Origin of the sequence: Streptomyces sp. NPDC001194 (assembly GCF_042896985.1) — a bacterium.
Lineage (GTDB): Bacteria > Actinomycetota > Actinomycetes > Streptomycetales > Streptomycetaceae > Streptomyces.
In genome coordinates, this window is sequence record NZ_JBIAXU010000009.1 from 57,672 (window position 1) to 238,721 (window position 181,050).

Genomic DNA, 181,050 nt, shown 5'->3' on the forward strand with positions numbered 1-181,050 from the left:
CGAACACCTCGCTGATGTTCCACGAGTGCGTGGCGGAGCACGCGGTGCTCACGCCCGGCGCGGTCGCCGTCCGGCAGGGCGGACAGGAGGTCACGTACGCCGAACTGGACGTCTCCGTGAACCGGTTGGCGGAGCGGCTGCGCGGGCTCGGAGTCGGCCCGGAGGTCCCGGTCGGCATCTGCCTCGACCGGGGTCCGGAGATGGTCCGCGCCGTGCTCGGTGTGCTCCGCGCGGGCGGCGCGTTCCTGCCGCTGGAGTCGACACACCCGGCCGACCGGCTGAAGTTCATCGTCGAGGACAGCGGGATGCCGGTGCTGATCACCCAGTCCTCGCTGGTGGGAACGGTGCCGTTCGACGGCCCGACCCTGGTCGTGGACTCCCCCGCGACCTGGGCGGATCCGGTCGAGGTCCCGGCCGAGGCGCCCGCCGTCACCGCGGACAACGCCGCCTACATCCTCTACACCTCCGGCTCGACGGGCACGCCCAAGGGCGTCACCATCGCGCACCGCAGCCTGACCAACATGCTGGAGGGACAGCGCGACCTGTTCCCGGTGACCCCCGCCGACCGGGTGCTCCAGTTCGCCTCCCTCAGCTTCGACGTCTCGATCATGGACCTGACCTGGGCCCTGGCGAACGGCGCGCAGCTGTGCACACCCCCCAGGGAGGCGCTGCGGGCGGGCTCCGACCTGGCGGACACCCTGCTGGAGTACGGGATCACCGTCGCGATGCTCGCCCCGAGCGCCCTGGCGGCCCTCGGCGAGGACCGCTTCCCCGCGATCCGGATGCTGCAGGTCGCCGGTGAGGCCTGCCCGGCCGAACTGGCCCAGAAGTGGGCGCGCGGACGGCGGTTCTACAACGTCTACGGGCTCACCGAGACGGCCGTGTGGTCCGTCTCCACCCTCCTGAGGCCCGACTGCAAGCGGCCTCCGATCGGCTGGCCGATGCGCAACACCCAGGTCTACGTCCTGGACGAGGACCTCCAGCCCGTCCCCGTCGGGGTGCAGGGCGAGGTGTACCTGGGCGGGCGCGCCGTCGGCCGGGGCTATGTGAACCGCCCCGACCTCACCGCCGCCGCGTTCGTCCCCGACCCGTACGGCGCCCCCGGCGGCCGGCTGTGCCGCACCGGCGACATCGGCGTCCAGCTGCCCGACGGCGCGGTGGAGGTGCTCGGCCGCCGCGACAGCCAGGTGAAGCTGCGCGGATTCCGCATCGAGCTCGGCGAGATCGAGCACGGGCTGCGGGAACTGCCCGGCGTACAGCAGGCGGTGGTCCTCCTGCGGCGGGACCTTCCGGAGCCGGCGCTGGTGGCGTACGTGGTGGCGGAGGCGGGGGTGGAACCCGTCGTCGAGCCCTTCCGCGAGGCGCTGCGGGCCAAGGTGCCCGCGTACATGGTGCCCGCCCGCTTCGTCTTCCTCGACGCGATGCCGGTCAACAGCAGTGGCAAGGTGGACAAGAAGGCCCTGCCGCTGCCCTCGGCCGACCGGGTGGGCGGTGCCGGCGACTACGTCGCTCCCGGTACGCCGGCCGAGGTGGTCCTCGCCGAGGTGTGGCGCACGGTGCTCGGCATCGAGCAGGTCGGTGTCCACGACGACTTCTTCGCCCTCGGCGGCAGTTCGCTCTCGACCGTCCGGGTCGCCGCTCAGGCGGCCGCCCGCGGGCTGAGCGTCTCCGTACGGGACCTGCTCGAACTGCCCACCATCGCCCGGCTCGCCGTACGCGCCGCGCAGGCGGCGGGGGAAGCGGGGACCGCTCCCGCCGCCAGGGCCGTCACCTCCGAGGTCCGGCTGCGCGAGGGCGACGGCGACCCGCTGTGGTGCGTGCACCCCAGCGGCGGCAGCGGGGCCTGGTACGTGCCGCTCGCCCGGGCCCTCCCGCCCGGCCGGCCGGTCCGGGCCTTCCAGGCCCGGGGCCTGCTCGGCGGGGTGGACCCGACCACCATCGCCGGGATCGCGGCCAACTACGCCGCCGAGCTCGCCGCCCACGGCGGGCACGGGCCGCACGACCTGCTGGGCTGGTCCATGGGCGCCAACATCGCCCTGGAGATGGCCACCCAGCTGCACGAGGCCGGTCACACCGTCGCACCGCTGACGCTGATCGAGCCGCACCTGCCCCACCCGGCGGCCGGCGAACGCCTCGCGGCGATCGGCCGGGACATGGAGCGCGGCCTGCGGATGCGCGACCGCGTCCGCACGCTGGCGCCCTCCCCGGAACGGGAGGCCGCCGTCGCCGAGCTCACCGCCCTGCTGCTGGGGGCCGGGATGAGCCCCGGCGAGGCGGCCCTGGTGGAGCAGGCCCCCATCGAGGTCTGGCACTCGCTGCTGACCGCCCTGTCCGGCTACGCACTGCGCCCCTACCCCGGCCACGTCCACCTGCTGGTGGGCAGCGCGGCCGCGGAACTGCCCGACGGCGAACCGATGCCCGGGCTGGACGTGGACTTCCGCACCTACGTCGAACGCTGGCGCGAGATCGCGCTCGGCGGCCTGACCGTCCACGTCACCGAAGGCGACCACATGTCCATGATGTCCGAACGGCTGATGCACAAGACCGCTGCTGCGCTCGGCCGGATCCAGTCGGAGGCACGCCGATGACCGTCCTGACCACGAACACGAAAACCACCGCGCACACCGCCGCGGACACGTCCCCGATGGTCTGCCCGGTCACCGGGCGGACCGCTCCTCCCGCCGCCCGGCCCGCCGCCCCGCTGATCGCGCCGCCGGCGCCGGCGGCCCCCTTCGCCGAGCGGTACCTCCTCGACCCCGCCGTCAACGCGGACCCGTACGGGTACCTGGGCTCCCTGCGCGACCACGACCCCGTGTACTGGTCCGCCATGCACCGGGCCTGGCTCGTCACCGGACACGCCCAGCTGATGCACTGCCTGCGCGCCCCCGCCGTCTCCGCCGAGCGGGTGCGCCCGCTGATGGACGCCGTGCCGGAGGGTGCCCGCGAGGACGCCGAGCGGGCCTTCGGGATCCTCTCCCGCTGGATGGTGTTCAACGACGCCCCGCAGCACCGGCGGCTGCGCCAGGTGTTCCAGGAGCAGTTCGCGGCCCGCTCGATCGGCCGCTACCGGGCCTTCGTCGAGCGCGCCACCCGCGCCATGCTCACCCGCCGCGCCGTCCCCGGCCGGATCGGGGACCTCGTCGCCGACATCGCCCGGCCGCTGCCCGCCCTCGTCTTCGCCCGCTGGCTGGGCGTCCCCCAGGCGCACGGCCCGTCCTTCTGGTACTGGAACGCCCGGGTCGGCGACCTGGTCCTCGGGGCCGCCCAGGAGGAGCGCGAGTACCGCACCTCGCTGCAGTCCCTGGTCAACCTGGACGACTACCTCGCCGACCTGGTGAAGCAGCGGCGCGCCGACCCCAAGGACGACCTGGTCAGCGCCGTGCTGGCGGGCGGCCAGATCGGGAAGTCGGTCAGCGAGGAGGAGTTCGTCGGGATGCTGACCCAGATGGCCTTCGCCGGCGGCGAGACCACCAGCAACCTCATCGTCAACGCCGTGCTCGCCCTGCTGGAGCACCCCGAGCAGCTGGCCGCCGTACGGGAGGACCCGGCGCTGGTGCCGATGGCGGTGGAGGAGGCCATGCGCTTCGACGGCCCGTCGAAGATGTCGATCCGCACCGCCGCCCGGGACTTCGACCTCGACGGGCGCTCCGTCCGCGCCGAGGACAGGCTGTTCCTGGTCACGGCCGCGGCCAACCGCGACCCGGCGCGCTTCCCCGACCCGGACGTGTTCGACGTCCGGCGCGGCAGCGCCTCGCACCTCGGCTTCGGCTTCGGAGCGCACTTCTGCATCGGGGCGGCCTTCGCCCGGCTGGTCGCGGGCGCGGTGCTCGACGTACTCGTCCGCGAGTACCCGGGCCTGGAGCTGCTCGAGGGGCAGCACACCTGGCAGCCGTCCCTCCTCAACCGCGCGCTGACGGCCCTGCCCGTCCGCTACTGACCACGGACGTCCCTACGGAGGGGATTCATCTCATGGCTTCCACCCTGGTGGACGCGCGGGAGCGGCTGAGCGCCCCCGCCCGGCTGCCCTCGTTCCGCCTGCTGTGGCTCGGGCAGTCCCTGTCACTGCTCGGCGACGGGTTCAGCTACATCGCCTTCTCCTGGATCACGCTCGGCCTGACGCAGTCCACGCTGGCCCTCGGCTACGTCCTCGCCTTCCAGGCGGTGCCGCGGGCCCTGCTGACCCTGGTCGGCGGCTCCCTCGGCGACAAGTGGTCCGCCCGGACCCTGATGAAGCTCTCCAGCTGGGCCCGGGCCGCCCTGATGGCCGGGGTGGGCCTGGCCGGCCTCGCCGGATCCCTGACGCTGTGGATGCTGTGCTGCGCCGCCGCGGCCTTCGGCGCGGTCGACGCGTTCTTCCAGCCCGCCCGGGCCTCGATCCTGCCGTCGGTGGTGGACAAGGAGCAGCTCGCCCCGGCCAACGCCCTGCTCGCGGTGGGCACCAAGGTGTCGGCCGTGCTCGGGCCGGCCGTCGGCGGCATGGTGGTGGCCTTCTCCAACGCCCCCGTCGCCTTCCTCGTCGACGGGGTCTGCTTCGCCCTCTGCGGCGTGTGCGTGGCGGGGATCCGTCCGGTGCCGCGCCCCGCCGCCGAGGGGGAGGGCGCGGCCGGGAGCGCCGGTCCGCCCCCGGCCGAGGTCTCGCTGGGCGCCCGGATCCGCGCCGGGCTGCGGTACGCCTTCGAGGACCCGCGGATCCGGACGATCCTGGCCGTCGACGCCGCGGTGACCTTCTGCCAGGCGGGGCCGTTCACCGTCGGCTTCGCCACCCTGGCCAAGGTCGACCTGCACGGCGGCTCGGCCACCCTCGGCCTGCTCAACGGCGCGCTGGCCGGCGGGGCGATGCTGGGCACCCTGGTCGGCGGCGCCGTGGGCAGCCGCCCCCGGATCGGCCTGCTGATCGCCGCGCTGGCGGGCTGGCTGGCGATCGGCACGGGCCTGCTCGGCCTGGTCGGCAATACGGCGGGTGCCCTGGTCACGGTGGCGGCGATGGGCTTCGGGATGGGCTTCCAGGGGGTCTTCGGCCTCAGCTGGATCCAGCGCACGATCGACGGCTCGGTGCTGAGCCGGGTGATCTCGGTGGACATGGTGATCGGCTACGCGGTGGCCCCGCTCTCCCTGATCGTCTGCGGGGCCCTGGCGCAGTCGGGCACCGCCCCGATGTTCGCCGTCTCGGCGGCGGTCCTGGCGGTGACGGCGATCGGCATCCTGAGCTCGCGCACGGTCCGCGAGATGCGGTGACCGGGCGGACCGGTGCCGGTGCCGGTCGCTCAGGGCGCCGATGCCTCCAGGGAGGCCGACAGTTCGCAGAGCGCGGCCCGGTTGGCACGGCCGGTCTTGGTCCCGAGGGCCGCGATGTGCTTCTCGACCGTGCGCGGGGAGATGTAGAGGCGGTCGGCGATGTCCTTGTTGCCGAGCCGCTCCGCGAGGAGGCGGAAGACCTCGTACTCCCGGACCGTGACCCCCTGGGCCCGCAGGACGTCGGGGATCGTGCTCGAGCCCGTGCGGCGCTGGCGGCCCGGGGCTCCCATCCGGCGCAGCGCCGCGCGGCAGGCGCCCGCGACCGCGGCCACGCCGCTCTGGTGGAAGTGCTCCTCGGCCTGGCGCAGCCAGGCCACCGGCTCGCCCCAGCCGTCCTCGTACGCCGCGTCGGCGATCAGCCGCAGGCCCAGGTGGAGGGCGGTGGCGTACGGGGCGGCGACGCGCAGGGCGTCGGCCACGGCGGCCGCGGCCTCCTCGGGGCGTCGTTCGCGGCCCAGCAGGACGGCCCCGGCGAACAGGACGAACTGCCGGTTCCAGCGCATGCGGCCGGGCGCGGTCGCGGCGATCTCCTCGAACGCGGCGCGGTCGGCCTCACCCGACAGCACGTCCAGGAGCAGGCCGATGCCGTACCGCCCGCTGAGGTAGTACGTACTGGGGTTGGTGTCCTCCAGGTCGGCGACGGCTCGCAGTTCGCCGACGGCCCCGGGCAGGTCCTCCTCCATCAGCGCGCAGAAGGCCCGGGCGAGGCCGCGGGTCAGCGGTTCCTCCTGGGAGCCGGCCCCGTCCCACTCGGCGAAGGCGGCGAGGGCGCCCTCCATGGCCGGCCGGTCGCCCCGGTGGGCGGCCAGTGCGGCCCGCGCCATCAGGACGTACCGGGTGGCCGGGGCCAGCCGCAGGCGCTGTACGACGGCCAGGCACTCCTCGGCGGACTGCTGTGCGGCGGTGAACTCGCCCCGCAGGACGGTGTCCAGGATGAGGATGCCGTCGATGGTGTGGACGATGGTGGCCGAGCCGAGCCGCTGGGCCTCGCTCCGGGCGGCCAGCAGGGGGGCGGTGGCGCCCTCGGTGAGCCAGTAGTTGCCGCCGATCCGGGTCAGCGCGTACATGCGCTGGAGCGGGAGCTGGTGCTTCTCGGCGGTCTGCAGGGCCGATTCCAGCAGGGCGGTGGCCTCGTCGAAGTCCCGTTCGCGGGCGAGGGTGGCGAGGAGTTCCAGGGCCTGGCAGGCGACGGTGGCCAGGCCGTGGCGCTGGGCCGCCTGGAGGGCCGAGTTGCCGAGCTTCTCGGCCAGTTGGGTCCGGTCGGGGCCGGGGGTGTCGAGCGCGAGGTAGGCGGCGGTCACGTCGATCGAGGCGGTGGTGCGCTCGTCGGGGTGGGCGCCCAGGAGGGATCTGGCCTGGGCTATCTGTCTGTTGCCGTCCTCCCAGCGGCCCGCGGTGTGGGCCACCTTGGCGAGCCGGGTGTGGAGTGCGGCGAGCCGGGTCGCGCTCAGCCCGCTGCCGCCGAGGGTGTGCAGGTTCTCCGCGAAACCGAAGGCCCGGGTGAAGTCCCCGGCTTCGGCGAGCGCGGGGAGCAGCGCCTCCAGGGCGTCGGTGCGCCCGGCGGGGTCCTGGCTGGCGGCGAGCAGCCGTTCGGCGCGGCTGAGCAGGGTGATCGCGGAGCTGATCCCGCCGGCCGCGAGGGCGCGCAGCCCGGCGTCGGTGAACAGGCGCCCGGCCTCGGCGTCGTCGCCGGCCTGCGAGCGCAGCTCCGCGACCAGGGGGCACCAGTCGCCCTCGAGGTCGGGGTAGAGCGCCTGCACGGCGTCGGCGGCGCGGCCCGACATCTGCGCCCGGTTGCCCGGCGTGAGCTGGGTGTGCAGGGCCTCGGCGGTGAGCGAGTGGCGGAAGGCGTACCAGTCGGGGGCGGGTTCGTCGGGGACGACGAGCTGGGCCGCGACCCCGGCGTGCAGGTGGCTGAGCAGCCCGCGGTCGTCGATGCCGGTCATCCGCTGGAGCACGGTCAGCGGGAAGCGGCGGCCGATCACCGCGGCCGCGGAGAGCAGGGTCAGCCCCTGCGGGCCGAGCCGGTCGATGCGGCGCAGGATGCCCCGGGCGAGGGCGGTGGACACGTCGCTGCGCAGGTCGCCGACGACCCGCCAGCCGTCCTCGAAGCGGACGAGGGCGCCGCTGCCGATCATGCTCTGGAGCAGTTCCTCGACGAGGAAGGGGCTGCCGGCGCTGTCGTCCCAGAGCCGGTCCAGGGCTGCCTGCGGGACGAGTTCGGGCTCGGTGTCCAGCTGGGCGGCGATGACCGCGCCGACCTCGGGGCGGGTGAGCGGGGCCAGCTCCAGTACGGTCCCCACGCCGCGCCGGCGGGCCGAGTCGGCCATGTCGAGCGCGTCGCAGGGCTCCGTACGGATGGTGGCCAGGAGCACCACGTTCGTGTACTCCAGGTTGTCCACGAGGTACTCGACGACCGCGAGCGTCTCGGGGTCGGCGTCGTGCAGGTCCTCCAGGAGGAGCAGCTGGCCGTGCTCCTTGCCGGTGGCGATGAGCAGCCGCAGGACGGCCTCGCCCAGGATGACCATGGAGCTGTTGTTCTGTGCGTCGCTGCTCCAGTCCGGGATGATCCTGCCGAGCGCGGGCCGGTAGGGGCCCAGCGGCAGGTCGTCCAAGGGCTCGCCGCTGCGGAAGAGCGACATCAGCGCTTCGGTGAGTGGCCGAAAAGGGACGGTGGGGCCGGTGGTGCTGCTGCGGCCGCGCAGGGCGCGCATGCCCATGCCGAAAGCCATGCCCACGGCTTCCGCGGCGAGCCTGGATTTCCCGATCCCGGCCTCGCCGACCAGGAAGACGACCCCGCCCCGGCCTTCGCCCGCGTCGGTCAGTGCCTGCTTGATCTCACGCAGTTGCGGGTCACGACCGACGATGTACCGCGAACGGGAACGCATGTCCGCAATCTAGTTCATGGGATCGGCCGATTGTGCGACGAAAGTTGGCCGTTTCGAACAGAGGCGGGGTGAAGATCCGGGAGAGATCCGGAGAAGATCGGACACGCCCCTACCAGGTGACGTTCGGGGCCGAGACGCTCGTGTCGATCGAGCTCAGGGTGATGACGATGCCGCTGGTGAGCACCACCCCGGCCAGGGCACGGGCCCGGGCGCACGCCTTGTTCCGTCCCGACAGGGTGATCCCGCCGGCCGGGTCCTCGGTCCGCGCCCGGTCGGCTGCCGTGGCGGCGGCCTCGTCGGCGGCGACGGACTGGGCGGTGACCTGGGGCTTCTGCATGGTGGTGAGTACCTTTCTCGATGCCTGATGGGGAGTGGTGCTCAGTGCTGAAGTGCTGAAGTGCTCACGTGCCGAAGTGCCGAAGTACGGGGTGCGCTATGCGGTCTCGAGGAGCAGGACGGACGGGACGCTCGCCGGAAAGCCCAGCCTGAGCAGGGCGTATCCGATGCCGGAGAGCCCGGTGAGGAAACCGGGGGACGGTACGTGGTCGGGGGTGCCGCAGCGGTGGCCGTGGTCCTCGAGCCGGCCGAGGATCTCCCCGGCGCGGTGGCCGAGGGCGGCCTTGGCCCCGTCGTGGCCCTGCCCGGCGAGCACGCCCAGCAGTTCCAGGGATCCGAGGGCGCCGCGGTGCAGGCTGAGGTCGGGCGAGGCGCCGGCCGCGCCCAGCAGGGCGGCGCACCGGTCGAGTTGCGCCCCGAGGATCCGCTGCCCTTCGCCGCCGGGCAGGCCGGCTCCGAGGGCGCCGGCGCCGAGTGCGTCGGCGGCGGCCACCGCGGTGCCCGCGAGGCCCGTGTGCCAGTCGAGGTCGGCGGGGCGGAGCAGGGCCTCGTCCAGCGCCGGGCGCAGCAGGGCCTCGCCGGTCCGGGCGTACGCGCCCCCCGGCTCCCCCGCCTCCTCCAGGGCGGCGGCGTAGCGCAGCAGGGCCCAGCCGATGCCGGCGTCGCCGTGGGCGAAGCCGGGGGCCGCGGTGCGCTGTTCGGCGAGGCTCTTCTCGGCGCGGACCAGCAGCCGGTCGGCGAGGCGCCGGGCCACGCCCCGCGCCACCGTCCCGTACGTGCGCTGCGCGGCAACGGCGGCGGCCAGGGCGCCGGCGAGGCCGTCGGCCAGATCGGCCGGCCCCTCGGCGCCTTCCCCCTCATCGGCCAGGGCGGCCTGTTCCAGGGCGGCGAGCGCGTCGGGCAGGCAGTCGCCCAGGTCCTCGCCGAGCAGCGGGGCCAGCCGGGCGACCGTGTAGACGATGCCGCCGATCCCGTGCAGGGCGCCGGGTCCCACCGCCGCCCCCAGCTCGGGGTCGGCGGCGAGGATGGCGAGCAGCGCGGGCAGCGGCCGTAAGGCCTGCCGGGCCAGCGCGGTGTACCGCTCGGCCCCGGTCAGGGCGCCGAGCTGGGCCAGGAAGAGCGCGACCCCGCAGTAGCCCTGGGCGAGCCCGCCGCCCATCGGCAGGACGGCCCAGTGGTCTCCGGACACCTGCTCCAGGCCGAGCCAGTTGACGCGGTCGCCGCCGTGCACGGCCCGCGCCGCGATCTCGTCGGCGATCCCGCAGGCCGCGGTCAGCAGCCGGGAGGGCTCGGGTACGACGACCGGCGCGGCGGGGCCGGCCAGGGTCGAACGGGGTCCGCCGACGCTGAGGTTGGCCCCGGTGACGGCCAGCGTCGCCGAGATGATCCACTCCTGGTCGTGGCGGTCCACCTCGCCCATGGCGGCGATCTTGGCGCGGGCCGCGTGCAGGCTCGGGGCCGGCAGCACCCCGTCGAGGCGCGTGCCCCGGGAGGTGCGCAGTGCGGTGTCCGAGGGGTGGTGGTGGAAGAGGGGAACGTCCCCGGACCACAGGTCGGCGATCTCGTCCTCGATCAGCCGCTGGCGGGCCGGGTCGTGCTCGGATTCCGTCCAGAGCACGGCGAGTACGGTGTCCCGGGTGAGGGCGTCGCGCAGCAGGTCGGGGTGGGTGGACTCGTCCAGCAGGGTCGTGTAGAGGCGGGTCGAGCGGGCGATCAGGCGCCCGGGGCTGGTCGCCCAGCGGGCCAGCAGCCCGCCGTCGCCCTTCCCCGCGGCCTCGGCGCCGGGCCCCGCCTCGGCCCCGCCGTCGCCGTCGCCGAGCAGTTCGGCCCGGTGCTCGGTGATCGCGTCGTACCCGGCCCGGAATCCCTCCAGCAGCGCCGCGCGGTGGTCGGCGTGGCCGGACGTCCCGCCCTGCGGCGCCGGCCGGTTCTGCCCGGCCTCCGTGGCCACCGGGGCCCGCAGCAGCCGCATCTCGTCCGTACCGGCCGCCTCCCAGCGCAGCCCGTCGCTGGGGTACGAGCCGCCGTCCCCGCCGCCGAGGGCCGAGATGTCCATGGCGCCGTTCTCGCCGATCAGCAGGCTCGGCAGCAGGCAGGTGCGGTACACCGAGGCGGCCAGGGCGTCCGCCGCCGGGTCGGAGCCGCAGGTCACGGCCGCCGGCAGCCCGGCGTGCAGCAGGGTCTCGGCGTCCACCAGGACCGGCTGGTCGCCGCAGGCGATGACGTTCTCGTAGTGCATGTCCACGCCGTCGACCGCGTAGAGCAGGGCGAGCAGCGCGCCCTGGCGCCGGTAGAACCGGTCCAGTTCGGTGGGCGAGGTGCACCAGCCGTGCTCGATGAACTCCAGCCAGCCGTAGCCCTCGCCGCGCACCGAGCGCGGGGTCCGCAGGCCCAGGCCCGCCACCTTGGCGTTGGCCCAGCCGACGGCCTGGTCCAGCAGCACGTGCTGGTCGATCGGCCGGGGCTTGTAGACGACGGTCGCGCCACCGGCGAAGCGCAGCAGGGCCACGGACCGGTTGCCCTGGTGGACGTCGCCCCGGCCGAGGTCCACCCGTACGAGGGCGCCCGGGTCGGTGCCGTGCAGCAGGCCCGCGACGATCTCCGGCCGGTCGGCGGCGAAGCGCTCGAACAGCTCCGCCGTGGCCGCGGCCGCGTGGCCGCAGGCCTGGCCGAGCATCCGCGCCAGCACCGGGTAGCGGGTGAACAGTTCGGCCAGGCCCTGCCGGGTGCCGAGCCGGGCGAGGAAGTCGGCGAACCGCTCCCGCGGGGTGTCCCCCGCCAACAGGCCTTCCGTACGGGCCCGGTGGAGCTCGCGGACCAGGGTGCGCGCCGACTGCCGGATCAGCCGGTCGCCGAGCCGCTCCTCGAAGGCGGCCCGCACCGCGGCGAGTTCGCCGTCGGCGAGGTCGAGGTGTACGGCCGCCCCGGCCCAGGCGGAGTCGATCAGGGGGCGCAGCGCGGGCAGGAACACCGCGGCGCCGTCCGCTTCCGCCGCGGGGAACACGGCGGCGGCTTCGGCGGGGGCCGCGGCCACCGTCCGTTCGATGGTGCGGGCCCACTCGGGCCGGGCCGTACGGGCGGCCAGCCGGCCCGGGGCCTCCGCCGCGAGGGCGTACGCCACGTCCTCGGTGGTTCCCAGGCTCGCCAGCCGGGCCGCGAAGCCGTCCGCGTCCCCCGACGACCAGGAAGCCGGTCGGCGGTGGGGGGCGTCGGCCGGTGCGGGTACCGGGGCCCCCGGGGCGGCGAGCCGCTCCCGCAGGTTCAGGGCCCGGGCCCACCAGGAGGGGGCCAGGCCGCCGACCTGGGTTTCTTCGGCGGTGGTGGCGGTGTCAGTCACAGGAGAAAACTCGCAGAGTGCGGGGGCGCGCACATGGGGGCCGATCCCCCATATTCCGTGGACGCGCCCCCATGGGGGTCGCGGGACCGGCGTACGGGGTGGTGCGCGGGCCCCCGGCCGGGGCCGCGGCGTACGGATTGCGGCAGGTGGCGGGCGGCTTCGGGGCCTGCCCGCGCAGGATCCGGGCCGGTGCGGGCGCCCCCGCGCAAATGTGGGGGCCGGGGCCCGATGCCGCACCCGGTCCCCCACCGGCAGCCTGTGTGCAGTGCCCCTTCCGCCCTGTCCGGCACCCCGGCCGGCGGATGATCATCGGAGGACCTGGTGGGAGTACCCGTCCCTGTCGACGTCGTCGCATTCGACCCCGTGCTGGAAGCCGGAACCAAGAGCACCCTGTTCGCCTGCCCGGAGGTGTCGCTGACCGCCCCGGGCGAGGCCCCGCGGGTCGTGGTCATGACCGTGGACCAGGTCGGCCGGCCCGAGCTCGACGTCCTGCGCACCGTCCGCGACACCCCGGCCCGCCCCGATGTGGTGCTGGTGGCGGGCGAGTTGGCGCCCGAAGGCGCCCTGCACGCCATCGCCGCCGGCGCCCGAGGCCTGCTGCGCCGCCGCGAGGCGGACGTCACCCGCCTCTCGCGCGCCGTCCTGGCCGCCTCCCGCGGCGACTGCACGCTGCCGCCGGACCTGCTGGACCGGCTGCTGGAGCGCTCCGGAGCGGGCGGCCGGGCGGGCGGCGGCGCCGAGCGGGGCACGGACCCGTGGGCGGCAGCGGGCCTGAGCGACCGGGAGCGCAGCGTGCTGCGGCTGGTCGCCGACGGCCACGAGACGAACGAGATAGCCAAGCAGCTGTGCTACTCGCCGCGGACCGTGACCAGCGTCGTCCACGACATCACCCAGCGCTTCCGGCTGCGCAACCGCGCGCACGCGGTCGCCTACGCGATGCGGGTGGGCCTGCTGTGAGCGCCGTGGCCGAACTGACGCGCGAGACGCACGAAACGTACGAGACCTACGAGACCTACGAGACGTACGGGGCACGCGGAATCGCGCCCGTAAGGGTCCCCGCGGCCCCGGACCGGCTCAGCCTGCTGCGCCAGGCCGGTGACGGCCGGATGCCCTACCCGGCCCTGATCCGCCTGCTCGGCGCGGCCACTTCGGCCGGAGCCGGCCCGGCCGCAGCCCCCTGCGCGAGCGCCCCGGCCGCCCGGCCGGCGGCGGCCCCGCCGGACGCCCCGCGGCTCACGGCCCGCCAGACCGCGGTGCTCACGCTGATGGCGGAGGGCCACGGCAACGCGGTGATCGCCCGCACCCTGTCCTGCTCGGAGCACACGGTCAAGAACGTGATCTACGAGCTCATGTCCCGTCTCCAGGCCCGCAACCGCGCCCACGCGGTGGCCTGCGCCGTCCGCCACAGCCTCATCTGACGCGATGGCCGGAAAGTCGTCCTTGCCCGTCGATCAACGGGTGTACGGTCATCGCTCAGGCGGGGGGCTCGGGCCGGGGGTCGGGGGAAGATGAGCGACGCAATGCGCCGTCGGAGCGCGGACGTCCGGCGGAGGGTGGAGCAGATAGCGCTCGGCCTGATGGCCGCGTCGGGTGTGGTGGTCCTGCTGGCCGACCTGTTCGGATGGCTCGACGCGCTCGCCCCCGGAGGTGCGCTCCCCAAGGTCACGCTGCTCATCCTGAGCACGGTGACGGTCTTCCTGCTGCTCGAACTCGACCGCCTGAAACGGCTCGACGAGGTCCACGACGACGTCAAGGCCCTGGACACCAGCGTCCAGACGAAGATCGAGAACTTGAACTCCAACGTCGAGGCGCACCTGTCCAAGCTGGACATCGACGCCATCGCCCGGCGCCTCAAGCGGCAGCACTACGGCGGCGTGGTCGCGGTGCACGGCCGCTTCCCCGAAGACGTGTTCAACGGGTTCCTCGGGGACGCCGCGGACGAGCTGGTGATCCTGCAGACGTGGATCCCCAACCTGCACCACCTCAAGGCCGCGATGCACAAGGCACTCGTCGACCAGCAGGTCCACGTGCGCATCCTGCTCCTGCACCCCTCGTCGCCGGTGGCGGGACTGCGGGACGAGGCGCTCAGGGCGGTGCGGGATCCGGCCCTCGCGGTCAACGTGCGCGCCGGCGTGGAGTCCTGCCTCGCCGGACTCTCGCAGCTGAACGCGGAGCTCCCGGCCGGGAGCCGGGCGCGCCTGCGGGTGAGGCTCTACAACTCCCTGCCCTCGATCGCCGTGTTCAAGGCCGATCAGCATTTTCTGGTCAGTTCGTTCCTGCACGGCCAGCTCGCCATCGACTCCACCCAGATCGAGATCGACGGCGCGGACACCGTCATGGGCGAAGAGGTCCAGCAGGAGCTGAGCACGCTGTGGAGCATCGGCAGGGACGTGGACCTCCTCGACTGGCGCACGTCGGTGGCAAGCATCAGCCTGTGATCCACGGAGAGGTACGGCCATGCACGATCTGCACGCCCTGGACGGGTTCGAAGACGCACTGATCGAGCGGTTCCGGGCACATCCGGTCCTGGCGAACGTCGCCGGGCTCCGGGAGGAGGACTTCACCGCGCTCCTGCTCCAGCGGCGCTTCGTCTCGCTCGCCTTCACCCCCTCCTACGATCTCGCGATCGACCTGCTGCGCGACGAGGCGGGGCTGCGGATCGCCCGGGTCATCCTGCGGGAGGAGTATCCGGACGGCCACGGCCACACGCCCTCGCACCGGGAGGACATGACGCACGACATGCGGCGGCTGGGGATCTCCCGCTCCGCCCTGGTCGCCTCCCGGCCCACGGCCGACACGCAGGAGGTCATCCGGGACACGCTGGAGCTGATCGCGGACGCGGGCGGCCACGCCGACGCCGACCTGCGGCTCCTGACGATCCTGCGGTTCTGGGGCGAGGTGCTGGTCTCCGTCGAGTACGGACGGCTGTGGGAGCGGATGGCCCCCCTGCTGACCGAGGAGGGCAGGAACCGCTCCCGCTTCTACTTCCCGCACCACGTCCACGACGCGAAGACGCACTCGCTGGCGACGGTGTCCCTGCTGTCGGGCTCCCACTCCGACCGGCTGGCCGCGCGGGTGACGGAGCTCCTCGCCCAGGAGGGCTCCACCGATCGCTTCCGGGAGCTGGAGGAGCGGGCCCTGCACCTGAAGACCCGCTTCTACGACCAGTTCCTGCCCGCCGTGGACCGCCTCGCGGTGTGATCCCCGCCGGCCCGCGTCAGCCCGCGTCGGGCGTGAGGCGCAGCGAGATGGAGTTGATGCAGTAGCGCTGGTCGGTGGGGGTGGGGTACCCCTCCCCCTCGAACACGTGCCCGAGGTGGGAGCCGCACTTCGCGCAGAGGACCTCGGTGCGGACCATCCCGTGCGAGACGTCCGCCTTCAGCTCGACGGCGTCGGAGTCCTTCGGGTCGAAGAAGGACGGCCAGCCGCAGTGCGACTCGAACTTCTCGGTGGAGCGGAAGAGCTCGGAGCCGCAGGCGCGGCAGGAGTAGACGCCGGCCGTCTTGGTGTCGGTGTACTCACCGCGGAACGCCGGCTCGGTGCCGGCCAGGCGCAGCACCTGGTACTCGGCCGGCGTCAGCTCCGCCTGCCACTGCTCGTCCGTCTTCTCGACCTCGTACGACATGACTCTCCCGCTCCCTCGTTCTCAGTCCGACAGGCGGGCGAGGATCGCCGGACCGAGGTCCGTGACGTCGCCCGCGCCCATCGTGAGAACGAGATCACCGGGCTTCGCCATTCCCGCGATGACGTCGGCGACCTCGGCCTTGTCGTGCTCGGCCGTGACGTCGGCGCCGGCGCTGCGGGCGGCGGCGATGATGATCTCGCTGGTGACGCCGGGGATCGGGTCTTCGCGGGCCGGGTAGATGTCGAGGACCACGGCGGAGTCCGCGAGGGCGAGGGCCTGGCCCATCTCCTTGCCCAGCTCCTGGGTGCGGGAGAACAGGTGGGGCTGGAAGACGACCAGGATGCGGGCGTCCCCGGCGGCGCCGCGGATGGCCTCCAGGTCGGCGGTCATCTCGGTCGGGTGGTGCGCGTAGGAGTCGATGACCTGGACGCCCGAGGCCTCGCCCTTGAGCTGGAGGCGGCGCTTGACGCCGGTGTACTTGCCGAGGGCGGAGGCCAGGTTGTGCACCGGGATGCCGAGGGCCACACCGGCGGCGAGGGCGGCGACGGCGTTGTGCGCGTAGTGGCGGCCGGGCACGGAGACGGTGAAGGTGAGCATCCGGCCGTCGATGAGCACGGTGACCTCGCTGGTCAGACCGCGCGGGGTGATCTTGGTGATCCGGACGTCGGCGCCCTCGTCCTCGCCGTACGTGACGACGGACAGACCCTCCGTGCCGCGGACCCGGGCTGCGATCTCCGCGGCGCCCTGCTGGCCGTGGGCGATGACCAGGGTGCCGCCGGGCACGATCTTGCCGACGAACGTCTCGAAGGACTCGTAGATCTCGTCCATCGACGCGTAGTTCGCGTGGTGGTCGAGCTCCGCGTTCAGGATGATCGCGACCTGCGGGGTGTACTTGTGGAAGCTGCGGTCGCTCTCGTCCGCCTCCGCCACGAAGATGTCGCCCTCGCCGTGGTGGGCGTTGGAGCCGGGGGCGTCCAGGTCCCCGCCGATGGCGTACGAGGGGTCCAGGCCCAGGGCCGAGAGGGAGACCGCCAGCATCGAGGTGGTGGTGGTCTTGCCGTGCGTACCGGCGACCGCGATCGGCCGCAGGCCGTCCATCAGGCCGGCCAAGGCGTCGGAGCGGTGCACGACGGGGACGCCGAGCTCGGCGGCGCGCGCCAGCTCAGGGTTGTCGGCGCGGATGGCGCTGGAGACGACGACGCAGGTGGCGTCGGAGGCGAGGTGCTCGGCCGCGTGCCCGATGTGGACCGTGGCGCCGTGGGCGCGCAGCGCCCCGGCGGTCTCGGAGTCCTTGGCGTCGCTGCCCGCGACCTTCGCGCCGCGCTGGGCGAGGATCTTCGCGATGCCGGACATGCCGGCGCCGCCGATGCCGATGAAGTGCGGGCGTTCCATGGCGTTCGGCAGGCCGGGCGGCGTCATACGGGATCTCCCCAGAGTGCGGGTCGGTACGGAGCGGTACGGGTCGGTCGTGCCGGGGGTGCGGGCGGTGCGGACGGCCGTCCCGCCGTCGCCCCGGCGTGTGTGTCGGACGCCAGCCTATTCGTTGTGGGCGAAGAGCTTGAGCACCGGAACCCCGACCTTGTGGCGCGCGCGGGAGGCCCAGTCCCGGTGGAAGAACTCCTCGACGAAGTGCGGGGCGGTCAGGACGATCACCTCGTCGGCGTTCGACTCCTCGACGACGGCCTTGAGTTTGTCGAGCGGGTGGTCCTCGATGATCTGCCCGCTGGCCTTCGCGCCCTTCTTGCGCAGGGCTTCCAGGGAGAGGAGGAGAGCCTGCTCGGCCGGGCCGCGGGCCGCGTGGCCCTCGGGTACGTCGGCCTCGCGGAGCGCCTCGGGGAGCTCGCCGAGTGCCACGTCGTCGATGGCGCGCAGCAGCCGGTCCTGGTCGCCCCGGGGCTGCATGAGGACGAGGAAGGAGACCGGGTCGTCCCCGTGCAGGCTGGTGACGAAGTCCACGTCGACGCTGGTCAGCGGCTGCTCGATCATCAAAACGCTCGTGAACACGGACGCCCTCTCCTTCATGGGCCAGGGCCGGTCGGCCGGCCCCTGCGGAAACCATCCTGCCCCGCTCTCACACGGGGCCCTGCGTGGATACATCTGCCCAGGTATGTGCCCACCGGAAGCTAAGCGGAACAACAAATTCCGCCCCTTCTCAGATCCGACGGTAACTCGTGTAGAGGAACCCGGCCTCCTCCAGTACGGAGGCGGGCGCCAGCCGGTGCGGCACCGCCACCGAAGGCCCTCCGGAGATGCGCTGGGCCCCGCCCGCGGCCAGCATCGGCGCGATCGTCAGGCACAGCTCGTCCAGCGCGTCGGCGGCCACGAACTGCCCCAGCAGCCGGGGCCCGCCCTCGGTGAGCTGGCGGCGCAGCCCCCGGTCCGCGAGCTCCCCCGCGATCCGGGCCGCATCCACGGCGGCCCCGTCGCCCGCCAGCACCACCTCGGCCCCGGCCGCGGCGGCCGCCGCCACCCGTTCGGCGGATGCGGCCGCGCCGGTCACCACGAGGGTCGGCACGAGGGGGGAGGTGAACAGGGGCAGTGAGAAGTCCAGGTCCAGGCTGGCCGTGACCACCGCGATGGCGGGGGCGGGACCCTGCCCGGCGGCCGCCCTGCGGGCCGCGAAGGCCTCGCGGGCCCGGGCCGGGCGGTACCCCTCCTGGCGAACCGTTTCGGCGCCGACGACCACCACATCGGCCAGCGCCCGCAGGGTGCCGAAGATCCGCATGTCGGTCTCGCTGGAGATCGGCTGCGAGCGGCCGTCGTGCTGGGCCGCGCCGTCCAGCGTGGAGACCATGTTGGCCCGCAGCCAGTGGCCCTCCGGGCCGAGCTCGGGGTAGGCGTACGCCTCCGCCAGCTCGTCCAGCGACCACTCGCGGTCACTGCGGTCACCGCGCTCCGCGGGGGCCGGGGCCGGGCCGGCCGATGTCTGATCGGTCACAGGGAACAGGCGTCGCATCGGTGCAGTGTGCCACGCCCCGTAGAGTTAAGAGCTGTGTCAACATCACTCTCCACCTCCGGATCCACCTACGGGCGACCCCCGATAGCCGGCCCGGCCGAGACCGGCCCGCAGGCCCTGTGCGCCCGCGAGCCCCGGGTGCCCGCCGAGCGGCTGGTGGCCGAGATGGTGCCGCCGCCGCGTTTCGACTCGGTGCGCTTCGACACCTACGACCCGGACCCCGGTCAGCCCAGTCAGTCCGAGGCCGTCACCGTGCTCAGCGGCTTCGCCGCCGGGCTGGGCGGATCGCACGCGAGCGGCGGCGGCAAGCGCCGCTGGTTCGCGAAGAAGGCACCCGCCCCGGCCGCCCCGCGCGGGGTCTACCTCGACGGCGGCTACGGCGTCGGCAAGACGCACCTGCTGGCCTCCCTCTGGCACGCCACCCCGGCCGAGCCCGCGCTCAAGGCCTTCGGCACCTTCGTGGAGCTGACCAACCTGGTGGGCGCGCTCGGCTTCCAGCAGACGGTCCAGACCCTGGGCGGCCACCGCCTCCTGTGCATCGACGAGTTCGAACTCGACGACCCGGGCGACACCGTCCTCGTCTCCTCGCTGCTGAGCCGGCTGGTCGAGCAGGGCGTCGCGCTGGCCGCCACGTCCAACACCCTGCCCGGCAAGCTCGGCGAGGGCCGGTTCGCCGCCGCGGACTTCCTGCGCGAGATCCAGGGGCTCTCGGCGCACTTCCGCCCGCTGCGCATCGACGGCCAGGACTACCGCCACCGCGGCCTGCCGGAGGCGCCGGCGCCGTTCTCGGACGAGCAGGTGACGAAGGCCGCGTACGCGACCGAGGGCGCGAGCCTGGACGACTTCCCCGGGCTGCTGGAGCACCTGGCCCGGGTCCACCCCAGCCGGTACGGCGCCCTCACGGACGGCATAGCGGCGGTCTGCCTGACCGACGTCGGCCCGGTCCCGGACCAGTCGACCGCGCTGCGGCTGGTGGTCCTCGCCGACCGGCTGTACGACCGGGAGATACCGGTCCTCGCGTCGGGCGTCCCCTTCGACAAGCTCTTCAGTGAAGAAATGCTGAACGGCGGCTACCGCAAGAAGTACTTCCGGGCCATCTCGAGGCTCACCGCACTGGCACGCGACGCGAAACCCCTGGTGTCCCAGTAGGTTTGGGGGCGCCGGACCGACCCCTCACCGGGACGGTCCGGCCATTCCCAACACCTTCCGAAGGGATCCACCATGGCCACCACGCGTACCGCGCACACCAACTGGGAAGGCAACCTGCTCAAGGGCGCCGGTGTCGTCACCCTCGACTCCTCGGGTCAGGGTTCGTTCGACGTCTCCTGGCCCTCGCGCGCCGAGGCCGCGAACGGCAAGACCAGCCCGGAAGAGCTGATCGCCGCCGCGCACTCCAGCTGCTACTCGATGGCCCTCTCGCACGGCCTGGACGGCGCCGGCACCCCGCCCACCCGGGTGGAGACCAAGGCCGATGTCACCTTCCAGCCGGGCGAGGGCATCACGGGCATCCACCTGACCGTCCGCGCCGAGGTCCCCGGCCTGGACGCGGAGGGCTTCGCCGCCGCGGCCGAGGACGCCAAGAAGAACTGCCCGGTCAGCCAGGCCCTGACGGGCACGACGATCACCCTGAGCGCGGAGCTGATCTAAGGATCCGCGGCCTCGGCGCGTCCGGGGCAGGGGGGCGCAGGCCCGTGGTAACACGGGGCCGTCACCCCCCTCGCCCCGGGAGCCGCCGATGTCCGTCACCCGCCGCACCCTGCTCGCCGGCATCGCGTTCAGCGGAGCGCTCGGCTCCCTCTCCGCCGGCAGCTCCCGCGCCGTCGCACCGCCCTCCCGGGGGTACGGACCGCTGGTCCCCGACCCCCACGGGCTGCTCGACCTCCCCGCCGGCTTCCGCTACCGCGTGCTCTCCCGGGCCGGGGACCCCCTGCGCTCCGGCGAAGGCCCCGTACCGGCCAACTGCGACGGCATGGCCGCCTTCGACGCGGGCTCCGGCCGTGTCCGCCTCGTCCGCAACCACGAGAACCGCACCACCGCCGCCCTCCGCGTCCCCGCCGTCGACGGCCTCACGTACGACCCCCGGGCACTCGGCGGCTGCACCCTCCTCGAACTCGACCCCGGTGGCGCCGTCACCGCCGAGCGCGTCGCCCTCGCCGGCACCGCCGTCAACTGCGCGGGCGGCCGGACCCCCTGGAACACCTGGCTCAGCTGCGAGGAGACCGAGGACCGCGCCGGGACCTCCGGCTACACCAAGGACCACGGCTACGTCTTCGAGGTCGATCCCGCCGACCCGCACCGCAGCGGAGCCGTCCCGCTCACCGCCATGGGCCGCTTCGCGCACGAGGCCGTCGCCGTCGACCCGTACCGCGGGACCGTCTACGAGACCGAGGACGCCTTCATCGAGCCCTTCGGGCTCTTCTACCGCTTCCTGCCCGCACGGCCCCTCGCCGGCCCCGGCTCCCTGCGCGCCGGCGGCGCCCTCCACGCCATGCGCGTCCCGGGCCTGGCCGACCTCTCCGTCGTGGACGAGACCGGCGCCGAGTTCCCCGTCGAATGGGTCCCCGTACCGGACCCCTCGGCGGCGCGGACCCCCATCCGGTTCCAGGACTTCGGGCCCGGCGGGATCACCCACGCGCAGAAGCTGGAGGGCTGCTACTGGGGCGACGGCGGCGTCCACTTCGTCTCCAGCTACGCCCGCCGCCTCGAGGGCGCGCCCGCCGACCACCACGGCCAGGTCTGGTTCCACGACCCGCTGCGCTCCACGATCCGTCTGGACGTGCTCTTCGGCCCGGCCACCGACGTCCGGCTGCCCGGGGACTCCCCCGACAACATCTGCCTGGCCCCCGACGGGGGCCTGATGGTCTGCGAGGACGGCGGCGGGGACCAGTACGTCTTCGGCGTCACGCCCGGCGGCGAGGTCTACCCGATGGCCCGCAACGCCGACGACATCGGCCGGCCCGGGGCCCCGGAGTGGGGCGAGTTCGCCGGGGTCGCCTTCGCCCCCGACGGGCGGACCATGTACGTCAACGCCTACACCCCGGGGACCACCTTCGCCGTGACGGGCCCCTGGCACTGACCTGCGGCCCGCCCGCCCGCCTCGCTCTCGCGACCCCGCCCGTTCTGATGGATCATCGGAGGAATCGACCGGATCGGGGTAGGTGGCCGTGGCCAAGGAGAGCAAGAAGGACGGCAAGGGCAAGAAGAACGACAAGGGCGCCGGGCACGGCAAGGACGGCGAGAAGGACAAGAAGAACAAGAAGGACCGGAAGGACAGGAAGGACGGGCGGGCCGAGGACCGCGGGGCCCGGCCGCCCCGGCCCGCGCCGGAGCGGCCGGACACCCCCTTGCGCCCGCTGCTGCGGGCCCCCGCCGGTGAGCGGCTCGACCTCGGCGCCTTCGATCCCGCCTCGACCCCCGGCGGCCCGGACGGCAAGGCCGCCGGCCTCGCCGCCGCCGCGCGGCTGGCCGCGCCGCTCGCCGCCCTCCAGGAACGGCTGTACGCGGCGAGCACCGCCGGCGACCGCCGGCGCGTCCTGCTCGTCCTCCAGGGCATGGACACCAGCGGCAAGGGCGGCACGGTGAAGCACGTGATCGGCCTGTTCAACCCCTCCGGCTGCCGGATCAGGTCCTTCAAGGCCCCCACGCCGGAGGAGCACGCGCACCCCTTCCTCTGGCGCATCCGAAAGGCCCTCCCCGTGCCGGGCGAGATCGGCATCTTCGACCGCTCGCACTACGAGGACGTCCTGATCGCCCGCGTCCGCGAGCTGGTGTCGCGCAGTCAGCTGAACCGCCGCTACGCCCAGATCAACCGGTTCGAGCAGTCCCTCGCCGACGACGGCGTCACCCTGGTGAAGGTCTTCCTCCACATCGGCTACGAGGAGCAGCGCGAGCGGCTGCTGGAGCGTCTCGACAACCCCGACAAGCACTGGAAGTTCAGTACGGGCGACATCGACGATCGCGCCCTGTGGCCCGAGTACCGGCACGCGTACGAGCTGGCCCTTCAGCGCTGCTCCACCGACGCCGCGCCCTGGTACGTGGTCCCGGCGGACCGGAAGTGGTACCGCAACTGGGCGATCACCAAGCTGCTGCTGGAGCATCTGGAGGAGTTGGATCCGCGCTATCCCGCGGCCGGATTCGACGTGGAGGAGAGCCGCAGGCGGCTGCTGGAGACCTGATGGCCGTCACGCGGTCGGGCGATTCGTATGCCCGCACCCGCGCCGCTGCGATCAGCTTGGCAGATGGTCATATATTTTGCGTCCGTGACCCTTTCTGTGCGCAATGTGGCGGTCGCGGCCGCCCTCGGTGCCGCTCTGTGCACCGCCCTCGCCGGATGCGGAGGCGGCGGCAACTCCGCGTCCGGCTCCGGTTCCGGCCACGAGGCCGCCCGTATGGGCACCCCCGGGACCTCCACGGCGCCGTCCTCCGCCGCCCCGCCCGCCGCCCCGCAGGCGGCCGGTTCCTCCCCGGCCGCCGCCCCGCCGCCCGCCAAGGCACCGACCCTGGCGCCGGGTCCGAACGGCCTGACCCCGGTCTTCGAGCGGGCGAAGCAGCAGACCGACAAGACGGTCGCGCTGACCTTCGACGCCGACATGACCTCCGACCAGGGACCCCGCGCCGCGGACGGGGAGCACTTCGACAACCCGCAGCTCATCGCGAGCCTGCGCACGCTGAAGGTGCCGTCGACGATCTTCATGACCGGCCGCTGGGCCGAGGAGTACCCGGACCAGGCCAAGGCCATCGGCACCGACCCGAACTTCGAGATCGCGAACCACTCGTACAGCCACCACGCCTTCACCTCGCCCTGCTACGGGCTCCCCTCGCTCGACGCGGCCGCCGCCCGGGCCGATGTGGACCGGGCCTTCGCCGCATTCCGCACGGCCGGCGCGGTCAACACCGTCCCGTACTTCCGCTTCCCCGGCGGCTGCTACGACGACCAGGCGCTGCGGGCCGTCTCCACGGCCAAGGTCACGGCCGTCCAGTGGGACGTGGTCAGCGGGGACGCCTTCGCCAAGGACCCGGACGCGGTGGCCGAGCAGGTCCTCAGCGGCGTGAAGCCCGGCTCGGTGGTGGTCATGCACTGCACGCGCAGCGCCGCCCCCGTCACCGAGGAGGCCGTCCGGAAGATCGTCCCGGAGCTGCGCAAGCGCGGCTACCGCTTCGTGAAGGTCTCCGAACTCATCGGCAAGTAGGCGGGCCGGGGCCGCGCCCCTCAGCCGGAGCAGGCGGTGCGCTGCGCGTCCTGCCATTCGCACACCGGGCACAGCACCCGGCCCGGTGTCGCGACCCCGTACTCGGTGGGCCTGCCGCACTCCACGCAGTCCGCGTACGGCGGCCCGGGCACCTTCCCGGCGGGCGCCGCCGGGGCGGCGCAGTACGACTCGGCTCCGGCCGGCGCGTCCACTTCGTCCATGCCCTCGAGCGTACTCAGCCCGGCCGCGCGCTGACGGGGCAGGCCACGGCGCCCCCGGCCGCGGTCCGCTCGGCGCGGGCGGCGGTGTCGAGCCCGGTCCGGGCTTCGTCCAGGACGAGCAGCCCGGCACTCCCCCGGCTACCGCTGGGCGCCCAGGGCCGCCGCACTCCGTAGCGGCGGCCCACACCGTCGAGCCTCAGTGCGCGGCCGCCGTCTCGGTGGCCTCGCTGGGGCGGACGATGACGAAGCCCTCGCCGCGCAGCATCAGCTGGACGGCCTCGCCGGAGCCGCCGCGGATCATGGAGCCGACCGACTGGGAGCGGTGCAGCCCCGTCTCCAGGTGGGCGCTCCAGCCGACGACCGCGTCGGTGTCCACGTACACGGGGTTCTGCGCCGTGACCGGGATGATGATCGGGTGGCCGTCGCAGACCACGGCGAGCTTGCCGGTGCCGGTGAAGAGGCTGTTGAAGAGGCCGCCGCCGGTCATGCCGGCGCCCTTCACCATCTTTATCTCGTAGGAGAGCGTGGGGTCGAAGCAGAGCACGTTGCGGCCGTTGACGGTCAGCGAGTCACCGGGCTCGAAGTCGATGATGAAGCACTGTCCGGCCTGGTGCGCGAACCAGGCCTCGCCCTGGCCTCGTACGGACATCAGCGCGAGGCCCTCGCCGGTGACGGCGCGCTTGAGCATGCCGCCTATGCCCTGGCCCTTGCGCTCGAACTGGAGGTTCCCCCGGAACGCGACCATCGAGCCCTGGCGGGCCAGCATTTCACCGTTGACGGTGTACTTCACGGACTTGGCGTTCTGCAGGGTCATGCCCGGAGCAGCGGCCGCCTGGGCCAGGTTCTCGGATGCAAAAAGGTCGCTCTTCATGAGCTCGATCCTCACCCGCCCGAGCACCCCGCGGCGTCATCCTGAAGGGGGAGCCTGGCATCCTTGGCGGGATGAGCAGCCAGCACCAGAACCACACTTCAGACGTACCGGCGGTCGGGGCGGACAGCCCCTTCCGGCAGGAGCACGCCGCCCGCGACGAGGCGCCCCAGTTCGTCCTGCCCCTGGTGGTGCGGATCGAGAAGGCCGAACCGCCCGCCCGGACGGACGCGCTGGAGACGGCGGCCCGCGCCGTGCTGGTCCTGCTGACGGACGAGCGGGCGCGCGGCGGGGGCGAGTGGGCCGAGGCGGTCCGGGACTGGCAGGACGCGCGGATCCGGAAGGTGGTGCGCCGGGCGCGCGGGGCGGAGTGGCGCAAGGCCGGGACTCTGCCCGGCGTCACGGTGCACGGTGACATGGCGGAGGTACGGGTCTTCCCGCCGGTGCCCCTGGACGGCTGGCCGAAGGAGCTCGCGAAGCTCCAGGTCTCGGGGACCGACCTGGACGACCCGGAGCCGGTCGCTCCGGCCGCGCCCGGGGCGGTGGTGCTGTGGCTCAACCCGGAGCTGGAGATGTCCGCCGGCAAGGCCATGGCCCAGGCCGGGCACGCGGCGCAGCTGGCGTGGTGGGAGCTGACCGGCGCCGAGCGCACCGCCTGGCAGGACTCCGGTTTCCGGCTGGCCGTACGGACGGCACCGCGCGAGCGGTGGGCGGAACTGAGCGCGAGCGGCCTGCCGGTGGTCCGGGACGCCGGATTCACGGAGATCGCACCCGGCTCGGCAACGGTCGTCGCGGACCACCCGGCCCTCCGCACCCGGCTCGCCGGCAGGCTCTCGGGCTGAGCGGGAACCTCAAATGTTGCTCTGAACGTCCCTCTCCGCGGTTGGCCCGACTCCGTGGGGGCCATCACATCGGCAGACGACCGATGAGAGGGGGCGAGGGGACATGAAGACCATGGCGCACCTGGGGGTGGGCATCGGATGGCGGCCGGAGATCGCTGAAGCGGTGGAGCGGCTGCCGGGCCTGGACTGGGTCGAGGTGGTGGCCGAGAACATCTGCTCCGGCCACCTGCCCGCCTCGCTGCTGCGGCTGCGCGAGCGCGGGGTGCGCGTCGTCCCGCACGGGGTCTCGCTGGGCCTCGGCGGCGCCGACCGGCCCGACGCCGGGAAGCTGGCCGCGCTCGGGGAGCGGGCGGTGGCGCTGGGGGCGCCGCTCGTCACCGAGCACATCGCCTTCGTACGGACCTCCTCGCCCGCGCTGGAGGCGGGGCACCTGCTGCCGGTGCGGCGCACGCGGGACGCGCTGGACGTGCTGTGCGAGAACGTCCGGATCGCGCAGGACGCGCTGCCGGTGCCGCTGGCCCTGGAGAACATCGCCGCGCTGATCTCGTGGCCCGGGGAAGAGCTGACGGAGGCGCAGTTCCTGACGGAGCTGGTGGAACGGACGGGGGTCCGGCTGCTGATCGACGTCGCCAACCTGCACACGAACCGGGTCAACCGGGGCGAGGACCCGTTCGCCGTGCTCGACGCGATCCCGCTGGAGGCACTGGCGTACGTGCACGTCGCCGGGGGCGTGGAGCGGGACGGGGTGTGGCACGACACGCACGCGCATCCCGTCCCGGAGGTGGTGCTGGACATCCTGGCGGAGCTGCGCAAGCGGGTGGAGCCGGCAGGGGTGCTGCTGGAGCGGGACGACGACTTTCCGGCCGAGGCGGAGCTGGCCGGGGAACTGGCCGCCATCCGGGAGGTGGCGGGCCCCGCGGAACCGTCCCGTGCCCGCCCCGCCGCCGCTCCCCGGAGCTCCGCCCCGGCCCCGCGGGCGCCGGAGGGCGAGGAGCCGGCCGCACTGGAGCGGGCCAGGGTGCGGGTCGGGGTGGAGCAGGCCGCGCTGCTGTCGGCGCTCGTCGCCGGTACGCCCGTGCCCGAGGGGTTCGACCGGCGGCGCGTACGGGTGCAGGCGCGGGCGCTGGCCGCCAAGCGGGCCGGGGTCGTCGCCCGGCTGGCGCCCGAGCTGCCCGGGATCCTGGGCGGTGAGGAACCGTACCGCGAGGCCTTCCTCGGGTACGCCCGCAACCGGCCGATGACCGCCGGATACCGCCGCGACGCCCTCGACTTCGCCGAGCACCTGCTGATCCGGGACCTGCCCGCCGACCCCGTCGCGCGGCGCCGGCTCACCACCTGGTGGCAGGACCGGGTCGGGGCGCGGCCGCCGCGCCGGATCGTGCGCTGGGCCCGGACGCTCGTGGGGCGTGCGGCATGAACGCCCTCGCCCTCGCGATCTGGATCGCCGTCGTCGTCTCCACCCTCCTGCTGTTCCTCGGCGTACGGCGCTCCCGGCCGCGTCCGGTCCGCCCGGCGCCGCGCCTGCACGACCTGTCCGAGGCCGCGTTCATGGCCGGCGGGCCCGGCGCGGTCGTGGACTGCGCCCTCGTCTCGCTGCTCGGGGACGGCCGACTCGTGGTCGGCGGTCCGGGCATCGTGGCGCTGCGGTCCGGGGCGCGCGCCGGCGGCATCGCCGAGCGGGCCGTCTTCGAGGCCCTGCGGCAGGCGCCGTCCGGCTGGCTCTACCAGGTGCGGTACGCCGCCATGCTCGACCCCGCGGTCCAGGAGACCGGCGACGCGCTCGCCGCCCGCGGGCTGCTCGCCGCGCCCGGTTCCGGGCGGCGGTGGCGGCGCTGGGGGCTGGCCCAGGTCGTGGTGTGCGCGGTGTGGGTGGTGGCCTCGCTGCCCCTCACGTTCGTCGCGATGGCGCTCGAGTCCGGCTCCGGCTCGCAGGTGCCGTTCGTCCTGAAGGTGCTCCCCGCGCTGCTGGGCGGGATCGTCATGGGGTGCGTCCTCGCCGCCCGGGCCCGGCAGCGGCTCACCCCGGCGGGGCGGGCCGCGCTGCGCGAGATCCGTACGCACTACGTGAACGACCAGACCCCGCACGTGCAGACGGCCCTGTACGGGCTGCGGGGGCTGCGGGATCCGTACCTGCGCGCCCAGTTGGTACCGGCCGTCCGAGGCACCCGGCTGGCGGCGGCCCAGGCGCGGGGCGCCCGACGCGGGGCGCCGTCGTCCGCCTCCTCGTCCACGTCCTCGGGTGTCTCCTGCGGGTCTTCCGCCGAGGTCCTGCCCGTCGTATGGTGCGCGGGCAGTGACGGCGGCTCCTCCTCCGGCAGCTGTGGGAGCAGTGGTTCCGGTTGTTCCGGGGGCGGCTCCGGCTGCTCCGGTGGTTCGAGCTGCTCCAGCGGTTCCAGTTGCTCCAGCGGTTCCAGTTGCTCCAGCAGTTCCGGTTCCAGCTGCTCCAGCAGCAGTTCGAGCTGCGGCAGCAGCAGTTCCTGACCGGGCACTTCTCCACCTCGTGGGAGTCAGCCATGTTCTGGGTCCTGCTCCTCCTGACGGCCTGGGCCGGGGTGCTGGCGTCGTGCGCCCTCCTGCTGAGGGCCGCCGCCGTGGCCTCGGTGCCTGCGCCCGCGCCGCCCGACGGCGGTGCGGACGCCGGCCGCCGCCCTGACGAACTGAACCTGTACGAGACCGCCTACCTCGCCGGCGGTCCCCGGCGGGTCGCCGAGCTGACGCTGCTCTCCATGCAGCGCGGGCGCCGGCTGCTGCTGGCCCACACCGGCTGGGCGACCGTCGTCGACCCGGTGGGGCGGGATCCGCACGAGCGGTCCGTGCTCGGCGCGTTCGGCCCGCAGGGGCAGGCGCCGGTGGCCGTCGTACGGAGCGCGGCGGCCCGGGACGAAGCGGTGCGGGCCCTCGCGGACCGGCTCGACGCGGCGGGCCTGGCGCTGCCGGCCGCCGCCCGCAGCGGGGTGGCGGGCGGGGTCCGGGCCGTGCGGCGGGCCGCGGCCCTGGTGGCGGCGCTGGCGGCGGCCGCGCTGTGCGTGCCGGCGGACGGGACCCCGGGGACGGTGATCCTGTGCTGGTTCGCGCTGCCGCTGCTGCTCGCGCTGGGGTGCCTGGCGATCGCCCGCTTCGAGACGTACCCGTACTCCGCGTGGGCCTCCCCGGCCGGGCAGCGGCTGCTCGCCGCCCTGGACCGGGAGCGCGGTGAGGGGGACTGCCTCACGGCGGTGGCGCTGCGCGGGGTCCGGGTGCTGGCGGATCCGGCCCTACGGGCGGCGCTGGCCTAGGCAACGGGGGGATTGCGCCCGACACCGGGCGGCGGTCCTGTACAAGGACCCCGCCCAGAGCGTCTGATCGCTTCATCCGAAGAGATGAAGGCGGCCCATGATGCGGACTCCGCTCGCCCGCTGCGCAGTCGCCGTGGCGGTCCTCTCCCTGACCCTGTGCATCCCGAGCCCCCACGCCCACGCCACGCCCGCGGGCCCGGACGCCGCGGGAGCTTCCGGCGGCCCCGCCGCGCACGCGGCCTTCCCACGCACCGCTCCCGCGGCTCGGGTGGCCGCCGCGAACGCGGGCGCCGAACTCGTGGCGGGCCGCGCCGCGAAGGCGGCCCGGACCGGCGCGGGAACCGGGGCGCTGGACTTCCGTGCCTGCCCCGCGGTGGAGGAGCTGCCCTCCCCCGTGCGCTGCGCGACCCTGCGGGTGCCGCTCGACTACGCGCGGCCCGACGGGCCGCAGATCCCGCTCACCGTCAGCCGGGTCCCCGCGACCCGGCGCGGCGGGGCGGCGCGCCAGGGCTCGCTCGTCTACAACCCGGGCGGCCCCGGCGCCTCCGGGATGTTCTTCCCGCTCGTCGCCGATCTCCCCGAGTGGGAGCGCATCGGCGCCGCCTACGACCTCGTCGGCTACGCCCCGCGCGGAGTGGGCCGCTCCGCCCCGCTGTCCTGCGAGGACCCCGCCGGCCGGGCGAAGGGCCCGACCCAGGTCCCGGCGGAGCCCTCCGCCGCGTACAAGCGGCAGCGCGTCGCCGCCGCCCGGGCCTACGCCCGCGGCTGCGCGCAGCGGGCCGGCGCGGCCCTGCCGTACTACACGACCCTCGACAACGTCCGGGACCTGCACGTGCTGCGCGCCGCGCTCGGCGAGGAGAAGCTGACCTTCTTCGGCGCCTCGTACGGCACCTACCTGGGCGCCGTCTACGCCACCCTCCACCCCGGCCACGTCCGCCGGATGGTCCTCGACTCCGCGGTCGACCCCGATCCGCGCCGCATCTGGTACGTCAACAACCTGGCCCAGGCCCCGGGGTTCGAGCGGCGCTGGTACGACTTCCGCGCCTGGGTCGCCCGCCACCACGCCTCGTACCGGCTCGGCGCCACCCCGGAGGCGGTGCAGGCGAGCTACGAGCGCGTACGGGCGGCGGTGGCGCGCACCCCGGCCGGCGGGACGGTGGGGACCGGCGAGCTCCAGGCCGCCTTCCTCCAGGCGGCGTACTACGACGACGTGTGGCCGCAGCGGGCCGCCGCGCTCGGCGCGTTCCTGGCCGGCGATCCCGGCCCGCTGGCCGAACAGGCCCGCCAGGAGCCGGAGTCGGCGGCCGCGCGCGAGAACGCGCGGGCCGTGTACACGGCGGTGCTGTGCAACGACGCCGCCTGGCCCGCCCGATGGGAGACCTGGGACCGCGACAACACGGAACTGGCCCGGCGGGCGCCCTTCGAGACCTGGGCCAACGCCTTCCTGAACCTGCCGTGCGCGTACTGGCCGGCGGGTGAGCGGCAGCAGCCGGTGGCGGTGGGCGGGCGGCCGGGGTCGCTCCCCCGCACGCTGATCGTCGCGGCGCTGCGGGACGGGGCCACCCCGTACCCGGGTGCGCTGGAGCTGCAGAGGCGGCTCGGCGCCGAGGCCGCGCTGGTCACGGAGGAGGGGGCGGGGGCCCACGGAGTGGTCGGCGGACGCAATGACTGCGTGGACCGTCACGTGGAGCGGTACTTGCTCACGGGTGACACCTCAGGGTGGCGTGTCACGTGTGCGCCGCATCCGGAGCCCGCACCGGTGTCGCTGGACGACCGGGCAGCAAGACGCCCCGGGAAGGTACCCAGGGCTCTGCTGCCGCCAGTCGTCTGAACTTCCGGGCGGGGTCTCCGGCTGCGTCGTTTCGGGGGTCAGGCCGTCATCCGGACCAGCCTCCCGATCCACCGGAGGCAGCTCCCCAGTCAAGAGAGCGGTCTTCCGGTTCCTTCCCCCCAGGGGAGGTATCAGGCGAGTCCGGCCACCAGATCGGCGACGGACTTGCGGCGTCCGGTGTAGAAGGGCACTTCTTCACGGACGTGCATGCGGGCTTCGGAGGCGCGCAGGTGACGCATGAGGTCGACGATGCGGTACAGCTCGTCGGCCTCGAAGGCCAGCATCCACTCGTAGTCGCCCAGCGAGAAGGACGCGACCGTGTTGGCCCGGACGTCCGGGTAGCCGCGGGCCATCTTGCCGTGGTCCGCGAGCATGCGGCGGCGGTCCTCGTCGGGCAGCAGGTACCAGTCGTACGAGCGCACGAACGGGTAGACGCTGACGTAGTCGCGCGCGACCTCGTCGGCCAGGAAGGCCGGGATGTGCGACTTGTTGAACTCGGCCGGGCGGTGCAGGGCCATGTTCGACCACACCGGCTCCAGCGCGCGGCCGAGCCTGGTGCGGCGGAACAGGTTGTACGCGGTCTGCAGCTCGTCCGAGGTCTCGGCGTGCCACCAGATCATGACGTCCGCGTCGGCGCGCAGGCCGGAGACGTCATAGGTGCCTCGGACCGTGATGTCCTTGGCGGCCAGCTGGTCGAACAGCTCCTGGACCTCGTCGGCGTAGCCGCTGCGGTCTTCGGGCAGGACGTCCTTCAGCTTGAAGACGGACCACAGGGTGTAGCGGATGACCTCGTTGAGGTCCTTCGCCTTCTTCCCCGCGTTGGGAATCTTCTCTGGTGCAGTCATGTGTCCATTGTCCCGTGTGCTGATCAGTGGTCGGTGCCAGGGGTGCCCTACGCGCGAACCCCGGCAAACGTGGCCTTCACCACGTCGGCGGCCCTCGCGGCGCTCGCGATGCACGCCGGGATGCCCACGCCCTCGTAGAGCGCGCCGCACACGGCCAGGCCGGGCAGAGCCGCGACGGCGCCGCGGATCCGGTCCACGCGGGCGAGGTGCCCGACCGGGTACTGCGGCAGCCCGCCGTCCCATCGGGTCACGGTGGAGGCGAGCGGCCGGGCCGCGAGGCCCACGGCCTCGCGGAGGTCGCGCAGCGAGACGCCGACCAGTTCGGAGTCCTCGCGCCCCAGGTCTGCCTCGTCGCCGTACCGGCCGACCGAGGTGCGCAGCAGGAACAGCTCCGGGTCGGCGCCCGCCCAGGCCCACTTGTTGCTGGAGAAGGTGGAGGCCTTGATGGTCCGCCCGTCGACGGGCGGTACGAGGAAGCCGCTGGCTCCGCCGTCGGTGATCGCGGCGGGCAGCTCGGAACGCCGGAAGGCCATCGTCACCAGGGCCATGGAGGCGTACTCGACGGTCCGCAGCTCGGCGGCCGCGGCCGGCGCGGGCCCCTCCAGCAGGCGGGCGGCGGGACCGGCCGGGACGGCCAGGACCACGGCGTCGGCGTCGACGGCCTCGGTGGCGGTGACGACCTTCCACCCCCCGGCCGTACGCAGGAGCTCGCGCACCGGGGCGCCGGTGGCGATCCGCGCCCCGGCGGCCCGGCAGGCCTCGGCCACGGCCTGCGGGAGCCGGCCGATGCCGCCGTCGATCCCGGCGAAGACGGGACGCCCGGCCTGCTGGGCCTGCTGTGCGGCCGCACGGCGCTGGATTTCGCGTACGCCCTCGCCCAGCGAGGCGTGCGTACGGGCGGCCTCGAAGAGCTGCGGGACGGCGGCGCGCATGGAGATGCGGTAGGCGTCGCCGGCGTAGACCCCTCCCAGGAGCGGCTCCACCAGGCGGTCGACGACCTCGTGTCCGAGCCGGGCGGCCACGTACTCGCCGACGGCGACGTCCTCGCCGATCTCGGCGGGCGGCAGTTCCCGTTCGGCCTCGATGCGGGCCAGGCCCTCGGCGGAGAGCACTCCGGAGGCGGCGAGCGGCGCCAGGTCGCCGGGGACCCCCATGACGTGTCCGCGCGGCATGGGCCGCAGGGCGCCGCGGGTCCACAGGTGGGCGGTGGCGGTGGCGGGCGGCTGGAGGGCCTCGCCGAGGCCCACGGCCCGGGCCAGCTCCAGGGCCTCGGGGCGGCGGGCGAGCACGGATTCGGCGCCGAGGTCGACGGGGGCGCCGGCGAGTTCGCCGGCGAGCAGCTTGCCGCCGAGGCGCGGGCCGGCCTCCAGGAGCGTGACGCGCAGGCCGTCGGCGAGCAGCCGGTGGGCCGCGGCGAGGCCGGCGATGCCGCCGCCGATGACGACGGCGTGGCGGGCCGGGGCGCCTTCGCCGCCGGCGCCGGCAGGGCCGTCCGTACGCATGTCCGCTTCGTGCATGGACACATCGTCTCAGACCGTTCCCCGGACGATCACCGAGGCCGGACCGTGACCGCATCGGGATCGGCCCGGAACCGACGGAGCGAAACCCGCGGCGGGACCCTGTACGTCACACCGGCGACAACAGCCGATCCCCGGGGGGTTCCACCGATGCGCACCATCCGCAGCAGCACGGGCACCGCTGTACGGCACCGCGGCGCGGCCGCTCTGGCCGGCCTGTCCCTGGCCGGGGCGCTCGCGCTCACCGGGTGCGGGGCCGGCCAGGACACGGCGGGCCCGGCCTCGGCCGACAAGGCAGCGGTCCGCGCCCCGGAGGGCGCGGCCCAGGGCAAGCCGGGGGCGGCGGACGCTCCCCCGGCGGCGGCCGGGTCCGACGCGGCCAAGAACGGGCAGCAGCCCGCCGTGCGCCCGAACGTCATCCGCACCGCCACGCTCGCCCTGGAGACGGCGGACGCGCAGAAGGCGCTGGCCTCGGCCCGTACCGCGGCGGAGGGCGCCGGCGGGTACGTGGGCAACGAGTCCACCCGGCGCGGCGCGGACGGGCGGATGACCTCGACGCTGACCCTGCGCGTGCCCGGCGAGCGCTTCGACGCGGTGCTCGGCGCCATGGAGGGCAGCGGCAGGCTGCTCAGCCGCAAGGTCGAGGCGCAGGACGTGACGCAGAAGGTCGCGGACGTCGACAGCCGGGTCAGATCGCAGCAGGCGAGCGTGGCCCGGGTGCGGGACATGATGGACAAGGCCACGGCCCTCGGTGACGTGGTGATGCTCGAGAGCGAGCTGAGCAAGCGCCAGTCCGACCTGGAGTCGCTGGTCGCGCAGCAGACGGCGCTGAAGGACCAGACCTCGATGGGCACGATCACGATGGAGGTCTCGGAACCGGCCCCGAAGGCGGCGGAGAAGAAGGACGGGAAGCCCTCCTTCACGGCCGCCCTGAAGGGCGGCTGGAACGTCTTCACGACGATCGTGCGCTACCTGGCCCTGGCGGTCGCCGCGGTGCTGCCGTTCGCGGTGATGGCCGCGGTGGTGCTGATGGCCTTGCGCGCGTACCGGCGGCTGCGCCCGGCGAGGCCGGGGGCGGGCCTGGCGCCGAAGCCGGTGCCGGACGTGCCGTCCGTGCCGTCGGCCCGGCCCGCCGACCCGACGGAAACGGCGGGCGTCTCCGACTGAACACCCGCCGCGGCCGTAGCGTGTTCCCCACGAGACGGTGGTACGTGCGGTGCGCGGAACGGGGCGGAAGATGGCGACGGAACGACTGGTGGTGGTCGGCGGTGACGCGGCGGGGATGTCCGCCGCGTCACAGGCACGGCGGCTCAAGGGCCCGGCGGAGCTGGAGATCACGGCCTTCGAGCGCGGGCACTTCACCTCGTACTCCGCGTGCGGGATCCCGTACTGGATCGGCGGCCAGGTCCCCGGCCGGGACGACCTGATCGCCCGTACGCCCGAGGAGCACCGCGCCCGGGACATCGACCTGCGCATGCGCACGGAGGTGATCGGGCTCGACCTCCCCGGGGGCCGGGTCCGCACCCGCGACCTGGACTCCGGCTCCGAGGCCTGGACGGGCTACGACAAGCTCGTCCTGGCCACGGGCGCCCGGCCCGTCCGGCCCCGGCTGCCCGGGATCGGCGCGCACGGGGTGCACGGCGTCCAGACCCTGGACGACGGCCAGCGCCTGATGGCTTCTCTGGAACTCCTCGAGGGCCCGGAGCGGACGGAGGGCGCGGCGGGCCGCCGGGCGGTCGTCGTGGGCGCCGGCTACATCGGCGTGGAGATGGCGGAGGCGCTGGTCGCGCGCGGGTACGAGGTCACGGTCCTGCACCGCGGACCGCAGCCGATGGCCACGCTGGACCCGGACATGGGCGCTCTCGTCCACGCCGCGATGAACCGGATGGGGATCCTCACGGTGTCCGGCGCGGAGGTCACGAAGATCCTCACGGACGACCGGGGCGCGGTGCGCGCGGTGGCCACGGCGGCGGGGGACGAGTACCCGGCGGACGTGGTCGTGCTCGGCATCGGCGTGGAACCCCGTACGGCGCTGGCCCGCGAGGCGGGGCTGCCGCTCGGCGAGTCCGGCGGCATCCTGACGGACCTGTCGATGCGGGTCCGGGGCCACGAGAACATCTGGTCGGGCGGCGACTGCGTGGAGGTCCTGGACCTGGTGGCGGGGTGCATGCGGCACATCCCGCTGGGCACGCACGCCAACAAGCACGGCCAGGTGATCGGTTCGGGCGTGGGCGGCGGCTACGCCACCTTCCCGGGGGTGGTCGGCACGGCGGTGAGCAAGGTCTGCGACCTGGAGATCGCCCGTACCGGCCTGCGCGAGCGCGACGCCCTGGCGGCGGGCCTGCGCTTCGTGACGGCGACGATCAGCTCGACGACGACGGCGGGCTACTACCCGACGGCCGCGGACATGACGGTGAAGATGCTGGCGGAGCTGCGCACCGGCCGCCTGCTCGGAGTCCAGATCGTCGGCGGCGCGGGCTCGGCGAAGCGGGTGGACATCGCGGCGGTGGCCCTGACGGCCGGCATGACGGTGGACCAGGTCGTCTCCCTCGACCTGGGCTACGCCCCGCCCTTCTCCCCGGTCTGGGACCCCGTCCTGGTCGCCGCCCGCAAGGCCGTGTCGGCGGTGCGGGCGGCGGGGTAGGCCCCGGGCGGGGCAGGGCCCGGGCCGCCCTGGGTCACGCGCCCGCGCCCCCGGCCCGCAGTTCGGCCCGCACCAGTTCCAGCAGGCGGCCCATCCAGTCACGGCCGCCGCGCGGGCCGTCCGCGCGCCAGAAGGGGGCCTCCGACACACCGGTGTAGCGGATGCCCGCCTCCCCCGTGGCGAGCAGGACCTCGGCGAGCCGGGGGTGCTGCTCGAACTTGGCCCGCAGGAGCCCGGCCATGACCGCGAGCCGCACGGCGGACCAGTCCGCACGCCGCGCCGCCCGTCCGCCCGCGTCCTGCGCCTCACGGGCCGTCGCACAGGCGCGGATCCGGTCGTGGTCGGCGGGGTCGGCCGCGGAGAGGGCCCAGTACCCGTGGAGCACGGTGCGGTAGGTCTCGCCCCGGTGGACGACGGGGGCTTCGTAGTCGTTGCGCAGGACGAAGTCGCCGAGTTCGGCGGGCCGCCCGTTGGGATGCACGACCTCGTGCAGGACGACCGGGGGTTGTGGGGCCCCGGTCGGTTCGTCGGCGTACCGGACGGCCCGCTGTTCCCCGGCCCGCCGGACGGCCTCGTCCCGTTCGGCGAAGTAGTCCCGGGCCTCCTGGTGCATCTCCCGCGTCACCAGCGGCCCGTCCCCGTCCACGGCCTGCCCGATGTCGGTCGTGAGGATGCGCAGCGGGCGGTCCTGGCGGTCCATGTCGCCCAGGGCGTGGACGCGCAGGTGCGCGGGGACGGCGAGGTAGGCCTCCCGGAGCAGGACCCGGTGCGGCTCGGTCGCCTCCCGCAGGTAGTCGCGTTCCGCCGCGCGGAGCCGGTCGGCGGCCGTGGGCCGGCCGGCCAGCCGGGCGATCTCGTCGGCCACCTCCGCGAGGAAGCTCGCGGGGGTCAGCGGCTCGGGGTGGCGCAGCGTCCACTTCGGGGCGGGGGCGGGGGCGGGGTGCTCGCTCGGGCCGGGCCCGGTGAGGGCGATCCGTCCCGAGGCCAGCCACCGCTCCAGCCCGGCGAGGTCGGTCTCCTCGTACCTGCCGAGGGTGATCCGGCCGTCCGCGTAGACGAAGAGGTTCTCCGGGTGGCGCTGCGCGATCAGGTCGTGCCCGCGCCAGACGAGGCACCAGGCCCCGTCGATCTGCTCTCCGTCGGACATGCGAAACGTCGGTCCGTGCCATGTCATGCAGGGCACGGTACCGACGTCAGCGATCTCGTCGAGCCCGTCCGGCTCAGCGGGCCGTCTTCGTGTGGACGTAGTCGACCAGGCGGGTCAGGGCGTCCGGGGGGGTGGTGGGGAGGACCCCGTGGCCCAGGTTGAAGACGTGGCCCTCCAGGCCGGAGGCCGCCGCGAGCACCTCGTCCGTCTTCGTCCGCACGGCCTCCTCGGTGGAGAAGAGCACCGCGGGGTCCAGGTTGCCCTGGAGGGCCTTGCCCGGGCCGACGCGGCGGGCGGCCTCGTCGAGCGCGACGCGGTAGTCCACGCCCACCACGTCCGCGCCGGCCTCGCCCATCAGGCCGAGCAGCTCGCCCGTGCCCACGCCGAAGTGGATGCGCGGGACCCCGTACGAGGCGACGGACTGCAAGACCTTCGCCGACGCCGGCATCACGGAGCGGCGGTAGTCCGCCGGGGACAGCGCGCCGACCCAGGAGTCGAAGAGCTGCACCGCGGAGGCGCCGGCCTCGATCTGGACCTTGAGGAAGGCGGAGGTGATCTCCGCGAGGCGGTCCAGCAGGTCGGCCCAGAGCTCCGGGTCGCCGTACATCAGGGCCTTGGTGTGCTCGTGGTTCTTCGACGGGCCGCCCTCGACCAGGTAGCTCGCGAGGGTGAAAGGCGCACCCGCGAAACCGATCAACGGCGTGGACCCGAGTTCACCCGTGAGCATGCCGATCGCCTCGGTGACGTACGAGACGTCCTCCGGGGTGAGGTCGCGCAGCTGTGCGAGGTCCTCGCGGCGGCGGATCGGCTGGGCGACGACCGGGCCGACGCCCGGCTTGATGTCGAGGTCGACGCCGATGGCCTTGAGCGGGACCACGATGTCGGAGAAGAAGATCGCCGCGTCGACCTTGTGGCGGCGGACCGGCTGGAGCGTGATCTCCGTGACCAGGTCGGGCCGCATGCACGACTCCAGCATCTGGGTCCCCTCGCGCACCTTGCGGTACTCGGGGAGCGAGCGCCCGGCCTGCCGCATGAACCACACCGGGGTGTGCGGCACCGGCTCCCGCCGGCACGCCTTCAGGAAGGCGGAATCGTACGTCTGACTCGGCTGGCCCGTGAAGGGGGTCTCCCCGGCGCCGGCGGAGCCGTGCGCGAGGGGAAGGTCGTTGGCGCTCACGCGCCAAATCTTCGCACGTATGAAGAAGTGCGCGGCCCGGCGCGGGTGTCCCTGCGCCGCACGGACGCTCGTTCCGCCTAGTCTTCCCCGCATGGCTGCGGCTCAGGGACGATTTTCAGATGGCGCTGACGGTGTGGACAGCGCGGAGGAGAGCTCCGTCCCGCTCCCGTTCCGACGCGCGGTCGACGGCTTGAAGAAGGCGCGGCTGCGCCCGGGCATCGAGATCGACCCCACCAGACCGCCCCAGCGCCTGGCCCCGCACGCCTACGCCCTCGAGGCCTCGGTCGTCGACGGCGAGGACGATCTGGCCGACGGCCGGCTCATCCTGCTCCACGATCCGTCCGGGCACGACGCCTGGCACGGGACCTTCCGCCTGGTGACGCTCGTACGGGCCGAGCTGGAGCCCGAGATGGCCGCCGACCCCCTCCTGCCCGAGGTGTGCTGGTCCTGGCTGACGGGGGCGCTGGAGGCGCGCGGCCTGGCGTACGGGGAGGCGAGCGGGACCGTGACGATGGCGGGCTCGCACTACTTCGGGGGCCTCTCCGAGCGGCGGCCGGCCACGCAGATCGAGATCAGGGCCTCGTGGACGCCGCGCGAGGGCGTCGGCGGGGTCCCGGACACCTCGGCGCACCTGTCGGCCTGGTGCGAGCTGCTGTGCCAGATCGCCGGGCTGCCGCCGGTCGGGCCGACGGACTCGGGGACGGGCGTGGTGTCCCTGCCACAGCGGCGGGGTCCGCACCACCCGTAGCCGTGCCCCCGTACGGCGGCGCGCGTGCGGCCACCGCCCGCCGGAGCCGCCGCCGGGGCGGCGGGGCGCCGAATGCGCTGCGCCCCGTAGAACGGCCGATCGAGCACCTGCGGCGCGCTGTCGGAACCGGGCGCCCGTTGTGGGCTTCTGATCACCCGATGATCGATCGTGCGTCCGAATTGCCCGAATTGTTACTCACCAAATCGTGATCATTCCCTAAAGCCGGGCGGGTGACGTGCCGAAGGAGTCAGTGACCATCCGCACGGTTCGCACCGGCTTCCTTCCCCGAGCCGGCCGTCCCGCCACTCCCCCAGGAGGCCTAGGTGTCCGTTCTTCTCGAGCAGCCCGCAAGCCTGGTCGCCTACCGCCCGAACAAGCCGACGGCCATGGTCGTCGTGGCCGACCCGCGCGTGCGTTCCACCGTGACCCGCCATCTGTGGGCCCTCGGAGTACGTGACGTGATCGAGGCGTCGTCCATCGCGGAGGCCCGCCCCCGCGTCGGCAGCCCGCGCGACATCTGCGTGGCCGACGTACACCTGCCCGACGGCTCCGGTCTCACCCTGCTCTCCGAGACGCGGGCCGCCGGCTGGCCGAACGGCCTGGCCCTGTCCGCCGCCGACGACATCGGCGCCGTGCGCAACGCCCTCGCGGGCGGCGTCAAGGGCTACGTCGTCACCGGCACCCGGACCAACATCGGGCTCCCCACCCGGCCCGGCGCCGCCCCCATCGGCGCCGCCGCCGCCCGTATGCACCGCCGCCCCCCGGGTGCCCCGAGCCACCCGGGCGGCTACCGAGAGCTCTCCGGCCGCGAGGTCGAGGTCCTGCGCCTCGTCGCGGAGGGCCAGTCCAACAAGGCCATCGGCGTCTCGATGGGCCTGTCCGCCCTGACCGTCAAGTCCCACCTCGCCCGCATCGCCCGCAAGCTGGGCACCGGTGACCGAGCCGGAATGGTCGCCGTCGCCCTGCGGACCGGGATCATCCACTGACACCCTCCCGGCGACCCCCGGGCAAACCCCGGGAAAAGCCGGGGAAACAACCGATCCCGTGCCCCGCGCCCGTCGACGGAACGTTCCGGCGACGGGCGCGCCGTATCCACGGATACCCTTGAGCGGTGACCGACGCCCAAGAGACCGCAGCAGACCTGCGCACCACCACCGGGGGCGGCCCCCCGGACGACGTCGAAAAGGCGCCGATTCCGTTGCTCGAGCCCCGTGAGGGGATCCCTCCGGTGGTCGCCGACGAGGACGCCCTCGCCCGGGTGGTCGCGGCGTTCGCCGCGGGCACCGGACCCGTGGCCGTCGACGCCGAGCGCGCCTCGGGATACCGCTACGGCCAGCGCGCCTATCTGGTGCAGCTGCGCCGCGAGGGCGCAGGATCCGCGCTGATCGACCCGGTCGGCTGCCCCGACCTGTCCGCACTGGGCGAGGCCCTGTCCGGCACCGAGTGGATCCTGCACGCCGCCACCCAGGACCTGCCGTGCCTGCGCGAAATAGGCATGGTGCCCACCTCCCTGTTCGACACCGAGCTGGCCGGCCGCCTCGCCGGCTTCCCCCGGGTCGGACTCGGCGCGATGGTCGAGGGCGTCCTCGGCTACGCGCTGGAGAAGGGCCACTCCGCCGTCGACTGGTCCACCCGACCCCTCCCCGAGCCGTGGCTGCGCTACGCCGCGCTCGACGTGGAGCTGCTGGTGGACCTGCGGGACGCGCTGGAGAAGGAACTGGACCGGCAGGGCAAGCTGGAATGGGCCCGGCAGGAGTTCGACGCCATCGCCGCCGCCCCGCCCGCGCCGCCGCGCAAGGACCCGTGGCGCCGTACGTCCGGCATGCACAAGGTGCGCCGGCGCCGGCAGATGGCCGTCGTACGGGAGCTGTGGGAGTCCCGGGACCGGATCGCCCAGCGGCGCGACGTGTCGCCCGGCAAGGTGCTGGGGGACGCCGCGATCGTCGAGGCCGCCCTCGCGCTGCCGGCCAACGTCCACGCGCTGTCCGCCCTGCCCGGGTACGGGCAGCGGATGGGCCGGCGCCAGCTGGAGCAGTGGATGGCCGCCGTGGAGCGGGCGAAGGCCCTGCCCGAGAACGAGCTGCCGCAGCCGGGCGCGACCCCGGCGGGTCCGCCGCCGCCGCGCTCCTGGGCGGACAAGGACCCGGCCGCCGCGGCGCGGCTGGCGGCGGCCCGGACCGCCGTCTCGGCGCTCGCAGAGGGGCTGCACCTGCCCCAGGAGAACCTGATCACCCCGGACACGGTCCGCCGGCTGTGCTGGGAGCCGCCGCAGCGGCTGGAGCCGGAGACGGTGGCGCAGGCCCTCGCGGGCCACGGCGCCCGCCCGTGGCAGATCGAGCAGGTGACGCCGGCCCTGGTGCGGGCACTGGCGGCGACCGCCTGACGCGGCGACACATCACGCAGAGCCCCCGGCCGTTCGGCCGGGGGCTCTTCGCGTCCCCGCCGTGTGTCCCGGTTCCGCAACAGCCCTTCCCGCTGGCTTTTGAACACGCTCAAACCCCGCTAGCTTTTGAACATGCTCAACAAAAGGTTCGAGGGATACGAGTCATGGGTGCGCGAGTTCGAGGCCGAGCGCGAGCGGCGCGCGGAGATCGGGGATCCGCAGTGGGAGCGGGGGGCCGCCCTCGATCCGGCCCTCGTACGGAGCCTGCAGCGGTTCCAGGTGGGCGAGGACGGGGACGGCTCGGCCCTGATCGGCAAGGCGGACCGGGCCGGGGACCCGCAGTACGCGCGGGCCGTACGGCTCTTCGTGGCGGAGGAGCAGAACCACGCGCGGATGCTGGCGCTGCTCCTGGCGGCCGGCGGGGCCGGAACCCTGGAGGGGCACTGGAGCGACGCGGTCTTCGTACGACTGCGGCGGCTGCTGGGGCTGCGGGTGGAGCTGCTGGTGCTGATGGTGGCGGAGGCGGTGGCCCTGCGGTACTACCGGGCGGTGCGGGACGGGGCGCCGGATCCGCTGACCGCGGAGGTGGCGGGCCGGATCCTGGCGGACGAGGAGCGCCACGTCCCCTTCCACTGCCGGCGGCTGCGGGAGGCCCTGGCCCCGTTCCCGGCCCCGGCCCGGCGGGCCGCCACGCTGGCCTGGCAGGGGCTGCTCGCGGGGGCGGGCGCGGTCGTGGCGGTGGACCACGGTCCGGCACTGCGCCACCTGGGCGTCACCCGCCTCGCGTTCGCCCGGGACGTCCTGCGCTCCTCCGGCCCCCTGGCCGGGGCCATGCACACCGCCGGGCCCGCGGCCGGCCTCCGGGAGGCGGCGCGAGTGTGACGTTCGCCGCTCCTCCCGGAGGGGGTGTGCACGCCGGTTACCGGCAAGTAGCATGGCCGGGTGAGCGGGCGCTCAGCCACCGGCCGACCGCCCCCGCGCAGCAGTGCACACCCGCACCTGGAGGAGAGCCAACGTGCCTCGTACCGTCAGGGACGTCGTCTTCGTCGACGGCGTCCGCACCCCGTTCGGCAAGGCGGGCCCGAAGGGCATCTACAACGAGACCCGCGCCGACGATCTCGTCGTGAAGGCGATCCGGGAGCTGCTGCGCCGCAACCCGGACCTGGACCCCAAGAAGATCGACGAGGTCGCCATCGCCGCGACCACGCAGATCGGCGACCAGGGCCTGACGCTGGGCCGTACCGCCGGCATCCTCGCGGGCCTCCCGCAGTCCGTCCCGGGCTACTCCATCGACCGCATGTGCGCCGGCGCGCTCACCGCCGTGACCGCCGTCGCGGGCGGCGTGGCCTTCGGTGCGTACGACGTCGCCCTCGCCGGCGGTGTCGAGCACATGGGCCGCCACCCCATGGGCGAGGGCGTCGACCCGAACCCGCGCTTCGTCTCCGAGAAGCTGGTCGACGAGTCCGCCCTGTTCATGGGCATGACCGCCGAGAACCTGCACGACCGGTACCCGACGATCACCAAGCTCCGCGCCGACGAGTACGCCGTGCGCTCGCAGGAGAAGGCCGCCAAGGCGTACGCCGACGGCAAGATCCAGCAGGACCTGGTCCCGATCACGGTGCGCAACACCAACGAGGCGGCCGGTGAGACGGGCTGGGGCCTGGTCACCTCCGACGAGCCGATGCGCCCGGGCACCACGCTGGAGAACCTGGCCGGCCTGAAGACCCCGTTCCGTACGCACGGCCGGGTCACCGCGGGCAACGCCGCCGGTCTCAACGACGGTGCCACCGCCGCGATCATCGCGTCCGAGGACTTCGCCCGCGAGAACAACCTCCCGGTCAAGATGCGCCTGGTCTCGTACTCCTTCGCGGGTGTCGAGCCGGAGGTCATGGGCTACGGCCCGATCCCGGCCACCGAGAAGGCCCTCGCCCAGGCCGGCCTGTCCATCGAGGACATAGGCCTGTTCGAGATCAACGAGGCGTTCGCGGTCCAGGTCCTCGCGTTCCTGGAGCACTACGGCATCGCCGACGACGACGCCCGCGTCAACCAGTACGGCGGCGCGATCGCGTTCGGCCACCCGCTGGCCTCCTCCGGCGTGCGTCTGATGACGCAGCTGGCCCGCCAGTTCGAGGAGCAGCCGCACGTCCGCTACGGCCTGACCACCATGTGCGTCGGCTTCGGCATGGGCGCCACGGTCATCTGGGAGAACCCGAACTTCAACGCCGAGGGAGACTCCAAGTGAGCACCACCGCTGAGCTCCTGAAGGGCGCGGCCGAGCTGTTCCCGGACGAGGTCGTCACGTCCGCGCACGTCCGCCACCTGGACCTGCCGTTCGGCGCCGGGCGCTTCGCGCTCGTCACGCTGGACAACGGTTTCGACCACACCAAGCCGACCACCTTCGGCCCGCAGTCCCTCGCCAACCTGAACGCGGCGATCGACCAGGTCGAGCAGGAGGCCCTCGCGGGCTCCATCGTCGGCGCGGGCATCACCGGCAAGCCGTTCATCTTCGCGGTCGGCGCCGACCTCAAGGGTGTCGAGCTGCTCAAGCAGCACGACGAGGCGCTCGCCATCGGCAAGGGCGGCCACGACGTCTTCAAACGCCTCTCCGCGCTGGCCGTCCCCACCTTCGCGTACTACAACGGCGCGGCGATGGGCGGCGGTGTCGAGGTCGGTCTGCACTGCACCTACCGCACCGTCTCGAAGGCCATCCCGGCCTTCTCGCTCCCCGAGGTCTTCCTCGGCCTGGTTCCGGGCTGGGGCGGCTGCGCCCTGCTGCCGAACCTGATCGGCGCGGAGCGCGCGGTCTCGGTGATCATCGAGAACTCGCTCAACCAGAACAAGCAGCTGCGCGGCAAGCAGGTCTTCGACCTGGGCATCGCCGACGCGCTGTTCGAGGGCGCGGACTTCCTGGAGCAGTCGCTCCTGTGGACCGCGAACGTCCTGAACGGCACCACCGAGGTCGTCCGCGCCGAGATCGACCGCGGCGAGGCCTGGGACGCGGCCGTCGCCAAGGGCCGCGTCATCGCGGACTCCAAGGTGCACGGCGCCGCTCCGGCCGCCTACCGCGCCCTGGACATCATCGCCGCGGCCAAGGACGGCGACCTCCAGGCCGGCTTCGACGCCGAGGACACCGCGCTGGCGGACCTCATCATGGGCGGCGAGCTGCGCTCGGGCATCTACGCCTTCAACCTGGTCCAGAAGCGCGCCAAGCGCCCGGCCGGTGCCCCGGACAAGTCCCTGGCCCGTCCGGTCACCAAGGTCGGCGTCGTCGGCGCGGGCCTGATGGCCTCGCAGCTGGCCCTGCTCTTCCTGCGCCGCCTCGAAGTGCCGGTGGTCCTCACCGACATCGACCAGGAGCGCGTGGACAAGGGCGTGGGCTACGTCCACGCCGAGATCCAGAAGCTGCTCGGCAAGGGCCGCATCAACCAGGACAAGGCCAACCGCCTGACCGCCCTGGTGACCGGTGTGCTCGACAAGGCCGAGGGCTTCGCGGACGCGGACTTCATCATCGAGGCCGTGTTCGAGGAGATGTCCGTCAAGCAGAAGGTGTTCGCGGAGGTCGAGGCGGTCGCCCCGGCGCACGCGATCCTCGCCACCAACACCTCCTCGCTGTCGGTGTCGGAGATGGCCTCCAAGCTGCAGCACCCGGAGCGCGTGGTCGGCTTCCACTTCTTCAACCCGGTCGCGATCCTCCCGCTGCTGGAGATCGTCCGCGGTGAGCAGACCGACGACGCCTCGCTGGCCACGGCCTTCGGTGTCGCCAAGAAGCTGAAGAAGACCGCGGTCCTCACCAAGGACGCCCCGGCGTTCGTCGTGAACCGCATCCTGACCCGCTTCATGGGCGAGATCCAGAACGTCATCGACGAGGGCACCCCGGTGGTCACGGCGGAGAAGGCCATCGAGCCGCTCGGCCTGCCGATGTCCCCGCTGGTGCTGCTGGAGCTCGTGGGCCCGGCGATCGGTCTGCACGTGTCCGAGACCCTGAACCGCGCCTTCCCGGAGCGCTTCACCGTCTCCCCGAACCTGGCGGCCGTCGTCAAGGCCGGCAAGCGCGGCTTCTACGTCTACTCCGCCGAGAACGGCTTCAAGCCGGAGCTGGACCCCGAGGTCGCCGCGCTCCTGGTCCAGGGCGATGTCGTCCTGACCGAGGAGCAGGTCCGCGACCGCGTCCTGGACGCGGTCGCGCAGGAGATCGGCCTGATGCTGGAGGAGGGTGTCGTGGCCGAGGCCCAGGACATCGACCTCTGCCTCATCACGGGCGCCGGCTGGCCCTTCCACCTGGGCGGCGTCACGCCGTACCTGGACCGCGAGGGTGTCTCGGAGCGCGTGAACGGCAAGAAGTTCCTCGCCCCGGGCCTGGCGAGCGTCCCGGTCTGAGGACCGTACGCCTGAACGCCCCGGACGCCCGTCCCCCTCGCGGGGGCGGGCGTCCGCCGTTTCGCGGGACAAGACGGGGCCCGGCGCGGAACCGTCCCGTCCGGGCTGGCAGAATACGGCCATGGCGGATGGCACAACACATTTCAGCCGCCGGAACCTGCTGTTCGCGGGCGGTGCGGTGGCCGCCGGCCTCACGGCGGGCGGTCTGTCCTGGGCGCTGGGCGCCGGGGCCGACGAGCCGGGCGAGCCGGGCGACGCGGGCCCGGTCGCCACGGGCCCGACGGCCGGCGCGTTCGACATGCGGACCGGCGCGCAACTGCTCGCCCCGACTCCGCTGTTCAATGCGACGGGACCGCAATCGTTCGCGTTCGACGATACGAACGGCCAGGTCTACGTACTGCAGACCGTCGAGGGCGGTATCCGGCTCGACGGCGAGGAGGACCCGCTCGACTCGGGCGATCGGAAGACTTCCGGCGATATGTGCCTTACCCGGCTGAGCAGTTCCGGGAAAACGCTCGGGCATATGTATCTGCGCGGCTTCGGCCACGGAATTTCCTGCGGAGTCGAGCCGACGGGCCCGCGCACGTACATATGGGTGGAGGGCCGCGCCGACGCCGAGAGCGGCTACGGCCGCACCGTGGTCCGGGTGCCGTTCAAGGACGGCACCGTCCTCGACAGTTCGGACGAGTCCGTCCGCCATTTCGACCCGGTTCCCGGATCCACCGACGTCTCCCCCGCGCTCGACCTGCCCGGCGGGCGGGTGCTGGTGAGCCACGAGGAGGACGGCGTGCACCGGTTCTCGGTGTACGGGACGGCCGATTTCCTGGAGGGGCGCTTCGACGCCGCGCAGACCCTCAAGGCCGGGGTACAGGTCAAGCAGGAGGAGTGGTTCCAGGGCTGCGCCCTGTACGGGGACCACGTCTACGTACTGACCGGCGGCCCGTACACCGGCAAGAACGGGGACAATCCGCGGAAGTCGGGCGGAAATACCTATGTCTCCGCAATTGACGTGCGCACGGGCAAGGCGCAGGGCCGTCACCACGTGACCGTGGCCCCGGATCTGGTGTACCGGGAGCCGGAGGGAATCGCGGTCTCCATGGCCGGCGGACGCGCGGCATTGTGCATCGGCTTTTCCGTGAAGACGCAGGACCGGCGCGAGCTGGCGTTGTATCGCTTCACGGCCTGACGGCATTGGCCCTTGGTTAACCCTGCGTTCCTCGGGCATCAATGTTGCTGCTTATACTACTGCGACACTTCACAGAATCCTTATACCTCCACGGGGGAGGAACCGCACGATGGGCTCCAAGCGGCTGCGCGCCGTGCTCGGCGTTCTGATCACTTCCGGGCTCATCCTCAGCTTCGTCGGGATGCTGGTCGCCGTCGCGTTCGTCTCCCTCCCCCTGTTCGCCGGCTGCGCGGCGCTCAGCTACGTCGCCGACCTGATGCTCCACAACACGGAGTCGCCGACGCTGGAGAAGCTGCGCGACTCGCGCTTCGGCCTGACGATGCGCTTCCTCATCCGGCAGTTCCTGCTGCTGGGGCTGTGCGGGGCCATCGCCGACATCGAGTCGTTCGTGGCGCAGATGACCACCATCGGCCTGCTCCTGCTGTTCATCCTGCAGCTCGCGTACGGCGCGCTCCTCAAGCACGTCCGCAAGATGCGCAACGAACTGCCGTTCACCACGCGCGGGCTGGACCTGGAGGCGCTCGGCATCCGCCGCATGCCGCACCCGTTCCTGATGAACAAGCACGTCCGCAAGACGCTGCACCTGGACATCCCGCTGGTCGCCGGGGCGCTGGCCACCATCGCGACGGACGACTGGCGCTTCGTCACGTACGGCATGATCACCACCGTCTTCCTCGCCTACTTCTCGCTGCTGGTGCTGGTGCCCGACGCGCGCAACGCGCTCAAGCTGCCCACCACCGACGAGGCCATCGAGGAGCTCAACCACCAGCTGGCCGAATACCGACCCCAGGTCGCGCTCTACTTCACCTTCGCGGCGGTCTCCAAAGACTTCATGTACCAGGTGAACATGTGGCTGGAGTCGCTGGAGGCACTGGAGCTGCGGCCCATCATCGTGCTGCGCGAGCGGGCCACCCTGCGCTACCTGGACGCGACCTCGGTCCCCGTGATCTGCATCCCGAAAGCGGACAATCTAGCCCGTATCGAGATGAACGAGCTCCGTGTCGCCCTTTACCCCGGCAACGCGGGCAAGAACGTCCACATGCTCCAGCGCGCCGAGGTCAAGCACGTCTTCATCGGACACGGCGACAGCGACAAGCTCGCGAGCAGCAACCGGGTCAGCAAGGTCTTCGACGAGATATGGGTGGCCGGCCGGGCCGGCCGCGACCGCTACGAGCGCATCAAGCACGCCGTGTCGCACCACCAGATCGTCGAGGTCGGCCGCCCCCAGCTGATGCCCCTGCACCGCTGGACCGGCAAGGTCGCCGCCCCCGTCCCCACCGTCATCTACGCCCCCACCTGGGAGGGCTGGACCGACGACGCCTGCTACACCTCGGTCATCCCGGCCGGCGAGAAGCTGATCAAGGCGTTGCTCGACTACGAGCGCGACATCCGCATCATCTACAAGCCGCACCCGCTCACCGGCTCGCGCTCCGCCGAGGCCGCCGCCGCGCACCGCCGCGTCATCGCCCTCCTCGAAGAGGACAACGCCCGGCGCTTCGGCCGCAACCTCACCGACTCCAAGGCGGCCGCCAAGAAGCTCGCCCGGATCGACCAGCGCATCGCCGACCTCTCCGAGCGCGGCGTCCGCTCCAAGTACCCGGACCTCACCGAAGAGGAGCGGACCGCGCGCATCCGGCGCAGCCGCAACCAGGCGGGCGCCCTGTACTGGAACGCGCTCCCCGACGCCGCACACCACGTGGTGACCGAGCGGATCCCGGCCCTGTACGACTGCTTCAACCAGTCCGACCTGCTCATCGGCGACATGTCCAGCGTCGTCTCCGACTTCGTCGCGACCCTGAAGCCGTACGCCATCTTCAACCTCGACGGCCTGCCCGACGAGCAGTTCCGCAACGAGCAGCGGACGGCGTACGCCTCCTACCTGCTCGACGGCGAGTGCAACGGCCTGGCCGAGGCCATCGAGGCGACGCTGAACCCGCGCGAGGACTTCATGGCGCCCTACCGCGAGCAGCTGAAGGAATACCTCCTGGGCGAGGAGTACCCGCCCTCGATCGTCCGCTTCAACGCGGCCGCCAACAACCTCTACCGGCGGGGGCTGCGCGACTTCCCCATCGAATACCCGGACCAGGTCCCCCACCCCGTGTAGGCGGACCTCCTCCGGGCAGTCGAGTCGCACCGCCCCGTCCCCGACCGCCGCCCCGCCCCACCGCCGTGCCGCACCCCTCACTCAGGAAGAAGGAGCCTTGTCCTCCAGACCTGTCCCCCACCGCACCGTCGCCGTCGTTCTCGCGGGCGGTACCGGCCAGCGCATCGGGCTCGAAATACCGAAGCAGCTGCTCAAGATCGCCGGCAAGCCGATCCTGGAGCACACGCTCCACGTCTTCGAGAACGCGCCTGACGTCGACGAGGTGATCCTCCTCATGACGCCCGCGTACGTGGAGGACGCCCGCCGCATCGTCGAGCGGGCCAAGCTGGGCAAGGTCACCCGGGTCCTGGCGGGCGGCTCGACCCGCAGCGAGACCACCCGGATCGCCATCGAGGCCGCGGCCGCCGGGCTCGGCGAGGGCGAGGACTGCAACCTCCTGTTCCACGACGCGGTCCGTCCGCTGCTCTCGCAGCGCGTGGTACGCGAATGCGTCGAGTCCCTGGAGCGCTACCAGGCCGTCGACGTCGCCATCCCGTCCTCCGACACCGTCATCGTGACCCGTACCCACGGCAACGACGGCGAGTTCATCACCGAGGTCCCCGACCGCTCCCGGCTGCGCCGCGGCCAGACCCCGCAGGGCTTCCGGCTCTCCACGATCCGCGCCGCGTACGAGCGGGCGGCCGCGGACCCCTTCTTCCAGGCCACCGACGACTGCTCCGTCGTCGTCAAGTACCTGCCCCACGTCCCGGTCCACATCGTCACCGGCGACGACTACAACATGAAGGTCACCCAGCCGGTCGACGTCTTCATCGCCGACAAGCTGTTCCAGCTCGCCTCCCACGCCGCGCCCGCCCAGGCCGGCGAGGCCGCGTACCGCGAGCAGCTCGCCGGCAAGACGATGGTGGTCTTCGGGGGCTCGTACGGCATCGGCGCCGACATCTCCCGCATCGCCGAGGGCTTCGGCGCCCGCGTCTTCGCGCTGGGCCGCTCCACCACCGGCACGCACGTGGAGAACCTCGACCACGTCGAGGAGGCGCTGGCGAGCGCCTACGCCGAGACCGGCCGCATCGACTACGTGGTGAACACCGCGGGCGTGCTCCGCGTCGGGCGCCTCGACGAGACCGACAACGAGACGATCCGCGAGGCGCTCGACGTCAACTACCTCGCGCCGGTCAACATCGCCCGGACCTCGTACAAGTACCTCAGCGAGACCCAGGGCCAGCTGCTGCTCTTCACCTCCAGCAGCTACACCCGCGGCCGCGCCGAGTACAGCCTGTACTCCTCCACCAAGGCCGCCATGGTCAACCTGACCCAGGCACTGGCCGACGAGTGGGCCGAGGACGGCATCCGCGTCAACTGCGTGAACCCGGAGCGGACCGCCACGCCGATGCGCACCAAGGCCTTCGGCCAGGAGCCCTCGGCCTCGCTGCTCACGTCCGAGTCGGTCGCCCTGACCTCCCTGGACGTCCTGCTGTCCGAGATGACGGGCCACGTCATCGACGTGCGCAAGCAGGACCCGACCGCGACGCCGGCCCAGGCGGCAGTGGAGTCCGTACCGCAGCAGCCCTCCGGTTTCGAGGCGGCGCTGGCCTCCGTACTCGCGCAGGCCACGGAGGACCGGGAGGTCTAGGCGTGACGAACAGGATCTTCGTCGCCGGCGACTCGGCGGCGGTCACCCGGCCCCACGGCCACCTGCCGATGGCGGGCTGGGCCCAGGCGCTCGCGCTCTTCCTCACCGACGCGGTCGAGGTGGTCGACTGTGCCCGCGCCCGCACGAGCTCGAAGAGCTTCCGTGAGGAAGGCCGGCTCCAATGGGTCCTGGACCACTTGGAGCCGGGTGACCACCTGCTCGTCGCGTTCGGCCATGAAGACGGGAAGGCGGACCCGGGGCTTCGCACCGAGCCGTTCTCCTCCTATCAGGAGCACATGGCCGCGTACGTGCACGGCGCGCGGGAGCGGCAGGCCCATCCCGTGATCGTGCTGCCGTACGAGCGGCGCCGCATGGACGTGCACGGCAACGCGGCCCGGACACTGGGCGACTACCCGGTCGCCGCACGGCAACTGGCCGACGACGAGCACGTGCCCGTCGTCGACCTGTACGGCCAGAGCGTGCAGTGGTGGGAAGAGCTGGGACCGGAGGCGTCCAAGGGCGCCTTCGCCCACCGGCGTCAGGGTGAGCCCCTGCTGGAGAAGGTCCAGGACGGGGACAACGTGCACCTGCGCGCGGAAGGCGCGATCGAGTGCGCCCGGTTCGTCGCCCGCAGCCTCGCCGAGCAGGGCGCCATCCCCTTCCCGTGGGTCCGCGATCTCGACCGCCGCCGGTTCTCGTACGAGGAGATGGGCTGGCCGGACGAGGAGACGTTCTCGCACCGTACGAATTCCCGGGTGTCCGAGCCCGCGCCACGCAAGGAGCCCAGCGCGTGAACCTCCTCCTTCGCGGACAGGCCGTCGGCGACACCCCGTCGCTGGGCACCGTCTACGCGGCCCTGTACACCTCGGCCGACCCGCGACGGGGCGCGGCCCCGGGCGAGACCGTCCAGTTCGGCCTGTCCGTGGCACCCGACGGCGGCGCTTCGCGCGGCTGCGCGTACCTGCCGGAGGAACCGCTGGCCGCCGTCGGCGAGATCGTCGGCGTGCAGGGGCTGGAGTACTTCCCCCGCCAGCGCTGGTTCCGGGCCCGCGCGGACGCCGGGGAGCAGACGACGGGGGTGCTGCACCTGCGCGTCGGCGACTCGGTCACGGCACGCAGCATCCGGCCCCGGCTGGTCGTGGGCATCCCGGACGCCTCGGACCGCAAGCTCGTCCGTACGGGCAAACTCGCCGCCGAGCCCCTGCCGCTGCGCCCGGCCACCCCCCGCGGCCTGCGGCTCGTGACCGAACCGGGCCGGCCGGGCACGGTCAACGTGCTCTCGGCGGCCGCGGCCGGCAGCACGGGCGTCTCGGTGACGCAGCCGCGGGGAGGCAGGGCGGAGCTGTCACCGGACGGCTGGGCCACCTACACGCCCTCCCCCGGTTTCACGGGCTACGACCGGTTCGAGTACACGGTCGCCTCCGCCGCGGCCGGGCAGCTGACCTCGCACGTGAACGTGTTCGTGGGCTCCCTGGAGCACATTCCGGGTGCTTTCCCGCAGCATCCGGCGGACAGTGCCCCACGGGCTTGGCAATGGCCCGAACTCACCGGGGAGATGCCGTGGCCCCGTCCCTTCGCTCCGCAGAACTGACGAGGATCCTCCCATCATGTACACCGCCGTCGCCGACGTGACCGTCGCCGTCCGGGTCTGCAACCAGGCCGCCGCGCTCGAAGCCTGCCTGGCCTCCGTCCTCGTGCAGACCATCGGCCTGGAGCGGCTGGAGGTCATCGGGGTCGACGACGGGTCGACGGACGAGAGCGGGTCCGTGCTGGCCCGCGCGGCCCACCAGTACGCCTCGTTCATGCGCGCGGGGCAGGTCTCGCCGGGGCTCAGCCCGGCCGGGGCCCGCAACTGGGCGCTCAGCCAGGTGCGCGGACGGTACGTCATCTTCCTGGAGGCCACCGACCGGCTGGCGCCCGACGCCCTGGAGCGGATGGTCGCGGCGGCCGACGCCCACGAGGCCGACGTCGTCCTGGGCAAGCTGGAGAGCTCGGGCCGCCATGCGGTCGAGACCTCGATGTTCCGCAAGAACCAGGCCTACACCGACCTGTACGCCTCGCGCGCGTACTGGTCGCTGACGCCCGACAAGCTGTTCCGCACCAGCCTGCTGCAGCGCCGCGGGCTGGCCTTCCCCACCGACATGGTGATCGGTGACGGCCAGGCCTTCACGGCCCGCGCCCTCATGGGGGCGGACAACGTCTCGGTCGTCGGCGACGCGACCTGCGTGGTCAAGGGCCCCTCGCCGGCGCAGCGGTCCTCGCTCCCCGACCGGATCGCCCTCGCCTCCCGGATGCTGGCGCTGGTCGCCTCCCAGCTGCCGGAGGGGCCGCGCCGGGACAAGCTCCAGTCGCGCCACCTGGAGGTCGAGCTCGGCAAGGCGACCGCGGCCGCACTGCTCACCGCCACGGACGCGGCGGAGCGGGACCAGGCGCTGTGGGCCGCGGCCGAGGTGCTGCGCGCCCAGGCCTCGCCGGGCGCGCTGGCGCTGCTGCCGCGCATGATCGCCGTACGGTTCGCCCTGCTCGCGCAGGGCCGTTTCGCCGAGGCGCAGCGGATCGCCGCCTTCGAGGCGGACAAGGACAGGCCGGCGGTGCGCAAGACGGTGGAGAACGGGCGGGTGTTCACGACGCTGCCCTTCTTCCGCGATCCGCAGGTCGCCCTGCCGGACGAACTGTTCGACATCACGGGTGACATGACGGTCACCCACCAGTTGCAGAAGGCCCGGTGGGACGGGCCGGTGCTGACGCTGGACGGCTTCGCCTTCTACGAACAGCTGTCGACGAAGGACCGCACCACCCGGGTCGTGCTGCGGGAACGGACGAGCGGTGCGCGGGAGGGCTACGCGGTGACCGCCCGCCGGGACGACACGCTGGCCAACGCCAAGGGCAAGCCCCGGGCGATGGGCCGGTTCTCGGCCCGGGTCGACCTTGCGCAGACCTCCAGCGGCTGGCCGCTGGAGCCCGGTACCTGGGACGTGTACCTCGCGGTCGGGTTCGAGGGCGTCACGCAGGAGGTGCGGCTCGGACCGAAGCGGGCGGCCGATCTGGACACCACCGCCCGCATGCCGGTGCCGATCGGGCCGGCGCCGGACGCGCGGGGCATGGAGCTGGCGGCCACCCCGTACTACACGGAGTCCGGCGGCCTCACCCTCGAGGTGTCCCGGCGGACGCCGCTGCCGCGGCAGGCCTGAGGCCGGGGGCGCCCGCGGCGCGCACCTGTCCGGCCCCGGGCCTCAGGCGGCTTCCCAGGGCCCGAACACCAGCCCCTGCTGGGTGGTGTCCTGGCGGGTGCAGATCAGTGCGCCGTCCGCGTCGAAGGCGGCCACGACGATGCGGCCCGCCGCGTCGACCGCCACCTGGGGGGCGTACGCGCCGTGGCCGCCGAGGGAGGCCCACCACGTGCCGTAGCCCTCGTTCTCGGTGACGTAGGCGGTGAGTTCGATGTCGCCCTCGGCGCCGCTCTGCGCGAGCACCGTGCAGTCGTAGCCGCCGACGACCGCCCGTGCGACGCCCGGGGCTCCGCGGCCGCCCGCGCCGCCGAGGCCCATCAGGCCGCCCTGGACGCCCTGCCGGGCGGCCCGCCAGGCGACGAGCGAGCCGTCGCCCGGATAGCGCCAGAAGTACGTCACCCGGCGCGGGCCCGTCTCGCAGACGGCGGGGCTGCCGGGGACGACCGGGGTGGGGATGCGGTCCGCGAGCGCGAAGCGGCCCTGGCCGATGCCCGACCACCGGTCCGCGCCGGCCGGCCCGAGGACGAGCATCTCCAGCTGCCCGCCGGCGGGCATCAGGGGGGTCACCCCGCTCCCGTACGGCTCCGGGGCCACCTGCTTCCAACCGCCCCAGGCGCCCTCGGCGTTGCGGCTGCGGCGCAGGATGCCGCCGCGGCGCATCGAGACCAGGACGTGCGTGGAGCCGGAGCGCTGGTTGACGGCGATGCGCGGCGGGCCGGCGAGCCGGTCGTCGTCGGGGCCGCCGCGCAGCCCGGGGAATCCGAGGCTGTGCCATTCGGTCATGGGACGTCCCGGCTGAAACTGGGTGGAGACGATGATTTCCGGCCGCCCCGAGCCGTCCCGGGCCGCCCGCAGGGCGACGAAGTGCACGTACCCCTCGGAGCTCTGCGCCATCGCGGCGGGGCCCGTCCAGCCCTCGGTCCCGAAGGTGTCCGGGCCGGTCCAGCCGGTGCGGGGGGCCGCGGCCTCGGTCCAGCGCACCAGGCCGTGCGGGGTGCAGGCGTAGGCCGTCAGACGACCGTCGCCCCCCTTGAACAGCCAGTTTCCGGCCGGTGGTGAGCTACGGCGGGAGCCCGGTCCGCCCGGGGGTGCGTCCTGTGCCGCGCGGACGGAACTGGCGCCCCGTATTCCGCTTTTGCCTCGGACCACGCCGCTCTTCACCCTTCTGCCGAGAATGCCCTGCTCAAGCGGCCGCGCTCTTCACCGGAAAGAACCAGCCACTCGAAAGTGTGTCTTATGATGCACCCCATCGATAATAGAAGGGCCCTGCCTCCATGACCGACCTGCCCTCTGCCACCTCTCCTTCCTCCCGGCGCAGGCGGCGGCGCGGCGGCAGGCGTGCCCTGCGGATCGTGCTGCTGACGGTGGCCCTGCTCATCCTCGCCGCGGCCGGCGGAGGCTGGTGGGCGTACAGCCACCTCAACGGCAACATCGACAGTGTCGACCTCGACCAGGCCATCGGCGACAACCGCCCGAAGAAGGTCGTCGCGGGTGCGCAGAACCTCCTCGTGCTCGGCTCCGACTCCCGCGCCGGAGCCAACGGGGACCTCGACCACGGCGACGTGAGCGGGGCCCGCTCGGACACCGCCATGCTGGTGCACATACCCGAGGGCCGGTCCAAGGCCACCGCGGTGAGCATCCCGCGCGACACCCTGATCAGCCGGCCCGAATGCAAGGACGGCGACGGCAAGACCGTCAAGGCGGCCAACCGGGTCATGTTCAACTCGGTCTACTCGCTGGCCGGTCCGGCCTGCGTGGTCAAGACCGTGGAGCAGATGTCCGGCATCCGCGTGGACCACTTCGTCGAGGTCGACTTCGCCGGCTTCAAGGGCCTGGTGGACGCGCTCGGCGGGGTCACCGTCACCCTGGACAAGCCGATGAGCGGCGCGAAGGGCGGGCTCAAGCTCGACGCGGGCACGCACCGGCTGAACGGCACCGACTCGCTCAAGTTCGTCCGTACCCGCTACGGCTACGGGGACGGCAGCGACCTCGGGCGCATAGGCCTCCAGCAGCAGTTCATGATGGCGATGCTGTCGGAGATCAAGAAGCAGGACGCCCTCGGCAACCCGGCCCGGCTCTACAAGCTGGCCGACGCCGGTACGAAGTCGCTCACGACCGACTCCGACCTGGCCTCCCTCACCTCCCTGGCCGACTTCGCCCAGAGCATGAAGGGCGTGGACCCGGACACCATGGAGACGATCATGCTGCCGGTCGCCTACGACAAGGTGGACCCGAACCGCGTGATCGTCGCGGAACCGCAGGCGGGCAAGCTCTGGGAAGCCCTGCGCACCGACCAGAAGATCCCGGCGGAGGCCAAGAACTCCCCCGCCAAGGGCTGACGGCGCGCCGCACGACGAGCGGGCCGTACGGGAGAGTCTCCCGTACGGCCCGCTTTCGTACCTCGGCCCGTCGGCCCGTGCTGCTTCCCGTACCTCTAGTACTTCGCGTCCACGCCTTCCCGGCCGAGGCGGCTGTGGCTGCGGCCGTACAGGAAGTAGACGATGAAGCCGATGACCATCCAGATGCCGAAGCGGATCCAGGTCTCGGCCGGCAGGTTGAGCATCAGCCAGAGCGAGGCGGCGATCGACAGGATCGGGATCACCGGCACCCACGGGGTGCGGAACGCCCGGTGCAGGTCAGGGCGGGTCTTGCGCAGGATGATCACGCCGAGGGCGACGAGCACGAAGGCGAACAGCGTGCCGATGTTCACCAGTTCCGCGAGCTTCTCAAGGCTGGTGAAGCCCGCGACGATCGCGATGATCCCGCCGAGCAGCATGGTCGCGCGGTACGGGGTGCGGTACTTGGGGTGGGTCACGGAGAAGACGCGCGGCAGCAGTCCGTCACGGCTCATCGCGAAGAACACGCGGGTCTGGCCGAGCAGCAGGATCATGCTCACGGTGATCAGGCCGACGGCCGCGCCGAGACTGATGGCACCGGAGAAGAAGGGCTGGTTCACCGATTTGAAGGCTTCGGCCAGTGGCGCGGTCGGAGACATCTCCGAGTACTTCTGCATGCCGGTGACCACCAGCGTCACGGCGACGTAGAGGAAGGTGCAGATCAGCAGGGAGCCGAGGATGCCGCGCGGCATGTCCCGCTGGGGGTTCTTGGTCTCCTCCGCCGCGGTGGCCACGACGTCGAAGCCGATGAAGGCGAAGAAGATGAGGGAGGCCGCCGTGAAGATGCCCATGACGCCGAAGTTGGTGGGCGCGTAACCGAACATCAACTGGACCAGCGGCGCGTGCAGCCCGCTTCCCGCCTCCTGTGGCTGGGCCGGAGGGATGAACGGCGAGTAGTTGTCGGCCTTGATGAAGAACAGGCCCGCGACGATGACCAGCAGGACCACGAACACCTTGATGGCGACCACGATCGCCGTGATGCGCGCCGAGAGCTTCGTCCCGACGACCAGGATCACGGTCAGCACCAGGATCAGCAGGAAGGCCAGCAGGTCGAAGCTTCCTCCCGCGTCCGGCCCCTCCAGCGCCTTGGGCAGGTCCCAGCCCAGGTTGGTGTGCATCAGGTGGCGCACGTAGCCGGACCAGCCGACGGCGACGACGGCGGTGCCGAGCGCGAACTCCAGCACCAGGTCCCAGCCGATGATCCAGGCCGGCAGCTCACCGATCGAGGCGTACGAGAAGGTGTACGCCGATCCGGCCACCGGAACGGTGGACGCGAACTCGGCGTAGCAGAGCGCCGCGAGGGCGCAGACGATGCCCGCCGCCACGAAGGCGAGGGACGTGGCGGGTCCGGCGTTGTTCCGGGCCGCGATGCCCGTGAGGACGAAGATGCCGGTGCCGATGATGACACCCACACCGAAAACCGTCAGGTCCCAGGCGGAGAGCGACTTCCGGAGCGCGTGTTCCGGCTCCTCCGTGTCACGGATGGACTGCTCCACCGTCTTGGTGCGGAAGACGCTGTTCAGGTCCTTGCTCACCGACGCACCTCCGACAGGTGACGACGCACACGAACGGGCCGGGAGGCCCACCCCTCAAGGGTGATCTCCCGGCCCGTGACGTGCAACCGCGCGACCGGCCGTGAGCCGGTCACCGCCGGAGCTAGTCGACCGCGGCGGCCGGCTCGCTGTCGTAGCGCCCGTCCAGCTTGGCGACCAGGCCGGTGACCTGCCGGGCGATGTCCGGGGCGGTCAGACCGATCTCGGCCATGATCTCCTTGCGCAGCGCGTGGTCGAGGAAGCGCTGCGGGATGCCGAAGTCGCGCAGCGGTACGTCGACGCCCGCGTCGCGCAGGGCCTGTGCGACGGCGGAGCCCACACCGCCGGTGCGGCCGTTGTCCTCGACGGTGACGACCACGCGGTGCCGCTCCGCGAGCGGGGCCAGGGCCTCGTCCACGGGCTTGACCCAGCGGGGGTCGACGACGGTCGTGGAGATGCCCTGCTTGTCGAGCAGGTCGGCGATCTCCAGGCACATCGGGGCGAGCGCGCCGACCGAGACGAGCAGTACGTCCGGACGGGTGACCTCGACGCCCGGGGCGCGCAGTACGTCCATGCCGCCGATCCGGCCGACGGCCGGGACGGCCGGGCCGACGACGCCCTTGGAGTAGCGCACGACGGTCGGGGCGTCCTTGACCTCGACGGCCTCGCGCAGCTGGGCGCGCAGCTGCTCGGCGTCGCGCGGGGCGGCCAGGCGCAGGCCCGGGACGATCTGGAGGATGGACATGTCCCACATGCCGTTGTGGGAGGCGCCGTCGTCACCGGTCACGCCGGCGCGGTCCAGGACGAAGGTGACCCCGCACTTGTGCAGGGCGACGTCCATCAGGACCTGGTCGAAGGCGCGGTTGAGGAAGGTCGCGTAGACCGCGAAGACCGGGTGGACGCCGCCGGTGGCCAGGCCCGCCGCCGAGGTGGCGGCGTGCTGCTCGGCGATGCCGACGTCGTAGATCCGGTCCGGGAAGGCCTCGGCGAACTTGTTGAGGCCGACCGGGTGGAGCATCGCGGCGGTGATGCCGACGATGTCCGCCCGCTCGTGGCCGAGCTTGACCATCTCGTCGGCGAAGACGGAGGTCCAGCTGGCCGCGGCGGTCTTGACCGGCAGGCCGGTGTCCGGGTGGATGACGCCGACCGCGTGGAAGCGGTCGGCCTCGTGCTCCAGGGCCGGGGTGTAGCCGCGGCCCTTCTGGGTGAGGCAGTGCACGATGACCGGGCCGCTGAAGCGCTTGGCGCGCTGCAGGGCGGACTCCAGGGCCTCGATGTCGTGGCCGTCGATCGGGCCGATGTACTTCAGGCCCAGGTCCTCGAACATGCCCTGCGGGGCGATGAAGTCCTTGAGGCCCTTCTTGGCGCCGTGCAGGGTCTCGAAGAGCGGCTTCCCGACGACCGGGGTGCGCTCCAGGAGCTCCTTGCCGCGGGCCAGGAAGCGCTCGTAGCCGTCCGTGGTGCGCAGGGTGGCCAGGTGGTTCGCGAGGCCGCCGATGGTGGGGCCGTACGAGCGCTCGTTGTCGTTGACCACGATGACCAGCGGGCGGTCCTTGGCGGCGGCGATGTTGTTCAGCGCCTCCCAGGCCATGCCGCCGGTCAGCGCGCCGTCGCCGATGACGGCGGCGACGTGGTGGTCCTCGCGGCCGAGCACCTCGTTGGCCTTGGCCAGGCCGTCGGCCCAGCCCAGAACGGTGGAAGCGTGCGAGTTCTCGATGACGTCGTGGTCGGACTCGGCGCGCGAGGGGTAGCCGGAGAGGCCGCCCTTGCTGCGCAGGCCGCCGAAGTCCTGGCGGCCCGTGAGCAGCTTGTGGACGTAGGCCTGGTGGCCGGTGTCGAAGAGGACCTTGTCCTTGGGCGAGTCGAAGACCCGGTGCAGGGCGATCGTCAGTTCGACCACCCCGAGGTTGGGGCCGAGGTGCCCGCCGGTCTTGGAGACGGCGTCGACGAGGAAGGACCTGATCTCGGCGGCGAGCTGGTCGAGCTCCTCCTGGCTGAGCCGGTCCAGATCGCGCGGTCCCTTGATGCGGGTCAGCAGCACCCGTGCCTCCTTGCAGTTGCTTGCTGGTCTGTCGAGTCTAATGTTCCGCTCGCGGCGGTGGTCATCGGGCGGTCCCTGGTGGGTCACGCCTTTGTCATACATCTACACGGCACCGCTCGGTCACACATCCCAAACGGGCGTATACCCGCACAGTCGTACGCACATATGTACGCACGGATGCCCGGCGCCACACGAAGTGGCGCCGGGCACTGTGACCGGTCTTACCGCAGCGGGCGCGGTGTCAGGCGCGTCCGGCCGTCTTCTGGGTCTTGCGGGTGACCGAGTCGATCACCACGGTGGCCAGCAGCACCGCACCGGTGATCATGTACTGGATCGGGGTGGCGATGCCCTGGAGAGCCAGACCGTACTGGATCGAGGTGATGACCATGACACCGAGGAGGGCGTTCCAGGTCCGGCCCCGGCCGCCGAAGAGGCTGGTGCCGCCGATCACGGCCGCCGCGATCACGTTCATCAGCAGGTCGCCGGCGCCGGCGCTCTGGTTGGCCGCCGCGATCTTGGAGGCCCAGAACAGTCCGCCGATGGCGGCGAAGGTGCCCGCGATGGCGAAGACCGTGATGCGGATGCCGGTGACGTTGATGCCCGCGCGCCGGGAGGCCTCGACGCTGCCGCCGAGCGCGAAGATGCTGCGTCCGAACGAGGTGCGGCGCAGGACGAAGTCCGTGCCGACCAGCACGAGCACGAAGAGCACCACCGCGAGCGGGAGGCCCTTGTACTGGTTGAACACCGCGGCGGGGCCGAAGGTGAACAGGGCCAGCAGGCCCGTGCGCAGCGCGATCTCGCTCACGGGGCGGGACGGGACCCCGGCGGCCTCGCGGCGCCGGTTGTCGAAGTAGCTGGCCAGGAAGTACCCGATCACCGCGACCGCGGCGAGGCCGTAGCCGGCCGCCACGTCCGTGAAGAAGTACGTGGTGAGCTGGCCCACCGGACCGTCGGGGTCGATGTTGATCGTGCCGTTGCTGCCGAGGATCTGCAGCATGGCGCCGGACCAGAAGAGCAGGCCGGACAGGGTGACCGCGAAGGCCGGTGCGCCGATCCTGGCGAAGAAGAAGCCGTGGATTGCGCCGATCAGGGCGCCGGCGGCGACCGCCGCCAGGATCGACACCCACTGGTTGACCCCGTGGGTGACGGCCAGGACGGCGAAGAGGGCACCCGAGACACCGCTGACGGAGCCGACCGAGAGGTCGATCTCGCCGAGCAGGAGCACGAAGATGATGCCCACGGCCATCATGCCGGTGGCGACCATCGTGATCGCGATGTTGGTCAGGTTCTCCGGGGACAGGAAGTTCGCGTTCAGTCCCTGGAAGATGCCGCAGATGACGATCAGGCCGATGACGACCGGGACGGAGCCCAGGTCGCCGGCCTTCATCTTGCGGCCGAACTCGCTCAGGTAGCCGGACAGGCCCTGCTCGCGCACGAGCAGGCGCGGGTCCACCGCGGGGATGGCGTCCGCCGGGGCGGCGGGGTTGGCCAGCTTGGCCACCTCTTCCGCCGAGGTGTGGTGTTCGGTGCTCACTTGCCGGCCTCCCCGGTGCGGGCCGCGCGGCGGGTCACGGCGTTGTCCGTGGCACCCGTGATGGCGGAGATGATCTCTTCCTGCGACGTGTCCTTGACGTTGAAGACGCCGTTGTTGCGGCCCAGCCGCAGAACCGCCACCTTGTCGGCGACGGCCTTCACATCGGCCATGTTGTGGCTGATGAGGATGACGGCGTGGCCGCGCTCGCGCAGCCGCTCCACCAGGTCGAGGACCTGTGCGGTCTGCTCGACGCCGAGGGCCGCCGTGGGCTCGTCGAGGATGACGAGCTTGGGCTCGCCGAGCATCGAACGGGCGATCGCCACGGTCTGGCGCTGACCGCCGGAGAGCGAGGCGATGGGGATGCGGACACTGGGGATCCGGATGGACAGGGTGGTCAGGAGCTCGCGGGCGCGGCGCTCCATCTCGACCTCGTCCAGGACACCGCGGCGCTTGAGCTCGCGACCCAGGAAGAGGTTGCCGACGACATCGATGTTGTCGCACAGCGCGAGGTCCTGGTAGACCGTCGCGATGCCCAGGTTCTGGGCGTCGTGGGGCTTGCTGATCGAGACCGGCTTGCCTTCCCACTCGATGACTCCGTCATCGATGGGGTGGACGCCGGCGATCGTCTTGACGAGCGTGGACTTGCCGGCGCCGTTGTCGCCGACCAGGGCGACCACCTCGCCGGAATGGATCTCGAGCTCTACGTCGGTGAGCGCCTGGACGGCACCGAATCGCTTCGAGACCCCTCGCAACGCCAGCACGGGCGCAGCGGACACATGAACCATCTCCTTCGCCGCCTGACCGGCGGGGATGTCGTGCAGTAAGTGCAGGAGCGGGGTGGGGTGGGGGAAATCGTTTCTGCCCGGCGCCCCGCGGGTGGCGGGGAAGGAGGGGGCGGGGCGCCGGGCAGGCGCGGGGGTCCCGGTGTCCGGAGGCCGCGGGGGCGGGCCTCCGGCCGGCGGGACGACGGGGCCTGGGTGAGGCCCGGGGCCCGGGTGGGCCCGGAGGGCCTACTTCAGGCCGAGGGTGGTGCAGGCGGCCGCGTACTTGTCGGTGCAGATCTCGTCGGCCGTGTAGACACCGTCCTTGATGACAGTGTCCTTGATGTTGTTCTTCGTCAGCGAGACGACGGGGACCAGGACCGAGGGGATGCCCTTGGTGGTGGGGCTGTCGACCTTGGAGGTGGTGACACCGTCGAGCTTCTCGCCCTTGGCGAGCGCGACGGCCATCTTCGCGGCGGCCTCGGCCTCGGGGGCGTACGGCTTGTAGACGCTCATGAACTGCTCGCCCGCGACGATGCGCTGCACTCCGGCGAGTTCCGCGTCCTGGCCGGTGACCGGGGGCAGCGGGTCCATGCCGGCCGCCTTGAGGGCGGTGATGATGCCGCCGGCCATGCCGTCGTTGGCGGAGTAGACGCCGACGATCTTGTCCTTGCCCAGCGCGGAGATGGCGCCCGCCATGTTGGTGTTGGCGTTCTCCGGCTTCCACTCCTTGGTGTCGTACTCCTTGCCGATGGTCACCTTGCCATCGAGGACGGAGTGCGCGCCCTTCTTGAAGAGGGCGGCGTTCGGGTCGGTGACCGAACCGTTCATCATGACGATCTGGCCGGATCCGGCCTTGTCGCCCAGGGCCTCCAGAAGGGCCTTGCCCTGGACCTTGCCGACCTCTTCGTTGTCGAAGGAGGTGTAGGCGTCGATCGGACCCTCGGCGAGGCGGTCGTAGGCCACGACGGGGATGCCCGCCTCCTTGGCCTTCTTGACCGAGCCGGCGATGGCCTTGGAGTCCACCGCGTCGACGACGAGGACGTTCACCTTGTTGGTGATCATCGTGTCGACCTGGGAGTTCTGCGTGGTCGCGTCCTGCTTGGCGTTGGCGTAGACCACCTCGGCCTTGCCGCCGGTGAGTTCGGCGACCTTCTTCTCGAAGAGCGGCTTGTCGAACTTCTCGTAACGCGCGGTCTGGTTCTCCGGCAGCAGCAGACCGATCTTGATCGCGCCACCCGCGGCGGCGGAGCCGGACTCCTTCGGCTTCTCGCCGGCCTCCTTGGCGCTGCCACAGGCGGCAAGGGAAGCGGCCATGGCGGTGGCGGCAACGGCAACGGCGGCTCTGCGCATACGCGTGTTCATTTCCTGAACCTCCCTGACGAGGCCGCAACATTGCGGCCGAGGTGGACGTGAGTCAACCTCGGCCGCAGTTTGCCGTCAAGGAGTGAATCCTTAACGAGATGACAACGGTGCCATCCGTTATCTAACTGAAGGCAAGAGCTTGAGGGTCGGCGAACCGGCCAGAAGGGTCGAATCGCCCATCTCGCTCAGCACCAGGGCCAGCGCCCCCAGCACCTCGGCCCGGCCGCCCAACGACCCCGTGAGCACGGAGAGTTGACGTGCCGCGCTGGGGATCGCGTATCTCCCCACGGACTCGCGTATGGGGGCCAGGATCAGCTCACCGGCCTCCGCCAGCGAACCGCCGAGCACCACACGGCTGGGATTGAGGACGTTGCACAGGTTCGCGACACCACTACCCACATGGCGGCCCACGTCGGCGATCACGCGCCGGCAGCCCGGGTCGCCCTCCCGGGCCAGCTCGACCACGCGCTCCATGGTGAGCTCGGGCCCGTGCGTGCTCTGCAGCAGCGGCAGTACGTACCGGGCCGCCGCGAAGGTCTCCAGGCAGCCGCGGTTGCCGCAGCGGCAGACCGGGCCCGACTCGTCCAGGGTGATGTGCCCGATCTCGCCGGCGGTGCCGCCGGGCCCCCGGTAGATCTGCCCGTTGATCACGAGGCCGGCGCCGACGCCGCTCGCCACCTTGATGTACGCGAGGTCCTTGACCCCCCGGCCGCTCCCCCACACCAGCTCCCCGAGCGCTCCGAGGTTGGCGTCGTTGTCCACGTACACGGGCACGCCGAGGCGCTGCGAGAGCTCCTGGCGCGGGTTGATGCCGGCCCACCCCGGCAGGATCGCGGTGGAGCCCAGGGTCCCGGACTCCACGTCGATGGGGCCGGGCACGCCGAGCCCGACGCCGATGACCTTCTCCAGGCCCACCCCGATGCCCGCGATCAGCTCTCCGACCAGTGCTTCCGCCCGGTCGAAGCCGTCCGCCCAGGAGGCGTCCACGTCCAGCGGGGCCGACTCCTCGGCCAGGACCTGGTGGGCGAGGTTGCCGACGGCCACCCGCAGGTGGGTGTGGCCGAAGTCCACGCCGATCACGATGCCCGCGTCACCGCTGAGGGAGACGCTGCGCGCCCGCCGGCCGCCGGCCGAGGTGTCCGTGACCTCGACGGTCCCACCGTCCTTGAGCTCGCGGACGATGTTGGAGACCGTGGCCGCCGACAGTCCGGTGGACCGGGCGATCTCCGCCTGGGTCAGCGAACCCGCGAGCCGCACCGCCCGCACGACCCGTTCGAGATTCGCGCGGTGCAGTGAAGACTGCGATCCGGGAGTCTGCACGACTCATCCACTCCTGCCCATTAGCGACGGCTGACCGTCGCCCCCCGAGCCGGCGGTCGCGGCTTGGTGCTCCGAGACCCCGGCGTCTCTCCAACTTGTGAACCTTAAGTCGAGCCTTTGGCCCTCCAGACGTCAAGAGGCTGACACAGAACGAATCGGTCACTACCGGTCATAAGTATGAGAGACATCCCTCTGGATCGTGTTACGGTCGCTGAGGCAACCGGTTCTCTGCGGCTTTTCGGCCGGATCGGGTGCCCCGTGATGACGGCGCTACGCAAGGAGGTGTTCGGGATGAGTCCCGATCGAAGTCTTTGCAGCGCTCTCGTCGGCTGACCTGATCAGCTGATCTCGTCTCCCTTCTCCCCCTTCCTTTCCTTCCGCATGCCCCGGCGCCCCCGCCCGGCATGCGTCATCCATGCCCATCGGCGTGCCCGACGGCCTGTCGCGCCGTCCCGCGCCGACCCATGATCACTCCACGTGACCGCGCGGCTTCGCGCTGCCCGGACGCGCTGGAGGGAGGTATTCGTCATGACCATGCTCACCCCCCGTACCCCGACCAAGCTCGCACCGCCGGGCAAGGGCCGCCGCGAGCGCAAGGCCGCCGAGCTGGAGACCCGTACCCGGCTCGCCGGAGAGCAGCTCGCGGGCTTCAGCTCCCGCCCCGGCGTCTCGGTCCTCCAGGAGCTCGGCGCCACCCGCAGCGGTCTCACACACGCCGAGGCGGCCCTGCGCCTGGAGCGGCACGGCGCCAACGTCGTCGCCCACGAGCGCGCCCCGCGCTGGTGGTTGCAGCTGGCGAAGGCGTTCTGGAACCCCTTCATCGGCGTCCTCGTCTTCCTCGCCGCCGTCATGTGGTGGCAGGACCCGGCCGATCCGGGCGTCGTCATCCTCTCCGTGATGGTGGCCGTCAGCGGACTGCTGCGCTTCTGGCAGGAGTTCCGCTCCGGCCGGGCCGCCGACGCGCTGAAGAAGCTCGTCACCACCACCTGCGCGGTGCAGCGCCGGGCCGGCAGCGGCTCGGCGCCGACCACCTTCGAGGTGCCCATGGACCAGGTGGTCCCGGGCGACGTGGTGAAGCTGGCCGCCGGCGACCTGATCCCGGCCGACCTGCGGCTCATCACCTCCAAGGACCTGATGGTCGGCCAGGCCGCGCTGTCCGGCGAGTCCCTGCCGGTCGCGAAGGCCGACACGCGTGCGGACGACCGGGGCCAGTCCGAGACCGCCGACCCGGTCGAGGCCGACAACCTCTGCCTGATGGGCACCTCGGTCACCTCCGGCACCGCCACCGGCGTGGTCGTCGCCACCGGCGCCGACACCTACTTCGGCTCGATGGCCGGATCGCTGGTCGGCGAGCGCCCGCAGACCAACTTCGACAACGGTGTGCGCAAGGTCAGCTTCCTGCTGATCCGCTTCATGCTGGTCATGGTCCCGGTCGTGTTCGCGATCAACGGCCTCACCAAGGGCGACTGGGACGAGGCCTTCCTCTTCGGCATCGCCGTCGCCGTCGGCCTGACCCCCGAGATGCTGCCGATGGTGGTCTCCGCCAACCTGGCGCGCGGCGCGGTCGCCATGTCCCGGCACAAGGTCGTCGTCAAGCGCCTCAACGCGATCCAGAACCTGGGCGCCATGGACGTCCTCTGCACGGACAAGACCGGCACCCTCACCGAGGACCGGATCGTCCTGGACCGCTACCTGGACGTGCACGGCAACGAGGACGACGAGGTCCTGGAGTACGGGTACCTCAACTCGCACTTCCAGACCGGTCTGAAGAACCTGATGGACCAGGCGGTCGTCAACCGCGTGGACGAGGCCGAGGAGGTTGTCGTCGACGCACGGTTCTCGATGGTCGACGAGATCCCCTTCGACTTCGCCCGCCGCCGGATGTCCGTGGTCCTGGACCGCAACGGCAGCGTGGGCGCGGTCGGCCGCCCCGAGCACGTCATGATCACCAAGGGCGCGGTGGAAGAGGTCCTGGACCTGTGCACCCACATGCGGGACCGCGGCGGGAAGGTCGAGCTCACCGCGCAGCTGCGCGCCCACGTCACCCGCATCGCCGAGGAGAACAACCGCCGGGGCCTGCGCGTCCTCGCCGTCGCCACCCGCACGGTGAGCACCCCGCGCGAGACCTACTCCGTCGCGGACGAGGACCGGCTGACCCTGGTCGGCTTCCTCGCCTTCCTCGACCCGCCGAAGGCCGACGCCGCCCGCGCCCTGCAGGCCCTGGCCGACAAGGGCGTCGCGGTCAAGGTCGTCACCGGCGACAACGACCTGGTGGCCGCCCGGGTCTGCGCGGACGTCGGCATCGACGTCGGGCACGTGGTGCTCGGCACCGAGATCGACCCCCTCGACGACACGGCGCTGCGCGCGCTGGCCGCCCGTACGACCGTCTTCGCCAAGGTGAACCCCGTCCAGAAGGCCCGCATCGTACGGGCCCTGCAGGCCGAGGGGCACACCGTCGGCTTCCTCGGGGACGGCATCAACGACGCCGCCGCGCTGCGCGACGCCGATGTCGGCATCTCCGTCGACACCGCGGTCGACATCGCCAAGGAATCGGCGGACATCATCCTGCTGGAGAAGGACCTGACCGTCCTGGAGCAGGGCGTGATCCAGGGCCGGACCACCTTCGGCAACACGATCAAGTACATCAAGATGACGGCCTCGTCGAACTTCGGCAACGTCTTCTCGGTCCTGGTGGCGAGCGCGTTCATCCCGTTCCAGCCGATGCTCGCGATCATGCTGCTGGTGCAGAACCTGGTCTACGACATCGCCCAGCTGGCCACGCCGTGGGACCGGATGGACGAGGAGTACCTGCGCAAGCCCCGCAACTGGGACGCCAAGGGCATCGGCCGGTTCATGGTCTGCATCGGCCCGATCAGCTCGATCTTCGACATCGCGATGTTCGTGATCATGTGGAACGTGTTCGCGGCCGACAGCGAGGCGCACCAGGCGCTGTTCCAGTCCGGCTGGTTCATCGAGGGGCTGCTCTCGCAGACCCTGATCGTCCACATGATCCGTACCCGGAAGATCCCCTTCATCCAGTCCCGCGCCTCCTGGCCGGTGATGGTGATGACCGTGCTCGCGGTGCTGACCGGGCTGTACCTGCCCTTCTCGCCGCTGGCCGGCTCGCTGGGCTTCGTGCCCCTGCCGGCGGGCTACTTCCCGTGGCTGATCGGCGTGCTGCTGGCGTACTGCACGCTCACGCAGCTCCTGAAGACCCTGTACATCCGCAAGTTCGGCACCTGGCTGTAGAGCGCCGCACGGAAGGAGGGGGAGCCGATGCTGCTCGACGAATGGGAGATGGCCGGGCACCTGGCCGCCGCGCTCGGCTTCGGAGCGGCGATCGGCCTGGAGCGGCAGTGGCGCGCCCGGATGGCCGGACTGCGGACGAACGCCCTGGTGGCGGGCGGTGCGGCGCTGTTCGTGCTGCTCTCGCAGTACGGGTTCATCGGCGCCGTCTCGGAGGTCCAGTACGACGGCTCCCGGGTCGCCGCCCAGATCGTGTCGGGCATCGGCTTCCTCGGCGCCGGCGTGATCATGCGCGACGGGCTGAGCGTACGGGGCCTGAACACGGCCGCCACCCTGTGGTGCTCGGCGGCCGTGGGCTGCCTGGCCGGCACCGGGATGTTCGTCCTGGCCGCCTTCGGCACGGCGGGCGTGGTGGGGGCCAACCTCCTGCTGCGCCCGCTGGGCCGGCGCCTCGACCGCGAACCGCGCGGCGGGGCGGAGGTGGCCACCGACTTCCACTTCGAGGCCGTGTGCCTGGAGGCGGAGGAGGCGCACATCCGCCGCCGGCTGGTCGACGCGCTGGGCCGGCCGGGCTACGCGCTGCGCTCGATCCGCAGCCAGGACGGCCCGGAGGCCGGCCTGGTGACGGTGTCCGCGCTGCTGACCGCCGAAGGGGCGGCGGGGGGCCGGATGCTGGAGGAAGCGGTCAGCAACCTCTCGCTCGACCCCTCCGTCTCGGCGGTCAGCTGGTCGGTCGTGCCCGACCCGACGGCCTCCTCAGGATGAGCGGGGCGGCTACTTGAGGGTGGCCGAGGTCAGACCGGCCTGGATCTGCCGCTGGAAGGACAGGTAGACCACGAGCATCGGGATCATCGCGATGGTGACGCCGGCGAACAGCACCGGCAGGTCCGTCTCGTACCCCATCTGGTACTGCAGCTGGATCAGGCCCTGGGTGAGCATGTAGCGCTCGGGGTCCGATCCGGTCTGCGGCTGCATCAGGACGGAGGGCAGGATGTACTGGTTCCACTGGCCCAGGACATTGAATATCCCGACGCTGATCAGGCCGGGCTTGGCCATCGGCAGCATCACCTGGAAGAAGATCCGGGTGTCGGAGGCCCCGTCGATCACCGCCGCCTCGTGCACGGCCGTCGGCAGCGTGCGGAAGAACGAGTGCATGAAGAAGACGGTGAAGGGCATCGAGTAGGCGACGTACACCAGGATCAGCCCCTGGTACGTGTTGAGCATGTCCAGGCGCTTGACCATGAAGAACAGCGGGACGAGCGCGAGGAACACGGGGAACATGGCCCCGCTGACGAAGAAGTAGTAGAAGAGCCGGTTCCCCGGGAACGGGTAGCGGGCCAGCACGTACGCCGCCATCGAGCCGAGCAGCATGGTCAGCGGGACCGAGAACACCATCACGATCAGCGTGTGGGCGAAGTAGTCGCCGATGCCCTTGTCCCAGGCCCGGGAGAAGGCGTCGAAATGCCAGTTGGACGGCCAGCTGAGGGCCGAGCCGCCGATCTGGGCGTCGGTCTTGAACGAGCCGAGCGCCAGCCAGATCAGGGGCAGGACGATCAGTATCGCCCAGACGGCGAGGAACCCGTGGGAGAAGACGTTCAGCACCATGCCGTCGGAGGCGCTCCTCGCGCCCTCCTTGGGCCGGCCGCTGCCGCCGGACCGCTCGGCCGAAGGCTCGCCCGGCGCCTTGATCACTGTGGTCATCTTGGTCTCCCGCTCAGAACTCGATGCGCTCGCGGCGGGTGGCGCGCAGCGTGACGACGGAGAGGATCATGGTCAGGACGAGCATGACCACGCCCATGGCGCAGGCGTAGCCGCTCTTGCCGAAGTAGAGGAAGTTGCGCATCAGCACCGTGGCCATGACCTCGCTGTGGTGGTCGGGACCGCCGCCGAACTGGCCGGAAGTCATGGTCGACACCAGCACGAACATGTCCATGGCGGCGATGCCCAGGTAGACCGCGGAGGTCTGCACGGAGTCCCACAGCAGGGGCAGCGTGACCTTGAGGAAGGTCTGGGCGCGCCCGGCTCCGTCGAGCAGGGCGGCCTCGTAGATGTCCTTGGGCACGGACTGCATGGCGGCCGAGAAGAGGACCAGGTAGAAGCCGACCCCGTGCCAGACCACCACCAGGAGCAGGCACCACAGCACGAGGTTCGGCTGATTGAGCCATTCGACGGGGTGGGCCGGGTCCACCAGGCCCAGCTTGGTGAGGAATCCGTTCAGCAGGCCGCCCTCGTCGCTGCGGTACACCGCGCCGAACAGCACGGCGAGGATGGCGAGGGACAGCACCTGCGGGAAGAAGTAGACGATCTTGTAGACGGAGGAGCCGCGGACGCCGCGGACCCCGCCCGCTCCGCTGCGCCCTCCCGCGTTCACCATGAAGGCGAAGAAGAGGGCCAGCAGGATGGTGACGGTCGGGACGAACACCAGGAGCAGCAGGTTGTGCCACAGGGCTCCGCGGAAGACCTCGTCCTTCATCAGCGCGGAGTAGTTGTCCAGGCCGACGAAGTCGAACGTGGGCGACTGTCCGGACCAGTTGGTGAAGGAGTATCCGAACGTCTGGATGTACGGCCAGATGACGAAAGTCAGGTACAGCGCGAGCGGCAGGATGAGGAAGCCGGCGATGAAGCCGATCCTTCCCTTGCCCTGGGCTACTTGGCTCATGGTGTCCGCCCCTTGGACGATGTCAGCTGCGGTGGTTGTTCTTGGCGTTCGGGTCCTTGGCAGCCTTGTCTACCGCAGCCTGGGCCCGCTTGATCCATTCCTTTGGCTGGATCCGCTTGGCCATCAGCTCATTGGACGCGTTCTGGATCTCGGTGTCCATTTCGCTGTACCAGTCGGGGTACAGGTAGTTGAAGGTGTTCGTCCCGGCCGCCTTGACGGCCGCGACGGCCGAGGCCGTGCCCGGGCGCAGCTTGACGTTCGGGTCGACGCCGTCCTTGACCACGGTCAGGGAGTTCGCCTGCTGGGCGAAGAGGGTCGACCATTCGCGGGACAGCATCGAGCGGAGGAACTCCAGGCCGCCGGCCTTGTTGGCGGCCTTCTCCGGGACGATGAAGGGCTCGCCGGCGCCGGCCCGGATGGCCTCGAAGGGAAGCTTGCTGTCGGCGAGCGTCGGCACCGGCAGGAACTTCATGTCGAAGTCCTCCGGGGTCTGCTTGAGCTGTTCGTTCTCCAGCCAGGAGCCGGAGGGGATGAAGGCCGCCTTGTACTGGTTCCAGGCGGTCTGGGACTCCGTGTGGGTGAGGCCGTTGGTGCCGGCCATCAGCAGGTCCTTCTCGACGACCTCGTAGACCGCCTCGACGGCGGCGAGGGCGGCGGGGTTGCCCTCGAAGGCGTTCGGCTCCAGGTTGTCGATCGCCTTCATGGCCTCCAGACCGCCCTTCTTGGCGATCAGGTCCATGATGACGACGTTGATGTAGTACGGGTACTTGCCCTGGTGGGCGAGTCCGCCGATGCCCGCGGCCTTGGCCTTGGTGCAGATGTCCAGGAACTCGTCCCAGGTCTTCGGCTCCGCCCAGCCCTTCTCCTTGAAGAGCTTGCCCGAGTACCAGAAGCCGAACACGGTGTAGACGTAGTAGAGGGCGACGAACTTGCCGCCCTGGGTGCCCTGTTCGACGGTGCCGGGGATGAGCATGTCCCGGACCTTCTTGGCCGGGTCGTCCAGCGAGGGCGCGTCGAGCACCGGGGTGAGCTCGGCGAGCTGGCCGCCCTTGGCGAGGACGTCGACCTTGATCTGCTGGGCGCCGGAGTCGTCGATGACGTCCGGCGGGTTGCCTCCGTTGAAGCGGGGCTGGAGCTTGGCGGCGATCTCCTGGGTGCCCAGGTGGGAGCTGGTGGTGCCCCACTTCTTGTCGAAGGCGGCCTCCCAGGCCTTCGCGTAGTCGTCGCCGAACCCGCCCTTGAAGACGACGACGTCGAGCTTGCCGCCCTTGGCGACGCCGAACGGGTTCTCCTTGGTCACCGCACCCTTGTCGGGTCCCTTCGTGGAGGTGTCCTCGCCGCCGGAGGCGCAGGCGGACAGGAAGCTCATCGTGGGCACCGAGATCAGTCCCAGTGCCGCGGAGCGCTTGATCAGGTCACGGCGGCCGATGCCCTCACCAGTGGATCCCATGCTCATGTCCTCGCCTTCGTCAGAAGTGTGAAGGAGGTCGGGACTCGACGAATGCCCGTGGTCACCGCACTTACGGACGTCACCGCAGGTCCCCACCATCCCCCGGTCCGGTGCCGCTCGAACGCGATGATCCGGACGAGGCACAGGTATAGTCCACTTCCGTTCATGTGAGCAAGATCATGCACACGGTTGTCCGTCAGCTTTTCCGAGTTGAGACCTCCTCGAAACCTCGTCCCGTCCGGAAAGCCGAAAAGGGCCGCATCCCCGTGACGGGGATACGGCCCTTTCGGTGGTGCTGAGACCGTCAGCCTCGGATGAGGTTGCGGAGCACGTACTGCATGATGCCGCCGTTGCGGTAGTAGTCCGCCTCACCGGGGGTGTCGATGCGGACGACCGCGTCGAACTCGACACCGGTGTCGGTGGTGACCTTGACGGTGCGCGGGGTGGTGCCGTTGTTCAGCTCCTCCACACCGGTGAAGGAGAAGGTCTCCTCGCCGGTGAGGCCCAGCGCGGCCGCCGAGGCGCCCTCCGGGAACTGCAGCGGGAGCACGCCCATGCCGATGAGGTTCGAGCGGTGGATGCGCTCGTAGGACTCGGCGATGACGGCCTTGACGCCGAGCAGCGCGGTGCCCTTGGCGGCCCAGTCGCGGGACGAGCCCGAGCCGTACTCCTTGCCCGCCAGGATGACCAGCGGGATGCCGGCGGCCTGGTAGTTCTGGGAGGCGTCGTAGATGAACGCGACCGGCGCGCCCTCGACGGTGAAGTCGCGGGTGAAGCCGCCCTCGGTGCCCGGCGCGATCTGGTTGCGCAGGCGGATGTTGGCGAAGGTACCGCGGATCATGACCTCGTGGTTGCCGCGGCGGGAACCGTACGAGTTGAAGTCGCGGCGCTCGACGCCGTGCTCGGTGAGGTACTTGCCGGCCGGGGTGTCGGCCTTGATCGCACCGGCCGGGGAGATGTGGTCGGTGGTGACCGAGTCGCCCAGCTTCGCCAGCACGCGCGCGCCGGCGATGTCGGAGACCGGGGTGGTCTCCATCGTCATGCCCTCGAAGTAGGGGGGCTTGCGGACGTAGGTGGACTGCGGGTCCCACTCGAAGGTGTTGCCGGTCGGGATCGACAGCGCCTGCCACTGGGCGTCGCCCGCGAAGACGTCCTGGTAGGACTTGCTGAACATGTCCTCGCCGATGGCGTTCGCCACGACGTCGTTGACCTCGGCCTCGGACGGCCAGATGTCCTGGAGGAAGACCGGCTTGCCGTCGGTGTCGATGCCGATGGCGTCCTTGGTGATGTCCACCTTCATGGAGCCCGCGATGGCGTACGCGACGACCAGCGGCGGGGAGGCCAGGTAGTTCATCTTGACGTCGGGGTTGATGCGGCCCTCGAAGTTGCGGTTGCCCGAGAGGACCGAGGTGACCGCGAGGTCGTGCTCGTTGATCGCCTTCGAGATCTCCTCGTCCAGCGGACCGGAGTTGCCGATGCAGGTGGTGCAGCCGTACCCGACGAGGTTGAAGCCCATCTTGTCGAGGTACGGGGTCAGGCCGGCCTTGTCGAAGTAGTCGGTGACGACCTTCGAGCCCGGGGCCAGGGTGGTCTTGACCCACGGCTTGCGGGACAGGCCCTTCTCGACCGCCTTCTTGGCCACGAGCGCCGCGGCGACCATGACGTAGGGGTTCGAGGTGTTGGTGCAGGAGGTGATCGCGGCGACGGTGACGGCGCCGTGGTCGATCTCGAAGGAGGTGCCGTCGGCCAGGGTGACCTGGGTCGGGCGGGTCGGCACGCCGTTGGCGGCGGCCGGGGCGTCGGACGCCGGGAAGGACTCCTTGCCGGCCTCCTCGTCCTCGCTGACGTAGTTGCGCACGTCCTGCGCGAACTGCTCGGCGGCGTTGGCCAGGACGATGCGGTCCTGCGGGCGCTTCGGGCCGGCGATGGAGGGGACGACCGTGGAGAGGTCGAGCTCGAGCTTCTCGGAGAAGTCCGGCTCGGCGGCCGGGTCGAGCCACAGGCCCTGCTCCTTGGCGTACGCCTCGACGAGCGCGACCTGCTGGGCGTCGCGGCCGGTCAGGCGCAGGTACTTCAGGGTCTCGCCGTCGATCGGGAAGATCGCGGCGGTGGAGCCGAACTCCGGCGACATGTTGCCGATGGTGGCGCGGTTCGCCAGCGAGGTGGCGGCGACGCCCTCGCCGTAGAACTCGACGAACTTGCCGACGACGCCGTGCTTGCGGAGCATCTCGGTGATCGTCAGCACGAGGTCGGTGGCGGTGGTGCCGGTGGGCAGCTCGCCCGTCAGCTTGAAGCCCACGACGCGCGGGATCAGCATGGAGACCGGCTGGCCGAGCATCGCGGCCTCGGCCTCGATGCCGCCGACGCCCCAGCCCAGCACGCCCAGGCCGTTGACCATGGTGGTGTGCGAGTCGGTGCCGACGAGGGTGTCGGGGTACGCCTGGCCGTTGCGAACCATGACCGTGCGGGCCAGGTGCTCGATGTTGACCTGGTGGACGATGCCGGTGCCCGGCGGGACGACCTTGAAGTCGTCGAAGGCGGTCTGACCCCAGCGCAGGAACTGGTAGCGCTCCTTGTTGCGGCCGTACTCCAGCTCGACGTTCTGCGCGAAGGCGTCCTTCGTGCCGAACTTGTCGGCGATGACCGAGTGGTCGATGACCATCTCGGCGGGCGAGAGCGGGTTGATCTTCGCCGGGTCGCCGCCGAGGGCCTTCACGGCCTCACGCATGGTGGCGAGGTCCACGACGCAGGGAACGCCGGTGAAGTCCTGCATGATCACGCGGGCCGGCGTGAACTGGATCTCCTCGCTGGGCTGGGCCTGCGAGTCCCAGTTCCCGAGCGACCGGATGTGGTCGGCGGTGATGTTCGCGCCGTCCTCGGTGCGGAGCAGGTTCTCCAGCAGCACCTTCAGGCTGTAGGGAAGGCGGGCAGCGCCCTCAACCTTGTCCAGCCGGAAGATCTCGTACGACTCGTCGCCCACCTGCAGCGTGCTGCGGGCGTCGAAGCTGTTCGCCGACACGACAGTCTCCTTCATGCATGAAATTCGCGCGTTTTACCGCAATCCTGCCGCCACGCCCTGTGGCCAATCCGCTAAGGTAAGGCTAAGTTAGGTGAGCCTTACCAGCAGGGGCGGCTGCGGTACGCCTTCGGCAGATATCTCGATGTCGAGATAACTCTAGTGCATTGCCGCGCCCTGGTCATGCACGGCATGGGCCAGATCACAGCGAAGGCGTGCCCGGAGCCGCGCCGGGAGCCGTCCGCGGCGCCGGAAGGGAAGACGTACGCGCCGAACGGGAGGGCCTGCGCGCCGGCCGGGAAGGCGTACGCACGGTCGACGCACGCACGGTCAGCGCGGCCGGGACGGTCAGCTGGCCGGGCTCCGCCGCTTCCGGGGATTCCAGCAGCGCGACCAGCGCGGCGACGGCGCTCTCCCCGATCACCTCCGGCCGCAGGGTCACGGTGCTCACCGGCGGGTCGCCCGCCGCGTACGCGGGGTCCTCGCTCGCGCAGACGAGCAGCAGCTCCTGCGGTATCCGCAGACCGTGCCGGGCGGCGGCGGCCAGCGCCTGGCGGCCGCCGGGGTCGTACACGCAGTACACGGCGTCGGGGCGGGTGCGGCCGGGTCCGGCGAAGACGGGGTCGAAGGCGTGGCCCGGGGTGTCCTGCGGGTCGAAGGGGACCACCTGCTCGGCCATCCCGCGCTCGGCGCACCAGCGGGCGTAGGCCGAGGTGACGGCCCCGGTGTAGTACTCGCGGCCGTACGCGGAGTGCAGCGCGATCCGCGTGGCCCCGGCGGCCGCGAGGTGGTCGAGGACCTCGCGGGTGGTGGCCTCGTGGTCGTTGTCCACCCACACGTCCCCGGGCCGCGGCTCCGGGGGCCTGCCGTCGAAGACCACCGGCAGGCCGCGGGCCCGCAGGGCGCGGAGCACCGGATCGCCGGCCGGGCTGTCGAGGAGCAGCATCCCGTCGACGGCGAGGGTGTGCCACAGCGGCTCGGCGCCCCGGTCGGCGGGCAGCAGGGTCAGGGCGTAGCCGCGGGCGTGGGCGGCCGCGGTGGCGGCGGTCAGCAGCCGGGAGAAGTAGGCGATCTCGACGTAGTTCCAGGCAGAGCCCGCGTACGTGGTGACGGCGAGGCCGAGCGTACGGGTGCGGGGGCCGCGGCGGGCGCTGTAGCCGAGGGCGGCCGCCACCTCGCGGACCCGGCGGCGGGTGGACTCGCCGACGCGGCCGGTGCCGCCCAGCGCGTGCGAGACGGTCGCGGTGGACACCTCCGCGGCGCGCGCGATGTCGGCGATGGTCGGTCCGGGGCCGGGCACGGGGTCATCGTACGGACGGCGGTGCGGATTTCGTCGGCGGCGGCGGGTTCTGGTTAAGGGGTTAATCAAACAGTGTCCTGGCCACACCGACGTTTGGAGTGGCCATGACCTCTGCTTCCTTCCCCTCATCCCTCTCCCGGCGGGGCCTGCTCGGGGCCGTCGGGGCGGCGGGTGCGGCCGGCCTGCTGGGCGCGGCGCCCGCGGCGGCGGCCGCCCCGTCCGGCCCGGCCTCCGGCTCGCGCGGTTCGGCGGCCCTGGTGATCCACGGCGCCCGGGTGTTCACCGGGGCCGCGGGCGGCGGGGCGCCGGTCGAGGCGGTCGCGGTCGGGCGGGACGGGAAGATCCTGGCCACCGGCAGCGGTTCGGCGGTGCGCCGGCACATCGGGCGGGACACCGAGGTGGTCGACGCCCGCGGGAACACGGTGATGAGCGGAATCCACGACGGCCACGTGCACCCGCTGGGCGCCGGCGACCGGTCGCTGCGACCCTCGCTGGAGGGGGCGCAGACCACGCTGCCCGAGCTGCGGGAGCTGCTGTCCGGCTTCCTCGCCGACACCGGGGGCGCCGACGCGGAGCCGGACCGCTGGCTGGTGGTGGAGGACTGGAACCCGGTCGGGCTGCTGCCGACCGGGAGCGTGCCGCACCACTCGATGCTGGACGCGCTGGCCACCCGCAGACCGGTCGCGCTGGTCGGTGGCGACGGGCACAACCTCTGGGTCAACCGGCGGGCCCTGGACATCGCCGGGATCACCGCGGCCACCCCCGACCCGGTCGGCGGCCGGATCGTGAAGGGGGCCGACGGGCAGCCGACGGGCGTCCTGAAGGACGACGCGCAGGACCTGGTGAAGCGGCACATCCCGGAGCCCTCCCGGGCCGAACTGGTCGCGGCCTGCGCCAAGGTGCTGGAGCTGGCGGCCGCCTCCGGGGTCACCACGATGATGGACGCCCTGGTCGGGCGGCACGAGCTGGAGCTCTACCAGGCGCTGGCGGCGGCCGGCAAGCTGCCGCAGCGGATCGTGCCGGCGATCCGTCTCGACGCCGGACAGACCAAGGACCCGGCGGGCGCGCTGGCGTACGCGCGCGGGCTGCGCAAGGAGTTCGAGGGGGTACGGGGCCTGCGGTTCGGGATGGTCAAGGTGTTCCTGGACGGGGTCATCGAGTACCCGGCGCAGACGGCCGCGCTGCTGCGGCCGTACCTGGACGGCAACGGGAAGCCGACCGCGAACCGGGGCGAGCTCTACACCTCGGCGGCCGACTACGGCCGCCTGACGGCCGCGTTCAACAAGGCCGGCTGGCAGCTGCACGCCCACGGACTCGGAGACCGGGCGGTACGGACCGCTTTGGACGGATACGCGTACGCCCGCCGGGTGACCGGGCAGCGGGACGCGCGCAACGCGATCGCCCACCTGCAGATCGTGGACCCGGCGGACCTGCGCCGCTTCGCGCAGCTGGGCGTCGCGGCGTGCATGCAGCTCCAGTGGGCGGCGCAGGACACCTGGACCATGGACGCGCTGCTTCCGTACATCGGGCCCGAGCGCCACCGGTGGATGTACCCGGCGCGCAGCCTGGAACGGGCGGGGGCCCGGCTGACCGGCGGCTCGGACTGGCCGGTGGACGCGCTCCAGGTGTGGAACCAGCTGCGGACCGCCATCGACCGGCAGGGCGCGTACGGGACGGGCGAGCTGTACCGGGAGCTGGAGGGGCTGAGCCGCAGTTCGGTGCTGGGGATGCACACCGCCGGGACGGCGTGGCAGCTGAGGCAGGAGGGGCTGACGGGGACGGTCGAGGTGGGCAAGGCGGCCGACCTGGTGCTGCTGGACCGTGATGTGACCCGTTGTCCGGTGGCGGACATCAGCGGGACGGGCGTACGGATGACCCTGGTCGGCGGCCGGGTGGTGCACGACGCGGATTCGGCGGCGGGCCGGGCCGCGGCGGCGCGGGCGGCCCGGGCGGTGTCCGGACCGCGACCGTCGGCGTACGCGGCGGTGCACGGCGGCCGCCACCACAATTGCGCCCACTAACTGCCCCGATCGAGGTAGATGTCCGCAATTGAAGTGATGTGCGGAGACTCGGGTGGAACCGACCTTCAGTGGACCTGACGGTCGGTAACACCCGTCTGCCACACCCGACGCAGGAGCCATCTCATATCTGAGATACGGTGCATCCATGGCAGACGACTACCTCGTACGCATCGGCAAGCTCATCCGTGACGCCCGGCAGCACCGGGGCTGGACGCAGAGTCAGCTCGCGGACGCACTGGGCACCAGCCAGAGCGCCGTCAACCGGATCGAGCGCGGCAACCAGAACATCAGCCTTGAGATGATCGCCCGAATCGGTGAAGCTCTCGACAGCGAGATCGTCTCTCTGGGCTACGCCGGTCCGATGCACCTGCGGGTCGTCGGCGGCCGCCGGCTGTCCGGCGCCATCGACGTCAAGACGAGCAAGAACGCCTGCGTGGCGCTGCTGTGCGCCTCCCTGCTCAACAAGGGCCGCACGGTGCTGCGCCGCGTCGCCCGCATCGAGGAGGTCTACCGGCTCCTCGAAGTCCTGAACTCCATCGGCGTCCGCACCCGCTGGATCAACGAGGGCGTGGACCTGGAGATCGTCCCGCCGGCCCGCCTCGACATGGACGCCATGGACGCGGACGCGGCGCGGCGCACCCGGAGCATCATCATGTTCCTGGGCCCGCTGCTGCACCGGATGGACCAGTTCCGTCTGCCGTACGCCGGCGGCTGCGACCTCGGCACCCGCACCATCGAGCCGCACATGATCGCCCTGCGCCGCTTCGGCCTGGACATCACGGCGACCGAGGGCATTTACCACGCGAAGGTCGAGGCGGGCGTCTCCCCCGGCCGCCCGATCGTGCTGACCGAGCGCGGGGACACGGTCACCGAGAACGCGCTGCTGGCCGCCGCCCGCCACGACGGCGCCACGGTCATCCGCAACGCCTCCTCCAACTACATGGTCCAGGACCTGTGCTTCTTCCTCGAGGCGCTCGGCGTGCGCGTGGACGGCATCGGCACGACGACCCTCACGGTGCACGGCGTCCCGAACATCGACGTGGACGTGGACTACTCCCCCTCCGAGGACCCGGTCGAGGCGATGAGCCTGGTCGCCGCCGCGGTGGTCACGGAGTCGGAGCTGACGATCCGCCGGGTGCCGATCGAGTTCATGGAGATCGAGCTCGCGGTCCTGGAGGAGATGGGCCTCGACCACGACCGCTCGGCGGAGTACACGGCGGACAACGGCCGCACCCGCCTGGTCGACCTGACGGTCCGCCCCTCGAAGCTCGAAGCCCCGATCGACAAGATCCACCCGATGCCGTTCCCCGGGCTGAACATCGACAACGTCCCGTTCTTCGCGGCCATCGCGGCCTCGGCCCAGGGCCAGACGCTGATCCACGACTGGGTGTACGACAACCGCGCCATCTACCTGACGGACCTCAACCGCCTCGGCGGCCGCCTCCAACTCCTGGACCCCCACCGCGTCCTGGTCGAGGGCCCGACGCGCTGGCGCGCGGCGGAGATGATGTGCCCGCCGGCCCTGCGCCCGGCGGTGGTCGTCCTCCTGGCGATGATGGCGGCCGAAGGCACCTCGGTGCTGCGCAACGTCTACGTCATCAACCGCGGCTACGAAGAACTGGCCGAACGCCTCAACTCGGTGGGCGCCCAGATCGAAATCTTCCGCGACATTTAAGTAAGCCGCAGGTCAGGACGGTTCCCCGTCCTCCTGGGCCGTCTCTGGGCCGTCGCCGGTGTCTCCGCCCCCGCGGAAGACCCCGTCGACGGCCCGTCGCGCTCGTGCCTGGCTGTCGGGCATGAGGTGCGTCCATGTCCGCAGCGAGACACGGCAAAGGTCCAGGTCGGCGATCGAGCGCTCGCCATCGCCTTGAACCGTCCAGTGGATCTGCACCGCTTGCGCGCGCTTGGGTCACAGTGGGTGGCGTCGACCGTTTAGCACGGCGGGACAGTCACCGTCAGCGGTTCTTCTCTTCCGCCCTCGCCGAGAGGTAAGGGCAGCACCATGCGTCTCATGCAACCAGACCAGGCTGTAACCGCGGCAAGCGCCCTGACCACCCTCATCACGGTGCCCGCCACCCTGCTCGCTGCCCACTGGACCAGACGCAGTGCGGACAGATCCGCTGCTGCCACGGTGTTGGCGGGCATGAATCAGTCTCAGGCCACAGTGGCGGCCGCCCAATTCCAGGACCGGTCGGGACGGAAGCAGTCGCTGGAGGACGCGCGCCACTCGGCCTATGCCGAGTTTCTCCGTGCAGCAGACGTCCTCGGTCGGCTCGTCACCGAGTTGCCGGAAGTTCCTGGCGTTGCCCGTCGGGAACTGCTCGATCAGAAGGCGACCGCAGTGGTGCAGGCACGGGCTGGTGTCGCGGTCCTGGGGCCGCCAGCGGTTCTCAGTCAAGCGGAGCGTGTTGCCAAACAATGTGTCCAATTGGAGAAGTTGGCACTGCGCAGGGCTGTGCTGAGATCGGCGATGACATCTCTGGAGGAATCCTGGTGCCCTCGCAACGCCGAGTGGTGCCAGGATCCGCACCACATCTCGGCGTACGTGGCCTGGGAGCTGCTGTCTGAGTGGGGGCGCCTGGAGGATGAAGTTCGGTGGGAGAAGCTCGATCTCTTGGAGGCCACCTTGCGGGAGAGCAACGCCTTGGAAGCGGAAGAGATCAGGCAGGTAGTCGAAGTGGCCAACAGTGTTGCGCACTGGGACGAGATGATCGGTGGGCTCGTCCGAGACCCGCTGCTGGAGCGATTTCAGTCGGTCCGGGACGACTTCGCCAACGCCGCGTACGCGTCTCTCGGCCTTGTGGCATAGGTGTCGAAGCGCTCCGGTCGACCATCACCCCGGCAACTCCCGGAGGCGACCTCAACGGCCCGCCCCCGGACGAGAACCGCTCCCCCATGGCCGCCCGGCGCCTTGACGCGGGAACGGCGGGGCTCCGGCGCGGGCCTGGCGGACGCGCCGGACCTGCCGGGGAAGTTGGCGTGAAAGTGCTTCGTCCGGGGTGGGTGACCTGCGTACGCTGCGGCGGTTGCGCGGGGTGTTGATCTTGGGGGGTCGTTCGTGGTGCGTCGTCGGGGGTTTGCCGTGGCAGCGGTCGTGGGGGCGGTGCTCGTGCTCGGGAGCGGGTGCGAGGATCCGGCGCCGAAGGCCGGTGCGGCGGGCGCGAGTGCGGGTGTCGCCTCCCCGCCCGCGGCCGGTGCGGCCGCGATGCCGTCGTTGGTCGGGCAGAAGTTCACCGACGCCGAGGTCACCGTGAAGACGCTGGTCACCAAGGCGGTCGAGGCGCGCAGCGCCTACGGCAACGTGCAACTGGCCGCGGATCACGCGGCGTGGGCGGTGTGCTTCCAGACCCCGGCGGCCGGAGCCCCCGTGGAGAAGGCGTCCACCGTCGAGCTCTCGCTCGTCGCGCCCGGCCAGGCCTGCCCGGACAAGGCCGGCGGCGTCCTCGCCCCCTCCAAGACCCCCGCCCCGCCGAAGCCGAAGTCCTCGCCCCCGACCGACGGCGGCTCCACCGGCGGTGACGGCGGTGTCGGCGGGACCAGCGCCTACTACAAGAGCTGCGCCGACGCCAAGGCTGCCGGGGCGGCCCCCATGCGGCGCGGCCAGCCCGGGTACCGCGAGGCCCTCGACCGGGACAAGGACGGGATCGCCTGCGACAAGTAGCCGGCGCCGGCCGAGCGGCCGAATCCCGCCGGTCGGCCCGGGCGTGCTCGCCGCTGCGGGCGCCGACGGGCAGAATCGGGGGCGTCGGTACGGTGTCGAGGGGGCGGCCATGGCAGTGGAGACAGGGACGGGAACCGGAAGCGGGACGGAGGTTCCGACGCTCGGCGGGGCGCCGCTGCTCGGCTCCCTCTTCGATCTGAAATCGGACTCGCTCGGGACCTACCTGCGCGCCCGGGACCGGCACGGCGACGTCGTACGGATCACCGCCGGCCCGCCCGGGCTGCGCGCAGCGCTCTACTGCGTCTTCTCCGCCGAGGGCGCCCAGCAGGTCCTGGCCTCGGAGTCGGCCAACTTCCGCAAGGACAACACCTTCTACCAGGAGATCCGGGACTCCTTCGGCAACGGCCTGCTGACCAGCCAGGACGAGGACTACCTGCGCCAGCGGCGGCTCGTCCAGCCGCTGTTCACCAAGCGCCGGGTCGACGGATACGCCGGAGCCGTCGCCGCCGAGACCCGGGCCGTCCTAGCGGGCTGGGAGCAGGCCCCGGGCGCGGTGGTCGACGTCGGCGAGGAGATGATGCGGCTCGCCCTGCGCGCGGTCGCCCGCATCCTCTTCGGCACCGACGTCGAGGCCACCGTCGACGTCGTCGACCGGTGTTTTCCGGTCATCACGGAGTACGTGCTGCGCCGCGGCTACTCCCCCGCCAACTTCCCGCGCAGCTGGCCCACTCCGGGCAACAAGCGGGCGGCCGCGGCGATGGACGAGCTGTACGCGGCGTGCGACGCCATCATCGCCGCCCGGCGCGCCGGCGGCACGGCCGCGGGCGAGGATCTGCTCAGCCTGCTCGCCACCGCCTCCAGCACCGACGACGGTGAGTTCGACGCCGCCGAGCTGCGCGACCAGGTGCTGATCTTCCTGCTCGCCGGACACGAGACGACCGCCACCTCGCTCGCCTTCTCGCTCCACCTGCTGGCCCGCCACCCCGAGCAGCAGGCGCGGGCCCGCGCGGAGATCTCCCGCGTCCTGGGCGACCGTACGCCGCAAGCCGCCGACCTGGACCGGCTCCCGTACCTCACGCAGGTCCTCAAGGAGGCGATGCGGCTCTATCCGGCGGCCCCGGTCATCGGCCGCAGCGCGGTCGCGGCCGCCGAGGTCGGGGGCCTGACCATCCCGGCGGGCGCGGACGTGATCGTGGCCCCGTGGGTCACCCACCGGGACCCCCGCCACTGGCCGGACCCGGACCGCTTCGACCCGGACCGGTTCACTCCGGAGGCGGAGGCCGGCCGTCCCCGCTACGCCTGGTTCCCCTTCGGCGGCGGCCCGCGCGCCTGCATCGGACAGCACTTCTCGATGCTGGAGTCGGTGATCGCGCTGGCGATGATCCTGCGCGCGTACGAGTTCGAGGCCGTGGACACCCACGTCCCCGTCACCGCCGGGATCACCCTCCGGGCGGACGGCCCGATCCGCTGCCGGATCACCGGCGCCGAGGGGTAGCCGGGCGACGGGGGTAATCGGGCCGGGGGGCCGGCCGGCCCAAGACCTGAGGCCGGCCCGAGACCGCAGGCCGGCCCATCACCGCCGGCGGCCTCAGACCGCCGCCGGCGTGTGGTTCCCCTTGAGGCGTTCCAGGTCGGAGGGGCGGACCTGGATCACGAACAGGGCGATGAGCGCCGCGACCAGGGCGAAGCAGGCCGCGACGATGAACGCGGCGCTCACGCCGGAGCTGAGCACCTGGTCGCCCCACGGGTCCGGGAGCTGTCCGGTGCGCAGGAAGAGCGCCTTCTGGGCCGGGTCGGCCTGGCTCAGGAAGACCGGGACCTGGTCGTGGGCCTCGTTGCGGCTGGCCGTGCCGAAGACCGTGACCAGGATCGACAGGCCGAGCGATCCGCCCACCTGCTGCGTCGTGTTGAGCAGCCCGGAGGCCGCGCCGGACTCCCGGTCGGCGACGTTGGACAGGGCCATCAGGGTCAGTGAGACGAACTGCATGCCCATGCCGAGGCTGAACACGAGCACGGGGCCCAGGATGCTGCCGAGGTACGTCGAGTGGACGTCGGTCTGCGTCAGCCAGGCGAGGCCGGCCGCCGAACACAGGGCCCCCGCCACCATGAAGGGTTTCGGGCCGACTCTGGGCAGCAGCTGGGACGTGATGCCCGCGCCGACGGCGATGACGACGCTCACCGGCAGGAACGCGAGGCCGGCCTGGATCGGGCTGAAGCCCAGCACGTTCTGCACGAACAGGGTCAGGAAGAAGAACATGCCGAACATCGCGCAGGCGAGGAAGAGCATGATGCCGTACGAGCCGGCCCGGTTGCGGTCGGCGAACATGTGCAGCGGTGTGATCGGCTGCGGCGAGCGCCGCTCGTTGAGGAAGAACAGCAGGAGCAGGACCACGGCCGCCCCGAACGATCCGAGGGTGACGGGGTCGGTCCAGCCCTCCTGGGAGGCGCGGATGAAGCCGTAGACGAGGGCGACCATGCCCAGGGTCGACAGCAGCGCGCCGGCCAGGTCGAAGTGCCCGGGGTGGCGTTCGGACTCGCGGATGACCCGCACGGCCATCACCGCGATGGCCACGGCGATCGGAACGTTGACGAAGAGCACCCAGCGCCAGTCCAGCCATTCGACGAGAACGCCGCCGGCCAGCAGTCCGATCGCGCCGCCGCCCGCCGACACGGCGGCGAACACGCCGAACGCCCGGTTGCGCGCCGGGCCTTCCCGGAACGTGGTGGTGATCAGGGCCAGGGCGGTCGGTGAGGCGATGGCGCCGCCGACGCCCTGCAGGGCCCGGGCGGCCATCAGCTGGCCTTCGTTCTGTGCGAGGCCGCCGAGCAGCGAGGCCAGGCCGAAGAGCAGGATGCCGAAGATGAACACGCGTTTGCGGCCGAGGATGTCGCCGGTGCGCCCGCCGAGGAGGAGGAGTCCGCCGAAGGTGAGGGTGTAGGCGTTGACGACCCAGGACAGGCTTTCGGTGGAGAAGCCGAGGGCCGTCTGGATGTGCGGAAGCGCGATGTTCACGATGGTGATGTCGAGGACGACCATGAGCTGGCAGGACGCGATGACGAACAGCGCGAGGCCGTTGCCGCTTCCTCGGACCTTGCCGTCTGTCCCGCCACCGGTCGGTGTTGCGTTCCCGTTCGCGTCCACCTTTTCGACGCTAAACCTGGTGCGGGGGGTACACCACTCGAATGGCCTAGGCTGCATGACATGTACAGTGTGCCATTTCACATGACACACTACGATCATGGATGACTTCCTCAGGCTCTCCGCGAGCACCGGCCGCTTCACGTACGGCGCCCCGCGCGCGTTCTCCTTCGGGGACGACGGCCGGCTGCTCTGGTTCCTCCGCTCCACCGGCCCCACCGACGCCTTCGACGGCCTCTGGGTCCTGGACACCGCGACCGGCACCGAGACCCGGCTCGCCGACCCCCGCGAGCTGTCCCCCGAGCCGGGCACCCTGCCGGTCGCCGAGCGCCGGCTGCGGGAGCGGACCCGGCTCGTGGCCGCCGGGATCGGCTCGTACGCGCTCTCCGGCGACGGCCGCAGCGCCGTGTTCCCGCTGTACGGGCGGCTGTACCGGGTCAGCTGCGAGGGAGTCGCCGAGGGCAAGGCGCAGCCGGCCGAGGAGATCCCGGCCGCCGGGCCCGCCCTCGACCCGCGCCCCGACGCCGACGGCTCCCGCACCGCGTACGTCACCGGCGACGCCCTCCACATCCACCCCGGCGGCCGGATCAGTCCCGACGACGGGGCCCGCTGGGGCCTCGCGGAGTTCGCCGCCGCCGAGGAGCTGGGCCGGGACCGGGGCCACTGGTGGTCCCCCGACGGGGAGGCCCTGCTGGCCGCCCGCGTGGACGAAACCGCCCTCCAGCGGCGCCACTTCGCCGACCCCGCACACCCCGAACTCCCGGCCGAGGACTTCGCCTACCCCGAAGCGGGCGGCCCCAACGCCGAGGTCCAGCTGTGGGTCCTCGGCCCGGACGGCCCCCGGGTACGGCTCGACTGGGACGCGGCGGCGTACCCGTACGTCTCCGACGCCGGCTGGGAGTCACCGACGGAGATCCTGCTGACCGTCCAGGACCGGCTCCAGCAGAACGTGCTGCTGCTGACCGCCGACCCGGTCACCGGCCGGACCCGGGAGCTGTCGCGCACCGAGCACCCCCACTGGGTCGATCCGCTGCTGCCCGGCACCCCGGCCCGGCTCGCCGACGGACGGATGCTCACCGCCGCCGACACCCCCGACGGCGCCGCCCGCGCCCTCGCCGTGGACGGGGAACTGCTGACCGGAAGCGGCATCCAGGTGCGCCGGGTGGCCGGATTCCACCAGGGCCGGCTGCTGATCGAGGCCGGGCAGCGCGACCCCGCGGAGCAGCAGGTGCTGCTCCTCGACCCCACCACCGGGGAGCTGACCCCGCTCGCCGACGGACCCGGGGTGCACGGCGTCCAGGCCTCGGCCGGAGCCCTGTTGCTGACCTGCGCCGACGCCGACGGGATACGGCGGACCGTACACACCGCCGACGGGCGCCGGTTCACGCCCGGCGATCTGTCCGCTCCGCTGCCCTACCGGGTGGTCCCGGTACTGGAGCGGGTCACCGAGCACGGCATCCCCACCGCGCTCGTGCTCCCCCGCGGCCACGTGGCCGGCCGGCGGCTGCCCGTGCTGATGGACAGCTACGGCGGCCCCGGCCACCAGGACGTGTCCGCCGAGCCGCGCCGGTGGCAGCACCGCCAGTGGTGGGCCGACCGGGGCTTCGCGGTCGTGACCGTCGACAACCGCGGAACCCCGTACGTGTCCCCCTCCTTCACGCACGCCATGTACCGCGGGTTCTCCGAGGTCACGCTGGACGACCAGGTCGCGGCCCTGCACGCGCTCGCCGCCCGCCATCCCGACCTGGACCTCGGCCGGGTGGGGGTGCGCGGGTGGTCGTACGGCGGGTACCTCTCCGCGATGGCGGTGCTGCGGCGTCCGGACGTCTTCCACGCGGCGGCCGCCGGAGCCGCGCCGACCGACTTCCGCCGGTACGACACGGCGTACACGGAGCGGTACCTGGGCCTCCCCCAGGACCACCCGGACGTCTACGAACGGGACTCGCTGGTCCCCGACGCCCCGAACCTGGCCCGGCCGCTGCTGCTGATCACGGGCCTGGCCGACGACAACGTCCACCCCTCGCACACCCTGCGCCTCTCGCGGGCGCTGACCGACGCGGGCCGTCCGCACCAGCTCCTGGCCCTCCCCGGGGTCACCCACATGACCCCGAACGGGACCCGGGAGAAGATCACGGCGCTGGAGCTGGAGTTCTTCCGCCGCGAACTGGCCTGAGGGGCGCGCCCGGACACGGTCGCGGGCAGGCTCCGGAGGGGGATGCCCACCACTCCTATGCGGTGGGCGATCCCGCGGCGAACGCGAGGATCGCCGGCGCCGCCTCGTGCAGGCTCGCGAAGTGGCGGTGCGCTCCGTCCACCGGGGCCGGTGTGTTGACCGCCCACACCGTCATGCCGGCCCGCAGCCCGGACTCGATCCCGGACGGCGCGTCCTCGACGACCAGGCAGTCCTGCGGCCCGGCACCGAGGCGCTCCGCCGCCAGCAGGTACGGGACCGGCGAAGGCTTGCCCTCGGCCACGGCCCCGGCGTCCACGAGCACCTCCGGTACCGGCAGTCCGGTCCGGGCGAACCGCCCGCGCACCCGGTGCTCGTAGTTCGAGGTCACCAGGGCCCAGCACCCGGCGGGCAGGCCGGTCAGCAGCTCGGGGGCGCCGGGGAAGGCGGCGTAGACGCCGGAGCGGACGTCCTCGTCCTCCAGTTCGTGCAGCGCGGCCAGGCACGCCTGCGGGTCCCGCCCGGGCGCCACCTCCGCGAAGGTCTCCAGGGGGCGGGTCCGCAGCGCCACGCGGTGGACCTCGTCGGGGTCGAGTCCGTGGCGCCGCGCCCACGCCGCCCAGACCCGGCGCTGGTTCGCCACCGCGTCGATCAACGTGCCGTCGACGTCGAAGAGGACGAATTTCACGGGGCCCGGCCGGGTGGTGTCGCTGGTCACGCCATGATCATGCCATCGGTGCGGCGCCGCGCGGACAGCGGGAGGACCCCGGGCCGACGCGATCGGCCCGGGGTCCTCCTTCTTCCCCTGGATCCCCGTCAGTCACCGGGGAAGTGGCAGGCCACCTCGCGGGAGGCGGCGATCCGCAGCAGCGGGCGGTCCGTGCGGCAGACGTCCTGCGCCTTCGGGCAGCGCGGGTGGAACGTGCAGCCCGGGGGCGGGGCGGCCGGGCTCGGCGGGTCGCCGAGCAGCACGATCCGCTCGCGCCGCCGCTCCGCCGCCGGGTCCGGCAGCGGTACGGCGGACAACAGCGCCCGGGTGTACGGGTGCTGAGGGCTCTCGTACAGGGCGCGCTTCTCGCCGATCTCGACGATCCGGCCGAGGTACATGACGGCGACCCGGTCGCTGACCCGTTTGACCACGGACAGGTCGTGCGCGATGAACACGTACGCCAGGCCCAGTTCCCGGCGCAGCCGCTCCATCAGGTTGACGATCTGCGCCTGTACGGAGACGTCGAGGGCGGAGACCGGCTCGTCGGCGACGATCAGCCGGGGGCTGGTGGCCAGCGAGCGGGCGATCCCGATGCGCTGGGCCTGGCCGCCGGAGAACTCGTGCGGGTAGCGGTCGATGTGCTCCGGGATCAGCCCGACCAGGTCCATCAGCTCGGCCGCCCGGCGGCGCGCGTCGGCGGCCGACCAGCCCTGTACGAGCAGCGGGTCGGAGATGATCCGGGCCACCGTCTGGCGGGGGTTGAGGGAGGAGTGCGGGTCCTGGAAGACCATCTGGAGGTGGCGCCGGTGCGGGCGGAGCCCGCGCTGCGACAGCCTCGTGATGTCGCGTCCGTCGAAGGTGATGCCTCCGGACGTGGGCTCCAGCAGCCGCACCAGCATCCGGCCGGTGGTGGACTTCCCGCAGCCCGACTCCCCGACCAGGCCCAGGGTTTCGCCGGCCGCGAGGTCGAAGGAGACCCCGTCGACGGCGCGCACGGGCGCCCCCCGGCGCCCGGACGCGGAGCGTCTGCCGGGGAAGGTCATGGTCAGGTCGCGTACGGAGAGCAGCGGCCCGGGCGGGGCGGGGTCCGTCCCGGCCCCCTCCGCCCGTGCGGCGGTGTCCGGGCGGCGGGCCTCTACGGTCATCGGGTCGCCTCCGGAGCGGACGGAGCGGACGGAGCGGACGATGTGGACGCCGGGGATGCGGCGGATGCGGCGGACGCGGCGGCGGGCACCGCGCCGGACGCCGGGGCGCCGGCCCCCGCGAAATGGCACGCGGCGCTGCGCCCGCCGCCGCGGGGCCGCAGCTCGGGGCGTTCGGTGGCGCAGCGGCCGCGCTGGTCCGCGGTGCCCGCGGCGGCCAGGCCGCACCGCGGGGCGAACGCGCACCCCGGGGCGGGCGTGAGCAGGGAGGGCGGGGAGCCGGGGATCGCCCGCAGCGGCTCGTCGTCGGCGTCGTCGAGCCGGGGCAGCGAGTCGAGCAGCCCCCGGGTGTACGGATGCGCCGGGTCGGCGAACAGCTCGTCGACACCCGCCTGTTCGGCGGCCCGGCCGCCGTACATGACCAGCACTTCGTGGGCGACCCGGGCGACGACCCCCAGGTCGTGGGTGATCATCACCACGCCGAGGCCGCGCTCCTGCTGGAGCCGCGCGATGAGCTCCAGGATCTGCGCCTGCACCGTCACGTCGAGGGCCGTGGTGGGCTCGTCGGCGATCAGCAGGTCCGGTTCGCAGGCCAGGGCCATGGCGATCATCGCGCGCTGGCGCATGCCGCCGGAGAACTGGTGCGGGTACTCCCCCGCCCGGCGGGCCGGTTCCGGGATGCCGACCTCGCCGAGCATGTCGACGGCCCGCTTGCGCGCCGCGGCCCGGCCGGCCTTGAAGTGCACGCGGAAGTGCTCGGCGATCTGCTCGCCGACCGTGTAGTAGGGGTGCAGGCTGGACAGCGGGTCCTGGAAGATCATGGCCATCTTCCGGCCGCGCAGCCGGGACAGCTCCTTCTCGGACAGGCCCGTGAGCTCCTGCCCGGCGAGCGCGATGGAGCCGCCGACCTCGGCGCCCCGGTGCAGGCCCATGACGGCCAGCGAGGTGACGGACTTGCCGGATCCGGATTCGCCGACGATACCGAGGGTGCGCCCGGCCTCGACGGTGAACGCGAGCGAGTCGACGGCCCGTACGGGGCCGCGCGGGGTGGCGAAGGTGACGCGCAGGTCGCGCACCTCCAGCAAGGGGGCGCCCATCAGTACCTCACCCTCGGGTCGATGACGGCGTACAGGAGGTCGACGACGAGGTTGGCGACGACGATGAAGAAGGCGGCGAGCAGCGTGACCCCGAGGACCACCGGCTGGTCCGAGCTGACCAGGGCTCCGTAGAACAGCCGCCCGATGCCCGGGAGTCCGAAGATGGACTCGGTGATGACGGCGCCGGCGAGCAGCCCGCCGAGGTCCATGCCGAAGATGGTGAGGATGGGCGTCATCCCCGAGCGCAGCCCGTGCTTGACGACGACCGTGCGCTCGGGCATGCCCTTGGCGCGGGCGGTGCGGATGTACGGCTCGGCCATCGCCTCGATCATCGAGCCGCGGCTCTGCCGGGCGTACATGGCCGCGTACAGCAGGGCGAGCGCGGTCCAGGGCAGCAGCAGGTTGGCGGCCCAGGCGAGCGGGTTGTCAGTGAAGGCCTGATAGGTCGGGTAGGGCAGCAGCCCGGCGACCCGGATGACCCCGTAGATGAGCATCACGGAGGTGAAGTAGACCGGCAGTGAGGCGGCGGCGACCGCGCCGACCATCAGGGCCTTGTCGGTGGCGGTGTCCTTGCGCAGGGCGGCGGTGACCCCGGCGCCGAGGCCGAGGAGCAGCCACAGCGCGGCGGCGCCGACGGCGAGGGAGGCGGAGACCGGGAGGCGGTCCATCAGCAGGTCCCACACGGGCAGGGAGTTCTCGTACGAGTAGCCCAGGCACGGGAAGTCGCACTGGACGGCGTACTGGCCGGTGCCGAGGGTGCGGCCGGTGAAGATGCCGGTGAGGAAGTCCGCGAACTGCCGCCAGACCGGCCGGTCGAGGCCCAGGTACGCGCGTACGTCGGCGAGCCGTTCGGCGCTGCAGGTCTTGCCGCAGGCGGCCGCGGCCGGGTCGGTGGGCAGGACGTAGAAGATGAGGAAGGTGACGGCGGCGATGGCGAGCAGGACGCCCGCGAGGGCGAGCAGCCGGCGCGCGAGGTAGAGGATCAACTGCGGCCGCCCCTCGGGTCGAGGATGTCGCGCAGGGCGTCGCCGAGCAGGGTGAAGGCGAGCACCGCGAGGAAGAGGAAGGTGCTCGGGATGACGAAGTACATGGGGTCGGTCTCGTAGAAGGCGACGGACTCGGCGATCATCTGGCCCCAGGACGGGGTCGGCGGGCGGACGCCCACGCCGAGGTAGCTGAGCGCGGCCTCGGTGCTGATCATGCCGGGGATGAGCAGGGTGGTGTAGGCGATGACCGGGCCCGAGACGCCCGGGAGGATGTCGCGGGTCAGGATCCGCCAGGATCCGGCGCCGCCGACGCGGGCGGCGTCCACGTACTCGCGGTGTTTGAGGGAGAGGGTCTGGCCTCGGACGACACGGGCGACTCCGGGCCAGCCGAAGACGCCGATGACGGCGGTCATGAGCACGATCCTGTTGACGTCCTTGGCCACCGACAGCATCGCGATCATGAAGATGAGGGAGGGGAAGGACATGGTCAGGTCCATGAGGCGGGACAGGACCGTGTCGGTGCGGCCGCCGAAGTAGCCCGCGGCGATCCCGGCGGCGGTGCCCGCGACGACGACGATGGCGGTGGCGGCGAAGGCGATGAGGAGCGAGACCTGGGCGCCGTGGACGACGCGGGCGAACAGGTCGCGGCCGGTGACGGGTTCGACGCCGAGCCAGTGGTCGGGGCTGATCCCGCCGAGGGAGCCGAGGGGCTGGCCGCCGAGGTAGGGGTCGATGGCGCTCTTGTCGAACTCCTCGGGGGACCAGCCGCCGAGCGCGCCCAGCCAGGGGGCGGTGGCGGCCATCAGGACGAAGAGGAGGACGACGCCGAGGCTGACGCGGACGGCGGGGCGCCGGCGCAGCTCGCGCCGGGCGAGCTGCCAGGGGCTGCTGCCGGTGGCCGGCGCCGCGGCGGGACCGTCCTCGGCGGCGCCGGGGGCCGGGGGCCGGCCCGGAGCCGGGTCCGGCGCCGGGGCCGGGGTCTTGGCGGCCTCGCCTCCGGCGCCGGGTGCGGTGGTGGTCATGGTGTCGGGGTCCGTATCCCTCAGCCCTGGCTCTTCGAGGGGTCCTTGAGGCCGACCGTGCCGTAGTCGATGGTGCCGGTCCACACGGGGTGGCCGTAGGCGCCGGCGATGTTGGGGCCGACGAGCAGTGGCTTGCGCTCAAGCAGCACCGGGACGGCCGGGGACTTCTTCATGATCTCGGCGTCGAGGTCGATCCAGGCCTGGTTGGCCTGCTTGGCGTCGGCCATGGCGTTGATCTCGTCGATCCGCTTCATGGTGGCCTCGTCGCGGAACTGGCTGTTGTTGCCCTGGTTGCCCTTCTCCTTGATGGTGCGTCCGTCGAAGACGAAGGGGATCCAGGTGGAGCCGGAGGGGTAGTCGGGGCACCAGCCGGAGAGCGTCATGTCGGGGGTGGTGGAGAGGTCGCCGATGACGTCGTAGTACGCGCCGGGGTCGATGGTGTCGACGACGACCTCGATGCCGACGCGGGACAGGCCCTGCTGGATGGCCTCGGCCTTGCCCTTGTCGCCGGTGGAGACGGCGAGGGAGACCTTGAGGGACTCCTTGCCCGCGGCCTTGAGGAGTTCCTTGGCCTTGGCCGGGTCTCCCGCCGGGGCGATCTTCAGGGTGTCGGCCTGCTTTCCGCCGGAGAGCGCCGGGGGCAGGTAGGCGGTGGCGACCTCGTTGAGCGCCGGGCCGCCGCCCGCGGTGATCACCGCCTCCTTGTCGACGGCGTACTGCATGGCCTCGCGGACCTTGGGGTCGTTGAACGGCGCCCGGGAGTTGTTCAGGTAGAGCATCTCGGTACAGCCCTGGGACTCGGCGAGCAGGCGCGCCTTGACCTCCGGCTTCGGCAGCACCTTGGGGGCGCTCTCGGGGCGCATGTCCATGTACTGGACGGCGGAGGCGTCGGCGCCCTCACCGGCGATGATCCGGTCGTCGATCTGGCCGCCCTTGAGGCCCATGACCACGACGAACTTGTCGGGGTAGGCCTTCCTGACGGTGTCGGTCTTCGGGTCCCAGTGCTCGTTGCGGACGAGGACGAGCTTCTTGTCGCGGTCGTACGACTCGATCTTGTACGGGCCCGAGGAGAACGGGCGGGCGTCGTACTGGGTGCCCTTCTCCTGGGACTGCGGGACCGGGGCGAAGGTGGGGAGGGTGGCGGTGGCGGAGAACTCGGCGACCGGGCGCTTCAGTTCGAAGACGACGGTGCGGTCGTCGGGGGTCTTGACGGAGTCGAGGTGCTGCCCCTGGAGCGGACCCTTGTAGCCCTCGCCGCCGGCCAGGTACTGGGCGGCGTAGTCGGGGCCGCCGGTGAGGTCGGGGGCGAAGGAGCGCTCGACGTTGTACTTGATGTCCTGCGCCTTGATGGGCGATCCGTCCTCGTACTTCACGCCCTCCTTGAGGGTGAAGGTCCAGGTCTTGCCCCCGTTGGAGGGGGTGCCGAGGTCGGTGGCGAGGTCGGGGACGAGCTCGCTGCCGGCCTTGCCGGGCTCGGCCTTGAAGGTGACGAGCGTGCGGTAGAGGAGGCGGGTGCCGAAGTCCATCGCCGGCATGACCCAGTTGCGGGCGGGGTCGAGGTGGGCGAAGTCCTGGTTGGACAGGACGGTCAGGGTCCCGCCCTTGACCGGGGTGCCGCCGAGGGTCTTGCCGTCGTTGGCGGCGGCGGGGTTGCTCGCGCCGGCGCCGGCGGAGCCCTTCTTGGGGTCGGAGCAGCCCGAGGCGCCGAGTGCGAGTGCCGCCACGAGGGCGGTGGCGAGGGCGAGTTGGGTGCGCTTGGTCATGGGTCACTCCAGTGAAGGGCCGCGCTCTATGATGTGACCGGTAACATAGTAATGTGAAATTGCACTGACAAGGGTTAGGCCCCTCCGTTATCCAGCCGTGTCCAAATCCGGCCGCACGCAGGCGGGTTGGGGATGCGGGACACGGCCTGAAGGGGCGGACCCCCGGGGGGGACCCTAGGGGGCGGACCCCGCGTCAGATCGCGGCGAGCAGCTCCGGAAGCTTGCGCATGTCGTCGAAGACGACGGTGCCGGGACCCTCGAGCCGCCCGGCGGGGGTCGGACCGCCGCAGTAGCCGAAGGCCCGCATGCCGGCCGCCCTGGCCGCGCGGACGCCGGGCCCGCTGTCCTCGACCACCGCGCACACGTCCGGGTCGAAGCCCATCCGCCGGGCCGCGTACAGGAAGAGGTCCGGGGCGGGCTTGCCGCGGGGGACCTCGCTCGCACTGTAGATGCGGCCCTCGAAGTGTCCGTACAGACCGGTGCGCCCCAGGGTGTGCCGCATCTTCGCGTGCGAGCCGCTGGACGCCACGCAGGTCGGCAGGGTGATCGCGGCGAGCGCCTCGGGCAGCCCCTCCACCGGGTCCAGCCCGAGGTCCACCGCGTCCCGGTGGCGCTCGACGAGCCGCTCCCACCAGAGCCCGGCCGTCTGCGCGCCGAGCCGCTCGGTGAGCTGTTCGACGATGGACCCCTCGGCCCGCCCGATGAAGCGCTCGACCACCTCGTCCGCGGTCAGCGGCCAGCCCAACTCCGCCCCGAGCTCCACCTGGAGGCGGACGGCGAGGCGTTCACTGTCGACCAGGACACCGTCGCAGTCGAATATCACGAGCTCTATCGGCTTGATCATCCCCACAGGGTAGGCGGCGGGGCGGCCGGCGGCGATCAATGTGATCCACGCCTCTTCATTCGGAATACACTGGCGTTAGCCATAGATAATCTCGCAGTCTCCATCACAGGCAAGATGAGATTCGGCCGGCTGTCCGGCCGTCAGGAAAGGAAGCCCCATGACCAGCCAGCGCCCCGGGCTCTACGAGATGCTCGACGACCGGTTCCGGACCGGACGGTGCATGAACGGTGACGACGCACTGGAGGTACTCCACACGGGCTGCCGCTGGGCCGAGGGGCCGATCTACCTGCCCGCATGGCGGCAGGTGGTCTGGAGCGACATCCCCAACGACCGGATGCTGCGCTGGGACGAGGAGACGGGATCCGTCGGCGTCTTCCGCCGCTCCGCCGGGAACACCAACGGCAACACGCTCGACCGCCAGGGCCGGCTGATCAGCTGCGAGCAGGGCAACCGCCGCGTCACGCGCACCGAACACGACGGCACGATCACCGTGTTGGCGGACCGCTGGAACGGCAGGCGTCTCAACAGCCCGAACGACGCTGCCGTGAAGTCCGACGGTTCGATCTGGTTCTCCGACCCGGACTTCGGCATCACCAGCGACTACGAGGGCCACCGCGCGCAGAGCGAGATCGGCGCCAACAACGTCTACCGCGTCGATCCCGCCACCGGTGCGGTGCGGTTGGTCGCCGACGGCTTCGGCGCGCCGAACGGGCTGGTCTTCTCCCTCGACGAGCGGCAGCTGTTCGTCTCCGACACCCGGGACGGACTCATCCGGGTCTTCGACGTGCGCGACGACGACACGCTGTCCGAGGGCGGGGTCTTCGCCGAAGCGGCGCCCGGGAAGGCCCGCTTCGACAACCTCCGCTTCGACGAGGGCGGCCGGCTCTGGGCCGCCGCGATGGACGACGGAGTGCACTGCTACGACCCCGACGGCACCCTGATCGGGCGGCTCAACGTCCCCGAGACGGTCTCCAACATCGCCTTCGGCGGCGCCAAGCGCAACCGCCTCTTCATCACCGCCGAGACCAGCCTCTACTCGATGGTCATGGGCGTCACCGGAACCCACCCGACCGGCCCCGGGCGCCGGCGCTGGCTCGACGGCTGAGCACGCGCCGTGCGGCCCGGGCGCCGCGCCGCCCCACGGACGCGCCGCCCCCGGGGATCCGCCTACAGGCCCGAGCCGAGGCCGCCCGGGGTGCGGCCGACCGGCTCGTCGCGGCCCTGGGCCCAGAGGGAGCGGACGTGGCCGAGGTGGCGGACCATGCAGGCCTCGGCCGCCTCCGCGTCCCCGGCGATCATCAGGTCGAGCAGCTCGATGTGCTCCTCGGCGGAGGAGACCAGCTTTCCGGCCTCGTCCAGGCCCGTCAGTCCGTACAGGCGCGAGCGCTTGCGCAGGTCGCCGACGGTCTCGACCAGGCGGTCGTTGCCCGCCAGGGCCAGCAGGGAGAGGTGGAAGCGGCGGTCGGCCTCCAGGTAGCCGATGAGGTTGTGCTCCCGGGCGCTGGTGACGATCTCCTCGGCGATGGGCCGCAGTTCCTCCAGCCGCTCCGCCGTGGCGATCTTCGTGATGCGGCCGATGGTCGGCACCTCGATCATCGTGCGCAGCTCGGTGTACTGGTCCAGATCGCGCTCGCTGACCTCGGTGATCCGGAAGCCCTTGTTGCGGACGGGCTCCACCAGTCCCTCGCGGGCCAGGTCGAGCATCGCCTCGCGGACCGGGGTGGCGGAGACGCCGAGCTCGGCTGCCAGCCCCGGCGCCGAATAGACGCTGCCGGGGCGCAGTTCACCCGCTATCAGGGCTGCTCGAAGGGCATGGCCGACCTGGTCGCGGAGCCGTTCCTGGGCCTTGATGAGACTGTGCTGCTTCAGGTCACCCATTTGCTCTTCCTCCGAACACCGTTGCACCAACGAGCGCAGAGGAACAGCGTACAATGTCACGTTGCGCATGATTCCCGAGCGGTGGTGCCTCCCGCGGCGCGATACATCGCCACCGCCACAGCGAGATCCTCCCAGGCCATGCCCACACTCTTGAAGAGCTGTGGAGAACCCGGCGCCCCCGCCGCCGGTATCCGGCCCGCCACCAGGTCGGCCAGGGTGCCGTTGATATGACCGGGTCCGATCGCCCCTTCCGCCTCCGGCACCAGCAGGTCCCCCGCCTCGCGCAGGGCCGCCGCCCGCGACTCCACGTACACCGCCGCCCGCCGCACCAGCGCCGTGTCGGTCTCCCGGGCCTCCGGCTCGTGCGAGCCGACCGCCACCACCGTCGCCCCGGGGGCCACCAGCCTTCCGTCGAAGAGGGGTTCACGGGCCGTGGTGCAGCAGAGCACCAGGTCCGCTTCCGCCACGTCCGCCGGGACACCCGTACGGGCCGCGATCCCCAGGGCCCGGGCGTGCGCCGACAGCTTCCGTGCCGCCTCCGGATTGCGGCCCACGACCACCACCCCGGCCAACTCCCGGACCTCCCGCACCGCTTCGAGGTGCCCGTACGCCTGAGGTCCGCTGCCGAAGAGCACCAGCCGCAGGGCCCGCCCGGACGGCGCCAGATGGCGCAGGGCGAGCGCCGAGACCGCCGGGGTGCGCAGCGCGGTCAGCGCCGCGCCGTCGAAGAGGGCCAGCGGGCGCAGCGTCACCCCGTCCATCAGCAGGTACGAGCCGGTGATGCGGGGGAGCCCGAGGGCCGGGTTGCCGGGCGCCACCCCGGCGATCTTCACCCCGGCGTACGCCCCCGCCGCGGCCGGCATCAGCAGCAGCTCGCCCCCGCCCGGCACCGGCAGCGCCGAGCGCTGCGGGCAGGACTCGGGGTCCAGCCCCGCCCGCAGTGCGTCGGCGAGCGCGTCGGCCGCCGCGGCCGGGGTGAGCAGCGCGGCCGTCTCCGCCGCTCCGAACTGCGGGATCACAGCAGGAATCCCGCGCCGAGGGAGTCCTGCGGATCACGCACGAAGGCGTGCTCGCCCGTGCGGTACGCCGTCCCTGTGACCTCCGTGACCAGGCCGTCGCGGGAACCCACCGGCACCACCCGGCCCGTGAACACCGTGCCCACCACCGACTCGTGGAGCAGGTCCTCGCCCGGCCCGATCCGGCCGTCCTCCGCGAGCAGCGCGAGGCGCGCCGAGGTGCCCGAGCCGCAGGGCGAGCGGTCGATCTGCCCGTCGGCGAACACGGTGACGTTGCGCTGGTGCGGCCCGAAGGGGGTGCCGGGCAGCTCCTCGTGGAGGATCACCCCGTAGACCCCGGAGAGCAGGGGGCCGCCGGGGTGCCAGGTCCCGGGGTGGGCGGCCAGCGCGGCCCGGATCTCCTGCCCGGCGCGGACGAGTTCGGGCAGCGCGGCCCGCGTGACCTCCAGGCCGAGGTCCCTGGCCGCCACGGAGGCGTAACAGGCCCCGGCGTGCGCGATGTCCACCTCCGCCAGGCCCAGGGTGGTCGCCACCGGCACCTTGCGGGCGCCGACCCGCGCCGGGACGTTGCGGAAGGTGACCCCGGTGGTGCGGCCGCCGGCACGGTGCACGGTCGCGGTGACCCGCCCCGACGGGACGTCGATCCGCACCTGCGCGTCCCCGTCGTCCGGCGCGGCGACCCGGCCGGTGTCCACGGCCCAGGCGCCGAGGGCCATCGTGCCGTGGCCGCAGGCGGTGGAGTAGCCGTCCTTGTGCCAGAACAGCACGCCGAAGTGGGCGCCGTCGTCGTCCGGGGGCACGACGAACCCCCCGTACATCCCGGCGTGCCCGCGCGGCTCCTGCACGAGGAGCCGCCGTACGTCGTCCAGGGGGCTGCGGCGCGGTGCCGTCCCGGAGCCCCCGGGGCCGATCGCCGTGGCGCAGCGCTCGGCGACGGTGTCCCCGGGCACGGGCGGCAGGCCGGCCCCGGCGGTGTCGACGATCCGGAAGGGCTCCCCGGCGGTGTGGTAGTCCGCGGTGCGTACGGCGGCGGCCTCGCCGGTCACAGCAGGAATCCCGCGGGGAACGGGTCGGACGGGTCGAGGAAGTACTGGGCGGTGCCGGTGATCCACGCACGGCCGGTGACGGTGGGGACGACGGCCGGGAACCCGCCGACCGTGCTCTCGCCGATCAGCCGTCCGGTGAACTCCGTGCCGATGAAGGATTCGTTGACGAAGTCCGCGCCGATCCCGAGGAGACCGCGGGCGTGCAGCTGGGCCATGCGCGCGCTGGTCCCCGTACCGCAGGGCGAGCGGTCGAACCATCCCGGGTGGATGGCCATGGCGTGCCGCGAGCGTCGGGCGTCGGAGCCGGGGGCGGCGAGGTAGACGTGCTTGACCCCGGAGATGGAGGGGTTCTCGGGGTGGACGGGCCGGTCGCCGGAGGCGTTGACGGCCTCCATGACGGCGAGTCCGGCGGCGAGCAGCTCGTCCTTCCGGGTCCGGTCGAAGGGGAGCCCCAGGGAGTCGAGTTCGACGAAGGCGTAGAAGTTCCCTCCGTAGGCGAGGTCGTAGGTGACCGTGCCGAAGCCGGGGACCTCGGCCTTCAGGTCGAGTCCGGCGCAGAAGGAGGGGACGTTGGTGAGGGTGACGGCGGTGGCCGCCCCGTCCTCGACCCGGACGTCCACGCTCACCAGGCCGGCCGGGGTGTCGAGCCGCACGATGGTGACCGGCTCGACGACCTCCACCATGCCGGTCTCGACCAGGACGGTGGCGACCCCGATGGTCCCGTGCCCGCACATGGGGAGCAGGCCCGACACCTCGACGTAGAGCACGCCGAAGTCGGCGTCGGGGCGGGTGGGGGGCTGCAGGATGGCGCCGCTCATCGCGGAGTGCCCGCGCGGCTCGTACATGAGCAGGGTCCGGACGTGGTCCAGGTGCTCGATGAAGTGGAGGCGTTTGTCGGCCATGGTGGCGCCGGGGATCACCCCGACGCCCCCGGTGATGACCCGGGTCGGCATGCCCTCGGTGTGCGAGTCCACCGCGTGGTAGATGTGGCGCGTGCGCATTCCTGTCCCCTTCCGGTCCCTCGGGGGGACTAGTTGTGGCCCTCGGCGAGGGCCTTCCCGGTGGCGGCGCGGACGGCCGCCTCGATCTCCCCGGTGAGCGGGAAGCGGGGCGGGCGGGTGGCGCCGCCGGGGCGTCCCGCGAGGTCCATCGAGAGTTTGATGGCCTGGACGAACTCGGTCTTGGAGTCCCAGCGCAGCAGCGAGTGCAGGGACTTGTACAGCGGCAGCGCGGTGGCGAGGTCCCCGGCGACGGCGGCGCGGTAGAGCGCGGCGCAGGAGCGCGGCAGGGCGTTGGGGTAGCCGGCGATCCAGCCGACCGCGCCGGCGAGGGCCAGCTCGAGGAGGACGTCGTCGGCGCCGATGAGCAGGTCGAGGCCGGGGGCGAGTTCGGCGATCTCGTACGCGCGGCGGACGTCCCCGCTGAACTCCTTGACGGCGACGATGCTGCCGTCGCCGTGCAGGCGGGCGAGCAGGCCGGGGGTCAGGTCCACCTTGGTGTCGATGGGGTTGTTGTACGCGACGACGGGCAGCCCGGCGCGGGCGACGTCGGCGTAGTGGGCGCGTACGGTCGCCTCGTCGGCACGGAAGGCGTTGGGGGGCAGCAGGAGTACGGAGCCGGCTCCGGCCTCGGCGGCCTGGTCGGCCCAGCGGCGGGCCTCGGCGCTTCCGTAGGCGGCGACGCCGGGCATGACGCGGGCGCCGTCGCCGGCGGCCTCGACGGCGGTGCGGACCACGCGGGCCCGCTCCTCGTCGGTGAGGGTCTGGTACTCCCCGAGGGAGCCGTTGGGGACCACGCCGTCGCAGCCGTTCGCGATGAGCCAGGCCACGTGCTCGGCGTAGGCGTCGTGGTCGACGGTGAGGTCCTCGCGCAGCGGCAGCGTGGTGGCGACCATGATGCCGTGCCAGGGGCGGGTGCGGGTGTCCGTACCGGTGGTGGGCGCGGGGGTGTGCGCGTCGGTCATGAGAGAGCTCCCTAGAGTGGTGTGTGACATTTTACTAGTGGGTGTGAGGCGGCCACAAGGGTCCGGGCCACCCGATCGACGGCCGGCCGGCTCCCGATCAGCCCTCCGCCGGGGGCAGTTGCGCGAGGTGGCGCAGCGGGACCGGACAGGACAGGGGCCGCCGGTCGGGCGAGGGCCCACCGCCGGCGAGGGCGGCGACGGCCGGTCCGCACATGCGGCCCTGGCACCAGCCCATGCCGGAGCGGGTGAGAAGTTTGACCGTACGGGCGTCGCGCGCACCGAGCTCGGCGACGGCCTCGCGGATCCGGCCGGCCGGCACCTCCTCGCAGCGGCACACGTCGGTGTCGTCGCGGAGCCAGCCGGTCCAGCCGTCGCCGGGCCGGTGGGCGGCGCCCATGGCCTCGGCGAAGGCGCGCAGCCGGGCGCGGCGGCGGGCGAGGGCGGCGGGCACGGCCCGCCCGGCGATCGCGTGCGCGGCGATCTCCCCTTCGAGGAGGGCCAGTTGGGCGCCCCCGATGCCGCCGGTCTCGCCCGCGGACCAGATCCCGGCGACGGAGGTCCGCTGCTCGGCGTCCAGCGCCAGGGCGACGGCGCCGTCGGCGGTCGGGCGGGTGGCGCAGCCGAGGCCGGTGGCCAGTTCCAGCTGGGGTACCAGCCCGTGGCCCACGGCGAGGGCGTCGCAGGGGATCCGGCGGGCGGTACCGGGCGTCGGGCGCCAGTCCCGGTCCAGGCGGGCCACGGTGACGGCCTCGACGCGGTCGGTGCCGTGGGCCTCGGTCACGGCGTGCCGGGTCAGGAGGCGGATGTGGCGGCGCAGGAGGGCGCTGCCGTACGTGGCCGCCTCGCCGAGCTTGCCCGGGTTGCGGAGCAGGGCGGGGAGGTGGCCCGCGTACGCGGTGTAGGCGGCGGCCTCGGCCACGGCCGGCACCCGGGCCCCGGCGGCCGCGAGCGAACCGGCGACGGCGAGCAGCAGCGGGCCGCTCCCGGCGACGACGACGCGCTTGCCCGGCAGTACGAGCCCGCTCTTGAGCATGGCCTGGGCTCCGCCGGCCCCGATCACGCCGGGCAGGGTCCAGCCGGGGAAGGGGAGTTGCCGCTCGTAGGACCCGGTGGCCAGGAGTACGGCCCGGGCGTGCACGGAGGCGGCGGCCTCGTCGGGGCCGGTGCCCGCGACGGCGTGCAGGGTCCAGTCCTCGCCGTTCGGGACCACGGCCCAGACGTGGTGGGCCGGGAGGTACGTGACGCGGCCGGCCTGCGCATGGGCCCGGAGGGCGGCCTCGCGCCCGGCGAAGGCGGCCCACCCGTGGTGCAGGGCTTCGGGGCGCGCGGCCCCGAGTCCCGGCGCGGGATGGCGGTAGTACTGCCCGCCGGGCCGCTCCCCCGCGTCCAGGAGGGTGACGCGGAGGCCGAGCCCGGCGGCGGTGACGGCGGCGGCGAGCCCGGCGGGGCCGGCGCCGACGATCGCGAGGTCGGGCGGGGCGGTGTCAGACGCCGAGCTCGGCATGGCCGGTTCCCTCCTGGGTGGTGACGGTGTCGCCGGGGCGGGCCGGGACGAGGCAGGCGCGCTGGTTGGGGCGGCCGTTGACGGTGACGAGGCAGTCGTAGCAGCTGCCGATCCCGCAGAACGCCCCGCGGGGAGCGCCGCCTTGGCGGGTGGTCCGCCAGGCGAGGATCCCCGCGCCCCACAGCACGGCGGCGATGCTCTGCCCCGCCTGGGCGGTGAGCTCGCGGCCGTCGAAGCGCAGCACGTACGTGGCCGAGGGGACTCCGCCGACAAGGCTGCGGGGGGTGGGGCTCATCGGGGGTTCTCCTCGGGCGGCGGGGTGCGGGGGTGGCGGGCGGTGCCGGGTTCCGCGGTACGGGCCTTCCGTACGGGCCTGCGTTCGGGCCCTCCGTGGACCCGGCCCCGGCCCTTCCTCCCGGTCATCCGGGCGGGTCCTGCGCGAAGCGGTCCGGGCGGAACGGGTCCGCGGGCAGCGGGGGCCGCGACCCCGTCAGGGCGGCGGCGATCAGGACGCCCGTGGCCGGGGCCAGGCCGATGCCGGCTCCTTCGTGACCGCAGGCGTGCAGGAGGCCCGGGAGGCGGGGGTCCGGGCCGATCGCCGGGAGGTGGTCCGGGAGGTAGGGGCGGAAGCCGTGGTAGGTGCGCAGCACCCGGGCGTCCGCCAGGAAGGGGAAGAGGGCCGCGGCCTGTGCCGCCAGGCGGCGCAGGGCCTCCACCGAGAGCGAGCGGTCGAAGCCCACCCGCTCCCGGGTCGCCCCGATCAGCACCGGCCCCGCCGGGGTCCCCTCCACCACCGCCGAGGACTGCAGGGCCGCCGAGCCGCTGGCCACGTCGGCGATGTAGTCCGCGGCGTAGACCTTGTGCCGGACCACCCTCGGCAGCGGTTCCGTCACCAGGACGAACCCGCGGCGCGGAAGCACCGGGAGGGACACCCCCGCGAGTTCCGCGATGCGCCCTCCCCATGTCCCGGCCGCGTTCACCACCGCCGGGGCGAGGAGTTCGCCGGTGCGCGTGCGCACCCCGCGGACTCCCCCGGGGCCCGTGAGGATCCCGGTCACCTCCTCGCCCAGGTGCACCGAGGCGCCCGAAGCGGCCAGCAGTCTGGCCGCCGCCTGGGCCGGCTGGACCTGGGCGTCCTGGGGGTACAGGAACCCGCCGACCGGACCGGGGGCCAGATGGGGCTCCAGTTCGCGGAGTTGGCCTGCCCCCGCCTCGACGGCTTCGACCCCGGCGGCGCGCTGGCCCTCGGCGAAGTCCCGCAGCGCCTTGAGCGAAGCCTCGTCCGGGGCGACGACGAGCCCGCCCTTGGCCTCGTACTCGATCTCCCGCGGGAGATCGGCGGCGAGTTCGCGCCACAGGCCGGCCGACAGCAGGGCCAGGTCGAGCTCCGGGCCGGCCTCCTTGTCGGAGACGAGCAGGTTGCCCTCCCCGGCTCCCGTCGTACCGCCCGCGACGGGGCCGCGGTCGACGACGGCCACGGAGAGTCCGGCGCGGGCCGCGTAGTACGCGATCGCGGCTCCGACGACGCCGGCGCCGATGATCACGACGTCCAGGGGATGTCTCTTGGGCACGGCAGTAATATGTCACATTCTTTAGTGGGTGCCTAGGGCTGCCGGGAGCCCGGCGGCCGGTCCCGCCCCCCGTTCGGACCGGGACCGGCCGCCGGGCGCGGATCAGCTGCGCAGCGGGCCCTCGCAGCTGTAACCCGACGTGCCCGCCTTGTGGTCGGTCCAGATCTCCACGGGGCCGAAGGAGCAGTTCATGTCGGCCAGGTTGTTGGAGGCCGCGCCCGCCCGGTCGAGGATGAAGTAGTCCACCGTCTCCGACATGTCCTTGAAGTTCTGGTCGTCGCTGCGCCAGTTCTTCAGGTTCGCGGTGATCCGGCCGGTGCAGGTGAACCGCCGCTTGCCCGGGTCCCCGTTCTCCACGCAGTCCGGGGTGTTGTACGTGGCGGCGGCGAAGGCCGACTTCACGTTCGCCAGCGCCGCGTCCCGCAGCTGCCCGTTGGGCGTGAAGACGGTGTTCGGCACGTACAGCTGGTCGACCTTGGCGATCTGCGCGTCGAGGAAGCGGTCGTAGTCGCGCTGCAGGTAGGCGTCGGAGCCCATCCGGTGGCGCCAGGCGTCGTACCCGGCCACGTCGTTGGCCCGCAGGTGGGTGTACATCTCGCGCAGCAGCGAGGGCTTCTCGGTCCACAGGAACTCGAAGAAGGTGCCCGCGTAGTTGTAGAAGCGGAAACCGTCGCCGTCGTACGTGGCGTTCAGCAGCTGCTCGACCGTCATCCGCGGGCCGCCGCCGGCGGTGTCGCTGATGATGCCCTTGACCAGGGACTTGCGGACGGCGATGCCGTTGTCGCGGGTGGCGCCGTCGAAGAACTCGGCGGTGCCCTCGTCCATGGCGGTCGTGCGGTCGCCCTCGTACCAGGGGCCCTCGCCGAAGAAGCCGGGCACGGCGAACCGGCCGTTGAGGTAGTGCGTGTACTCGTGCCGGAAGAGCTCTTCGAGGGTCAGGGAGGAGTCCTGCGGGACGCGGCGCTGGTAGGTGTAGAAGGTGGCGCCGTTCTCGATGTACATGCCGCCGTTCTCGGTGCCGTAGCCGTACAGCATCGTCTGGTAGGTCACGTAGTCGGCGCGGGAGGCGTACAGCACGATGTTCAGCGTGGCGTTGGGGTCCCCGGCCAGCGGCTGGTCGGTCCCGACGACCCGGTGGAACTGCGTCTTGACCTGCTTGCTCGCGTAGTAGAGCTGGTCGACGGTGGCCCGGTCGAGGGCCGTGCGGACCTTGATCGCGCCGTTGTCGTAGGTGTACGTGTTCGGGAAGAGCATCTTCTCGATGTCCTCCTTGCACACCCCGTACTGCTTGCACGCGTTGTAGGTGTTCAGCCAGGAGACGATCTTGGCCCAGGGCTCGCTGCCGGCGCCGAAGGCGGCCTTGACCGGCTCCAGGAGGCCCCCGAGGTCGGCGGAGATCTGGCCCTGGAGGCCGTCGATCTGGCCGAAGCGGCCGTACTCGCCGAGCGCGTCGCGGACCACCCACGCGTTCGTGGTGCCCTTGAGGTGGGTGTAGCCGGAGAAGGCCTTGAAGGCGGCCCGGTAGGCGGGGTCGGCCTTGGCCGCGGCCTGGAAGGCGGCGTCCTGGTTGCCCGGGTACACGCCGAGGTAGTTGACCGTGAGGGCGGCGAGGGCGGCGCCGCCCCAGTTGGCGTCGGAGCTGGTGGCGGGGTGCGAGGCGTCGAGGGTGGCCAGGACCTTCTTGATCAGGCCGAGCTGGGTCTGGCGCATGCCGGGGCCGGTGGCGTAGAGGGCCTCGCGCAGGGTCCGGGCGTTGGAGGCGGTGACGTCGAACGTCCGGGCGGCGTTGCCGAAGTCGGTGACGGCGCGGCTCATCGCGTCGGCGGTCGCGGCGTCGGTGAGGTCGATCTCCCCGCGCGAGAAGTCGTGGTAGACGGCCGCGTGCAGGTACGTGAACATCTCCTCCAGGTGCGAGGTGCCCCGGCCGTCGTGAGCGGCGGCCAGGCCGGATATCCGGCGGGCGACGGCCTGGACGTGCGCGTCGTCCATGACGGGTGCGAGGCGGGCGTCCCACGTCCAGATCAGCCCGCGCATACAGCCGTCGGCGGTGACGGCCGGGTCGGCCAGGAAGTCGGCGAACTGCTCCGGGCCGAGGCCCGTGATCCCGTCAAGGGTGCAGGGGACGCCCGCGGCGACGCTCTGCGCGGTGGGCGCGGCCTGGGCGGTGGCGGCGCGCTCGCGGCTCTTCTCGGCGCGCTCGCCGACTCGCACGGCCGGGGCGGCAGAGGGGGCGGCGCCGGGGACGCGGCCGTCGGCGGCCAGCCCGCCGGGAGCCTGGCCCGTCGCGGGCGCGGCCTCCTTGGGCGAGGCGAGGTGCTCCACCTCGTCGAACGGGTTCGCACCGGGCGCGCCGGAGGTGAAGGTACCGGGCACGGCGGCCGGGGCGGGGGCGGCCGCGGGGGTCCGGTCCGCGGTCTGGGAGACGGCCTGGCCGGCGGAGGCGAGGAGCGTCACCGCGACGGCGGCGGAGAGGAGGGACGTACGCACAGCTCTGTGCTGGGACACCAAGGACTCCTGGTTGGGAGGGGAGGTGGGGGAAGTGGTGCGCGAGGTGGTGCGTGAAACCTGAAATGCGTGAACTGCCCTGCGTCACACGGCGTTTGACGGGGATTAACGTGCCGCGGTGTGAGCTGTAACATAGTAATGTGAAATTGCACTGACAAGACCTGTGCGCCCACCAGTTCGCATCTTCTTGAGGGAGCCTCCATGACCGACACCCCCACCGGCACCTCCCCCGGACCCGACTCCCGTCTCAACATCGGCAGCCACGACCTGCCGGTATCACCGGAGTTGTCCCGCTTCATGGCGGCCGACTGGGCGCCGTCACCCCTCCCCGACTCCGCGCGGGTCCCGGCGCACGGGGTCACCCCGGTCCGGCGCGAGCGCCTCTCGGCCCGCTTCCCGGGCGAGCGGCTGGTCATCCCGGCCGGAGAGCTCAAGGTCCGCTCCAACGACTGCGACCACCGCTTCCGCCCGCACAGCGCGTACGCCTGGCTGACCGGGCTGACCGGCGAGGACCAGGTCGGCCACGTCCTGGTGCTGGAGCCCGCCGGCCCGCACGGCCACGAGCCCGTGCTGTACCTGCGCCCCCGCTCCCCGCGCGCGGGCGGGAACGAGGAGTTCTACCGGGACCGCCGGTACGGGGAGTTCTGGGTCGGCCGCCGCCCCGACCTGGCCGAGGCCGAGCGCCTGACCGGCCTGCGCTGCGCCCACCTGGACGACCTCGGCACCCCGGCGGGGCGCAACGCCGCCACCGACTCCGAACTCGCCTCCGCCCTCTCCGAGTTGCGCCTGGTGAAGGACGCCTGGGAGATCGGGCAGCTCCAGCTCGCCGTCGACCACACCGCCGCCGGTTTCGAGGACGTCGTACGGGCGCTCCCGCGCGCACTGGCGCACCCGCGCGGAGAGCGCTGGATCGAGGGGGTCTTCGGCCTGCGCGCCCGGGCGGAGGGCAACGGCACCGGGTACGACACGATCGCGGCGTCGGGCGCGCACGCGTGCGTCCTGCACTGGATCCGCAACGACGGCCGGCTCGACCGCGGCGACCTGCTGCTGCTGGACGCGGGCGTGGAGACCGACAGCCTCTACACGGCGGACATCACGCGCACCCTCCCGCTGTCGGGTCGCTTCTCCCCCGTCCAGCGGCAGGTGTACGAACTGGTCCTGGCCGCGCAGGACGCGGGCATGGCGGCGCTGCGCCCGGGGGCGAGCTTCCGGGACTTCCACCGGGCCGGGATGCGGGTGATCGCGGAGGGCCTGGCGGAATGGGGCGTCCTGAAGGACGCCCGCGGGGACCTGCACCGGCGGTACACGCTGTGCAGCAGCGGCCACATGCTGGGCCTGGACGTCCACGACTGCGCGAAGGCGCGGGCGGAGACCTACCTGGACGGGGTCCTGGAGGAGGGCCAGGTGCTGACGGTCGAGCCGGGCCTGTACCTGCAGCCCGACGACGAGACCCTGCCACCGGAGCTGCGGGGCATCGGCGTGCGCATCGAGGACGACCTGGTCGTCACGGCGACGGGCGCCCGGCTGATGTCGGGCGCCCTGCCCCGCACGGTCGCGGGGATCGAGGAGTGGATGGGGAACCTGCTGGCCGGCTGAGCGCCCGCCCGGGGACGGCGACGGGCCTTGTCCGCCGAGCGGCGGACAAGGCCCGCTTTCCGTTCAGCCGGAGCTATCGCCCTCCCCCGCCGCCGCCGTTGCCGCCGCCACCGCCGCCGTTGCCCCCGCCTCCGCCGCCGCCGTGGCCTCCGCCGTCGCCGCCGTTGCCGCCACCGCCGCCGCCGTAACCTCCGCCGCTGTCGTGGCCACCGCCACCGCCGTCGCCGCCGTAGCCACCGCGGCCGGATCCGTTGTCGCTCCAGCCGTTGTCGTGGTTGCCGCTCCAGTTGTTGTCGTTGCGGTTGTCATGGTTGGAGCGGCTGTCGTTCCAACGGCCGTTGTTCCAGTTGTCGTTCCAGTAGGCGTTGTTGTGGCGGCCGCTGTTCGAGTCGTTGTCCCAGCACCAGCTGGGGCGGTCGTTCCAGTTGTGCCAGCGGGCGGGGTCACAGCAGTCACGCCAGTTGTTGCTGCCGCGCCAGTCGTCGGAGCACCATCCCGAGTTGTTCTGCTGGGTCTGCGGAAGACCCGCGGCAACCGCCCCTCCGACGGGCATCAGGCCGAGCGCGACGCCCGCGGCTCCCGCCACGATCGTCGCGGTGATGACACGGCGCATGACCATGCACCTCCGAGGATTGAGACATTCCTTACAAAAAGGTCATTTCCACCCTCACCCCTCTCTGGCCAGCTGTCAAAAGCACCTGGTCAGCGATCCGGCAACTTGAGTTACTCCGTTCCGAGTACGGCGATACCGTCCAGTTCGACCAGGGCCGGGACGTCCCAGAGGCGGACGACCCCGATGACCGCCATGGCCGGGTAGTCGCGGCCGGCCAGCCGGCGCCAGATGCGGCCGAGTTCGGGGGCGTGGACGCGGTAGTCCTCCACGTCGACCGCGTAGACGGTCACCCGGGCCAGGTCCGCCGGGGTGCCCCCGGACGCGGTGAGGGCGGTCAGCAGGTTGCCCAGCGCGCGCTCGAACTGCTCGGGCAGGGTGTCCCCGACCACCTTGCCCTCGGCGTCGAGTGCGGTCTGGCCCGCCAGGAAGACGAGCCGGGAGCCGCTCGCGGCCACGGCGTGGGAGAAGCCCGTCGGCGGGGCGAGCTCCGCCGGATTGATCCGCTCGGGACTCATCGGTAGAGCTCCTTCGCGATGATCGTGCGCTGCACCTCACTGGCACCCTCGTAGATCCTCGGGGCCCGCACCTCCCGGTACAGGTGCTCCAGCAGGTGGCCGCGCTGGAGGGCGACGGCCCCGTGCAGCTGGACCGCGTGGTCCACCACGTACTGGGCCGTCTCCGTCGCGAGCAGCTTCGCCATGGCCGACCGGCGCGGGACGTCCGCCGAGCCGGCGTCGTACGCGCCCGCCGCCGCGTACACCAGGAGCCGGGCGGCTTCGGTGCGGGTGGCCATCTCGGCCACCCGGTGGCCCACCGCCTGGAGGTCGCCCAGCACTCCGCCGAAGGCGCGCCGGGCCGCCGTGTGCGCCAGGGTCGCGTCCAGCGCGGCCCGGGCCATGCCGACGGCGAAGGCGCCCACGCTCGGCCGGAACAGGTTCAGGGTGTCCATCGCGACGCGGAAGCCCCGTCCGGGCTCGCCGAGCAGGTCCTGCGGGCCCACCGGGACCCCGTCGAAGGAGAGCCGGCCGATCGGGTGCGGGGAGAGCATGTCCAGGGGCTCGCCCGAGAGCCCGGGGCGGTCGGCCGGGACCAGGAAGGCGGTGACCCCCTTGGCCGCCGGGCCCTCGCCCGTCCGGGCGAACACCGTGTAGAAGTCCGCCTCGGGGGCGTTGGAGATCCAGCACTTCTCGCCGCTGAGCCGCCAGCCGCCCCCGGCCTCCCCGCCACCGTCCCGTACGGCCTCCAGCGCCAGTGCGGCCGCGTCCGAGCCCGCCCCCGGCTCGCTCAGCGCGAAGGCCGCCACCGCCCGCCCGGCCCGCACCTGCGGCAGCCAGTGCGCCCGCTGCCGCGGCGTGCCCGAGCGGAGCACCGGATGCGCCCCCAGGCCCTGCAGGGCCAGGGCCGTCTCCGCCTCGGTGCACCCGTACGCGAGGGATTCGCGGAGCAGGCACAACTCCAGCGCCCCCGAGGTGAAGACCCGCTCCAGCAGACCCAGCTCGCCCAGCGCCGCGAGCAGCGGGCGGTTGACCCGCCCCGGCTCCCCCTTGTCGGCCAGCGGCCGCAGCCGGTCCGCCGCCAGCGCGCGCAGTTGCCCGCACCACTCCTCTTGTTCCGCCCCGAGCGCGAATCCGGTCATCCGAACATCCCCGCCTCTATCGCGTCCTGTTGACTGCCGTCACCATCACGATACGCTCATAGCGCACCCGCACGGCCTGCTCCGCCACTTCGGCTCCCCACCCGGGGTGCCGCTGTCGTTGCAAGGGGGCGAACCCGCCTTGGAGCTCAAGCCTTCCGCCCACGCCGACACCTTCGCGCGCGACCATCTGCCGCCGCCGCACGCCTGGCCGCGGCTCCTCTTCGAGCTCCCCGAACTGGCCTACCCGGACCGGCTCAACTGCGGCGCCGAGCTGCTCGACGCCACCATCGACCGCTTCGGGCCCGACCGCCCCGCCTTCCGCAGCGGATCCGGTGAGGTGTGGTCGTACGGCGGGCTGCGCAAACGCGTGGACCGCATCGCCCACGTCCTCACGGCCGACCTCGGCGTGGTCCCCGGGAACCGCGTGCTCCTGCGCGGCCCCACCGGCCCCTGGCTCGCCGCGTGCTGGCTGGCGGTGATGAAGGCCGGCGCGGTGGCCGTGACCGTCCTCGCCCAGCAGCGCGCGCAGGAGCTGGCCACGGTCTGCGCGATGGCCCGCGTGCAGCACGCGCTGTGCCACACGGGCGTGGTCGACGACCTGGCCAAGGCCGAGGTGCCCGGCCTGCGGATCACCCCGTACGGCGGCGAGGGGGCGGACGACCTGCTCCGGCTGGCCGAGCACCACGAGGCGCCGTTCCGGGCCGTCGACACCTCCGCCGACGACGTGGCCCTGATCGCCTTCACCTCGGGCACCACCGGCCGGCCCAAGGGCTGCATGCACTTCCACCGCGACCTGCTCTCCGTCGCCGACACCTTCTCCCGCAGCGTGCTGCGGCCCCGCCCCGACGACGTCTTCGCGGGCAGTCCGCCGCTCGGCTTCACCTTCGGCCTCGGCGGCCTGGTCGTCTTCCCGCTGCGCGCCGGCGCCTCGGCGCTCCTGCTCGACCAGGCGGTCCCGCGACGGCTCCTGCCCGCCCTCGCTCAGCACCGGGTGACGGTGCTGTTCACCGCGCCCACCGCGTACCGGACGATGCTGGACGAGCTGGGTCCCCACGACGTGAGCACGTACGACCTCTCCGCGCTGCGCCGCTGCGTCTCGGCCGGCGAGAACCTCCCGGCGGCCACCTGGCAGGCCTGGTACGAGCGCACCGGGCTGCGGATCATCAACGGCATCGGCGCCACCGAGCTGCTGCACATCTTCATCTCCGCGGCGGACGAGGACATCCGCCCGGGGACGACGGGCCGCGTGGTGCCGGGCTGGCAGGCGCGGGTCGTGGACGCCTCCGGCCGTCCGGTCGCGGACAACGAGCCCGGGCTGCTGGCCGTCCGCGGCCCGGTGGGCTGCCGGTACCTGGCCGATCCGCGGCAGGAGGAGTACGTACGGGACGGCTGGAACCTGACCGGGGACACCTACGTCCGCGATCCGGAAGGCTATTTCCGCTACGTCGCCCGGGCCGACGACATGATCGTCTCGGCGGGTTACAACATCGCGGGCCCGGAGGTGGAGGAAGCCCTGATGCGCCACCCGGACGTGGTGGAGGCGGCGGTGGTGGGCCGCCCGGACGAGCGGCGCGGGCAGATCGTGGTGGCGTACGCCGTCGCCCGGGAGGGTACGGCGCCGAGCGAGGAGGAGCTGCGCACGTTCATGCGGGCGGAGCTGGCCCCGTACAAGTGCCCGCGCGCCTTCGTCTTCCTCCCGGCCCTCCCCCGGACCGCGACCGGCAAACTGCAGCGGTTCCGGCTGCGCGACGGGGGGAGCGTCCTGCCGGCGGGCCCGGCATGACCGGCGCGACGCCCCTAGAGTGAAGCCGTGGTCGAGCACACTCCGCGATCCCTGATCGTCACGTTCTACGGCGCCTACGGGCGGGCCTTCGAGGGTCCGGTCCCGGTGTCCGCGCTGGTCCGCCTGCTGGGCGCGGCCGGTGTGGACGCCCCGTCGGTCCGCTCGTCGGTGTCCCGGCTGAAGCGGCGCGGCTTCCTGCTGCCCGCGCGCGCCGCGGACGGCTCGGCGGGGTACGAGCTGTCCGCGGAGGCCCGGCAGCTGCTGGACGACGGCGACCGGCGGATCTACGGGGAGCGCGGTGCGCAGCCGGCGGGGGAATGGCTGCTGGCGGTGTTCTCCGTACCGGAGCAGGAGCGGAACAAGCGGCATCTGCTGCGCTCGCGGCTGGCCGGCCTCGGCTTCGGCGCGGTGGCGCCGGGGGTGTGGATCGCGCCGGCCCACCTGTACGAGGAGACCGGGCACACCCTGGACCGGCTGCACCTGACGGCGTACGTGGAGCTGTTCCGCGGCGGCCACCTCGGCTTCGCCCCGACCGCCGAGGCGGTGGCCCGGTGGTGGGACCTGACCTCGCTGGCCAAGCAGCACGAGGAGTTCCTGGACCTGCACGAGCCGGTGCTGCGCGCCCTGCAGTCGGGCCCGGCGCCCACCGCGGAGGAGGCCTACCGCGGCTACCTGCTCGCCCTGGACTCCTGGCGGCGCCTGCCGTACGCCGACCCGGGGCTGCCGCGGGAGCTGCTGCCCTCGGACTGGCCGGGGGACCGCGCGGCGGCGGTCTTCACCGAACTGCACGGCCGGCTGCGGGACATCGGGGCGGGGTTCCTGGAACCGTAGGCGGCGCGGGCCGCGTCACGTCGGGGGTGACGCGAAACGATCTTCCCGCCGGGGCGCCGCCCCCGCCCCCGAACCCACCGCAGGTCCGGCCGCCGGCCGGTTCCCCGCCGGCCGGTTCCCCGCCGCCCGGATTCGGGCCGCCGCCCGCCATGACGGGCCGTCGGGTGCGGTGGCAGGGCGTGGCGGCCTCGGCGCTGGGCGGCGCCTTCGCCGGCTACCTCGCGCACGACCTGGCTGCCGACGCCCGCGCCTACTGCGACGCCGGCTGGGAGGCGGGCGGCAAGTTCGAGCTGTTCTTCGAGATGCTCCTGCTGGTCCCGGGGTGCGCGGTGCTCGCCCTGCTGGTCTGGCTGCCGGCCCGGCGCGTGAACCCGGTGGTGGGCGTGGCGGCCGTGGTGCTGGTCCTGTCGGCGGTGGTCGTCTGGTACTTCGCCGCGCAGGGCACTCTGGCCGGCTACCCCGGGGACTCGGGGCTGTGCGGGCCCGACAACGTGCCGCCGTGGTGGCCGTCCTGGCTGCCCTCGTAACGGACCTGGCCAACCCGACCAGCAACGGCATCTACCAGCGCCTGGGCTACACCCCGGTGGAGGACCGCGTCGAGGTGGCGGCGCTGTGAGCACCCCTGCGGAGCCCGGCGCCCGCGGTCGCCGGCCGGAGCCGGCGCGCGGACCGGGCGTACCGCGCGCCGCCGGGTGAACGTGCTTCAGCCGCGGCCGGTCGGGGGTTTGCGGCTGCCGGCGCGGTACGGGGCGGGCCAGGGGGCGGCCGGGCCCTCGTACGACTGGTCGGCGGCCGCGTGCAGGGTCCAGTGCGGGTCGTACAGGTGGGGGCGGCCCACGGCGCAGAGGTCGGCGCGGCCCGCGAGCAGCAGGGAGTTCACGTCGTCCCAGGAGGAGATGGCGCCGACGGCGATGACCGGGATGTCCAGCGCGTTGCGGATCCGGTCCGCGTACGGGGTCTGGTAGGAGCGCCCGTACTCGGGGCTCTCGTCCGCCACCACCTGGCCGGTCGACACGTCGATGGCGTCGGCGCCGTGCGCGGCGAAGGCGGCCGCGATGTCCACCGCGTCCTGGGCGCCGGTGCCGCCCGGGGCCCAGTCGGTGGCCGAGATGCGGACGGTCATCGGCCGGTCGGCGGGCCAGACGGCACGGACCGCGTCGAAGACTTCGAGCGGGAAGCGGAGCCGGTTCTCCAGGGGGCCGCCGTAGGCGTCCGTACGGTGGTTGGTGAGCGGGGACAGGAAGCCGGAGAGCAGGTAGCCGTGGGCGCAGTGCAGCTCCAGCAGGTCGAACCCGCAGCCGGCGGCACGTACCGCGGCGGCCGCGAAGTCGGAGCGGATCGACGCGAGGTCCGCCGTCGTCAGCGCGCGCGGGACGGCCGAGACGCCCGGCCGGTAGGGCAGCTCCGAGGCCGCCACGAGCGGCCAGTTGCCCTCCGGGAGGGGCTCGTCCATGCCCTCCCACATCAGCCGCGTCGAGCCCTTGCGGCCGGAGTGGCCGAGCTGGACGCCGAGCGCGGTGCCGGGGGCGCAGGTGTGCACGAAGTCCGCGATCCGGGTCCAGGCCGCGGCCTGCCCGGCCGTGTACAGGCCGGTGCAGCCGGGGGTGATCCGGCCCTCCGGGGACACGCAGACCATCTCGGTCATCACCAGGGCGGCGCCGCCGAGGGCCCGCGCGCCCAGGTGCACCAGGTGGAAGTCCCCGGGCGTCCCGTCGCCGTCCTGCGCGGAGTACATGTCCATCGGGGAGACCACGATCCGGTTGCGCAGGGTCAGCCCGCGCAGCTTCAGCGGGGTGAACATCGGCGGGGTGCGCTCGTCCGGGCAGCCGAAGTCGCGTTCCACGGCCCGGGTGAACCGCTCGTCGCGCAGCCGCAGGTTGTCGTGGGTCACCCGGCGGCTGCGGGTGAGCAGGTTGAAGGCGAACTGCCGGGCGGGCTGGTCGACGTACCCGGCGAGCTCCTCGAACCACCGCATGCTGGCTGCGGCGGCCCGCTGGGTCGAGGCCACCGCCGGCCGCCGGGCGGCCTCGTACGCGGCGAGGGCGGCGGGTACGTCCGGCTCCGCCCCCGGCCCGGCGGCGGCCACCGCCCCGGCCACCGCTTCGGCGAGGGCGAGCGCGTCCTCCACCGCCAGCTTGGTGCCGGAGCCGATGGAGAAGTGCGCGGTGTGCGCCGCGTCGCCGAGCAGCACGACGTTGTCGTGCGACCAGTGTTCGTTGACGACGGTACGGAACTCGGTCCACGCGGAGCGGTTGCCGTGCAGCGGGCGCCCCCGCAGGGCCTCGCCGAAGATCTTGGCGCAGCGCGCGGCCGATTCGGCCTCGTCGCACAGGTCGAAGCCGGCGGCCCGCCACACCTCCTCGTGCATCTCGACGATCACGGTGGAGGCGTCCGCGCAGTACGGGTAGGCGTGCAGCTGCATGACGCCGTGCTCGGTCTCGGCGATCTCGAAGCGGAACGCGTCGAAGGCGAAGTCGGCGGCGAGCCAGATGTACCGGCAGTGGCCGCTCGTCAGCGTCGGGCGGAAGTGTGCGGCGCCGCTCTGCCGGGTCGCGCTGTGCACCCCGTCGGCCGCGACGACCAGGTCGTACGAGGCGGCCAGGACCGCGGCGGCCGGCGCCGGGGTGCGGAAGCGGAGCCTGACCCCGAGGCCGGCGCAGCGCTCGTGGAGGATTTCCAGCAGCCGGCGCCGGCCGATCGCGGCGAAGCCGTGGCCGCCGGAGGTCAGCAGCCGCCCCCGGTGGACGATGTCGATGTCGTCCCAGCGCACGAACTCGGCGCCGAGGGCCGCGTAGACCACGGTGTCGGCCTGTTCGATGCCGCCGAGGGTCTCGTCGGAGAGCACCACGCCGAAGCCGAAGGTGTCCTCGGGGGCGCCCCGCTCCCAGACCTCGACCGTGTGTCCCCGGCGGGCCAGCAGCGCGGCGGCGTACAGGCCCCCGGGCCCGCCGCCGACGACGGCGACCCGCAATGCGCTGCCTTCCGGCATGGTGCTACCTGCCCTTCCACTCCGGGGGCCGCTTCGTGGTGAAGGCGGCGTGGAACTCGGCGTAGTCCCGGCCGTTCATCAGCAGGGCCTGGGTGTTGGCGTCGAGCTCGACCGACGCCGCCAGCGGCATGTCGAGCTCGGCGGTCAGCAGTGCCTTGGTCTGCGCGTACGCGAGGGCCGGACCGGCGGCGAGGTGCGCGGCGAGCTCGGCGGCCCGCAGGCCGGCCTTGCCCTCCTCGGTGACCTCGCTGAGCAGGCCGATGCGCTCGGCCTCCGGGGCGCGTACGGGTTCCCCGAGCATCAGCAGCCGGGTGGCGTGGCCGAGGCCGACGACCCGGGGCAGCAGGTACGCGGCGCCCATGTCCCCGCCGGAGAGGCCGACGCGGGTGAAGAGGAACGCGAAGCGGGCGGTGGGGTCGGCGATGCGGAAGTCGGAGGCGAGCGCGAGGACGGCGCCGGCGCCGGCGGCGACCCCGTGCACGGCGGCGATCACGGGGAAGGGGCATTCGCGGATGGCCCGTACCACCTGGCCGGTCATCCGGTTGAAGTCGAGGAGCTGGGCCGTGTCCATGGCGAGTGTGGCACCGATGATCTCGTCGACGTCGCCGCCGGAGCAGAAGCCGCGCCCCTCGCCGCCGAGGACGAGGGCGCGCACGGACCGCTCGCGCGAGAGCTCGGCGAGCAGGTCGCGCAGGTCCGCGTAGGCACCGAAGGTGAGGGCGTTGAGTTTCTCGGGGCGGTCGAGGGTGACGGTGGCCACGCCGTCCTGCCGGGTCACCCGCAGGTGGCGCCACCGTTCGGTCGCTGCTGTGGAACCGATGAAGGGGCTCACACGATCGACGGTATCACCGCATCGTGACTGCCGTCACAGAAACGCGACACACGAGTGAGGACGGGACCCGCCCGCAGCCGCCCGCTCCACCCTGGCGGAGCCGCCCGCATGACCATGCGCGGCCGACCGGCACTAGCCGGCGACCGGCCCGGCAAGGGTGGCGACCAGTACCGCCTTGATGGTGTGCAGCCGGTTCTCGGCCTCGTCGAAGACGACGGAGTGCGCGGACTCGAACACCTCGTCCGTCACCTCCAGCGAGTCCAGCCCGTACCGCTCGTGGATCTCCCGGCCGACGTCGGTGCCCAGGTCGTGGAAGGCCGGCAGGCAGTGCAGGAACTTCACGTCCGGGTTGCCGGTCGCGCGGAGCACGTCCATCGTGACGGCGTACGGGGCCAGGGCGGCGATCCGCTCGCCCCAGACCTCCTTGGGCTCGCCCATGGACACCCACACGTCGGTCGCGACGAAGTCCGCCTGGGCCACGCCCTCGGCGACCTGCTCGGTCAGCATGATCCGAGCCCCGCTGGCGGCCGCGAGCTCGCGCGCCCTGGACACGACGGACTCGGCCGGCCAGTAGGCCTTCGGCGCGACGATCCGTACGTCCATGCCGAGCAGCGCGCCGGTGACCAGGTACGAGTTGCCCATGTTGAACCGGGCGTCGCCGAGGTAGGCGAAGGCGACGCGCTCCAGCGGCTTGGCGCAGTGCTCGGTCATCGTGAGCACGTCGGCCAGCATCTGGGTGGGGTGCCAGTCGTCCGTGAGGCCGTTGAAGACCGGCACGCCGGAGTGGGCGGCGAGCGCCTCGACGGCCTCCTGGCTGTCACCCCGGTACTCGATGCCGTCGAACATCCGGCCCAGCACCCGCGCCGTGTCCCTGACCGACTCCTTGTGGCCCATCTGGGAGCCGGCCGGGTCGAGGTAGGTGGTGTGCGCGCCCTGGTCGGCGGCGGCGACCTCGAACGCGCAGCGGGTGCGCGTCGAGGTCTTCTCGAAGATCAGCGCGATGTTCCTGCCCTGGAGGCGGCGCTGCTCGGCACCGGCCTTCTTGGCCGCCTTGAGGTCGGCCGCGAGCTCGATCAGACCGCGGAACTCGGCGGCGGAGAAGTCGAGCTCCTTGAGGAAACTGCGGCCGACGAGGTCGGTGGCCATGGGGACACTCCAAGGGTCACGCTGACAGGGGATGCTGGAAGTCTATACGATCCCCCGTATTGATATACATGGCCCCCTCAGACCGGATCCCGCTCCACCGGGCAGCTCATGCACCGCGGCCCGCCCCGCCCCCGTCCCAGCTCGCTGCCCGGGATCTCGATGACCTCGATGCCCTCCTTGCGCAGGTGGGTGTTGGTCGTCACGTTCCGCTCGTACGCCACCACCACCCCCGGCTCGACGGCCAGCACGTTGCAGCCGTCGTCCCACTGCTCGCGCTCCGCCGCGTGCACGTCCTGCGTCGCGGTCAGCACGCGGATCGAGTCCAGCCCCAGCGCCGCCGCGATCGCCCGGTGCATGTGCTCCGGAGGGTGGTCGGTCACCTTCAGCTCCTGCAGACCCGCGCCCGGCTCGATCGTGTAGGAGCGCAGCATGCCCAGGCCCGCGTACTGGGTGAACGTATCTCCGTCCACCATCGTCATCACGGTGTCCAAATGCATGAAGGCCCGCCGCTTCGGCATGTCCAGCGCGACGATCGTGGTCGCCGACCCGGCCGCGAACAGGCCCCGCGCGAGCATCTCCACCGCCTGCGGCGTGGTCCGCTCGCTCATCCCGATCAGCACCGCGCCGTTGCCGATGACGAGCACGTCCCCGCCCTCGATCGTCGAGGGGTAGTCGGACTGCCCCTGCGACCAGTAGTGGAAGGCCCCGGAGGAGGTGAAGAGCGGGTGGTGCTTGTAGATCGCCTCGAAGTGCACCGTCTCGCGCTGCCGGGCCGGCCAGCGCATGGCGTTGATCGACACCCCGTCGTAGATCCAGGCGGAGGTGTCCCGGGTGAACAGGTGGTTGGGCAGCGGCCCCAGCAGGAAGTCGTCCAGCTCCATGGCGTGGAAGCGGACCGACACCGGCTCGGCGTGCCGCTCCAGGAACTCGCGCTTGGTCATCCCGCCGACCAGCGCCTCGGTCAGCCCGGCCACCGGCAACTGGTCGAAGACCGCCCGCAGGTGGTCGGTGGCGAGCGGCCCGTACTCCTTCTCGTCGAACACCCGGTCCAGGACGAGGTGCCTGGCCTCCGGGATCTCCAGGGCCTCGCACAGCAGATCGCCGAAGAGGTGCACCTCCACACCCCGGTCGCGCAGGACGTCCGCGAAACCGTCGTGCTCCTGGCGGGCCCTGCGCACCCACAGCACGTCGTCGAAGAGCAATGCGTCCTTGTTGCTCGGTGTGAGCCGCTTCAGCTCCAGGTCCGGCCGGTGGAGGATGACGCGGCGAAGCCGCCCGGTCTCGGAGTCGACATGGAATCCCATGGCGTACACGTTCGCAGACCGGACGGCTTTTTGACGTGGCGTTCGCTCAGGAGATCGAGCGGAACCGGCAGTCCCCGCGGGCTCGGCGGCTCCCGCGGGATCAGCGCAGACCGAGGAGGGCCGCCGGGGTCCCGACCAGGTCCGGGGCGGTCAGGCCCAGCTTGGGTGCGGTCAGGTTCGGGATGCCGTAGTTGCTGCCGTCCGGCATCGTCAGCGGGGCGCCGACGATCGCACCGGGGGTGCGGGCGAGCAGGTTGGTGGCCGGGGACTCCAGCGTGCCCTCGGCGTCCGTCTTCGGGTCGCCGAGCAGGTTGGGCACCGGCGCGCCGACCAGGGTGTCGCCGAGCTCGGTGCTGACCGGCAGCACCGGGAGGAGGGGGCTCGGGAGCAGGTCCCCCGAGTGGTAGCGGGGCGCCTCCGGGGCGCCGACGACGGGCATCGGCACCGCGGTGGCCACGCGCGGGGTGTCCACGCCCAGCGTGGTCTTCACGGCGTCCAGGGGGACACCCACCGGCACCGAGTCGGCGACGGCCGGGGTGGCCGCGCCGGCCGCGGCCATACAGGTCATGAGTGCCGCAATGCTTCCGCGCGCGGTCATCTTCATAGGTGACGTTCCGTCCTTCCAGGGTCGCGGACATTCCGCTGCCCTGGATGAACGATCCCGCCGGTGGTTTTCCCGGCGTTCTTCGGGAAAGTTCCCCCATACGACCTAATTCACGGCCGTACAGGGGCCTCACCTTTACGGCTCTGCCGGCCTGCCCCCGCTCACAACCGGGGGTCGACCGGCTCCGATTCGAGGGCGAGCACCGCGAAGACCGCCTCGTGCACACGCCACAGCGGCTCCTCGCCCGCCAGCCGGTCCAGGCCCTCCAGCCCGAGCGCGTACTCGCGCAGCGCGAGTACGCGCTCGTGCCCCGTGAACCGGTGGCGCAGCTTCTCCAGCTGCTCCGGACGCGTGTACTCCGGGCCGTAGACGATCCGCAGGTACTCGCGTCCGCGGACCTTGACCCCGGGCTGGACCAGCCTGCCCTTGCCGTCGCGGGCGTACGCCTGGAGCGGCTTGACGACCATGCCCTCGCCGCCCGCGGCCGTCAGCTCCAGCCACCAGTCGGTGCCCGCCCGTACGGAGTCCTCGTCGGCGGTGTCGACCAGGATCCGGCCCGTGCGGCGCAGCAGCCCCGTGCCGGCGGCCTCGTCCGCGGCGACGAGCCGGTCCAGCCAGAACAGCTGCTCGTCGTGGGGTACGGCGGCCAGCGCGCGCCCGGCCGCCGCCAGCAGCTGGAACGGCGCGAACCGGACGCCGTCCAGCCCGTCGGTGGTCCAGCAGTACCGCCGGTACGCCTCGGTGAACCGGCCTGCGTCGGCGGCCCGGTCCCGCTGGCGGGCGAGGAGGCCTCCGGTGTCGACGCCCCGCCCGGCGGCCGCGGCCAGGGCGCCGAGGGCGTCCGGGAAGACGGCGCGGGAGGCCGCGCCGACGGCCGCGTACTGGTTGCGCAGCAGACCGGCGGATTTCAGGGACCAGGGCAGCAGCTCACCGTCCAGCAGCAGCCAGTCGGTGTCCAGTTCCTCCCACAGGCCCGCGCCCGTGATGGCGCCCCGGATCCGGGTGAGGACCTCCTCGGTGACCTCGGGGTCCTGGAAGAAGGGCCGTCCGGTGCGGGTGTAGACGGAACCGGTCGGGCCCTCGACGCCGAAGCGCTCGCGGGCCGCATCGGCGTCCTTGCAGACGAGGACGGTGGCCCGGGAGCCCATGTGCTTCTCCTCGCACACGACCTGGGCGATGCCGTCCTTGCGGTACTGGGCGAACGCCTCGGCCGGGTGCTCCAGGTAGCCCTCCTCCTGCGAGGCGGCGGTCGGCGCCATGGTCGGCGGCAGGTACGGGACCAGCCTCGGGTCCACCGCGAAGCGGCTCATGACCTCCAGGGCCGCCGCCGCGTTCTCCTCGCGCACGGTGACGTTGCCCAGGTGCCGGGTCTCGACGATCCGGCGCCCGTGGACGTCGCCCAGGTCCAGCGGCCGCCCCTCGTGTCCGCCCGGCGCCTCGGCGGCGAGCGGCTTGACCGGCTCGTACCAGACCTTCTCCGCCGGTACGTCGACCAGTTCGCGCTCGGGCCAGCGCAGGGCGGTCATCTTCCCGCCGAAGACGGCGCCCGTGTCCAGGCAGATGGTGTTGTTGACCCAGGCCGTGTTCGGGACCGGGGTGTGGCCGTAGACCACGACCGCCTTGCCGCGGTACTCCTCGGCCCAGGGGTAGCGCACGGGCAGGCCGAACTCGTCGGTCTCGCCGGTGGTTTCCCCGTAGAGGGCGTGCGAGCGGACCCGGCCGGAGGTGCGCCCGTGGTACTTCTCGGGCAGGCCGGCGTGGCAGACGACCAGCTTGCCCCCGTCGAGCACGTAGTGGCTGACCAGGCCGCGGATGAACTCCCGCACCTCCTGGACGAACTCCTCCGGCTCGTGGCCGAGCTGCTCGATCGTCTCGGCGAGCCCGTGGGTCTGCTGGACCTTGGAGCCCTTGAGGTAACGGCCGAGCTTGTTCTCGTGGTTCCCGGGCACGCACAGGGCGTTGCCCGATCCGACCATCGCCATCACCCGGCGCAGGACGCCGGGGCTGTCCGGGCCGCGGTCGACGAGGTCGCCGACGAACACGGCGGTGCGGCCCTCGGGGTGGACGCCGTCCTCGTACCCGAGCGTGCCGAGCAGGGTCTCCAGCTCGGAGGAACAGCCGTGGATGTCACCGATGATGTCGAAGGGGCCGGTGAGGTGGGTGAGGTCGTTGAACCTCTTCTCCAGCACCACCTCGGCGGCCTCGGCCTCTTCCGGGGTGCGCAGCACGTGCACCTTGCGGAAGCCCTCGCGCTCCAGTCCGCGCAGCGAGCGGCGCAGGTCGCGCCGGTGCCTCTGGATGACGGCGCGGGGCAGCCCGGCCCGGTCGGGGCGGGCGGCGTTGCGCTCGGCGCAGACCTCCTCGGGCATGTCGAGGACGATGGCGATCGGCAGGACGTCGTGCTCGCGTGCGAGCTGCACCAGCCGGCGGCGGGCATCGGCCTGCACGCTGGTGGCGTCGACGACGGTCAGGCGGCCGGCCGCGAGGCGCTTGCCGGCGATGTAGTGCAGGACCTCGAAGGCGTCACGGCTCGCACTCTGATCGTTCTCGTCGTCGGCGACGAGACCCCGGCAGTAGTCGGAGGAGACGACCTCGGTGGGCTTGAAGTGCTTGCGGGCGAAAGTGGACTTCCCCGACCCGGTGGCCCCGATCAGGACGACGAGGGACAGGTCGGTGACGGGGAGTACGCGCGTGCCGTTGGTGGTCATGCGACCTCACCCTCCTTCCGGGTATCGGTGTCGATCCGAGTGAAGACGGCCATCTGGGTGGGCGGCCCCACCTCGGGGTCCTCGTCGCCGACGGGCACGAAGGCGACCTCGTACCCGTGGCGGCCGGCCACGGAGTCGGCCCAGCCCCGGAACTCCCCGCGGTTCCACTCGAAGCGGTGGTCGCCGTGCCGGACGTGCCCGGCGGGCAGGGTCTCCCAGCGGACGTTGTATTCGACGTTCGGGGTGGTGACGAGGACGGTGCGGGGGCGGGCCGCGCCGAACACCGCGTACTCCAGGGCGGGCAGCCGCGGCAGGTCCAGGTGCTCGACGACCTCGCTGAGCACGGCCGCGTCGTACCCGGCCAGCCTCTTGTCGGTGTAGACGAGCGAGCCCTGGAGCAACCGGACGCGGCTGCTCTGTTTCTCCCCCATCCGCTCCAGGCGCAGCCGCTTGGCGGCCGTGCCGAGGGCCCGCATGGACACGTCGACTCCGACGATCTCGGTGAAGGCCGGCTCCTTCAGGAGGGCCTGCACCAGCTGCCCCTGGCCGCAGCCGAGGTCGAGGACACGGGCGGCGCCGGCGGCGCGCAGCGCGCCGAGGATCGCCTCGCGCCGCTGCACGGCGAGCGGCACGGGCTTCTCCTGCGTGTCACGGTCCGCGTCCACGGCGTTGTCCAGCTCCTCGATCTCGCTGCCGTCCGCCTCGGCCAGCCGCAGCAGCTCCAACCGGTCCAGGGCGTCGCGGGTCAGCCCCTTGTGCCGGGCGAGATAGCGTGCGCTGATCAGAGCGTTCTCGGGGTGCGCGGCCAGCCAGCCGTCTCCGGCGCGCAGCAGCTTGTCGACCTCGTCGGGCGCGACCCAGTAGTGCTTGGAGTCGTCGAGCACGGGCAGCAGGACGTAGAGCTGGCGCAGCGCGTCGGCGAGCCGCAGCTCGCCCTCGAGCACGAGCCGTACGTACCGGGAGTCCCCCCACTCGGGGAACTGCTCGTCGAGAGGCACGGGTTCGGCCCGTACGAGGTCCCAGCCGAGCGGATCGAACAGCCGGTGCACGAGCTGCGCCCCGCCGCGCGCGGGCAGCGCCGGTATCTCGATCCGCAGCGGACGGGCCTGCTCCGGCAGCTCGGGGCGGGCGGTGCACCGGCCGCCCAGCGCGCTGCGGAAGACGGAACCGAGCGCGACGGCGAGCAGTGAGGAAGCGGCGTACGGGCGGTCGTTGACGTACTGCGCGAGCGCGGCGTCGGGCGCCCCGCCCCGGCCCTTGCCCTGCCCGCGCCGCACGAGCGCGACGGGGTCCACCTCCAGCAGCAGCGCCGCCGTGCACCGTTCGTCGGCGGCCTCGGGATAGAAGACGTGGGCGACGCCGTGGGAGGTGGAGAACGCCTGCACCTTCCCAGGGTGCTTGTGCAGCAGGAAACCCAGATCGGTGGCCGGGTGCTCCGCACTGCCAGTAGTGGAGATCGTCAGGAACATGCAGCTCAGCATGGATGCCGCCGTCGCCGGGGGCCACTGGATTTCCCCCCGCGGGCGACCGCCGCGGGCCCCGCGGATCCCGATTCGGGCAAGTGCCCGACGCACGTGGGCCCGGCGCTGTACGGTCCGCGGAACACGTCGTTCCCCGTGCCCCCGGCATCCCGGCAGCCCCAGGAGGGCCCCTCTCGTGTACCCGCCGCAGCCTTACCCACCCATGCCCTCGCCCGTGCGCCGCTGGTGGCAGCATCCCGCGCTGGTCATCACCCTGCTGGTCGTGATCCCGCCCGCGGGCATCGCGCTCGCCTGGGCCGGCCGGTGGGGGCAGGCCAAGAAGATCGTGGCGACCGTCCTGGCCGGCCTGTGGTTCCTCACGCCCTTCCTGGGCGACCCGCCGGAGAAGGCGGAGGCCGACGCGAAGCCGGCCGCCCTCGCGTCGGCCTCCCCGAGTGCGAGCCCCAGCCGGGCCGAGCCGCCCGCTCTCGTCGGCCGGAACCTCAAGGAGGCGAGAGCCGCAGCGCTCGCCGCGGGATTCCAGGTGCTCTCGCACGATGCCTCCGAGGGGAGCGCCGCCCAAGTGGCCGAGGCCGACTGGAAGGTGTGCTTCCAGAGCCTGGTCACCGAGAAGGCCGGCGCGATACCCGCGCTCGACTTCGGCGTGGTCCGCACCGGCGCCCCGTGCCCCGCGAAGGACGGGGATCCGATCCCCTATCCGAAGATGCCCAAGGTCGTCGGCCTGACCTTCGCCAAGGCGTCCGAGACGCTCGGGCCGATCGGCTTCGGGAGGATCGAGCCGCAGAGCGCGTTCACGGACGTCACCCTGCCGGCCGCCGTGGACGACTGGGCCGTCTGCTTCCAGGAGCCCGAAGAGGGCAAGGAGATCACCGCGCCCGGAACCACCACCGCCGCCCTGAAGCTCGCTTCCCCCGGCACCACTTGCCCGGGGGCGCCGAACACCCGGCTCCACCCCGAGCCGGTGCCGACGCACGATGACGACGACTCCGGCAGCTCCGCGTCGGGCGGCTCCTCCTCCGGAGGGTCCACGTCCGGGGGGTCCTCCTCGGGAGGGTCCTCCTCCGGGGGGTCTTCCTCCTCCGGCGGGTCCGACAGCGGCGGAGGAGGCGGGAACACCGTGACGCCGGGCGCCTTCTGCTCCCCGGCCGGGGCGACCGGCGTCAGTAAGAAGGGCACCTCCTACACCTGCAAGGGTCCCGGTCAGCCCCGCTGGCGCCAGTGACCGGTCGCACCCCGGGACATCCCGGCGGCCAGTTCGGCGATGCCCGCCGGGCCGATGCGGCAGCAGCCGCCGATCAGGCGGGCTCCCGCCGTGCGCCAGGCCTCGACGGGCCAGGGCGCGGGGTGGGACGGGGCGTGCCAGGTGGCGGTGGGGGCGTCCCAGACGGAACCGTCGTTGGGGTAGGCCAGCAGCGGCTTCGGCGTGACGGAGGCGGCCGCCTCCAGGGCGGGCAGGACGTCCGCCGGGTCGCAGCAGTTGACGCCGACCGCGATGACCTCCGGTGCCCCGGCCGCGAGGGCGAAGGCCTCGGAGAGCGGCCGTCCGGCGCGGGTGCGGGCGCCGGCCACCGTATAGCTCAGCCAGGCGGCCGCCCCCGTCCCGGCGAGGACGCCGAGCAGCGCTTCGGCCTCCTCCGCGTCCGGGATGGTCTCCAGCGCCAGGACGTCGGCGCCCGCCTCGAGCAGCGCCTCGATCCGCGGGCGGTGGAAGGCGGCCAGCTCGCGCACGCTCAGCCCGTACCGCCCGCGGTACTCGGAGCCGTCCGCGAGCACCGCCCCGTACGGGCCCACCGAGGCGGCGACCCAGACCTCGTGGTCGGCGGCCTCGGCCGCCCGGGCGGCCAGCGCGACGCTGCGGTGCAGCAGGGCGGTGGTCTCGGCCCGGTCGTGGCCGTGCGCGGCGAAGGCCTCGTACCCGACCTGGTAGCTGGAGGTGATCAGCACCTCGGCCCCGGCCCGCGCGTACGCCGCGTGGGCCGCTTCCACCTGGTCCGGCCGCTCGGCGAGCACCCGGCCCGACCAGAGCCCGCCGGACAGGTCGCAGCCCTGATCGGCGAGCTGGTTGCTCAGCCCGCCGTCGAGGACCACGACCCTGCGGGCCAGGGCTTCGGCGAGCGGGACGGACGCGCGGGGCACGGCTGTTCCGCCTCCCTCAGCCGAGCTGGGACAGCACCTGGGCCGAGATCAGCTCCAGGTGGTCCAGGTCGTCGAGGTCGAGCATCTGGAGGTAGACGCGGGAGCTGCCGACGGCCGCGTAGGCACCGATCTTCTCCACCACCTCGGCCGGGGAGCCGGCCAGGCCGTTGGCCTTGAGCTCGTCCACGTCCCGGCCGATGGCGGCGGCCCGGCGGGCGACCTCGGCGTCGTCCCGGCCGACGCACACCACCAGGGCGTTGGAGTAGACGAGGTCGTCGGCCCTCCGCCCGGCCTCCTCGGCGGCCCGGCGCACCCGGCCGAACTGCCGCTCGCTGTCCGCGATCGACGCGAACGGCATGTTGAACTCGTCCGCGTACCGCGCGGCCAGGCGCGGGGTGCGCTTCGCGCCGTGGCCGCCGATGAGGACGGGCACCTTGGCCTGGGCCGGCTTGGGCAGCGCCGGGGACTTCTCCACCCGGTAGTGGGTGCCGGTGTAGTCGAACGTGCCTCCGGGCTCGGTCGCCCACAGGCCGGTGACGATGGCCAGCTGCTCCTCCAGCCGGGCCATCCGCTCCGCCGGGAAGGGGATGCCGTACGCCTTGTGCTCCTCCTCGAACCAGCCCGCGCCCAGCCCCAGTTCGACCCGGCCGCCGGACATCTGGTCGACCTGGGCCACCTGGATGGCGAGCACGCCGGGCAGCCGGAACGTCCCGGCCGTCATGAGCGTGCCGAGCCGGATCCGCCGCGTCTCCCTGGCCAGGCCCGCGAGCGTGATCCAGGCGTCGGTGGGACCGGGCAGGCCGTCCGCCGACCCCATCTTCAGATAGTGGTCCGACCGGAAGAACGCGTCGAAGCCCAGGTCCTCGGTGGCCTTGGCGACGCTCAGGAGGGTGTCGTAGCTCGCGCCCTGCTGGGGCTCGGTGAAAATACGGAGATCCATGACTCCCATCCTGCCTCGCCCACCCCGGCAGGGTGAATCTGCGTCAACCGGACGGTCCACCCCGCGCCCGGCCAGTGACCAGCCCGGATGGGGCTCGTTGGCTCGGACGGAGCCGGACCGCCCGGCCCGCGCGCCGGCGGCCTTTCGCCGACGCGTCCGCCGCCCCCTTCCGCCTCGGAAGGGCCAGGGCCGAGGAGGCCGCCATGTCCCACGAGTCCGTGCCCGAGCACGTCGGACAGACCGGACAGGCAGCACACGACCATGCACGTCAGGAGCCCGCGGCGGCCGCCCGGGGCGGCGCGCCGAAGGGCCTGCTCCAGCAGATGGAAGAGCTGATGGCGGCGCTGAACGCCGACCTCTCGCAGCTCGACGCCGACCTCCAGTCCTCCACGGACCGCGACCCTGGCGCGCCGCTGACCCCGGGCAGCCGTACCCCCGACGGCGCGCGCCCGCCCTACCGGTCGTACTGACCGTGCCGGTCTGATGACCGTGCGGGTCCCGTCGCGCGCGGCGGGACCCCCGATTCCGCTCTCGCCGTTCTCCCGTCGGGCCACGTGGGCCGCGCTCGCCCGTCAGGCCACACCCGAGGCGGACCCCCGTTCGCGGACCGTCAGCCGGCGCAGGACTCCCCGGACCCGGTCACTCGATTCGTCGGCCGCGTCTATGGACTCTATGCACTGCCAGTACAGGCCTTCGTCGTCCGTGGCGCAGGCCACCCCGACCAGGGCTATCCCCACTTCGCCGAGCAGCGCCTGCAGTCCGAGCAGAGCCTGGCGGACATCCGCCACCTCGGTGAGCTGTGCGGCTCTCGGCGGATAGTCGGGCGCGCTGCCCTCTCCGCTCAGGGCCGCTCTGTCGAGCACCCCGCAACCTCTGCCCCCCGCTTCACCCAGTCCCCGTGCCTCCGATCTCAGCTCCGGCGGCCCCGTGACCGCCAGCCAGCTCCCGATCCCCTGTGCGAGCGCCTGGGCCTGCCAGGCCTCGCCCACGATGTCCATCGCCGCCCCGCTCTGTGCCAGCGCGTGCCGGCCGGCCGCGATGAGCCGTACCGCATCCATATGCCGTCCCCCGTCCGCACGACATCCGCCATCCTCACCACTACCCAGAGTGAGGGCAATGGGCCAGTAAAGCCAGGGGTATTCGGAAATCTGTGGACACAAACATGGTTGTGGACGACGCCATCACTCCGAAGAGTGACAATTCGATGTCGGAAGCCCCTTCACCGGGAAGCGGAGCTCGTTCCTCTCGATCTTCGCGGCGAGCGCATCGAGCACATCCACCCCGAGAACCTCACAGAATTGCAGCAGATACGCCAGTACGTCGGCCACCTCATCGGCCACGCGGTGCGCCGTTTCCGGCTTTCCCATGACCTCCGCCGACTGTTCCGGGGTCAGCCACTGGAAGATTTCGACCAGTTCGGACGCTTCCACGCTCAGCGCCACCGCCAGGTTCTTGGGCGTGTGGTACGGCTCCCATCCGCGCGCGGCGGCGAACTCGGCCAGCCTGCGCTGCAGTCGGTGCAGCCGCTCCTCCGGTCGGGGATCCTGCGGGCCCGGCTCGCCCCCGTGCTGTACGTCCTGCTCATCGCTCATGGGATCAGGTCTACCACCGTCACCCCCGGGGTCGCCCGGGCGACCCCGGCCGCCTCCTCCCCCACCGCCGCGAGCAGCCGGACGTGGCCGCGGCCACAGGACAGCAGGGCCAGCCGCAGCAGTTCGGCACTCTGCCGCCGGTCCAGATCGCGGTCGAAGCCGTCGGCGAGGACGGTCAGCGCCTGCCGGGCGGAGAGCAGCTCGGCGGCCGGGTCCATGGCGAGCACCCCCGGGCCGGTCAGCAGGACCAGCGCCAGCGCGAGGAAGCGGAGCTCGCCCGCGCCGAGCCGGCCCAGTTCCGTGGCGGGCCCGGCCCGGCCGCGGACCAGCACCGCCGTGACCGGGCCGTGCGCGGGAGCCCGTACGTCCAGACCCTCCACCGGGCCCGCGCATCCGGTGCGCGCCGCCGCGGCGAGCAGCGCGTGACGGGTGCCGCATTCGTGGCGGGTCCGGCGCAGGACGTCGGCCAGGTTGGCGCAGTCCCCGAGCAGCCTGCCCTCACCCTCCGGGACGGGTGCGCGCATCCGGTCGGGGCGCGGGTCGCAGGAGAACACCGAGCGCAGCGCCACCACCACCTGCTCGGCGGCCGCGAGGACCCGGCGCTGCCCGGCCGTCGAGCCGGCGACGCGCAGCGGGAGCAGGGCGGTGCCGAGCCGGTCGTCGGGGAGCGGGGCCCGGGTGACGCCGACGGCTCCGCCGGTCAGCCAGGAGGCCTGAACGGAGCGACGGCCGGGGTCGCGCAGGGCGGTGGCGAGCAGGATCTGCCCGTCGACCGCGAGCCGCTCCCCGACGATGCGGAGCGTGGGCTCGGCCTGTACGGCGAGGTCGAGGCGGACGGGCCCGGCGGGGCCGTCGACGGTGCAGCCGATGCGGAATCCGCGCCGCCCCTGGCCGTCGGGCAGGGCCCGGTCGGGGATCCGGCCCGCCGGATCGGGGAACGCCTCCTCGAGCGTGGCCCCGGCCCCGAGCCCGGCCAGGGCCTCGTAGGCGGCCAGGACCTGGGACTTGCCGCTGCCGCTGGGCCCGGCGAGGAAGGTCACGGGCCCCAGCGCGAAGACGGCGCCGCGGTGCGCCCCGAAGGCGGAAAGCCGCAATCCGGTGACGACGGGCCGGTGGTGCACGACGGCGGGCGGGATCGCGGCATCGGAAACGGCGGTGGATAACCCGGCGCGGCCAGGGGCCGTGGCCCCCGGCGCGCCCGAGCCCAAAGTGGCGTCCATGCGTCGGACGGTACGGGGCGCCGGGCCCCCGGTGGGTCCGGCGAACCGTTCCGCCCTCACGACCTTCCTACGATCGGGGGACGGCGGCGGCCGCGATCCCCTCGACCTCGGTCCCGACGGGGGCCAGCAGGAAGACGTTCCGGTCGACCCGGTGCATCCCGCTGCCCAGCCCGAAGACGACTCCGCTGCTGAAGTCGAGGATCCGCTTGGCCACTTCGCCGTCCGCGCCGGTGAGGTCGAGCAGCACCGGGATCTGTGCGATCAGGTACTCGGCCACCTCCCGGGCATCGGCGAAGACCTGGACCCGGATCACGACGAAGCGCCGCTGCTCCGCCGCGGACGCCCCCGGCGCCGTGGGGATCGTGCGGTGGTCCACCCGGGAGGGCCACTCGTTGCGACTGCGCAGGGGGACCACCTGCGCGAGCCCCTCCCACTGTTCGTCCGTGACGTCGTACCTGCTCACCGGGCCGCCTCGGCCGTGCGCTTCATGTGCATCCCCCCATCCTCTCGCGTTTCACCCGTTCAGCCCAACAACGACACGAGCGACGCGGGGTACTCCCGCAGAAGCGAATAGGTTAGGTTAGGCATACCTAAGTCACTCGCCCAGGACGATGGAGAGATCCCGCATGCGCATGCCCGGTGCTGCCCCCGCCACCCCGGCCGCCGGCCGGCCCACCGATGCCGAGCGGGTCCGGTCGATCCTGGCCGCCGCCCACTCCATGACCGTGGTCACGGACGGTCTCAGCAGCGAGGTCCGCCACCTGGACGGATCGGACCCGATGAGCCGGCTGCACCTGCACCCGTCCGAACCGGGCGGCGACGGGGAGCACCGGCCCTCGATCCGGCTGGAGTTCACCGACATCGCCCCGACCCCCGTACGCGACCGGGTCCGCGCCCGCGTCACGGTCACGGGCCGCCTGCTCACGCCCTACACGGACGAAGGCGCCGATTCCACCTGCATGGAATTCGGCCGGGCCGTCCTGGAGACCGACGGGGGACGCACCTGCGTCGGCCTCGAAGAGCTCGACGCGGCCTGCCCCGACCCCCTCGCCCCGTACGAGGCCGGCATGCTCACGCACTTCCTCGACGACCACGCCGAGCTCGTCACGCTCCTCCTGCGCCTGGTCCGGCCGCTGCCCGCCGCCGCCGTCGTCCGCGTGCTGCCGCTCGCCATGGACCGGTACGGGATCACCCTGCGGCTGGAGCTGCACCGCGGCCACCAGGACGTACGGCTGCCGTTCCCCTCGCCGCTCGACGACGTCGAGCAGTCCGGGGTCCAGATCCAGGCCCTGTTCAGCGCGGCCCGGCGGCGCTCGCACCGCAACAGCCTGCCCGCCTGAGCGGTCCGTACGGGAATAGGCCCGCCGGGGGCCCCGTTGGGGACGATCATGAAGGCAATCACGTACGACGCATACGGAACTTCCGGGAACCTCAAGCTCGTTGACGTACCGCAGCCCAAGGTCGGCCCCGGCGAGGTGCTGGTCCGGGTCAAGGCGGCCGGTGTCAACCCGGTCGACTGGAAGCTCGCCGCCGGATACCTCGACCCGATCCTCGAAGTGCGCCACCCCGTCATACCCGGCTGGGACGTGGCCGGAGTCGTCGAGGCCGTCGGCCCCGACACCTTCGACTTCGCCGTCGGCGACGAGGTCTACGGGTACGTCCGCAAGGAATGGGTCGAGCTCGGCACCTACGCCGAACTCGTCTCGGCCCCCGTGCGGACCCTGGCCCGCAAGCCCCGCTCCCTCGGCTTCGAGCAGGCCGCGGGCCTCCCGCTGGCCGGCCTCACCGCGTACCAGTCCCTCCGGCGCGTCGGCCTCAAGTCCGGCGAGACCGTGGTCATCCACTCCGCGGCCGGCGGCACCGGCTCCTTCGGCGTACAGATCGCCGTCGCGCTCGGCCTGCGCGTCATCGGCACGGCCGGCGCGCACAACCACGACTACCTGCGCTCGCTCGGCGCCGAGCCCGTCCTGTACGGGGAGGGCATGGCGGACCGGATCCGCGCACTGGCCCCCGAAGGGGTCGACGCGGGGCTGGACTTCTTCGGGGACGGCGCCGTCGAGATCCTCCAGTCGCTCGTCACCGAGCGCGGCCGGGTGGTCTCCATCGCCGATTACGAGGCCGCCGCCAAGGGCGCGCACCAGCTGTGGGTGCGCCCGGACACCGCCGACCTGACGTTCCTGGCGGAGCTCGCCGACACGGGCGGGCTCACGGTCAACGTGGAGCACGCGCTGCCGCTCGCCGAAGCCGCGAGGGCCTGGGAGCTCAGCGCGGCGGGCCGCACCCGGGGAAAGATCGTCCTGACCGTCTGAGGACGCGCGCGGGCCGCCGGAGCGCGGAGCTCCGGCGGCCCGCGGCGGGCGGGCCCGTCAGGCGACGGCCGGCGCGTACCGGTTCGCCGGGCGACCGAGGCCGTAGTTCTCGCGCAGGGTGGTCCCGGTGTACTCGGTGCGGAAGAGGCCCCGCCGCTGCAGGATCGGCACGACGTGGTCGACGAAGTCGGTGAGACCGGTCGGCAGTACGGGCGCCATGATGTTGAACCCGTCGGCGGCGCCCTGGGTGAACCACTCCTGCAGCTGGTCGGCGATCTGCTCGGGCGTGCCGGCGAAGACCCGGTGGCCGCGGCCGGCGCCGAGGCGGGCGATCAGGTCGCGCAGGCTGAGGCCGTCGCGGCGGGCCAGTTCGGCGACGAGCGTGAAGCGGCTCTTGTTGCCGTTGATGTCCCGCTCCTCGGGGAGCTCGGGCAGCGGGCCGTCGAGGGGCAGGCCGGTCAGGTCGGTGCCGAGCATGCCGGAGAGCTGGGCGAGCCCGTACTCCGGCACCTGGAGATCGGTGAGCTGCTGCTCCAGGGCCTTGGCCTCGGCCTCGGTGGAGCCGATGACGGGGGCGATGCCGGGCAGGACGAGCAGGTCGGACTCGGTCCGTCCGTACTTCGCGAGGCGCGACTTGAGGTCCTTGTAGAAGGTCTGCCCGTCGGCGAGGGTCTGCTGGGCGGTGAAGACGGCCTCGGCGTATTGCGCGGCGAACTCCTTGCCGTCCTCCGAGGAGCCGGCCTGGACGAGCAGCGGGTGGCCCTGCGGGGAGCGGGGCACGTTGAGCGGGCCGGCGACGCCGAAGTACGTACCGCGGTGGGCGGCGGGGTGGAGCTTGTCGGTGTCGGCGTAGATGCCGCGCTCCTTGTCGAGGACGATCGCGTCGTCCTCCCAGCTGTCCCAGAGCTTGGTGGCGACGTCGAGGAACTCACGGGCGCGGTCGTAGCGGAGGCCGTGTTCGAGGTGCTCGTCCTGGCCGAAGTTGCGGGCCTCGTCGACGGTGCCGGAGGTGACGATGTTCCATCCGGCCCGGCCGTTGCTGATGTGGTCGAGGGAGGCGAACTTGCGGGCGAGGTGGAACGGCTCGTTGAAGGTGGTCGAGACGGTGGCGATGAGTCCGATGTGCTCGGTGACGGCGGCGATGGCCGAGAGCAGGGTGAGCGGCTCGAACCCGCCGAGGGCGTTGTAGCGGGCCTTGCCCCAGAGGGCGAGTCCGTCGGCGAAGAAGATCGAGTCGAGCCGCCCGCGCTCGGCGGTCCGCGCCAGGTCCTGGAAGTACCGCAGGTCGGTGACCCGTTCGGGGCTGCTGTCGGGGTGCCGCCAGGCGGCGTCGTGGTGCCCGGCGTTCATGAGGAAGGCGTTGAGGTGCAGGGTCCGGGGTGCGGTCATGGTGGTGTTCCTCGGGATGGAAGAGACGGGTGTCAGGCGGGGACGCGCCAGAGGCTGAGGCGGCGTTCGACGGTGACGAGGAGCTGGTTGAACGCCACGCCGATGGCCGAGATGGTGACGATGCCCGCGTACATCTCCGGGATCGCGAAGTTGAACTGCGAGGCGTTGATCAGAAAGCCGAGCCCCGCCTTGGCGCCGATCATCTCGGCGGCCACGAGGACCAGGATCGAGACGGCCCCGGCCAGCCGGATGCCCGTGAAGACGGCCGGTACGGAGGCCGGCAGGATCACCTTCTGGAACAGCCTCGGCGTCGAGAGGTCCATGGAACGGGCCAGTCTGACCAGGGTCGGATCGGCGTTGCCGACGGCACTGATGGTGTTCAGCAGGATCGGCCAGACGCAGGCGTAGACGACGATCGAGACCTTCGAGGTCTCCCCGATGCCGAGCAGCAGGACGAACACCGGCAGCAGGGCGAGCGCCGCGGTGTTGCGGAACACCTCCAGCAGCGGGCCGAGCAGCACCGCGACGGGCCGGTACCAGCCGATGAGCAGGCCGAGCGGGACCGCGACGACGACGGCGATGCCGAAGCCGCCGAACGAGCGGACCAGGCTGGCCTGCGTGTGCTCGGCGAGCTGGCCGTTGCCCGCCAGTTCCCACCAGGCTGCGGCGACCTCGCTGACCGGCGGGAGGAAGGTGGAGTCCACCAGTCCGAGCCGGGGCGCCGCCTCCCAGAGCGCGAGCAGGGCGAGGATCGCCGCCGAGCGCAGGGCCGCCGCGCGCAGCCAGTGGGCGGCGGCGCGCAGCCGGCGGCCGACGGCGCCCGGGGCGTGCGGGGCGTGCGGGGCGTGCGGGGCGTCCGCAGCCTCGGCCGCCCCGGGTTCGCGTACCGGTGCCGGTTCGGGTACGGGCGCGGATTCCCGTGCCGGGGCCGGTTCCCCCGCCGGCTCGGGCGTACGGGTGGTGCGCACCCCGCTCCCGGGGGCCGTCTCGGGCCCGGTGGTCTTCGTATCGGCTGCGGTGCTCATACGGTGGCCTCCTCCTTCTCCAGTTGCTGGGCGCGGGCCACCTCGTCGTGGAGCAGGGTCCAGATCTCGTGGCGGTAGCGGGCGAATTCCGGGCTGGAGCGCAGCTCCTCCCCGCCGGCGCCGGTGGCCCGGTCGCCGAAGGAGACGGGGACGGCCTCCTTGATCCGGCCGGGGCGGGAGGTCATCACGGCCACCCGCTGCCCGAGGTACACGGCCTCCTCGATCCCGTGCGTGATGAACACGACGGTCTTGCCCGTGCGCTGCCAGATGCGGCGCAGCTCGTCCTGGAGGGATTCGCGGGTCTGCGCGTCGAGCGCGGCGAACGGCTCGTCCATCAGCAGGACGTCCGGGTCGTAGGCGAGCGAGCGGGCGATGGCCACGCGCTGGCGCATGCCCCCGGACAGCTCGTGCGGGTGGCGGTCCTCGAAGCCGGTGAGGCCGACCAGGTCCAGGAACTCCCGGGCCCGTTCCGTGCGTTCACGGCGGGGTACGCCCGTCGCCTCCAGTCCGAACTCGATGTTGCCGAGGGCGGTGCGCCAGGGCAGCAGGGCGTACTGCTGGAAGACGATGCCCCGGTCCAGGCCCGGCCCGGTGACCGGCTCGCCGTCGAGCAGGATCCGGCCGGAGGTGGGGCGGGTCAGTCCGCCCAGCAGGTCCAGGAGGGTGGACTTGCCGCAGCCGCTGGGGCCGACGACCACCACGAACTCCCCTGCCCCGATCTCCAGGTCGACGCCGTCGAGCGCGGTGAAGCTGCCGCCGTCCCCCCGTGCCTTCCTCCCCTTGGCCTGCTTCCTCGGGAAGGTCTTCGTCACGGACTCGAACACGATCTTCGCCATGGTGCTCAGCCCTTCCCCTGGTCGTTGAACTCGTTCGTGTACAGGTCCGAGGGCTTCAGCTGGCCCTTCTTGATCTCGCCGCGCTCACCGAGCCAGTCGATCCACAGCTGGAACTCCTTGTCGGCGATCCGGCCGCCGGTCTCGGCCACCCCGAACGAGCGCCAGTACTGGAGGGTGGAGGTGTCCTCGTTGCGGCCGCGCTTCTTGACGATCTCGGTCATCCGGGCGATGACCTCCTCGCGCGGGGTGGTGCGGGACCACTCGATGGCCTTGGCGACGCCCGTCGTGAAGGTCCTCACGGTGTCGGGGTTCTCCTTGATGAACCGCCGCGTCATCACGTACGAACCGGCGCTGAAGGCACCGAGCAGCTCGAAGTCCTTGAACAGCGGGCGTATGCCGCCGGCGGCGAGGGCCTTGTCCCGCAGGACGCCGCTGAGCACCCCGACCTCGATCTGCTTCTGGCGCAGGGCCTGCTCGGTGTTGACGGGCGGGACCACGAGGGACTCGACCTTCGCGGCCTCGGCCTTGGAGAGGCCGTTGCGCTCCAGGTAGATGTCCAGCAGCGCCTGGGCGTGGGCGCCCAGGGTGTTCATGCCGACCTTCTTGCCGATCAGGTCGCGGGGCGAGCGGATCGGGCTGTCCTCCAGGACGTAGTAGCCGAGGTAGGTGTCCTTGTCGGAGCCGTAGTAGGAGATGACGGACTGGATCTGGGCCTTGCTCGCGGCGAGTTTGACGATCGCGCCGTTGAAGGCTCCGCCGAAGTGGGTCTGGCCGGTGGCCGCGGACTGGATGTCCTGGGGGCCGCTGATGGTGTTGCCGACCCAGTCGAGGGTCAGGCCGCCCAGGTAGCCGAGGTCCGCGGCCAGCTCGGGGAGCAGGACGGCGCCGACGGCGCCCTGGTACTTCAGGGACGTGACCTGCTTGCCGGATCCGCCGGAGGCGGTGGCCGTGCCGCAGCTCACCGCCGCCGCCGAGATGCCGAGCAGGGTGAGGAACTGGCGTCGGGAAGTGCGGGTGGAGACGAGAGCTGCGGGCATTGGGGTTCCTTGTCCGAAATCTGGGGTTTCTGGACCGCTACGGGGCGGTCGTCACGAAAGCGGCGGCCGAGGCTCCGGCGCTCAGCGCCTCGGCGAACTCGTCGACGGCCTGGAAGAGGTCCAGCTCCGCCTCGGGCCGCAGCCGGCCGGGACCGGTACCGCGCCCCACGGAGGAGTCCAGGACGAACCGGCCGGCGGTGACGTGCCGGGCTCCGAGCGCGGCGAGCACCGGACGCAGGGCGTAGTCGAGGGTCAGTACGTGGGCGAGGCTGCCGCCGGTGGCGATCGGCAGGACCGTCTTGCCGGCCAGCCCGTCCTGCGGCAGCAGGTCGAGGAAGGCCTTGAGGAGACCGGTGTACGAGGCCTTGTAGACCGGGGTCGCGACGATGACCCCGTCGGCGGCCGCGACGGCTTCGAGGGCCCGGCGGATCTCGGGCTCACCGCGGCGTGCGGCGAGGAGGTCGGCGGCGGGGAGCTCCCGTACGGCGAGGTGGGCGGTGTCGAACCCGGCGTGGGCGAGCCGGCGCAGCACGTGGTCGGCGACGACGGCGGTACGGGAATGCGGGGAGGGGCTGCCGGTGAGGGCGAGCAGGCTGGGCACGATGCCTCCTGGGATGTCGTACGGGCGGTACGGGCGGGGCGCGTCAGGCGGCGGCGGACGCGCCCGACGGGATGCCGAAGGACGGGTCGGGGACGGTCTCCGGGCTGATCAGGCGGGACGGGACCCCGTCCGGGCCGACGGGCACGTCGCCGTCGACCGTCACGCGGCGCAGGGTGCGCTCGTGGTCGTCCGAGTCGTCGACGCCGTAGTGCTGGGTGGCCCGGTTGTCCCAGATCGCGACGTCGCCGGCCCGCCACTGCCAGCGGACGGTGTTCTCGGGGCGCTCGATGTGCGACTGGAAGAGGTCGACCAGTGCACGGGAGTCCTGACCGGTCAGTCCGTCGATCCGCTGGACGAAGTTCCCGAGGAGCAGGGTGCGTTCGCCGGTCTCGGGGTGGACGCGGACGACGGGGTGCTCGGTGCGGAACTTCGTGGACGTGAACACCTCGCGGTACTGGGCGAGGGCCTCGGGGAGCGCGTCGGGCTTGAGGGCCGCGTAGTCGTACTCGTTGGTGTGGACGGCGCGCAGGCCGTCGGCGAGGACGCGGAGCGGCTCGGGGAGGTGGGCGTACGCGGTGGCGGTGTTGGCCCAGAGGGTGTCGCCGCCGTACGGGGGGATGGTGACGGCGCGCAGGATGGAGAAGGCGGGGTAGGCGGGCACGAAGGTGACGTCGGTGTGCCACTGGTTGGCGCGGGCGCCGTGGTGGGAGTCGATGCCGAGGGCGTAGCGGCCGTCGGCGGAGGGCACCGTGGGGTGGGCGACGGGGGTGCCGAGCAGCTGGGCGAAGGCTTCGTGGCCGGCCTCGTCGAGGTGGTCCTGGTCGCGGAAGAAGACGACCTTGTGGGCGAGGAGGGCGGCCCGGACCTCGGCCACGACCTCCTGCGCAAGCTCACCCCCGAGCCGCACGCCCCCGATCTCGGCGCCGATGCGGCCGCCGATCCGGGTGACGGTGAGCTGGGTGCGGGTGGCGGTGCTCATGGGGACTCCTCAGGGTGGTTTCGGACGGCGCGGGGCCGGCCCGAGCGGGCCGAGGGCGCAGAGAAGCGTCCGGCCTGCGGGCAGGGCTCGCCGCGGGACGGTGACGGGGGAGCCGGGCAGGCCCGTCGACCCGAGGCTCACGGGTCGTGACCCGGGCCGGGTCGGCCTTGGGTCGGGTCGGCCTTGGGTCGGGCGGCCGGAGGCTGGTGGGCCGGAGGCCGGGCGGGCTTGCCGAAGGAGAACGGCCGGGGCGCTAGCGGCCGACGGCGGAGGGCCGGCCGGGAGGCGGGCCGTCCCGGGCCGGTGCGGGACCGAGGGCCGGTTCGGCGGGAGGCCGAACGGTCATCGGGCGGGACCCGGGGCGGCGCTCAGGCGCGGCGCGGGGCCTGACAGCGGCCCGGACACGCACCCGGCGCGGTACAGGAGCCGGGGGTGCGGAACCGCGGGGCGAGAAGCTCGAACGCGGACATGGCTCGGAGCCTGGCAGCGACTCGGGTAGGGGTCAAGCCCCGCCCGACACGCCGAAACAAACCGGGCCCGATGCCCTCGCACGCCATATCGCGTGCGCTCTGACCTGGCTTTTCGAGCATGCGGCCAGAGGCCGTGGAAGGCTTCCGAACGGCTGAAAAGCGTGGCTGGATTTCATGGCCCCGCAACGCGACCGCCACGCGGCGCCGACACTCCGGCCGTCGCCCGCCCTCGCGGCCGAAGCCACCGACAGGGGTCGGGGGCGGGGTGGGGTGCCGTCCGGAGTGTCAAACGTGATTTGTTGGCGCCAAGTCCCGGGCACGTCACCACCCCGGACACCGCCCCCACCACGCCCCACCACGCCCCGCCACCCTGCACCGCTACTCAAAACGCTCTTTCGAGACACTCCCCATCTCACATGAGAGGGCGAGATCACATCCGGTGGTTATAGTCGTTCACAAGGCGACCCCCCTAGCATTCGAGCCATGACGGTCCTGCCTGATGACGGGCTCTCCTTGGCCGCCGAGTTCCCTGACGCGACGCATGAGCAGTGGCAGCGCCTGGTAGAGGGCGTTCTACGCAAGTCCGGCAAGGACGTATCCGGCGAAGCCGCAGAAGACGCGTTGTCCACGAAGCTCGAGGACGGGCTCACCACCCGCCCGCTGTACACCGCACCGGAAACGGCCGACGAGACCGGGTTTCCCGGCTTCGCGCCGTTCATACGGGGCGGCAGCCCCGCCGGCGGTGCCGCCGCCGGCTGGGACGTACGCCAGCGCTACGTCGGACACGACCCCGTACGGGTGAACGAGGCTGTTCTCACCGACCTCGAGAACGGGGTCACCTCCCTCTGGCTGTCCGTGGGCAGCGGCCTCGGCGGCCTCCCGGTCGACACGCTCCCCCGCGCGCTGGACGGCGTCTACCTCGACCTGGCTCCCGTCTCCCTCGACGCCGGAGCCGAATACGCCGACGCCGCACGCGCCTTGCTGCGCCTGTACGCCGAACGGCAGGTGGCCCCCGAGGCCGCCCGCGCGAGCCTCGGCGCCGACCCGCTCGGCCACGAGGCCCGTACGGGTGAGGTCCTGGACCTCACCGACGCCGTCGCCCTCGCCCGGGAGGCGTCCGCGCACTGGCCCGGCGTCCGCGCCCTCCTCGTCGACGCGCTGCCGTACCACGAGGCCGGCGGGTCGGCCGCCGAGGAACTCGGCCTCTCCCTCGCGACCGGAGTCGCCTACCTCCGCGCCCTCACGGAGGCCGAAACCGACTCCGGCACCGACTCCGGCGCCCCCGCCGCGGGCCTCGGCGTCGACGCCGCCCTCGGACAGCTCGAGTTCCGCTACGCCGCGACCGCGGACCAGTTCCTCACGATCGCGAAGTTCCGCGCGGCGCGCCGCCTGTGGGCCCGGATCGCCGAGGCCTGCGGGGCCCCGGAAGCCGGCGCCCAGCGCCAGCACGCCGTCACCTCGCCCGTGATGATGACCCGTCGCGACCCGTGGGTGAACATGCTGCGCACCACCGTCGCCTGCATGGCGGCGGGCGTCGGCGGGGCCGACTCGGTCACCGTGCTCCCCTTCGACCACGAGCTGGGCCTGCCGGACGCCTTCGCGCGCCGCATCGCGCGCAACACCTCCACCATCCTGCTGGAGGAATCGCACCTGGCCCGCGTCATCGACCCGGCCGGCGGCTCGTACTACGTGGAGCGGCTGACCGACGAACTCGCGCAGGCCGCGTGGGAGTTCTTCCAGACGATCGAGAAGGCCGGCGGCCTCGCCGCCGCCCTGCGCTCCGGCCTGGTCGCCGACCGGCTCGCCGCCACCTGGGCCGAGCGCTCCAAGAGGCTCGCCAAGCGCCGCGAACCCATCACCGGCGTCAGCGAGTTCCCGCTGCTCTCGGAGAAGCCCCTCGACCGCGAGCCCGCCCCGGCGGGCCCCGCCGGCGGGCTGCCGCGCGTACGGCGGGACGAGGCGTACGAGGCGCTGCGCGCCCGCAGCGACGCGCACCTGGCCGCGACCGGGAACCGTCCGCGGATCTTCCTCGCCGCGCTGGGACCCGCGGCGGCGCACACCGCGCGCGCCACCTTCGCCGCGAACCTGTTCCAGGCGGGCGGTGTCGAGCCGGTCCACGACCCGGTGTCGGTGGACCCGGCGACGGCCGCCGAGGCGTACGCCGCGAGCGGCGCGGACGGCATGGCCGTGCTGTGCTCCAGCGACCGGCTCTACGAGGAGCAGGCCGAGGCGGTGGCCGCGGCGCTGCGCGGGGCCGGCGCGACGACCGTGTTCCTCGCGGGCAAGCCCGGCACGTCGGCGCAGGCCGTGGACGAGTACGTCTTCGCGGGCTGCGACGCGGTCGCCGTGCTGTCCTCCGTACTCGACCGGATGGGAATCGCGTCTTGAGCATCCCCGATTTCTCCGAACTCGCGCTGACCGGCGCGGGCCCGGCCGCCGGGTCCGAGGACCAGTGGCGCGCCGCCGTCAAGGAGTCCACCGGGACCGCCGCCGGCGACCTGCTGTGGGAGACCCCCGAGGGCATCGGCGTGAAGCCGCTGTACACGGGCCGGGACCTGGAGGGGCTCGACTTCCTGCGGACCTACCCGGGGGTGGCCCCGTACCTGCGCGGCCCGTACCCGACGATGTACGTCAACCAGCCCTGGACGATCCGCCAGTACGCGGGGTTCTCCACGGCCGAGGAGTCGAACGCCTTCTACCGGCGCAACCTCGCGGCCGGCCAGAAGGGCCTGTCGATCGCCTTCGACCTGCCCACGCACCGCGGCTACGACAGCGACCACCCGCGCGTCACGGGTGACGTCGGCATGGCGGGCGTGGCGATCGACTCGATCTACGACATGCGGCAGCTCTTCGACGGCATCCCGCTGGACAAGATGACGGTGTCGATGACGATGAACGGCGCGGTGCTGCCGGTCCTCGCCCTCTACATCGTGGCGGCGGAGGAGCAGGGCGTCTCCCCCGACAAACTCGCCGGGACCATCCAGAACGACATCCTCAAAGAGTTCATGGTCCGCAACACCTACATCTATCCGCCGAAGCCCTCGATGCGGATCATCTCGGACATCTTCGCGTTCACCTCGCAGAACATGCCGCGGTACAACTCCATCTCGATCTCCGGCTACCACATCCAGGAAGCCGGGGCCACGGCCGACCTGGAGCTCGCGTACACCCTCGCGGACGGTGTGGAGTACCTGCGCGCCGGGCAGGCGGTCGGGCTGGACGTGGACGCCTTCGCGCCGCGCCTGTCGTTCTTCTGGGCGATCGGCATGAACTTCTTCATGGAGGTCGCGAAGCTGCGCGCCGCGCGCCTGCTGTGGGCGCGGCTCGTCAAGCAGTTCGATCCGAAGAACGCCAAGTCGCTCTCGCTGCGCACCCATTCGCAGACCTCGGGCTGGTCGCTGACTGCTCAGGACGTCTTCAACAACGTGACGCGTACGTGCATCGAGGCGATGGCGGCGACCCAGGGACACACCCAGTCGCTGCACACCAACGCCCTCGACGAGGCGCTCGCGCTGCCGACGGACTTCTCGGCGCGCATCGCCCGCAACACCCAGCTGCTGCTGCAGCAGGAGTCGGGGACCTGCCGGTCGATCGACCCGTGGGGCGGCAGCGCGTACGTCGAGAAGCTGACGTACGACCTGGCGCGCCGGGCCTGGCAGCACATCCAGGAGGTCGAGGCGGCCGGCGGCATGGCGCAGGCCATCGACGCGGGCATTCCGAAGCTGCGCGTGGAGGAGGCCGCCGCCCGCACGCAGGCGCGGATCGACTCGGGGCGCCAGCCGGTGATCGGCGTGAACAAGTACCGGGTGGAGAACGACGAGCAGATCGACGTGCTCAAGGTCGACAACTCCTCGGTGCGCACGCAGCAGATCGAGAAGCTGCGGCGGCTGCGCGAGGAGCGCGACGAGGCGGTCACGCAGGACACCCTGCGGGCGCTGACGCACGCGGCCGAGCGCGGCGACGGCAACCTGCTCGCGCTGGCGGTGGACGCGGCGCGTGCCAAGGCCACGGTGGGTGAGATCTCGGACGCACTGGAGAAGGTGTACGGGCGGCACGCGAGCCAGATCCGTACGATCTCGGGTGTGTACCGCACCGAGGCAGGAGAGTCCCCGAACGTGGAGCGCACGCGTGCCCTGGTCGACCGGTTCGAGGAGGCGGAGGGCCGCCGTCCGCGTGTCCTGGTCGCCAAGATGGGCCAGGACGGGCACGACCGCGGCCAGAAGGTGATCGCGACCGCCTTCGCCGACCTGGGCTTCGACGTGGACGTCGGCCCGCTGTTCCAGACCCCGGCGGAGGTGGCCCGCCAGGCCGTCGAGGCGGACGTCCACGTGGTGGGCGTGTCGTCGCTGGCGGCCGGCCACCTGACCCTCGTACCGGCGCTGCGCGAGCAGTTGGCGGAGGAGGGGCGCGAGGACATCATGATCGTGGTGGGCGGGGTGATCCCGCCGGCCGACGTGCCGACGCTGCTGGAGATGGGCGCGGCGGCGGTGTTCCCGCCCGGCACGGTGATCCCGGACGCGGCCCACGACCTGGTGACGCGGCTGGCCGCGGATCTGGGCCACGAGCTGTAGGGCGCGGCCGATGCCTCCGAAGATCGAGATCGAGGCCTACGCGAAGGGGGTGCTCGACGGGAAGCGCGCGTTCATCGCGCGCGCCATCACGCTCGTCGAGTCCACCCTGCCCGCTCACCGCGCCCTGGCGCAGCAGCTGTTGACGGAGCTGCTCCCCCACACGGGGCGGGCCCGCCGGATCGGGATCAGCGGGGTGCCGGGCGTCGGCAAGTCCACGTTCATCGACGCGTTCGGCACGATGCTGACGGGGCTGGGCCACCGGGTGGCGGTGCTGGCGGTGGACCCCTCCTCGAAGCGTACGGGCGGTTCCATCCTGGGCGACAAGACCCGGATGGAGCGCCTGTCGGTGGACCCGGCGGCGTTCGTACGGCCTTCCCCTTCGGCGGGCACGCTGGGCGGGGTCGCGAAGGCCACCCGCGAATCCATGATCGTCATGGAGGCGGCGGGGTACGACGTGGTGCTGGTCGAGACGGTGGGCGTGGGCCAGTCGGAGACGACGGTGGCGGGCATGGTGGACTCGTTCCTCCTGCTCTCCCTGGCCCGTACGGGAGACCAGCTGCAGGGCATCAAGAAGGGTGTCCTGGAGCTGGCGGACGTCTTGGCGGTGAACAAGGCGGACGGCCCGCACGAGCGCGACGCGAAGGCGGCGGCGCGGGAGCTGTCGGGCGCCCTGCGCCTGATGCACCCGGCGGACGCGGCCTGGACCCCGCCCGTGCTCACGTGCAGCGCACGGGAGTCGGCGGGTCTGGACGAGGTCTGGAACCGTCTGGAGCAGCACCGCAAGCTGCTGGACGCGGGCGGCCGCCTGGCGGCCAAGCGCGCGGAGCAGCAGGTGGAGTGGACCTGGTCGATGGTCCGCGAGGAGCTGCTGGAGCGGCTGCGCGCGAACCCGGCGGTCCGCGACCTGGCCCCCGGCCTGGAAGCGGCGGTCCGGGCCGGCGCGCTGACCCCCACCTCGGCGGCGGACCGGATCCTGGCGGCGTTCACGGACAGGAACAGCCCCGCCGGGGTGTGAGGCACGGGGGGACATCCCCCGGTACGGCGTGGGAGAGGTGCCGGGGGCAGCGCCCCCGGCACACCGGCCGGTCCGCCCGGGCTCAGGCGGTGACCAGCGCCGGCCCGGCCGAATCCACGCTGCGCTGCAGAACGCGGACCCGGTCCGCGGCGTCCTGCGAGGCCAGCAGCGCGGAGAGCACCGCGATCCGCGCCTGCGGCGCCCGCAGCGTTCCCGTCGGGACCGCCCCCGCCGCGACCAGGTCCACGGCTCCACCGTGCGTGTAGATCTCGGTCACCGGCCCGGCGGCGACCCGCGTGGTCAGCGCCACCAGCACGCCCCGCGCCACGGCGTCCTTCACCGCGTCCACGATCTCCGGCGTCGCGTTCCCCGCGCCGGTGCCCACCAGTACGAGACCCCGCGCGCCCGCCGCGAGCGCCGCGTTCAGGAGCACCGGGTCCCCGTCCGCGTGGTGCATCACGACGTCCACCCGCGGCGGCACCTGCGGCATCGCGGGCAGCGGCAGCGGCTCCGGGCGCTGCGGGGAGCGCAGCATCGTGACCCTGCCGAAGCCGATCTTCCCGAGGAGTTCCTTCGAGGGGTCGGCGAAGGCGTCCAGCGCCACGGCCTGGGTCTTCACCGTGCCGCGTGCCGCGTGCACCCGGCCGGCGAACGTGATCAGCACGCCGAGCCCCCGCGTGCTCGCCGCGGTGAGCAGCGCGTCGTACAGGTTGCCCGGTCCGTCCCCGTCCGCGGTGCCCATCGGCCGCTGCGCGCCCGTGAACACCACGGTGCGCGGGTCGTGGTGGTGGAGGTCGACGAGGAACGCCGACTCCTCCAGGGTGTCGGTGCCGTGGGTGACGACGATGCCGTCCACGCCCGGGTCCGCCAGCACCTCGTGCACGGTGCGCAGCAGGGTGAGCTGGTGGGCGGTGGTCAGCCGGGGGCTGTTCACGCTGAACAGGTCCACCACCTCGACGGTGATGTCCTCGGGCAGCGGCGCGGTGGCCATGACCTCGCGCCCGTCGGCATCGGCCGCGAAGCCGGAACCCTGCCAGCGGCTGGCTATCGTGCCGCCGGTGCTGATGACGACGATCCGTCCCATGGCCACCCTTTCTCACGTACGGGTGATACCTCGTACATCCGTCCTATCGAAAGCAATGATAGTGAGATCTACGCGCAATACGATTGCCACTTCAGGCCCTCCTTCCGGATGACCTGGGGTGATAATTGCTCCATGGACGCCATCGACCGTGAAATCTTGCGCGAGCTCCAGGCCGACGGCCGCCTCAGCAACCAGGAGCTGGCCCAGCGCGTCGGCTTGACCCCCTCCCCCTGCATGCGGCGCGTACGCCAGCTCGAACAGGACGGGGTGATCCAGGGCTACCGCGCGGTGATCGCCCCCGAGGCGGTCGGCCGCGGCTTCGAGGTGCTGGTCTCCGTCGAGGTGCGCCGCGACCGCGCCGCCGTCGAGGCCTTCGAGGCGGCCCTCCAGGACATCCCCGACGTCATCGAGGCGTACCGCCTCTTCGGCAGCCCCGGCTGCCTCCTGCGCATCGCGGTGGAGGACCTCCGCGCCTACGAACGCCTCTGGATCGAAAAGCTGACGGCCCTCTCCGGCGTCACCGAGGTCAACTCGCAGATCATCATGAAGCGCATCAAGCAACCGACGGGCCTGCCGGTCTAGCAGCCGGCCGCCGAGGCCGGCCGGCGGACGGTGTCCCGGACCCCCCGATCCGGGACACCGCCGTTCCCCTTCCCCCGTCGCGTCCTCGCCGGCTCACGCCAGCAAGGACAGCACCGTGTCGCGGGTGGTCGCGTCGGCCAGCAGGCCGGCGCGGTCCCGCGCCGTACGCACGACCCGCGTGGCGCGGGCCCCCGGCCATTCACCCTGGAACGGGTTGCCGGCCGACACGATGTTCACCACGTCCCCTCCCCATGCGGGGGCCGACCCGTGGTAGGCGGCGATCTGGTGCGTCAGCAGGTCCAGGTACACCCGTACGATCTGCTCGGCGGCCAGCTCCACCTCCTCCTCGTCGAAGAGGTCCTCCGCGAGGGAGTTGCGCGCGTACCGGGTCATCTCCTCCCGCATGGCCCCCACGAGCTCTTCGGGGGTGCCGATGAGGGACGCGACGTCGGTCCGCGAACCGCTCTCCTCGAACGCCGAGGCGTCGATCTGCCTGAGGACGGTCGCGTAATCGTCGGTGATGTCCTGCGCGGTCAGCGGCGCCGCGTCGAAAAAGACGAGCGGGGGCGCCTGCCTCCCGGCCTCCACCATGTGGCGCGCCAGTTCCTGCGCCAGCGGGGCCGAGGCGCAGTAGGCGAGTATCGCGGCGGGCTCCCGCTCGGCGAGACCGTGTGCGCGCAAGAGCTCCTGCGCGTACTCACGACCGGTCAGCGCGTCGGGAAGCGGGGCGGTCAGCAGCTGCGCCACTTCGTATCCGTGTGCTTCGAGGCCGAGGTCGGCGATCTTCGCCTCCGCGCGGCGCCCCGGGTAGTCCAGGGCCAGCAGCGTTCGTACCACTTCGGCGTCCTTCCGGGTCAGGGCTGGGCGGGGGCCTGGGCGGACCGCACCATGAGATCGATCTGTTCGGCGAGGTCCTTCAGCACGGGGTGGTCGAGCACGACCTGGACGGTCAGGTCGACGTCCCAGGCCTTGCGCGCGCGCAGGACGGCCCTGGTCACGAGCAGCGAGTCCCCGCCGGCGGCGAAGAAGTCCCGCTCCCGGTCCTCCTGGGCCGAGCCCAGGACCTCTGCCCAGATGGCGGCCAGCGCACGCTCCGTCGCGGTCCGCGGCGCGCGGGACCGCGCGTCCGGGGAGCCGCCCGGGACGTGACCGGAACGCAGCTCCAGGGTGCAGCACTTGGCGCTGCCGCCGGCCTTGAGCAGCTCGGAGAGGTCGACCCCGATCGGGTTGAAACCGCGCTGCCTGAGCTGCTCGGCGAGTCCGGTCGCGGCCTCCGGCATGATCACGTTGTAGCCGTCGCTGAAGGCGTTGAGGCCGAAGACCGCCGCGTCCTCGGGGGAGGCCAGGACCGCGTCGGGGAAGAGCTCTTCCAGGACGGCCCGGCTGCCCGGCGAGAAGGCCTCCGGGTAGTACATGATCTCGGTGTCCGAGAGCACCGCGAGGGCGGTGTCCAGGTGGTAGTGCTCGGGGTTGACCAGGGTCAGGCCCGTGACCGGGACACCGAAGAACTCCTGTGCCTCGGCATGGGAGCGCGGGTCCGTGCGGAAGCCGGTTCCCGCCAGGAGGCGGCGGCCGACCAGGAGGTAGTCGCCCTCGCCCTCGTTGATGAACTCCGGCCACAGGACCTGGTCGAAGCCCTGCTCGTGGAGCCAGGAGAGGTAGGCGGGACCCTCGGCGGTCCGCTCGGCGTGCCGGAAGCGGGCGCCGAGGACCTTGCCGTCCACCACGGTCGCGCCGTTGGCGGCGAAGACCATGTCGGGCAGGCCCGCGAGGGGGTCGATCACGTCCACGGTGTGGCCGAGCGAGCGGTAGAGCTCGTACAGCTTCTCCCACTGGGCGAGTGCCAGGCCGGCGTCGCACGGCTTGTCGGGGTGCATCCACGGGTTGATGGAGTACACCACGTCGAAGTGCTCGGGCCGGCACATCAGCAGGCGGCGTGGGGTGGCCACGCGCCGGCTGGCGTACTGCTGGGCCGGGAGGATCGCATCGGTGATGGGCACGGACTTGCTCCTACGGGAGTGAGGGGATGGTGTTCGATGTGCGGGGGACGGCCGCTCCGGCCTGTTCACGGTGCGGCGCCGGGGACGCGGCGCGGGCTACCGAGCGCTCGCGAGGAGTTCCCTGCCGATCCGCTGCCGGTCGATCTTTCCGCTCGCGGTCCGCGGCAGTGCGTCGACCACGGTGATCGAAACCGGCACGGCGGGGGCGGGGAGCACCTCGGCGAGGCGGCGCAGGAGCACGTCGGTGTCGGTCGGTGCCGCGTCCTCTTCCACGGTGATCACGGCTCGGAGGGTGCGGGAGCCCTGGGCCGCTTCGACGGCGACACAGGCGGCCTCGACCACGCCGGACTGCTCGAGCAGCCAGACGTCGACCTCCAGCAGGTTGACGCGGAAACCGCGGATCTTGACGTCGTGGTCGCGCCTGCTCAGGAACTGCACCACGCCGTCGTCGAGCCGGACCAGGTCTCCGGTGCGGAACGCCCGGGTGTGGCCCTGGGGCGACGGGTCGATGGTGATGAAGCGCTCCGCGTTGAGCTGCTCCTGGTTGAGATAGCCGAGCGACACCGGCAGGCCCGCCACCAGCAGTTCGCCGACCTCGGGCTCCGCCGGGTCCACGGGGTCGATCAGGAGCTCGCACCCCGGCAGCGGGATGCCGATCGGCGGCAGGGCCGGCCAGGTCGAGGCGGGTCCCGTGAGCGTGTGGGCGGTGACCATCGCCGATTCGCTCTGGCCGTAGTGGTTGTTGAGCCGGCACTCCGGCAGGCGCTCGAAGAACTCGCGGATCGGGCCGGTGCAGACGAACTGCTCGCCGGCGGTGTTGATCTCCCGGAGGGCCAGGTGGTCCAGGGAGTCCTCCGCCGAGGCCGCCACGGCGAGCATGTTGAGGGCGAGGTACGGCAGGAAGACCCGCTCGATCCTGTTCTCGCCGAGCCAGTCGAGCAGCGAGAAGGCGTCCCGTCGCAGCTTCTCGGGCACGATGACGAGGGTGCCTCCCCCGCAGAGCGTGCCCAGTACCTCCTGGAAGCAGACGTCGAAGTTGAGGGGTGCGAACTGTCCGGTGCGCAGGTCGCGGCGGACCGAGTGCGCGGTCTGCCAGGCCGCCATGCCGTCGAGGCAGCTGTGCGGAATGCTCACGCCCTTCGGCCATCCGGTGGTGCCGGAGGTGTAGATGACGTAGACGGGCAGGTCGGGGTGGCAGGCGACCGGCTGCCACTGGGTGTCCGCCGCCACCGATTCCGGCTCCGGGATCCTCAGCAGTGCCGCCGAGGTCTCGAACGCGGGCTCGTCCCCGGTGTACAGCAGCACCTTGGCCTCGCTGTCGTCCAGCATGTGGGCGAGGCGCTTGACCGGGTACTCGGGGTCGAGCGGGACGTAGGTGGCACCGATCGCGACCGTTCCGAGGAAGGCCGCGACCACGGCGGCGCTGCGGGGCCCGGTGACGGCGACGCGGTCGTGCGGCCCGACCCCCGAGGCCGTGAGCAGCGCGGCCACCGCTCCCGCCCAGTCCCGCAGCCCGGCGTAGCCGACTTCGGTCTCACCGTCGACGACCGCCACCGCGTCGGGCCGTTCGGAGGCGACCTCCAGGAAGGAGTCGATGAGGCAGTTCGGGGTGGCGGGGCCACCCCACAGGTTCAAGAGCACGGGGCTCACGGCGCCTTTCGGGGTATCAAGCGGCATGGTCTTCGTCGAGGTAGAACTCGCGCATCAGGTGTCCGAGGTCGCGGCTGGGGCCGGCGTCGGTGGTGCTGAGCCGCTCGGAGACCCGGGTGCGGACCTCCGGCTCCTTCTCCTGGCTGAGCTTGAACATGCCGTCGGCGGACTCCACCTCGAAGCGGAAGGCACCGACCGCCGTGCCGATCCGGGCGAAGTAGTCGAGCGAGCCGTCCATCTGCCAGCCGTCGCCGTGGGCGGCCTCGTAGGCGTCGACCGTCCGCTGCACGACGTCGAGGGTCTCCTCCATGGTCCGCAGCAGCCGCAGCCTGCCCTGCACGTGCACCGAGACGAAGTTCCAGGTCGGCGCCGCGGGCGTGGTCCGGTAGAGCGTGGGGGTGACGTATCCGTGGGGCCCGGTGAAGATGAGCTGGGCGTTCGCGCCGTCCGTCAGGGAGTCCCAGTGGGAGTTGGCCCTGTTCATGTGCCCCAGCAGCGTGGTTCCCTCGGGGCCTCCGGTGCCCGCGGCGTCCTCGGGCGAGAAGATCACCGGGAGGTGCGTGGCGTACGGCATCCGCTCCCCGTTGGTGACCATCGTGGCCAGGGGGTAGCGCTGGATGATGCGGCGGAGCCAGCCGCGGTCTTCGGGCTGATAGATGGGCGGTACGTACATCGTTATCCCTTGAGGATGGAAGCGGCGATCTCTCCGGACCGGACCGCGGTGTTGGACAGGAGGCCGGCGGCGAGGCCGTGGGAGTGCTCCGTGCTCGCGCCCTGGAGGTAGATCCCGCACCGGACCGCGTCCGAGGTCGTGACGCGGTAGTCCCGCCCCACCACCAGCCGGCCCTCCCCGTCCCGCTTGCAGTCGGCGAGCAGCTCCCGGAAAAGCGGCAGCGGGTCGCTCGGCCGGTAGCCGGTGGCGTAGACGACCACGTCCGCGTCGATGACCCGCGACGAGTCGCCCGCGAGCGAGTCGACGGTCACGCGCACGCCGTCCGCGTGCTCCTCCGCGGCGGTGGCCCGCGCGGCGTTGAGCATCCTGAACCGCTGGGTCCCGAGGACCTTCTCCTGGTAGATCCGGCGGTAGAGCTCCTGCGACAGGTCGAGGTCGACCACCGAGTAGTTGGTGTTGCTGTGGTAGTCGATCAGCGTCTGCTTCACGTCCTGGGGCGCGGAGTAGAACTCGCCGACGGCGTCCGGGTCGAAGATGCCGTTCACGAACGGGCTGTCGTCGGCGACGCTGTACCCGTAGCGCGAGAGCACCGCGTTGACCTCGGCACCGGGGAAGGTGCGGTGCAGGTAGTCGGCGGCCTCGGCGGCGCTCTGGCCGGAACCGACGACGACGACGGTGCGGGGCGCACGGGTCAGGGCGGCCGTGCGGTGCAGCAGCCGGGAGCTGTGCCAGATGCGGTCGCTCTCCTGGACTCCGTCCGGCATCCGGGGCGAGAGCCCCGCGCCGATCACCACGTTGCGGGCGCGGCCCACGACGGTCGGAGCGGCGCCGGGAGAGGTGCGGGCGAGGATGTCGAGGCTTTCCACCGCACCGTTCTCGACCACCGGGCGGATTCCGGTGATGTCCGATGCGTACGAGACCACCGAGGCGAACTGTTCGGCGACCCATTCCAGGTAGTCGTGGAACTCGACCCGGAGCGGGAAAAGCGTCTTGCTGTTGATGAACTCCGCCATCCGACCCTTCGCCTTGAGGTAGGAGACGAAGGTGTAGGCGCTGGCGGGATTGCGCATCGTCGCCAGGTCCTTCAGGAAGGAGACCTGCATGGTCGCGCCTTCCATCAGCATGCCTCGGTGCCAGCCGAACTCCTCCTGCCGCTCGAAGAACCGCATGCCGACGCCGGGGTTTCCCGAAGCCGGACCGGCCGATTCCTCCAGGGCGATCGCCAGTGCGAGGTTCGAGGGGCCGAACCCGACCCCTACCACATCCTCCGTGACCGGTCCTGACCGTGCAGTCATGCCTTGGACTTCCTTCCCTTTTTCATATCGCTCGATCGGCGAAGTAGGTGTACCGGCGCCATATCTTCCCGCCGCGGAAGAGATGGAAGTCCGCCCAGTTGACGGACACTTCCTCGGCGGTCTTCAGCTGCCCGGTGAACACCCCGCGGGCGGCCACCCAGTCGCCGTTCTCCACGATCGAGGCCACCTCGTGCCGGCCGGACTCGATGATCCTGTCGGCCAGATAGAAGCGTTTGAACTCGTCCATTCCGACGATCGCTTCGGTGCCGCCCCGCTCGTAAACCAGGTCCTCGCAGAACATGTCGAAGACCGCCTCGTAGTCGGCCGCGTCCACGCGTTCGTAGTACTCGCGGACCGCGCTCTCTCGACTCGCCGTCATGACCGGGCTACTTCTCGTTCAGGGCCATCGCCCGGACGAGCGATGCGGGCCGCAGATCGGTCCAGTTCTCGTTGACGTAGTCGAGGCACGCCGCCCGGTCGGACTCGCCGAAGACGGTCGTCCAGCCGGCCGGGATGTCCGCGAAGGCCGGCCAGAGGGAGTGCTGGCCCTCGTCGTTGGCCAGCACGACGTACACGCCGTCTTCCTTTTCGAACGGGTTGCTCATGGTGTCCCCACCTTTCGGGAGATTCTTGTCAGTTCGTCTCGCCGCGCATCTTGGCGGCGACGATCTTTCCGATGCGCGCGATCATGCGCGGCTGGGTCATTCCGCCGTGGTCGCAGTCGAGGTCGTGGTTCTCGATGCGGCCGTCGACGTGCGGGCCCCAGGCGTCGTGACCGAACGACGCGTCGGTCCGGCCTTGCAGTGCGGTGAAGAAGAGGAGGTCCCCGCGGAACCGGTCGGGCTCGAAGATGCGGAGCTGCTTCATGCTGTTGAGGCAGATTTCCTTGACCGCTTCGAGGTGCGACTCCTGGAGCTCGCCCAGGACGCCGCCTTCCCGGCGGATCGTCTCCATCAGCAAATTACCCTGGAGCAATTCACCCTTGGTCTGGTCGACTTCGCGCAACACGACCTGGAAGAGCGCGGGAAGGACTTCGTCCTCGGGCACCTGGAACATGGCTTCGTCCTGGACCGGGAAAGCGTCCATAAGGGCCAGCAGTGCGACTTCTTCGCCCTGTCGCTGCAATTCGGTCGCCATGGCGTAGGCCAGATGCCCGCCGAATGACCAGCCCAGCAGGTGATAGGGGCCGCTCGGCTGGACCTTTCGAATCCTGTCCACGTATTCGGCGGCGGATTCCACTATATCCACGGGGAGTTCACCGCCGCCGGCCAGCCTCGGGGACTGGAGACCGTAAATCGGTCGATCCTTGCCCACGTGCGGAACCAGGCCAGAATAGCACCAGCTGAGACCACCGGCCGGATGCATGCAGAAAAGGGGCGGGAGTTCACCGCTTTCACGCAGGGGCAGAACGACGTCGAAAGCATCGTGGTGCGCGACTTCGTCGAGCCGTTCGGCCAGGGCCGCGACCGTGGGGTTCTCGAAGAGGTGGCGCAGGGACGTGTCCACGCCGAGAGCCACGCGCACCTTGCTCATCAGGCGGGTCGCGGCGAACGAGTGGCCCCCGAGCTCGAAGAAGTCGTCCTCCAGGCCCACCCGGTCCACGCCGAGCACCTCGGCGAACAGCTCGCACAGGATCTGCTCCCGCGCCGTTCGGGGTGCCCCGCCGCCGCGGCCGCTCCCGGAGTCGGGTCCGGGCAACGCCGCCCGGTCCAGGGCGCCTTCGCCATCGAGGGGAAGGCGGTCCACGACCGTGAGGACCTCGGGCACCAGGTGCTCCGGCAGGAGCCCGCGGGCCGCCTCGCGGACGGAGCCGACGAGACCGTCCCGCCCGTGCGCCGCTTCGGCGCCGCCGGCGGGGACCAGGTACCCGACGAGCCGCCGGACACCGGCCGCGTCCGCCCGTACGGCCACGGCCGCGGCGGCGACCCCCGGGTGCCCGCCGAGCACCGCCTCGACCTCGGCGGGCTCGACCCGCAGGCCCCGGACACGCGTCCGGGCGTCCGTACGGCCGAGGAACTCGAGCGCGTTCCCGGCTCCCCAGCGGACCAGGTCTCCGGTGCGCAGCATCCGCGCACCCGGCGGGCCGAAGGGGTCGGCCACGAACCGCTCGGCGGTCTCGCCCGGCAGGCCGTGGTAGCCGCGGGCCAGGCCGTGGCCCGCCACGTGGAGCTCGCCGGGAACGCCGCGCGGGACCGGACGCAGCCGCGCGTCCAGCACGTACACCCGCCGGCCGGGCCTCGGGCTGCCCATCGGCGCCGCCTCACCGGACAACGGCCCGTCGCCCACCGGCACGTCCTGCGGCAGGTGGTGCGTCACGGGGCCGGCGGCCTCCGCCGGGCCGTGGCCGTGGGCGCCCGGGTCGGCGGCCGCGTCGCCGGCGGGCGTCAGCGTCAGACGTCCGCCGGAGAGCAGGGCCCCCCACCACGCGGCCGACGGTCCCCCGGGCAGCTGCTCGGGGAGGAGCACCGTCCGGGCCCCGTCGTCCGCCGGGGCTCGGTCGGCGACCTCCGCCGCCATGTCGCGGTGGGTGAGGGCCACGCCCAGCGGGCCCGCCGTCCCCGACACGTAGTGCACGCGGGCGAGCCGGTCCGGCTCGACCACGAGGCCGAGGTCGTCCGTACGGCCGCCGTCCGCTCCGTCGTCGACCGGCAGCTCGAGCGCGCCGCTCGTGCCTCCCGCGCCGGCCGCGGCGCGGTCGACGAGCACCACCCGGGCGTCCGCCGCCGTGAGGACGGCCTCCCACCGGGGCGTGGGCGAGGCTCCCTCCAGGGTCACGTACGCGCCTCCCGACTTGGCCACCGCGACCGCGGCCGCCATCAGGTCCAGGGGGCGCTCCAGGCGCAGGGCCACCCGGGATTCGGCGCTCACGCCGGCCGCGACGAGCCGGTGGGCCAGGCGATTGGCCCGGGTGTTCAGCTCCGCGTACGTCAGGGACTCGCCGTCGGCCTCCACCGCCACGGCCGAGGGCGTCAGCGACGCCTGTCGCTCGAAGAGCGCGGCCAGGCCCTCGGCCGGGGCCGGCGCCGGCGCGGCGGCGCCGGCCGCGAGGAGCTCCTCGCGCTCGCCCGGTACGAGCACCTCGTACCGCCCGATCGCCAGCGCGGGATCCGCGACCGCCGCCTCCAGCAGCCGCTCCAGGCGCGCGGCCAGCGTGGCCACGTCCTCGCGGTCGAAGAGGTCGGTGGCGAACTCGACGAATCCGGCCACCCCTTCGAGCGTTCCGTCGGCGGCGAGCTGCTCCCGGAAGAAGAAGGAGAGGTCGAACTTGGCGGTGTGCGTCCCCATGGGCTCCACTGCCATGCCCAGACCGTCGAGCGCGAAGTCGGGCGCTGCCATGTTCTGCAGGACCAGCAGCACCTGGAACAGCGGCTGATGGGCCTGCGAGCGGGTGGGGTTCAAGGACTCCACCAGCCGCTCGAAGGGCACGTCCTGATGGGCGTGGGCGGCCAGGTCGGTGTCGCGGACCCGGTCCAGCAGCTCCAGGAAGCCGGGGTCGCCGGAGGTGTCCGTACGCAGCACCAGGGTGTTCGCGAAGAACCCCACGAGGTCGTGCAGCGCCTCGTCGGTCCGGCCGGCGACGGGGGTGCCGATCGGGATGTCGGTTCCGGCGCCCATGCGGGTCAGCAGGGCGGCGAGGCCTGCCTGCAGGACCATGAACAGGCTGGTGCCGGTCTCCCGCGCCAGCCGGACCAGCCCCGCGTGCAGTTCGGGCGACAGGCGCAGGTCCAGCATGTCGCCGCGGTAGCTCGCCACGGGGGGCCTGGGGCGTGCCGCCGGCAGCCTCAGGGTCTCGGGCGCACCGGCCAGCGCGTCCTTCCAGTAGGCGAGTTGGCGGGCGGCGCGGCTGGAGGGGTCGCTCTCGTCGCCGAGGAACTCGTCCTGCCACAGGGTGTAGTCGGCGTACTGCACGGGGAGCGCCTCCCGGTGCGGCGCTCCGCCGGACGTCCGGGCCCGGTAGGCCTCGGCGAGGTCGCGGGCCAGCGGCGCGAGGGAGGATCCGTCGCCGGCGATGTGGTGGATGAGGATCGTCAGGACGTGGTCGTCCGGCGCGAGGGCGAACAGGGAGGTCCGCACCGGCGGGCTGGAGGCCAGGTCGAAGGAGTGCGACACCGCCTGCGCGAGCAGGCCGGGCAGGGCCTCGGCGGTCGTGTGCTTCGTGTGCAGCCCGCCCCAGGCCTCGGAGGTGTCCAGGACCTGCTGGCAGGGGACGCCGTCGATCTCCGGGAAGACGGTGCGCAGGCTCTCGTGCCGCTCCGTCACGTCGCGCAGGGCGGCCGCCAGGGCCTCACGGTCCAGTTCCCCGGTCAGGCGCAGCACCAGCGGGATGTTGTAGGTGGGGCTGGGGCCTTCGATCCGGTGCAGGAGCCACATGCGGCGCTGGGCGAAGGAGAGCGGAACGGTCTCCGGGCGCCGTACGGGACGCAGTGCGGGCGGCGCTTCGTCCGCCCCGTCGAGCCGCGCCGCGAGTCCGGCGACGGTCGGGGCGTCGAAGAGGAGCCGGATCGCCAGGTCCACCCCGAACGCGGCACGGATCCGTGCCATCAGACGGGTCGCGAGCAGCGAGTGGCCGCCCAGCAGGAAGAAGTCCTCGTCGATGCCGACTTCCTCCCGCCCGAGGACCTCGGCGAACAGGGCGCACAGGACCTCCTCGCGGGGCGTGCGGGCCTGTCGGCCGGCCGGCCGCTCCTGCGGGGCGGGGGCCGGAAGGGCCTTGCGGTCGAGCTTGCCGCTGGCGGTCGACGGGAGCTCGTCCAGGACCACGAACGCGGCCGGCACCATGTGGCCGGGCAGGCCCGCGGCCGCCCGGGCGCGCAGCTGCGCCGGGTCGAGGTCCTGCGACGCGGGGCGGCGGGCCACGTACGCCACGAGGCGCTGGTCACCGGGCTGGTCCTCGCGCAGGACCACCACGGCTCGGCCCACCCTCGGGTCCTCCTCGAGCACGGCTTCGATCTCGCCGGGTTCGATGCGGAATCCCCGGAGCTTGAGCTGCTGGTCGGCGCGTCCGGCGAACTCGAGCTGCCCGTCCGCCGTCCAGCGCGCCATGTCCCCCGTGCGGTACATGCGGGAGCCGGCCGGGCCGAAGGGATCGGCGACGAAGCGCTCGGCCGTCAGTGCGGGGCGGTGCAGGTAGCCGCGGGCGAGACCGGCGCCGGCGATGTACAGCTCACCCACGACGTTGGCGGGCACCGGCTGGAGTGCGCCGTCCAGGACGTAGACGCGGCTGCCCGGGACGGGGCGGCCGATCGGGGGCGCCCCGGCGCCGTCCAGCGGCTCGCTCATCGTGGCGGCCACGGTGGACTCGGTCGGCCCGTAGGCGTTGACCATCCGTCGGCCCGGCGACCACCTCGCCACGAGGGCGGGCGAGCACGCGTCTCCGCCGACCACGAGGGTGGCGAGGGAGGGCAATTCGTGCTCCGGCATGCTGGCGAGCGCGGCCGGGGAGATGAACGCGTGGCTGACGGCCTGCGCCGCGAGGAGCTCGACCAGTTCACGTCCGGCCAGCGGGCCGTGTGGCGCCACGACGAGCGTCGCGCCCGCGGCGAAGGCCATGCAGATCTCCAGGACCGACGCGTCGAAGCTCGGCGAAGCGAGCTGGAGGACCCGGCTCGCGGGCCCGACGCGGAAGCGGTCCACCTCGGCGGCGGCGAAGGCGGCGATGCCGGAGTGGGTGACCTGGACGCCCTTCGGCCGGCCCGTGGAGCCCGACGTGTAGATCACGTAGGCCGGGGTGGCCGGCCCGGTCTGCACCGCCGGGTCCTGCCCGGGGTGCGCGGCCAGGGCCTCACGGCACTCGGCGAGGTCGAGCAGGTCCGGGAAGCCGAGCACGGCGGGGGGCACCGCCCCGGCGCCGGTGTCCGCGACGGCGTACGCGGGTGCGGCGTCGGACAGCATGAAGGCGATCCGGTCGTCCGGGTAGTCGGGGTCGACCGGCAGGTAGGACGCGCCGGTCTTGAGCACGGCCAGCACGGCCACGATGAGCTGGGCGGAGCGGGGCAGCGCGAGGGCGACGATCCGCTCCGGACCCACGCCCCGGGCGAGCAGCAGGTGCGCCATGCGGTTGGCGGCGGCGTTCAGTTCGGCGTACGAGTACGCGTCCTCGCCACACACCAGGGCGGTCGCGGCGGGCGTCGCGGCGGCGTGCCGCTCGAAGATCGTGTGCAGCGCGGTGGCCGGTGCCGGTTCGCCGGTCTCGTTCCACTCCTCCAGGATCTGCAGGCGTTCGGCCGGGGCCACCACCTCGATCTGGCTGAGGGGCAGGTCCGGCTCGTCGGTGACGGCGGTGAGCAGCCGTACGAAGCGCTCGCCGATGCGCCGTGCGGTCTCCTGGTCGAACAGGTCGGTGCCGTACTGGATCCAGCCCTCGATCCCGGCGGCCTTGCCCTCCTCGGACCGGTTCTCGCTGAGGTGCACCGAGAGTTCGAACTGGGAGAGTCCGAGGTCGACCGGTTCCAGGCGGGCGTCGGCACCGGGCAGCCGGAAGACCGGCCGGGTGTTGTTCTGGAAGGCGAGCATGACCTGTACGAGGGGCTGGTACGAGGACGTGCGCGCCGGGTTGAGCGCTTCCACGAGCCGCTCGAAGGGCAGGTCCTGGTGCGCGTATGCGGCCAGGTCGGCAGCCCGGACACGCTTGATCAGCTCGCGGAAGCCGGGGTCCCCGGAGGTGTCCGTACGCAGCACGAGCGTGTTGACGAAGAGCCCGACGAGGTCGTCCAGGGCGTCGTCGGTGCGGCCGGCGACGGGGCTGCCGACGGGGATGTCCGTGCCCGCCCCGAGACGGGTGAGCAGCGCCGCGAGACCGGCCTGGACGACCATGAAGAGGCTGGCCCGGTTGCTCCTCGACAGGTCCCACAGCTTCTGGTGGAGGCCGGCGTCGATCCGGAAGGGCACCGCGTCGGCCCGGAAGCTCGCGACGGCGGGGCGCGGCCGGTCCGCGGGCAGGGCCAGGTTCTCCGGGAGCCCGTCCAGGGTCTCGGTCCAGAAGGCCAGTTGACGGGCGAGCGGGCTGTCCGGATCCGCCTCGTCCCCGAGCGTGCGGCGCTGCCACAGGGCGTAGTCGGCGTACTGGACGGGGAGGGGCGACCAGGACGGCGCGCGGCCGTCGCACCGGGCCGCGTACGCCTCGGCGAGGTCGTGCGCGAGGGGCGCGAGGGACCATCCGTCGCCGGCGATGTGGTGCAGGAGGAACAGGAGCACGTGCTCCCGCGGGCCGGTCCGGAAGAGCGAGGGCAGCACCGGCGGCTCGGTGGCGAGGTCGAAGGTGTGCCGTGCGGCCTCGGCGAGCACCCGGGGCAGTTCGGCTTCCCGGACGTCGACGACGCGCAGGAGCGCGGGGAGGGCCTCACGGCCCAGGACGACCTGGTGCGGTCCTTCGGCCGTCTCGGGGAAGACCGTGCGCAGGCTCTCGTGGCGCTCCATCACGTCGAGGAGTGCCTGTTCCAGCGCCTTCGGGTCCAGGTCCCCGGAGATCCTGAGGGCCGGCGCGATGTTGAGGGCCGGGTTGGCGCCGTCGAAGTGGTTGAGGAACCAGAGCCGGCGCTGGGCGAAGGACAGCGGTACGCGTTCGGGCCGCGGAGTCGCAGTGAGCGGGTCGGCGGCCGACCGGCCGCTGCCCAGCACCTTCGCGAGGGCGGCCACCGTCGGTGCGTCGAACAGCGCCCGGACGTTGAGGTCCACGCCCAGGGTGGAGCGGATGCGGCTGGTGAGCCGGGTCGCCAGCAGGGAGTGGCCGCCGAGGTCGAAGAAGTCCTCGTCGACGGCGATCCGGGGCAGGCCGAGCACCTCGGCGAACAGGCCGCACAGGACCTCTTCCTGGGGGGTGCGCGGCGCGCGGCCCTCGCGGGGTACGGAGGGTGCCGGCGATGCGGGCGCCGTGGTGTCCGCATCGGCTCCGGCCTCGGACCCGTCGGCGCGCCGTACGGGCTCCAGGGCTCCCGAGGGGGTGCGGCGCGCGAGTTCGCCGGTGCGGTACATCCGCCCGCCGGGGGCTCCGAAGGGGTCGGAGACGAAGCGCTCGGCCGTCAGGTCGGGGCGGTGCGCGTAACCCCGCGCGAGCCGGGTTCCGCTCAGGTAGACCTCGCCGACCCCGCCGGGCAGTACGGGCCGCAGGGCGTGGTCGAGCACGTGCGCCCGGATGTTCGGCACGCGCGGGGCGGTCGCGGCGGCTCCGGTGGCCTCGGGCGGCCCCGAGTGCTTCGGTGCGGGCAGGCCGGGCAGGGCCTCGATCGTGCCGCCGCTCATCAGCGCGGGCAGCAGCGTCAGCGGGGAGACGGCGGAGGTGAAGAGGTCGGGGACCGACACGCTGGACCGGCGGGGGGCGTCCTGTACGAGGTCCACCACGTTGGCGTGGGGCAGCAGGACGCAGGAGCCGTCGGCGGAGGGCAGGACGCAGGCGGTGTTCGAGTGCAGGAGGGGCCTGCGGCGGGCGGCGTCCGAGAGGTCGGTCTCCGGGCCGGTCCGCAGGGCCGCGGCGTTCTCCGGGGAGTCCAGCACCACGGCCGGCAGCTCCTCGGGAAGCGCGAGCGCGGTGGCGGAGTCGACGAGGGCGCAGACGGGCCGGGCTTCGGCGAGGATCCGGGCGATCCGGTCCGGCGGGGTGTCCGCCGCCAGGGGGAGGCACGCCGCTCCCGCCTTCAGCACGGCCAGCAGGCCCACGACGGTGTCGGCGGTCTTCGGCAGGGCGAGGGCCACGACGTCCTCCGGGCCGGCTCCGCGCCCGACGAGGAGCCGCGCGAGCCGGTTGGCCCGTACGTTCAGCTCGTCGAAGTCGATCCGTGCGTCGCCGAGGGCGAGGGCCACCGCCTCCGAGGTGAGCCCGGCCTGCGTCTCGAACATCGCCGCGAGGGTGAGGGGTTCGGTCGGCCGCGCGGTGTCCTCGTCCGCGGCCGGGGCGGCCCGGCCGGGCTTCCGGGGCGCGGGCAGACCGGTCCGGCCGATCGCCTGGTGCGGGTCCCGGGCGATGGACTCCAGCATCGCCAGGAGGCGGTGGGCGAGCTGCTCGGCCGTGTCCCGGTCGATGAGGTGCGGCTGGAAGTCGAGGCGTATCAGGAGGCTCTCGGCCGGGACCACGAGAAGGGTGAGCGGGTAGTGGGTCCCGTCGTGGGTCTCCACGCCCGCGATGCGCACACCGCCCGGGTCCGCCTGGAGCGCGTCGGGGTCGCTCGGGTAGCTCTCGAAGGCCACGAGCGTGTCGAAGAGCTCTCCGTGGCCGGCGAACTGCTGGATGTCCGCGAGCCCGACGTGCTGGTGGTCCATGAGGGCGGTCTGCCGGTCCTGCAGCCGGGACAGCGTGGTCAGCACGCTCTCGTGGGCGCTGAAACCGACGCGCACCGGAAGGGTGTTGACGAAGAGGCCGATCATGCTCTCGACGTCGGGGACCTCCGGCGGGCGGCCGGAGACGGTGGCCCCGAAGACCACGTCCTCCCGGCCGGTCATACGGCCGATCAGGACGCCCCAGGCACCCTGGAAGACCGTGTTCAGCGTCAGGTCGTTCCGGCGCGCCAGGGCGGTCAGGGCGGAGGCGAGCCCGGCGGGCACCTCCAGCGTGACGCGCTCGGCGGTCACGGGTACGGCGTCCCGGGCCCGGGGTGCGACCAGCGTCGGCCCCGTGAGCCCGTCGAAGGCCTCGCGCCAGGCCGCCTCGGTGCCCTCCCGGTCCCGCGTGGCCAGCCAGCTCACGAAGTCCCGGTAGGGCGCCGCCGGGCGCAGCGCGCGCTCGTCGCCGCCGCTCCCGTACAGCGCCAGGAGGTCCGCCATGAGCAGCGGCACCGACCAGCCGTCGATGAGGATGTGGTGGACGCTCAGGACGAGGCTGTACTTCTCCTCGTCGAGACGGACCAGGGTGCAGCGCATCAGCGGCGGACGGGCGAGGTCGAACCGGCGGGTCCGGTCGGCCGCCCGCACGGCCGCGAGGGCCTCCTGCCGGGCCTCCTCGGGCGTGTCGCGCAGGTCGACCTCCGCCCACGGCAGCTCGCAGTGGCGGGGGATGACCTGGACGGCCTGGCCCCGGCCGGTGATGCGGAAGCCGGCGCTCAGGTTGGGGTGCCGGCGCAGCAGCGCCTCGGCCGACGTCCGCAGCGTGGACGCGTCCAGCGGCCCGTGCAGTTCGAAGGCGAACTGCACGAGGTAGAGGTCCGCGGCCTGGTCGTCGTAGAGGGCGTGGAAGAGGAAGCCCTCCTGCATGGGTGACAGCGGGAGAACGTCCTTCAGCCCTGACTGCTTCACGTTACAGCTCCCACTCTGAGTCGAGATCGTCGATGTCGGCCTGGCTCAGCGAGACCAGGGGCAGGTCGGACGGGGTGTGCCCGCCGGACCGGAGGGTGTCGATGCGCTCGGGCAGGGCCCGGAGCACGGCCACGAGGGCGTCGGCCAGTTCGTGCACGGCGCTCTCGGGGAGGAGGGCCTCGGGCCACATGAGGCTGATGTCCAGGCGGGGGCCGTCCTCCTCGTCGCGGGTGAGCATGGCGACTTCCAGCGCGTGGGCGACCGGCATCCCGTCGTCCGAGCCGCTGCCGAGCAGGTCCTCGGCCTGGGCGGGGGCCCAGTCGCCGCCGGTCTGGGCCGAGAACCGGCCCAGGTAGTTGAAGCCGATCTGCGGTGGGGCCTGCGTCTGGAGTTCCGCCGCCGTGCGGGGGTTGAGGTGGCGCAGCAGTCCGAAGCCGATGCCGTGGTCGGGCAGTGCCCGGCGCTGCTCCTTGACCCGCTTGAGGCCCTGGAGGAGGGAGGGGCTGGTGCGCCAGTTCGCCACCTTGGGGTCCAGGCGCACCGGGTGGATGCTGGTGAACCAGCCGACGGTCCGGGAGAGGTCGACGCCTTCGCCCAGCTCCTCCCGGCCGTGGCCCTCGACGTCGACGAGCACGGCGGTGTCCTCCCCCGCGCCGCGGCGGCGGCGCCAGTCGGCGGTGGCGAGCGCGAGGCCCGTGAGCAGGACGTCGTCGACACCGCCGTTGACGGCCGCGGGGACGGTGGTCAGCAGCTTCTCGGTTGTTCCGGCGGGCAGTTCGCGGTGTACGTAGCGCACGGTGCCGGCGGTGTCCCGGGCCGGGTCGAGCGGACGGTCGGTCAGCAAGGGCTCGGAGGAACCGAGTACGCGCCGCCAGACGGGCAGTTCCTCCTCCCGCGTCGGCGTCTGCGCCTGCTGCCGGAGCAGCTGCGACCAGCGGCGCACTGAGGTGGCACCCTCGGCGGTCTCGGGGCTGCGGCCGGCCGCGAGGGCCGCCGCGGCCTGCGCCAGGTCGGGCACCAGGATCCGCCAGGACACTCCGTCCACCGCGAGGTGGTGGACGACGAGCAGCAGCCGCCCGGGACGCTCCGGTCCCGCGTCGAACCAGACGGCCTGGACCATCGCGCCGTCATCCGGGGCGAGCCGGCCCCGTGCGGCTTCGGCGTGCCGGCCGGGCCAGGCATCGCCTTCGGCCGCGAGGTCGACGCGGTGGAGGCAGTCGGCGGCCCGGACCGCGCCCTTCGGCGGGATCCGCAGCGTCCACCGATCGGCGTCACGGTGCAGCCTCATGCGCAGCGCGTCGTGCCGGTCGAGCAGGAACTGCAGTGCGCCGCGGAGCAGTTCTCCGTCGAGTCCGGCCGGCACCTGGAGGGTCATCGACTGGTGGAACCCGTCGATCGGCCCGCCGAGGCCGCGCAGCCATTCCATGACCGGAGTGGGCTGCAGCTCGCCGACGGGCTCGTCGGCCACGGTGTCCGGGGCCGCGTCCACGGCGCGGGCCGCGGCGGCCAGCGCCTCGACGGTCTTGAGCTCGAACACCTGGCGCGGGCTCAGGACGAGTCCGGCCTTGCGGGCCCGCCCGACCAGCTGGATGGACATGATGCTGTCGCCGCCGAGGTCGAAGAAGCTGTCCGCGACCCCGACCCCCGGCACTGCGAGGACGTCCGTGAAGAGGGCGCACAGCACCTCCTCGCGGGGCGTGCGGTGCAGTCGGCCGACCGGGGCGTGCTCGACCGCGGGGCGGGGAAGGGCGGCGCGGTCGACCTTGCCGTTGCGGGTCAGCGGCAGTTCGTCGAGGACGACGAACGCCACCGGGACCATGTACGCGGGGAGCGCCTCGGCCGCGTACCGGCGCAGCTCCTCGGTGTCGAGGACCGCTCCGTCGGCGGGGACCAGGTAGGCGGTGAGGCGCTTGTCGCCGGGCCGGTCCTCGCGGACGACGACGGCGGCGCGGCCGACGGCGGGGTGCCGGCCGAGGACGGTGCGCACCTCTCCCGGCTCGATGCGGAAGCCGCGGATCTTGACCTGGTCGTCGGCGCGGCCGACGAACTCCAGCGCCCCTGCCGTGCCCCAGCGCACGAGGTCGCCGGTGCGGTACATCCGTGATCCCGGCGCCCCGAAGGGGTTGGCGAGGAACCGCTCGGAGGTGGCCGCGGTCCGCCCCAGGTAACCCCGGGCCAGGCCCTCGCCCGCGACGTACAGCTCTCCGACGGCTCCGCGGGGAACGGGCCGCAGCCGCTCGTCCAGGACGTGGACCTGGTGGTTGTCGAGCGGACGGCCGATCGGGACCGACGCCGCCGGCGGCGTGTCGGTGTCCATCCGGTGGTGGGTGGCGAACGTCGTCGTCTCGGTCGGCCCGTAGCCGTTGACCACGGCGGTGCCCGGGCACTGGTCGAGGACGCGGCGCACCGCCTCGGCGGGGACGACGTCGCCGCCGGTCCAGACCTCCCGTACACCGGCGAAGAGCCGGGGCCGCTGCTCGGCGGCCAGGTCGAAGAGGCCGGCGGTCAGCCACAGCCGCTCCACCCTCTCGTCGGCGACGACCCGGGCCAGGGCGTCGATGTCGAGGTCGCCCGCCGGGGCCACCACGAGCCGGCCGCCGAAGAGCAGCGGCACCCACAGCTCCGCAGTGGAGGCGTCGAAGGCGTGCGGTGCGTAGACCAGGGTCCGGGCGGGCCCGGCGGCCTCCCAGGAGCGGTCGTACGCCAGGCTGACCACGTCGCGGTGCGTGACGGCCACTCCCTTGGGCTCGCCCGTGGAACCCGAGGTGTACATGACGTACGCCAGCCGGTCGGGGGCGGCAGGCAGGCCGAGGTCCGCGGAGGACCCCTCGTGCGACCGGTCGCCGATGACGATCTCGCGGAGTCCGGGTCCGCACTCGTGCCCCCGGCCGGCGCGGTCGGTCAGGACGACCCGGGCGCCGGTTTCGGCGGCCACGCTCTGCCAACGGCTCTTCGGCGCGTCCGCGTGCAACGGGACGTACGCTCCGCCGGCCTTGAGGACGGCCAGGATCGCCACTACGAGGTCGGGCGATCGGTCCGCCAGCAGGAGGACGCAGCTCTCCGGACCGACCCCTTCGGCGACGAGGCGGCGCGCCAGCCGGTTGGCGAGGGCGTTCAGCTCCGCGTACGTGAGCCGGACCTCGCCGGACACCACGGCCGCGGCGGCGGGTGTCCGCCGGGCCTGCGCCTCGAAGAGCGCCGCCAGATCGCGCTCGGGGAGGGCCGTGGAGGCGCCGGTGCCCGGCTGCGCGGACTCCGGGGACGGCGGCGCCGTGAGCGCCTCGGCCTCGCCGACCGGCGTCAGCGGGTTCTGCGTCATCGTGACGAGCAGCCGGCGCAGGCGGTCCGCGATCGCGGTGACGGCCTCGCGGTCGAGCAGGTCGGGCCGGTGGTCCAGGCGGAAGCGCAGGCGCGGGCCGGGCATGGCCGCCACGGTGAGCGGGTAGTGGGTGGCGTCGTAGCTCTTGGCCCGGGTCACCCGCAGTGCGCCGGCGGCCGGCAGGGCGTCCGGTTCGAAGGGGTAGTTCTCGAAGACCAGGAGCGTGTCGAACAGTTCCCCCGCGCCCGCCTGCCGCTGGATGTCGGCCAGGCCGACGTGCTGGTGCTCCATCAGGCGGGCCTGGCGGTCCTGGAGGGCCCGGCAGGTGTCGAGAAGGGAGTCGGTCCGCCGGTACGGCAGGCGCACCGGGACCGTGTTGATGAAGAGGCCGACCATCGACTCGATGCCGTCGATCTCGGGGGGCCTCCCGGAGACGGTCGTCCCGAAGACCACGTCGTCACTGCCCGCGAGGCTGCCGAGCAGCAGTCCCCAGGCGGCCTGGATGAGGGTGTTGAGGGTCAGGCCGTGGCGGCGGGCGGTGGCCTCCAGCGCCGCGGAGACCTCTTCGGACAGCTCCAGTTCGACCGTGTGGGGCATGGCGGTGGCCCGCTCGTGGCCACCCGGGACCAGCAGGGTGGGCGCCCGGAACCCGGCCAGGGCCTCGCGCCAGGCGGCGAGGGCGGGCTCGCGGTCGCGGCCCGCGAGCCAGGCCAGGTAGTTCTTGTACGGGACGGCCCGGGGCAGTGTCCCGCCGGCGTACAGCCGGAAGAGCTCGTCGAGGAGCACCGGCAGGGACCAGCCGTCGAGCAGGATGTGGTGGTTGGTCAGGACCAGGCGGTAGCGCTCGGCCGCCAGGCGCACCAGGGTGCAGCGCAGCAGCGGCGCGTCACCCAGGTCGAAGCGCAGGTCCCGGTCCCGCGTCAGCAGGTCCTCGAACTCCCGTTCCTGCGCGTCCCCGGTCAGTGCGCGCAGGTCGCTCTCCTGCCAGGGGAGCTCCACCTCGTGCGGGATGACCTGCATGGTGCGGTCCAGTCCCTCGTGCCAGAACATCGCGCGCAGGTTGGGGTGCCGGCTCAGCAGGGCTTCCACCCCGGCCCGCAGGGCGGGGGCGTCCAGCGGGCCCTGGAGGTCCAGGACGAGCTGGGTGTTGTACAGGTCGGGGGCATCCGTGTCGTACGAGGAGTGGAAGTACATGCCTTCCTGCAACGACGTCAGCGGCAGGATGTCGGCCAGCCCGGAACGCTTCACTTCCTATTCCTCCATACGGCTTCAAGCAGGTCGATGTTGGTCTGGTCGAGAGAGACCAGGGAGAGGTCCGATGCCGTCAGACCGCCCGCTTCGGGGGCCGCGCCGTGGGCGACTAGCCCGTCCAGCGCGGCGGCCCACAGATCGGTCAGTTCGTGCACCTCGGCCTCGGTCAGCAGCCCGTCGGGCCACGACCAGGTGCAGGTGAGACGGGGACCTTGGCCGTCGTCCCGGGTGAGGGCGTTGAGTTCGAGGACGTGCGCCGCCGGGGCGGCGGCATCCGTACCGCCGCCGTACGCCCCGTCCTCGGCGACGGGCGCCCAGTCGGTGTCCGCCGCGCCGTTGAACCGCCCGAGGTAGTTGAAGGCGATCTGCGGGCGGGCGGCCAGGGCCGGCAGGCCCGCGGTGTCGGGGTTGAGGTGGCGCAGGAGCCCGTAGCCGATGCCGCGGTCGGGCAGGGCCCTCAGCTGCTCCTTGATCCGCTTGACCGCCGCGCCCACCGCGGGGCCGCCGGCGAGCACCTCGCTCCAGGCCACGGCGCCGGGGTCGAGTCGCGCGGGGTGCATGTTGGTGAACCAGCCGACGGTGCGGGACAGGTCCGTGCCCTCCGTGAAGGGCTCCCGGCCGTGGTCCTCCAAGTCGATCAGGACCGCGCTGTTGGCGCTGCGCCCCGTGGTGCGCCGCCATTGGGCGACGGCGAGGGTGAAGGCGGCGAGCAGGACGTCGTTGACCGTGCCCCGGAAGGTCGACGGCAGGGTCGTCAGCAGAGGTTCGGTGCTCTGCGCGGACAGCACCCGGGTGAGGCTGCGGGTCGTGGCATGGGTGTCCAGCCGCGCGTCCAGGGGGCGCTCCCCCAGCTCGGGGTCGGCGGTGGCGAGCACCTCGGTCCACAGCGGCAGTTCCGCCAGGCGCCGCGGTGAGCGGGCCTCCTCGCGCAGGGTCCGCGCCCAGGTCCGCAGCGTGGTGGCGACGGAGGGGAGCCCGGGCTCCTGGTCCCGCACGGCGGCCGCGGCGGCGGTGGCCAGGTCGGGCAGCAGGATGCGCCAGGAGACCCCGTCCACGGCGAGGTGGTGGACCATCAGCTGCAGTCGTCCGGAGCGTTCCGGGCCGGCGTCCAGCCAGACGGCCTGGAGCATGACGCCGTCCTGCGGGCTCAGTCGGGACCGGGCGGCCGCGCTCTCGGCGGCCATCGCGGCCGGCATCTCCTCGGCGGGTACTCCCGTGGCGTCGATGCGCGTCAGGCAGCGGCTCGCGTCCACCGCGCCCGGCGGCGGCACTTCGAGCGCCCACCGCCGCGGCGTGCGGTCCAGCCGCAGGCGCAGGGCGTCGTGGTGGTCGAGCAGGGTCTGCAGCGTCCTGACGAGATGGGCCTCGCCGATGCCCGCGGGCACCTTCACCACCACGGACTGGTGGAACCCCTCGACCGGGCCGCCCCGCTCGCGCAGCCAGTGCACGATGGGCAGCAGGTCGACCTCGCCCGTGCCGATGTCGGGGGCCCGCTCGGGTGCGGACTCCAGGGGGCGTGCGACGGAGGCCAGTTCGGCGACCGTCGGGTTCTGGAACACGTCCCGCGGGGTGATCTCCAGACCGGCTCTGCGGGCCCGCCCGACGAGCTGGATGGACATGATGCTGTCGCCGCCGAGGTCGAAGAAGCCGTTGTGCACGCCGACCGACGGCACTCCCAGCACCTCGGCGAACAGGGCGCACAGGCTCTCTTCGAGCGCCGTCCGCGGCGCCTGCCCGGCCGCCTCCGCGCCGTAGTCGGGGGCGGGCAGGGCGCCTCGGTCGATCTTGCCGCTGGAGGCCAGCGGGAAGGCGTCGAGGAGTACGACGGCGGCGGGCACCATGTAGTGCGGGAGCCGGCCCGCGAGGTGGCTCCGCAGGTCCGACGCGGAGGGGGAACACCCGTCCACCGGTTCCGCGTAGGCCACCAGGCGCCGGTCGCCCGGCCGGTCCTCGCGGACCGCGGCGACCGCCCGCGCGACGTCGCGGTGGTCCGACAGCGCGGCGGCCACCTCCTCCAGCTCGATGCGGAAGCCCCGGATCTTGACCTGGCCGTCGGCCCGGCCGAGGTAGTCCAGCCGCCCGTCCGCCCTCCAGCGCACGAGGTCGCCGGTGCGGTACATGCGCTCTCCCGGCGCCCCGAAGGGATCGGGCAGGAAGCGCTCCGCCGTCAGGTCGGGACGGTTCAGGTAGCCGCGCGCGGGGCCCGCGCCGCCGACGTAGAGCTCTCCCGTCACCCCGGCGGGCACCAGGCGCAGGTGCTCGTCGAGCACGTACGCCCGCACGTTGGGCAGGGGCCGGCCGATCGGCGGGGTGCCGCCCTCGGTCAGGGCGGTGCTCACCGTGGCGCAGACCGTGGCCTCCGTGGGCCCGTACGCGTTCAGCAGGCGTACCCGGCCCGACCATCGGCGGACCACGTCCGGCGGGCACGCCTCGCCGCCGGTGAAGATCGTGGCACCGGGCCCGAAGGCGTCCTCGGGCAGGACGGCGAGGGCCGAGGGCGGCAGGAGCGCGTGGGTGATGCCGCTCTCTCGGGCCAGTTCCGCCAGCGGCCGGCCGGGCGCCAGGCGGGCGGCCGGTGCGAGCACCACCGCGCCGCCCGACAGCAGCGGCATGAACAGCTCCATGACCGAGGCGTCGAAGCTCAGCGAGGCGAACTGGAGGAACCTGCTGCCGGGGCCGACGTCCGCCGCTTCGTTCAGGGCGTGCACGAGGTTGGGGATCCCCGCGTGCGGCACGAGGACCGCCTTGGGGCGCCCGGTGGAGCCCGAGGTGTAGATGACGTAGGCGGTGTTGCCCGTCGCCAGCGGGGCCACCCGGTCGCTCTGGGCCGGGGCGTGTCCGGGACCCGCGGCCAGCTCCGCCGCGACCTCGGGGGCGTCCAGTGCCAGCATCCGTGCCGCAGGGGCCGGTGCGAGCAGCGCGGCGGCCTCCCGCGTGGTCAGGATCACGGCCGGGTCGGCGTCGGACAGCATGAAGGCGATCCGGTCCGCGGGGTGTTCCGGGTCGATCAGCATGTAGGCGGCTCCGGCCTTGAGCACGCCGAGCACGGCGACGGCCAGCTCGGTGCTCCGGGGCAGGGCCAGGGCCACGATCGCCTCCGGTCCGACCCCTCGCCGGATCAGCGCGTGGGCGATCCGGTTGGCCCGGGCCTCGGCCTCGGCGTAGGAGAGCTCGGTGCCCTCGAAGACGACGGCCGTGGCACCGGGGGTCCGTGCGGCCTGGAGCTCGAACAGCTCCCCCACGCAGCCGTGCGGGACCGGCGGGGTGCCGGTGTTCCCGTACCGCAGGAGTTCCTCCCGCTCGGCCGCGGAGAGGACGGGCGCCTGGCTCAGCCGGGCGTGGGGGTCGGCCGTCATGGCCTCCAGCACCCGTACCCAGCGCTCCGCGAGCCGTTCGACGGTGGAGCGCTCGTAGAGGTCCGTGCTGAATTCGACGAAGCCCGTGACGCCGGCGGGCTCCCCGGCGTCGTCCCGGCGCTCGGCCATGCCGAAGGACAGGTCGAACTTGGCGACCTCCAGCTCCACCGGTTCCCGCGTGACCGCGACGCCGGGGAGGTCGAGGTCGTACGCGGGCACGTTCTGCAGCGCCAGCATGACCTGGACGAGCGGCTGGACCGAGAGCGAGCGCTCCGGCTTGAGGGCGTCCACCAGGTGTTCGAAGGGCAGTTCCTGGTGGGAGAAGGCCGCCAGGTCCGTCGCGCGGACCCGGTCCAGGAGCTCGGTGAAGGTGGGGTCGCCCGAGGTGTCGGTGCGCAGCACCAGCGTGTTGACGAAGAAGCCGACCGCTTCGTCGAGCGCCTCGTCGCCGCGCCCGGCGACCGGGGTTCCGATCGGCAGGTCGGTGCCGGCTCCCAGCCGGGTGAGCAGGGCGGCCAGTCCGGCCTGGAGCACCATGAAGAAGCTGGTCCCCCGGGCGAGTGCCAGCTCGTGCAGCGACCGGTGCAGGCTCTGCGGCAGCTCGAAGCCGACCATGGCTCCGCGGTGGCTCGCGACCGCGGGCCGGGGCCGGTCCGTGGGCAGTTCGAGCCGGTCCGGCAGGTCCCGCAGGGCCTCGCGCCAGAAGGCGAGCTGCCGGGCCGCGAGGCTGGAGTCGTCCTCCGCCTCGCCCAGCACCTCGCGCTGCCACAGCGCGTAGTCGGCGTACTGGACGCCGGGCGGCGTCCAGCCGGGCTCCTGCCCCGCGGTCCGTGCCCGGTAGGCGGCGCCCAGGTCGTCGGCCAGGGGTGCGAGGGACCAGCCGTCGCCCGCGATGTGGTGGAGCACGAGGTGCAGGACGTGGGTGTCGCCGTCCAGGCGGAACGCGTCGACGCGCAGCGGCGGTTCGGCGGCGAGGTCGAAGGCGTGGCCCGCGGAGGCCGTCAGTGCGGCCGGCAGGTCGGCCGCCGCGACGTCGGCGAGCCGGAACACCGCCGGCACCCCGGTCGCGGGCAGCACCTTCTGGTACGGCACTCCGTCGCGCGCCGGGAAGACGGTGCGCAGGGACTCGTGGCGGCCGATCACGTCCTGGACCGCCCGGCGCAGTGCCGGGACGTCCAGGGCGCCGGACAGGCGCAGCGCCAGGGAGATGTTGTAGGTCGCGCTGGGGCCTTCGAGGTTCTGTACGACCCACAGCCGCCGCTGGGCGTACGAGAGGGGCGGCTCCGCCGGGCGCTCGGCCGCGCGCAGGGCGGGCAGGGCCCGCGGCGTGCCGGCGATGCGGGTGGCCAGCGCGGCCACCGTCGGCGTCTCGAAGAGGGCGCGCATGGGCAGCTCGACGCCCAGGGCCGACCGGACGCGGCCGACGAGGCGGGTCACCAGCAGGGAGTGGCCGCCCAGTTCGAAGAAGCCGTCGTGGATGCCGATCCCGCCGACGCCGAGGACGTCGCGGAAGAGGCCGAGGAGCACCTGTTCCTCGTGGGTGCGGGGGGCCGCGTCCTCGCCCTCGGCTCCCGCCCCGAGGGCGGGGTGGGGCAGGGCCGCCTGGTCCAGCTTGCCGTTGGCCGTCATCGGCATGGCGTCCACCGCCACGAAGGCGGCGGGCACCATGTGCTCGGGCAGGTTGCCGGCCAGGTGCCGGCGCAGCTCGCCGGCGCCGGGGGCCTCGCCCCCGTCGGCGACGACGTAGGCGACCAGGCGCCGGTCGCCCTCGCCGAACTCCCGCAGGACCACGGCCGCGCGGGTGACGGCCGGGTGCTCGGTGAGCGCCGTCTCGATCTCGCCGGGCTCGATCCGGAAGCCGCGGACCTGGATCTGGTGGTCGGCGCGGCCGAGGAACTCGAATCCGCCGCCGGGGAGCAGACGGGCCAGGTCCCCGGTGCGGTACATCCGGGAGCCGGGCGGCCCGAACGGGTCGGCGACGAAGCGCTCGGAGGTCACGCCCGGCCTGTTGAGGTAGCCGCGGGAGACGCCCGGGCCGCTGACGTACATCTCGCCGATGACGCCGGCGGGCAGCGGCTGCAGAGCCTCGTCGAGCAGTCGCACCCGGAGGTCGGGCAGGCCCTCGCCGATGAGGCTGCGCTGTGCGGCCGGGGCGTCCTGCCCGAGGGCGAGGTGGCTGACGTGCACGGTGGTCTCGGTGATCCCGTACATGTTGACCAGGACCGGGGCGTCGTCGGCGTGGCGTTCGTACCAGTCCGCGAGCTGTCCCAGGTCCAGCTGTTCCCCGCCGAAGACCACGCGGCGCAGGGCGAGCCGGCTGCCCAGCCGCGGGTCCTCCCGATCGCTGCGCATCAGCTCGTAGAACGCCGAGGGGGTCTGGTTGAGGATCGTGACCCGTTCCTCGACCAGCAGCGCGAGGAGGTCCGCGGGCGACCGGACGGTCTCACGCGGGATGACCACGAGGCGCCCGCCGTGCAGGAGCGGTCCCCAGATCTCCCAGACGGAGAAGTCGAACGCGTAGGAGTGGCACAGCGACCAGACGTCCTCGGCGCCGAACCGGAACGCGTCCTCGGTGGTCTCGAAGAGGCGGACGACGTTGTGGTGCGGGACCACGACCCCCTTGGGGGTGCCCGTGGAGCCGGAGGTGTAGATGATGTACGCGGCGTTGCCCGGCCGGAGCGCACCGGACGGGTGCGCCTCTCCGAGGTCGAGAGGTGCCTGCGCGGCGAGTTCGCCGATCACCGCGGGGTCGTCCAGCAGGACCGCCGGGGTGCCGTCCGGCAGGGCGGACGAGACCGCGGAGGTCGTCACCGCGCACATCGGCGCGGCGTCGCCCACCATGAGGGCCAGCCTCTGGACCGGATAGTCGGGGTCCATCGGCAGGTACGCGGCTCCGGACTTCAGCACCGCGAGGACGGCCACGATCATCTCCGGCGAGCGCGGCAGGAGCAGCGCGACGACCCGCTCGGGGCCGGCGCCCCGCGCGACCAGCAGCCTGGCCAGCCGGTTCGCCCGCTCGTTGAGCTCGCGGTAGGTCACGGAGGTCCCGTCGAAGGAGACCGCGACGGCCTCCGGGGCCCGCCGGACCTGTGCCTCGAAGAGTTCCGGCAGGGTGCGGCCGGGCGCCTGCGACGGGCCGTCCGGCGCCGTCGCCAGGAGGCGGCGCTCGGTGTCGGTCAGCAGGTCGACGGTGGCGATGCTGCGCGCGGGATCGGCCACGGCCGCCTGCAGGAGGCGGGTGAACCGCTCGGCGATGGACCGGGCCGTCGTCTGCTCGAACAGGTCGGTGCTGTATTCCAGACCGCCGACGAGTCCGTCCTCGGTGCCGTCGGCCCCGTACCGCTCGGTGAGGTTGACGAGGAGGTCGAACTTGGCGGCCAGGGCCTCGATGGGTTCGAAGCGGGTCGTCGCGCCGGGGAGGCGGAGCGTGCCGTCCTCGCTCCCCTGCAGGGCCAGCATGACCTGGAAGAGCGGGTGGCGGCCCAGGGCGCGCGGCGGCTTCAGCGCCTCGACCAGGTGCTCGAACGGGACGTCCTGGTGGGAGTAGGCCTCGAGCGCCGCGTCGCGGACGCGGCCGAGCAGTTCCTCGAAGGTCGGGCGGCCGGACGTGTCGGTGCGCAGTACGAGGGTGTTGACGAAGAACCCGACCAGGTCCTGGAGGTCCTCGTCGCCGCGGCCGGCGACCGGGGTGCCGATCGGAATGTCCGTACCCGCGCCCAGCCTGGTCAGGAGGGCGGCCAGTGCCGCCTGGAGCACCATGAAGACACTGGTGTTGGTCCGGGCGGCGAGCGCGGCGAGTTCCCGGTGGAGCTCGCCCGGCAGCCGCAGGGGGACGGTGTCCACGCCGTGGGTCGGCCGGGCGGGGCGCCCGCGGTCGCTCGGCAGCGCCAGCTCGTGCGGGAGTCCTTCGAGCTCGCGACGCCAGAAGTCGGTCTGGCGTGCCGCGGTGCTCCGCGGGTCGTCGGCGTCGCCGAGGACGGCCCGCTGCCAGAGCGTGTAGTCGGCGTACTGCACGGGCAGTGCGGTCCACCGCGGGGCACGGCCCTCGGTGCGGGCGGTGTAGGCCTCGGACACGTCGCGGACGACGGGGCCGAGCGACCAGCCGTCGGCGGCGATGTGGTGGAAGAGGAGCAACAGGGCGTGCTCGGAGGGCCCCAGGCGCACGACGGTCGCGCGCAGCGGGAGTTCGGCGGTCAGGTCGAAGGCGGCGCGGGCGGCTTCGGCGAGTACGGCGGCCGCCGTCGCGCCGGTCCCCGTGCCGGGCTCGTCGCCCTCCACGAGCCGCACGTCCACGCGGGTCTCGCCGGGCGCGAGGATCCGCTGGTACGGGGCGCCGGCCAGGACCGGGTACACCGTGCGCAGCACCTCGTGGCGGTCCACGAGGTCGTCGAGGGCCGCGCTCAGGACGGTGAGGTCGAGCGCGCCGGAGATCCGGAAGACGAGGGGCACGTTGTAGGCGGGCGCCGCCTCCTGCACCTCGTTGAGGAACCACAGGCGGTTCTGTGCGTGGGACAGCGGAACGAGCTCGGGGCGGGGCCGGGCCACGAGCGCGGGCCTGTCGGCTCCGCGGGTCTCGTGGGCGGGCGCGGCGAGCTGCCGGACGGTGGGGTTGTCGAAGAAGTTGCGCAGCGTGAATTCGAGGCCCAGCTGCGTACGGATCCGATTGATGAGCCGGATGGCCAGGAGCGAATGGCCGCCCATCTCGAAGAAGTTGTCGTCCACCCCCACGGACGGCAGCCCGAGCTCTTCGGCGAAGAGCGCGCACAGCGCCTCCTCACGCGGGTTCGACGGACCGCGCGCGACGCTCTTGGCGCCGAACTCCGGGTTGGGCAGCGCCGCGCGGTCGAGCTTGCCGTGGCTGGTCAGCGGCAGGCCGTCCAGCAGCACGAAGGCGGCCGGAACCATGTACCCGGGCAGGATGCCGGCGACGTGCTCGCGCAGCCCCTCCTCGTCGGGGGCGTCGGAGCCCGCCGCCGGGACCACGTAGGCGATCAGCCGGTCGTCGCCCGCACGGTAGCGCCGTACGAGGACGGCGGCCCGGGTCACTCCGGGGTGACGGGTCAGGGCCTCCTCGATCTCGGCCAGCTCGATGCGGAAGCCGCGCAGCTTGACCTGGTCGTCGGAGCGGCCGACGAACTCCAGCTGCCCGTCCTCGCAGCGGCGGACGAGGTCTCCGGTGCGGTACATCCGGGAGCCCGCCGGGCCGAAGGGGTCGGCGACGAAGCGCTCGGCGGTCAGCCCGGCCCGCCCGGCGTAGCCGCGCGCCAGGCCGGCCCCGGCCACGTACAGCTCACCGGTGGTTCCCGGGGGGACGGGGAGCATCGCGCCGTCGAGGACGTACAGCCGCATGTTGTCCAGCGGCCGGCCGATGGGAACCGCGGCGCCGAGCACCTCGCCCGCGGAGATCGGGTTGCGGGTGGCGAAGACCGTGGTCTCGGTGGGGCCGTATCCGTTGACGACCGTCAGCTTCGGGTTCTCGGCCAGGGCGGCCCGCACCGCCGCCGGAGAGACCACGTCCCCGCCGGTCCACACCTCCACGACGTCGCGGAAGCATTCCGGGCTCTGCTCCACCAGCAGGTGGAACAGGCCGGCGGTGAGCCAGAGCGCGGTGATCCGCTCGTCCACGACGAGCGTGCGCAGGGTGGGCAGGTCCAGGTCCCCGGCCGGCGCCAGGACGACCTCGCCGCCCGTGAGCAGCGGGACCCAGGCTTCGAGGGTGTAGGCGTCCCAGGCGTGCGGCGAGTGCAGCAGGACGCGTGCGGTGGCGCCCGTCTCCCACCAGCCGTCGTGGGAGAGCTCGGCCACGTCGAGGTGGGTGATCGCGGCGCCCTTGGGACGGCCGGTGGAGCCGGACGTGTACATCACGCAGGCCAGCTGGTCGGGGTGGACCAGGACGCCGGGGTCGGTCGCGTCCGTGCCGGCCCACCGGTGGTGCTCGTCCACGACGAGGACGGTCGCCTCGTGCGTGAAGCGGTCGTCGCGCAGGGCGCGGTCGGTGAGCAGGACCGGGGCCGAGGTCTCCGCCATGATGACTTCCCGGCGGGCGGCCGGGTAGCTCGGGTGGACGGGTACGTACGTACCGCCGGCCTTGAGTACGGCGAGCGTGGCGACGACCAGGTCGACGGAGCGCTGCATGAGCACCGCGACGGGCGTCTCGGCACGTACCCCCATCGTCAGGAGCCGGCGTGCCAGGCGGTTGGCGCGCGCGTCCAGCTCGCGGTAGCTGAGCCGCTCCTCCCCCGAGCGCAGCGCCGGCGCGTCCGGCCGCTCGGCCACGAAATGGGCGAACCGGTCGACGATGGTGCGGGCCCGGCCCGCCGTCTCGCGCGCCGTCGCGTTGTCGGCGACCAGGACCTGCTCGCGTTCCCGCCCGTCGAGGAGGTCGAGGCGGCCGAGACGGCCGCCCGGGTCGGCCGCCATGGCGTGCAGCACGGTGAGGAAGCGGCGCCGGTGGGTCTCGACCTCTTCGGCCGTGTACATGTCCGGGTTGGCATCGAAGTCGATGCGTATGCCCCGGCCGTCCATCCGGTCGTGGACCACCACGGAGAGGTCGGGAACGGGCCCGGTGGAGAGGTTGTGCGCGACCGAGGTGCAGTCGCCGAAGCGGAGGTCGTACCCGAACCTCATCACGTTGACGATCGTGCCGAACAGCCGGCGGCCGTCGCCGACCTGCTTGAGGTCGCGCCGGAGGTCCTCGTAGCGGTAGCGCTGATGGGCCATCACCCGGCGCACTTCCCGGGACACCTCCGCGACCAGCTCGGCGACGGTGTCCTGCGGCCGCACCGTCAGCCGGAACGGCATGATGTTCGACGCCATGCCGGGGACGGCGCGCTCCGTGTCGCTCACCCGCCCGGTCACGGGCAGCCCGAGGACGACGTCGGTCGCCCCGGTCACCCGGTGCATGTACGCGGCCGTCGCCGCGATCACCAGCCGCGGCCAGCTCGCGCCGATCCCGCGCGCCGTCTCGCCCAGGGCGTCCACGGCGGCGGCGTCGAGGTGCGCGCTGCGCCTGATGAACGTAGCCGCGGTGACCGCCGGCCCCTCGGCCAGCACCGGGACCTCGGGCAGGTCGCCCACGCGCTCGAGCCAGAACTCCCGGTCCGCCGCGTGCTCGGCGGAGCCGCGGTAGTCGCGGTCCTCGTCGAGCAGCAGCCGCAGCGAGCCGAACGCCCCGTCCTCGTGGGGGGTCCCGGCGACCAGCGCGGTGTACACCTGTGCGACGCGGCGCACGATCAGGGAGAGGCCGAAGCCGTCGATCATCACGTGGTGGATGCGCTGGTACCACAGGACCCGGTCGGGCGCCGCCCTGAACAGGACCTGGGTGAAGGCGGCTTCACGTTCGAGGTCCATGGGGCGGGCGAGGTCCGCGCGCATCCACCGCTCCGCCGCGAGCTCGGGGTCGGGCTCCTCGCTGACGTCGATGTGCCGCAGCCGCCAGCCGGAGTCGGGCCGGACGGCCTGCCCCACCGCCCCGGAGCCGGTGACGACGCGCGCCCGCATCGTCTCCGCCTCCCCGATGACGGTCCGCAGCGCCGTCTCGAAGAGCTCCGTGTCGAGTTCGCCCCGGATCTCGAGGTACTCGCCCCACGTGAAGATGGGATTGTCGGGATCCAGCTGCTGGGCGAACCACATGCCGGACTGGGCAGCGGACAACGGCCAGTGGCCGTCCACGGGGGCAGACACGGTACAGCGCCTTCCGGTCGTACGTGAGATCAGCTAAGGGACAGAAGAGGTGGAGCCTGCGAAACGCGGGCGGAGTCAGCCGACGAGGTGCATCCACCGGTGGGAGTCCGGCCGTCGGCCGTACTGGATTCCCTGGAGCGCCTCGGAGAGCGCGGCGGTGACCGGGCCGACGGACCCGTCCGCGATCTGCCAGGAGGCGCCGGCGGAGCGGACCTGCCCGACGGCCCGGACGCCCGCGGCGGTGCCGGAGGCGAAGACTTCCGTGATCCGACCGCTCTGGCAGTCGTCCTGCCATTCACCGACCGAGACACGGTCCTCCAGGACCTTCAGGCCCATGTCCCCGGCCAGGACGGTCAGGGAGTCCCGGGTCACTCCGGGCAGCAGGCTTCCCGACAGCGGCGGGGTGACCAGTTCCTGCGACCGGCCCGATGTCCGGACGAAGAAGAGGTTCGTGGCGCCCAGTTCCTCCACCCAGCGCAGCTCGGCCGGGTCCAGCCACACCACCTGATCGCACCCGTTCTCCTGGGCCACCGACTGGGCGCGGAGGGCCCCCGCGTAATTGCCGGCGCATTTGACGTTGCCGGTTCCGCCGACGGCGGCGCGGGGGTGGTCCTCGTTCACCCAGACCTTCAACGGCCGCGGCTCGCGGCCGAAGAGCGCGTCGGTGACGAAGGCGATGAGGAGGAACCGGTACTCGCGGGCCGGACGCACGGCCAGGTCCGGCTCACTGGCGAACATGACCGGACGCAGGTAGAGACTGGCCGAGGAATCGGCGGGAACGGAGTCCTGGTCCTTGCGCACCAGCTCGTCGAGCGCCTTGAGGAAAACCGCGTCCGGGAGCTCCGGCATCATCATGCGGCGCGCCGACGTACGAAAACGCCGGGCGTGGTCCTCGGGGCGGAAAACGGCCATGCGGCCGTCGGATCGGCGGAATGCCTTGAGACCCTCGAAGATGACCTGACCGTAGTGGAGGCCGACCATCGCCGGACTCATGGGTATGGCTGCGTGGGGCAGCAGTTCGGGGCTTTCCCAACCACTCCCCTCGCGCCAGTTCGCCATGACCATGTGGCCCGTGAACGCCGAACCGAACGGATAGCCGACAGGAGACGGCAATGCCCCAACCCCTTACTGGAAGGATGATTGACCTTTTGGCCGAGAACGGGCCGGTGAGTGGGGTACCGCATTACCGGGAAAACACCCACGGAGGAAGATCATCCAGAATCTAACCTGATGCATCCAATCAGGCCAGCATGGCCGAACACTCTGTCACTAATCCTCTGCCCACATCGGGCATAGGGTGCAACTCGGACGAACAGTTTGGTGCATACGGGACATATCAACCGGATGCTCGCGCGAGGGGCGCTGGACGAATGCAATTGACAGAAGCCTCCGGACAGGCTTCTCTTTATCCCCGTCGGCAGGTCCACCACCCCTGCAACAGCCGGTCGGGTGAGGCACGTCACGGGTCGGAACGGGCCCGGTACCCGACACGCACCCACCGGATCACACGAGGATCGAATGGCTGTAATATCCGCCAATGGAATTGATCTCAGCTACACGGAATCCGGATCCGGAGATCCCGTCCTGTTGGTGATGGGAACGGGTGGCCGCGGGCACGTGTGGAACCTCCATCAGGTTCCGGCGCTGCACCGGGCCGGATACCGGACCATCACCTTCGAGAATCGCGGCATATCGCCTTCTTCGACGCCCGACCGATTCACTCTCGACGATATGGTCGGAGACACCGTCGCGCTCATCGAAAAGCTGGGTCTGGCGCCGTGCCGTATCGTCGGGGTGTCACTCGGGGCGTTCATCGCACAGGAACTCCTCGTCATCCGACCGGAATTGGTGGACCAGGCCGTTCTGATCGCCACGCGCGGTCGCACCGACGTGCTGCGGGCGGCGATGTCGGAGGCCGATCTCGCCACGTGCGACGCGGTCGGCCCGCCGTCGGCACAAGAGGCCGTCAGCCGCGTCCTGCAGAACCTCTCGCCCCGCACGCAGAACGACGACGCCCTGGTACGGGACTGGCTGGACCTCTTCGAGATGTCACCGCAGTACCACCCGGACGCACGGCCCCAATTGGCCTTGGACAGGATCCCGGACCGCCGCTCCGCGTACGCGGGGATCCGGACCCCCACCCTGGTGATGTCCTTCCGCGACGACGTCATCTGCCCACCCCACCTCGGGCGGGAGGTGGCCGACGCCATTCCCGGGAGCCAGTACGTGGAGGTGGCGGACAGCGGACATCTCGGCTACCTGGAGCGACCCGAAGCGGTCAATTCCGAGATAGTGAAGTTCTTTTCCGACCATCGGCGACGATGATCTTTCAGTTCTGCCACCTTCGGCACCGCGCGCTTAGGGGAACGAGTGAACATTTACATATCAGGACGCGGATTCTTCGCGGTGGAGGTGGCGGAGGCCCTCGTGGACGCCGGCCACCACGTGGTCGGCGTGGCCTCTCCGGCGCTCCGCGACGGCCACTCCGACGAGAGCAGCGCCCTTTCATGGGACCGGCTTCGCTCGTGGGCCTTTCCGCGGGACGTTCCCTGGACGGATTCCAAGACCCTGCGGGCCCGCCACCTGCCCGAGTCGGTGGACATCATCCTCGCCGCCCATTCCCACGCGTTCATCGGCCGCGAGACGCGCGCCCGGGCCAAGGTGGCGGCCATCGGTTACCACCCCAGCCTGCTGCCGCTGCACCGCGGCCGGGACGCCATCCGCTGGACCATCCGGGACGGCGACAAAGCGGCCGGCGGAACCGTCTACCACCTGACGGAGCGCACCGACGGCGGCCCGATCGCGGCCCAGGAACACGTCCTGGTCCCCCGCGGGTCGACGGCCCGGAGCCTGTGGCGCGAGCATCTGGCCCCGCTCGGGGTGCACTTGCTGCTGCGCGTGGTGAACGACCTCGCGCAGGGCCGTCGGGTCGAGGTGCCGCAGGACGACGAACTCGCCACGTGGGAACCCGCCATGGATTCGGCCCCGCTCTTCAAGCCCGAACTCATCGCCCTGCCCGGCAGCTCGTCCGACGAGGTCGTCAGCGACAGCTGGGCGCTGCGCACGGGGTGAGGCCGCATTCCCCGCCGGGGGGCGCGAAAACCGGACGACGCGACTGGCTGAATTCCATCGCCGGTCGGCACCTCGAAAGGCCGGCCGCACTCATCCAATAGGCTTGCACCATGGCAGAGTTGATTTACGCAATGCGCAACGTCCGTAAGGCGCACGGCGACAAGGTAATTCTTGACAACGCGACGCTTTCCTTTCTCCCGGGAGCGAAGATCGGCGTGGTCGGCCCGAACGGCGCCGGCAAGTCCACCGTCCTGAAGATCATGGCGGGCCTGGAGCAGCCCTCCAACGGCGAGGCCTACATCACCTCCGGCTTCACCGTCGGCATCCTCATGCAGGAGCCCCGGCTCGACGAGTCGAAGACGGTCCTGGAGAACGTCCAGGACGGCGCGGCCGAGACCATGAAGAAGGTCAAGCGGTACAACGAGGTCGCCGAGCTGATGGCGACGGACTACTCGGACGCCCTCCTCGACGAGATGGGCAAGCTGCAGGAGGACCTGGACCACGCCAACGCGTGGGACCTGGACGCCCAGCTGGAGCAGGCCATGGACGCGCTGGGCTGCCCGCCCGGCGACTGGCCGGTCACCCATCTCTCGGGTGGCGAGAAGCGCCGCGTGGCGCTGTGCAAGCTGCTGATCGAGGCCCCGGACCTGCTCCTCCTCGACGAGCCCACCAACCACCTGGACGCCGAGTCGGTGAACTGGCTGGAGCAGCACCTCTCCAAGTACGCGGGGTGCGTCGTCGCGGTGACCCACGACCGGTACTTCCTGAACAACGTCGCCGAGTGGATCCTCGAGCTCGACCGCGGCCGGGCGATCTCGTACGAGGGCAACTACTCCACCTACCTGGAGAAGAAGCAGGCGCGTCTGAAGGTCGAGGGCCGCAAGGACGAGAAGCGGCAGAAGCGGCTCAAGGA

The 181,050-nt window shown here is 72.6% G+C and carries 133 protein-coding genes and 1 pseudogene (1 of these 134 cut by a window edge); 56 read left to right on the top strand and 78 right to left on the bottom strand.

The genetic code is table 11. The features are described 5' to 3' along the window. The 3 genes in view from ACFY1T_RS20120 to ACFY1T_RS20130 are tightly spaced (at most 32 nt apart) and all read left to right on the top strand, a layout consistent with a single transcriptional unit that may run on beyond the window. On the top strand, positions 1-2,588 hold the 3' end of the coding sequence (locus ACFY1T_RS20120) for an amino acid adenylation domain-containing protein (protein WP_390789316.1). Its footprint begins 4,750 nt before the window's first position; only the last 2,588 of its 7,338 coding nucleotides appear in the window; its start codon lies off the left edge, out of view; its stop codon occupies positions 2,586-2,588. Then, on the top strand, positions 2,585-3,937 hold the full coding sequence (locus ACFY1T_RS20125) for a cytochrome P450 (protein ID WP_390789317.1): 1,353 nt from the start codon (positions 2,585-2,587) through the stop codon (positions 3,935-3,937). The genes ACFY1T_RS20120 and ACFY1T_RS20125 overlap by 4 nt, the downstream gene beginning before the upstream one ends. A gap of 32 nt (positions 3,938-3,969) precedes the next feature. Beyond that, positions 3,970-5,235 (top strand): MFS transporter, encoded by a 1,266-nt coding sequence (locus ACFY1T_RS20130; RefSeq protein ID WP_390789318.1) that lies wholly within the window; start codon positions 3,970-3,972, stop codon positions 5,233-5,235. Positions 5,236-5,264: 29 nt separating this feature from the next. Here the strand turns inward: ACFY1T_RS20130 and ACFY1T_RS20135 are convergent, their stop codons facing one another. The 3 genes from ACFY1T_RS20135 to ACFY1T_RS20145 form a co-directional block, all read right to left on the bottom strand. After that, the gene (locus tag ACFY1T_RS20135) at positions 5,265-8,183 is read right to left on the bottom strand and encodes a helix-turn-helix transcriptional regulator (RefSeq protein ID WP_390789319.1); all 2,919 of its coding nucleotides are present in this window, start codon (positions 8,181-8,183) and stop codon (positions 5,265-5,267) included. A 109-nt stretch (positions 8,184-8,292) separates the two neighbouring features. Beyond that, positions 8,293-8,520: a hypothetical protein gene (locus ACFY1T_RS20140; protein WP_390789320.1), complete on the bottom strand. Its 228-nt coding sequence runs from the start codon at positions 8,518-8,520 to the stop codon at positions 8,293-8,295. Between the two features lie 96 nt (positions 8,521-8,616). After that, positions 8,617-11,856, bottom strand: coding sequence for a type 2 lanthipeptide synthetase LanM family protein (locus ACFY1T_RS20145; protein ID WP_390789321.1), 3,240 nt, complete (start codon positions 11,854-11,856; stop codon positions 8,617-8,619). Between the two features lie 321 nt (positions 11,857-12,177). Here ACFY1T_RS20145 and ACFY1T_RS20150 point away from each other — a divergent pair, with 321 nt between their 5' ends. The 4 genes from ACFY1T_RS20150 (at position 12,178) to ACFY1T_RS20165 (ending at position 15,057) form a co-directional block, all read left to right on the top strand. Continuing rightward, the gene (locus ACFY1T_RS20150) at positions 12,178-12,813 is read left to right on the top strand and encodes a LuxR C-terminal-related transcriptional regulator (protein ID WP_390789322.1); all 636 of its coding nucleotides are present in this window, start codon (positions 12,178-12,180) and stop codon (positions 12,811-12,813) included. Between the two features lie 5 nt (positions 12,814-12,818). Beyond that, on the top strand, positions 12,819-13,274 hold the full coding sequence (locus ACFY1T_RS20155) for a response regulator transcription factor (RefSeq protein ID WP_390789323.1): 456 nt from the start codon (positions 12,819-12,821) through the stop codon (positions 13,272-13,274). 90 nt (positions 13,275-13,364) lie between these two features. After that, entirely contained in the window at positions 13,365-14,294 is a 930-nt protein-coding gene (locus ACFY1T_RS20160) for a hypothetical protein (protein WP_390789324.1), read from the top strand. A gap of 19 nt (positions 14,295-14,313) precedes the next feature. After that, positions 14,314-15,057, top strand: a complete 744-nt coding sequence (locus tag ACFY1T_RS20165; protein ID WP_390789325.1) for a hypothetical protein — start codon at positions 14,314-14,316, stop codon at positions 15,055-15,057. Positions 15,058-15,073: 16 nt separating this feature from the next. Here the strand turns inward: ACFY1T_RS20165 and msrB are convergent, their stop codons facing one another. The 4 genes from msrB to ACFY1T_RS20185 form a co-directional block, all read right to left on the bottom strand. Further along, positions 15,074-15,481 (bottom strand): peptide-methionine (R)-S-oxide reductase MsrB, encoded by a 408-nt coding sequence (gene msrB / locus ACFY1T_RS20170; RefSeq protein WP_030863244.1) that lies wholly within the window; start codon positions 15,479-15,481, stop codon positions 15,074-15,076. A gap of 21 nt (positions 15,482-15,502) precedes the next feature. Continuing rightward, positions 15,503-16,900: a UDP-N-acetylmuramate--L-alanine ligase gene (murC, locus tag ACFY1T_RS20175; protein WP_390789326.1), complete on the bottom strand. Its 1,398-nt coding sequence runs from the start codon at positions 16,898-16,900 to the stop codon at positions 15,503-15,505. Positions 16,901-17,017: 117 nt separating this feature from the next. Then, entirely contained in the window at positions 17,018-17,485 is a 468-nt protein-coding gene (locus ACFY1T_RS20180; RefSeq protein WP_078860449.1) for an indole-3-glycerol phosphate synthase, read from the bottom strand. Positions 17,486-17,633: 148 nt separating this feature from the next. Next, positions 17,634-18,437 carry a pyrimidine reductase family protein gene (locus ACFY1T_RS20185; protein ID WP_390789327.1) on the bottom strand — a complete coding sequence of 268 codons (804 nt, stop codon included), beginning with the start codon at positions 18,435-18,437 and terminating at the stop codon, positions 17,634-17,636. A gap of 36 nt (positions 18,438-18,473) precedes the next feature. On the opposite strand from ACFY1T_RS20185, the gene zapE reads away from it, so the two are divergent. The 5 genes from zapE to ACFY1T_RS20210 all read left to right on the top strand — a co-directional run bounded on the left by zapE (position 18,474) and on the right by ACFY1T_RS20210 (position 23,626). Next, positions 18,474-19,586 carry a cell division protein ZapE gene (gene zapE, locus ACFY1T_RS20190; protein WP_030863235.1) on the top strand — a complete coding sequence of 371 codons (1,113 nt, stop codon included), beginning with the start codon at positions 18,474-18,476 and terminating at the stop codon, positions 19,584-19,586. Between the two features lie 72 nt (positions 19,587-19,658). Continuing rightward, positions 19,659-20,084, top strand: coding sequence for an OsmC family protein (locus ACFY1T_RS20195; protein WP_030863232.1), 426 nt, complete (start codon positions 19,659-19,661; stop codon positions 20,082-20,084). Positions 20,085-20,172: 88 nt separating this feature from the next. Further along, positions 20,173-21,513 carry an alkaline phosphatase PhoX gene (locus ACFY1T_RS20200; protein WP_390789328.1) on the top strand — a complete coding sequence of 447 codons (1,341 nt, stop codon included), beginning with the start codon at positions 20,173-20,175 and terminating at the stop codon, positions 21,511-21,513. A gap of 268 nt (positions 21,514-21,781) precedes the next feature. Then, complete coding sequence (locus ACFY1T_RS20205) at positions 21,782-22,612, top strand: PPK2 family polyphosphate kinase (protein ID WP_390789419.1); 831 nt, start codon at positions 21,782-21,784, stop codon at positions 22,610-22,612. An 84-nt stretch (positions 22,613-22,696) separates the two neighbouring features. Further along, entirely contained in the window at positions 22,697-23,626 is a 930-nt protein-coding gene (locus ACFY1T_RS20210; RefSeq protein WP_390789329.1) for a polysaccharide deacetylase family protein, read from the top strand. A 20-nt stretch (positions 23,627-23,646) separates the two neighbouring features. Here ACFY1T_RS20210 and ACFY1T_RS20215 read toward each other — a convergent pair whose 3' ends face one another. The 3 genes from ACFY1T_RS20215 to ACFY1T_RS20225 are packed head-to-tail and all read right to left on the bottom strand — an operon-like array spanning position 23,647 to position 24,718. Then, the gene (locus ACFY1T_RS20215; protein WP_078860445.1) at positions 23,647-23,847 is read right to left on the bottom strand and encodes a hypothetical protein; all 201 of its coding nucleotides are present in this window, start codon (positions 23,845-23,847) and stop codon (positions 23,647-23,649) included. A gap of 14 nt (positions 23,848-23,861) precedes the next feature. Continuing rightward, positions 23,862-24,032, bottom strand: coding sequence for a hypothetical protein (locus tag ACFY1T_RS20220; RefSeq protein WP_390789330.1), 171 nt, complete (start codon positions 24,030-24,032; stop codon positions 23,862-23,864). Positions 24,033-24,043: 11 nt separating this feature from the next. After that, entirely contained in the window at positions 24,044-24,718 is a 675-nt protein-coding gene (locus ACFY1T_RS20225) for an AIM24 family protein (RefSeq protein ID WP_390789331.1), read from the bottom strand. Positions 24,719-24,789: 71 nt separating this feature from the next. Here ACFY1T_RS20225 and ACFY1T_RS20230 point away from each other — a divergent pair, with 71 nt between their 5' ends. The 5 genes from ACFY1T_RS20230 (at position 24,790) to ACFY1T_RS20250 (ending at position 30,663) form a co-directional block, all read left to right on the top strand. Next, positions 24,790-25,557 (top strand): aminoacyl-tRNA hydrolase, encoded by a 768-nt coding sequence (locus ACFY1T_RS20230; RefSeq protein ID WP_390789332.1) that lies wholly within the window; start codon positions 24,790-24,792, stop codon positions 25,555-25,557. Positions 25,558-25,669: 112 nt separating this feature from the next. Next, the gene (locus tag ACFY1T_RS20235) at positions 25,670-26,974 is read left to right on the top strand and encodes a DUF692 domain-containing protein (protein ID WP_390789420.1); all 1,305 of its coding nucleotides are present in this window, start codon (positions 25,670-25,672) and stop codon (positions 26,972-26,974) included. Further along, positions 26,971-28,038 carry a TIGR04222 domain-containing membrane protein gene (locus ACFY1T_RS20240; protein WP_390789333.1) on the top strand — a complete coding sequence of 356 codons (1,068 nt, stop codon included), beginning with the start codon at positions 26,971-26,973 and terminating at the stop codon, positions 28,036-28,038. Before ACFY1T_RS20235 ends, ACFY1T_RS20240 begins: the two co-directional genes overlap by 4 nt. A gap of 32 nt (positions 28,039-28,070) precedes the next feature. Continuing rightward, positions 28,071-28,832 (top strand): TIGR04222 domain-containing membrane protein, encoded by a 762-nt coding sequence (locus ACFY1T_RS20245; protein WP_390789421.1) that lies wholly within the window; start codon positions 28,071-28,073, stop codon positions 28,830-28,832. A 100-nt stretch (positions 28,833-28,932) separates the two neighbouring features. Further along, positions 28,933-30,663: an alpha/beta fold hydrolase gene (locus ACFY1T_RS20250; RefSeq protein ID WP_390789422.1), complete on the top strand. Its 1,731-nt coding sequence runs from the start codon at positions 28,933-28,935 to the stop codon at positions 30,661-30,663. A gap of 131 nt (positions 30,664-30,794) precedes the next feature. On the opposite strand, the gene hemQ is transcribed toward ACFY1T_RS20250, so the two are convergent. Together hemQ and hemG are read right to left on the bottom strand one after the other, a co-directional pair. Continuing rightward, a complete protein-coding gene (gene hemQ / locus ACFY1T_RS20255; protein WP_030863203.1) occupies positions 30,795-31,508 on the bottom strand; it encodes a hydrogen peroxide-dependent heme synthase in 714 nt (237 codons plus the stop codon). A gap of 47 nt (positions 31,509-31,555) precedes the next feature. After that, positions 31,556-33,010, bottom strand: a complete 1,455-nt coding sequence (hemG, locus tag ACFY1T_RS20260) for a protoporphyrinogen oxidase (protein ID WP_390789423.1) — start codon at positions 33,008-33,010, stop codon at positions 31,556-31,558. A 165-nt stretch (positions 33,011-33,175) separates the two neighbouring features. Here hemG and ACFY1T_RS20265 point away from each other — a divergent pair, with 165 nt between their 5' ends. Together ACFY1T_RS20265 and ACFY1T_RS20270 are read left to right on the top strand one after the other, a co-directional pair. After that, positions 33,176-34,192: a DUF4349 domain-containing protein gene (locus ACFY1T_RS20265; RefSeq protein WP_390789334.1), complete on the top strand. Its 1,017-nt coding sequence runs from the start codon at positions 33,176-33,178 to the stop codon at positions 34,190-34,192. A gap of 70 nt (positions 34,193-34,262) precedes the next feature. Beyond that, complete coding sequence (locus tag ACFY1T_RS20270; protein WP_390789335.1) at positions 34,263-35,669, top strand: FAD-dependent oxidoreductase; 1,407 nt, start codon at positions 34,263-34,265, stop codon at positions 35,667-35,669. Positions 35,670-35,703: 34 nt separating this feature from the next. Here the strand turns inward: ACFY1T_RS20270 and ACFY1T_RS20275 are convergent, their stop codons facing one another. Then, on the bottom strand, positions 35,704-36,816 hold the full coding sequence (locus ACFY1T_RS20275) for an NADAR domain-containing protein (protein ID WP_390789336.1): 1,113 nt from the start codon (positions 36,814-36,816) through the stop codon (positions 35,704-35,706). Between the two features lie 73 nt (positions 36,817-36,889). After that, positions 36,890-37,993: a uroporphyrinogen decarboxylase gene (hemE, locus tag ACFY1T_RS20280; RefSeq protein ID WP_390789337.1), complete on the bottom strand. Its 1,104-nt coding sequence runs from the start codon at positions 37,991-37,993 to the stop codon at positions 36,890-36,892. A 91-nt stretch (positions 37,994-38,084) separates the two neighbouring features. Between hemE and ACFY1T_RS20285 the strand changes: the two genes are divergently transcribed. The 12 genes from ACFY1T_RS20285 to ACFY1T_RS20340 all read left to right on the top strand — a co-directional run bounded on the left by ACFY1T_RS20285 (position 38,085) and on the right by ACFY1T_RS20340 (position 53,612). Next, positions 38,085-38,741, top strand: coding sequence for a DUF3000 domain-containing protein (locus ACFY1T_RS20285; protein ID WP_390789338.1), 657 nt, complete (start codon positions 38,085-38,087; stop codon positions 38,739-38,741). Between the two features lie 323 nt (positions 38,742-39,064). Further along, positions 39,065-39,727 carry a response regulator transcription factor gene (locus ACFY1T_RS20290; protein WP_007267191.1) on the top strand — a complete coding sequence of 221 codons (663 nt, stop codon included), beginning with the start codon at positions 39,065-39,067 and terminating at the stop codon, positions 39,725-39,727. A 125-nt stretch (positions 39,728-39,852) separates the two neighbouring features. Beyond that, on the top strand, positions 39,853-41,124 hold the full coding sequence (locus ACFY1T_RS20295; protein ID WP_030863187.1) for a ribonuclease D: 1,272 nt from the start codon (positions 39,853-39,855) through the stop codon (positions 41,122-41,124). Positions 41,125-41,256: 132 nt separating this feature from the next. Continuing rightward, positions 41,257-42,006: a ferritin-like domain-containing protein gene (locus tag ACFY1T_RS20300; protein ID WP_390789339.1), complete on the top strand. Its 750-nt coding sequence runs from the start codon at positions 41,257-41,259 to the stop codon at positions 42,004-42,006. Between the two features lie 133 nt (positions 42,007-42,139). Continuing rightward, entirely contained in the window at positions 42,140-43,366 is a 1,227-nt protein-coding gene (locus ACFY1T_RS20305) for a thiolase family protein (RefSeq protein ID WP_390789340.1), read from the top strand. Then, positions 43,363-45,501, top strand: a complete 2,139-nt coding sequence (locus ACFY1T_RS20310; RefSeq protein WP_390789341.1) for a 3-hydroxyacyl-CoA dehydrogenase NAD-binding domain-containing protein — start codon at positions 43,363-43,365, stop codon at positions 45,499-45,501. Before ACFY1T_RS20305 ends, ACFY1T_RS20310 begins: the two co-directional genes overlap by 4 nt. Positions 45,502-45,622: 121 nt before the next feature. Beyond that, on the top strand, positions 45,623-46,687 hold the full coding sequence (locus tag ACFY1T_RS20315; RefSeq protein WP_390789342.1) for a signaling protein: 1,065 nt from the start codon (positions 45,623-45,625) through the stop codon (positions 46,685-46,687). A 109-nt stretch (positions 46,688-46,796) separates the two neighbouring features. Then, positions 46,797-48,791, top strand: coding sequence for a hypothetical protein (locus tag ACFY1T_RS20320; protein ID WP_390789343.1), 1,995 nt, complete (start codon positions 46,797-46,799; stop codon positions 48,789-48,791). 97 nt (positions 48,792-48,888) lie between these two features. Continuing rightward, the gene (locus ACFY1T_RS20325; protein WP_390789344.1) at positions 48,889-50,421 is read left to right on the top strand and encodes an SDR family NAD(P)-dependent oxidoreductase; all 1,533 of its coding nucleotides are present in this window, start codon (positions 48,889-48,891) and stop codon (positions 50,419-50,421) included. A 2-nt stretch (positions 50,422-50,423) separates the two neighbouring features. Continuing rightward, positions 50,424-51,215 (top strand): rhamnogalacturonan acetylesterase, encoded by a 792-nt coding sequence (locus tag ACFY1T_RS20330; RefSeq protein ID WP_390789345.1) that lies wholly within the window; start codon positions 50,424-50,426, stop codon positions 51,213-51,215. Next, the gene (locus ACFY1T_RS20335; RefSeq protein WP_390789346.1) at positions 51,212-52,012 is read left to right on the top strand and encodes an Ig-like domain-containing protein; all 801 of its coding nucleotides are present in this window, start codon (positions 51,212-51,214) and stop codon (positions 52,010-52,012) included. Before ACFY1T_RS20330 ends, ACFY1T_RS20335 begins: the two co-directional genes overlap by 4 nt. Before the next feature lie 16 nt (positions 52,013-52,028). Beyond that, a complete protein-coding gene (locus ACFY1T_RS20340; protein ID WP_390789347.1) occupies positions 52,029-53,612 on the top strand; it encodes a glycosyltransferase family 2 protein in 1,584 nt (527 codons plus the stop codon). A 42-nt stretch (positions 53,613-53,654) separates the two neighbouring features. Here ACFY1T_RS20340 and ACFY1T_RS20345 read toward each other — a convergent pair whose 3' ends face one another. Beyond that, positions 53,655-54,632, bottom strand: a complete 978-nt coding sequence (locus ACFY1T_RS20345; RefSeq protein ID WP_390789348.1) for a hypothetical protein — start codon at positions 54,630-54,632, stop codon at positions 53,655-53,657. Positions 54,633-54,925: 293 nt separating this feature from the next. Here ACFY1T_RS20345 and ACFY1T_RS20350 point away from each other — a divergent pair, with 293 nt between their 5' ends. After that, positions 54,926-55,990, top strand: a complete 1,065-nt coding sequence (locus tag ACFY1T_RS20350; RefSeq protein WP_390789349.1) for an LCP family protein — start codon at positions 54,926-54,928, stop codon at positions 55,988-55,990. A 95-nt stretch (positions 55,991-56,085) separates the two neighbouring features. On the opposite strand, the gene ACFY1T_RS20355 is transcribed toward ACFY1T_RS20350, so the two are convergent. The 6 genes from ACFY1T_RS20355 to ACFY1T_RS20380 form a co-directional block, all read right to left on the bottom strand. Further along, complete coding sequence (locus tag ACFY1T_RS20355; RefSeq protein ID WP_390789350.1) at positions 56,086-57,582, bottom strand: amino acid permease; 1,497 nt, start codon at positions 57,580-57,582, stop codon at positions 56,086-56,088. 121 nt (positions 57,583-57,703) lie between these two features. After that, positions 57,704-59,620 carry a 1-deoxy-D-xylulose-5-phosphate synthase gene (dxs, locus tag ACFY1T_RS20360; protein ID WP_390789424.1) on the bottom strand — a complete coding sequence of 639 codons (1,917 nt, stop codon included), beginning with the start codon at positions 59,618-59,620 and terminating at the stop codon, positions 57,704-57,706. A gap of 241 nt (positions 59,621-59,861) precedes the next feature. After that, positions 59,862-61,121 (bottom strand): sugar ABC transporter permease, encoded by a 1,260-nt coding sequence (locus ACFY1T_RS20365; RefSeq protein WP_390789425.1) that lies wholly within the window; start codon positions 61,119-61,121, stop codon positions 59,862-59,864. Between the two features lie 29 nt (positions 61,122-61,150). Then, positions 61,151-61,939 carry an ATP-binding cassette domain-containing protein gene (locus ACFY1T_RS20370; RefSeq protein ID WP_030863128.1) on the bottom strand — a complete coding sequence of 263 codons (789 nt, stop codon included), beginning with the start codon at positions 61,937-61,939 and terminating at the stop codon, positions 61,151-61,153. Positions 61,940-62,164: 225 nt separating this feature from the next. Beyond that, positions 62,165-63,280, bottom strand: coding sequence for a sugar ABC transporter substrate-binding protein (locus ACFY1T_RS20375; protein ID WP_383337625.1), 1,116 nt, complete (start codon positions 63,278-63,280; stop codon positions 62,165-62,167). Between the two features lie 117 nt (positions 63,281-63,397). Then, positions 63,398-64,600, bottom strand: a complete 1,203-nt coding sequence (locus ACFY1T_RS20380; RefSeq protein ID WP_030154513.1) for an ROK family transcriptional regulator — start codon at positions 64,598-64,600, stop codon at positions 63,398-63,400. Between the two features lie 528 nt (positions 64,601-65,128). Between ACFY1T_RS20380 and mgtA the strand changes: the two genes are divergently transcribed. Together mgtA and ACFY1T_RS20390 are read left to right on the top strand one after the other, a co-directional pair. Further along, the gene (mgtA, locus tag ACFY1T_RS20385) at positions 65,129-67,849 is read left to right on the top strand and encodes a magnesium-translocating P-type ATPase (RefSeq protein ID WP_390789351.1); all 2,721 of its coding nucleotides are present in this window, start codon (positions 65,129-65,131) and stop codon (positions 67,847-67,849) included. A gap of 27 nt (positions 67,850-67,876) precedes the next feature. Next, positions 67,877-68,611: an MgtC/SapB family protein gene (locus ACFY1T_RS20390; RefSeq protein ID WP_390789352.1), complete on the top strand. Its 735-nt coding sequence runs from the start codon at positions 67,877-67,879 to the stop codon at positions 68,609-68,611. A gap of 9 nt (positions 68,612-68,620) precedes the next feature. On the opposite strand, the gene ACFY1T_RS20395 is transcribed toward ACFY1T_RS20390, so the two are convergent. The 5 genes from ACFY1T_RS20395 to ACFY1T_RS20415 all read right to left on the bottom strand — a co-directional run bounded on the left by ACFY1T_RS20395 (position 68,621) and on the right by ACFY1T_RS20415 (position 76,271). Then, complete coding sequence (locus ACFY1T_RS20395) at positions 68,621-69,547, bottom strand: carbohydrate ABC transporter permease (protein ID WP_390789353.1); 927 nt, start codon at positions 69,545-69,547, stop codon at positions 68,621-68,623. Between the two features lie 13 nt (positions 69,548-69,560). Further along, complete coding sequence (locus ACFY1T_RS20400; RefSeq protein ID WP_327133968.1) at positions 69,561-70,505, bottom strand: sugar ABC transporter permease; 945 nt, start codon at positions 70,503-70,505, stop codon at positions 69,561-69,563. Between the two features lie 22 nt (positions 70,506-70,527). Then, the gene (gene ngcE / locus ACFY1T_RS20405; RefSeq protein ID WP_390789354.1) at positions 70,528-71,955 is read right to left on the bottom strand and encodes an N-acetylglucosamine/diacetylchitobiose ABC transporter substrate-binding protein; all 1,428 of its coding nucleotides are present in this window, start codon (positions 71,953-71,955) and stop codon (positions 70,528-70,530) included. 304 nt (positions 71,956-72,259) lie between these two features. After that, on the bottom strand, positions 72,260-74,974 hold the full coding sequence (gene acnA / locus ACFY1T_RS20410; protein ID WP_390789355.1) for an aconitate hydratase AcnA: 2,715 nt from the start codon (positions 74,972-74,974) through the stop codon (positions 72,260-72,262). A 199-nt stretch (positions 74,975-75,173) separates the two neighbouring features. Then, positions 75,174-76,271, bottom strand: coding sequence for a LacI family DNA-binding transcriptional regulator (locus tag ACFY1T_RS20415; protein WP_390789356.1), 1,098 nt, complete (start codon positions 76,269-76,271; stop codon positions 75,174-75,176). A 104-nt stretch (positions 76,272-76,375) separates the two neighbouring features. On the opposite strand from ACFY1T_RS20415, the gene ACFY1T_RS20420 reads away from it, so the two are divergent. The 5 genes from ACFY1T_RS20420 to ACFY1T_RS20440 all read left to right on the top strand — a co-directional run bounded on the left by ACFY1T_RS20420 (position 76,376) and on the right by ACFY1T_RS20440 (position 83,448). Beyond that, the gene (locus tag ACFY1T_RS20420; protein ID WP_390789357.1) at positions 76,376-78,292 is read left to right on the top strand and encodes an amidohydrolase; all 1,917 of its coding nucleotides are present in this window, start codon (positions 76,376-76,378) and stop codon (positions 78,290-78,292) included. A 145-nt stretch (positions 78,293-78,437) separates the two neighbouring features. Beyond that, a complete protein-coding gene (locus ACFY1T_RS20425) occupies positions 78,438-79,967 on the top strand; it encodes a UDP-N-acetylglucosamine 1-carboxyvinyltransferase (RefSeq protein WP_030863101.1) in 1,530 nt (509 codons plus the stop codon). A gap of 336 nt (positions 79,968-80,303) precedes the next feature. Beyond that, positions 80,304-81,101 carry a hypothetical protein gene (locus ACFY1T_RS20430; RefSeq protein ID WP_390789358.1) on the top strand — a complete coding sequence of 266 codons (798 nt, stop codon included), beginning with the start codon at positions 80,304-80,306 and terminating at the stop codon, positions 81,099-81,101. Positions 81,102-81,374: 273 nt separating this feature from the next. Continuing rightward, positions 81,375-81,953 (top strand): excalibur calcium-binding domain-containing protein, encoded by a 579-nt coding sequence (locus ACFY1T_RS20435; RefSeq protein WP_390789359.1) that lies wholly within the window; start codon positions 81,375-81,377, stop codon positions 81,951-81,953. Between the two features lie 109 nt (positions 81,954-82,062). Then, the gene (locus tag ACFY1T_RS20440) at positions 82,063-83,448 is read left to right on the top strand and encodes a cytochrome P450 (RefSeq protein WP_390789360.1); all 1,386 of its coding nucleotides are present in this window, start codon (positions 82,063-82,065) and stop codon (positions 83,446-83,448) included. Positions 83,449-83,541: 93 nt separating this feature from the next. Here the strand turns inward: ACFY1T_RS20440 and ACFY1T_RS20445 are convergent, their stop codons facing one another. Then, positions 83,542-85,095, bottom strand: a complete 1,554-nt coding sequence (locus ACFY1T_RS20445) for an MFS transporter (RefSeq protein ID WP_390789361.1) — start codon at positions 85,093-85,095, stop codon at positions 83,542-83,544. A 97-nt stretch (positions 85,096-85,192) separates the two neighbouring features. Here ACFY1T_RS20445 and ACFY1T_RS20450 point away from each other — a divergent pair, with 97 nt between their 5' ends. After that, on the top strand, positions 85,193-87,265 hold the full coding sequence (locus ACFY1T_RS20450) for a prolyl oligopeptidase family serine peptidase (RefSeq protein ID WP_390789362.1): 2,073 nt from the start codon (positions 85,193-85,195) through the stop codon (positions 87,263-87,265). 55 nt (positions 87,266-87,320) lie between these two features. Here the strand turns inward: ACFY1T_RS20450 and ACFY1T_RS20455 are convergent, their stop codons facing one another. From ACFY1T_RS20455 to ACFY1T_RS20485, 7 genes are all read right to left on the bottom strand, one after another. After that, entirely contained in the window at positions 87,321-87,980 is a 660-nt protein-coding gene (locus ACFY1T_RS20455) for an HAD family hydrolase (RefSeq protein WP_390789363.1), read from the bottom strand. 98 nt (positions 87,981-88,078) lie between these two features. Beyond that, complete coding sequence (locus ACFY1T_RS20460) at positions 88,079-89,014, bottom strand: ABC transporter ATP-binding protein (protein ID WP_390789426.1); 936 nt, start codon at positions 89,012-89,014, stop codon at positions 88,079-88,081. Between the two features lie 98 nt (positions 89,015-89,112). Next, a complete protein-coding gene (locus ACFY1T_RS20465) occupies positions 89,113-90,210 on the bottom strand; it encodes an ABC transporter ATP-binding protein (RefSeq protein WP_390789364.1) in 1,098 nt (365 codons plus the stop codon). Then, on the bottom strand, positions 90,210-91,196 hold the full coding sequence (locus tag ACFY1T_RS20470; protein ID WP_390789365.1) for an ABC transporter permease: 987 nt from the start codon (positions 91,194-91,196) through the stop codon (positions 90,210-90,212). Before ACFY1T_RS20470 ends, ACFY1T_RS20465 begins: the two co-directional genes overlap by 1 nt. Then, positions 91,193-92,218 (bottom strand): ABC transporter permease, encoded by a 1,026-nt coding sequence (locus tag ACFY1T_RS20475; protein ID WP_390789366.1) that lies wholly within the window; start codon positions 92,216-92,218, stop codon positions 91,193-91,195. The genes ACFY1T_RS20470 and ACFY1T_RS20475 overlap by 4 nt, the downstream gene beginning before the upstream one ends. Before the next feature lie 20 nt (positions 92,219-92,238). Further along, the gene (locus tag ACFY1T_RS20480; protein WP_390789367.1) at positions 92,239-93,981 is read right to left on the bottom strand and encodes an ABC transporter substrate-binding protein; all 1,743 of its coding nucleotides are present in this window, start codon (positions 93,979-93,981) and stop codon (positions 92,239-92,241) included. A gap of 193 nt (positions 93,982-94,174) precedes the next feature. Further along, complete coding sequence (locus ACFY1T_RS20485) at positions 94,175-94,825, bottom strand: HAD family hydrolase (protein WP_390789368.1); 651 nt, start codon at positions 94,823-94,825, stop codon at positions 94,175-94,177. A gap of 157 nt (positions 94,826-94,982) precedes the next feature. Here ACFY1T_RS20485 and ACFY1T_RS20490 point away from each other — a divergent pair, with 157 nt between their 5' ends. After that, the gene (locus ACFY1T_RS20490; protein ID WP_390789369.1) at positions 94,983-95,930 is read left to right on the top strand and encodes an SMP-30/gluconolactonase/LRE family protein; all 948 of its coding nucleotides are present in this window, start codon (positions 94,983-94,985) and stop codon (positions 95,928-95,930) included. A 62-nt stretch (positions 95,931-95,992) separates the two neighbouring features. On the opposite strand, the gene ACFY1T_RS20495 is transcribed toward ACFY1T_RS20490, so the two are convergent. The 9 genes from ACFY1T_RS20495 to ACFY1T_RS20535 form a co-directional block, all read right to left on the bottom strand. Then, a complete protein-coding gene (locus ACFY1T_RS20495; protein ID WP_390789370.1) occupies positions 95,993-96,703 on the bottom strand; it encodes a GntR family transcriptional regulator in 711 nt (236 codons plus the stop codon). A 56-nt stretch (positions 96,704-96,759) separates the two neighbouring features. Next, positions 96,760-97,722 (bottom strand): ornithine cyclodeaminase family protein, encoded by a 963-nt coding sequence (locus ACFY1T_RS20500; protein WP_390789371.1) that lies wholly within the window; start codon positions 97,720-97,722, stop codon positions 96,760-96,762. Next, a complete protein-coding gene (locus tag ACFY1T_RS20505) occupies positions 97,719-98,765 on the bottom strand; it encodes a proline racemase family protein (RefSeq protein ID WP_030863005.1) in 1,047 nt (348 codons plus the stop codon). Before ACFY1T_RS20505 ends, ACFY1T_RS20500 begins: the two co-directional genes overlap by 4 nt. After that, positions 98,762-99,766: a proline racemase family protein gene (locus ACFY1T_RS20510; RefSeq protein WP_390789372.1), complete on the bottom strand. Its 1,005-nt coding sequence runs from the start codon at positions 99,764-99,766 to the stop codon at positions 98,762-98,764. The genes ACFY1T_RS20505 and ACFY1T_RS20510 overlap by 4 nt, the downstream gene beginning before the upstream one ends. Before the next feature lie 29 nt (positions 99,767-99,795). Continuing rightward, on the bottom strand, positions 99,796-100,728 hold the full coding sequence (locus ACFY1T_RS20515) for a dihydrodipicolinate synthase family protein (protein ID WP_030862999.1): 933 nt from the start codon (positions 100,726-100,728) through the stop codon (positions 99,796-99,798). A gap of 97 nt (positions 100,729-100,825) precedes the next feature. Further along, on the bottom strand, positions 100,826-102,232 hold the full coding sequence (locus ACFY1T_RS20520; protein ID WP_390789373.1) for an NAD(P)/FAD-dependent oxidoreductase: 1,407 nt from the start codon (positions 102,230-102,232) through the stop codon (positions 100,826-100,828). Then, positions 102,213-102,527, bottom strand: coding sequence for a (2Fe-2S)-binding protein (locus ACFY1T_RS20525; RefSeq protein WP_390789374.1), 315 nt, complete (start codon positions 102,525-102,527; stop codon positions 102,213-102,215). The genes ACFY1T_RS20520 and ACFY1T_RS20525 overlap by 20 nt, the downstream gene beginning before the upstream one ends. Positions 102,528-102,651: 124 nt before the next feature. Further along, positions 102,652-103,803, bottom strand: a complete 1,152-nt coding sequence (locus ACFY1T_RS20530) for an NAD(P)/FAD-dependent oxidoreductase (protein ID WP_390789375.1) — start codon at positions 103,801-103,803, stop codon at positions 102,652-102,654. A gap of 102 nt (positions 103,804-103,905) precedes the next feature. Then, a complete protein-coding gene (locus tag ACFY1T_RS20535; RefSeq protein ID WP_390789376.1) occupies positions 103,906-106,308 on the bottom strand; it encodes a collagenase in 2,403 nt (800 codons plus the stop codon). Between the two features lie 201 nt (positions 106,309-106,509). Between ACFY1T_RS20535 and ACFY1T_RS20540 the strand changes: the two genes are divergently transcribed. Next, positions 106,510-107,904, top strand: coding sequence for an aminopeptidase P family protein (locus ACFY1T_RS20540; protein ID WP_390789377.1), 1,395 nt, complete (start codon positions 106,510-106,512; stop codon positions 107,902-107,904). A gap of 73 nt (positions 107,905-107,977) precedes the next feature. Here the strand turns inward: ACFY1T_RS20540 and ACFY1T_RS20545 are convergent, their stop codons facing one another. The 3 genes from ACFY1T_RS20545 to ACFY1T_RS20555 all read right to left on the bottom strand — a co-directional run bounded on the left by ACFY1T_RS20545 (position 107,978) and on the right by ACFY1T_RS20555 (position 110,153). Continuing rightward, positions 107,978-108,517, bottom strand: a complete 540-nt coding sequence (locus tag ACFY1T_RS20545; protein ID WP_390789378.1) for a hypothetical protein — start codon at positions 108,515-108,517, stop codon at positions 107,978-107,980. Positions 108,518-108,627: 110 nt separating this feature from the next. Beyond that, on the bottom strand, positions 108,628-109,032 hold the full coding sequence (locus ACFY1T_RS20550; RefSeq protein WP_390789379.1) for a RidA family protein: 405 nt from the start codon (positions 109,030-109,032) through the stop codon (positions 108,628-108,630). After that, positions 109,029-110,153 carry an acyl-CoA dehydrogenase family protein gene (locus tag ACFY1T_RS20555; protein ID WP_390789380.1) on the bottom strand — a complete coding sequence of 375 codons (1,125 nt, stop codon included), beginning with the start codon at positions 110,151-110,153 and terminating at the stop codon, positions 109,029-109,031. Before ACFY1T_RS20555 ends, ACFY1T_RS20550 begins: the two co-directional genes overlap by 4 nt. A gap of 139 nt (positions 110,154-110,292) precedes the next feature. On the opposite strand from ACFY1T_RS20555, the gene ACFY1T_RS20560 reads away from it, so the two are divergent. The 3 genes from ACFY1T_RS20560 to ACFY1T_RS20570 all read left to right on the top strand — a co-directional run bounded on the left by ACFY1T_RS20560 (position 110,293) and on the right by ACFY1T_RS20570 (position 113,294). After that, on the top strand, positions 110,293-111,936 hold the full coding sequence (locus tag ACFY1T_RS20560) for an AMP-binding protein (RefSeq protein WP_390789381.1): 1,644 nt from the start codon (positions 110,293-110,295) through the stop codon (positions 111,934-111,936). 27 nt (positions 111,937-111,963) lie between these two features. Continuing rightward, a complete protein-coding gene (locus ACFY1T_RS20565) occupies positions 111,964-112,767 on the top strand; it encodes a PaaX family transcriptional regulator C-terminal domain-containing protein (RefSeq protein WP_390789382.1) in 804 nt (267 codons plus the stop codon). A gap of 149 nt (positions 112,768-112,916) precedes the next feature. After that, on the top strand, positions 112,917-113,294 hold the full coding sequence (locus ACFY1T_RS20570; protein ID WP_390789383.1) for a hypothetical protein: 378 nt from the start codon (positions 112,917-112,919) through the stop codon (positions 113,292-113,294). Positions 113,295-113,470: 176 nt separating this feature from the next. Here the strand turns inward: ACFY1T_RS20570 and ACFY1T_RS20575 are convergent, their stop codons facing one another. The 7 genes from ACFY1T_RS20575 to ACFY1T_RS20605 form a co-directional block, all read right to left on the bottom strand. After that, the gene (locus ACFY1T_RS20575) at positions 113,471-115,756 is read right to left on the bottom strand and encodes a bifunctional salicylyl-CoA 5-hydroxylase/oxidoreductase (protein ID WP_390789384.1); all 2,286 of its coding nucleotides are present in this window, start codon (positions 115,754-115,756) and stop codon (positions 113,471-113,473) included. Between the two features lie 4 nt (positions 115,757-115,760). Further along, positions 115,761-116,588, bottom strand: coding sequence for an enoyl-CoA hydratase family protein (locus ACFY1T_RS20580; RefSeq protein WP_030868826.1), 828 nt, complete (start codon positions 116,586-116,588; stop codon positions 115,761-115,763). Between the two features lie 132 nt (positions 116,589-116,720). Further along, the gene (argF, locus tag ACFY1T_RS20585) at positions 116,721-117,734 is read right to left on the bottom strand and encodes an ornithine carbamoyltransferase (protein ID WP_390789385.1); all 1,014 of its coding nucleotides are present in this window, start codon (positions 117,732-117,734) and stop codon (positions 116,721-116,723) included. A 77-nt stretch (positions 117,735-117,811) separates the two neighbouring features. Continuing rightward, positions 117,812-119,038 carry an arginine deiminase gene (locus ACFY1T_RS20590; RefSeq protein WP_390789386.1) on the bottom strand — a complete coding sequence of 409 codons (1,227 nt, stop codon included), beginning with the start codon at positions 119,036-119,038 and terminating at the stop codon, positions 117,812-117,814. A gap of 100 nt (positions 119,039-119,138) precedes the next feature. Continuing rightward, a complete protein-coding gene (locus tag ACFY1T_RS20595; RefSeq protein ID WP_234435635.1) occupies positions 119,139-119,606 on the bottom strand; it encodes a hypothetical protein in 468 nt (155 codons plus the stop codon). Positions 119,607-119,803: 197 nt separating this feature from the next. Next, positions 119,804-122,350 (bottom strand): polynucleotide kinase-phosphatase, encoded by a 2,547-nt coding sequence (locus tag ACFY1T_RS20600; RefSeq protein ID WP_390789387.1) that lies wholly within the window; start codon positions 122,348-122,350, stop codon positions 119,804-119,806. Continuing rightward, the gene (locus ACFY1T_RS20605) at positions 122,347-123,819 is read right to left on the bottom strand and encodes a 3' terminal RNA ribose 2'-O-methyltransferase Hen1 (RefSeq protein WP_390789388.1); all 1,473 of its coding nucleotides are present in this window, start codon (positions 123,817-123,819) and stop codon (positions 122,347-122,349) included. The genes ACFY1T_RS20600 and ACFY1T_RS20605 overlap by 4 nt, the downstream gene beginning before the upstream one ends. Before the next feature lie 214 nt (positions 123,820-124,033). On the opposite strand from ACFY1T_RS20605, the gene ACFY1T_RS20610 reads away from it, so the two are divergent. After that, positions 124,034-125,053 carry a hypothetical protein gene (locus ACFY1T_RS20610; RefSeq protein ID WP_390789389.1) on the top strand — a complete coding sequence of 340 codons (1,020 nt, stop codon included), beginning with the start codon at positions 124,034-124,036 and terminating at the stop codon, positions 125,051-125,053. Here the strand turns inward: ACFY1T_RS20610 and mmuM are convergent. After that, positions 125,032-125,967, bottom strand: coding sequence for a homocysteine S-methyltransferase (gene mmuM, locus ACFY1T_RS20615; RefSeq protein WP_390789390.1), 936 nt, complete (start codon positions 125,965-125,967; stop codon positions 125,032-125,034). The genes ACFY1T_RS20610 and mmuM overlap by 22 nt on opposite strands. 16 nt (positions 125,968-125,983) lie before the next feature. Then, positions 125,984-126,907, bottom strand: coding sequence for an LLM class F420-dependent oxidoreductase (locus ACFY1T_RS20620; RefSeq protein WP_390789391.1), 924 nt, complete (start codon positions 126,905-126,907; stop codon positions 125,984-125,986). Between the two features lie 203 nt (positions 126,908-127,110). Here ACFY1T_RS20620 and ACFY1T_RS20625 point away from each other — a divergent pair, with 203 nt between their 5' ends. Then, positions 127,111-127,377 (top strand): hypothetical protein, encoded by a 267-nt coding sequence (locus ACFY1T_RS20625; RefSeq protein ID WP_390789392.1) that lies wholly within the window; start codon positions 127,111-127,113, stop codon positions 127,375-127,377. 102 nt (positions 127,378-127,479) lie between these two features. Here the strand turns inward: ACFY1T_RS20625 and ACFY1T_RS20630 are convergent, their stop codons facing one another. The 4 genes from ACFY1T_RS20630 to ACFY1T_RS20645 all read right to left on the bottom strand — a co-directional run bounded on the left by ACFY1T_RS20630 (position 127,480) and on the right by ACFY1T_RS20645 (position 130,182). Then, positions 127,480-127,965: a DUF6099 family protein gene (locus ACFY1T_RS20630; protein ID WP_390789393.1), complete on the bottom strand. Its 486-nt coding sequence runs from the start codon at positions 127,963-127,965 to the stop codon at positions 127,480-127,482. 123 nt (positions 127,966-128,088) lie between these two features. Further along, a complete protein-coding gene (locus tag ACFY1T_RS20635) occupies positions 128,089-128,499 on the bottom strand; it encodes a nucleotide pyrophosphohydrolase (protein ID WP_390789394.1) in 411 nt (136 codons plus the stop codon). Beyond that, complete coding sequence (locus tag ACFY1T_RS20640) at positions 128,496-129,719, bottom strand: ATP-binding protein (RefSeq protein WP_390789395.1); 1,224 nt, start codon at positions 129,717-129,719, stop codon at positions 128,496-128,498. The genes ACFY1T_RS20635 and ACFY1T_RS20640 overlap by 4 nt, the downstream gene beginning before the upstream one ends. Before the next feature lie 67 nt (positions 129,720-129,786). Then, positions 129,787-130,182 (bottom strand): cell division protein SepF, encoded by a 396-nt coding sequence (locus ACFY1T_RS20645; protein WP_030154409.1) that lies wholly within the window; start codon positions 130,180-130,182, stop codon positions 129,787-129,789. A 163-nt stretch (positions 130,183-130,345) separates the two neighbouring features. Between ACFY1T_RS20645 and ACFY1T_RS20650 the strand changes: the two genes are divergently transcribed. Together ACFY1T_RS20650 and ACFY1T_RS20655 are read left to right on the top strand one after the other, a co-directional pair. Continuing rightward, positions 130,346-131,059: a DUF2470 domain-containing protein gene (locus ACFY1T_RS20650; protein ID WP_390789396.1), complete on the top strand. Its 714-nt coding sequence runs from the start codon at positions 130,346-130,348 to the stop codon at positions 131,057-131,059. Positions 131,060-131,107: 48 nt separating this feature from the next. Beyond that, positions 131,108-132,028, top strand: coding sequence for an NADP-dependent oxidoreductase (locus ACFY1T_RS20655; RefSeq protein WP_390789397.1), 921 nt, complete (start codon positions 131,108-131,110; stop codon positions 132,026-132,028). Positions 132,029-132,085: 57 nt separating this feature from the next. Here the strand turns inward: ACFY1T_RS20655 and ACFY1T_RS20660 are convergent, their stop codons facing one another. Genes ACFY1T_RS20660 through ACFY1T_RS20685 form a run of 6 tightly spaced genes read right to left on the bottom strand, consistent with a single transcriptional unit; the run spans position 132,086 to position 137,895 of the window. After that, complete coding sequence (locus ACFY1T_RS20660) at positions 132,086-133,417, bottom strand: LLM class flavin-dependent oxidoreductase (protein WP_030868869.1); 1,332 nt, start codon at positions 133,415-133,417, stop codon at positions 132,086-132,088. Between the two features lie 32 nt (positions 133,418-133,449). Then, the gene (locus ACFY1T_RS20665; protein WP_390789398.1) at positions 133,450-134,442 is read right to left on the bottom strand and encodes an ABC transporter permease subunit; all 993 of its coding nucleotides are present in this window, start codon (positions 134,440-134,442) and stop codon (positions 133,450-133,452) included. Beyond that, the gene (locus ACFY1T_RS20670; RefSeq protein WP_384705780.1) at positions 134,439-135,278 is read right to left on the bottom strand and encodes an ABC transporter ATP-binding protein; all 840 of its coding nucleotides are present in this window, start codon (positions 135,276-135,278) and stop codon (positions 134,439-134,441) included. Before ACFY1T_RS20670 ends, ACFY1T_RS20665 begins: the two co-directional genes overlap by 4 nt. 5 nt (positions 135,279-135,283) lie before the next feature. Continuing rightward, the gene (locus ACFY1T_RS20675) at positions 135,284-136,315 is read right to left on the bottom strand and encodes an ABC transporter substrate-binding protein (protein ID WP_390789399.1); all 1,032 of its coding nucleotides are present in this window, start codon (positions 136,313-136,315) and stop codon (positions 135,284-135,286) included. Positions 136,316-136,352: 37 nt separating this feature from the next. Continuing rightward, positions 136,353-136,916, bottom strand: a complete 564-nt coding sequence (gene ssuE, locus ACFY1T_RS20680; RefSeq protein WP_390789400.1) for an NADPH-dependent FMN reductase — start codon at positions 136,914-136,916, stop codon at positions 136,353-136,355. 43 nt (positions 136,917-136,959) lie between these two features. Then, positions 136,960-137,895 carry a TauD/TfdA dioxygenase family protein gene (locus tag ACFY1T_RS20685; RefSeq protein WP_390789401.1) on the bottom strand — a complete coding sequence of 312 codons (936 nt, stop codon included), beginning with the start codon at positions 137,893-137,895 and terminating at the stop codon, positions 136,960-136,962. 953 nt (positions 137,896-138,848) lie between these two features. On the opposite strand from ACFY1T_RS20685, the gene ACFY1T_RS20690 reads away from it, so the two are divergent. From ACFY1T_RS20690 to meaB, 3 genes are read left to right on the top strand one after another with little or no spacing between them, the layout of a single operon-like run. Continuing rightward, the gene (locus tag ACFY1T_RS20690) at positions 138,849-140,753 is read left to right on the top strand and encodes a methylmalonyl-CoA mutase family protein (protein WP_390789402.1); all 1,905 of its coding nucleotides are present in this window, start codon (positions 138,849-138,851) and stop codon (positions 140,751-140,753) included. Next, on the top strand, positions 140,750-142,936 hold the full coding sequence (gene scpA, locus ACFY1T_RS20695; RefSeq protein WP_030868888.1) for a methylmalonyl-CoA mutase: 2,187 nt from the start codon (positions 140,750-140,752) through the stop codon (positions 142,934-142,936). The genes ACFY1T_RS20690 and scpA overlap by 4 nt, the downstream gene beginning before the upstream one ends. Positions 142,937-142,946: 10 nt before the next feature. After that, positions 142,947-143,951: a methylmalonyl Co-A mutase-associated GTPase MeaB gene (gene meaB / locus ACFY1T_RS20700; protein WP_390789403.1), complete on the top strand. Its 1,005-nt coding sequence runs from the start codon at positions 142,947-142,949 to the stop codon at positions 143,949-143,951. Between the two features lie 82 nt (positions 143,952-144,033). Here meaB and ACFY1T_RS20705 read toward each other — a convergent pair whose 3' ends face one another. Continuing rightward, entirely contained in the window at positions 144,034-145,035 is a 1,002-nt protein-coding gene (locus ACFY1T_RS20705) for an asparaginase (RefSeq protein ID WP_390789404.1), read from the bottom strand. 132 nt (positions 145,036-145,167) lie between these two features. On the opposite strand from ACFY1T_RS20705, the gene ACFY1T_RS20710 reads away from it, so the two are divergent. Continuing rightward, on the top strand, positions 145,168-145,617 hold the full coding sequence (locus tag ACFY1T_RS20710; RefSeq protein WP_390789405.1) for an Lrp/AsnC family transcriptional regulator: 450 nt from the start codon (positions 145,168-145,170) through the stop codon (positions 145,615-145,617). 93 nt (positions 145,618-145,710) lie between these two features. Here ACFY1T_RS20710 and ACFY1T_RS20715 read toward each other — a convergent pair whose 3' ends face one another. The 12 genes and pseudogenes from ACFY1T_RS20715 to ACFY1T_RS20770 all read right to left on the bottom strand — a co-directional run bounded on the left by ACFY1T_RS20715 (position 145,711) and on the right by ACFY1T_RS20770 (position 178,178). Next, the gene (locus ACFY1T_RS20715) at positions 145,711-146,454 is read right to left on the bottom strand and encodes a hypothetical protein (RefSeq protein ID WP_390789406.1); all 744 of its coding nucleotides are present in this window, start codon (positions 146,452-146,454) and stop codon (positions 145,711-145,713) included. 17 nt (positions 146,455-146,471) lie between these two features. Beyond that, positions 146,472-146,783 (bottom strand): phosphopantetheine-binding protein, encoded by a 312-nt coding sequence (locus tag ACFY1T_RS20720; RefSeq protein ID WP_390789427.1) that lies wholly within the window; start codon positions 146,781-146,783, stop codon positions 146,472-146,474. Further along, a pseudogene (gene ddaH / locus ACFY1T_RS20725) lies at positions 146,772-147,542 on the bottom strand (dimethylargininase); the annotation flags it as partial. The gene ACFY1T_RS20720 and the pseudogene ddaH, both read right to left, overlap by 12 nt. 171 nt (positions 147,543-147,713) lie before the next feature. Further along, a complete protein-coding gene (locus ACFY1T_RS20730; protein WP_390789407.1) occupies positions 147,714-149,258 on the bottom strand; it encodes an AMP-binding protein in 1,545 nt (514 codons plus the stop codon). A gap of 25 nt (positions 149,259-149,283) precedes the next feature. Beyond that, positions 149,284-149,940, bottom strand: coding sequence for an FMN-binding negative transcriptional regulator (locus ACFY1T_RS20735; RefSeq protein ID WP_390789408.1), 657 nt, complete (start codon positions 149,938-149,940; stop codon positions 149,284-149,286). 2 nt (positions 149,941-149,942) lie between these two features. Further along, positions 149,943-151,235, bottom strand: coding sequence for a lysine N(6)-hydroxylase/L-ornithine N(5)-oxygenase family protein (locus tag ACFY1T_RS20740; protein ID WP_390789409.1), 1,293 nt, complete (start codon positions 151,233-151,235; stop codon positions 149,943-149,945). Positions 151,236-151,257: 22 nt separating this feature from the next. Next, on the bottom strand, positions 151,258-151,614 hold the full coding sequence (locus ACFY1T_RS20745; RefSeq protein ID WP_390789410.1) for a nuclear transport factor 2 family protein: 357 nt from the start codon (positions 151,612-151,614) through the stop codon (positions 151,258-151,260). 7 nt (positions 151,615-151,621) lie between these two features. Next, positions 151,622-151,840: an MbtH family protein gene (locus ACFY1T_RS20750; protein WP_390789411.1), complete on the bottom strand. Its 219-nt coding sequence runs from the start codon at positions 151,838-151,840 to the stop codon at positions 151,622-151,624. 28 nt (positions 151,841-151,868) lie between these two features. Continuing rightward, positions 151,869-161,456: an amino acid adenylation domain-containing protein gene (locus tag ACFY1T_RS20755; RefSeq protein ID WP_390789412.1), complete on the bottom strand. Its 9,588-nt coding sequence runs from the start codon at positions 161,454-161,456 to the stop codon at positions 151,869-151,871. Position 161,457: 1 nt separating this feature from the next. Continuing rightward, entirely contained in the window at positions 161,458-166,023 is a 4,566-nt protein-coding gene (locus ACFY1T_RS20760; protein WP_390789413.1) for an amino acid adenylation domain-containing protein, read from the bottom strand. Continuing rightward, positions 166,020-177,065 (bottom strand): amino acid adenylation domain-containing protein, encoded by an 11,046-nt coding sequence (locus tag ACFY1T_RS20765; RefSeq protein WP_390789414.1) that lies wholly within the window; start codon positions 177,063-177,065, stop codon positions 166,020-166,022. The genes ACFY1T_RS20760 and ACFY1T_RS20765 overlap by 4 nt, the downstream gene beginning before the upstream one ends. 75 nt (positions 177,066-177,140) lie before the next feature. Next, a complete protein-coding gene (locus tag ACFY1T_RS20770) occupies positions 177,141-178,178 on the bottom strand; it encodes a branched-chain amino acid aminotransferase (RefSeq protein WP_390789415.1) in 1,038 nt (345 codons plus the stop codon). Positions 178,179-178,583: 405 nt separating this feature from the next. Between ACFY1T_RS20770 and ACFY1T_RS20775 the strand changes: the two genes are divergently transcribed. The 3 genes from ACFY1T_RS20775 to ACFY1T_RS20785 form a co-directional block, all read left to right on the top strand. Continuing rightward, positions 178,584-179,390, top strand: coding sequence for an alpha/beta fold hydrolase (locus ACFY1T_RS20775; RefSeq protein WP_390789416.1), 807 nt, complete (start codon positions 178,584-178,586; stop codon positions 179,388-179,390). A gap of 45 nt (positions 179,391-179,435) precedes the next feature. After that, positions 179,436-180,137 carry a formyltransferase family protein gene (locus tag ACFY1T_RS20780; protein WP_390789417.1) on the top strand — a complete coding sequence of 234 codons (702 nt, stop codon included), beginning with the start codon at positions 179,436-179,438 and terminating at the stop codon, positions 180,135-180,137. A gap of 110 nt (positions 180,138-180,247) precedes the next feature. After that, positions 180,248-181,050 (top strand): ATP-binding cassette domain-containing protein (locus tag ACFY1T_RS20785; RefSeq protein ID WP_351781015.1); only part of this gene is annotated, 803 nt, incomplete at its 3' end.

Coding starts and splice junctions, on each gene's coding strand:
- ACFY1T_RS20125 (WP_390789317.1), top strand. CDS start 2,585: ATGACCGTCCTGACCACGAACACGAAAACCACCGCGCACACCGCCGCG.
- ACFY1T_RS20130 (WP_390789318.1), top strand. CDS start 3,970: ATGGCTTCCACCCTGGTGGACGCGCGGGAGCGGCTGAGCGCCCCCGCC.
- ACFY1T_RS20135 (WP_390789319.1), bottom strand. CDS start 8,183: ATGCGTTCCCGTTCGCGGTACATCGTCGGTCGTGACCCGCAACTGCGT.
- ACFY1T_RS20140 (WP_390789320.1), bottom strand. CDS start 8,520: ATGCAGAAGCCCCAGGTCACCGCCCAGTCCGTCGCCGCCGACGAGGCC.
- ACFY1T_RS20160 (WP_390789324.1), top strand. CDS start 13,365: ATGAGCGACGCAATGCGCCGTCGGAGCGCGGACGTCCGGCGGAGGGTG.
- ACFY1T_RS20165 (WP_390789325.1), top strand. CDS start 14,314: ATGCACGATCTGCACGCCCTGGACGGGTTCGAAGACGCACTGATCGAG.
- msrB (WP_030863244.1), bottom strand. CDS start 15,481: ATGTCGTACGAGGTCGAGAAGACGGACGAGCAGTGGCAGGCGGAGCTG.
- murC (WP_390789326.1), bottom strand. CDS start 16,900: ATGACGCCGCCCGGCCTGCCGAACGCCATGGAACGCCCGCACTTCATC.
- ACFY1T_RS20185 (WP_390789327.1), bottom strand. CDS start 18,437: ATGCGACGCCTGTTCCCTGTGACCGATCAGACATCGGCCGGCCCGGCC.
- ACFY1T_RS20195 (WP_030863232.1), top strand. CDS start 19,659: ATGGCCACCACGCGTACCGCGCACACCAACTGGGAAGGCAACCTGCTC.
- ACFY1T_RS20200 (WP_390789328.1), top strand. CDS start 20,173: ATGTCCGTCACCCGCCGCACCCTGCTCGCCGGCATCGCGTTCAGCGGA.
- ACFY1T_RS20215 (WP_078860445.1), bottom strand. CDS start 23,847: ATGGACGAAGTGGACGCGCCGGCCGGAGCCGAGTCGTACTGCGCCGCC.
- ACFY1T_RS20225 (WP_390789331.1), bottom strand. CDS start 24,718: ATGAAGAGCGACCTTTTTGCATCCGAGAACCTGGCCCAGGCGGCCGCT.
- ACFY1T_RS20230 (WP_390789332.1), top strand. CDS start 24,790: ATGAGCAGCCAGCACCAGAACCACACTTCAGACGTACCGGCGGTCGGG.
- ACFY1T_RS20235 (WP_390789420.1), top strand. CDS start 25,670: ATGGCGCACCTGGGGGTGGGCATCGGATGGCGGCCGGAGATCGCTGAA.
- ACFY1T_RS20240 (WP_390789333.1), top strand. CDS start 26,971: ATGAACGCCCTCGCCCTCGCGATCTGGATCGCCGTCGTCGTCTCCACC.
- ACFY1T_RS20245 (WP_390789421.1), top strand. CDS start 28,071: ATGTTCTGGGTCCTGCTCCTCCTGACGGCCTGGGCCGGGGTGCTGGCG.
- ACFY1T_RS20250 (WP_390789422.1), top strand. CDS start 28,933: ATGCGGACTCCGCTCGCCCGCTGCGCAGTCGCCGTGGCGGTCCTCTCC.
- hemQ (WP_030863203.1), bottom strand. CDS start 31,508: ATGACTGCACCAGAGAAGATTCCCAACGCGGGGAAGAAGGCGAAGGAC.
- hemG (WP_390789423.1), bottom strand. CDS start 33,010: ATGCGTACGGACGGCCCTGCCGGCGCCGGCGGCGAAGGCGCCCCGGCC.
- ACFY1T_RS20265 (WP_390789334.1), top strand. CDS start 33,176: ATGCGCACCATCCGCAGCAGCACGGGCACCGCTGTACGGCACCGCGGC.
- ACFY1T_RS20270 (WP_390789335.1), top strand. CDS start 34,263: ATGGCGACGGAACGACTGGTGGTGGTCGGCGGTGACGCGGCGGGGATG.
- ACFY1T_RS20275 (WP_390789336.1), bottom strand. CDS start 36,816: ATGTCCGACGGAGAGCAGATCGACGGGGCCTGGTGCCTCGTCTGGCGC.
- ACFY1T_RS20285 (WP_390789338.1), top strand. CDS start 38,085: ATGGCTGCGGCTCAGGGACGATTTTCAGATGGCGCTGACGGTGTGGAC.
- ACFY1T_RS20300 (WP_390789339.1), top strand. CDS start 41,257: ATGCTCAACAAAAGGTTCGAGGGATACGAGTCATGGGTGCGCGAGTTC.
- ACFY1T_RS20315 (WP_390789342.1), top strand. CDS start 45,623: ATGGCGGATGGCACAACACATTTCAGCCGCCGGAACCTGCTGTTCGCG.
- ACFY1T_RS20320 (WP_390789343.1), top strand. CDS start 46,797: ATGGGCTCCAAGCGGCTGCGCGCCGTGCTCGGCGTTCTGATCACTTCC.
- ACFY1T_RS20340 (WP_390789347.1), top strand. CDS start 52,029: ATGTACACCGCCGTCGCCGACGTGACCGTCGCCGTCCGGGTCTGCAAC.
- ACFY1T_RS20350 (WP_390789349.1), top strand. CDS start 54,926: ATGACCGACCTGCCCTCTGCCACCTCTCCTTCCTCCCGGCGCAGGCGG.
- ACFY1T_RS20370 (WP_030863128.1), bottom strand. CDS start 61,939: ATGGTTCATGTGTCCGCTGCGCCCGTGCTGGCGTTGCGAGGGGTCTCG.
- ACFY1T_RS20375 (WP_383337625.1), bottom strand. CDS start 63,280: ATGAACACGCGTATGCGCAGAGCCGCCGTTGCCGTTGCCGCCACCGCC.
- mgtA (WP_390789351.1), top strand. CDS start 65,129: ATGACCATGCTCACCCCCCGTACCCCGACCAAGCTCGCACCGCCGGGC.
- ACFY1T_RS20390 (WP_390789352.1), top strand. CDS start 67,877: ATGCTGCTCGACGAATGGGAGATGGCCGGGCACCTGGCCGCCGCGCTC.
- ACFY1T_RS20395 (WP_390789353.1), bottom strand. CDS start 69,547: ATGACCACAGTGATCAAGGCGCCGGGCGAGCCTTCGGCCGAGCGGTCC.
- ACFY1T_RS20400 (WP_327133968.1), bottom strand. CDS start 70,505: ATGAGCCAAGTAGCCCAGGGCAAGGGAAGGATCGGCTTCATCGCCGGC.
- ngcE (WP_390789354.1), bottom strand. CDS start 71,955: ATGGGATCCACTGGTGAGGGCATCGGCCGCCGTGACCTGATCAAGCGC.
- ACFY1T_RS20420 (WP_390789357.1), top strand. CDS start 76,376: ATGACCTCTGCTTCCTTCCCCTCATCCCTCTCCCGGCGGGGCCTGCTC.
- ACFY1T_RS20425 (WP_030863101.1), top strand. CDS start 78,438: ATGGCAGACGACTACCTCGTACGCATCGGCAAGCTCATCCGTGACGCC.
- ACFY1T_RS20430 (WP_390789358.1), top strand. CDS start 80,304: ATGCAACCAGACCAGGCTGTAACCGCGGCAAGCGCCCTGACCACCCTC.
- ACFY1T_RS20440 (WP_390789360.1), top strand. CDS start 82,063: ATGGCAGTGGAGACAGGGACGGGAACCGGAAGCGGGACGGAGGTTCCG.
- ACFY1T_RS20450 (WP_390789362.1), top strand. CDS start 85,193: ATGGATGACTTCCTCAGGCTCTCCGCGAGCACCGGCCGCTTCACGTAC.
- ACFY1T_RS20460 (WP_390789426.1), bottom strand. CDS start 89,014: ATGACCTTCCCCGGCAGACGCTCCGCGTCCGGGCGCCGGGGGGCGCCC.
- ACFY1T_RS20465 (WP_390789364.1), bottom strand. CDS start 90,210: ATGGGCGCCCCCTTGCTGGAGGTGCGCGACCTGCGCGTCACCTTCGCC.
- ACFY1T_RS20475 (WP_390789366.1), bottom strand. CDS start 92,218: ATGACCACCACCGCACCCGGCGCCGGAGGCGAGGCCGCCAAGACCCCG.
- ACFY1T_RS20480 (WP_390789367.1), bottom strand. CDS start 93,981: ATGACCAAGCGCACCCAACTCGCCCTCGCCACCGCCCTCGTGGCGGCA.
- ACFY1T_RS20485 (WP_390789368.1), bottom strand. CDS start 94,825: ATGATCAAGCCGATAGAGCTCGTGATATTCGACTGCGACGGTGTCCTG.
- ACFY1T_RS20490 (WP_390789369.1), top strand. CDS start 94,983: ATGACCAGCCAGCGCCCCGGGCTCTACGAGATGCTCGACGACCGGTTC.
- ACFY1T_RS20495 (WP_390789370.1), bottom strand. CDS start 96,703: ATGGGTGACCTGAAGCAGCACAGTCTCATCAAGGCCCAGGAACGGCTC.
- ACFY1T_RS20510 (WP_390789372.1), bottom strand. CDS start 99,766: ATGCGCACGCGCCACATCTACCACGCGGTGGACTCGCACACCGAGGGC.
- ACFY1T_RS20515 (WP_030862999.1), bottom strand. CDS start 100,728: ATGACCGACGCGCACACCCCCGCGCCCACCACCGGTACGGACACCCGC.
- ACFY1T_RS20520 (WP_390789373.1), bottom strand. CDS start 102,232: ATGCCGAGCTCGGCGTCTGACACCGCCCCGCCCGACCTCGCGATCGTC.
- ACFY1T_RS20525 (WP_390789374.1), bottom strand. CDS start 102,527: ATGAGCCCCACCCCCCGCAGCCTTGTCGGCGGAGTCCCCTCGGCCACG.
- ACFY1T_RS20540 (WP_390789377.1), top strand. CDS start 106,510: ATGACCGACACCCCCACCGGCACCTCCCCCGGACCCGACTCCCGTCTC.
- ACFY1T_RS20545 (WP_390789378.1), bottom strand. CDS start 108,517: ATGCGCCGTGTCATCACCGCGACGATCGTGGCGGGAGCCGCGGGCGTC.
- ACFY1T_RS20550 (WP_390789379.1), bottom strand. CDS start 109,032: ATGAGTCCCGAGCGGATCAATCCGGCGGAGCTCGCCCCGCCGACGGGC.
- ACFY1T_RS20555 (WP_390789380.1), bottom strand. CDS start 110,153: ATGACCGGATTCGCGCTCGGGGCGGAACAAGAGGAGTGGTGCGGGCAA.
- ACFY1T_RS20570 (WP_390789383.1), top strand. CDS start 112,917: ATGACGGGCCGTCGGGTGCGGTGGCAGGGCGTGGCGGCCTCGGCGCTG.
- ACFY1T_RS20575 (WP_390789384.1), bottom strand. CDS start 115,756: ATGCCGGAAGGCAGCGCATTGCGGGTCGCCGTCGTCGGCGGCGGGCCC.
- argF (WP_390789385.1), bottom strand. CDS start 117,734: ATGGCCACCGACCTCGTCGGCCGCAGTTTCCTCAAGGAGCTCGACTTC.
- ACFY1T_RS20590 (WP_390789386.1), bottom strand. CDS start 119,038: ATGGGATTCCATGTCGACTCCGAGACCGGGCGGCTTCGCCGCGTCATC.
- ACFY1T_RS20595 (WP_234435635.1), bottom strand. CDS start 119,606: ATGACCTGTATGGCCGCGGCCGGCGCGGCCACCCCGGCCGTCGCCGAC.
- ACFY1T_RS20600 (WP_390789387.1), bottom strand. CDS start 122,350: ATGACCACCAACGGCACGCGCGTACTCCCCGTCACCGACCTGTCCCTC.
- ACFY1T_RS20605 (WP_390789388.1), bottom strand. CDS start 123,819: ATGTTCCTGACGATCTCCACTACTGGCAGTGCGGAGCACCCGGCCACC.
- ACFY1T_RS20610 (WP_390789389.1), top strand. CDS start 124,034: ATGCCCTCGCCCGTGCGCCGCTGGTGGCAGCATCCCGCGCTGGTCATC.
- ACFY1T_RS20620 (WP_390789391.1), bottom strand. CDS start 126,907: ATGGATCTCCGTATTTTCACCGAGCCCCAGCAGGGCGCGAGCTACGAC.
- ACFY1T_RS20625 (WP_390789392.1), top strand. CDS start 127,111: ATGTCCCACGAGTCCGTGCCCGAGCACGTCGGACAGACCGGACAGGCA.
- ACFY1T_RS20630 (WP_390789393.1), bottom strand. CDS start 127,965: ATGGATGCGGTACGGCTCATCGCGGCCGGCCGGCACGCGCTGGCACAG.
- ACFY1T_RS20635 (WP_390789394.1), bottom strand. CDS start 128,499: ATGAGCGATGAGCAGGACGTACAGCACGGGGGCGAGCCGGGCCCGCAG.
- ACFY1T_RS20640 (WP_390789395.1), bottom strand. CDS start 129,719: ATGGACGCCACTTTGGGCTCGGGCGCGCCGGGGGCCACGGCCCCTGGC.
- ACFY1T_RS20650 (WP_390789396.1), top strand. CDS start 130,346: ATGCGCATGCCCGGTGCTGCCCCCGCCACCCCGGCCGCCGGCCGGCCC.
- ACFY1T_RS20655 (WP_390789397.1), top strand. CDS start 131,108: ATGAAGGCAATCACGTACGACGCATACGGAACTTCCGGGAACCTCAAG.
- ACFY1T_RS20660 (WP_030868869.1), bottom strand. CDS start 133,417: ATGACCGCACCCCGGACCCTGCACCTCAACGCCTTCCTCATGAACGCC.
- ACFY1T_RS20665 (WP_390789398.1), bottom strand. CDS start 134,442: ATGAGCACCGCAGCCGATACGAAGACCACCGGGCCCGAGACGGCCCCC.
- ACFY1T_RS20670 (WP_384705780.1), bottom strand. CDS start 135,278: ATGGCGAAGATCGTGTTCGAGTCCGTGACGAAGACCTTCCCGAGGAAG.
- ACFY1T_RS20675 (WP_390789399.1), bottom strand. CDS start 136,315: ATGCCCGCAGCTCTCGTCTCCACCCGCACTTCCCGACGCCAGTTCCTC.
- ACFY1T_RS20685 (WP_390789401.1), bottom strand. CDS start 137,895: ATGAGCACCGCCACCCGCACCCAGCTCACCGTCACCCGGATCGGCGGC.
- ACFY1T_RS20690 (WP_390789402.1), top strand. CDS start 138,849: ATGACGGTCCTGCCTGATGACGGGCTCTCCTTGGCCGCCGAGTTCCCT.
- meaB (WP_390789403.1), top strand. CDS start 142,947: ATGCCTCCGAAGATCGAGATCGAGGCCTACGCGAAGGGGGTGCTCGAC.
- ACFY1T_RS20705 (WP_390789404.1), bottom strand. CDS start 145,035: ATGGGACGGATCGTCGTCATCAGCACCGGCGGCACGATAGCCAGCCGC.
- ACFY1T_RS20710 (WP_390789405.1), top strand. CDS start 145,168: ATGGACGCCATCGACCGTGAAATCTTGCGCGAGCTCCAGGCCGACGGC.
- ACFY1T_RS20735 (WP_390789408.1), bottom strand. CDS start 149,940: ATGTACGTACCGCCCATCTATCAGCCCGAAGACCGCGGCTGGCTCCGC.
- ACFY1T_RS20740 (WP_390789409.1), bottom strand. CDS start 151,235: ATGACTGCACGGTCAGGACCGGTCACGGAGGATGTGGTAGGGGTCGGG.
- ACFY1T_RS20745 (WP_390789410.1), bottom strand. CDS start 151,614: ATGACGGCGAGTCGAGAGAGCGCGGTCCGCGAGTACTACGAACGCGTG.
- ACFY1T_RS20750 (WP_390789411.1), bottom strand. CDS start 151,840: ATGAGCAACCCGTTCGAAAAGGAAGACGGCGTGTACGTCGTGCTGGCC.
- ACFY1T_RS20775 (WP_390789416.1), top strand. CDS start 178,584: ATGGCTGTAATATCCGCCAATGGAATTGATCTCAGCTACACGGAATCC.